Origin of the sequence: Streptomyces sp. 184 (assembly GCF_045781775.1) — a bacterium.
Taxonomy (GTDB): Bacteria; Actinomycetota; Actinomycetes; order Streptomycetales; family Streptomycetaceae; genus Streptomyces.
This window is the reverse complement of sequence record NZ_CP123230.1, coordinates 1688718-1919403: the sequence shown is the minus strand read 5'-3', so window position 1 is coordinate 1919403 and position 230686 is coordinate 1688718. Positions and strand designations below refer to the sequence as shown.

At 72.6% G+C, this 230686-nt stretch carries 200 protein-coding genes, 1 tRNA gene, 3 pseudogenes and 1 riboswitch (2 of these 205 only partly in view); of the genes and pseudogenes, 89 read left to right on the top strand and 115 right to left on the bottom strand.

Features of this window, described 5'->3' with window-relative positions; translation table 11 throughout:
- From QBL21_RS08360 to QBL21_RS08325, 8 genes are all read right to left on the bottom strand, one after another.
- Positions 1-98: the beginning of a hypothetical protein gene (locus QBL21_RS08360; protein WP_407561378.1), read on the bottom strand. Its footprint begins 142 nt before the window's first position; the window shows 98 of its 240 coding nt (coding positions 1-98); its start codon is at positions 96-98; its stop codon lies off the left edge, out of view.
- A complete protein-coding gene (gene gatA, locus QBL21_RS08355; RefSeq protein WP_407566347.1) occupies positions 95-1603 on the bottom strand; it encodes an Asp-tRNA(Asn)/Glu-tRNA(Gln) amidotransferase subunit GatA in 1509 nt (502 codons plus the stop codon). The genes QBL21_RS08360 and gatA overlap by 4 nt, the downstream gene beginning before the upstream one ends.
- Positions 1600-1896 carry an Asp-tRNA(Asn)/Glu-tRNA(Gln) amidotransferase subunit GatC gene (gatC, locus tag QBL21_RS08350; protein WP_407561377.1) on the bottom strand — a complete coding sequence of 99 codons (297 nt, stop codon included), beginning with the start codon at positions 1894-1896 and terminating at the stop codon, positions 1600-1602. Before gatC ends, gatA begins: the two co-directional genes overlap by 4 nt.
- A 170-nt stretch (positions 1897-2066) precedes the next feature.
- Positions 2067-4217: a putative bifunctional diguanylate cyclase/phosphodiesterase gene (locus QBL21_RS08345; protein WP_407561375.1), complete on the bottom strand. Its 2151-nt coding sequence runs from the start codon at positions 4215-4217 to the stop codon at positions 2067-2069.
- A 149-nt stretch (positions 4218-4366) separates the two neighbouring features.
- Positions 4367-6526 (bottom strand): NAD-dependent DNA ligase LigA, encoded by a 2160-nt coding sequence (gene ligA, locus QBL21_RS08340; RefSeq protein WP_407561374.1) that lies wholly within the window; start codon positions 6524-6526, stop codon positions 4367-4369.
- Between the two features lie 16 nt (positions 6527-6542).
- Complete coding sequence (locus QBL21_RS08335; RefSeq protein ID WP_407561373.1) at positions 6543-7601, bottom strand: methionine synthase; 1059 nt, start codon at positions 7599-7601, stop codon at positions 6543-6545.
- Positions 7602-7665: 64 nt separating this feature from the next.
- Positions 7666-8388: an SDR family oxidoreductase gene (locus QBL21_RS08330; protein ID WP_407561372.1), complete on the bottom strand. Its 723-nt coding sequence runs from the start codon at positions 8386-8388 to the stop codon at positions 7666-7668.
- A 12-nt stretch (positions 8389-8400) separates the two neighbouring features.
- Positions 8401-8937, bottom strand: coding sequence for a TIGR00730 family Rossman fold protein (locus tag QBL21_RS08325; protein ID WP_407561371.1), 537 nt, complete (start codon positions 8935-8937; stop codon positions 8401-8403).
- 118 nt (positions 8938-9055) lie between these two features.
- On the opposite strand from QBL21_RS08325, the gene QBL21_RS08320 reads away from it, so the two are divergent.
- Complete coding sequence (locus QBL21_RS08320) at positions 9056-9856, top strand: alpha/beta fold hydrolase (RefSeq protein WP_407561370.1); 801 nt, start codon at positions 9056-9058, stop codon at positions 9854-9856.
- 55 nt (positions 9857-9911) lie between these two features.
- On the opposite strand, the gene mnmA is transcribed toward QBL21_RS08320, so the two are convergent.
- Positions 9912-11051 (bottom strand): tRNA 2-thiouridine(34) synthase MnmA, encoded by a 1140-nt coding sequence (gene mnmA / locus QBL21_RS08315; protein WP_407561369.1) that lies wholly within the window; start codon positions 11049-11051, stop codon positions 9912-9914.
- Between the two features lie 90 nt (positions 11052-11141).
- Here mnmA and QBL21_RS08310 point away from each other — a divergent pair, with 90 nt between their 5' ends.
- On the top strand, positions 11142-11924 hold the full coding sequence (locus QBL21_RS08310) for an N-acetylmuramoyl-L-alanine amidase (RefSeq protein ID WP_407561368.1): 783 nt from the start codon (positions 11142-11144) through the stop codon (positions 11922-11924).
- A 90-nt stretch (positions 11925-12014) separates the two neighbouring features.
- Here the strand turns inward: QBL21_RS08310 and QBL21_RS08305 are convergent, their stop codons facing one another.
- The 9 genes from QBL21_RS08305 to QBL21_RS08265 form a co-directional block, all read right to left on the bottom strand.
- Entirely contained in the window at positions 12015-13205 is a 1191-nt protein-coding gene (locus tag QBL21_RS08305) for a cysteine desulfurase family protein (RefSeq protein ID WP_407561367.1), read from the bottom strand.
- Between the two features lie 153 nt (positions 13206-13358).
- Positions 13359-14018, bottom strand: a complete 660-nt coding sequence (locus QBL21_RS08300; protein ID WP_407561366.1) for a trimeric intracellular cation channel family protein — start codon at positions 14016-14018, stop codon at positions 13359-13361.
- Between the two features lie 42 nt (positions 14019-14060).
- Entirely contained in the window at positions 14061-15197 is a 1137-nt protein-coding gene (locus QBL21_RS08295; RefSeq protein WP_407561365.1) for an ABC transporter ATP-binding protein, read from the bottom strand.
- Positions 15194-16333, bottom strand: a complete 1140-nt coding sequence (locus QBL21_RS08290) for an ABC transporter ATP-binding protein (RefSeq protein WP_407561364.1) — start codon at positions 16331-16333, stop codon at positions 15194-15196. The genes QBL21_RS08295 and QBL21_RS08290 overlap by 4 nt, the downstream gene beginning before the upstream one ends.
- The gene (locus QBL21_RS08285) at positions 16330-17337 is read right to left on the bottom strand and encodes an ABC transporter permease (RefSeq protein WP_407561363.1); all 1008 of its coding nucleotides are present in this window, start codon (positions 17335-17337) and stop codon (positions 16330-16332) included. The genes QBL21_RS08290 and QBL21_RS08285 overlap by 4 nt, the downstream gene beginning before the upstream one ends.
- A gap of 75 nt (positions 17338-17412) precedes the next feature.
- Positions 17413-19143, bottom strand: a complete 1731-nt coding sequence (locus QBL21_RS08280; protein WP_407561362.1) for an ABC transporter substrate-binding protein — start codon at positions 19141-19143, stop codon at positions 17413-17415.
- Between the two features lie 134 nt (positions 19144-19277).
- Positions 19278-20276 carry an ABC transporter permease gene (locus QBL21_RS08275; RefSeq protein WP_407561361.1) on the bottom strand — a complete coding sequence of 333 codons (999 nt, stop codon included), beginning with the start codon at positions 20274-20276 and terminating at the stop codon, positions 19278-19280.
- 336 nt (positions 20277-20612) lie between these two features.
- Positions 20613-21413 carry an enhanced serine sensitivity protein SseB C-terminal domain-containing protein gene (locus QBL21_RS08270; RefSeq protein ID WP_407561360.1) on the bottom strand — a complete coding sequence of 267 codons (801 nt, stop codon included), beginning with the start codon at positions 21411-21413 and terminating at the stop codon, positions 20613-20615.
- Positions 21414-21545: 132 nt separating this feature from the next.
- The gene (locus QBL21_RS08265; protein WP_407561358.1) at positions 21546-22313 is read right to left on the bottom strand and encodes an enhanced serine sensitivity protein SseB; all 768 of its coding nucleotides are present in this window, start codon (positions 22311-22313) and stop codon (positions 21546-21548) included.
- Positions 22314-22444: 131 nt separating this feature from the next.
- Here QBL21_RS08265 and QBL21_RS08260 point away from each other — a divergent pair, with 131 nt between their 5' ends.
- A complete protein-coding gene (locus QBL21_RS08260; protein ID WP_407561357.1) occupies positions 22445-23092 on the top strand; it encodes a hypothetical protein in 648 nt (215 codons plus the stop codon).
- A 100-nt stretch (positions 23093-23192) separates the two neighbouring features.
- Here the strand turns inward: QBL21_RS08260 and QBL21_RS08255 are convergent, their stop codons facing one another.
- Entirely contained in the window at positions 23193-23756 is a 564-nt protein-coding gene (locus QBL21_RS08255; protein ID WP_407561356.1) for an AAA family ATPase, read from the bottom strand.
- Between the two features lie 168 nt (positions 23757-23924).
- Positions 23925-24021, top strand: a riboswitch (glycine riboswitch).
- A gap of 148 nt (positions 24022-24169) precedes the next feature.
- Between QBL21_RS08255 and gcvT the strand changes: the two genes are divergently transcribed.
- The 5 genes from gcvT (at position 24170) to QBL21_RS08230 (ending at position 29708) form a co-directional block, all read left to right on the top strand.
- The gene (gene gcvT / locus QBL21_RS08250; RefSeq protein WP_407561355.1) at positions 24170-25303 is read left to right on the top strand and encodes a glycine cleavage system aminomethyltransferase GcvT; all 1134 of its coding nucleotides are present in this window, start codon (positions 24170-24172) and stop codon (positions 25301-25303) included.
- Positions 25304-25382: 79 nt separating this feature from the next.
- Positions 25383-25760 (top strand): glycine cleavage system protein GcvH, encoded by a 378-nt coding sequence (gcvH, locus tag QBL21_RS08245; protein WP_407561354.1) that lies wholly within the window; start codon positions 25383-25385, stop codon positions 25758-25760.
- A 65-nt stretch (positions 25761-25825) separates the two neighbouring features.
- On the top strand, positions 25826-27109 hold the full coding sequence (gene glyA / locus QBL21_RS08240) for a serine hydroxymethyltransferase (RefSeq protein ID WP_407561353.1): 1284 nt from the start codon (positions 25826-25828) through the stop codon (positions 27107-27109).
- Between the two features lie 123 nt (positions 27110-27232).
- The gene (locus QBL21_RS08235) at positions 27233-28615 is read left to right on the top strand and encodes an L-serine ammonia-lyase (RefSeq protein ID WP_407561352.1); all 1383 of its coding nucleotides are present in this window, start codon (positions 27233-27235) and stop codon (positions 28613-28615) included.
- Between the two features lie 232 nt (positions 28616-28847).
- Complete coding sequence (locus QBL21_RS08230; RefSeq protein ID WP_407561351.1) at positions 28848-29708, top strand: alpha/beta fold hydrolase; 861 nt, start codon at positions 28848-28850, stop codon at positions 29706-29708.
- Between the two features lie 105 nt (positions 29709-29813).
- Here the strand turns inward: QBL21_RS08230 and QBL21_RS08225 are convergent, their stop codons facing one another.
- From QBL21_RS08225 to QBL21_RS08205, 5 genes are all read right to left on the bottom strand, one after another.
- Complete coding sequence (locus QBL21_RS08225; protein WP_407561350.1) at positions 29814-30659, bottom strand: hypothetical protein; 846 nt, start codon at positions 30657-30659, stop codon at positions 29814-29816.
- A gap of 139 nt (positions 30660-30798) precedes the next feature.
- Positions 30799-31161: a nuclear transport factor 2 family protein gene (locus QBL21_RS08220; RefSeq protein ID WP_407561349.1), complete on the bottom strand. Its 363-nt coding sequence runs from the start codon at positions 31159-31161 to the stop codon at positions 30799-30801.
- A 514-nt stretch (positions 31162-31675) separates the two neighbouring features.
- Entirely contained in the window at positions 31676-32950 is a 1275-nt protein-coding gene (locus tag QBL21_RS08215) for an ATP-binding protein (protein WP_407561348.1), read from the bottom strand.
- Between the two features lie 168 nt (positions 32951-33118).
- On the bottom strand, positions 33119-34600 hold the full coding sequence (locus QBL21_RS08210; RefSeq protein WP_407561347.1) for a glycosyl hydrolase: 1482 nt from the start codon (positions 34598-34600) through the stop codon (positions 33119-33121).
- Positions 34601-34712: 112 nt separating this feature from the next.
- On the bottom strand, positions 34713-35135 hold the full coding sequence (locus QBL21_RS08205) for a PPOX class F420-dependent oxidoreductase (protein ID WP_407561346.1): 423 nt from the start codon (positions 35133-35135) through the stop codon (positions 34713-34715).
- 265 nt (positions 35136-35400) lie between these two features.
- Between QBL21_RS08205 and QBL21_RS08200 the strand changes: the two genes are divergently transcribed.
- The gene (locus QBL21_RS08200; RefSeq protein ID WP_407561344.1) at positions 35401-36156 is read left to right on the top strand and encodes a GH12 family glycosyl hydrolase domain-containing protein; all 756 of its coding nucleotides are present in this window, start codon (positions 35401-35403) and stop codon (positions 36154-36156) included.
- A 12-nt stretch (positions 36157-36168) separates the two neighbouring features.
- Here the strand turns inward: QBL21_RS08200 and QBL21_RS08195 are convergent, their stop codons facing one another.
- The 3 genes from QBL21_RS08195 to QBL21_RS08185 all read right to left on the bottom strand — a co-directional run bounded on the left by QBL21_RS08195 (position 36169) and on the right by QBL21_RS08185 (position 38334).
- The gene (locus QBL21_RS08195; protein WP_407561342.1) at positions 36169-36957 is read right to left on the bottom strand and encodes a hypothetical protein; all 789 of its coding nucleotides are present in this window, start codon (positions 36955-36957) and stop codon (positions 36169-36171) included.
- 72 nt (positions 36958-37029) lie between these two features.
- Complete coding sequence (locus QBL21_RS08190; protein WP_407561341.1) at positions 37030-37554, bottom strand: hypothetical protein; 525 nt, start codon at positions 37552-37554, stop codon at positions 37030-37032.
- Between the two features lie 9 nt (positions 37555-37563).
- Positions 37564-38334, bottom strand: a complete 771-nt coding sequence (locus tag QBL21_RS08185; protein ID WP_407561340.1) for a hypothetical protein — start codon at positions 38332-38334, stop codon at positions 37564-37566.
- Between the two features lie 227 nt (positions 38335-38561).
- Here QBL21_RS08185 and QBL21_RS08180 point away from each other — a divergent pair, with 227 nt between their 5' ends.
- Together QBL21_RS08180 and QBL21_RS08175 are read left to right on the top strand one after the other, a co-directional pair.
- Positions 38562-40313, top strand: a complete 1752-nt coding sequence (locus QBL21_RS08180; protein WP_407561339.1) for an RNA ligase family protein — start codon at positions 38562-38564, stop codon at positions 40311-40313.
- On the top strand, positions 40313-42601 hold the full coding sequence (locus tag QBL21_RS08175; RefSeq protein ID WP_407561338.1) for a poly(A) polymerase: 2289 nt from the start codon (positions 40313-40315) through the stop codon (positions 42599-42601). Before QBL21_RS08180 ends, QBL21_RS08175 begins: the two co-directional genes overlap by 1 nt.
- 86 nt (positions 42602-42687) lie before the next feature.
- On the opposite strand, the gene QBL21_RS08170 is transcribed toward QBL21_RS08175, so the two are convergent.
- Together QBL21_RS08170 and QBL21_RS08165 are read right to left on the bottom strand one after the other, a co-directional pair.
- The gene (locus tag QBL21_RS08170) at positions 42688-43494 is read right to left on the bottom strand and encodes an SAM-dependent methyltransferase (protein ID WP_407561337.1); all 807 of its coding nucleotides are present in this window, start codon (positions 43492-43494) and stop codon (positions 42688-42690) included.
- A gap of 5 nt (positions 43495-43499) precedes the next feature.
- A complete protein-coding gene (locus QBL21_RS08165) occupies positions 43500-44375 on the bottom strand; it encodes an SAM-dependent methyltransferase (protein WP_407561336.1) in 876 nt (291 codons plus the stop codon).
- Positions 44376-44617: 242 nt separating this feature from the next.
- Here QBL21_RS08165 and QBL21_RS08160 point away from each other — a divergent pair, with 242 nt between their 5' ends.
- The 3 genes from QBL21_RS08160 (at position 44618) to QBL21_RS08150 (ending at position 50083) form a co-directional block, all read left to right on the top strand.
- Positions 44618-46498 (top strand): sugar-binding protein, encoded by a 1881-nt coding sequence (locus QBL21_RS08160; RefSeq protein WP_407561335.1) that lies wholly within the window; start codon positions 44618-44620, stop codon positions 46496-46498.
- A 203-nt stretch (positions 46499-46701) separates the two neighbouring features.
- Positions 46702-48030 carry a DUF2252 domain-containing protein gene (locus QBL21_RS08155; protein WP_407561334.1) on the top strand — a complete coding sequence of 443 codons (1329 nt, stop codon included), beginning with the start codon at positions 46702-46704 and terminating at the stop codon, positions 48028-48030.
- Between the two features lie 190 nt (positions 48031-48220).
- Positions 48221-50083 carry a chitinase gene (locus QBL21_RS08150; protein WP_407561333.1) on the top strand — a complete coding sequence of 621 codons (1863 nt, stop codon included), beginning with the start codon at positions 48221-48223 and terminating at the stop codon, positions 50081-50083.
- A gap of 194 nt (positions 50084-50277) precedes the next feature.
- On the opposite strand, the gene QBL21_RS08145 is transcribed toward QBL21_RS08150, so the two are convergent.
- Positions 50278-50910, bottom strand: a complete 633-nt coding sequence (locus QBL21_RS08145) for a snapalysin family zinc-dependent metalloprotease (RefSeq protein WP_407561332.1) — start codon at positions 50908-50910, stop codon at positions 50278-50280.
- A 198-nt stretch (positions 50911-51108) separates the two neighbouring features.
- On the opposite strand from QBL21_RS08145, the gene QBL21_RS08140 reads away from it, so the two are divergent.
- The 4 genes from QBL21_RS08140 (at position 51109) to QBL21_RS08125 (ending at position 55900) form a co-directional block, all read left to right on the top strand.
- A complete protein-coding gene (locus QBL21_RS08140) occupies positions 51109-52056 on the top strand; it encodes a LysR family transcriptional regulator (RefSeq protein WP_407566346.1) in 948 nt (315 codons plus the stop codon).
- Positions 52057-52287: 231 nt separating this feature from the next.
- A complete protein-coding gene (locus tag QBL21_RS08135; protein ID WP_407561331.1) occupies positions 52288-53667 on the top strand; it encodes a hemolysin family protein in 1380 nt (459 codons plus the stop codon).
- On the top strand, positions 53664-54686 hold the full coding sequence (locus QBL21_RS08130; RefSeq protein ID WP_407561330.1) for a hemolysin family protein: 1023 nt from the start codon (positions 53664-53666) through the stop codon (positions 54684-54686). Before QBL21_RS08135 ends, QBL21_RS08130 begins: the two co-directional genes overlap by 4 nt.
- A gap of 125 nt (positions 54687-54811) precedes the next feature.
- Complete coding sequence (locus tag QBL21_RS08125) at positions 54812-55900, top strand: hypothetical protein (RefSeq protein WP_407561329.1); 1089 nt, start codon at positions 54812-54814, stop codon at positions 55898-55900.
- Between the two features lie 45 nt (positions 55901-55945).
- On the opposite strand, the gene QBL21_RS08120 is transcribed toward QBL21_RS08125, so the two are convergent.
- Positions 55946-56596, bottom strand: a complete 651-nt coding sequence (locus tag QBL21_RS08120; RefSeq protein WP_407561328.1) for a LysE family translocator — start codon at positions 56594-56596, stop codon at positions 55946-55948.
- A 440-nt stretch (positions 56597-57036) separates the two neighbouring features.
- Between QBL21_RS08120 and QBL21_RS08115 the strand changes: the two genes are divergently transcribed.
- Positions 57037-57774 carry an ANTAR domain-containing protein gene (locus QBL21_RS08115; protein ID WP_407561327.1) on the top strand — a complete coding sequence of 246 codons (738 nt, stop codon included), beginning with the start codon at positions 57037-57039 and terminating at the stop codon, positions 57772-57774.
- 14 nt (positions 57775-57788) lie between these two features.
- On the opposite strand, the gene QBL21_RS08110 is transcribed toward QBL21_RS08115, so the two are convergent.
- The 3 genes from QBL21_RS08110 to QBL21_RS08100 all read right to left on the bottom strand — a co-directional run bounded on the left by QBL21_RS08110 (position 57789) and on the right by QBL21_RS08100 (position 59955).
- The gene (locus tag QBL21_RS08110) at positions 57789-58277 is read right to left on the bottom strand and encodes a hypothetical protein (RefSeq protein ID WP_407561325.1); all 489 of its coding nucleotides are present in this window, start codon (positions 58275-58277) and stop codon (positions 57789-57791) included.
- Positions 58278-58375: 98 nt separating this feature from the next.
- Positions 58376-59083, bottom strand: a complete 708-nt coding sequence (locus QBL21_RS08105) for a S1 family peptidase (RefSeq protein WP_407561324.1) — start codon at positions 59081-59083, stop codon at positions 58376-58378.
- A gap of 236 nt (positions 59084-59319) precedes the next feature.
- Complete coding sequence (locus QBL21_RS08100; protein ID WP_407561322.1) at positions 59320-59955, bottom strand: hypothetical protein; 636 nt, start codon at positions 59953-59955, stop codon at positions 59320-59322.
- 207 nt (positions 59956-60162) lie between these two features.
- Between QBL21_RS08100 and QBL21_RS08095 the strand changes: the two genes are divergently transcribed.
- Entirely contained in the window at positions 60163-60858 is a 696-nt protein-coding gene (locus QBL21_RS08095) for a response regulator (RefSeq protein WP_407561321.1), read from the top strand.
- A gap of 45 nt (positions 60859-60903) precedes the next feature.
- On the opposite strand, the gene QBL21_RS08090 is transcribed toward QBL21_RS08095, so the two are convergent.
- A complete protein-coding gene (locus QBL21_RS08090; protein ID WP_407561320.1) occupies positions 60904-62730 on the bottom strand; it encodes a GAF domain-containing protein in 1827 nt (608 codons plus the stop codon).
- A 315-nt stretch (positions 62731-63045) separates the two neighbouring features.
- Here QBL21_RS08090 and QBL21_RS08085 point away from each other — a divergent pair, with 315 nt between their 5' ends.
- Positions 63046-63618 (top strand): TIGR03086 family metal-binding protein, encoded by a 573-nt coding sequence (locus QBL21_RS08085; RefSeq protein ID WP_407561319.1) that lies wholly within the window; start codon positions 63046-63048, stop codon positions 63616-63618.
- Between the two features lie 22 nt (positions 63619-63640).
- Here the strand turns inward: QBL21_RS08085 and QBL21_RS08080 are convergent, their stop codons facing one another.
- The 4 genes from QBL21_RS08080 to QBL21_RS08065 all read right to left on the bottom strand — a co-directional run bounded on the left by QBL21_RS08080 (position 63641) and on the right by QBL21_RS08065 (position 67134).
- Positions 63641-64093 carry a PaaI family thioesterase gene (locus QBL21_RS08080; RefSeq protein ID WP_407561318.1) on the bottom strand — a complete coding sequence of 151 codons (453 nt, stop codon included), beginning with the start codon at positions 64091-64093 and terminating at the stop codon, positions 63641-63643.
- 34 nt (positions 64094-64127) lie between these two features.
- Complete coding sequence (locus tag QBL21_RS08075) at positions 64128-64712, bottom strand: ATP-binding protein (RefSeq protein ID WP_407561317.1); 585 nt, start codon at positions 64710-64712, stop codon at positions 64128-64130.
- A 290-nt stretch (positions 64713-65002) separates the two neighbouring features.
- A complete protein-coding gene (locus tag QBL21_RS08070) occupies positions 65003-65770 on the bottom strand; it encodes an enoyl-CoA hydratase/isomerase family protein (RefSeq protein ID WP_407561316.1) in 768 nt (255 codons plus the stop codon).
- Between the two features lie 122 nt (positions 65771-65892).
- Complete coding sequence (locus QBL21_RS08065; RefSeq protein WP_407561315.1) at positions 65893-67134, bottom strand: Ig-like domain-containing protein; 1242 nt, start codon at positions 67132-67134, stop codon at positions 65893-65895.
- Positions 67135-67442: 308 nt separating this feature from the next.
- Here QBL21_RS08065 and QBL21_RS08060 point away from each other — a divergent pair, with 308 nt between their 5' ends.
- From QBL21_RS08060 to QBL21_RS08020, 9 genes and pseudogenes are all read left to right on the top strand, one after another.
- The gene (locus tag QBL21_RS08060) at positions 67443-68738 is read left to right on the top strand and encodes an MFS transporter (RefSeq protein WP_407566345.1); all 1296 of its coding nucleotides are present in this window, start codon (positions 67443-67445) and stop codon (positions 68736-68738) included.
- A 34-nt stretch (positions 68739-68772) separates the two neighbouring features.
- On the top strand, positions 68773-70746 hold the full coding sequence (locus QBL21_RS08055) for an ABC transporter ATP-binding protein (RefSeq protein ID WP_407561314.1): 1974 nt from the start codon (positions 68773-68775) through the stop codon (positions 70744-70746).
- The gene (locus tag QBL21_RS08050; protein WP_407561313.1) at positions 70743-72599 is read left to right on the top strand and encodes an ABC transporter ATP-binding protein; all 1857 of its coding nucleotides are present in this window, start codon (positions 70743-70745) and stop codon (positions 72597-72599) included. The genes QBL21_RS08055 and QBL21_RS08050 overlap by 4 nt, the downstream gene beginning before the upstream one ends.
- Positions 72600-73184: 585 nt before the next feature.
- Positions 73185-74087, top strand: a complete 903-nt coding sequence (locus QBL21_RS08045) for a lysozyme (protein ID WP_407561312.1) — start codon at positions 73185-73187, stop codon at positions 74085-74087.
- A 110-nt stretch (positions 74088-74197) separates the two neighbouring features.
- Positions 74198-76363 (top strand): right-handed parallel beta-helix repeat-containing protein, encoded by a 2166-nt coding sequence (locus QBL21_RS08040; protein ID WP_407561311.1) that lies wholly within the window; start codon positions 74198-74200, stop codon positions 76361-76363.
- A complete protein-coding gene (locus tag QBL21_RS08035; RefSeq protein ID WP_407561310.1) occupies positions 76360-76830 on the top strand; it encodes a hypothetical protein in 471 nt (156 codons plus the stop codon). The genes QBL21_RS08040 and QBL21_RS08035 overlap by 4 nt, the downstream gene beginning before the upstream one ends.
- Positions 76830-78113, top strand: coding sequence for a hypothetical protein (locus QBL21_RS08030; protein ID WP_407561309.1), 1284 nt, complete (start codon positions 76830-76832; stop codon positions 78111-78113). The genes QBL21_RS08035 and QBL21_RS08030 overlap by 1 nt, the downstream gene beginning before the upstream one ends.
- A gap of 18 nt (positions 78114-78131) precedes the next feature.
- Positions 78132-78716: a TetR family transcriptional regulator gene (locus tag QBL21_RS08025; protein WP_407561308.1), complete on the top strand. Its 585-nt coding sequence runs from the start codon at positions 78132-78134 to the stop codon at positions 78714-78716.
- 12 nt (positions 78717-78728) lie between these two features.
- Positions 78729-80019: pseudogene (locus QBL21_RS08020) on the top strand (maltokinase N-terminal cap-like domain-containing protein).
- 22 nt (positions 80020-80041) lie between these two features.
- Here the strand turns inward: QBL21_RS08020 and QBL21_RS08015 are convergent.
- The 11 genes from QBL21_RS08015 to QBL21_RS07965 all read right to left on the bottom strand — a co-directional run bounded on the left by QBL21_RS08015 (position 80042) and on the right by QBL21_RS07965 (position 96949).
- A complete protein-coding gene (locus QBL21_RS08015; protein WP_407561307.1) occupies positions 80042-80791 on the bottom strand; it encodes an MBL fold metallo-hydrolase in 750 nt (249 codons plus the stop codon).
- Positions 80792-80864: 73 nt separating this feature from the next.
- Positions 80865-81935: a hypothetical protein gene (locus QBL21_RS08010; RefSeq protein WP_407561306.1), complete on the bottom strand. Its 1071-nt coding sequence runs from the start codon at positions 81933-81935 to the stop codon at positions 80865-80867.
- Positions 81935-83368 (bottom strand): polysaccharide pyruvyl transferase family protein, encoded by a 1434-nt coding sequence (locus tag QBL21_RS08005; protein ID WP_407561305.1) that lies wholly within the window; start codon positions 83366-83368, stop codon positions 81935-81937. The genes QBL21_RS08010 and QBL21_RS08005 overlap by 1 nt, the downstream gene beginning before the upstream one ends.
- A gap of 31 nt (positions 83369-83399) precedes the next feature.
- Positions 83400-84740, bottom strand: coding sequence for a UDP-glucose dehydrogenase family protein (locus QBL21_RS08000; RefSeq protein ID WP_407561304.1), 1341 nt, complete (start codon positions 84738-84740; stop codon positions 83400-83402).
- An 18-nt stretch (positions 84741-84758) separates the two neighbouring features.
- The gene (locus tag QBL21_RS07995; RefSeq protein ID WP_407561303.1) at positions 84759-86096 is read right to left on the bottom strand and encodes a hypothetical protein; all 1338 of its coding nucleotides are present in this window, start codon (positions 86094-86096) and stop codon (positions 84759-84761) included.
- Between the two features lie 14 nt (positions 86097-86110).
- Positions 86111-88213, bottom strand: a complete 2103-nt coding sequence (locus tag QBL21_RS07990) for an acyltransferase family protein (protein ID WP_407561302.1) — start codon at positions 88211-88213, stop codon at positions 86111-86113.
- 46 nt (positions 88214-88259) lie between these two features.
- Entirely contained in the window at positions 88260-90221 is a 1962-nt protein-coding gene (locus tag QBL21_RS07985) for a glycosyltransferase family 2 protein (protein WP_407561301.1), read from the bottom strand.
- A 13-nt stretch (positions 90222-90234) separates the two neighbouring features.
- A complete protein-coding gene (locus QBL21_RS07980; protein ID WP_407561300.1) occupies positions 90235-92256 on the bottom strand; it encodes a hypothetical protein in 2022 nt (673 codons plus the stop codon).
- Complete coding sequence (locus tag QBL21_RS07975; protein WP_407561299.1) at positions 92253-93785, bottom strand: SDR family NAD(P)-dependent oxidoreductase; 1533 nt, start codon at positions 93783-93785, stop codon at positions 92253-92255. The genes QBL21_RS07980 and QBL21_RS07975 overlap by 4 nt, the downstream gene beginning before the upstream one ends.
- Before the next feature lie 132 nt (positions 93786-93917).
- Entirely contained in the window at positions 93918-95486 is a 1569-nt protein-coding gene (locus QBL21_RS07970; protein WP_407561298.1) for a glycosyltransferase family 2 protein, read from the bottom strand.
- 89 nt (positions 95487-95575) lie between these two features.
- Positions 95576-96949, bottom strand: a complete 1374-nt coding sequence (locus QBL21_RS07965; protein WP_407566344.1) for a cation:dicarboxylate symporter family transporter — start codon at positions 96947-96949, stop codon at positions 95576-95578.
- 136 nt (positions 96950-97085) lie between these two features.
- Between QBL21_RS07965 and QBL21_RS07960 the strand changes: the two genes are divergently transcribed.
- The 5 genes from QBL21_RS07960 (at position 97086) to QBL21_RS07940 (ending at position 103527) form a co-directional block, all read left to right on the top strand.
- The gene (locus tag QBL21_RS07960; protein ID WP_407561297.1) at positions 97086-99287 is read left to right on the top strand and encodes an ATP-binding protein; all 2202 of its coding nucleotides are present in this window, start codon (positions 97086-97088) and stop codon (positions 99285-99287) included.
- A complete protein-coding gene (locus QBL21_RS07955) occupies positions 99284-99985 on the top strand; it encodes a response regulator (protein WP_407561296.1) in 702 nt (233 codons plus the stop codon). Before QBL21_RS07960 ends, QBL21_RS07955 begins: the two co-directional genes overlap by 4 nt.
- 278 nt (positions 99986-100263) lie before the next feature.
- Positions 100264-101604 carry an ABC transporter substrate-binding protein gene (locus QBL21_RS07950; RefSeq protein WP_407566343.1) on the top strand — a complete coding sequence of 447 codons (1341 nt, stop codon included), beginning with the start codon at positions 100264-100266 and terminating at the stop codon, positions 101602-101604.
- A 23-nt stretch (positions 101605-101627) separates the two neighbouring features.
- Positions 101628-102617, top strand: coding sequence for a carbohydrate ABC transporter permease (locus QBL21_RS07945; protein ID WP_407561295.1), 990 nt, complete (start codon positions 101628-101630; stop codon positions 102615-102617).
- Between the two features lie 4 nt (positions 102618-102621).
- On the top strand, positions 102622-103527 hold the full coding sequence (locus QBL21_RS07940) for a carbohydrate ABC transporter permease (protein ID WP_407561294.1): 906 nt from the start codon (positions 102622-102624) through the stop codon (positions 103525-103527).
- 126 nt (positions 103528-103653) lie between these two features.
- Here QBL21_RS07940 and QBL21_RS07935 read toward each other — a convergent pair whose 3' ends face one another.
- Positions 103654-104196: a lytic polysaccharide monooxygenase auxiliary activity family 9 protein gene (locus tag QBL21_RS07935; RefSeq protein ID WP_407561293.1), complete on the bottom strand. Its 543-nt coding sequence runs from the start codon at positions 104194-104196 to the stop codon at positions 103654-103656.
- Positions 104197-104343: 147 nt separating this feature from the next.
- On the opposite strand from QBL21_RS07935, the gene QBL21_RS07930 reads away from it, so the two are divergent.
- The 4 genes from QBL21_RS07930 to QBL21_RS07915 all read left to right on the top strand — a co-directional run bounded on the left by QBL21_RS07930 (position 104344) and on the right by QBL21_RS07915 (position 110688).
- A complete protein-coding gene (locus QBL21_RS07930) occupies positions 104344-105054 on the top strand; it encodes a helix-turn-helix domain-containing protein (protein ID WP_407561292.1) in 711 nt (236 codons plus the stop codon).
- A 92-nt stretch (positions 105055-105146) separates the two neighbouring features.
- The gene (locus QBL21_RS07925; RefSeq protein WP_407561291.1) at positions 105147-109721 is read left to right on the top strand and encodes an RHS repeat-associated core domain-containing protein; all 4575 of its coding nucleotides are present in this window, start codon (positions 105147-105149) and stop codon (positions 109719-109721) included.
- 13 nt (positions 109722-109734) lie between these two features.
- Positions 109735-110109, top strand: coding sequence for a hypothetical protein (locus tag QBL21_RS07920; RefSeq protein WP_407561290.1), 375 nt, complete (start codon positions 109735-109737; stop codon positions 110107-110109).
- A gap of 30 nt (positions 110110-110139) precedes the next feature.
- Entirely contained in the window at positions 110140-110688 is a 549-nt protein-coding gene (locus QBL21_RS07915) for a GNAT family N-acetyltransferase (RefSeq protein ID WP_407561289.1), read from the top strand.
- On the opposite strand, the gene QBL21_RS07910 is transcribed toward QBL21_RS07915, so the two are convergent.
- Positions 110685-111554 carry an oxidoreductase gene (locus QBL21_RS07910; RefSeq protein ID WP_407561288.1) on the bottom strand — a complete coding sequence of 290 codons (870 nt, stop codon included), beginning with the start codon at positions 111552-111554 and terminating at the stop codon, positions 110685-110687. The genes QBL21_RS07915 and QBL21_RS07910 overlap by 4 nt on opposite strands.
- A gap of 148 nt (positions 111555-111702) precedes the next feature.
- Here QBL21_RS07910 and QBL21_RS07905 point away from each other — a divergent pair, with 148 nt between their 5' ends.
- Positions 111703-112566 carry a LysR family transcriptional regulator gene (locus QBL21_RS07905; RefSeq protein ID WP_407561287.1) on the top strand — a complete coding sequence of 288 codons (864 nt, stop codon included), beginning with the start codon at positions 111703-111705 and terminating at the stop codon, positions 112564-112566.
- 13 nt (positions 112567-112579) lie between these two features.
- Here the strand turns inward: QBL21_RS07905 and QBL21_RS07900 are convergent, their stop codons facing one another.
- The 4 genes from QBL21_RS07900 to QBL21_RS07885 all read right to left on the bottom strand — a co-directional run bounded on the left by QBL21_RS07900 (position 112580) and on the right by QBL21_RS07885 (position 116159).
- Positions 112580-113170 carry a hypothetical protein gene (locus QBL21_RS07900; protein WP_407561286.1) on the bottom strand — a complete coding sequence of 197 codons (591 nt, stop codon included), beginning with the start codon at positions 113168-113170 and terminating at the stop codon, positions 112580-112582.
- Positions 113171-113246: 76 nt separating this feature from the next.
- The gene (locus QBL21_RS07895; RefSeq protein ID WP_407561285.1) at positions 113247-114320 is read right to left on the bottom strand and encodes a hypothetical protein; all 1074 of its coding nucleotides are present in this window, start codon (positions 114318-114320) and stop codon (positions 113247-113249) included.
- On the bottom strand, positions 114308-114970 hold the full coding sequence (locus QBL21_RS07890; RefSeq protein WP_407561284.1) for a hypothetical protein: 663 nt from the start codon (positions 114968-114970) through the stop codon (positions 114308-114310). The genes QBL21_RS07895 and QBL21_RS07890 overlap by 13 nt, the downstream gene beginning before the upstream one ends.
- 163 nt (positions 114971-115133) lie before the next feature.
- Entirely contained in the window at positions 115134-116159 is a 1026-nt protein-coding gene (locus tag QBL21_RS07885; RefSeq protein WP_407561283.1) for a 6-phosphofructokinase, read from the bottom strand.
- A gap of 263 nt (positions 116160-116422) precedes the next feature.
- On the opposite strand from QBL21_RS07885, the gene pta reads away from it, so the two are divergent.
- From pta to pyk, 3 genes are read left to right on the top strand one after another with little or no spacing between them, the layout of a single operon-like run.
- Entirely contained in the window at positions 116423-118582 is a 2160-nt protein-coding gene (pta, locus tag QBL21_RS07880) for a phosphate acetyltransferase (protein ID WP_407561282.1), read from the top strand.
- Entirely contained in the window at positions 118579-119787 is a 1209-nt protein-coding gene (locus tag QBL21_RS07875) for an acetate/propionate family kinase (protein WP_407561281.1), read from the top strand. Before pta ends, QBL21_RS07875 begins: the two co-directional genes overlap by 4 nt.
- Before the next feature lie 33 nt (positions 119788-119820).
- Positions 119821-121245, top strand: a complete 1425-nt coding sequence (gene pyk, locus QBL21_RS07870) for a pyruvate kinase (RefSeq protein WP_407561280.1) — start codon at positions 119821-119823, stop codon at positions 121243-121245.
- A gap of 15 nt (positions 121246-121260) precedes the next feature.
- On the opposite strand, the gene QBL21_RS07865 is transcribed toward pyk, so the two are convergent.
- The 4 genes from QBL21_RS07865 to QBL21_RS07850 all read right to left on the bottom strand — a co-directional run bounded on the left by QBL21_RS07865 (position 121261) and on the right by QBL21_RS07850 (position 125335).
- Positions 121261-122601 (bottom strand): hypothetical protein, encoded by a 1341-nt coding sequence (locus QBL21_RS07865; RefSeq protein ID WP_407561279.1) that lies wholly within the window; start codon positions 122599-122601, stop codon positions 121261-121263.
- Positions 122588-123160 carry a DUF6114 domain-containing protein gene (locus QBL21_RS07860; RefSeq protein WP_407561278.1) on the bottom strand — a complete coding sequence of 191 codons (573 nt, stop codon included), beginning with the start codon at positions 123158-123160 and terminating at the stop codon, positions 122588-122590. Before QBL21_RS07860 ends, QBL21_RS07865 begins: the two co-directional genes overlap by 14 nt.
- 88 nt (positions 123161-123248) lie before the next feature.
- On the bottom strand, positions 123249-123878 hold the full coding sequence (locus QBL21_RS07855; RefSeq protein WP_407561277.1) for a DUF6230 family protein: 630 nt from the start codon (positions 123876-123878) through the stop codon (positions 123249-123251).
- A 470-nt stretch (positions 123879-124348) separates the two neighbouring features.
- Positions 124349-125335 carry a tetratricopeptide repeat protein gene (locus tag QBL21_RS07850; RefSeq protein WP_407561276.1) on the bottom strand — a complete coding sequence of 329 codons (987 nt, stop codon included), beginning with the start codon at positions 125333-125335 and terminating at the stop codon, positions 124349-124351.
- A 196-nt stretch (positions 125336-125531) separates the two neighbouring features.
- Here QBL21_RS07850 and QBL21_RS07845 point away from each other — a divergent pair, with 196 nt between their 5' ends.
- Both QBL21_RS07845 and QBL21_RS07840 read left to right on the top strand, forming a co-directional pair.
- Positions 125532-126182, top strand: coding sequence for a TetR/AcrR family transcriptional regulator (locus QBL21_RS07845; RefSeq protein ID WP_407561274.1), 651 nt, complete (start codon positions 125532-125534; stop codon positions 126180-126182).
- 66 nt (positions 126183-126248) lie between these two features.
- Complete coding sequence (locus QBL21_RS07840; RefSeq protein ID WP_407561273.1) at positions 126249-127223, top strand: NAD(P)-dependent alcohol dehydrogenase; 975 nt, start codon at positions 126249-126251, stop codon at positions 127221-127223.
- A 46-nt stretch (positions 127224-127269) separates the two neighbouring features.
- On the opposite strand, the gene QBL21_RS07835 is transcribed toward QBL21_RS07840, so the two are convergent.
- The gene (locus tag QBL21_RS07835; protein ID WP_407561272.1) at positions 127270-128970 is read right to left on the bottom strand and encodes a methylmalonyl-CoA mutase; all 1701 of its coding nucleotides are present in this window, start codon (positions 128968-128970) and stop codon (positions 127270-127272) included.
- Between the two features lie 150 nt (positions 128971-129120).
- On the opposite strand from QBL21_RS07835, the gene QBL21_RS07830 reads away from it, so the two are divergent.
- Positions 129121-129468, top strand: coding sequence for a DUF3817 domain-containing protein (locus QBL21_RS07830; protein WP_407561270.1), 348 nt, complete (start codon positions 129121-129123; stop codon positions 129466-129468).
- A 27-nt stretch (positions 129469-129495) separates the two neighbouring features.
- Here the strand turns inward: QBL21_RS07830 and QBL21_RS07825 are convergent, their stop codons facing one another.
- Both QBL21_RS07825 and QBL21_RS07820 read right to left on the bottom strand, forming a co-directional pair.
- The gene (locus tag QBL21_RS07825; protein ID WP_407561269.1) at positions 129496-130002 is read right to left on the bottom strand and encodes a MarR family winged helix-turn-helix transcriptional regulator; all 507 of its coding nucleotides are present in this window, start codon (positions 130000-130002) and stop codon (positions 129496-129498) included.
- 21 nt (positions 130003-130023) lie between these two features.
- Entirely contained in the window at positions 130024-131361 is a 1338-nt protein-coding gene (locus QBL21_RS07820; protein WP_407561268.1) for an MFS transporter, read from the bottom strand.
- 81 nt (positions 131362-131442) lie between these two features.
- On the opposite strand from QBL21_RS07820, the gene QBL21_RS07815 reads away from it, so the two are divergent.
- A complete protein-coding gene (locus QBL21_RS07815; RefSeq protein ID WP_407561267.1) occupies positions 131443-132432 on the top strand; it encodes a DUF5937 family protein in 990 nt (329 codons plus the stop codon).
- Between the two features lie 121 nt (positions 132433-132553).
- Complete coding sequence (locus QBL21_RS07810; RefSeq protein ID WP_407561265.1) at positions 132554-133561, top strand: glycoside hydrolase family 6 protein; 1008 nt, start codon at positions 132554-132556, stop codon at positions 133559-133561.
- A 141-nt stretch (positions 133562-133702) separates the two neighbouring features.
- On the opposite strand, the gene QBL21_RS07805 is transcribed toward QBL21_RS07810, so the two are convergent.
- The 3 genes from QBL21_RS07805 to QBL21_RS07795 all read right to left on the bottom strand — a co-directional run bounded on the left by QBL21_RS07805 (position 133703) and on the right by QBL21_RS07795 (position 138003).
- On the bottom strand, positions 133703-135634 hold the full coding sequence (locus tag QBL21_RS07805) for a galactose oxidase-like domain-containing protein (RefSeq protein ID WP_407561264.1): 1932 nt from the start codon (positions 135632-135634) through the stop codon (positions 133703-133705).
- Between the two features lie 3 nt (positions 135635-135637).
- Entirely contained in the window at positions 135638-137527 is a 1890-nt protein-coding gene (locus QBL21_RS07800; protein ID WP_407561263.1) for a glycosyltransferase family 2 protein, read from the bottom strand.
- 131 nt (positions 137528-137658) lie between these two features.
- A complete protein-coding gene (locus tag QBL21_RS07795; RefSeq protein ID WP_407566342.1) occupies positions 137659-138003 on the bottom strand; it encodes a DUF3817 domain-containing protein in 345 nt (114 codons plus the stop codon).
- Between the two features lie 130 nt (positions 138004-138133).
- On the opposite strand from QBL21_RS07795, the gene QBL21_RS07790 reads away from it, so the two are divergent.
- From QBL21_RS07790 to QBL21_RS07780, 3 genes are read left to right on the top strand one after another with little or no spacing between them, the layout of a single operon-like run.
- The gene (locus tag QBL21_RS07790) at positions 138134-138772 is read left to right on the top strand and encodes an AIM24 family protein (protein WP_407561262.1); all 639 of its coding nucleotides are present in this window, start codon (positions 138134-138136) and stop codon (positions 138770-138772) included.
- Complete coding sequence (locus tag QBL21_RS07785) at positions 138773-139423, top strand: AIM24 family protein (protein WP_407561261.1); 651 nt, start codon at positions 138773-138775, stop codon at positions 139421-139423. It abuts the gene before it with no gap.
- On the top strand, positions 139420-140148 hold the full coding sequence (locus QBL21_RS07780) for an AIM24 family protein (protein WP_407561260.1): 729 nt from the start codon (positions 139420-139422) through the stop codon (positions 140146-140148). The genes QBL21_RS07785 and QBL21_RS07780 overlap by 4 nt, the downstream gene beginning before the upstream one ends.
- 87 nt (positions 140149-140235) lie before the next feature.
- Here the strand turns inward: QBL21_RS07780 and meaB are convergent, their stop codons facing one another.
- Together meaB and QBL21_RS07770 are read right to left on the bottom strand one after the other, a co-directional pair.
- Positions 140236-141198, bottom strand: a complete 963-nt coding sequence (gene meaB / locus QBL21_RS07775) for a methylmalonyl Co-A mutase-associated GTPase MeaB (protein ID WP_407561259.1) — start codon at positions 141196-141198, stop codon at positions 140236-140238.
- Between the two features lie 90 nt (positions 141199-141288).
- On the bottom strand, positions 141289-142497 hold the full coding sequence (locus QBL21_RS07770; RefSeq protein ID WP_407561258.1) for an acetyl-CoA C-acetyltransferase: 1209 nt from the start codon (positions 142495-142497) through the stop codon (positions 141289-141291).
- 132 nt (positions 142498-142629) lie between these two features.
- Between QBL21_RS07770 and mce the strand changes: the two genes are divergently transcribed.
- The 7 genes from mce (at position 142630) to QBL21_RS07735 (ending at position 151850) form a co-directional block, all read left to right on the top strand.
- Complete coding sequence (mce, locus tag QBL21_RS07765) at positions 142630-143067, top strand: methylmalonyl-CoA epimerase (RefSeq protein ID WP_407561257.1); 438 nt, start codon at positions 142630-142632, stop codon at positions 143065-143067.
- A 151-nt stretch (positions 143068-143218) separates the two neighbouring features.
- A complete protein-coding gene (gene scy / locus QBL21_RS07760) occupies positions 143219-146593 on the top strand; it encodes a polarized growth protein Scy (protein ID WP_407561256.1) in 3375 nt (1124 codons plus the stop codon).
- A 103-nt stretch (positions 146594-146696) separates the two neighbouring features.
- Complete coding sequence (locus QBL21_RS07755) at positions 146697-147632, top strand: cellulose-binding protein (RefSeq protein ID WP_407561255.1); 936 nt, start codon at positions 146697-146699, stop codon at positions 147630-147632.
- 148 nt (positions 147633-147780) lie between these two features.
- Entirely contained in the window at positions 147781-148803 is a 1023-nt protein-coding gene (locus QBL21_RS07750) for an ABC transporter ATP-binding protein (protein WP_407561254.1), read from the top strand.
- 5 nt (positions 148804-148808) lie between these two features.
- Entirely contained in the window at positions 148809-149588 is a 780-nt protein-coding gene (locus QBL21_RS07745) for an ABC transporter permease subunit (RefSeq protein WP_407561253.1), read from the top strand.
- 106 nt (positions 149589-149694) lie between these two features.
- Entirely contained in the window at positions 149695-150858 is a 1164-nt protein-coding gene (locus QBL21_RS07740) for an ABC transporter ATP-binding protein (protein ID WP_407561252.1), read from the top strand.
- On the top strand, positions 150855-151850 hold the full coding sequence (locus QBL21_RS07735) for an ABC transporter permease (protein WP_407561251.1): 996 nt from the start codon (positions 150855-150857) through the stop codon (positions 151848-151850). Before QBL21_RS07740 ends, QBL21_RS07735 begins: the two co-directional genes overlap by 4 nt.
- Before the next feature lie 64 nt (positions 151851-151914).
- Here QBL21_RS07735 and QBL21_RS07730 read toward each other — a convergent pair whose 3' ends face one another.
- Both QBL21_RS07730 and QBL21_RS07725 read right to left on the bottom strand, forming a co-directional pair.
- On the bottom strand, positions 151915-152580 hold the full coding sequence (locus tag QBL21_RS07730; RefSeq protein WP_407561250.1) for a response regulator: 666 nt from the start codon (positions 152578-152580) through the stop codon (positions 151915-151917).
- On the bottom strand, positions 152573-153913 hold the full coding sequence (locus tag QBL21_RS07725; RefSeq protein WP_407561249.1) for a sensor histidine kinase: 1341 nt from the start codon (positions 153911-153913) through the stop codon (positions 152573-152575). Before QBL21_RS07725 ends, QBL21_RS07730 begins: the two co-directional genes overlap by 8 nt.
- A gap of 167 nt (positions 153914-154080) precedes the next feature.
- Here QBL21_RS07725 and QBL21_RS07720 point away from each other — a divergent pair, with 167 nt between their 5' ends.
- Positions 154081-154731 carry a hypothetical protein gene (locus QBL21_RS07720; protein WP_407561248.1) on the top strand — a complete coding sequence of 217 codons (651 nt, stop codon included), beginning with the start codon at positions 154081-154083 and terminating at the stop codon, positions 154729-154731.
- Here QBL21_RS07720 and QBL21_RS07715 read toward each other — a convergent pair.
- The 3 genes from QBL21_RS07715 to QBL21_RS07705 all read right to left on the bottom strand — a co-directional run bounded on the left by QBL21_RS07715 (position 154648) and on the right by QBL21_RS07705 (position 156897).
- Entirely contained in the window at positions 154648-155220 is a 573-nt protein-coding gene (locus tag QBL21_RS07715; RefSeq protein ID WP_407561247.1) for a cob(I)yrinic acid a,c-diamide adenosyltransferase, read from the bottom strand. The genes QBL21_RS07720 and QBL21_RS07715 overlap by 84 nt on opposite strands.
- A 23-nt stretch (positions 155221-155243) precedes the next feature.
- Entirely contained in the window at positions 155244-155999 is a 756-nt protein-coding gene (locus QBL21_RS07710) for an ABC transporter permease (protein WP_407561246.1), read from the bottom strand.
- A 112-nt stretch (positions 156000-156111) separates the two neighbouring features.
- The gene (locus QBL21_RS07705) at positions 156112-156897 is read right to left on the bottom strand and encodes an ABC transporter ATP-binding protein (RefSeq protein WP_407561245.1); all 786 of its coding nucleotides are present in this window, start codon (positions 156895-156897) and stop codon (positions 156112-156114) included.
- Positions 156898-156976: 79 nt separating this feature from the next.
- Here QBL21_RS07705 and QBL21_RS07700 point away from each other — a divergent pair, with 79 nt between their 5' ends.
- From QBL21_RS07700 to QBL21_RS07680, 5 genes are all read left to right on the top strand, one after another.
- Entirely contained in the window at positions 156977-157618 is a 642-nt protein-coding gene (locus QBL21_RS07700) for a TetR/AcrR family transcriptional regulator (RefSeq protein ID WP_407561244.1), read from the top strand.
- Positions 157619-157742: 124 nt separating this feature from the next.
- Positions 157743-158597, top strand: a complete 855-nt coding sequence (locus tag QBL21_RS07695) for a 3-hydroxyacyl-CoA dehydrogenase family protein (protein ID WP_407561243.1) — start codon at positions 157743-157745, stop codon at positions 158595-158597.
- A 286-nt stretch (positions 158598-158883) separates the two neighbouring features.
- Complete coding sequence (locus tag QBL21_RS07690; RefSeq protein WP_407566341.1) at positions 158884-159216, top strand: STAS domain-containing protein; 333 nt, start codon at positions 158884-158886, stop codon at positions 159214-159216.
- 109 nt (positions 159217-159325) lie between these two features.
- Entirely contained in the window at positions 159326-162268 is a 2943-nt protein-coding gene (locus tag QBL21_RS07685) for an ATP-binding protein (protein WP_407561242.1), read from the top strand.
- Positions 162269-162491: 223 nt separating this feature from the next.
- Complete coding sequence (locus QBL21_RS07680) at positions 162492-163349, top strand: hypothetical protein (protein WP_407561241.1); 858 nt, start codon at positions 162492-162494, stop codon at positions 163347-163349.
- A 48-nt stretch (positions 163350-163397) separates the two neighbouring features.
- Here the strand turns inward: QBL21_RS07680 and QBL21_RS07675 are convergent, their stop codons facing one another.
- The 5 genes from QBL21_RS07675 to QBL21_RS07655 all read right to left on the bottom strand — a co-directional run bounded on the left by QBL21_RS07675 (position 163398) and on the right by QBL21_RS07655 (position 166229).
- Entirely contained in the window at positions 163398-164387 is a 990-nt protein-coding gene (locus tag QBL21_RS07675) for a hypothetical protein (protein ID WP_407561240.1), read from the bottom strand.
- A 384-nt stretch (positions 164388-164771) separates the two neighbouring features.
- The gene (locus tag QBL21_RS07670; protein ID WP_407561239.1) at positions 164772-165194 is read right to left on the bottom strand and encodes an ATP-binding protein; all 423 of its coding nucleotides are present in this window, start codon (positions 165192-165194) and stop codon (positions 164772-164774) included.
- A gap of 30 nt (positions 165195-165224) precedes the next feature.
- A complete protein-coding gene (locus QBL21_RS07665) occupies positions 165225-165515 on the bottom strand; it encodes a hypothetical protein (RefSeq protein ID WP_407561238.1) in 291 nt (96 codons plus the stop codon).
- A 55-nt stretch (positions 165516-165570) separates the two neighbouring features.
- Positions 165571-165909, bottom strand: a complete 339-nt coding sequence (locus QBL21_RS07660) for a recombinase family protein (protein WP_407561237.1) — start codon at positions 165907-165909, stop codon at positions 165571-165573.
- Positions 165906-166229 carry a recombinase family protein gene (locus QBL21_RS07655; RefSeq protein ID WP_407561236.1) on the bottom strand — a complete coding sequence of 108 codons (324 nt, stop codon included), beginning with the start codon at positions 166227-166229 and terminating at the stop codon, positions 165906-165908. Before QBL21_RS07655 ends, QBL21_RS07660 begins: the two co-directional genes overlap by 4 nt.
- A 221-nt stretch (positions 166230-166450) precedes the next feature.
- Between QBL21_RS07655 and QBL21_RS07650 the strand changes: the two genes are divergently transcribed.
- Together QBL21_RS07650 and QBL21_RS07645 are read left to right on the top strand one after the other, a co-directional pair.
- Positions 166451-167617, top strand: a complete 1167-nt coding sequence (locus tag QBL21_RS07650; RefSeq protein ID WP_407561235.1) for a helix-turn-helix transcriptional regulator — start codon at positions 166451-166453, stop codon at positions 167615-167617.
- Positions 167618-167629: 12 nt separating this feature from the next.
- Positions 167630-168349, top strand: a complete 720-nt coding sequence (locus tag QBL21_RS07645) for a 5-formyltetrahydrofolate cyclo-ligase (RefSeq protein ID WP_407561234.1) — start codon at positions 167630-167632, stop codon at positions 168347-168349.
- Between the two features lie 23 nt (positions 168350-168372).
- Here QBL21_RS07645 and nucS read toward each other — a convergent pair whose 3' ends face one another.
- The gene (gene nucS, locus QBL21_RS07640; protein ID WP_407561233.1) at positions 168373-169044 is read right to left on the bottom strand and encodes an endonuclease NucS; all 672 of its coding nucleotides are present in this window, start codon (positions 169042-169044) and stop codon (positions 168373-168375) included.
- 217 nt (positions 169045-169261) lie between these two features.
- Between nucS and QBL21_RS07635 the strand changes: the two genes are divergently transcribed.
- Positions 169262-169654, top strand: coding sequence for an SCO5389 family protein (locus QBL21_RS07635; RefSeq protein ID WP_407561232.1), 393 nt, complete (start codon positions 169262-169264; stop codon positions 169652-169654).
- Positions 169655-169716: 62 nt separating this feature from the next.
- On the opposite strand, the gene QBL21_RS07630 is transcribed toward QBL21_RS07635, so the two are convergent.
- Positions 169717-170748 (bottom strand): LLM class flavin-dependent oxidoreductase, encoded by a 1032-nt coding sequence (locus tag QBL21_RS07630; RefSeq protein ID WP_407566340.1) that lies wholly within the window; start codon positions 170746-170748, stop codon positions 169717-169719.
- Positions 170749-170946: 198 nt separating this feature from the next.
- On the opposite strand from QBL21_RS07630, the gene QBL21_RS07625 reads away from it, so the two are divergent.
- From QBL21_RS07625 to QBL21_RS07615, 3 genes are all read left to right on the top strand, one after another.
- On the top strand, positions 170947-171273 hold the full coding sequence (locus QBL21_RS07625; protein WP_407561231.1) for an ATP/GTP-binding protein: 327 nt from the start codon (positions 170947-170949) through the stop codon (positions 171271-171273).
- Positions 171274-171473: 200 nt separating this feature from the next.
- Positions 171474-172730: a glycoside hydrolase family 18 protein gene (locus QBL21_RS07620; RefSeq protein WP_407561230.1), complete on the top strand. Its 1257-nt coding sequence runs from the start codon at positions 171474-171476 to the stop codon at positions 172728-172730.
- 322 nt (positions 172731-173052) lie between these two features.
- Entirely contained in the window at positions 173053-174807 is a 1755-nt protein-coding gene (locus QBL21_RS07615; protein ID WP_407566339.1) for a glycosyl hydrolase family 18 protein, read from the top strand.
- Positions 174808-174905: 98 nt separating this feature from the next.
- Here the strand turns inward: QBL21_RS07615 and QBL21_RS07610 are convergent, their stop codons facing one another.
- From QBL21_RS07610 to QBL21_RS07495, 24 genes are all read right to left on the bottom strand, one after another.
- On the bottom strand, positions 174906-175346 hold the full coding sequence (locus QBL21_RS07610; protein WP_407561229.1) for a DUF2550 domain-containing protein: 441 nt from the start codon (positions 175344-175346) through the stop codon (positions 174906-174908).
- Between the two features lie 36 nt (positions 175347-175382).
- Positions 175383-175766 (bottom strand): F0F1 ATP synthase subunit epsilon, encoded by a 384-nt coding sequence (locus QBL21_RS07605; protein WP_407566338.1) that lies wholly within the window; start codon positions 175764-175766, stop codon positions 175383-175385.
- A 106-nt stretch (positions 175767-175872) separates the two neighbouring features.
- Positions 175873-177312 (bottom strand): F0F1 ATP synthase subunit beta, encoded by a 1440-nt coding sequence (gene atpD / locus QBL21_RS07600; RefSeq protein ID WP_407561228.1) that lies wholly within the window; start codon positions 177310-177312, stop codon positions 175873-175875.
- Position 177313: 1 nt separating this feature from the next.
- Positions 177314-178255: a F0F1 ATP synthase subunit gamma gene (locus QBL21_RS07595; RefSeq protein WP_407561227.1), complete on the bottom strand. Its 942-nt coding sequence runs from the start codon at positions 178253-178255 to the stop codon at positions 177314-177316.
- Positions 178256-178257: 2 nt separating this feature from the next.
- The gene (gene atpA / locus QBL21_RS07590) at positions 178258-179829 is read right to left on the bottom strand and encodes a F0F1 ATP synthase subunit alpha (protein WP_407561226.1); all 1572 of its coding nucleotides are present in this window, start codon (positions 179827-179829) and stop codon (positions 178258-178260) included.
- A 105-nt stretch (positions 179830-179934) separates the two neighbouring features.
- Positions 179935-180750: a F0F1 ATP synthase subunit delta gene (locus QBL21_RS07585; RefSeq protein ID WP_407561225.1), complete on the bottom strand. Its 816-nt coding sequence runs from the start codon at positions 180748-180750 to the stop codon at positions 179935-179937.
- Between the two features lie 58 nt (positions 180751-180808).
- Positions 180809-181375, bottom strand: a complete 567-nt coding sequence (locus QBL21_RS07580; RefSeq protein ID WP_407561224.1) for a F0F1 ATP synthase subunit B — start codon at positions 181373-181375, stop codon at positions 180809-180811.
- Between the two features lie 28 nt (positions 181376-181403).
- Positions 181404-181634 (bottom strand): ATP synthase F0 subunit C, encoded by a 231-nt coding sequence (atpE, locus tag QBL21_RS07575; protein WP_407561223.1) that lies wholly within the window; start codon positions 181632-181634, stop codon positions 181404-181406.
- Between the two features lie 82 nt (positions 181635-181716).
- Positions 181717-182427, bottom strand: coding sequence for a F0F1 ATP synthase subunit A (atpB, locus tag QBL21_RS07570; protein ID WP_407566337.1), 711 nt, complete (start codon positions 182425-182427; stop codon positions 181717-181719).
- A gap of 304 nt (positions 182428-182731) precedes the next feature.
- A complete protein-coding gene (locus tag QBL21_RS07565) occupies positions 182732-183181 on the bottom strand; it encodes a hypothetical protein (protein ID WP_407561222.1) in 450 nt (149 codons plus the stop codon).
- A gap of 256 nt (positions 183182-183437) precedes the next feature.
- Positions 183438-184832 (bottom strand): MraY family glycosyltransferase, encoded by a 1395-nt coding sequence (locus QBL21_RS07560; RefSeq protein ID WP_407561221.1) that lies wholly within the window; start codon positions 184830-184832, stop codon positions 183438-183440.
- A gap of 149 nt (positions 184833-184981) precedes the next feature.
- Positions 184982-185614 (bottom strand): protein-tyrosine-phosphatase, encoded by a 633-nt coding sequence (locus QBL21_RS07555; RefSeq protein ID WP_407561220.1) that lies wholly within the window; start codon positions 185612-185614, stop codon positions 184982-184984.
- Positions 185611-186258 (bottom strand): L-threonylcarbamoyladenylate synthase, encoded by a 648-nt coding sequence (locus QBL21_RS07550; protein WP_407561219.1) that lies wholly within the window; start codon positions 186256-186258, stop codon positions 185611-185613. Before QBL21_RS07550 ends, QBL21_RS07555 begins: the two co-directional genes overlap by 4 nt.
- 13 nt (positions 186259-186271) lie before the next feature.
- The gene (prmC, locus tag QBL21_RS07545; RefSeq protein WP_407561218.1) at positions 186272-187129 is read right to left on the bottom strand and encodes a peptide chain release factor N(5)-glutamine methyltransferase; all 858 of its coding nucleotides are present in this window, start codon (positions 187127-187129) and stop codon (positions 186272-186274) included.
- Positions 187130-187165: 36 nt separating this feature from the next.
- Positions 187166-188245 (bottom strand): peptide chain release factor 1, encoded by a 1080-nt coding sequence (gene prfA, locus QBL21_RS07540; RefSeq protein ID WP_407561217.1) that lies wholly within the window; start codon positions 188243-188245, stop codon positions 187166-187168.
- 125 nt (positions 188246-188370) lie between these two features.
- On the bottom strand, positions 188371-188592 hold the full coding sequence (gene rpmE / locus QBL21_RS07535; RefSeq protein ID WP_018840095.1) for a 50S ribosomal protein L31: 222 nt from the start codon (positions 188590-188592) through the stop codon (positions 188371-188373).
- 175 nt (positions 188593-188767) lie between these two features.
- Positions 188768-189919 (bottom strand): LCP family protein, encoded by a 1152-nt coding sequence (locus QBL21_RS07530; RefSeq protein ID WP_407561216.1) that lies wholly within the window; start codon positions 189917-189919, stop codon positions 188768-188770.
- 205 nt (positions 189920-190124) lie between these two features.
- Positions 190125-192137, bottom strand: coding sequence for a transcription termination factor Rho (gene rho / locus QBL21_RS07525; RefSeq protein ID WP_407561215.1), 2013 nt, complete (start codon positions 192135-192137; stop codon positions 190125-190127).
- Between the two features lie 541 nt (positions 192138-192678).
- On the bottom strand, positions 192679-193656 hold the full coding sequence (gene thrB, locus QBL21_RS07520) for a homoserine kinase (RefSeq protein WP_407561214.1): 978 nt from the start codon (positions 193654-193656) through the stop codon (positions 192679-192681).
- Between the two features lie 414 nt (positions 193657-194070).
- Positions 194071-195165, bottom strand: a complete 1095-nt coding sequence (thrC, locus tag QBL21_RS07515) for a threonine synthase (protein WP_407566336.1) — start codon at positions 195163-195165, stop codon at positions 194071-194073.
- 42 nt (positions 195166-195207) lie between these two features.
- Positions 195208-196500, bottom strand: coding sequence for a homoserine dehydrogenase (locus tag QBL21_RS07510; protein WP_407561213.1), 1293 nt, complete (start codon positions 196498-196500; stop codon positions 195208-195210).
- A 167-nt stretch (positions 196501-196667) separates the two neighbouring features.
- Positions 196668-198056 (bottom strand): diaminopimelate decarboxylase, encoded by a 1389-nt coding sequence (gene lysA, locus QBL21_RS07505; protein ID WP_407561212.1) that lies wholly within the window; start codon positions 198054-198056, stop codon positions 196668-196670.
- A gap of 53 nt (positions 198057-198109) precedes the next feature.
- Positions 198110-199096 (bottom strand): DALR anticodon-binding domain-containing protein, encoded by a 987-nt coding sequence (locus QBL21_RS07500; protein WP_407561211.1) that lies wholly within the window; start codon positions 199094-199096, stop codon positions 198110-198112.
- 63 nt (positions 199097-199159) lie between these two features.
- The gene (locus QBL21_RS07495; RefSeq protein WP_407561210.1) at positions 199160-199612 is read right to left on the bottom strand and encodes a response regulator; all 453 of its coding nucleotides are present in this window, start codon (positions 199610-199612) and stop codon (positions 199160-199162) included.
- 163 nt (positions 199613-199775) lie between these two features.
- On the opposite strand from QBL21_RS07495, the gene QBL21_RS07490 reads away from it, so the two are divergent.
- Positions 199776-199847: transfer RNA gene (locus QBL21_RS07490), tRNA-Arg, on the top strand.
- 216 nt (positions 199848-200063) lie between these two features.
- On the opposite strand, the gene QBL21_RS07485 is transcribed toward QBL21_RS07490, so the two are convergent.
- Both QBL21_RS07485 and QBL21_RS07480 read right to left on the bottom strand, forming a co-directional pair.
- Positions 200064-200696, bottom strand: coding sequence for a hypothetical protein (locus QBL21_RS07485; protein ID WP_407561209.1), 633 nt, complete (start codon positions 200694-200696; stop codon positions 200064-200066).
- A 141-nt stretch (positions 200697-200837) separates the two neighbouring features.
- Positions 200838-201041, bottom strand: a pseudogene (locus QBL21_RS07480) (site-specific integrase); the annotation flags it as partial.
- Between the two features lie 1370 nt (positions 201042-202411).
- Between QBL21_RS07480 and QBL21_RS07475 the strand changes: the two are divergent.
- The 6 genes from QBL21_RS07475 to QBL21_RS07450 all read left to right on the top strand — a co-directional run bounded on the left by QBL21_RS07475 (position 202412) and on the right by QBL21_RS07450 (position 210118).
- Entirely contained in the window at positions 202412-203917 is a 1506-nt protein-coding gene (locus QBL21_RS07475; RefSeq protein ID WP_407561208.1) for an AMP-binding protein, read from the top strand.
- 187 nt (positions 203918-204104) lie between these two features.
- A complete protein-coding gene (locus QBL21_RS07470; protein ID WP_407561207.1) occupies positions 204105-204623 on the top strand; it encodes an acyl carrier protein in 519 nt (172 codons plus the stop codon).
- 34 nt (positions 204624-204657) lie between these two features.
- Positions 204658-205344: a hypothetical protein gene (locus QBL21_RS07465; RefSeq protein ID WP_407561206.1), complete on the top strand. Its 687-nt coding sequence runs from the start codon at positions 204658-204660 to the stop codon at positions 205342-205344.
- Positions 205345-205389: 45 nt separating this feature from the next.
- Complete coding sequence (locus QBL21_RS07460; protein WP_407561205.1) at positions 205390-206721, top strand: condensation domain-containing protein; 1332 nt, start codon at positions 205390-205392, stop codon at positions 206719-206721.
- 131 nt (positions 206722-206852) lie between these two features.
- Positions 206853-209117, top strand: a complete 2265-nt coding sequence (locus QBL21_RS07455; RefSeq protein WP_407561204.1) for a peptidase domain-containing ABC transporter — start codon at positions 206853-206855, stop codon at positions 209115-209117.
- Entirely contained in the window at positions 209117-210118 is a 1002-nt protein-coding gene (locus QBL21_RS07450) for a phosphotransferase family protein (RefSeq protein ID WP_407561203.1), read from the top strand. The genes QBL21_RS07455 and QBL21_RS07450 overlap by 1 nt, the downstream gene beginning before the upstream one ends.
- A 39-nt stretch (positions 210119-210157) precedes the next feature.
- On the opposite strand, the gene QBL21_RS07445 is transcribed toward QBL21_RS07450, so the two are convergent.
- The 4 genes from QBL21_RS07445 to QBL21_RS07430 are packed head-to-tail and all read right to left on the bottom strand — an operon-like array spanning position 210158 to position 213673.
- A complete protein-coding gene (locus tag QBL21_RS07445) occupies positions 210158-210844 on the bottom strand; it encodes an SDR family NAD(P)-dependent oxidoreductase (RefSeq protein WP_407561202.1) in 687 nt (228 codons plus the stop codon).
- Between the two features lie 20 nt (positions 210845-210864).
- On the bottom strand, positions 210865-211764 hold the full coding sequence (locus QBL21_RS07440) for a phytanoyl-CoA dioxygenase family protein (RefSeq protein ID WP_407561201.1): 900 nt from the start codon (positions 211762-211764) through the stop codon (positions 210865-210867).
- Positions 211765-211799: 35 nt separating this feature from the next.
- Complete coding sequence (locus tag QBL21_RS07435) at positions 211800-212195, bottom strand: hypothetical protein (RefSeq protein WP_407561200.1); 396 nt, start codon at positions 212193-212195, stop codon at positions 211800-211802.
- 53 nt (positions 212196-212248) lie between these two features.
- Positions 212249-213673, bottom strand: coding sequence for a B12-binding domain-containing radical SAM protein (locus QBL21_RS07430; protein ID WP_407561199.1), 1425 nt, complete (start codon positions 213671-213673; stop codon positions 212249-212251).
- Positions 213674-214162: 489 nt separating this feature from the next.
- Here QBL21_RS07430 and QBL21_RS07425 point away from each other — a divergent pair, with 489 nt between their 5' ends.
- From QBL21_RS07425 to QBL21_RS07390, 8 genes are all read left to right on the top strand, one after another.
- Positions 214163-215116, top strand: a complete 954-nt coding sequence (locus tag QBL21_RS07425) for an amino acid--tRNA ligase-related protein (protein ID WP_407561198.1) — start codon at positions 214163-214165, stop codon at positions 215114-215116.
- Between the two features lie 75 nt (positions 215117-215191).
- On the top strand, positions 215192-216031 hold the full coding sequence (locus QBL21_RS07420) for a class I SAM-dependent methyltransferase (RefSeq protein WP_407561197.1): 840 nt from the start codon (positions 215192-215194) through the stop codon (positions 216029-216031).
- Positions 216031-216783 carry a class I SAM-dependent DNA methyltransferase gene (locus QBL21_RS07415; RefSeq protein ID WP_407561196.1) on the top strand — a complete coding sequence of 251 codons (753 nt, stop codon included), beginning with the start codon at positions 216031-216033 and terminating at the stop codon, positions 216781-216783. The genes QBL21_RS07420 and QBL21_RS07415 overlap by 1 nt, the downstream gene beginning before the upstream one ends.
- A gap of 8 nt (positions 216784-216791) precedes the next feature.
- Positions 216792-217829, top strand: a complete 1038-nt coding sequence (locus QBL21_RS07410; protein WP_407561195.1) for an LD-carboxypeptidase — start codon at positions 216792-216794, stop codon at positions 217827-217829.
- The gene (locus QBL21_RS07405) at positions 217816-218292 is read left to right on the top strand and encodes a hypothetical protein (RefSeq protein WP_407561194.1); all 477 of its coding nucleotides are present in this window, start codon (positions 217816-217818) and stop codon (positions 218290-218292) included. The genes QBL21_RS07410 and QBL21_RS07405 overlap by 14 nt, the downstream gene beginning before the upstream one ends.
- The gene (locus QBL21_RS07400) at positions 218285-219538 is read left to right on the top strand and encodes a hypothetical protein (protein WP_407561193.1); all 1254 of its coding nucleotides are present in this window, start codon (positions 218285-218287) and stop codon (positions 219536-219538) included. Before QBL21_RS07405 ends, QBL21_RS07400 begins: the two co-directional genes overlap by 8 nt.
- Before the next feature lie 59 nt (positions 219539-219597).
- Complete coding sequence (locus tag QBL21_RS07395; protein ID WP_407561192.1) at positions 219598-220737, top strand: cytochrome P450; 1140 nt, start codon at positions 219598-219600, stop codon at positions 220735-220737.
- 355 nt (positions 220738-221092) lie between these two features.
- A complete protein-coding gene (locus tag QBL21_RS07390; protein ID WP_407561191.1) occupies positions 221093-222022 on the top strand; it encodes a response regulator transcription factor in 930 nt (309 codons plus the stop codon).
- A 79-nt stretch (positions 222023-222101) separates the two neighbouring features.
- On the opposite strand, the gene QBL21_RS07385 is transcribed toward QBL21_RS07390, so the two are convergent.
- The 4 genes from QBL21_RS07385 to QBL21_RS07370 all read right to left on the bottom strand — a co-directional run bounded on the left by QBL21_RS07385 (position 222102) and on the right by QBL21_RS07370 (position 226506).
- Positions 222102-222707 (bottom strand): dihydrofolate reductase family protein, encoded by a 606-nt coding sequence (locus tag QBL21_RS07385; RefSeq protein WP_407561190.1) that lies wholly within the window; start codon positions 222705-222707, stop codon positions 222102-222104.
- 274 nt (positions 222708-222981) lie between these two features.
- Positions 222982-224211, bottom strand: coding sequence for a pyridoxal phosphate-dependent aminotransferase (locus QBL21_RS07380; protein WP_407566335.1), 1230 nt, complete (start codon positions 224209-224211; stop codon positions 222982-222984).
- A 397-nt stretch (positions 224212-224608) separates the two neighbouring features.
- A complete protein-coding gene (locus QBL21_RS07375) occupies positions 224609-225400 on the bottom strand; it encodes an SAM-dependent methyltransferase (protein WP_407561189.1) in 792 nt (263 codons plus the stop codon).
- Positions 225401-225450: 50 nt separating this feature from the next.
- The gene (locus QBL21_RS07370; RefSeq protein WP_407561188.1) at positions 225451-226506 is read right to left on the bottom strand and encodes a saccharopine dehydrogenase NADP-binding domain-containing protein; all 1056 of its coding nucleotides are present in this window, start codon (positions 226504-226506) and stop codon (positions 225451-225453) included.
- A gap of 99 nt (positions 226507-226605) precedes the next feature.
- On the opposite strand from QBL21_RS07370, the gene QBL21_RS07365 reads away from it, so the two are divergent.
- Together QBL21_RS07365 and QBL21_RS07360 are read left to right on the top strand one after the other, a co-directional pair.
- The gene (locus QBL21_RS07365; protein WP_407561187.1) at positions 226606-227562 is read left to right on the top strand and encodes a helix-turn-helix domain-containing protein; all 957 of its coding nucleotides are present in this window, start codon (positions 226606-226608) and stop codon (positions 227560-227562) included.
- A 22-nt stretch (positions 227563-227584) separates the two neighbouring features.
- Positions 227585-228712 carry a MerR family transcriptional regulator gene (locus QBL21_RS07360; RefSeq protein WP_407561186.1) on the top strand — a complete coding sequence of 376 codons (1128 nt, stop codon included), beginning with the start codon at positions 227585-227587 and terminating at the stop codon, positions 228710-228712.
- Positions 228713-228883: 171 nt separating this feature from the next.
- Here QBL21_RS07360 and QBL21_RS07355 read toward each other — a convergent pair whose 3' ends face one another.
- On the bottom strand, positions 228884-229297 hold the full coding sequence (locus QBL21_RS07355; RefSeq protein WP_407561185.1) for a hypothetical protein: 414 nt from the start codon (positions 229295-229297) through the stop codon (positions 228884-228886).
- A 144-nt stretch (positions 229298-229441) separates the two neighbouring features.
- Between QBL21_RS07355 and QBL21_RS07350 the strand changes: the two are divergent.
- Positions 229442-229983, top strand: a pseudogene (locus QBL21_RS07350) (GNAT family N-acetyltransferase).
- A gap of 103 nt (positions 229984-230086) precedes the next feature.
- On the top strand, positions 230087-230686 hold the 5' end (the start) of the coding sequence (locus tag QBL21_RS07345; RefSeq protein ID WP_407561184.1) for an ATP-binding cassette domain-containing protein. The gene runs 1179 nt beyond the window's last position; only the first 600 of its 1779 coding nucleotides appear in the window; its start codon is at positions 230087-230089; the stop codon falls past the right edge of the window.

Sequence of the window (230686 nt, the reverse complement as noted above, 5' to 3'; positions counted from 1 at the left end):
TTGGCGATACCGATGGCGCCGAAGAGCGTGGACGCGAGGGAGATGTACAGGCCCGTCTTGGACTTCTTGAAGTCCTTGGCCTTGGCGAACTTGCTCATAGGGCGGGTGCCTCCTCCAGCAGGGGGTGGCCCCACCGGGCGGTGAACGCGGCCTCCACCGCGGCACCGACCCTGTAGAGCCTGTCGTCGGCCATGGCGGGGGCGATGATCTGGAGCCCCACCGGGAGCCCGTCCTCCGGCGCGAGGCCGCAGGGCAGCGACATCGCGGCGTTGCCGGCCAGGTTGGACGGGATGGTGCACAGATCGGCGAGGTACATCGCCATCGGGTCGTCGACCCGCTCGCCGATGGGGAACGCCGTCGTCGGGGTGGTCGGCGAGACGAGCACGTCGACCTGTTCGTAGGCGCGCTCGAAGTCGCGGGTGATCAGGGTGCGGACCTTCTGCGCCGAGCCGTAGTAGGCGTCGTAGTAGCCGGAGCTGAGCGCGTACGTGCCGAGCATGATGCGGCGCTTGACCTCGGGGCCGAAGCCCGCCGCGCGGGTCAGCGAGGTGACCTCCTCGGCGGAGTGCGTGCCGTCGTCGCCGGTGCGCAGCCCGTAGCGCAGGCCGTCGTAGCGGGCGAGGTTCGAGGAGACCTCGGCGGGCGCGATCAGGTAGTACGCCGCGAGCGCCCTGTCGAACGCCGGGCAGGACACCTCCACGACCTCGGCGCCCAGCTCGCGCAGCAGCTCGACGGCCTCGTCGAAGCGCTGCATGACGCCCGCCTGGTAGCCCTCGCCGCGGAACTCCTTGACCACGCCGACGCGCATCCCGGCCACCGAGCCGTTCCGCGCGGCCTCGACCACGGGCGGGACGGGGGCGTCGATGGAGGTGGAGTCCATCGGGTCGTGGCCGGCGAGCACCTCGTGCAGCAGCGCCGCGTCCAGCACGGTGCGGGCGCACGGGCCGCCCTGGTCGAGGCTGGAGGAGAACGCGATCATCCCGTACCGCGAGACGCCGCCGTAGGTCGGCTTGACGCCGACGGTGCCGGTGACGGACGCGGGCTGGCGGATGGAGCCGCCGGTGTCGGTGCCGATGGCCAGCGCCGCCATGTGCGCGGTGATGGCCGCGGACGAGCCGCCGCCGGAGCCGCCGGGGATACGGGTGAGGTCCCACGGGTTGCCGGTGTGGCCGTAGGCGCTGTTCTCGGTGGAGGAGCCCATGGCGAACTCGTCCATGTTGGTCTTGCCGAGGATGACGACGTCGGCTTCCTTCAGCCGCCGGGTCACGGTCGCGTCGTACGGCGGGATCCAGCCCTGGAGCATCTTCGACCCGGCGGTGGTGGGCACGCCCTCGGTGGTGAAGATGTCCTTCAGCGCCAGCGGCACGCCGGCCAGCGGGCCGAGCTTCTCACCGCGCTCGCGCTTGGCGTCCACGGCCCGGGCGCGGGCGAGCGCGCCCTCGCGGTCGACGTGCAGGAAGGCGTGCACCTTCTCGTCCACGGCGTCGATGCGGGCGAGGTGGGCCTCGGCCACCTCGACGGCGGTGAGTTCGCCGGCGGCGATCTTCGCGGCTGTCTCCGCCGCGGTCTGCCTGATGATTGCCGAGCTGTCCGCCACGGTCAGTCCTCCCCCAGGATCTGCGGCACCTTGAAACGCTGCTGCTCCTGCGCGGGCGCGCCGGAGAGCGCCTGCTGCGCGGTCAGGCTGGGCCGGACGGCGTCCGGGCGCATGACGTTCGTCAGGGGCAGCGGGTGGGAGGTCGGCGGTACGTCCTCGCCGGCCACGTCGGCGACGCGGGCGACCGCACCGATGATGGCGTCGAGCTGGCCGGCGAAATGGTCCAGCTCCTCGCCGCTCAGCTCCAGGCGCGCCAGCCGGGCGAGGTGGGCGACCTCCTCGCGCGTGATGCCAGGCATGCGGGTCATCCTCACAGGGTGGTGTGACGGTTTCGGGGCAATCCTATGGGGCGCGGGCCGTTGTGCCCGACCGGGTTTCCCCGGCGGGGCGTTTTGGGCCGTACGCGCGGGCTGCCGGGCCGTACCGCCGACTTCGGCCGCCGCGGCGCGCTACGGCGCCCGCCCGCGGGTCACTTGGCCGGTTTCACCGGCTCCTCCGCCTCGTCCGGCTCCTGCTCGGCCCCGGTCGCCTGACCGGCCGCGGCCGGGAGCGCGGCGCCGGCCGCGGCGGGCAGCGCCCCGGCCCCGACAGGCCCCGGCCCGCGGGCGCGCAGCCACGCCGTGGTCTCCTGCGGCGGCATGGCGGCGGCGACGAGCCAGCCCTGCACGGCGTCGCAGCCGAGGTCGCGCAGGTGCTCCCAGGTCTCGTCGTCCTCGACGCCCTCGGCGACGACCCGCAGGCCGAGTGAGTGCGCGAGGTCGACGGTGCAGCGGACGATCTCCAGGTCCTCCGGGTCGACGGCGAGCCGGGCCACGAACGAGCGGTCGATCTTCAGCTCGCTCACCGGCAGCCGGCGCAGATGGACCAGCGAGGAGTAGCCGGTGCCGAAGTCGTCGAGCGACATCTTCACGCCGTGCCCGGCGAGCCCGGCGAGGGTGTCGGCGGCGCGCTGCGGGTCCTCCAGCAGCACGTGTTCCGTTATCTCCAGTTGCAGCGCGCCGGGCGGCACGCCGTGCCGGGCGAGGCGCGCGGCGACCGCACCCGCGAACCCGGGCGTGTGCACGTCGCGCGGCGAGACGTTGACCGCGACGGGGACCTGGAGGCCGGCGGCGCGCCAGTCGGCCACCTGGGCGAGCGCGGTCTCCAGCACGTACTCGGTGAGCACCGGCATCAGGCCCGAGGTCTCGGCGATGGCGATGAACTCCTCGGGGCTGACGTGCCCGCGCTCCGGGTGCGCCCAGCGGACCAGCGCCTCCAGGCCGACGACGCGGCCGTCGAAGCCGACCTTCGGCTGGTAGTGCAGGGCCACCTCGTGGGCCTGGAGCGCCCGGCGCAGGTCGCCGAGCAGGCCGAGCCGGTCGGGGGTGTTGCCGTCGCGGCGGGCCTCGTAGACCTCCACGCCGCTGCGGTCCCGCTTGGCCTGGTACATCGCCACGTCGGCGCGCTGGAGCAGGCCCTCGGTCTCGGTGGCGTGCTCGGGGTAGACGGCGACGCCGGCGCTGGCCTCCAGCACCAGGCTCATCCCGTCGAGGTCGAGCGGGGAGCCGAGGGCGGCGACGAGCGTACGGGCCACCCGCTGGGCGCTGGTCGCGGAGTCGGTCAGCGGGATGAGCACGGCGAACTCGTCGCCGCCGAGGCGGGCGGCCTCCGCGCCGCGGGGCAGCGCGAGCCGCAGCCGGCCGGCGAGTTGGAGCAGCAGCCGGTCGCCGGCGCGGTGGCCGAGGGTGTCGTTGACGGCGCGGAAGCGGTCGAGGTCGATGAGGACGAGGGCGGCGCGGCGGCCGGTGCTCTCGGCCTCGCCGAGGGCGTGCCGGGTACGTTCCAGCAGCCACTGGCGGTTGGGCAGCCCGGTCAGCGGGTCGCGCAACTGCTCCTCGGCGCGGGCGCGGGCCATCCACAGGCTGGAGTCCAGCGCGATCAGCGGCACCGCGAACAGCGGCAGCAGCACAGGGGTGTTGACGGCCACGACGATGATGAGCGGCGCGATGCCGAGCAGCGCGGCGCCGCCGAGGCCCTGGCGGGTGAGGGCGGCGCGGGCGAGCAGGCCGGGTCCGTCGCGGTGGCCGGGGGTCGCGTACCAGGTGAGCACGCGGGTCACCAGCGCGTACGCCAGCGCGGCGGCGATCAGCTCGGGCAGCGCGTACAGGTCCCAGGAGTCGGGCAGCCAGGGCCGCTCGACCGTCGGGTTCTCCCCGCAGGCCCACAGCACGACGGCGGCCGTCGAGATGCCGAGGATCTCGACGGCGCCGTGCAGCGGCGCCTGGCGGCGGTGCGGGCGGCGCACGACGGCGACGGCGAGGATGACCAGCAGGCTGATGACGGCGGCCGGGATCCAGCCGTAGAGCAGCAGCACGGCGAGGGTGAGCGCGGCGGCGGAGCCGTTGCCGCCGGACCAGCGGTCGCGGCCCGGTGCGACCAGATGGGCGATGAGGACGGCCGTCAGGACGACCAGGCCCCAGCCCGCGGTGCCGCGCGGGAAGAGCGCGTGGCCCTCCCGCAGCCCGTGCAGCACCCCGATGGCGAACACCAGGCCACCGGCGGCCTGCACCAGCCACGGCAGGGCGGGCAGCACCAACCGGCGCAGCACCGGCGCCGGTTCCGTGCTCTCCGTCGGTCGCATCCCGTCCCTCTCACCGCCTCGCGCGCGTCGGCGCGCCCATCCACACTAGGCGGCGAAAGGCCGTCAGGGGCGCCGATCGGCTGCGGTCGCCCGATTGCCCCCGACTCGCCGGGTTTCGGTCACCACTCGAACAAGCCGGGCCCCGGCGGCTACTCGGGCGGTGGCACCGCGGCCTCGCGGGCGGCGTCGGGCCCCTGTTCGAGGAGGACGGCGAAGCCGGCGTCGTCGAGGACGGGGACCTTCAACTGCACGGCCTTGTCGTACTTGGACCCGGGGTTGTCGCCGGAGACGACGAAGTCGGTCTTCTTCGAGACCGAGCCCGTCACCTTCGCGCCGCGGGTCTGGAGCGCCTCCTTCGCGCCGTCGCGGGTGTGCGACTGGAGTGTGCCGGTGACGACGACGGTCAGACCCTCCAGCGGACGCGAACCCTCCGACTCGTCCGCCTCCTCCTCCGTCCGCACGCCCGCCGCGCGCCACCGCTCGACGATCTCGCGGTGCCAGTCCTCGGCGAACCACTGCGTCAGCGAGGCGGCGATGGTGGGCCCGACGCCCTCGGCCGCGGCCAGCTCCTCCTCGCTCGCCGCCATGATCCGGTCGATCGAGCGGAACTCGCGGGCCAGCGCCTCCGCGGCGACCGGCCCGACGTGCCGGATGGACAGCCCCGCGATGACCCGGGCCAGCGGCCGGTCCCTGGCCGCCCGGATGTGCCCGAGCATCAGCTCGGTGTTCTTCTTCGGGTTGCCCTCCTTGTTGGCGAAGAAGGTGACGACCTTCTCCTCGCCGGTCTCCGGGTCGCGCTTGGGCAGGCCGGTGTCCTGGTCCAGGACGTACGACTTGATGGGCAGCAGGTCCTCGACCTTCAGGTCGAACAGGCCGCCCTCGTCCTTCAGCGGCGGCTCCGCCGGCTCCAGCGGCTGGGTGAGCGCGGTGGCGGCGACGTACCCGAAGTTCTCGATGTCCAGGCAGCGGCGGCCGGCCAGGTAGAAGAGCCGCTCGCGGAGCTGGGCCGGGCAGGACCGGGCGTTGGGGCAGCGCAGGTCGACGTCGCCCTCCTTCATGGGCTTGAGCGCCGTGCCGCATTCGGGGCACTCCGCGGGCATCACGAACTCCCGCTCGCTGCCGTCCCTGAGGTCGGTCAGCGGGCCCATGATCTCGGGGATCACGTCACCCGCCTTGCGCAGCGCGACCGTGTCGCCGATGAGCACGCCCTTGGCCCTGACCACGTCCTGGTTGTGCAGGGTGGCGAACTCGACCTCGGAGCCGGCCACCGTCACCGGCTCGACCACGGCGTACGGCGTCACCCGCCCGGTGCGCCCGACGCCGACGCGGATGTCGACCAGCTTGGTGTTGACCTCCTCCGGCGGGAACTTCCACGCGATGGCCCAGCGCGGCGCGCGGGACGTGGAGCCCAGTCGGCCCTGGAGGGCGATCTCGTCGAGCTTGACGACGACGCCGTCGAACTCGTACGCCACGTCGTGGCGGCGGTCGGCGTAGCTCGCGACGTAGGCCCGTACGCCGTCGATGCCGTCGACCACCCTGGTGTACGGCGAGGTGGGCAGGCCCCACTCCTTGAGCAGGTCGTACGCCCCGGAGAGGCGGTCGAGGCGGACGCCCTCGATCTCGCCGATGCCGTGGACCACCATGTGCAGCGGTCGGGAGGCGCTGACCTGGGGGTTCTTCTGGCGCAGCGAACCGGCCGCGGAGTTGCGCGGGTTGGCGAAGGGGGGTTTGCCCTCGGCCACCAGAGCCGCGTTGAGCTGCTGGAACTCGGTGAGCGTGAAGTACACCTCGCCGCGGATCTCGACCAGGTCGGGGACGTTCTCCCCCTCCAGGCGGTGCGGGATCTCGCCGATGGTGCGGATGTTCGGCGTGATGTCCTCGCCGGAGCGGCCGTCGCCGCGGGTGGCGCCGCGGACCAGCCGGCCGTGCTCGTACGTCAGGTTGACCGCGAGGCCGTCGACCTTCAGCTCGCACAGCAGGTGGTACGGCGTGGGGTCCAGCTCCTTGGCCATGCGGTCGGCCCAGGCGTCCAGCTCCTCGTCCGTGAACGCGTTGTCCAGGGAGAGCATCCGGCCGCGGTGCCGGACGGAGGTGAACTCCGTCTCGTACGCCCCGGCGACCTTCTGGGTCGGCGAGTCGGGCGTGACCAGCTCGGGGTGCTCCTCCTCCAGCGCCTCCAGCTCCCGCAGCAGCTTGTCGAAGTCGGCGTCGCTGATGACGGGCGTCGTCACGTAGTACCTGAAGCGGTGCTCCTCGATCTGCTCGGCCAGCAGCCGATGCCGCTCACGCGCCACGCTGTCCGTACTCACACCGGGCCTCCCGTTCTCACTCCGGGTCCCGGGCGAGGGACCCCGCGGCACGGACGCAGTGGGCGAGGGCCCGGCGGGCGTACTCCGGGTCGGCGCCCGCGAGGCCGCACGCCGGAGTGATCGCCACGGTGCCGGCGAGCGCCTGCGGCGGCAGCCCCAACCTGCGCCAAAGCGTCCTAACACCCCCGACGCTACCTGCCGGGTCTGACATCGGACCCGCACCTGCGGGCGTGCCCGCCGACGCGTTTCCGGTGGCCGGCACGACGCCCGCGAAGAGCCCGAGCCCGCCCTCCACGGCCTCGCCGATCTGCTCGTCCTGGCGTTCGGTCAGCAGCCCCGCGTCGTACGACACGGCCGCGGCCCCCGCGCGGTGCAGCAGCGCGAAGGGCACGTCCGGGGCGCAGGAGTGGACGACGACCGGGGTGCCGGCGGGGCCGGTGGCGCCGACCGCACCGATGACGTCGCCCAGGGTGCCCTCGACCACCGCGCGGTCCACGGCCCGGTAGGTGCGGTAGCCGCTGGCGGTGGCGATGCGGCCGGTGAGCACGGCGGTGACCGACGGCTCGTCGAGCTGGAGCACCACCTCGGCGCCGGGCACCCGGCGGCGTACCTCCGCCAGATGGGCGCGCAGCCCCTCGGCGAGCGAGGCGGCCAGGTCGCGGCAGGCGCCGGGGTCGCGCAGCGCGGCCTCGCCGCCGCGCAGCTCCAGCGCGGCGGCCAGCGTCCACGGCCCGGTGGCCTGGACCTTCAGCGGGCCGGTGTGGCCCTGGGTGAACTCCTCCAGCGCGTCCAGGTCCTCGCCCAGCCAGGAGCGCGCCCTGCGGCTGTCCATGCCCGGCCGGTCGGCGATGCGCCAGCCGCTGGGCTGGAGGTGCGCGTAGACGTCGACGAGCATCCCGGCGCTGCGGCCGACCATGTCGGCGCCGGGCCCGCGCGCGGGCAGTTCGGGCAGGAACGGGAAGTCGCCGACCTCGCCGGTCACGGTGCGCGCGGTCTCCCGCGCGTCTTCGCCGGGCATGGACCCCACGCCGGTCGCGGCACCTGCACCCCACGGGCGCGTCGCTGTCTCAGTCACGAGGGTGAGGGTATGCCGACGCCGCGCCCCCGCGGCCCCGCGGGTGTCCGGCCGTGCCGCCCGCCTACGGGCCGGGGCGTACGGAGACGTCGGTGATCTGGGCGTCGCGCGGCAGGTCCAGGGCCGTCAGCAGGGTCGTCGCCACCGACTCCGGGTCGATCCAGCGCCCCGGCTCGTACTCCCGGCCCTCCTGGCGGTGCACCTTGGCCTGCATCGGCGTGGCCGTGCGGCCCGGGTAGACGGTGGTGACCCGGACGCCGCTGCCGGCCTCCTCGGCGCGCAGGGCGTCGGCCAGCGCCTTCAGCCCGTGCTTGCTCGCGCCGTACGCGCCCCACCCGGGCCCCGCGCTCAGCCCGGCGCCGGAGTTGACGAACACGACGTGCCCCCGCGCCGCCCGCAGCCGCGGCAGCAGCAGCCGGGTCAGCTCGGCGGGCCCGGTGAGGTTGACCGCCAGCGTCTCGTCCCAGACCTTCGGGGTGGTCTCCGCGACAGGGCCCAGCTCCACCACGCCCGCGACGTGCACCAGCGAGTCGAGCCGGGCCGGCAGCTCCTGCCCCGCCAGCGCGCCGGCCAGGCCGCCCGGCTCGCCGAGGTCGGCCACGACGGTGCGCGCCCCGGGGAAGCGCTCCGCAAGCTCCGCGGCGCGGGCCTCGCTGCGCACGAGGAACCAGAGGCCGTCGGCGGGCCCGCGCGCGGCCAGCCGGCGCGCCAGCGCCTCGCCGATGCCGGAGGCGGCGCCGGTGATCAGGTGTGCGGTGGACGGGGCGGCAGGGGTGGTCTCGCTCATGCGGCCATCCTGTCATCGCACCGGATGCGTCTCCAGATACGTCATGGCGGCCTCCGGGTCGTCGGCGAAGAACATCAGCTCCGTCAGCGGCAGCGGCAGGAACCCCTCCGCCTCCATCCGCCGGAACTGCTCGTGCAGCCCGTCGTAGTACCCCGCGCTGTTGAGCAGCACCACCGGCTTGGTGTGCAGCCCGTGCTTCTTCAGCTCCAGGATCTCCGTGGCCTCGTCCAGCGTGCCGGTGCCGCCGACCAGGATCACGATCGCGTCGGAGCGGGTGAGCAGCTCCGCCTTGCGCTCGGCGAGGTCCCGGGCGATCACCATCTCGTCGGCGCCCTCGCGCGCCTGGTCGGCCAGGAAGGTCACCGAGACCCCGACGAGCCGGCCGCCGTGCTCCTGCACGCCGTCGGCGACCACCTTCATCAGTCCCACGTCCGACCCGCCCCACACCAGCGTGTGCCCGCGCTTGCCCAGCAGCCCGGCGAACTGCCGGGCGGGCGCCGTGTAGCGCTCGTCGAGGTCGGCCGCGGAGAGGAAGACGCAGATGTTCATGCATGACACCGTACGCGCGGGACCCGGCACCCCGGACCGGCGGGTTTCGGCCGCGCGGCCGCTCGGTATATGAAGAAGCCGGTCCCGCACGCGGGCCCCGGACGCCCGAGGAGTACGTATGACGCAGCGCACCACCACCTCGGCCGACGGCACGCCCGTCGCGTACGAGACGCTGGGCGACGGTCCGCCCGTCGTCCTGGTCCAGGGCGCCCTGTGCGCCCGTACGGCCGACGCCCCGCTGGCCGAACTGCTCGCCGGCCGCCGCACCGCGGTCCTCTACGACCGCCGCGGCCGGGGCGGAAGCGGCGACGCCACCGCGGGCCGCATCCCGCCGACGGGGGTCGCCGAGCGGGAGGTCGAGGACCTGGCCGCGGTGATCGAAGCGGTCGGCGGCAGCGCGGTGGTGTACGGCATGTCCTCGGGGGCGGCGCTGGCGCTCCGCGCGGGGGCGGCCGGGCTGCCGATCACCCGCCTCGCGGTCTACGAGCCGCCGTTCCGGGCCGGCGACGGCGGCGACGAGGAGTACGACGCGGGCGTCGCCCGGCTGCACGAACTGCTCGCCGCCGGCGACCGGGACGGCGCGGTGACGCACTTCATCGGCGGCGTGGGTGCGCCGCCGGAGGCGATCCGGGAGATGAAGGCCACGTCCCTGTGGGCGGAGTTCACCGCGCTGGCGCCCACCCTCGCGTACGACTACGACGTGCTCGGCGACGGCCGGGTGCCCGCCGGGCGGCTGGCGGGCGTGAGCGTGCCGGTGCTCGCGCTGGCGGGCGGCGCGAGCTGGGAGTGGATCCAGGACGCGGCGCGCACGGTGGCGGACACCGTGCGCGACGGCCGCTTCGCGCTGCTGGAGGGGCAGACGCACGAGGTGGCGCCGGAGGCGGTGGCGCCGGTGCTGACCGAGTTCTTCGCGGCGTAGCAGGCGGTACGGGCCACGGGCCGGGCGTGGCCGGCGGTACGGGCCCGGGCGTCGGCTACGCCACCGGTGCGCCCGCGCGCCGGGTGCTCGCGATCGTCGCCGACCCGACCACGCGGGTGCCGTCGTACAGCACCACCGCCTGCCCCGGCGCCACCCCCCGCACCGGCTCCGCGAAGCTCACCCGCAGCTCGGCGCCGACGACCTCGGCGGTCACCGCCGTCTCGCCGCCGTGCGCGCGCAGTTGCGCGGTGTACGCGCCCGGCCCGGCCGGCGGCGTACCGCACCAGCGCGGCGAGAGCGCCGTCAGCGCCTCGACGTCCAGGGACGCGGCGGGGCCGACGGTGACGGTGTTGTCCACGGGCGAGATGTCGAGCACGTAGCGGGGCCGGCCGTCGGGGGCCGGGTGGCCGAGCGCCAGCCCCTTGCGCTGGCCCACGGTGAAGCCGTACGCGCCGGAGTGGGTGCCGACGCGGGTGCCGGACTCGTCGACGACGTCGCCCTCGGCGGCGCCGAGGCGGCGGGCGAGGAAGCCCTGGGTGTCGCCGTCGGCGATGAAGCAGATGTCGTGGCTGTCGGGCTTCTCGGCCACGAACAGCCCGCGCTCCGCGGCCTCGGCGCGGATCTCGGCCTTGGTGGTCTCGGTGTCGCCGAGCGGGAACATGGCGTGCGCGAGCTGGCGCTCGTCGAGCACGCCGAGGACGTACGACTGGTCCTTGGCCGCGTCCGCGGCGCGGTGCAGCTCGCGGCTGCCGTCGGCGCGGGTGAGGACCTTGGCGTAGTGGCCGGTGCACACCGCGTCGAAGCCGAGGGCCAGCGCCTTGTCCAGCAGCGCGGCGAACTTGATCTTCTCGTTGCAGCGCAGGCAGGGGTTGGGCGTGCGGCCCGCGGCGTACTCGCTGACGAAGTCCTCCACGACGTCCTCGCGGAACCGCTCGGCGAGGTCCCAGACGTAGAACGGGATGCCGATGACGTCGGCGGCGCGACGGGCGTCGTGCGAGTCCTCGACGGTGCAGCAGCCGCGGGCACCGGTGCGGAAGGACTTGGGGTTGGCGGAGAGCGCGAGGTGCACCCCGGTGACGTCGTGCCCCGCCGCCGCGGCGCGGGCGGCGGCGACGGCGGAGTCCACGCCGCCGGACATGGCGGCGAGGACCTTCAGACGGGCGGGGCGGGCCGCGTGTGTCGCTGGTGGTGTCATAGCCACTCCAGGGTAACGAGGCCGCGGCGCGGAACCGTCCGGTGGCCGGAGGCGTTGGCCGATCGAGACCGAACGAGAAGGAACCACCGCATGCCGACGACGGACGGCGAGGACCCCGGGCACGGGCCGGGCGGCCCGGAGCACGGGGCGGGCGAGCCCCGCGCGGACGCCGGGCGGCCCGCGGAGAGCGCGCTGCCCCGCCGCTCCAGCCGCCGCGCCGTGCTCGCCGCCCTCGGCGTGGGCGCCGTCGGCGCCGGCCTCGGCTGGGCCGGGTTCGAGCAGCTCAGGCGCGTGTGGTGGCAGGTGCCCGGCATCGACAAACCGCGCAAGCCGGGCGAGCTGGACTACGCCGCCGCCGGCTGGGCCGGCGCCTCGGAGGCGAACTGGCGCCGCGCCGACCGCCCCGCGGACTACGGCATCGACCGCGTCGTCATCCACGTCACCGAGGGCAGCTACGCGGTGGCCCTCCAGGTCTTCAGCGACCCCGGCCACGGGGCCGCCACCCACTACGTCGTACGGGCCGAGGACGGGCACGTGGCGCAGACGGTGCGCGAGCTGGACGTCGCGTTCCACGCGGGCAACCGCGAGTGGAACGAGCGCAGCGTCGGCATCGAGCACGAGGGCTTCGTGGACCGCCCGGAGACGCTGACCGACGTCATGTACCGCTCGTCGGCGAAGCTGACCGCGGACATCTGCCGGCGCTACGACATCCCCGTGGACCGGGAGCACATCGTCGGCCACAACGAGGTGCCCGAGGCCACGCACACCGACCCCGGGCCGCACTGGGACTGGCGGCGGTACATGCGGCTGGTGCGCGAGGCGCACGCCGCCGCGGACCGCGAGGCGAGCACACGCCCGGCGCGCGACTCCTGAACCCCCCGGAACCCCGGCAAGGCTCCGCTACGGACCACACCGCCCCGCGCCGCCCGCGCCCGCGCCGTCGCGGGCCAGGCCGGCCCCGGGTCAGGTCAGCCCGGCCGCGCGGGCCCGCTCCACCGCCGGGCCGATCGCCGCCGCCAGCGCCGCCACGTCCGCCTCCGTCGTCGTGTGCCCCAGCGAGAACCGCAGCGTGCCCCGCGCGAGGTCCGCGTCCGCCCCCGCGGCGAGCAGCACGTGGCTGGGCTGCGCGACGCCCGCGGTGCACGCGGAGCCGGTGGAGCACGCGATGCCCTGGGCGTCCAGGAGCAGCAGCAGGGAGTCGCCCTCGCAGCCGGGGAAGGAGAAGTGCGCGTTGGCCGGGAGCCGCCCGGCCGGGTCGGGGTCGCCGTTGAGCACCGCGTCGGGCACCGCGGCGCGTACCGCGGCCACCAGGCCGTCGCGCAGCGCACCGACCTCGGCGGCGAACTCCGTGCGCCGCCCGGCGGCCAGCTCCGCCGCCACCGCGAACGCCGCGACCGCCGGCACGTCCAGCGTGCCGGAGCGCACCTCGCGCTCCTGGCCGCCGCCGTGCAGGAGCGGCTCGGGCGCGTGCTGCCGGCCGAGCAGCAGGGCCCCGATGCCGTACGGGCCGCCGATCTTGTGCCCGGTCAGCGTCAGGGCGGCCAGTCCCGAGCCGCCGAAGTCGACCTCGGCCTGGCCCGCGGCCTGCACGGCGTCGGCGTGCATCGGCACGCCGTACTCCCGCGCCACCGCGGCGAGTTCGGCGACGGGCATGACCGTGCCGATCTCGTTGTTGGCCCACATCACGGTGACCAGCGCCACGTCGCCCGCGCCCCCGCCGGGCCCGCGCTCCAGCGCGGCGCGCAGCGCGTCGGGGTGCACCCGGCCGTGGGTGTCGACGGGCAGCCAGTCGACGGTGGCGCCCTCGTGCTTCTGGAGCCAGTGCACGGCGTCCAGCACCGCGTGGTGCTCGACGGGGCTGGCCAGTACCCGGGTACGGGCGGGGTCCTCGGCGCGCCGGGACCAGTACAGGCCCTTGACCGCCAGGTTGTCCGCCTCGGTGCCGCCGGAGGTGAAGACCACCTCGCTGGGCCGGGCGCCGAAGGCGGCGGCCAGCCGCTCCCGGGACTCCTCGACCGCGCGCCGGGCGCGCCGGCCCGCGGCGTGCAGCGACGAGGCGTTGCCGGTGACGGTGAGGCGTTCGGTCATGGCCCGCACCGCCTCGGGGAGCATCGGGGTGGTGGCGGCGTGGTCGAGGTAGACAGCCTGGTCCATGGTGGTCCCGATTCTACGGCGCCCGCCGCGCCCGCCGAACGCCGCCTTCCGGCCCCGCGGGCGGGCGCCCCGGCCGGTACCGCGGCGCCCTCCGGCCCGTAGCGCGGCGGTCCGGCGGCCCGTACCGCGGTCACCGGACGGGCCCGCGCCCTCTCAGCCCTCCCCCGCCGCCCTGCTGCGCCGCTGCCAGGCGCGCGGGGCCCGCCAGCGAAAGCGCAGCGCCAGCAGCCGCAGCACGAACGCCAGCGCCGCCGCGGCCGTCGCCGAGGCGGGCCCGACCTGGTCGAAGCGGATCAGCAGCGCGGTGGCCGCCGCGCCGACCAGCGCCGGCACCGCGTACATCTCCCGGTCCCAGCGCAGCAGCGAGGGCACCTCGCCGGCGAGCAGGTCGCGCACCACGCCGCCGCCGGCCGCGCTGGTCAGCCCGAGGACCGCGGCGGAGGTGAGGCCGAGCCCGTACTCGTACGCCTTGAGCGTGCCCGTGACGCAGAACAGCCCGAGGCCCGCGGCGTCGAAGACCATGACCGCGCTGGTGATCCGCTCCACCTCGGGGTGGAGGAAGACGACCAGCAGCGCGGCGACGAGCGGCGTCAGCAGGTACCCCGGCTCGGTGAACGCGGCCGGGGGCACCGCGCCGATCACCAGGTCCCGCAGCAGCCCGCCGCCGAGCCCGGTGGCCAGCGCGAGCACGGCGATGCCGACGACGTCGAAGTTCTTCCGGACCGCGAGCAGCGCACCGGAGATCCCGAAGACGAAGATCCCCGCGAGGTCCAGCCAGTGCTGGAGGGACGGGGTGAACAGCTCGTCGGACACCACGGCCCCGCTCCGCCCCTGCGCGTCTTGCCCCCGCGCGGACTACTTCGTGTCGTCGGGTGCCTGGTCGGGCGCGTTCTCCGGGTGCCAGCAGGCGGTGCGCCGACCGGGCTTCAGCTCCAGCAGCGGGGGCTCCTTGGTCTTGCAGACCTGGGTGGCCTTCCAGCAGCGGGTGTGGAAGCGGCAGCCGGGCGGCGGCGCGATCGGCGAGGGCACGTCGCCCTTGAGCAGGATCCGCTCGCGCTGCTGCCTGCGCTTGGTGTCCGGCACCGGCACCGCGGACATCAGCGCCTTGGTGTACGGGTGCAGCGGCTCCTGGTACAGGCTGGTGCGGTCGGCGAGTTCGACGACCTTGCCCAGGTACATGACCGCGATCCGGTCCGAGACGTGCCGGACGACGGACAGGTCGTGGGCGATGATCACGTAGGTGAGCCCGAACTCCTGCTGGAGGTCGTCCAGCAGGTTGACCACCTGCGCCTGGATGGACACGTCCAGCGCCGAGACCGGCTCGTCCGCGACGATCAGCTTCGGCTGGAGGGCCAGCGCCCGGGCGATGCCGATGCGCTGCCGCTGGCCGCCGGAGAACTCGTGCGGATAGCGGTTGTAGTGCTCGGGGTTCAGCCCGACCCGCTCCAGGATCCCCTGGACCTCCTTCTTCACCCCGCCCTCGGGCCGCACTTTCTGGAGCTTGAAGGGGGCGCCGACGATGGTGCCGACGGTGTGCCGGGGGTTCAGCGAGGAGTACGGGTCCTGGAAGATCATCTGCACGTCGCGGCGCAGCGGGCGCATCTGGCCCGTGCTCAGGTGCGTGATGTCCCGGCCCTGGAACTCGACGGTGCCGCCGGTGGGCTCCAGCAGCCGGGTGATCAGCCGGCCCATGGTGGACTTGCCGCAGCCGGACTCGCCGACCACGCCCAGGGTCTCGCCGGGCAGCACGTCGAAGTCGATGCCGTCCACGGCCTGCACCGCGCCGACCTTGCGCTGCATCAGGCCCTTGCGGATGGGGAAGTGCTTGGTCAGCCCGGAGACCTTCAGCAGCGGCTCGGTGCCGGCGGCGGGCTTCTTGCGCAGCCGCGCGCCCGGGATCGGCACGGTCGCCTTCGTCCCGCCGGCGTCGGTCGCCTTGTCGGCCCCGGTCGCCTTGTCGGCCTTCGTCTCGGACACAGCCTCGTCCTTCACAGCTTCGGCGCAATCTCTTCGGTGTAGATGCGCTCCCGGTCTTCCTGCCGCATGTGGCAGGCGACGAAGTGGCCTCCCCCGCCGGCTGCGCCCTCATTGGCGGGGGCACCCCCGTTGCCCACCTCGCGCAGCTCGGGCCGCACCGTACGGCTGGCGTCGTCCGCGGGCACCTCCGCGTAGGGGCAGCGGGGGTGGAACGCGCAGCCGCCGGGCACGTTGATGAGGCTCGGCGGGCTGCCCTTGACCGGGATGAGCCGGTCCGTGGCCTCGCGGTCGATCCGCGGCATGGAGCCGAGCAGGCCCCAGGTGTACGGGTGCTGCGGCCGGTCGAAGATCTGCTCGGCCGAGCCCCGCTCCACGCACCGGCCGCCGTACATCACCAGGATGTCGTCGGCCAGCTCGGCGACCACGCCGAGGTCGTGGGTGATGATGATGACCGCGGAGCCGAACTCCTTCTGGAGATCCCGGATCAGGTCGAGGATCTGCGCCTGCACGGTGACGTCGAGCGCGGTGGTCGGCTCGTCGGCGATGAGCAGTTCGGGGTTGTTCACCAGCGCCATCGCGATCATCGCGCGCTGGCGCATGCCGCCGGAGAACTGGTGCGGGTAGTCGTCGACGCGCTTGCCGGGCTCGGGGATGCCGACGCGGTCGAGCATCTCGATCGCCCGCTTGCGCGCGGTCTTCTTGTCGACGTCGTGGTGGACGCGGTACGCCTCCACGATCTGGTACCCGATCTTGTAGTACGGGTGCAGCGCGGACAGCGGGTCCTGGAAGATCATCGACATCTCGCGGCCGCGCAGCCGGCGCACCGCGTCCGGCTCGGCGGACAGCAGTTCCTGCCCGTTGAGCCAGATCTCGCCGGAGAGCTGCGCCCGCCGCCGCTTGCCGTACTGCCCGGCGGTGTGCAGGCCCATCACCGCCAGCGAGGTGACGGACTTGCCGGAGCCGGACTCGCCCACGATGCCGAGGGTCCTGCCCTTCTCCAGTTGGAAGGACAGCCCGTCGACGGACTTGACCAGCCCGTCGTCCGTCGGGAAGTGGACCTTCAGGTCCCGTACGTCCAGGAAGGACGACGCCTCCGCGCCGGTGGCGGGCACCGGCTCACCGACGGCGCCCGTCTTCGTCAGGCCGGTCACGAGACCCTCACCCTCGGGTCGATGGCGGCGTACACGAAGTCGACCACCAGATTGCAGATCACGATGAAGAAGGCGGCGAACAACGTCACACCGAGGATCGGTGGCAGATCGTTCTCGTTGATGGACTGCACGGCCCAGGAGCCGACCCCGTTGAAGGAGAACACCTTCTCGGTGATCAACGCACCGCCGAGCAGCAGCGCGAAGTCCATGCCGAAGATCGTCACGATGGGCGTGAGCGCGGAGCGCAGCGCGTGCCGCGTGACCACCACCGGCTCCTTCAGGCCCTTCGCGCGGGCGGTGCGGATGTAGTCCTCGCCCATGGTCTCCAGCATTCCGGCCCGCGTGAGCCTCGCATAGAGCGCGGAGTAGAGGAACGCCAGCGAGAACCAGGGCAGTATCAACCCCTGGAACCAGCGCACCGGATTCTCGGTGAGCGGCGTGTACTCGTTCGGGAAGATCTGCCAGTTGTAGACGAACAGCGCCAGCGCGACGGTACCGGTGAAGAACATCGGCAGCGAGACACCGGCCAGGGCGACGCCCATCGCCGCGCGGTCGAAGAGCGACCCCGGGCGCAGCGCCGAGATCACGCCCGTGACGACTCCGGAGACCAGCCACAGCACGGCGGCACCGATGGCCAGCGAGGCGGTGACCGGCAGCCGGTCCATCATCTCCGGCCAGACCTCCACGTGCTTGCGGAAGGAGTAGCCGAGGCAGGGCGCGTTGCACTGCGACGGGTCGGGGCCGAAGTTGAACTCCCGGCCGGCGAAGATGCCGCGGATGAAGTCCCAGTACTGGACGTAGACGGGATCGTCGAGGCCGAGGTTCTGCTTGACCGCTTCGATGGTCTTGGGGTCCGGGCTCTTGCCGATGTACTGCGCGGCGAGCTGGTCTGCGGAGCTGCCGGCGAGCCGCGGCAGGATGAAGAAGATGGCGTAGGTGATGGCGCTCACGACGAACAGCAGCACCACCGCGGCCAGCAGCCGCCGGATGAGATACGCGAACACGAGGGCGTGCCTTCCACGGTCCGGGCGGCGCGGGCGGTGCCGGTGAGGGCACCGCCCGCGCAGCCGGTGGGGGTGCTACTTCAGGCCGAGGTTCAGGTAGTCGTACTGACCGCTGAACGCCTGCGAGACCACCAGGTTGGTGAGCTTGTCCGAACGCTGGTGCAGGACCTTGAAGTAGGAGAGGGGCACGATGGCCGCCGTCTCCAGCATCTTCTTGTCCACCTCGGCGTACGCCGTGGCACGGGCCGCCTTGTCCGGGTTGGCGATCGACTCGTCGAGCAGCTCGTTGATCTCCGGGTCGTCCAGGTACGAGATGTTCGTGTTACCGGACTCGCCGAGGGCGCCGCCGTTGGCGATCTGCTGGAGGAAGCCGTAGCCGCTGGGCCAGTCGGAGCCCCACTGCATCATGTACAGGCCGGCCTTGTTGTCCTCGGTCCACTTCCGGGAGCCCGCGAAGTCGGTGAAGTACTTGCCGCCGGGGAACTTCTGGATCTCGGCGTTGATGCCGACCTTCTTCAGGGACGCCTGGATCGCGGTGGCGTTGTCGATCTCGTCCTGCCGCTCGGTGCGCGCGGTCAGCACGGTGTCGAACCCGTCGGGCTGGCCGCACTCCTTCAGCGCCGCCTTGGCCTTGTCGACGTCGCCCTTGTTGCCCTCGGTGGCGTACGGGTCCTCGTAGGGCTCGTGGCTCGGGACGTCCGGAGGCAGCGCGGTGGTGGCGATCTCGCCCTTGGGCTCGCCGCCGAGCGCGCGCATCGAGGAGTCCTTGTCGACGGCGTACTCCACGGCCTTGCGGCAGTTGACGTCGTCGAACGGCGCGAGCTGGGTGTTCATCGCCAGGTAGGTCAGCCGGCCGCCGGTCGGGTTGTCGATGTTGTTGGCCTTGTCCCGCAGCAACTGGGACTGGGTCTGACCGGTGACGCCGAGGGCGTCGAACATGACGTGGGTCTTGCCGGCCTCGATGTTCTGGTCGATGGTCTCGGGGTTGACCTTGAACCGGACCTCGATCTTGTCCGGGAGCTGCTTGCGGATCTTGTCCGTCTTCGGGTCCCACTGGTCGTTGCGGACCAGGGTCGCGGACTTGTCCAGGTCGAAGCTCTCGAACTTGTACGAGCCGGAGGAGACGATGTTCTTCTGGTAGTCCGAGCCGTTGTCCTTGTCCCGCGGCACCGGCGCCGTCTGGGTCATGGCCACCAGGTAGTCGAACTCCTGGAACGCCTGGTCGAGCTTGAAGACGATCGTGTGGTCGTCCGGCGTCTCGATGGACGCGATGCCCTCTTCGCTCTTGTCCTTGTACGGACCCTGGTAGTCGTCCGGGTTCTTCAGGTACTGGGCGAAGTAGTTCGGGCCGAGGGAGAGCACGTCGCGGGCGTAGTTGCTCCGCTCGACGGCGTACTTGACGTCGCCGGCCGTGATCTCGGTGCCGTCCTCGTACTTGACACCCTTCTTGATCTTGTACGTCCAGGTCTTGCCGCCGTCGGTGGCCTCACCGGGCCCCTCGGCGAGGTCCGGCACGGGCTCCGCGGCCTGCGCGCCCGGGCCGGGGGCGTAGGTCATGAGGGAGCGCGCGTACAGCCGGCTGAAGTTCCACACGTAGCCGTAGTACGTGTTGCCCGGGTCCATCGAGTCCGGCACGTCGGCGGACTCGTAGACGAGGGTCCCGCCCTTCTTGTCCGACTGGTTGAGGACCTTCTCGATCGCCGCGTTCGCGGCGGCGCCGCCGCCCTCGCCGCCCTCGTCGTCATCGTTGCCGCCACCGCCGCAGGCGGAGACGGTCAGCGCGACCGAGACGGCAACCGCGAGCATGGCGGCTGATTTCGACCTGAGTTTCATGGTGAGGCGTTGCCCCCTGGTTCGGAGTGATGGGACGAGAGCGGGAACGGCGGGTGCCGCGCCCAGGCTGCTTCTTGGGGTCATCGGCGTCATCGGTGTCATCGGCGTCATCGGCGGCCCTTGGGATCGAGTGCGTCCCTGAGCCCGTCGCCCAAGAGGTTGAAGGCCAGCACGGACAGGAAGATCGCCACGCCCGGTACGACCATGAACATCGGATCGACCCGGTAGTAGTCGATCGCGCTGTCCAGCATGCCGCCCCAACTGGCCTGCGGCGGCTGGATGCCCACGCCGAGGAAGCTGAGCGCAGCCTCGAAGAGGATGTTGGTCGGGATCAGCAGGGTGGAGTAGACGAGGATCGGCCCCACCAGGTTGGGCAGCAGTTCCCGGAAGAGGATGAAGGGGCCGCGCGCGCCGAGGCTCTTCGCCGCTTCGACGAACTCGCGTTCGCGCAGGCTGAGCGTCTGTCCGCGGACGATGCGGCCGATATACGGCCAACTGAAGAAGCCGATGACGAAGATCAGCACCCCGATGTGGAGCTGGAGGCCCTTCAGCCCGAACGCGCCGCCCTGGAGGGCGGCCGAGATGGAGATCGCGAAGAGCAGCACCGGGAAGGCCAGGAACGTGTCCATGGTCCGGCTGATGATCGTGTCCGCCCACTTGCCGTAGTAGCCGGCGATCACGCCGAGGATGGTGCCGATCACGACGGCGACCATGGTGGCGCCGAAGGCGACGAGCAGCGAGACCCAGGAGCCTTCGAGGATCCGGGTGGCGATGTCGCGGCCGAGCCGCGGTTCGACGCCCAGCGGGTGGTCCCAGCTGATGCCGCCGAAGGAGCCGTACGGGGTGGACAGGGAGGGGTCGACCAGGTCCTGGTTCAGCTTGTTGGGGTCGAGACCGAAGATCGCCTGGATCGGGCGGGACAGCGCGGCGATCAGGACGAGCAGCACCACGACGACGCCGCCGGCCATGGCGACGCGGTCGCGCTTGAGCCGCATCCAGGCGATGCGCCCGAGTGAACGGCCCTCGATCCGGCTCTTGTCCACGCCCTCGACGAGAGCTTCCGGCGTCGCCTGAGTGGCGCCGGTGGTCTCGATAGGTGCCGTCATGTTGTGGGGACCCCTCTCGAGCGGCGGCGTCCCGCCGTCGTCTGCCGCGGTAGCGGCTCATTCGCTTCGCTGGTGCAAGTCATGCCGTGGTGCCGTGGTCCGTAGTGCTCTGGTGCCGTATGCGTGATCGTGAATGTCTGCCGTCGCACAGGGGAACGACAGCCTCCTGCGGGGGGAGTCTTCAACGCGCTTGGGATCACTCGCCAGACCCCGAGGGGAATGGATGCGCAAACGTGATGAGATGCAGTGGATACCGTTATCCGGACACCCCACTGCTCCTGAGCGGATCTTCCTCGCCGTAATAGCGGGACAGATCCGGATATAGGAGGGCAGCCCTCAGAACTGCGGGGCGGGTCCCGGCTGCCAGCCCGACTGCGGGGCGCCGCCCGCCGAGTGCGGCGGCGGATAGCCGTAGCCGGCCGGCGGCGCGGCCGGGCCGCCGCCGTAGGCGCCGCGGTCGAAGAACGGCCGGGAGTTGGCCCGCATCCACATCGCCACCGGGTCGTGGTCGTCGGCCAGCGCCACCGTGGAGACCGCCAGCCCCGGGGGCACGGACGCCACGGACTCCTGCATCATCGACTGCGCCGCGGCGACGGACTGCCGGCCCGTGTCGTACAGGTCGATGCCGATGGCCAGGTACGGCTCGCCGAGCGCCGGCTGCACCCAGGCACGGCAGAGCGTGCGCACGGCGGGCGTGCGGTGGGCGGTCTGGCCCAGCAGGGCGTAGAACTGCGCGACGTCCGCGACCGGTTCCGAGATCCGCAGCGGCCCCGCGGGCAGCCGGTCCAGTCCGGTGGCGATCCGGCGCAGGTCGAGCCAGGGGACGCCGACGCCGCCGCCCGCGGCGTGCGGGTCGAGCCACAGGCCCCAGCGGTCGGGGTAGAGCGCGGCGGCGATCTCCGCGCCGGCCACGGACTCGTGGGCGCCGGCCCAGCCGCTGGCGGCCAGCTCGCGGTCGGAGGTGAAGCAGGGCGCGTAGGCGTGGCCCTCGACCTGCATGCTCCCGTACTGCGCGTCGGGGGACTCCGGGCGGCCCTGCCAGAGCAGCATCCACACCCGCCCGGCGGCCAGCGCGGCGAGCAGCGCCTCGTACGCGTCGTACCTGCCGGGAGCCACCTGGCGGACCAACTGATCCACGCCCGCTCCCGGCGCACTCCCGCTCGCGCCCCCGTTCACCCTGGGCCCCAACCCTTCGTCTCGGCCGCCGCCGCTCCCGGGCAGGCGTGTACGCCCGGAAAGGTCATCAAACCAGCTTAGAGCCTGACCGCGTCAGCCGACCCGGATGTAGAACGGCTCGACCTTGGCCCGCATCCAGGTGATCACCGGGTCCACCGCGGCGTCGAGGAAGACCAGTTGCACCTTCCACGGCACCGGCTGCGCGCCCAGCGCCCGGCCCAGCGCCTCCACCGTCGCCTGGCGGCTCTCGTCGTACGTGTCCAGCAGCTCGACCCCGATGTAGAGCTGGACGGGACCGGCCTCCACGCTCGCGAGCCCCCGGCGCGCGCTGCGCACCACCCCGATCCGCTCGAACTCCTCCCGCGCGACCGCGAGGAAGTCCACCGGGTCGTCCTGCCAGTCCGGCGTGAACAGCCGCACCCGGCCGCCCCGGGCCTCCCCCGGCAGCCGCGCAGAGCCGCGGTCCCGGCACAGCTCGGCCACCGCCGCCGGCGGCAGCGGCACGCCGACCGTGCCGCCAGGGTTGACCGCGATGCCGACCTGCGGCGGCAGCCCGCGGGCGAACTCGCGGGCCGGCGCCACGGTGAACGACATGTGGGAGCCGGTGACCCGCAGGAACTCCTCCTGCGAGGAGAACACCGGCACGTACGGAGCGCCGGCGATGTCGGTGGTCGGCACGCCCAGCGGGCCGCTGTCGGGGCCGCCGCCCTCGGGCAGCGGCACCCACAGGCTGCTGCGGCCCAGCACCTCCAGCAGGCGCGGCCCGGCCTGCGGGTTGCCGAGGGAGGCGGCGAGCACCTCCTCCAGCTCGTTGCCGGGGAAGCCGCCCGTGGCGGGAGGGTGCGGGTAGTCGAAGCTCATCGGGACCAGCCAACCGTCGGGGGACGAACGTCGGCACCCTAACGGCTGCGAGCGCTCGCGGGCGAAGCCCGCACCTGCACACGGTGGAGCCCTCTCACCCGCCCGACCTCGGAAAAGGGAGCCCGCATCCCATGCGTACGAACCGAATGGCCGGCCTCGCGGCCACCGTCGTCTCCGCCGTCGCCGGCGGCGCCCTCGTGCTCGGCGCCGCCGGGCCCGGCGCCGCCGGGGGCGTGAGCGGGGGCGCGGCCGGGAGCGGGCACCACGACGGCCGGCGCGCGGCCGGCGCCACCGCCCCGGCCACTGCCCCGGCCGCCGCCCCCGCCGCCGCCGACGTGGACGCCTCGACGCTGCGACTGCTGGCGCACCTCGGGCAGCTCACCGCCACCACGGCGCGGACCGTCGAGCAGGTCCAGCAGGCCGTCGCCGACGGCGGGCGGCTGGACCCGCGCACGCTGCCCGACGTGCGGTCGCACCTGGACGCCGTGGCCGCGGCGGCGCGGGCCAGGACCACGGTCAAGTCGATGAAGGCGCAGGAGACGACCGCGCTGGCGCAGGCCGCCGCCGCGCTGCAAAAGGAGCTGGACGGCCTGGTACGGGCCGGGCGAGCGGGCGACAGGGCGGCGGTGGAGGAGCGGGCCTCGGTGACCGTGGCGGCGCTCGTACGGGTCCTCGCGGCGGCGGCGGTCAGCGGGCTGGTGCCGGCCGGGCAGGTGCCCGGGACGCCGCCGGCGAACGCCGCGGTGCCGCCGCGGCTGCCGGCGCACTCCGGCGCGTAGCCGCCGGGGATCCGCGGCAGGGGCGCGCGGGCAGGGACCCCGCGGGCAGGGGCACGGGCAGGCGCGGAGCCGCCCGCGGGCGTGCACCGCCGGGCCGGGCTCAGCCGAAGCTGATCGAGCGCAGTGCCCCCGCCGCCGCCCCGTCGAGCACCAGCACCGAGTCGCACCCGTCCGCCATTCCCCCGTCGCGCGCCGAGTCCAGCAGCCTGCGGTGCGCCCAGCGGTGCCGGGCGAAGGCGTACCGCGACACCGTGCGCCCGCGCCCCTCCTGCCGCTCCCGCGCCACCTCGGCCGGCACGTCCAGCACCACCACGTGCACCCCGCGCCCTAACCGCCTGGCCTGCCTGGTCAGCCACCACCGCACCCACGGCAGCGTGCCGCAGTCGTGCACGACGAGGCTGCCGCCGGCGCGGACCGCCAGCCGCAGCCGGGCGTAGTGGTCGATGCGGACCAGCGGCCGGTACATCGCGTACGGCAGCCGCGCGCCCAGCTTCCGCGCCCAGCGCTCGCGTACGTACTGCGAGTCGATCAGCAGCACCGCCGCCGGCGGCTGCGCACGCCGCATGAGGGTGCTCTTGCCGCTGCCCGGCAGGCCGGAGATCACGACGATGTCCCCCTCGGGATATCGAAGCCGTTCCCGGGAGGCCGCCTGCTCCACCGTCACGCTGCCTCCCACGCCCCGCACCGACCTGCCGCTTGCCCTCCACAAGCCTCGCAACAGCGGCGGGGCTGGACAAGGACGCAACGGAAGGTGGCCTCCCAGTTGTTCGCCCTGTCCCGCGATCGGCGCCCGCATGTCATGATGGGCCCCGCCAACTCCATACCGGCCGTTCGAACCCGCGCGGGAGAGTCCCGGTGCCTCGCGCACCGGGCGCCGAAGGAGCAAGTCCTCCCTTGAATCTCTCAGGCACCGTCACCGCACGGGCGAGGCAGATCTGAAAAGCGGGCGTGCCCGGCCCTGCGCCGGCGCCGCCCCACCCAAGGTGCAAGCCACGCTCCCGCGGGATCGTGGCGAACCTCTCAGGTTCCGATGACAGATGGGGAGGACACGACCACCCCCTGTCCGGGAGCCTGACGATGACCACTGAGAGCCCTGCACCGCGCCGCACCGCGCTCGACGCCGCGCACCGCGCGCTCGGCGCCACCATGACCGACTTCGCCGGCTGGGACATGCCGCTGCGCTACGGCAGCGAGCGCGAGGAGCACCTCGCGGTGCGCGCCCGCGCCGGCCTCTTCGACCTCTCCCACATGGGCGAGATCGCCGTCACCGGCCCGCAGGCCGCCGAGCTGCTGGACCACGCGCTGGTGGGCCGGCTCTCCGCCGTGCGCCCGGGCCGCGCCCGGTACACGATGATCTGCCGCGAGGACGGCGGCATCCTGGACGACCTGATCGTCTACCGGCTCGCCGACGAGGAGTACATGGTCGTCGCGAACGCCGCCAACGCGCAGGTCGTCCTGGACGCCCTGACCGAGCGGGCGGCGGGCTTCCCGGGCGCGGAGGTACGGGACGACCGGGACGCGTACGCCCTGATCGCCGTGCAGGGCCCGCGGTCGCCCGCGATCCTCGGCCGGGTCACCGACGCGGACCTGGCCGGCCTGAAGTACTACGCGGGCCTGCCCGGCACCGTCGCCGGCGCCGGCGCGCTCATCGCCCGTACCGGCTACACCGGCGAGGACGGCTTCGAGCTGTTCGTACGCCCCGCGGACGCGGTCGCCGTGTGGGAGGCGCTGACCGCCGCCGGGCAGGACGACGGCCTGGTGCCCTGCGGGCTCTCCTGCCGCGACACCCTGCGGCTGGAGGCCGGCATGCCGCTGTACGGGCACGAGCTGACCACCGCGCTCACCCCCTTCGACGCCGGCCTCGGCCGGGTCGTCAAGCTCGACAAGCCCGGCGACTTCGTCGGGCGCCGGGCGCTGGAGGAGGCCGCGGAGCGCGCCGCGGCCGAGCCGCCGCGGGTGCTGGTCGGCCTGGTCGCCGAGGGCCGGCGGGTGCCGCGCGCGGGGTACGCGGTGGTGGCCGGCGGCAGGCGGATCGGCGAGGTCACCTCCGGCGCCCCCTCCCCCACCCTCGGCAAGCCGATCGCCATGGCGTACGTGGACGCCGCGCACGCCGAGCCGGGGCCGTCCGCGGCCACCGGCGTGGGCGTCGACATCCGCGGCAGCCACGAGCCGTACGAGGTCGTCGCGCTGCCGTTCTACAAGCGCCTCTGACCGCTTCCGGGGGCATCCCCGACCGTTTCCGCCCGCGCCCGTTTACGTCACCCACGTCCCGATCCTGGAGAATCGCCTCATGAGCAACCCTGAGCACCTGCGTTACAGCAAGGAACACGAGTGGGTCGCGACCGGCGACGACGGCGTCGCCACCGTCGGTATCACCGCCCACGCCGCGAACGCGCTGGGCGACGTCGTCTTCGTCCAGTTGCCGGACGTCGGCGCCGCGGTCACCGCGGGCGAGCCCTGCGGCGAGCTGGAGTCGACGAAGTCCGTCTCCGACCTCTACGCGCCGGTGACCGGGGAGGTCACCGCGACCAACCAGGACGTCGTGGACGACCCGGCGCTGGTGAACTCCGGGCCGTATGAGGACGGCTGGCTGTTCAAGGTGCGCGTCGGGGCCGAGTCCGGCGACCTGATGTCCGCCGACGAGTACACCGCGTTCACCGCGGGCTGACGCTCCGCCGCCGCAGCTCCGCCCGTCCCGACCGCCCGCGTCCGCCCTTTCCCACGGAAGGTCCCATGTCCCTTCTGAACGGCTCGCTCCACGAGGTCGACCCCGAGGTCGCCGCCGCCGTGGACGCCGAACTCAAGCGCCAGCAGTCCACCCTCGAAATGATCGCCTCGGAGAACTTCGCCCCGGTCGCCGTGTTGGAGGCGCAGGGCTCGGTCCTCACCAACAAGTACGCCGAGGGCTACCCCGGCCGCCGCTACTACGGCGGCTGCGAGCACGTCGACGTCGCCGAGGAACTGGCCCGCGAGCGCGTCAAGGCGCTCTTCGGCGCCGAGGCCGCCAACGTGCAGCCGCACTCCGGCGCGTCGGCCAACGCGGCGGCGATGTTCGCGGTGCTCAAGCCCGGCGACACGATCCTGGGCCTGGACCTGGCCCACGGCGGGCACCTGACCCACGGCATGAAGATCAACTTCTCCGGCAAGCTGTACGACGTCGCCGCCTACCATGTCGACGCCGGGACCGGCCTGGTCGACATGGACGAGGTCGAGCGGCTGGCCAGGGAGCGGCGGCCGAAGCTGATCATCGCCGGCTGGTCGGCGTACCCGCGGCAGCTCGACTTCGCGGGCTTCCGCCGGATCGCGGACGAGGTCGACGCCCTGCTGATGGTCGACATGGCGCACTTCGCCGGGCTGGTGGCCGCGGGCCTGCACCCCAACCCCGTGCCGTACGCGGACATCGTCACCACGACGACGCACAAGACGCTCGGCGGCCCGCGCGGCGGCGTCATCCTGTCGCGGCAGGCACTCGCCAAGAAGATCAACTCGGCGGTCTTCCCCGGCCAGCAGGGCGGGCCGCTGGAGCACGTGATCGCGGCCAAGGCGGTGTCGTTCAAGATCGCGGCGTCGGAGGAGTTCAAGGAGCGCCAGCGGCGCACGCTGGACGGCGCCCGGATCCTGGCGGAGCGGCTGCTCAAGGACGACGCGCGCGCGGCCGGCGTCTCGGTGCTCTCCGGCGGTACGGACGTCCACCTGGTCCTGGTCGACCTGCGCGACTCCGAGCTGGACGGCCAGCAGGCCGAGGACCGGCTCCACGAGATCGGCATCACCGTCAACCGCAACGCGGTCCCGAACGACCCGCGCCCGCCCATGGTCACCTCCGGCCTGCGCATCGGATCCCCGGCGCTGGCCACCCGCGGCTTCACCGCCGCGGACTTCGAGGAGGTCGCCGACGTCATCGCCGAGGCCCTCAAGGCACCCCTCACCCGCTGGGGTTCCGACGATCCGCAGACGGCCGACCTCGCCGCCCGGATCACGGCCCTGGCCGAGAAGCATCCGCTGTACCCCGGCCTGTAGCCCGCACGGCCGGCGGCCCGCCGCCCACACGGCGGCGGGCCGCGGGCCAAGGGGCCGTACGCGCAGGCGCGCCACCACGTACGTCGCACGCGCACGCCCCACGAAAGGACAAGGGAGTCCCGAGTGGCCATCTCCGTCTTCGACCTCTTCTCGATCGGCATCGGCCCGTCGAGTTCGCACACGGTCGGCCCGATGCGGGCGGCCCGGCTGTTCGCGCGCCGGCTGAAGAACGAGGGCCTGCTGGCCCACACCGCCGCCGTACGGGCCGAACTCTTCGGCTCCCTCGGCGCCACCGGCCACGGCCACGGCACCCCCAAGGCCGTGCTTCTCGGCCTGGAGGGCCACTCGCCGCGCACCGTCGACATCGAGTGGGCCGAGGGCGAGGTGGAGCGCATCCGCACCACCGGCCGGCTGCACCTGCTGGGCGCCGAGATAGGGGCGGACCACGAGATCCCCTTCGACCCCTCCGCCGACCTCGTCCTGCACCGCCGCCGCTCGCTGCCGTACCACGCGAACGGCATGACGCTGGCCGCGTACGACGCGGACGGCCGGACGCTGCTGGCGAAGACGTACTACTCGGTGGGCGGCGGCTTCGTCGTGGACGAGGCGGCCGTCGGCGAGGACCGGATCAAGCTCGACGACACCGTGCTGAAGCACCCCTTCCGTACCGCCGACGAGATGCTGCGCCGCACCCGCGAGACGGGCCTGTCGCTCTCCTCGCTGATGCTGGAGAACGAGCGGGCCTGGCGCACGGAGGCGGAGATCCGCGCCGGGCTGCTGGAGATCTGGCGGGTCATGCGCGAGTGCGTCGCCCGCGGCACCGCCCGCGAGGGCATCCTCCCCGGCGGCCTGAAGGTCCGCCGCCGCGCCGCCGGCGAGGCCCGCCAGCTCCGCGCGGCGGGCGACCCGGCGGCGCACGCGATGGAGTGGGTCACGCTCTACGCCATGGCGGTCAACGAGGAGAACGCCGCCGGCGGCCGCGTCGTCACCGCCCCCACCAACGGCGCGGCGGGCATCATCCCCGCGGTCCTGCACTACGCGACGGACTTCGTCCCGGGCGCGGACGACGACACCGCGGTCCGCTTCCTCCTCGCGGCGGGCGCCATCGGCATGCTCTTCAAGGAGAACGCCTCCATCTCCGGCGCGGAGGTCGGCTGCCAGGGCGAGGTCGGCTCCGCCTGCTCGATGGCCGCCGGCGGCCTCGCCGAGATCCTGGGCGGCACCCCGGAACAGGTGGAGAACGCCGCGGAGATCGGCATCGAACACAACCTGGGCCTGACCTGCGACCCGATCGGCGGCCTGGTGCAGATCCCGTGCATCGAGCGCAACGGCATGGCGGCGGTCAAGGCGATCACCGCGGCCCGCATGGCGCTGCGCGGCGACGGCCAGCACTTCGTCTCGCTCGACAAGGCCATCAAGACGATGAAGGAGACGGGCGCGGACATGAAGGTCAAGTACAAGGAGACGGCCCGCGGCGGGCTGGCGGTCAACGTGGTGGAGTGCTGACGACTCCTGCTCCGACCTGCGGCTTTGCATCATTCAGAGCTGTCGGAGGCTTTCCGGCTCGCGTTTTGTCCCTGGGAAGTCCCTGGGAAGTCCCTCGTGTGTCCCTGGCCAGGAGCCCGCTGACCTGGCCGGCGGGCCATGCTGCGCCCACCCCGCCGCGCTGCCGGACGAGGAAGGCGTCGACCGGCGGCCACTCCTTCCCAGCAACCCCGCGCCGGACGATGCTGGAGTGATGTTCGAGCGGTTCACAGAGACGTTCATCGACACCGAGGACGCGACGATCTTCGTACGCCACGGTGGCGACGGCCCTCCGGTCCTCCTCCTGCACGGTCATCCCCGTACCTCCGCCACCTGGCATCGCGTCGCCCCGCTCCTGGTCGAACGTGGCTTCACCGTCGTCTGCCCCGACCTGCGCGGCTACGGCCGCTCCCGGGGTCCCGCGCCCACCGCCGACCACGCCGCCCACTGCAAGCGCGCGGTCGCGGCGGACATGGTCCAGGTGATGCGCGCGCTGGGACACGACCGCTTCCAGCTCGCCGGGCACGACCGCGGGTCCTACGTGGCCCTCCGGCTCGCCCTCGATCACCCCGACGCAGTGACGCGCGCCGCGTTCCTGGACGGCATCCCGCTCACCGAGCACCTGAACCGTGCCGGCGCGACGTTCGCCACCCGGTGGTGGCACTGGTTCTTCTTCGCCCAGCCGGAGATCCCCGAGCGCGTCATCAACGCCGACCCCGACCGCTGGTATCGCGGTGACCCCCGGAGCATGGGGCGGGAGAACCACGACGAGTGGCGCGCGGCGACCCGGGACCCGGACGTCGTGCGCGCCATGCTGGAGGACTATCGCGCCGGACTCACCGTCGACGCCCGCCACGAGGAGGCCGACAGAGCCGCCGGAGCGCGGGTCCGCTGTCCCGCACTGATCCTCTGGTCGCTGCGGGACGATCTGGAGGAGCTCTACGGCGACCCGGTGGCGATCTGGCGCCCCTGGGCCGACGACGTCCGCGGCCACGGCATCGACTCCGGGCACCACATGGCGGAGGAAGCGCCGGAGCCGCTCGCGGTCAGCCTGGCGGCCTTCTTCACGGCCTGACGGCCGTGCGCCGGGCGATCCGCACGCGCCGAACGGCCACTCGGCGTGCGAAAGGGGCGCGGCCGGCCGGCCGCGCCCCCTCCTTGCCCGTGTCTTCCCGACCGGTCAGCCGCCCTGCATCGTCTGCTGGTCAGTGATCTTGTCGGTGACGTCGGCGGTGTCCTTGGCCGCGGGGGCCCGCACGTCGACATCGGTGCCGAAGTCGGAGAACTTCAGCGTGGTGGTCGAGGTGACGCCCTCCGTGCCGGTGCCGTCGCCGGCCTCCGGTTCGATGGTCAGCTCGAACTGCTGCTGGCGGATGCGGCCCTCGTCGTCGAGCCACAGGTCCATCGGCAGGCTGTCCCCGAGCTGCTCGGTCATCTTCTCGGTCTGCGGGTCACCGCCGGCTTCCGCGAGCGCCTTGAGGTCCACTCTCGTCTTGTAGTGCGTGGTCTCGGCCCCGTCGACGGTCTCGGAGCCGACCTTGCGGACGTCCTTGCCGGAGACCACTTCGGAGAAACCGAAAGAGGTGGCCGGGTCGCCGACCTGGCCGTTACCGCCCTGCTGGGCGGCGATGGCCGCCAGGTCGATCTTCATCCACGTCTTGCCGGACGGCAGCATCTGGGGGCGCTGCCCGGACGGCGGCTTCTGGAACAGGACACCGTCCAGGACCCGCTGCTCGATCTCCTGGCCCTGCGCCGCGAGCGTCATGTCGCTGGCCCCGCTGGCCAGGTCGATGACCCCGTCACCTTTTACGGTGACGCTCTCGCCCTGCGCCTCCGCCTGGGAGGCCACCTGTAGCTTCGCCGTCTCTGCCTCGGTCGTCTTGCGGTTGGCCGCCTGGACCACCTGCGCCGGGTCGTTGGCGCGGGAGTCGGCGTCCTTGCCCTCGTCCGATCCGTTCTCGCCGGAGTCCCCGCAGCCGACGAGCGTGACCGCGGTGAGCACCCCGCCTAATACGGGGGCAACCACACGTGTGCGTATCAACATAGATCCTCACCGATCGCCTGATTGCTGGGGACCGAGTGCCCCCGATCGGCGTCGGCACACGCAGGCTGCGCGCTCGTGGAGCATCGTCGAGCGGCCGGGCTATCGCCGCAGCCCGAGCTGATCATTCCACCGGAGTCTGTTGATAGAGAGCGAGTCGCCAGACGCCGTCGCGGCGGACGTACGTGCTGGCCATGACAGCAACGAAATCAGGCCCGTCGGCTTCTCGATGAGCGCGACCGGTGTACACGAAAACTACTTGGCCTTCCCCCAAGGGGATCAGGCGCTCGTCAGCGATATCGTACCCATCCCACGCGGGCGCCTGGTTCAAGGAGTCGATAACCTGCTCACGGTTGAGGACCTGCCCCTGAGCCAGAAGCATGAGGCCATCGCTCGTCATGACTCGGCCGTAAAAATCCGCGCCGGTGCTGTTGCACAGAGACCGCCATCCCTGATTTTCGAGGTCCCTGATCTCGTCAAGCAGCATGTCCGGCTCCCCTAATCGATCCGAACATCATACCTGCCGGCAGCGCACCGTGATCAGACTCCCGTCCGTTCACGAACTCTGCTCGTGAAACTGCATGCCCAGAGGAGGGCACCGCCCATCAGATATGCGGTGCGGAACCACAACATGTGGGCCATGAGCACCTCCGCCGATTTCACGCGGTCGAATGCGCGCTTCCGTGGCGCGGCCCCGAGCCTCCTCGCACTGCCCTGGAAGCCGTCAGCGCAAGCCGATCGCTGTCTCTCGACATCGCACATGAGCGGATCTACTACCGCACCCGGAACGAGAGGAGTGGGAAACCCGCCTTGGTGGGAGCGGGCATTGTCAAGGTCCTCGGCCTCTCCCGCGTGGCCGTCGGCACTCGACCACGTTGACGGCGAGGCCGCCGCGGGCCGTCTCCCTGTTTTGACCTCCATGGTGGCCGCACCCGGGATGACCGCTTTGAGCTGCGATGGCGCGGGCCCGCCGACCGCCCCGCCCCGCGCCTCCGCGTCGGTCAGTTTCCCGTTGCCGATGTCTCCCACAGGGCGCTGAGGGGGACGGCGCGGAAGCGCGGGCCGAAGGGGAGCGTCTGCTGCCCGGTGTAGAGCACGATTCCGGTCAGCAGGTCGTCCCCCAGGCGATCGGCGAGGTGCCGCAGGCCCCGGAAGTCCTCGGCCCTGACGGTGGAGGCCGCCTTGACGTCGATCGCGACGACCCGGCCGCGCCTGTCCTCCAGGACGATGTCGACCTCGACCTTGTCCTTGGTGCGGTAGTGGTACATCTCGACGGGCTGGGCCGCCCAGGTGAGCTGGCGGGCGATCTCCATCGCCACGAAGCCCTCCAGCAGCCCGCCGAGCGGACCGGCGGGCTGCGCGAGAGCCGCGGCGTCCAGCCCGAGCAGATTGGCCGCGATGCCGGAGTCGACCATGGCGGCCTTGGCCGTGCCGACGGCCCGGGTGCTGAGGTTGCGGGACCAGGCGGGGATGCGCTTGACGAGGAAGACCTCCTCCAGCAGCCCCAGATAGCGCTTGATCGTCGGTTGCGGGAGTCCCAGCTCGTTGCCGAGCGTGCCCGGGACGAGGAGTTGCCCGGATCGGGCGGCCGTCAGCCGGGTCAGTGCCCGCATCTCCGGTCCGCGCTCGATCTCGGAGAGCTGGATGACGTCGCGGTTGATCAGGTCCCCGACGTACGAGTCCAGGAACCGTGCCCGGCGGCGCGGCGGGCGGGCCACCGCTTCGGGGAAGCCGCCGCGGGTGAGCCTGTCGATGTAGCCGGTACGGGTCTCGGTCGAGGTGTGCCGCAGCTCGGGACCGACCGCGAAGACCGCGTCGACGAAGCCGTCCGGCCTGCCGTCGATCTCCCCCTGCGACAGCGGCCACAGCTCGATGGTCTCCATCCGTCCCGGCAGGGCGTCGGGCACACTGCGCAGGTGCAGGACGCGGGCGGAGCCGGTGAGGAGGAACCGCCCGGGCCGCCCGTCGGCGTCGACCGCCTCCTTGATGGCGAGCAGCAGTTCGGGAACGCGCTGCACCTCGTCGATGACCAGCGGTACCGAGCCTGCGACGAACTCGGTGGGGTCGAAGGCCGCCGCCTGGCGGGTCGCCGCACGGTCCAGGCTGCGCCACTCCGCCCCGTGCGCGTGGCCGATCTGGGCCACCAGGGTGCTCTTGCCGCACTGCCGCGCACCGTTGACCAGGACGACGCGGGTGTCCGCCAGCGCCTCCTCGACCGCCGTCGCCGCCCGGCGGGGGAGGATGTGCCCGATAGGCGATTCCGGGAGCTTCACCATGCGGTCAAGCATGGCATACGAGTGTTGATCTGGCCGCATGATCAATATTGATCTGGTCGCGCCTGCTGTATTGACTTGGCCGCAGCCCGTGCGTCGGTCTGGCCGCCGTCCCTTCACCGCACGCCCCGGCCCGTCGGGCCGGGGCGTGCGCCGTGCGCCGGGCCCGGTTCAGTCCTTCCGGGCCGGTGGGTGGGAGCGCCAGTCGCCCAGTTCGTCGAGCGTGATGACGTACTCGTGCTCGTAGACCCGCTTGAGGAAGGGCAGCGGGTTGTGCTCGCCGTCGTCGATGAACTCGCCGCCCCAGGTGGTGAACCAGCTCCAGTCCGCCTCGTAGGCCCGCAGCAGGTCCGGGTCGGGGATGGAGCCCGTCTCCGTCATGGCGACGAGCTTCCTGTCGCCGACGAGGTCGACCAGCTTGTCGTACGTGCCGGCGGCGGGGCCGTGGTCGCCGATCGGGGGGTAGGTGTCGGCGCTGACGACGTCCACGACGTCGTCGCCGGGGTACCAGGCCGGGTCGACGGAGTTCCACACCCAGACGAGGTTGTGCAGCCCGTGGTGGCCGGTCATGCGCTCGTACATCAGCCGCCACAGCTCCTTGGCCGGCCCGGGGCCCTTGGCGCCCCACCAGAACCAGCCGCCCTCGGCCTCGTGCAACGGGCGCCACAGCACCGGGACGCCCGCGTCCTGCAACCGCTTCAGCTCCGCCGCGATGGCGTCGATGTCACGCAGCAGCAGCGCGTACTCCTCGGACCGCGGGTCGGCGAGCGCCGCCGCCACGTCGAAGGTCGTCGCGTCGGTGTAGAAGCCGCGCCACCACTCCTTGCCGGGTTCGTCGATGAGGCCGGCGGGGGCGTTCCAGTGCCAGACGAAGGTGGTGATGCCGCCGCGTTCGTCCCAGGCGAGGGCGTTCTCGACCTCGGTGGAGGTGGTACCGCGTTCCACGCGGCTGGGCGAGTAGTCCATCATGTCGAGCCCGGCCACGGCCGGGGCGCGGCCGACGTTCTCCTCCACCCAGCGGATGGAGGCCGCGTCCTGCTGGCCGCTGAGGATGTGCTCGCCGTAGCCCGCGGTCAGGTAGCTCAGCAGCGCCCGGGCCTCGGGGGTGGCCTGCGGGTCGACGGGGACGCCGGAGACCTGGTGCGGCGGGCGGGGTTCGCTCGGGCTGAGGCTGATGGCGTCGATCTCGTACCAGCCCCAGTTGTTCACGATCGTGATCGTGTCGGCACCGTCCCCCAGCATCACCCTGCCGGCGGCCGCGGTGGCGAAGGTGTCGGTGGCGGCGAGGGTGACGTCGCCCGCCCCCTCGCCGTTGAGCTGCAACGACGCGACCTTCTGGCCGTACGGGGCGCGGTAGTGGATCGTGAGGTCGTGGAGCCCGGCCGGGCCGTCGGGGACGGTCACGGTGACGGAGTCCTCGGCCGCGTCGAAGCCGGCGACGTAGCCGGTGCCGGAGTGGCCGGGCGCGGAGGACTCGACGACGGTGCCGTTCAGTCGGCCGTCCTCGGCTTCGTAGACGACGGGCTGGGCGCGGGAGCCGGTCTCGTCGGCCGCGGCCTCGGGGCCCGTGCCGGCCGAGAGCAGGGCCGCGAGGAGCGCGGTCAGGACGAACAGCGCCAGTGCGGGCGTGCGGCGGAGTGGGGGGTGGCTCACCGGAGATCTCCTGCCGGGTGTGGGCACGTATGAATGGGAGCGCTCCCATCATGACTCCGTGTAATGACCACGTCAATGCGTCGACGCCCGGGGCCCGCTGCCGGGCCGCGGGTCAGTCGGAGCCCTGGCCGGTGTCCCGGAAGGTGCCCCAGCCGTGCCAGCGGTCGACCTCGATCCAGGCGCTGAACCGGGCGCGCCCGCGCTCGGGGTAGGGGTTGCCCGTGTAGTGGCGGGCGAGGCGGTCGATGTCCGTGAGACCTTCGTCGGGGAGCAGTTCGGCGACCCGGCCGATGAGGCTGACGTGCGAGTACCACTCCTCCTCGGCCAGGACGGTGAGGGTCACGCGCGGGTCGGCGCGCAGGTGGCGCAGGCGTCGGCGGCCCTCGTCCATGTTCACGAGGACGCGGCCGTCCTCCCACAGGTACCAGGTGGCGGTCGACACCGGCGCGCCGTCCGCGCGCAGCGTGGCGATCACGCAGGGGTTGGGGCGGCGCAGCATCTCGACGGCGTCGGCGGGCAGCGGGGGCCTGGACACGCGAGGTCTCCTTCGGCAGATCCGGTACGCGGGTACCGCCCGGGCGGCGGCGCGCGGCGCGCCCGCGCGGCGGGCCGGCACGGGCATGCTACGGACCGCGTGCCCCTCTCCGCGGTGCCGACACGGAAGCCGGCCGCCGGATCCGAGCCCGTACCGATTCGACGGCAACCATTCGACGGCCCGCGGCCACTGTCTTCGTACGCGCGGGGGGAACGCACCCCTCCCGCGCGCACCCCCCACGAGACGAGGCAAGGAGAGTGGCGCGATGAGCCGCAGCAAGCGCACCCCCACCGCAGACCCCCGACGCCGCAGCAGGGCCGTTCGCACCCTGATCGCCGCCCCGCTGCTGGCGGCGCTCGGGTTCCTCGGCCAGCTGGCGGTGCCCGCGCAGGCCGCGATGGCGCAGGCGGCCTGGCAGTCCTGCGACCAGTGGGGCAACTGGCAGTCGCCCGACGGCTACATCCTCTACAACAACATCTGGGGCTCCGGCGCCGGCGGCCAGTGCATCTCCGCGGAGTCGGCCCACAACTGGACGGTCGACGCCGACCACCCGAACACCGGCGGCATCAAGTCGTACCCCAACGCCAAGTGGATCGTGAACGAGCCGGTCAGCCGGATCGACCGCCTCGACAGCTCCTACGACGTCACGGTGCCGAGCAGCGGCGCGTACAACACCACGTACGACGTGTGGGACGTCGACTACGACTACGAGGTGATGCTCTGGATGAACTGGACCGGACCCGTGGGACCGCTCGGCCAGTTCCGGACCACCGTCGCGCTCGGCGGCCACACCTGGGACGTCTACAGCGGGAGCAACGGCAGCAACGAGGTCTTCTCCTTCCTCCGGCACGGTGACTCGACCGCCGGACAGGTGGACCTCCTGGCCGTGCTCCGCTGGCTGAGCGACGAGGGCTGGTGGGGCGACGTGACCGTCGGCGACGTCCAGTTCGGCTACGAGATCACCTCGGCGGCCGGCGGGCTGGAGTTCACCACGAACGACTTCGACGTCACCTCCGGCTGACCGCGTGCGACCTCAGCGCAGCGTGCAGTAGACGACGCTCGGGTAGGTCGCGGCGAACGCCCACAGGAAGGTGTTCAGCCTCATGAAGACCAGGATCCCGAGGTGCATCGCCAGCATCAGCGCCAGGACCGCGTAGGTCACCATCGGCTCGCCCAGGAGGACGAGCGGGAACGCGCACTCCAGCGCGATCACCCACCACCCCGCCAGCCGCGCCGTCCTGGGGTGCGAGGCGACGACGGGCCCCAGCCGGCGGTGGCCGTACGTGGTGGTGCCGAGGATGCCGCCGAGGGCGCGGCCGCTGCGCCACACCGGCGAGACCAGTTTGGCCAGGCCCGCCGCGACGTACGCGCAGCACGCCTGCCCCGCCACGAACCAGAGGAAGGCGTGCTGCGAGCCGCCGGTGCCGATCACCGCGGCGCCGAACGCCGCGAGGAAGATGATCATCGAGAGCTGGTCCGCGCCGTCGCTGCCGTACGGGGAGCGCACGGCGAGGAGGACGGAGGTCGCCGCGAGCACGCCCAGGCACACGACGGCCGGTACCGGTCGCCCGACCACGATCGCCAGCGCCGCCGCCAGCCGCAGCGTCACCAGGACGAGGACGCCCGGGTACCGGAGGACCAGGTCCACGGCCCGGTCGGCGTGGCGGTGCAGCCGCCACGGCCGGCAGGACCGGCCGATCGGCCAGCCGGCGATCGCGTGGTCGGCCAGCAGCGCGGGGCGGCTGAGGTACTCCCAGGAGGAGATCGCCACGCCCACACCGCCGATCGCCAGGGTGAGGCGCACCGCCAGGTCGGCGTTCACGAGGCCCGCTCCACGCGCTGCCCCGGGCCCCGCCCCGTCCGGGCCGGGCATCGCCCGGGACGGGGCGGGGGCTCAGTCCACCGCGTGCAGGGAGGAGACGAAGGCCACCGAGGCAGCGGACTCCGCGAAGGCGGAACTCTTCTGGATGACGAGGGCGAACTGGGTGGCATGCGGTTCCTCGGAACAGGGCTGCGCCGACACGTGGGCCAGGAGCGCCAGGTACGGCGCCGTCAGCTCGATCTCCTCCGGCCGGCCGCCACGGGACGCCAGTTCCATGAGGCTCTGGGCCGCGTCGAGCAGGGCCTTGGTGTGTCGCCGGGCGGGATTCCAGACGGCGTACAGCGGCCGGCCGGCGGCGGCGGTACCCGGTGTCTCACGCCACCGCGTCAGCCGGCCGTCGGACGTGCGGTAGCGGCGGAGCAGGACGAAGTCCTGGGTGCCGGGGGTCGGGGCGAAGAAGGTCCATCGCGGGATCAGCGCGAGGAAGTCGTAGCTGCGGATCTTCGTGGCCAGCCGCGACCGCGTCTGGCACACCAGGGTCAGCACGATCCACAGCGCGCACACGGCCGCGTAGACGGGAACGAGCGATTCGCGCATTCCGGTGCCTCAGGCGTGGTTGTGGCCGAGCAGATCGCGGCGCCGGTTCAGCAGTCTGCGTGCCGAGGCCGCGGGGCCGAGACGGTCGATCTCCTCGGGAGGCAGGGGGGCCTCCTGCCGGGCGGCGGCCTCCATCATGCAGTACATGGTCGCGTGCGTGATCTGCGCGAGCTGCTCGACGAACCCGGTCCAACTGTCGCAGCAGTCGGCGCGGAGCGTGAGGTTCATTTCGAGCTGGTCGTCGGGGACCTGCTCCACCGCCGCCTGCTCGGCCGCGGTGAGAGGAGGCATGTGGCGGACCGCGACGGCGGCCAGCCCTCCCGCCGCGCCCGGGACCACGTGCTCGACCAGCGTCAGCTCGCCGGGCGAAAGGCGCCCGCCGTTGTACGGGTTCTCGATCGCCGCCAGGCCCGCTTCGACCGAGGGGAAGACGTGGGTGGCGAGCGTCCGCCCGCCGTAGCGGATCGTGGCGAAGCTCTCCGCTTCGCGGAGCAGCCGGTAGGCGCGGTAGTAGCTCACCTTCTCGCGGGCGGCGAACAGCTCCTTGATCTCCTGCGCGAGACGGACGTCCGCACCGTTGCCGTCCCGGACGGCCTCCCGGATCCGGTCGAGCACGGGCGCGCCGGCCCGGTCGAGGAACACCATGATCGAGCCGGGCGGCGTGAGGAGTCCCCGGGCGGGGTCGCTCGGGGTGTAGTCGATGATCTCGATGGGGGTCTTCCGTAGCTCTCGCTCCTCCAGTTCATCGGCTGCGAGTTGCAACGCCGTCGACCTGTCCATGGGCGCAGTCCGTTCTTCCGGGGGCGTGCCGGTGCCCCAGTGTCGGCTCCCGGGCGCGCGGCCCCGGCGGGGGCGCGGCACGGGGGCGGGGAATTCACCCCACCGACCGACAGCGGCAGCGGCGGCAGCCCGGTCGCCCGGCGCGTCCGGTGGGTGGTTATTCGCTGGAGCCGCGCCGCCGGGCGCTTCTACAGTGACCGGACCCGACCGCGTCACGGAGCCGGATCATGCGTGTGCACTACCCCCGTACACCGCATCTGCCGTGGTCCCCGGGGGCGGCCCCGGACGACGTACGGGCCGGTGGGCTGTCCGGGCTGCGGGGGCGCGAGGTCGTGGTCACCGAGAAGCTCGACGGCGAGAACACCACCCTGTACGCCGACGGGCTGCACGCCCGGTCCCTGGATTCGGCGCACCATCCGTCGCGGGCGTGGGTGAAGGGCCTTCAGGGGCGGATCGGCGGGGAGATCCCGCGGGGCTGGCGGATCTGCGGCGAGAACGTCTTCGCTCGGCACTCGATCGGCTACGACGACCTGGAGAGCTGGTTCTACGGCTTCTCCGTCTGGGACGGCGACCGCTGCCTGGACTGGGACCGGACGGTGCGGTTCCTGCGGCGGCGGGGCGTGCCGGCGGCCCCGGTGCTGTGGCGGGGCGAGTTCGACGAGCGGGTGCTGCGGGCGCTGCGGATGGACACCGCGCGCCAGGAGGGGTACGTGGTGCGCACCGTCGAGGGGTTCGGGCTGCGGGAGTTCGGGCAGCGGGTGGCCAAGTGGGTGCGGGGCGGGCACGTACAGACCGGTTCGCACTGGATGCACGCCGTCGTCGTGGAGAACGGCCTGGGTCCGAAGGCCGCGCTGTGGGCGGTGCGTTCGGGCGGCGCCGCGGACGTGGCGTCCCTGTCGGCCGCGCTGGGCGTCGCCCCGGCGGACCCGCCGGCCGCCGAAGCCGCCGCCGCCGAGGTGTCCGCGCGGCCGGCCGGGCCGGGCCGGCACGGTGACGAGCGGCTGGCGGGAGTCGTGGCCGCGATGCTGCACGACCGGCGCCGCGCCTGGCTCGCGCCCCGGCTGGCGGGCCCGCTGGGTATGCGCACCGCGCGTCGAGTCGCCGATCTGGTGGGGCTGTTCGCGGCTCTCCAGCGTCCCTACCCGGACGGCGACCGCCGGGCCGGTCTCGTACGCCTCTCGCTCGCCGCCGACCTGGAGGTGCTGCACGCGCTCGCCGGGGCCCTCGCGCGGGATGCCGCGGCGCGCGAGCAGGTCGAGTGGTCGATGCTGCACGCGGAGGACGCCGGGCTGCTCGGCGCCGCGCGCTCGCCGCTGGAGCCGCTGCGGGCCGGGCTGCGGGACGCCCTCGGCGGCCTGGGGGCCGACGCCGCCGACCGGTGCTGGGCCGAGGCGCGGGAGGCGTTCGCCGACGGGCGGATCGCCACCGCCGAGGAGGCGGTGGCGGCGAGCTGGCGGTGGCGCTCGGGGGCGTTCGCCCGGCTGGTCCATCTCGTCGGGCCGTCCGGCAGCGGCAAGAGCACGTTCGCGCGGGGCCTCGCCGGGACGGACGCGTACATCAGCATGGACGAGCTGCGCGAGGCGCGGGGCGCGCGGGCCGACCAGCGGGCCAACGGGGACGTCCTGCGGGCGGGCCTGGGGCGCCTCGACGCGGCGCTGGCCGGCGGCGGGACGGTGGTGTGGGACGCCACGTCCCTGAACCGGCAGCAGCGCTCCGCGGTGCACGCGGTGGCGCGCCGCCGCGACGCCCTGGTCACCCACGTGGTCGCGCTGGTCGACGAGGACGAGCTGACCCGGCGCAACGGGCGCCGGGCGCACCCGGTGCCGCCCGCCGTGCTCGCCTCCCAGGTGCATCGGTTCACCCCGCCGTATCCGGGCGAGGCGCACCGTACGTGGTACGTCGGCGCGGACGGCACGGTCGCCGACACCGGCGGCACCCTGGCCGAGGCCGCGGACGGGGCGGACGGCGGGGAGGCGTGATGCGTACGAGCGACGAGATCTACCACCGGGTCCGCTGGGACCCGCGGTTCGACCCGGCCAGGTTCGTGCTGGGCATCGGCCGGCGCGGCGCCGCCCCCAAGCGCGTCCCGCTGCCCTCCTTCGTGCCCGGCGGCGACATCCCGTGGCACCGGGTCCTGTTCGTCGAGGCGGACGGCGAACTGCTCTGGGACCGCGCCACCGGGGTGGACCGCATCGACACCTCGGACGCCGGCCGGATGCGCGATCCGCGTCTGCTGCGCGCGCCGTTCTTCACGGCCAGGACGCCCTTCGGGTGGCGGCCGGGGGCCGGCTGGCGGCCCGCCGGCGGTGGGCCGCCCGCGGCGGAGCGGGGCGCGGCGGGGGTACGGATCCTCACGTGGAACACGCTGTGGGACCGGTACGACGCCGACCGCATCGAGACCGCGCGGCGCCGCCCGCTGCTCCTCACCGCCCTGGAGGACGCCGATGCCGACGTCATCGCGCTCCAGGAGGTCGAAGCCGGTCTGCTCACCCTGCTCATGCGGGCCCCCTGGGTGCGCGCCGGCTACACCCTGGGCACCGACCCGGGCGGAAAGGACGTCGACGACTGCGGGCTGCTGCTGCTCAGCCGGCTGCCCGTACGGGAGGCGGGGTGGCACCGGCTCGGGCCGCACAAGGCCGTGGCCGCCGTCACCGTGGCCACCGGCGCCGGTCCCCTCGTGGTGGCCGCGACCCATCTGAGCAGCGACCACTCCGACGACGGCCCCGCCCTGCGGCGGGCCCAACTGGTCCGGCTGGCCGAGGGACTCGGCGGCGTGGACGGCGACCTGGTGACGGTCGGCGACTTCAACGACGGCGGTGACCTGCCCGCCACCGCACTCGGGCTGCGGGACGTCTGGACCCAGGTGCACGGCCCCGGCGACCGGACGCCCACGTTCGACCCGGGCGCCAACCCGCTGGCCGCGCTGGCGTCGCTGTCCGGCCGGGCCTCCCGGCTGGACCGGATCCTGCTGCGCCCGGGGCGGTGGCGGGCGGCGGGGGCGGTGCTGCGGGGCGATACGCCCACGGCGGACGGTCTCTACGTCTCGGACCACTACGGCGTCGAGGCCGACCTCCGGCCCGGGGCCGCCGGGCCCGCCACCGCGGAGCCGCCCGCTGCCGAGCCGGTCGCGGAGAGCGCGGCCGGGGCCGCCCGGGCGGTCGGCATCGCCGAGCGCGTCTCCGCGGCGCTCGGCGAAGGCGTCGTCCACGTCGTCGGATCCCGGCGCATGGGCTGCGCCCTGCCCGGAGCGGACGTGGACCTGGTCGCGGCGCTGCCCGGCGGCGTCGACCCGGCCGGCGTCCGGGCGCGGGTGACCGCCGCGCTGCCGGACGCCACCCGGATCCGGCAGGTGACCGGCGCCCGCGTGCCGGGCCTGCGGCTGCGCACCGGCGGTCTCGACGTCGACCTGGCGGTCGTCGCCACCGGCGCGCTCGATCCCGGCGAAGCGGTGGCGCGGCGCGCCGAGTTGGGCGAGGCGGCGGCGATCGCGCTGAGCGCGGTGAGCGACGCGGACGCGGTACGGGCCGCGGCCGGCGGCCACCGCGCCGCCTTCGCCGGGCTCGCCACCCGGGTGAAGGCGTGGGCCGCGGCCCGCGGCCTCGACTCGGCGCCGTTCGGCGGGCTGCCGGGCCTGGCGTGGTCGGTGCTCGCGGCCCGTACCGTACGGGAGGCGGCGGACGCTGGCGCTCCGGACACCCTCGGCGACTTCTTCGGCACCTGGGCCGCCTGGGACTGGCGGGAGCCGGTCGGCCTCGCCCAAGCCGGCGCGGGACCGCACGCGCCGGTGGTCCTCCTGACCCCCACCAAGCCGGTCCGCAACTGCGCCGCACAGGTCACCGCCGGCTTCCGGGACCTGCTGACCGAGGAGTTCTACCGCGCCTGGACCCTCCTGGAGCGGGCGGCGGAGACCGGCGAGGACCCCTGGCCCGCGCTGGTGTCGCCGCCGCCCCTGCACCGTCGGCACGCGGCCTGGGCGGTCCTGACCGTGCACCCGGGCGCCGCCGGGGAGTTCGAGGAGAGACTGGGGCGCGTACGGGGGCGCCTGCGCGCCCTGCTCGCGGCGCTGGAGGAGGCCGGGGCGGCGGACGCGCACGCCTGGCCGCGTCCGTTCGAGGCCGGGCCGGCGGGCACGCGGTACGCGATCGGCCTCGGCCGCACCCCGCCAGGCGCCGCCCGGCTCGCGGAGATCGCCGACGGGTGGCGCGGCGGACTGCGCGGGGTCGGCGTCGCATGGGCGGAGCGCGGCGCCGTACCGGCCCTGCGCTGAGGGCCCGCCCGCGGACCGCCGCCCGTTCCGGCCGTACGTCCGGGCCGGTCGGTGTCAGTCCGTGTCGGGCGCCCCGGACGCCCCGGCTACGGCTTGCGGCCGACGCCGCCCCACTGGTCCACGTCCCGCGGCCCGCCGAACGGGGTCGGGTCCGGGCGCCAGGTGGGGATCGGGACCACGCCGGGCGGGACCAGGTCCAGGCCCTCGTAGTAGGCCCTGATCTGGTCGGGGGTGCGCAGGTTGTACGGGACGCCGCCGGCGTCCGCGTAGCGGCGCAGCGCCTCGACGTACTCCGGGCTCGTGCTGGTGCCGTCGTACTCCACGAGGTAACTGCCCGGCGGCAGGCCGGCGAGCAGGTCGCGCACGATGGTGCGGGCTGTGGTGTGGTCCTCGACGTGGCCGAGGATGCCCAGCAGCATCAGCGCCACCGGGCGGTCCAGGTCGAGCGTGCCGGCGGCCTGGGCGAGGATCGACCCCGGGTCGTGGACGTCCGCGTCGAGGTACGTCGTGACGCCCTCGGGGGTGCTGGTCAGCAGGGCGCGGGCGTGGGTGAGGACCATGGGGTCGTTGTCGACGTAGACGATGCGCGCATCGGGGGCCACGCGCTGCGCCACCTCGTGGGTGTTGTTCTCCGTGGGCAGGCCGGTGCCGACGTCGAGGAACTGGCGGATCCCCGCCTCCGCCGCGAGCCAGCGCACCGTGCGGATGAGGAACGCGCGGCAGGCGCGGGCCTTCTCCGCCTGCTGCGGGTAGACCGACAGCACCTCGTCGCCGGCCGCGCGGTCGACCTCGTAGTTGTCCTTGCCGCCCACCCAGTAGTTCCAGACCCGCGCCGAGTGCGGGACGGAGGTGTCGATGGCGCCGGAGACCTGCGGCGCGTCGTCGTCGCTCATGGCGGTCACGGCTTTCTGGCGATGAGGCCCAGGCAGGATGCCTCGGCGTCGGTGTAGAGGGAGGCCGGCGGGTCGTCGGGGGTGTCCGGGGACCAGCGGTTGACGGGCAGGATGCCCGGGGACAGCAGCTCCAGGCCGAGGGCGTCGACCAGTTCGGCCAGTTCGCGCTCGTCGCGGGCGTGCGCGGGCAGGCCCTGGTTGTGGTAGAGCCGGGCGGCGGCCTCGACCTCCGCGGGGGCGAACTCGGCCGTGATGTGGCTGAGGATGAGGTGGCTGCCGGAGGGCAGCGCGTTCATCAGGGCGGCGACGATGCGCCGCGGGTCGTCCTCGGGGGTGATGAAGTGCATGATCGCCACGAGGTTGACGGCGACCGGCCGGGCGAGGTCCAGGGCCGGGTCGGGGCCGGCCATGCAGGGGTGGCCGAGGATGCTCTCGGGGCGGCGCAGGTCGCCCTGGATGTAGTCGATGCGGCCCTCGGCGGTGGAGTTCATCAGCGCGCGGGCGTGCGCGAGCACCACGGGGTCGTGGTCGGTGTAGAGGATGCGCGCTTCGGGGCGTACGGCCTGGGCTATCTCGTGGACGTTCGGCGAGGTGGGGATGCCGGTGCCGATGTCGAGGAACTGGTCGACGCCGACGGTGGCCAGGCGCTCGACGGCCAGGTGCATGAAGTGCCGGTTGGCGCGGGCGAACTTGCTGACGCTGGGCCAGACCCCGACGACCCGCTCGGCGGTGTCCCGGTCCGGCGCGTAGTGGTCCTTGCCGCCCAGGTAGTAGTCGTACATGCGGGCCGTCTGCGGCTTTGTGAAATCGATCTCGGGCGGTGTCCAGGACGTCCCGGCCGCGGTGCTCAGCCAGGCCGTCTCGCCGTTCTCGGTGGTCACATGCACTCCGGAGTACGCCGTCAGATGATCCGAACTCTGTCATACGCGGTGCGGTTTGTCTCGGACTCCCGTTCCCGTGCGGACAGTTGGCCGGGCCCCGGGAGGAGCCCGCGCGCGGCGCCGGAGTCCAGTTGACAAGATGTCCTGACAAACCCCTTGCCCCGGCTCCCGGTCTGGCTTAGAAAGGCGGTCGTGAGCCTCATCGAGCGGGGCTCACCACGTACGTCAAGGGGAGGCCATCGGTGACGAACTCGGCGCAGGGGGACAGAACGGAGCCCGTAGGGGCGCGGGACGGGGACGGGTCGGGGCCGAGCAGGCGGGCCGTCTCGGCCGCGCTGGTGTCCGGCATCGTCGGCACGGCCCTGGGGGCGACGGCGCCGTCCGCGTGGGCGGACGAGTGGAGCGTGCCGCGCCCGCGCCGGGCGCCGCGCGGGCGGCACGGCCGCGCGCACAACGACGTGCTCTTCGTCGGCGCGCACCCGGACGACGAGTGCGGCAACCTCGCGACCTTCGGGCAGTGGCGGGAGCGGCACGGGCTGAGCACCGGCGTGCTCACCGTCACCCGCGGCGAGGGCGGCGGGAACGCGGTCGGCCCGGAGGAGGGCCCGCCGCTCGGGCAGATGCGCGAGGACGAGGAGCGCGAGGCGGTCGGCCTCGCCGGTATCGACAACATCTACTACCTGGACAAGCCCGACTTCTGGTACACGCTGTCCGGCCCGCTGACGGCCGCGGTCTGGGACCTGGACGACACGCTGGAGCGCGTCGTCCGGCTGATCCGCGCCACCACGCCCGACACGGTCGTGACGATGGACCCGCGCCCCTTCAACCAGCACGGCGGCCACCAGTTGTCCGCGCGGCTGGCGATCGAGGCGTTCTTCCTCGCCGGCGACCCGCGCGCGTTCCGCTCGCAGATCACCAAGGAGGGCTACCGCCCGCACCGCCCGCGGCTGCTGCTCGCGCAGAACTACGGCTTCGGCAACCTGCTGGGCCCGGACGCCCCGAAGCAGCGGCGTACGGACCGCGCCAGCGGCCTGCCCGTCTTCGGCGTCTTCACCGGTACGCGCAGCAAGGAGCACGGCACGAGCTGGGCGCAGGTGGAGCGGAACGCCGCCCGCAAGTACGTCACGCAGGGCTGGGCCGCGAGGCCGCCGGAGGTGCCGACCGACCCCGAGCAGTTGGGCTCCGACTGGTACACGGTGCTGGCGGCGAACGGCCGGGCCGTGAAGTCGAAGGTGCGGCCCCAGGCCGGGCTCCGCCCGCTGTACGCGGAGTTCCGCGACTGGACGCAGCGCGTCGGCCTGCCGTGGCTGGCCAACGACGCGCAGCCGGACTACCCCGGGGCGCCGGCCACGACGATCCCCGAGGTCGCCACCGCACCCGTGCTCGACGGCGTGGAGCGCCCCGGCGAGTACCCGGGTCCCGAACTGCCGCTGGTGCACTGGGAGGGCGAGGAGGTCGGCGCGGAGGACGTCTCGGCCACGGCGAAGCTGTCGCGGCACGGGGACGACCTGTACGTGTTCGTCAAGGTCACCGACGAGCGCAGGGGCACGGCGCTGGAGGAGAGCGACGCCAAGCGCCACTGGCGTACGGACGCCGTGGAGATCACCCTCGACCCGCGCGGCACGGCCGACGACACGTCGACCACGTTCAAGACGGGCATCTTCCCGTACACCGCGAACGGCGGCGGCGCGGCGGCCGAGCGCGACGGCGACAACCGGCAGGGCCCGGCGGCCACCACGGCGCCCGGGATGCGGGTGGTCTCGGCGGTCTCGGACCCGTACCGGGGCTACGCGATCGAGGCGAAGATCGCGCTGGCCGACCTGCCGGCCGCGGCGGACCCGGCGAAGTTCGCGCTCAACGTGCTGGTGTACGACTCGGACACCGACGACAAGACCGGCCAGACCCGGCTGGCGTGGTCCCCGTTCGGCAGCGCCCAGGCCGACCCGTACGTGTGGGGCAACGCGACGCTGGAGGGCTACACCCCGCCGGCGGACCGGCCCACGGAGCCGGTCGAGCCGGAGATCCCGAAGGACGCGGCGCGCAGCGAGGACTCGCCGGCGTCGGTGGCGCAGTCGCGCCGTACGGGCGTCCCGCTGGCGGTCGGCCCGCGCCGCCGCCGCTGAGGCGGGCCGTCGGCGCCGGCCGCGGGCACCCGCCCGCGGCCGGCGCCGGCCGGCCGGAGCCCCCGGCGGCCGCGCACGGTTGACGCGCGGCTTGCGGGCGTACGGTCCGGTACGGTCCGCGCCCCGCCCACCGCGGCGGGGCGCGGCCGTGCGCCCCGGGCGGCGCCCCGGTCCCCCGGCCCCGCGCCGGTATCGTGAGCCGCATGGTCACGGACACCAAGGACGCTCAGCGCGGCGAGGAAATACTCGCCGTCTTCGACTCCGCATTCGGCGAGCTGCTCTCCGCCGACCCCGCCGCCTTCCGGCTGAAGTTCCGCAAGATGGCCGCCTCGGCGTTCGCCTTCTACCGCGGGACCGCCTGCCTCTACTACCACGACCTGGAGGCCGGGGAGCGCGGCGACCCGTTCCTGACCGAGCAGACCGGCCGGGTCTGGATCCACGGCGACCTGCACGCCGAGAACTTCGGCACGTACATGGACGCCAACGGCCGGCTCGTCTTCAACGTCAACGACTTCGACGAGGCGTTCGTCGGCCCGTTCACCTGGGACGTCAAGCGCCTGGCCGGCTCGCTGGCGCTGATCGGCTACACCAAGGCGCTCAGCGACGGGCAGATCTCCGGCCTCGTCCGCGCCTACGCCGACGCCTACCGCGAGCGCATCCGCGCCCTCGCCGCCGGCGCCAAGGACGACGAGGTGCCGCCCTTCACCCTCGACACCGCCACCGGCCCGCTCCTCGGCGCGCTGCGCGCCGCCCGCGTGCACACCCGCTTCGGGCTGCTGGAGTCGATGACGGAGGTACGGGACTTCGAGCGCCGCTTCACCTCCGGCGGCGGCGCCATCGAGCTGGACGCGGCCACCCGCACCCGGGTGCTCGACGCCTTCGAGGGCTATCTGGCGACGCTGCCGTCCGGCGGCCGGGAGCGGCGGCCGGACGCGTACCGCGTGAAGGACGTCGTCGGCCGCCGGGGCATCGGCATCGGCAGCGCCGGGCTGCCGTCGTACAACATCCTTCTCGAAGGGCACAGCGACGCCCTGGAGAACGACATCGTCATCTACATGAAGCGCGGCCAGACCCCGGCGGTCGCGCGGCACATCACCGACCCGTCGATCCGCGGCTACTTCCGCCACGAGGGGCACCGCACGGTCATCTCGCAGCGCGCGCTCCAAGCCGCGTCCGACCCGTGGCTGGGCTGGACGGAGCTGGACGGGGCGGGGCAGTTGGTCGCCGAGGTCTCGCCGTACGCGGTGGACCTGGACTGGTCGGACATCGACGACCCGGAGCAGGCCATGGCCGTCGTGGGCGACCTGGGGCGGGCCACCGCCACCATGCACGCGGCGGCGGACGTGGAGGAGAGCGGGCACTCGCTGGTGCCGTTCTCGACCGAGCGGGCCATCGACGGGGCGATCTCGGCGGACGCCGAGGGGTTCACGGAGATGCTGGTGGACTTCGCGCACGACTACGGCGTACGGGCGCGGGCGGACCACCAGATCTTCGTCGACCTCTTCCGCAACGGGCGGATCTCCGGCCTCTAGCAGCCGGGCCGCCGGGCGGGCCGGGCGGCTCGGCCGCAGGGCACGACGGAAGCACGGCACAGGGCGCGTACGCGGACGGCGTACGCGCCCTGACGCGTACGCGGACCCTTGACATCATTATTGGTCTGGACCAACCTGTCCCTCGCGCATCCCCAGCCAGGCCCCAACACCCCAAGCCCCGGAGGCAGTTGTGGACCGATTCCTGCGCCCTTCCAGACACCGCCCGCCCGCGCACCGCTCCCGCCCCGCCGCGCCCATCGCGGCCCTGATCGCCGCGCTCGCCCTGCTCGCGGGCGTCCTGTCCGGCACCGCGGCCGGCGCCGCCGCGCCCGAGGCCGCCGCCGAGCCCAACCTCGTCCGCAACGGCGGCATCGAGGCCGGCCTCGACGGCTGGAACTGCTCCGCCGGCAGCGGCTCGGCGGTCTCCAGCCCCGTGCGCAGCGGCACGTCCGCGCTCAAGGTCCAGCCGTCGGGCAACGACCAGGGCCAGTGCACCCAGACCGTGCCCGTACGGCCGAACTCGCAGTACGCGCTGAGCGGCTGGGTGCAGGGCTCGTACGCCTACCTCGGCGCCCGCGGCACCGGCACCACCGACGTCTCGGACTGGACCTCGTCCGCGGCCACCTGGACCGAGTTGGACACGTCCTTCACCACCGGCCCGAACACCACCTCGGTGACGGTCTACGTGCACGGCTGGTACGGCCAGCCCGCCTACCACGCCGACGACCTCACGCTCACCGGCCCCGGCGGCGACCCGGGCACCGTCCCCGCCGCCCCCTCCGGCCTGTCGGTCAGCTCCACCACCGCCACCTCCGTCTCGCTGTCCTGGAGCGCGGTGAGCGGCGCGACGGGCTACACGGTCTACCGCGACGGCACCCGCGCCACCTCCGTGACCGGCACCTCCGCCACCGTCACGGGGCTGACCGCCGCGACCTCGTACCGCTTCGAGGTGACCGCGGCCAACGCCGCCGGCGAGTCCGCCAGGTCCGCCAGCGTCAGCGCCACCACCCGCGAGGGCGGCGGCAACCCCGGCGGCAGCCTGCCGCCGCACGCCCTGGTCGGCTACCTGCACACCAGCTTCGCCAACGGCTCCGGTTACACCCGGCTCGCGGACGTCCCGGCGAGCTGGGACGTCATCAACCTCGCCTTCGGCGAGCCCACGTCGTCGACCTCCGGCGACATCCGCTTCCAGCTCTGCCCGCAGACCGAGTGCCCGAACGTCGAGCCGGTGGCGGACTTCAAGGCGGCGATCGCGGCGAAGCAGGCCGCGGGCAAGAAGGTCCTGCTGTCCATCGGCGGCCAGAACGGGCAGGTCCAGTTGACCAGCACGGCCGCGCGCGACGCGTTCGTCCGGTCGGTGAGCGGCATCATCGACGAGTACGGGCTCGACGGCGTCGACATCGACTTCGAGGGCCACTCGCTGTCGCTGAACAACGGAGACACCGACTTCCGGAACCCGACCACGCCGGTGATCGTCAACCTGATCTCGGCGCTGAAGACGCTCAAGGCCAAGTACGGCGAGAGCTTCGTGCTGACGATGGCGCCGGAGACGTTCTTCGTGCAGATGGGCTACCAGTTCTACGGCACCGGGCAGTGGGGCGGACAGGACCCGCGCTGCGGCGCGTACCTGCCGGTGATCCACGCGCTGCGCGACTCGCTCACGCTGCTGCACGTCCAGGACTACAACTCAGGCCCGATCATGGGCCTGGACAACCAGTACCACACCATGGGCGGCGCCGACTTCCACATCGCGATGACGGACATGCTGCTCACCGGCTTCCCGGTCGCGGGCAACTCCGAGCGGTTCTTCCCGGCGCTGCGCCCCGACCAGGTGGCCATCGGGATGCCGGCCAGCACCCAGGCCGGCAACGGGCACGTGTCGACCGGCGAGGTGAACAAGGCGCTGGACTGCCTGACGAAGGGCAGCAACTGCGGCTCGTACCGGACCCACGGCACCTGGCCCGGCATGCGCGGGCTGATGACCTGGTCGATCAACTGGGACCGCTACAACAACTGGGAGTTCAGCAGGAACTTCGACGCCTACTGGCCGTAGGAGCGCCGGCCCCCCGACGCGCGCCGGCCCCGGGCGGCCGGACGCGCGCCGCGCCCGCCCCGCGGCATGCGGGGCGGGCGCGGTCGGGCCGCCGGGCGCGCGGCCCGTGGACGGCGGCCCGCCGGTCCCGTGTGGGGCCGGGACCGGGCTCGGCCGGTGCCCGGCTCCGGGCGCGGCCCGAAGCCGGGTCCGGCTCAGCCGAAGTTGCGGTCCACGCGGGCGGCTTCGTTCGCGTTCGGGTAGGCGTTGCGGCACGACGTCCCGGGGCCGCCGCCGGACATCAGCTCGCTGCACGGGCCGCTGTAGTTGTCCGGCAGGCCGAGGATGTGGCCGGTCTCGTGGGTGACGACGCGCAGCGAGTAGTACTGCTGGGTCTGACGGAGGTCGAGGAAGACGTAGCCGTGGCCGCGCCCGTCGGTCACGGCGTGGCTGCCGCGCGGGTCGTTGCCCTGGCGGTAGCTGAAGTCACCGGAGCCGGAGGTCTCCGCGAGCGTGATGTTGTTGGTGGCGTTGTTCCATATCTGGGTGCTCTGGGCTATGTCGCCCTGGTAGTTGGGGGCGCTTGCGTCGTTGTACGTGATCGTGACGGCCTGGAACCCGGGCTCGGCCGCCTGCTTCTCGCGCGCCTTGTCCCGGATCATCTCGAAGAACGCCCGGTTCTCGGCCTGCTGTTCCCTGTCGTGCCCGACGTACGCCGCGGACGCGGTGGCCGCCTGCGTCGTCGGCCGGTCTTGGTGGTCTGCCGCGGGCGCCGGGGAGGCGGCCAGGCCGGTCAGCGCCAGGCCGAGGCCCAAGGCGGTGGAGACCAGTCTTCCGGAGAGCTTCATGGGGGTTTCTCCTCACGAACGATTGGTCGGTCGGTCGGTGAGGAGTCTGCGGGCCGGGAGGCGGCCGGGGGCAGATCTCATCCGGTGATAGCGGCGTGCGATCCCTCCCCGCCGGCGGCCGCGGCGGGGGCGGAACGGCGCATAGGTGTAGTGCCCCTGACAAAAAATTGCGGCTATGCTCCACGCGTGGAGCTGGAGTTGAGGCATCTGCGCGCGCTGTGCGCTATCTCCGACGCCGGAAGTGTGCACGGGGCGGCCAGGTGGCTCGGGGTCTCCCAGCCCGCCCTGACGGCCCAGTTGAACCGCATCGAACGGGCCGTGGGCGGTCCGCTGTTCGTACGCGACCGCTCGGGCTGCCGTCCGACGCCGCTCGGCCGCTCGGTGACCGCGCGCGCCCGGCCGATACTCGCCGAGATGTCCACGCTGGTCAGCGAGGCGCGCGAGGAGGCCCGCGCGCTGGAGAGCGGGCCGCGGCTGCGGCTGGGCAGCACCGCGAACCGCGCGGTGGCCGGCTGGCTGTGCCGGCTGCGCGGCCGGTTCCCGGACACGGACGTCTCCATCCGCGTCGACCCCTCGCCGAACTCGCTGCTGCGGATGGTCGCCGAGGGCCAGCTCGACGTCGCGTTCGTGCACGAGGTCACCGGCTGCCCGCTGCGCGTACCCGACGGCGTCGGGCAGCGCACCCTGCTGTGGCGCGAGCCGCAGTTCGTCGCCCTGCCCGAGGCGCACCCCGCCGCCGAGCGCGAGGAGGTGACGCTCTCCGACCTGCACGGGCACCCGTGGGTCGTCGACCCGCACGTGGACGGCGAGTGGCACGGCATCCGCCGGATGTTCGCCACCGCCGGGCTGGAGCTGCGGGTCATCCAGGGCGACTACCTGACGGGCGCCGACCTGGTACGCGCCGGGGTCGCCGTCACCCCGTGCCAGCCCACCTCGACGCCGCGCCCGGGCATGGCGATCAGGCCGCTGCGCGGGGATCCGCTGACCGTACGGCTGCTGCTGGCCGCCCGGGCGGCGTCGACCACAGACGGCGAGTTCCACGCCGTCTACAGCGCCCTGGAGGACGCCTACCGCGAGGCGGCCAGATCCACGGAGACGTACCTGCGCTGGCTGCACCGCAACGACAACCCGCTGCTGTTCACCTGACGCCGCCCGGCCCCTCCGGCCGGACCGGCCGCCGCTGCTCCGTGCCTGGCCGCGGGCGCGCAAGCCGGTTTACTATCCCTTTACCCTGGTGTCGGAGACACTCGATAGGGGAAACTCCAGGACACCCACACCGACGATCACGAAGGAGCAGCGTCCCGCAATGGGCGAACCTCCCAGTACCAGCCGTGCCACAGCCCACCGGAGAACGACTGACGGGGCGGGGGTGGCACGGTGACCGAGATCCTCCTGCTGCTCGCCGCCCTGGCGCTGACCCTGGCCTGCGCGATCTTCGTCGCGGCCGAGTTCTCCCTGACCACCGTCGAGCGCGGCGATCTGGAGCGCGCCGCCGCCGCCGGTGAGCGGGGCGCCGAAGGCGCCCTCAGGGCCGTCCGCCGGCTCACCTTCCAGCTCTCCGGCGCCCAGCTCGGCATCACCGTGACCTCGCTGGTCATCGGCATGCTGGCCGAGCCCTCGCTGGCCACGCTGCTGCGCGGCCCGCTGCGGGCCCTCGGCCTGGGCGGCGCGGCCTCGCCGGTCGCGACGCTGCTGGGGGTGGCGCTGTCCACGGTGGTGCTGATGGTGATCGGCGAGCTGGTACCGAAGAACTGGGCGATCGCCCGGCCGCTGGCCGTGGCGAAGACCGTGGCCGGCCCGCAGCGCGGCTTCACCACCGCCTTCGGCCCGTTCATCCGCCATCTGAACAGCACGGCGAACCGCGTCGTGCGCCGCGTCGGCCTGGAGCCCGCCGAGGAGCTGGCCTCCGCCCGTACGCCCGACGAGCTGGTCTCGCTGGCCCGGCACTCCGCCGCGGGCGGCGCGCTGGAGGCGGACTCCGCCGAGCTGTTCGTCCGCACCCTGCACCTGCACGAGCTGACCGCCGAGAACGTCATGACGCCCCGCGTCGACGTCAAGGCGCTGGAGTCCGGCGCCACCGCCGCCGACGCCGCGAACCTCGCCCACGCCACCGGCCTGTCCCGCTTCCCCGTCTACGCCCACAGCCTGGACGAGGTCGTCGGCACGGTGCACATCCGCGACGTGCTCGCGCTGGAGCCCTCCATGCGGGCCGCGACGGCGGTCACCGAGCTGGCCACCGAGCCGCTGCTGGTGCCCGAGACGCTGCCCGCCGACCGGCTGCTGGAGCGGCTGCGGGAGCGGCGCACGATGGCCGTGGTCATCGACGAGTACGGCGGCACCGCCGGCGTGGCCACGATGGAGGACATCGTGGAGGAGGTCGTCGGCGAGGTACGCGACGAGCACGACCCGGTGGAGCTGCCCGACCTCCAGCCGGCGGGCGTCGGCGCGGACGGCCGGCCCACCTGGGACGCCGACGGCAGCGTCCGCCTGGACCAGCTCGCAGAGATGGGCCTGGAAGCCCCGGAGGGGCCGTACGAGACGGTCGCCGGGCTGATCGCCACGCTGCTGGCCCGCATCCCCGCCAAGGGCGACGCGGTGCACCTCGGCGGCTGGCGGCTGGACGTCCTGGCCGTCGAGCACCACCGCGCGGACCGGGTGCGCATCACCGCCCCCGCCGGCAACGCGGCCGGTGCCGCGCCGCCGCGCCGGGCCGCCGCGCCCGACCAGCGCCGGCCCGCCCAGGAGGTGCGCCGGTGACCGCGCTGCAACTGTGGATCGGCGCCCTGACGCTGGTCACCAACGCCTTCTTCGTCGGCGCGGAGTTCGCGATGATCTCCGTACGGCGCAGCCAGATCGAGCCGCAGGCCCGCCGCGGGCACAAGCGCGCCCGCATCACGCTCTACGGCCTGGAGCACCTCTCCGCGATGATGGCCACGGCCCAGCTCGGCATCACCGTCTCCTCGCTGGTGCTGGGCGCGGTCGCCGAGCCGGCCATCGCACACCTGCTGGAGCCCGGCTTCGAGGCGGCGAACGTGCCGTCGGCCGCCGTGCACCCGATCGCGTTCGTGATCGCGCTGACGGTGGCGACGTACCTGCACATGCTGATCGGCGAGATGATCCCGAAGAACATCGCCCTGGCCGCGCCGGTGCCCACCGTGCTGCTGCTGGGCCCGCCGCTGGTCGCGGTGACCCGCGCGCTGCGCCCGGTGGTCTTCGGGATCAACGCTTTCGCCAACGTGCTGCTGAAGCTGCTGCGGGTGGAGCCGAAGGACGAGGTGGCCGCGGTCTTCACCGACGACCAGCTCGCCCGGATGGTCACCGACGCCAGCCAGGCCGGGCTGCTCCAGCCGGCCGACGGCGAGCGGCTGCGGGACGCGCTGGAGCTGGGCACCCGGCCGGTCGGCGAGATCCTGGTGCCCGCGGGCACCATGACCACCGTCGAGGACACCGTCACCCCGGCCAGGCTGGAGCGGCTGGCCGCCGACGCGGGCTTCTCCCGCTTCCCGGTCACCGACCGGGGCGGGGCGCTCCTGGGCTACCTGCACATCAAGGACACCCTCGGCGTGACGGAGCGGGAGGCGCCGTTCCCGCGGTCGGCGCTGCACCCGATGACCCGCGTGGCCATCGACACCCCGCTCGACGACACGCTCACCGCGCTGCGCGCCGCCGGCAGCCACCTGGCCGCCGTCACCGGCGACCAGGGGCGGGTGCTGGGCTTCGTCACCATGGAGGACGTCCTGTCCGAGCTGGTGGGCCCGGCGCCGAGCGCGGCCTGAGCCCGCCGCCCGCCGGCCCGGTGACGGGCCCGGGCCGGCGGGCGGCGGCGCCGCGGGGGAAAACCCCTCGTGCCCGGGGACCGGCCGCGGTACGGTCGCGCTCTCGGCAACGGCGGGAGGCGGTCATGCGCGGTCGGTCCCCCGGCGTGCCCGCGGACGCCCCCGGCGGCGTACCCCGCGACCCGGCCCCCGCCCCCGGTCTGGAGCTGGTCTGCGACGAGTCCGGGTACGAGGGCGAGAACCTGGTCGGCGGCATCACCGACGTCTTCGCCCACGCCGGGGTGGTGATCCCGGTCGCGGACGCTGCCGATTGCATCCGCGAGCTGCGCGGGCGCATCCGCTCCCCCGCCACCGTGTACAAGGCGAACCACCTCCAGCGCGAGAAGCACCGCGGCACGCTGCTGTGGTTCCTCGGCCCCGACGGGCCCCTCCCCGGCCGGGCCCGGGTGCACCTGACCGAGAAGGCGTTCTTCGCCGTCGCGCGCGTCGTGGACCTGCTGGTGGCCGGGACCGACCCGGCGGACGCCGCGGCGATGCTGCGCGGCGCGCACCCGCGCGGCCCGGCGGGCGTGCTCTACCGCGAGGGCCCGGCCGGCTACGGCCGCGAGCGCTGGCAGGCGTTCCTCGCCTCGTTCAACGAGCTGATGTGGATCAACACCCGCCGCGGCGCGGAGACCTCGGCCGACGGCTTCTTCCTGCTGGCCGACGCGCTGCACCGCGAGGGGGCGCCGGGCGAGGCCGGGCGGATGCTGGGGCTCGTACGGCAGGCGCGACCGCGGGCCGAGGCGCTGCGCGCCGCGCTCCTCGCGGACCCGCGGACGGTGCCGGCGCTGGACTCGCTGCTGCCGGCGCTGGCCGCGGGCGTCGGGTACTGGGGTCGGGACGGGGCGGCGGTGACCGTCGTGCACGACCGGCAGACGGCGCTGACCGAGGAGCGGGTGGCGCGGCTGTACGAGGTGTGCCGGCCGCCCCGCGCGCACCTGCGCGCGCTGCGCTTCGTGGACGCGGAGACCGACCCTCGGGCGCAGCTCGCCGACTTCCTCGCCGGGATCGCGCGCAAGCGGGCCTCCGACGCGCTGGCCGGTCTCGCCGACCCCGAACTCGACGAGCTGCTGCGCCCGTACGTCGCCCCGGACTCGGCGTGGGGCGACGAGCGGAGCTGGGCGCTGCTCGACCCGGGGCCCGCCCGGCAGGCGGGGCTCACCTCGGCATGACGGCCGGGCGCCGCCGCCGCGGCGCCCGGGCGTTCGGGGCCGCGCTCAGCGCGGTGTGGCCGCCAGCCGTACGGCCAGGCCCGCGAAGACGGTGCCGCTGAAGATGTTGAGCCCGCGCGCCAGCCGCCGGCTGCGGCGCAGCGCCTTCGACAGCCGGCCGGAGAGCAGGCCGACCGAGCCGTCGACGCAGAAGCCGACCACGACGCCGGTGATGCCGAGGAGCAGGAGCTGAAGCGGCAGATGGCCGCGGCCCGGGTCCACGAACTGCGGCAGGAAGGCGATGTTGAACATGATGACCTTGGGGTTCAGCAGGTTGGTGATCATTCCCTGCCAGAACGCGCGGCGCGGGCGCGGGCCGGTGCGCCGGCCGTCGGCGTCGGCCGCCGCGTCGTCCTCGTCGCCGGGCACGGAGCGGTCTCGGAAGGCGCGGATCGCGAGGTAGAGAAGGTAGGCGGCGCCGAGCCAGCGGAGCACGTGGTAGAGCACCGGCAGCGCGCCGAAGAGCGCGGAGAGCCCGAGGGCGGCGGCGCAGGCGTGCACGAGCATGCCGCAGGCCACGCCCGCGGCAGCCATGACGCCCATGCCGGAGCCGCCGCGGCCGCCCATGGCCACGATGAACATCATGTCGGGGCCCGGGGTGATGGAGAGCACGAAGATCGCCACGACGAAGGCGGCGAGGAGGGACATGTCGACCATGGCGGCGATACTCGCACCGCTCCCCGCGCCGGGCGACCGCATTTCGTCTGCCGGGATGCGGCTCCGCCGGGCCGTCGCCCACCGCTCGCCGGAGGCCGCGGGCCCCTCCGTATGGCACCGGCATATGCCATCCCGGGCCCCGTACGACCGCCGAACGCTCGCTGAACGCCCGCCTCCGCGGGGTAGCTTCGCCCCCCGTGCCACAGCCGTCTAGTGTGGTCTGCCACGACCACCCCGGACCCCGGTGGGCCGTCGCCGGAGCACGAGCGAACCGCCCATCGCTGGAGCATGTCCCGCTACGCGCCCACGCCCGAACGGGAACCACTCCCGAGTTCAGTCCTCGTACCCGGATGCGGGCAGCGGGTCGCGCGTGACCTCCGGCGGCACGTCCGGCCGCACATCCGGCCGGCACAGCAGCCGTGAATTGAGGTGACGACCCCATGCCCGAGGAGTCGCGAGAGGAAGGTCTGGCCGCCGCGTTCGTCGACCTGGCCGACACCCTCGTCAGCGATTTCGACGTCGAGCAGCACGCGCGCAGGCTAGCGCTGCACTGCGCCGAGCTGGTCGACGTCCGCGCCGCGGGGGTCGTCCTTGCCGCCGACGACGGGGCCGCGCTGACGGCCTCGGCCTCCGACGAGCGCACGCACGCCCTGGAGTCGGCGGGCGTGGAGTGGGGCGAGGGCCCCGCCGTCGACTGCTGCCGCACCGCGAGACCGGTGCCGGCCACCCCGCTCGCGCACGCACGGGCGCGCGCCGACTGGCCCCGCTTCACGGGCCGGGCGCTGGAGCTGGGGTTCGCCCTGGTCGCCTCGGCGCCGCTGCGGATGCGGGGCACGACGGTCGGCGCCCTCACGCTGTTCCGGGACGGGCCGGGCACCCTGCACGCGGCGCAACTGCGCCTGGGCCAGGCGCTCGCCGACGTCGCCGCGATCGGCATCCTCCAGCAGCGCGCCCTCGCGGAACAGGCGTCTATCGCCGCGCAGTTGCAGAACGCGCTCAACTCGCGCGTCGTCATCGAACAGGCCAAGGGCGCGCTCGCCCAGCGCCGCGGCATCGCCGTGGACGAGGCGTTCCGCCTGCTGCGCGGGCACGCCCGCAACACCCGCCGGCCGCTGGCCGACGTGGCCCGCGAGGTCGTCGAGGACGGGCTCGACCCGGCGGCGGTGCAGGAAGGCTGAATCCGGTCGGCCCGTCAGGACAGCGCGAACGTCGGGGGCACGCTGGGCAGTTCCATCGCGGCATCCAGGAACCGGTCCTCGCGCGGCGGCAGGAACTGGAGCGTGCTCGCGTGGGCCGGGCCGTCCGCCGTCATCGCCCACATGCACAGCATCGCCGCCGGCCGCCCCGCCGGGCCGGGCGCGGCTTCCAGCACCGCATACCGCACGGGCGCCCCCGGTGGCGCCGTGACCAGCACGAAGTGCGCCTCGGGCGGGGCCAGGGCGGGCGGCAGCGTGACGAGGACGGAGTCGTGGCGGACGAGCCGGCCCGCCGGCCGCTCCCCCGCCGACACCTCCGCGGCGGGCAGCCCCGCCCCGGCCCGCCGCCACAGCGCCCGCAACTCGGCGTCGAGCGAGCCGTCGAGCGCGGCGGCGAGCAGGCGCTCCGGGGCGGTCAGGGCGAGGTCGCGGAGCACGGCGTGGGCGAAGGCGTAGTGCTGTCGTCGGGCATCCGTATCATTCATACATCAGTTCTATACGAGCCCACTGACAACGCCCCCGCGCCCGGCGGCCGTTCGCCCGGGGCCGCCTTCCGGCGGGCCGCCCCGGGCCGCCGTACGGCTCAGGGCAGGGTGAGCCCGTACGCGTGGAGCGCGGGCACGACCGGCTGGTAGAACGTCGCCCCGCCGGAGCTGCACGAGCCGCCGGACACGACCAGCCCGAGCGCCGTCCCGCCGGAGTACGCGGGTCCGGCACCGTCGCCCGGCTCGACGCAGACGTTGGAGCGGAACAGGCCGGAGACCGTGCCCTCGGGGTAGCCGACGGTGTCGTTGATCGAGACGACCGTGCCACAGTGCACGCCGGTGGTCCGGCCGGCGTGGCACACCCGCTGCCCGACCGAGGGCGAGGCGGCGCCGGTGATGTCGATCACCCCGCCGGGTCCGCCCGACAGTTGGCTGGGGTAGGTGAAGTCGGGGTTCGTGTAGTGGATCACGGCGTAGTCGCTGCCGGGGAAGTTCACGCCGTCGGTCCGGCCGATCTCCACCGTCCTGGCGGCGTCGGCGTACCAGACGGCGCCGGCGTCGCGGACGCAGTGGCCCTGCATGAGGGCGTAACGCTCCCCGCTGCGGCCCGCGTTGAAGCCGACGGGGCAGGACGGTCCGGTGCTGCTGTAGAGCATGTCGCCGCCGCGGACGGCCTGGTCCTGCGCCCCGGCGGCGGGCGGGGCGAGGGCGGTGAGCACGGCGAGGAGCAGGGCGGCCAGGACGGCCGTCACCGGGAAGAGCTTCGAGGGGGCGGGGTGGGGGGTGAGCGGAGCGCGTAAGTTCACGGATCCTCCCGTCGTGGGGTCGGCGTCCGCATTGTCGCGCAGGGCCGACTGCCCCGTACAGAAGAGCCGTTCGGCCCTATGGGGCACGTGCCGCCCTGGGCATGCTGGTTACGCCTCGGCGACCCGTGGCGTGGGGGGTGAGAGCCGGTGCGGCGCGCAAGCCCGTGACGCACCGGCTCGCCTTCGTCCGCCCCGCACGACCGCCCACCGCGTGCCCGGCCGCCTTGTGCCCGCCGCTACCGCTCGGACGGGCCCGCGCTCCCCTGCCGCCAGTGCGGCTCCACCCGCGCCCAGTCGCGCTCCCACTCCTGGGCCCGCCTGCGGTCCAGCCGTACGCGCACCACGGTCCTGCACCCGAACGCCAGGCACCCCACCACCCCCGCCGCCCCGCCGGCCGCCACGGCGCTCTGCACGCCGGTGTCGACCGCGGGCGGCGGCGGCTCCACCGCGTGCCGGCCCGTCGCGTCCGTCCAGATCTCCGCCTTCGAGCCCTTCAGCAGCCCGGCGGACACCCGGGCCCGGCCGGTGTGCGCCAGCCCGTCGACGTCCCGCCAGCGCACCTTGGCGACCACCTCGCCGCCGGACCACACGTCGCCCCGCAGCACCGTCAGCGGCGGTGCGTCCCTGAGCAGCACGGCCGTAGTCCGCTGCCGCTCCGCGCCGCGGCCGCTCAACTCCCCGTGTACGGCTGACGCCCCGGCCCAGGCCGCGGCCGTGCCGCCGACGGCGAACACCGCGACGGCGCCGAACGCCGCCCAGCCCTCCAGCACGTCCGTACGCCGCCTGAAGGGGTTGCGCCGGCTCCACACCCTGCGCACCGGGCGGCACGCCTCGCGTCCCATGCCCGCGCCCGCGGCCATCGGCACCCCCATCCGCTTCCCTGACGCCCGAGTAGAGGCTCTCCCAGCTCTCCTGTCGACTGTCGCACTTCGGTACGCGTTCCGGCGACAACCGAGCGGACGCGGTCACCCGGGTCGTAGCATCCGGGTGCCCTGAACGGGCCGGTCATGGGTCCGTTCGGCCCTACCCCCGCGCACGGCGGCCGAGGACGATCGAGCCAGCCGCGCAGGAGCTGAAAGGTGCCCGACGTGACAGTGGAAAGGCAATTCTCGGCGGCCCGCCCCATCAGGGTCTTCCTCGTCGACGACCACGAAGTGGTCCGTCGCGGTCTGCGCGATCTGCTGGAGGCCGAGCCCGGCATCGAAGTGGCGGGCGAGGCGGGCACGTTCGCACAGGCGCTCGCCCGCGGGCCCGCCCTGCGGCCCGACGTCGCCGTGCTGGACGTGCGGCTGCCGGACGGCGACGGGATCGGGGTCTGCCGCGAGCTGCGCTCGCGGATGCCCGGGCTGGCGTGCCTGATGCTGACGTCGTTCGACGACGACGACGCGCTGCTGGACGCGATCATGGCGGGCGCCTCGGGGTACGTGCTCAAGCAGATCAAGGGCGGCGACCTGGTCTCGGCGGTACGCACGGTGGCCTCCGGGCAGTCCATGCTCGACCCCGCCACCACCGCCCGGCTGATGACGAACCTGCGCCGCGACGACGTGCCTTCGGCGCCGGAGAACGAGGTGCTGGCCGCGCTGTCGCCGCGCGAACTCGACGTGCTGGAGCTGATCGGCGAGGGCCTGACCAACCGCCAGATAGGCCAGCGGCTCTACCTGTCGGAGAAGACGGTGAAGAACCACATCTCCCGGCTGCTCGCCAAGCTGGGCGTGGAGCGCCGGATACAGGCGGCGGTGCTCGCCAGCAAGGCCCACCGCCCCCCGGGCGCGTGACGCCCGCCTTACGCCCCTTCCGCGGGCGGCCGTGCACCGCGCCGGTCACGCCCGGCCCCGGTCCGGCCCGCTCCCGTCCGGCCCGCTCCCGTCCGTGCCGTCCGGCGCGTCCGCCCGCCCGTCCGCCTGCTCCGCCGGGCCGCCCCGGTCAGGTGCCGCCCGGTGCTCCAGCGGCACCCGCCACACCAGGCGCGTACCACCGCCTGCCGGCGGGTCGAGGGTCAGCTCGCCGCCCAGCTCCCTGGCCCGCTCCGCGATGTTCGCCAGCCCGCTGCGCCGCCCGCCCTCCGGCAGGCCGCGCCCGTTGTCCGTCACCGTCAGCGCGACCAGGCCCTGTCCGGCGATCACCGTGATGTCGACCGACGACGCGCCCGCGTGCCGGGCGGCGTTGGACAGCGCCTCGCCGAGCACGGCCACGAGGTGGTCGGCCACCGGCGCGGGCACGTCGGTGTCGAGCAGGCCCTCGGTGCGCAGCACCGGCGTGAACCCGAGGGTGGCGACGGAGTCCTTGGCCTGGCTGAGCACGCGCAGCCGCAGCCCCTGGGCGGTCGGCCCGGCCTCGTGCCGGCGCAGGCCGAAAATCGTGGTTCGGATGATCTTGATCGTCTCGTCCAGGTCGTCCACGGCCCGCAGCAGCCGCTCCGTGCCCTCCTCGTGGGTCACGAAGCGCACCGCGCTCTGGAGCGTCATGCCGGTGGCGAAGAGCCGCTGGATGGCCAGGTCGTGGAGGTCCCGGGCGATGCGGTCGCGGTCCTCGAAGAGCGCCAACTGCTCGGCGTCCCGGCGCCGCTGGGCCAGCTCCATGGCCACCGCCGCCTGCCCGGCGAAGCCGACGAGCGCGTCGGTCTCCTCCGGGCCGAAGCGCTCGCCGCCCACCGCCCGGCCGACGAGGAGCACGCCGCGCAGCCCGTCGCTGGTGCCCAGCGGCACGGCGACCGCGGGGCCGATGCCGTTGACCGGCAGCGCGCTGTCGCGGACCCGCGGGTCCTTGGTCACGTCGTCGCTGATCGCCAGCTCCACCCGGGTGAACGCGGCGCCGGACAGCGTGCCCTTCATGGGCAGCGTGCGCCCTTCGAGCTGCTCGGCCGCGGAGCCCTGGGCGAGCGCGATACGCAGCTCGTCGGCGCCCTCGGCGGGCAGCGAGACGGTGCCGAGGTCGGCCTTGAGGATGCTGCGGGCCCGGTCCAGCATCAGGCCCAGCACCTCTTCCTCCTGGGCGCCGGAGAGCAGGGTGTTGGTCACCTCGCCGCTGGCCTCGATCCAGCGCTGCCGGCGCCGGGCCTCCTCGTACAGCCGCGCGTTCTCGATGGCCACGCCCGCGGCCACGGCGAGCGTCGACAGGACCACCTCGTCCTCGCTGTCGAACTCCTTGGCGCCGCGCTTCTCGGTCAGGTAGAGGTTGCCGAAGACCTCGTCGCGGACCCGGATGGGCACGCCGAGGAAGGAGTGCATCGGCGGGTGGTTGACGGGGAAGCCGTACGAGGACGGGTGGTCCTGCAACTCCTGGATGCGCAGCGCCTCCGGGTGCCGGATCAGCTCGCCGAGCAGGCCGTGCCCCTGCGGCAGCGGGCCGATCTCCTCGTACTCCTCGACCGAGATCCCCACGGGGATGAACTGCGCCAGCCGCTCGCCGGGCTCGATGACGCCGAGGGCGCCGTACTCGGCGTCGACGAGCACCACCGCGGCCTCCACGATCCGCCGCAGGACCTGGCGCAGGTCCAGCTCCCTGCCGACGGTGAGCACGGCCTCCAGGAGGCTGTGCACCCGATCGCGGGTGCCGCGCACCTCGTCGATGCGCAATTGCAGCTCGTCGAGGAGCTGATCGAGCTGGAGGCGGGGCAGTTGCCCGCCTTCGTGTCCGCTTGTCGCCATCGCATCCCCCCACAGGACCCCGGGTGGTCAGCCAGCACCTCCCTGCACCACGGTAGCCAGGTCGTCACGCTCCGGGAGCCGTTCCCGGTCACCCGAATGCACGATGCGGCGAGGGCCTGCGGAAAGCCTCACGCAGTGTGGATGCCGTGGGCGTCGAGCGGGGTGCGTGAGGGGCGCGCGGAAGGGAGCGGCGCGCGCGGGCGTACGCCGTACGGCGACGGGGATCCGCCCGAGGAGGTCTCGGGCCACCGGGGCCGGAGCGGCAGGGCCCCGCTCGGCGGGCGGGCTGTCGGTGCCCGGCCTTACGGTGGACTCATGGAAGACGACGAGACCCTGGCGGTGCACGCCGCCGCGCTCGACCTGTTCGCCGGGTACGTCCACCGCGTGGGCCCCGACCAGTGGGCGGCGTCCACGCCGTGTGCGCAGTGGAGCGTGCGGGATCTCGTCAACCACATGACCGTGGAGCAGTTGTGGGTGCCGCCGCTGCTCGGCGGTGACCGGGTCGCGGACGTGGGGAACGAGTTCGACGGCGACCAGCTAGGCGACGATCCGGCCGCCGCCTGGGACGCCGCCGCCGCCGACGCCCGGGCCGCCTTCGCGGAGCCGGTCGCCCTGGCCCGTACGGTGCACCTGAGCTACGGGGACAGCCCCGCCGAGTCCTACTGCGCCGAGATGGCCGTGGATGCCGTCGTGCACTCCTGGGACCTGGCCCGGGGCATCGGCGCGGACGACGTACTGCCCGCGGAGCTGGCGGAGTTCGCGCTCCAGACGCTGGAGCCGCAGGCGCCTATGCTGGCGGGCAGCGGACTCTTCGCCGACCCCGTGCAGGTGCCGCCGGACGCGGACGCGCAGACGCGGCTGCTGGGTCTGACCGGCCGCCGCGCCTGAGCCGCGGGACGCCCTTCGGGGTCTACGTGCCCGCGCGCTGCGGGGCCGTGAGTACCGTGCCCTGCGCCACCGCGCACAGCTCCGCGGCGCCGCCGCTCTCCCCGTCCGCGCCGGCCGTCCCGCCGACCACGTAGACGTCGCAGCGGCAGACGGCCTGGCGCCGGCCCGCGTGCACCACGTACGCCTCGGCCCGCAGCGTGCCGTCCCGCGCCGGGCGCAGGTACTGCACGGAGAAGCCGCCGGTGATGATCGCCGGGCCGAGGACCGTGCCGGCGGCGAACGTCAGCGCGTTGTCGGCGGCGTAGGCGAGCAGCCCGCCGTGCGCGTAGCCGTACTGCTGGCGCAGGTCGTCGCGGATGTCCACCTCCAGCGTCGCGGCGCCGTCCGCGAAGGCGGTGATCCGGGCGCCGAGCAGCCGGCTGAACGCCTGCTCGTCGAGCACCTTCTGGGCGAAGTCGATCCCGAGGTCGGTCATGTGACCCCACGGTAACGGCTGTTGAGCTGCGCTCCTACCCTCGGTCGGGCACCCGCAGCTCGACCCAGGTGCACTTGCCGCGCGGCAGCAGGTCCACGCCCCAGCGGTCGGCGACCTGGTCGATGAGGAACAGCCCGCGCCCGCTGGTGTCCATGTCCCGTACGGGCATCAGGCACGGCAGCGCGCGCGAGGGGTCGCGCACCTCGATGCGGATCCGGCCGCGCCGCCGCGACATGCGCAGCCCGAACGTGCGCGCCCCGGTGTGCCGTACGGCGTTGCCGACCAGCTCGGAGACGAGCAGCACGGCGTGCTCGGCGAACCGCGGCGACATCCCCCAGTGCTGGACGACGACCTCCTCGGCGAGCCGGCGGGCGGTCCCGGCCGACTCGGGGCGCGAGGGCAGCCGCACCTCGCCGACGGCCGGGTTGCCCCACAGCTCCATCGGGCCGGGCGCCGCGCTCTCCGCGGCGTCGTCCGCGGAGGCGGCGGTGGGGAAGCGCCGGTAGGCGGGCGACGGCAGCGGGCGCAGCAGGGCCCTGCGCGGCCGGCGTACGGCGAGGGCAGCCGGGGGTGCCGGCTGTTCCCGGTGGAGTTGCTGGATGTCCTCAAGGCCCGCCATGGCCTCATGATGGCGCGGGCGGGCGGCTTTGGGAGCATTTCCGCGCCAACAAGTCCTGCCGGGGCCTACATTCCGTGAGCGGCCCCGGGCATATGCCAGGGGGTCGCCGCCGCGGCCACACCCCGCTGAACTGCGCAAACGCCCCGCCGATCGGCGTCCACACGACCTCAAAACGCCCGAATCACTTAAGTCTTGCTTAAGGCGGCCACTACCCCCGGGCGGGGGTAGTGGTCACGGAGTGTCGCCGGGGGCCGGGGCGGCGGAGCCGCCCGTACGGCCGCCGGACGGGCTCAGCGGAACTCCGCCTTCCCCGGGCCCTTCTCCACGAAGCTGCGCATCCCGGTCTCCCGGTCCTCGGTGGCGAACAGCCCCGCGAACCAGCTCCGCTCCAGCGCGAGCCCCGTCTCCAGGTCCGTCTCCAGCCCGTGGTCCACGGTCTCCTTCGCCGCCCGCAGCGCGATCGCCGGGCCCTTGGCGAGCCGCGCGGCCCAGTCGTGCGCCTGCGCGTACACCTCCGCGTCCGGCACCACCCGGTCCACGAGGCCGAGCGCCAGCGCCTCGCCGGCCTTCACCATCCGGCCCGTGAAGATCAGGTCCTTGGCCTTCGCGGGCCCGACCAGCCGGGCGAGCCGCTGGGTGCCGCCCGCGCCCGGGATCAGCCCGAGCAGGATCTCCGGCTGCCCCAGCTTCGCGCTCTCGCCGGCGATCCGGATGTCGGCGCAGAGCGCCAGCTCGCAGCCGCCGCCCAGGGCGTAGCCGTTGACCGCGGCGACGACGGGCTTGGGCACCCGCGCCAGCGCCGTGAAGGACTCCTGGAGAGCGCGGCTCCGCGCGACCATGGCCGCGTGGTCCATGGCCTGCATCTCCTTGATGTCGGCGCCGGCGGCGAAGACCTTCTCGCCGCCCCACACCACCAGGGCGCGCACGTCGTCGCGTCCGGCCGCCTCTTCGGCGAGTTCGCGGATGCGGTCCTGGACGGCGATGTCCAGGGCGTTCATGGGCGGGCGGTCCAGGCGCAGCGTACCGACGCCCTCGGCGACCTCCAGATATGCAGTCATGCCACCACACGTTAGCGCTCATTAACGCCGCGGGGCCCGGTGCGCTTGCTCACACACCGGGCCCCGCGGGACGCCGTCGCTGCCGGCCGGCCGCCCGTCCCCGGCGGCACCGGCACGTGCGGCTACTGCGGTGCGGTCCACTCGTCCCAGGACATGTTCCAGCCGTTGAGGCCGTTGTCCGGGGCGATGACCTCGTCCTTGGCGTTCTTCACCTCGACCACGTCCCCGATCAGGGAATTGCGGAAGAACCAGGAGCCGGGCGTCGACTTGTCGCCGCCGCCGCGGGCGTCGTACAGGCCGATGCAACCGTGGCTGGCGTTGGCCGAGCCGAAAGTGGCCTGGCCGGACCAGTAGTTGCCGTGGATGAACGTGCCGGAGGTGGACAGGCGCTGCGCGTGCGGTACGTCCTTGATGTCGTACTCGCCGCCGAAGCCGACGGTCTCGCCGTCCATCCTGGTGACCTCGAACTGCTCGGTGATCACCATCTTGCCGTTCCAGGTCGGCGTGGACGGCGCCCCCGTGGTCACCGGGATCGTCTTGATGACGCTGCCGTCGCGCTCGACCTTCATCTTCTTGCTGTCGGCGTCGACCGTGCTCACCTGGCGGCGGCCGATCTCGAAGCTGACGTCCTTGTGCTGCTGGCCGTAGACGCCGTCCGCGCCCTCGACGCCGTCGAGACGCAGGCTGAGCGTCACGTCGGTGCCGGGCTCCCAGTACTCCTCGGGGCGGAAGTCCAGGCGCTGGTCGCCGAACCAGTGGCCGTCGATCTCCACGTCGGGGTCGGCGGTGACCTCGATGGCCTCCTCGACCTCCTTCGTGTTCGCGATCGGCTGGTCGAAGTTGATCGACACCGGCATGCCGACGCCGACGGTGCTGCCGTCCTCGGGCGTGAAGTGGCCGATGAAGGAGTTCTCCGGCGAGACGGTGGTGAACGAGGCGTCCTTGACGGCCTCCAGTCCATCGGCGTCCTGCGCGACGGCGTGCACCTTGTACTTGGTCTGCGTACGCAGGTGGCCGGCCGGCTTCCACACGGCGCCGCTCTTGGAGATCTCACCCTTGACGTCGGCGCCCTTGTCGTCCGACACCTTCACGGAGACGAGCTTGCCCTTGGCCGCTGTCACCTTCAGCTCGCCCTGGGTGCCGACCGCGTCGGCGCCGTCCTTGGGCGCGATCTCGACGACCGCCTGCGAGACCTTCTGCTCGTCGCCGCCCGAGCCGGCCGAACCCCCCGAACCGCCCTTGCCCCCGTCGCCGTCCGAGCCGTCGGATCCACCGCACGCCGTGACCACGACGAGCACGGCACCGGTCAGCAGCGCCGCCAGGCTGTGCCGGGTACGTCCCCTTCGTATCCGCTCCACCTTCAACGCCGTATTCTCCCCTCGGCCACACCGAGCCAGACTTCCCCCGCGCGTGGTCCATACGCGCCTTTGCGTTCAAGGTATCCCCAGCCACCGGCATGTAACGCCACGCGATTGTCACCGTTCGGTCCCAACTGGTACGGCCGCCGCAGGCGCTTGCGGCGCGATAATCCGGTGGCGTCCCGGGGCCCGCCGAGTGACACTGCAACCCGATGACCTCCTCTTCCGCCCCGCCCACGCCCCCGTCCCCCGGCCGGCCGTCCCCGGCGCGGCGCACCCGCCCGCCGGCGCTGCCGGAACCGCCGCGCCGGCCCCTGCGCAGCCGCGAGTTCGGCCTCTTCTTCACCGCCCGCGGCATCGCCCGGCTCGGCGACATGATGGCGCCCGTCGCGCTCGCCGCCGGGCTGATCATGCACGGGTACGGCGCCGGGGCGGTCGGTCTGGCGATGGCGTCGATGACGGCGTGCTTCGCCGGGTTCGTCATCTTCGGCGGGGTGTTCGCGGACCGGTTCAACGCCCGCGCCGTGATGATCGGCGCCGACCTCGCCCGGGTCGGCACGCAGCTCGCGATGGCGGTGCTCTTCTTCTCCGGCGACGTCGTGCTCTGGCAGGTCTGCGTGCTCTCCGCGCTGCACGGCACCGCCGGCGCGATGTTCCAGCCGGGCGTCGCCGGTGTGATCCCGCGGATCGCGGACGACGTGCAGGGCGCCAACGCCTCGATCCGCACGGCCGAGTCGGCGATGACGCTCGCCGGCCCCGCGGCGGCGGGCGCGCTGGTCGGCCTCACCTCGCCCGGCGGCGTCTACGCCGTGCACGCCGGGACGTACGCGGTGAGCGCGCTGTGCCTGGTGCTGCTGCGGCTGCCGCCGCGGCCGGCGGACGACGCCCCGCCCGGGCCGGCGGGGAAGGGCGGGCGCGGGCGCACGTTCGGGGCCGATCTGGCGGAGGGCTGGCGCGAGTTCTCGTCCCGCACCTGGATGTGGGCGGTCATCGCGGTGTGGATGGTCTTCATGGTCGGCTCCTGGGGCCCGACGGTGCCGCTGGTGGCGGCGGAGGTCGTCAAGGAGTACGGGGCCGGGGCGTACGGCGTCGTCAACTCGGTGATGGGCGCCGGGATGGTCGTCGGCGGGCTGGTGGCGATGCGGCTGCGCCCGGCCCGCCCGCTGCGCGCGGGTGCGGTGGCGCTGCTCGGCTTCGGCGCGCAGCCGGCGGCGGTGGGGCTGGAGTTGCCGGTGCCGGCGATCGCCGGGTCGATGGCGGTGTCCGGGGCGGCGATGGCGTTCTGGAGCGTGATGTGGGCGACGAGCGTCCAGACGCAGGTGCCGCCCGCGGCGCTGAGCCGGGTGCACTCGTACGAGATCGCCGGCTCGATCGCCATGCTGCCCGTCGGCAACGCGCTCGCCGGGCCGGCGGCGGGGGCGTTCGGCGTGCACGAGGTGCTGGTGTTCAACGGCGCGCTGGCGCTGCTGTCGGCGGGCGCCCTGCTGTCCGTACCGGCGATACGCAACCTGCGCAGGGCGGACGGCTTCCGAAAAGATCCCCTCGAAGCGTCGGCCCTGCGGACGGACACCCCCGCGACCGGCAGGTCAGGAGAAGGGAAAACGGGGTGAGGGCTTAGCCTGCCCTTACGTAGGCTCGGGGGCGATGCCTGCCGCCGACATACGCACCGAAGAGCCCGATCCCGCCGACTCCCCGACCGCCGCCGACACCGGCCCCGGCCTCGAAGGACCGCCGACGGACGGCGCCTCGGACCGCTCCGCGGTCCGCTCGCTGCTGCGCCTGTGGCCGTACGTCCGCCCGGTGCGGGTACGGCTCTTCTCCGCGGCCGGCGTCGCGATCGTCGCGTCCTGTATCGGGCTGGTCATCCCGCTGGTGCTCAAGTGGCTCGTGGACGGCCCGGTGGCCGACCGCGACCCGGCGGGCGTGTGGCTCGGCGGGCTGCTGATCCTCGCCCTCGGCATCGCGGAGGCGGCGCTGTTCGGCTTCCGCCGCTGGCTGGTGGCGCGCCCGCTGGCGGGGGTGGAGGCGGCGATGCGGGCGAGCCTGTACCGGCGGCTCCAGCGGCTGCCGGTGGCCTTCCACGACCGCTGGGCCTCGGGCCAGTTGCTCTCCCGCGGTACGACGGACCTCCAGCTCATCCGGATGTTCCTGGCCTTCCCGCTGACGTTCCTGGTCGTCAACGGCACGACGATCGCGGTCGGCTGCGCGGTCCTGCTCGCCCAGGAGTGGACCCTCGGCCTGGTGCTGCTGGCGCCGGTGATCCCGCTGGTGGCGCTCTGCTCGGCGTTCGAGCGGCGCTTCTTCGGCGCCGCGCGGCGGGCGCAGGACCAGGTCGGCGACCTGACGACGGTGGTCGAGGAGGCGGTGCTCGGCATCCGCATCGTCAAGGGCTTCGGCCGGCACCGCAGCCAGGCGCAGGCGTTCCGCCGGCTGACGCACCAACTGCGCGGCACCGAGCTGCACAAGGCGCGGCTGCTGGCCGGGATCTGGGCGCTGATCATGACGCTGCCGGAGCTGGCGATCGGCGCGGCGCTGGTGCTCGGCACGGTGCAGGTCGCGGACGGGGACCTGTCGGCGGGCACGCTGGTGGCGTTCCTGTCCACGGCGATGGCGCTGCGCTGGCCGGTGGAGTCGATCGGGTTCCTGCTGGCGATGTGCAACGAGGCGGCGACCGCGGCCGACCGCTACTTCGAGGTGATGGACGAGCCGGCGGCCGACGCCGCGGACCGCAAGGCCGCCGCTGCCGGGCCCGGCGCCCCCGTACCGGCGCAGCGCAACGGGTCCGCGCAGGCTCCGCAGTCCCCGCCCGCCGCCGACGGCATCCGCTTCGCCGGCGTCGTCTTCCGCCACCCCGACGCCGGCCCGGACACCGCGCCCGTACTCGACGGCGTCGACCTGCACGTGCGCTCCGGCGAGACGCTCGCCCTCGTCGGCGCCACCGGCAGCGGCAAGACGACGCTGACCGCGCTCGTCCCGCGGCTGTACGAGCCGACCGCCGGCCGCATCAGCCTCGACGGCCGCGACATCACCGGCCTGCCCCGCGACGAGCTGCGCGAGCTGGTGGCCGTGGCGTTCGAGGAGCCGACGCTCTTCTCCGCCACCGCCGGGGAGAACGTGCTGATGGGCTCGTACGAGGCCGAGGAGCACGACCTGCTGCGGGCGCTGGACATCGCGCAGGCCGACTTCGTGCACCAACTGCCCGACGGCCACCGCACGGAGGTCGGCGAGCAGGGCCTCAGCCTCTCCGGCGGCCAGCGCCAGCGCCTCGCGCTGGCGCGGGCGATCGTGGGCCGGCCGCGCTTCCTCGTGCTCGACGACCCGCTGTCGGCGCTCGACGTGCACACCGAGGCGCTGGTCGAGGCCGCGCTGCGGCGGGTGCTGGCGACGACCACGGCGCTGGTGGTGGCGCACCGCCCCTCGACGGTGCTGCTCGCCGACCGGGTGGCGCTGCTGTCCGGCGGCCGGGTCGCGGCGGTGGGCACGCACGACGAACTGCTGCACGGCAGCGCGGAGTACCGCGCGCTGATGGCGGGCGTGACGGAGGAGAAGACCGGCAACGCGGACACGGGCACGGACGCGGGCGCGAGCGCGCACGGCGACGAGGGGGAGCAGCGATGACGGCGACGGTCACCGAGAAACCCGGCGGCGAGGAGCCGGACGACGACCGCCCGCGCCCGCGGACCGACCCCTTCGACCAGGACCTGCTGCCCGCGCCCGAGGGCGCGTCCCGCACGCTGCTGGGCTCGCTGCTCGCCCCGCACCGCCGCCGGGTCGCCGCCGCGACCGCGCTGATCCTGCTCCAGCAGGCCGCCGTCCAGGCGGGCCCGCTGCTCGTCGCGTACGCCATCGACCACGCGGTGCCCGCGCTGCGGCGCGACGACCACGGCCCGCTGATCGCCGTCGCCCTCGCCTACGGGGTCTGCGCGGTGGCCTCCGGGCTGCTCCAGTACACGTTCGTGCGGGCCGCCGCGCGCATCAACCAGGACGTGCTGCTGGATCTGCGCGGCCGCATCTTCCGCCACGCGCAGGTCCTCGACGTCGACTTCCACGACCGCTACACCTCCGGCCGGCTCATCTCACGCTCCACCAGCGACGTGGAGTCGCTGCGCGAGCTGCTGAGCGAAGGGCTCCAGGAGCTGATAGTCGTCGTGCTCCAGGTCGTCTACATCTCCGCGCTGCTGCTCTGGCTGGACCTGGGGCTGGGCGGGGCGGCGCTGCTGTCGTTCGTGCCGCTGTACGCGCTGATCCGCAACTTCCAGCGGCGTTCGATCAAGATCTACACGAAGCGGTCGACGGCGATCGCCCAGGTGATCGTGAAGTTCGTCGAGACGATGAACGGCATCCGGCCCGTACAGGCGTTCCGCCGTGAACGCGCGAACGACAAGGACTTCGACCGGCTCAACGGGTACCACGAGCGGGTCAACGGCGACTCCATACTGGAGATGGCCCGCTACGTCATCTGCTCCCGGCTGACCGCGAACTTCGCGGTGGCGGCGATCGTGCTGTGGGGCGCGTACCGGGTGGCCGAGGGCGAGCTGGCGCTCGGTGTGCTGGCCGCGGCGGTGCTCTATCTGCGACGCCTCTACGACCCGATCGACCGGCTCGGGATGTTCCTCAACTCCTACCAGTCGGCGGCGGCGTCGCTGACGAAGATCGCCGGGCTGCTGGCGCAGCGGCCGGGGGTGGCGGAGCCCGCGGAGCCGCGCCCGCTGCCGGCGCGCGAGGAGGGGCTGCCGGGCCGGGAGGTGCGCTTCGAGGCCGTCGGGTTCTCGTACCGTACGGGCGGCGAGGTGCTGCCCCGCTTCGACCTGACGGTGCCGGCCGGGCAGACCGTCGCGGTCGTCGGCTCGACGGGGGCGGGGAAGTCGACGCTGGCCAAGCTGCTGGCGCGGTTCTACGACCCGAGCGCGGGGCGGGTGCTGCTCGACGGGGTGGACCTGCGCCACGTCGCCAACGCGGAGCTGAGGCGCGGGGTGGTGATGGTCACGCAGGAGGCGTTCCTGTTCTCGGGCACGGTCGCGGAGAACATCGCGATCGGCCGCCCGGACGCGAGCCGCGAGGAGATCGAGGCGGCGGCGAAGGCGCTGGGCGCCCACGAGTTCATCACGGCGCTCCCGGACGGCTACGACACCGACGTACGCAAGCGCGGCGGCCGCATCTCGGCGGGCCAGCGCCAGCTCGTGGCGTTCGCCCGCGCGCTGCTCGCGGACCCGGCGGTGGTGATCCTCGACGAGGCGACGTCGTCGCTGGACATCCCGGGCGAGCAGGCGGTGCAGCAGGCGATGCACACGGTCCTGCGGGGCCGTACGGCGGTGGTCATCGCCCACCGCCTGTCTACGGTGGAGATCGCGGACCGCGTCCTGGTGATGTCCCGGGGCCGCATCGTCGAGGACGGCCCGCCGGCCACCCTGATAGCCGACCGGGGCCGCTTCGCGGCCCTCCACCAGGCGTGGCAGGACAGCACCCTCTGACCTCCGGCCCGGACGGCGGGTCTCCCGGACGACCCGCGGCCACAGGGCGCGCAGCCAGGCGCCGAGTGCGGCGAAGTCCGCGTCGGTGAGACCCCGCCCGGGGTCGACGCGGTGCAGGAGGGCACGCTCCGGGTGGTGGGCGGCCACCCAGTCGCGATCGGCGTCGGCGATCTCGTCGTCGACCCAGACGAACGGCCGCCCGGCCGCCCGGGCCGCCGTTCGGCGGGGGCCGTGGGGCCGGAGGGGGCAACGGGGGCGTTGGGGTGATCGGTTCGGGGGGCGGGTCGGTGGGGATGATCAGATGGGTGCACAGCGTGTCTACTTTGGCACTCTCCGTGACCGAAATGCTAGTCTTCGTTTCGGCTTTCACACCATGAAAGTTGACGATTTCCTCTCCGGTAACCGCAGCTCAGCGCACGCGTCACTGGACTGGACCATAAAGGGTGGCGGTCCCCCCTTCTCAGGCAGGCGTTCCTATGCGTCACTCTTGTCGTGTTCGCATCAGAACACCGGTCTGTCCGTACAGCATCACTCAGCACCGCCTCTCCCCACCCCCACAGAGCACATGAGTGCCAGGAGGCCGCGATGCACTTGCACAGATCACTGACCCACCGCCTCTTCCCGCGCCGCACCGGCCGCACCCGCGCCGGCGCCGCCGTCGTCCTCGGCGCATCCCTCGCCCTGGTCGCAGGGCTCACCGCACCGTCCGCCGCGTCCGCGCCGGCGGACGGCGCCGACACGAAGAAGAAGAACCCCGTACCGCTGGGCCACGCCTACATGGGCATGGGAGTCGACGCGGACCAGTCGTCCCCCGACGTCAGTCCCATGGACCACACCGGCGGCGTGCAGGGGATCGACATCTCGCACTGGCAGGGCAGCATCAACTGGACGTCGGTGCGCAACGCCGGCATCCAGTTCGCCTGGATGAAGGCGACCGAGGGGACCACCTACAAGGACCCGTCGTTCAACACCAACTACCCGGCCGCCTACCGCGCCGGCGTCATCCGCGGCGCGTACCACTTCGCCCGGCCGAACTCCTCCAGCGGCGCGGCCCAGGCCAACTTCTTCGCCTCCAACGGCGGTGCCTGGTCACGTGACAACCTGACGCTTCCCGGCGTGCTGGACATCGAGAACAACCCGTCGGGCGCCGCCTGCTACGGGCTCTCCCAGACCGCGATGCGCAACTGGATCCTCGACTTCTACAACACGTACAAGGCGCGGACCAGCCGTGACGTCGTCATCTACACCAGCCCGAGCTGGTGGAACAGTTGCACCGGAGGCTGGAACGGCATGTCCTCGCGCAGCCCGCTGTGGGTCGCGCACTGGACCTCCGCGCACACCCCGTCGCTCCCGGGCGGCTTCCCCTTCTACACGGTGTGGCAGTACACGAGCACCGGGCGGGTCGCCGGCATCTCCGGCAACGTCGACCGCGACAAGTTCAACGGCACCCGCGCCCGGCTCCTGGCGCTGGCGAACAACACCCCCTGACCGCGGGGCGGCATGCGACGAAGGGGCCGGCCGGGCTACGGCCGGCCCCTTCCGCACGGGCCCGTACGCCGAGGGGTCACAAAAGATGAAACTTGCTCTACTCTTCCGCCATGTCGTGGACGCGTAAGGTCCGAACGGCCCTCCTCCCGCTCGTCGCGCTGGGCGCGCTGCTGCTCACCGCCGCCCCCGCCGCCGCGCACGAGGAGCGCCCCGTCGAGTTCCCCGACGGCACCGGCAGCGTGCCGACGTACCGCGAGGAGGAGCCCGACCTGCTGGTCTGCAAGCCCGGCCGGGCGGACTTCGAGGCGCGCGTCGCCGACTTCCCCGCCGCCCTGCGCGAGCGCAACCTCCGGCTGTACGAGCGCTGCCGCGACCGCGGCTTCGAACATCTCCAGCAGGCCGTCGACGCCGTCGACGAGCCCGGCACGACCATCGCCGTGCTGCCCGGCGTCTATCTGGAGGAGCCCAGCCGGCCAAAGCCCACCGGGGCCTGTGCCCGGCTGAAGGCGCCGCGGTCCGACCTCGGCTACCAGATCCTGTCGTACGCGCAGCAGAAGCGCTGCCCGCACAACCAGAACCTCGTCGCCGTCATGGGCAAGCGGGACCTCCAGATCGAGGGCACCGGCGCCGACCGCGGCGACGTCGTCATCGACGGCCAGTACCGCAAGCTCAACGTGATCCGCGCGGACTCCGCCGACGGCGTCTACTTCCGCAACTTCACCGCCCAGCGCTCCACCTTCAACTCGCTGTACGTGCTGGCCGCCGACGGGTTCGTCATCGACGACGTGCTCACCCGGTGGAACGACGAGTACGGCTTCCTGACCTTCGCCTCCGACCACGGCCTGTACCGCGACTGCGAGTCGTACGGCAACGGCGACTCCGGCATCTACCCGGGCAGCGCCTCCGACATCAACGACGGCCGCGGCTACGACGTCCCGCGCTACGCCATCGAGATCACCGGCTGCCGCAGCCATCACAACATGGTCGGCTACTCCGGCACCGCGGGCGACTCCGTCTGGGTGCACGACAACGAGTTTGACCACAACATGGGCGGCGCCTCGATGGACAGCGCCTTCCCCGGCCACCCCGGACTGCCGCAGAACCACGCGAAGTTCGAGCGGAACCTCATCCACGACAACAACCAGAACTACTACCCGTACGTCGCCGACGGCACCTGCGCCAAGCCGCCCGCCGAGCGCGGCTACGAGCAGGGCGTGGTCTGCCCGCAGATATCCATGCCGCCCGGGACCGGCATCATCACCGCGGGCGGCAACTGGAACCTCTACCGGGACAACTGGATCTACGGCCACCAGCGCGCGGCGTTCTACCTCAACGCCGTGCCCGCGTTCATCCGCGGCGAGGGCGCGCCGGGCAAGCAGCTCGACACCTCGCACCACAACCGCTACGCCGGCAACCACCTCGGCGTCGACCGGGCGGGCAACGAGCGGCCCAACAAGACGGACGTGTGGTGGGACGGGCAGGGCGAGGGCAACTGCTGGCAGGGGGACGCGGGCGCGAGCAACCCGCGCACGCTGCCGGAGTGCGGCCCTCGGCCCGGCGACGTCTCCGGCGGCTCGGACCGGATCGTCGGCGAGCCGGTGAAGCTGGCGCAGTTGCTGGTGTGCGCGGAGTACGACGTGCAGGCGCGGAAGCTGCCGGCGGGGTGCGACTGGTACGGGGCGCGGGGCATCGAGCGGATCGAGGTGCAGATCGCGCTGGCCGTGGCGGTGCTGCTGGGGCTGGTCGGCGGGGTGCTGTGGTGGCGGCTGCTGCGCCGCGACGCGATCGCCACGGTTGCCGCGGCGGCGGGGGCGGCGGGGCTGGTGCTCGACGTGGTGGGGTCGGCGAGTTCGTACGCGCACACCTGGGTGCCGGTCGCCGCGCTGGTGCTGACGGGCGCGTGGTGGACGGCGACCGGGCTGCGGCTACGGGCCCGACCGGGCCCCCGGCGGCCGGGGTTCACGGGGGTCACGGTGGCGATGGGCGTGCTGACGCTGCTGGACGCCTTCGACAAGTCGGTGCTGCTGATCCCGTGGATACCGCTGAGCCCGGCGTGGCTGCGGATGCTCCTGGGGCTGGTGTGGGTGGTCTGGGCGGTGGTCGCGGTGGCCCGCGTCGCACCCGCGACGGACCCGGCGGCCGGGTCCGCGGCGGATTCGACAGGAGGCCCCGCGGCGGATCCCGGGACGGAACCCGGGGAGGGCCCCGAGGGGAAGGCCGGCCCGGAGCCGCGCCGCCCCGCCGCCGGTCCGGCCCCGGAGGCCGGCCTCGCATGAGCCGCCGCTCGCCCTCCCCCGCCGCCCGGCTCGGCGCCGCCGCCGCGGTGCTCCTGCTGGCGCTCGCCGGCGCCGGCTGCTCCCGCGGCGACACCCACCACGAGCCCGGCACCGGCCACGAGGTGGCCACCGGGTCCGTACCGCCCGCGACCGACGTGCCCGACCGCGGCGCCAACGGCTCGGACGCGGACGTCGGTCCGGCCGCCGGCACCACCGTCGAGATCGCCGTACGGGACGGGCGGGTCACGCCCGCGCCCGGACGCGTGGAGGTGGGGCTCGACGAGCGCGTCACCCTCCTCGTCACCAGCGACACCGACGACGAACTCCACGTCCACGGCTACGACGAGACCGCGGAGCTGCGCGCGGGCGAGCCCGCCGAGCTGGCGTTCACCGCGGACCGCACCGGGGTGTTCGACGTCGAGACGCACGGCTCCGGTCTCGTCCTCACCCAGCTCATGGTGCGCTGATGCCGCTCGCGCACGGCGTCGGCGGCACCCAGGACCTGCCGATACCCGCCTTCTACGCCTACGCCGGCGGCTTCGCCGCCCTGCTCGTCTCCTTTCTCGCCCTCGGCCTGCTGTGGCCCGAGCCCCGCTACGCCGGCGCCACCGCCGGCGGCCCCCTGCCCCGCGCCGTGCAGCGCCTCGCCGCCGCGCCCGCCCTGCGCCGCACCGCCGCGGGCGCCGGCCTCGCCGCCGCCGCGTTCGTCGCCGGCCACCTGCTCCTCGGCCCCGACGACCCCGCCCGCAACCCCGCGCCCGGCGCCGTCTACGTACTCCTGTGGGTCGGCCTCGTCCCCGCCTCCCTCCTCCTGGGTCCCGTATGGCGCCTGCTCAACCCGCTCCGTACGCTGCACGCCCTCACCTGCCGCGCCCTCGGCCGCGACCCCGCCGCCGGCCGCCCGCTGCCCGCCCGGCTCGGGTACCGGCCCGCCGCCGCCGGGCTGCTGGCGTTCACCTGGCTGGAGCTGGCCGCCCCCGAACCGGCCGCCACCGCCGCCCTGTCGGCCTTCCTCGCCGCCCACGCCGCCGTCCAGCTCACCGGCGCGGCGGTCTACGGCGACCGCTGGTTCGCGCGGTGCGACCCCTTCGAGGCGTACAGCACCCTGCTCGCCCGCCTCGCCCCCGTCGGCCGCCGCCCCGCCGACGGCGTGCTCGTCCTGCGCTCCCCCCTCGCCGGCCTCGACGCCACCCCCGCGCTCCCGGGGCTGACCGCCGTCCTGTGCGTACTCCTCGGCTCCACCGCCTACGACGGCTTCTCCGCCTCCCCCACCTGGATTGACACCCTCCAGACCGCCTCCCTGGGCCGCACCGCCACCGCCACGCTCGGCCTGCTCGCCGCCGTCGCCCTCGTCGCCGCCCTGTACGCCGGGTGCGCGGCGGCCGTACGCCTGGTCTCCGGCCGGCTCGACCACCCGCTGTCCGCCTTCGCCCACTCCCTCCTGCCGATCGCGCTCGGCTACCTCGTCGCCCACTACTTCACGCTCCTCGTCACCGAGGGCCCGCGTACCGTCGCGATCGCGTCCGGCACCGACGACCCGCCCCCGGCCGACCCCCCGCTCTCCCCCGGCGGCCTCGCCGCGCTCCAGGTCACCGCCGTCGTCACCGGCCACGTCCTCGGCGTCGTCGCCGCCCACGACCGCGCCGTCCGGCTCTTCCCGCCCGCCCGCGCGGTCGCCGGCCAACTGCCGCTGCTCGCGCTGATGGTCTGCTACACGGTCGGCGGCCTGACCCTCCTGCTGGCCGCATAGCACGGGAGGTCCGGCACCATGGACGGCGTGAGCACCCCCTCCCTCCGCCGCACCCCCGTCCAGCAGCGCAGCGCCGAGCGGCTGGCCCGGATCCTCGACGCCTGCGCCGAACTCCTCGACGAGACCGGCTACGAGGACCTGACGACCAGCGCCGTCGCCGACCGCGCCGGCGTCCCCATCGGCTCCGTGTACCGCTTCTTCCCCAACAAGCGGGCCCTCGCCGACGCGCTCGCCGCCCGCAACCTCGACGACTTCACCGGCCGCGTCACCCGCCGGCTGGCCGCCGAGCCCGCGCAGGCCGGCTGGCGGCGCATCCTGGACTCGATGCTCGCGGAGTACGTCGCGATGATGCGCACCGTCCCGGGCTTCGCGCAGGTGGACTTCGAGGCGAACGACCCGGTGGCGGCCCGGCTGTGCGACATCCTCGCGGAGCGGCTGTCCCTGCCGGTGACCGCTTCGCTCCAGCGCTCCTGCCTGGTGGCGGTCGAGGCGGCCGACGCGCTGCTCCAACTCGCCTTCCGCGCCGACCCGGAGGGGGACGCGGCGCTGCTGGCGGAGACGCGGACGCTGCTGCACGCGTACCTGTCGCGCACGCTGGACTAGGGCGCCGGGGCGGTGGACGGGGCGGTCACCCGGCGGCGGGACGCGGAGGCGCTGCCGGCGGGCCTGCGCGCCTGGCTGCCGCGGCAACGCTGGTTCGCCGGGAAGGACCGCCCGGTCACGGGGCTGTCGCCGGTGTCGTCGGCCGAACTCCTCCCCGGCGTGCTGCACCTGCCGGTCCGCGTACGGCAGCCGGGGGCGGAGCCCGGGGACTGCTATCAGCTCCTGCTCGACGTCCGCCGCCCGCCCGCGGTCTCGGACGCGCTCCTGGACCCGCGGACGGCGGCGCTGCTGCTGGAGCGGCTGCGGCGGCCGGGGCGGACGGGGCCGATCACGTTCGTACGCGAGGGGTGGGCCGGCGCGCACGGCGCGGGCGGGCTCCCGGCCCGGCGGCTGGACGCGGAGCAGTCCAACTCCTCGGTGGTGTACGGCGACCGCTTCGTCCTCAAGGTCTTCCGCCGCGTCCACCCCGGCCCCAGCCCCGGCCTCGAAGTGCCCTCGGCCCTGGCCCACGCGGGCGGCGCCCGGGTGCCGCCGCCGCTGGCGTGGTTCGAGACCCCCGCGCTCGCCGACGACCGCGGCTCCCCCGCGACCCTCGGCGTGCTCCGGCCCTTCCCGGCCGGCGCCGCGGACGGCTGGAAGCTGGCGGCCGAAGCCCTGGCGGCGCGCGAGGACTTCGCGCCGTACGCCCGCGCGCTCGGCCGGGCGACCGCCGAACCGCACGCGGCGCTCGGGCGCGCGCCGCCGGTGACGGTGCTGGGCGCCCCGCAGGCCGCGGCGCTGGCCGCCGCGATGACGCCGCGGCTGGCGGCCGCCGCGGCGGCGGTCCCGGCGCTGCGCCCGTACCGCGGCCGGCTCGGCGAGACGTACGCGGCGGTGGCGGAGCTGGGCGCGGCGGGCCGTACGTGGCGGGCGCAGCGCGTCCACGGCGACCTGCACCTGGGCCAGGCGCTGCGGGGAAACGCGCGACGGCCGCTGGTCGTTCGTCGGCTTCGAGGGCGAACCGGAGCTGCCCCCGCCCGCCCGCCGCCGCCCGCACCCGGTGGTCAGGGACGTGGCGGGGATGCGGCGCTCGTTCACGTACGCGGCGGCCACGGCGGGCGCGGACCCGTCGTGGGCGGACCGCTGCGGTGCGGAGTACTGCGCGGGCTACGCCGGGGCGGCGGGCGCGGACCCGCGCGGGGAGGCGGAGCTGCTGCGCGCGTACGTGGCGGACAGGGCGGTCCACGAGGTCGTCTACGAGGCCGGGAACAGACCGGGTCGGCTGGGCGTCCCGCTGGCGGCGATCGCCGGCCTGGCCACCTGAGCCGCGAGGCGGGGAAGCGGGTTCAGCCGCCCAGGACCGCCTTCACCTCGGCCCGGCGCCGCGGTGCGTCGTGGCTCTCCACGTACCACTCGAACTCCGCGTCCACCAGGCTCCGCGCCAGCGCCAGGTCCGGCTCCGCGCCCTCCGCCCGCAGGTGGTACGGCGGCGGGTAGTAGCAGTCGCCCACGAACAGGACGCCCTCCGACGGCACCGCGACGACCGTCGAGTCCGCGGCATGGCCGCCGCCGACGTGCCGCAGCTCCACCGTGACTCCCCCGAGCCGGATCGGGCGGCGGCCGGTGAACGTCTCGTCGGGCGGCACGATCCGGAAGCCGTCCCAGCCGTCCCAGCCGTCGCGGCCGTCCCCGGCCATCGCGCGCGAGCGCGCGCGGTAGCTCGGGACCAGCCGCGGGTCACGGGCCATCTCGGCCCGCAGGTACGCCTGTGACCACGGCTTGCCCGCCTCGGCGCGCAGCGCGTCGGCCGTCAGCTCGTGCGCGACCACCGGCACGCCCCACTCCTGCGCGCCCCAGACGTGGTCCCAGTGGTGGTGGGTGTAGGCGAGGCGCCGGGCCCGCGGCAGGCCCGCGCCGCCGAGGGCGTTGCGGACCCGGCGGGCCAGCGCCGGGCTGTGGCCGGCGTCGACGAGCAGGCAGCCGTCGTCCCCGGCGATCACCCCGACGCACGCCTGGACCCGGTCCGGGTCGGGGTGGTGCGGCCACAGCCACACCCGCTCCGTGATCCGGATCAGCGCCGGCGCCGCTTCCGCCATCTGCCCGCCTCCCTCTCGCCCGCAGGACCAGGACCCGGACTATATGCCGGGTCCGGCCCCGGCCGCCCCGGCGCTACGGGGACTCGGCCGCCGCGAGCAGCGCCCCCGTCAGCGCCGAGAGCGCCACGGCAGTCGGCAGCCGCGGCTCGGCGGCGGCACCGAGGTCCCCGGGGCCGGCGCCCGGCACCTCGACCGCCGGGACCAGCACGTCGAGGTCGCCCACGACCCGTACCCCCGACTTCCTGATCCCCGCGACCATCTCCGCGCTGACCTCCGCCGCCGCCCGCCGCGCCCAGGCCGGGGTGGCGATGCGCTCCGCGTCGCCGGTCGGCACGTGCGCCCGGCGCATCCGACGCACCAGTTCCTCGCGGACCAGCTTGCGTTCCACCGCCGGCCGTTCGGCCCGGGAGAGCCCTCTGTTCACCAGCCGCAGCAGCTCCACCTCCCCGGCGGTCAGCGACCGGTTGGTGAACCCGTCCTGCTCCGGCACCAGCAGCCCCGCCGGCAGCCCGAGCAGCCCCTCGAAGGCGCGCAGGTGCGCCAGCGGGTCGGCCGGGTCGACGACGACCACCGTGAGGTTCTCCGCGCCGGCCACGTCCGCCCAGCGCGCCACCAGTTCGTCGTGCCGGTGCCGCCGCCAGAACGACGGCGTCGGCTTCCGGTACGGCGGCTTGCGCAGCATGCCGTCGAGCCACTTGCCGTACGGGTGGTGGTGGCCGGACTTGATGTACTCCTGCCACTGCGACGGCAGGATCCGCACCAGCGGCCGGAGCGTGACGGCCACGTGCACCCGGTCGCCGCCGAGCCCGTCGACCACCGCGCGGGCCGCGGCGGCGTCGGCGTTGGCGAAGCGCTCGCTGCTGACGACGACCCGGCGCCGCCGCCCGGCGGCGGCGACCTCCGCGCACAGCTTCTCCCAGTGCGCCATGCTCGGCGCCTCCAGGCTGTGCACGGGGGTGCCCCCGGCGATCGCGGCGGCGGCGTGCGCGGGCTGCCGCGCGGCGCCGGCGTACCGTACGCCGTGCGCCGCCAGCGCGCGCCGCCCGCGGTGGAACGCCCCCTGGAGCGTGGTGGTGCCGGTCTTGTGCGGCCCGATGTGCACCAGCCGGGTACCCGGCGGGAGCGCGCCCTGCCGCCGCGGCATCAGCCCCGCCCGCCCCGGCCCTTGAAGACCCCGCCGAGCCGGGCCATCGGCCGCTTGTCGCGGGCGGTGACGCGCCGCTCCAGTCCGGCGAGCCGCTTCTCCAGCCGCTCGACCTGCCCGGTCAGCTCCTCGTTGCGCTCCTTCAGCTCCGTGGACCGCCGCACCGCGGCGTCCAGGCGCTTGCGCGCGGTTTCGGCACGCTCGTGCAGCCAGGCGAAGCGGAAGCCGTACAAACCGTCGTCGGAGCCGTCCCACAGCCGCATCGAGGGCGGCAGGTCGAGGCCGGCCATGCGCTTCTCGAAGGCGGCGCCGCGGTCGCCGTGGGTGTAGGTGTTCCGCAGGTCGTTGCGGTCGAGGAAGCGTACGAAGCGGTCCCAGCGCTCCTGGTGTCCGGTGTGCAGCCCGGCGAAGTCGGCCTTCTCGTACAGGTCCGCCGGGTCCATGTCGGCCGGCTGGTCGGCCAGCATCTCGTACGGGATGCCGAAGTAGCGGCAGAGTTCGAGGGTGCGCGAGTCGTGGACGAGGACGACGGCGGGGGTGCCGGCGAGCAGCGCGGCGATGTTGCCGTGGATGCGGGTGCCGAAGGCGAAGTCGTGCTCGCGCAGCTCCGCGAGCCAGCCGTACGGGTCGGTGGGCACCCGGGTCCTGCCGTCGCGCACCAGGCTGTGCGCGGCGAGGGTCGGCAGCTCGGGGGTCAGCCCCCGCTCCGCGGAGGTGTCGCCCCACAGCAGCATCTCGGCGTCGGTGAGGTTCTGCGCGTAGTACGTGAGGTCGTCGAAGCGCTCGTACGCGCGCTGCGCGATGGCCGCGATCGGGCCGACGCGGACGGCGTCCGGCGAGACGTTGATCGCGATGCGCGAGGCGTCGGTGATCCCGGCCTCGGGCCGGCGGATCTCGGGGAAGGTGTCGCCGTGGAGGAACATCGACGGGCAGCCGATGATGTCGACGTCCTTGAAGCCGAGGCCCTTCAGGTAGCCGGCGGTCAGCTCACCGCGTACGCCCACCGACGCGGACCGCTTGAGCACCGCTTTCATGAACCGCTTGACCGACGGCTCGATCGACTTCAGCCGCTCGGTGTCGTAGTCCGCGCCGACCTGGGCGCCGACGCCGATGACGACGACGGGGATGGTCAACTGCTCGATCAGCCGGGAGAGGCGGTTGAGCGACGCCTCGAAGGACGGACGGAAGGCGTTGGCGAGCGGCACGACGAAGACGTCGTACTCGTCGTTTATCTGCGCCGCGCGCTCCTTGGAGTAGTCCGTCTTGATGCCGTTGGAGGTGACGGCGGTGTCGGGGGCCAGGAGCAGCTTGTGGGCGGCGTCGCTGAACAGCAGGTTGCCGGAGTTGGTGCCGATGAGGTCCTGCTGGACGACCTCTGTCCGCGTCGCGACGTGGAAGGGGCTCTTGCCGGAGCGGATCAGGATGTTCTTCATGGTGGGGGTGTTCCCTGTCGTGGAAGCGTAGTCAGAGTGCGGGGCGGCCCATGGCGCGGAACGTCCAGCCCGCGGCGCGCCAGGGCGCCGGGTCCAGCGTGTTGCGGCCGTCGATCAGGTGCGCGGTGGCGGCGGCCCGGGCGAGCCGGTGCGGGTCGAGGTTGCGGAACTCGCTCCATTCGGTGAGGTGCAGCACGATGTCGGCGCCGCGGACGGCGTCCTCGGCGGAGTCGGCGTAGCGCAGGGTGGGGAACTCCCGGCGGGCGTTGCCCATGCCCTTGGGGTCGTAGACCGTGACCTGGCCGCCCTGGAGGTGGATCTGCCCGGCGACGTTGAGCGCGGGAGAGTCCCGTACGTCGTCGGAGTCCGGCTTGAACGTCGCGCCCAGCACGGCGATCCGGCGGCCGAGGAAGGTCTCCCCGAGCGCCTCGCGGGCCAGCTCGACCATGTGCGCCCGGCGGCGCATGTTGATCGAGTCGACCTCGCGGAGAAACGTGAGCGCCTGGTCGACGCCGAGTTCACCGGCGCGGGCCATGAACGCGCGGATGTCCTTGGGCAGGCAGCCCCCGCCGAAGCCGACGCCGGCGCGCAGGAACTTCTTGCCGATCCGGTCGTCGTAGCCGATCGCCTCGGCCAGCTTCACGACGTCGCCGCCCGCGGCCTCGCATATCTCCGCCATGGCGTTGATGAACGAGATCTTCGTCGCCAGGAACGCGTTCGCGGAGGTCTTCACCAGCTCGGCGGTCGGGTAGTCCGCGACCACGAACGGCGTGCCGTCGCCGACCGGACCCGCGTACACCTCCCGCAGCAGCTCCTCGGCGCGCCCGCCGGCCACGCCGACGACGATGCGGTCCGGGCGCAGGGTGTCCTCGACGGCGAAGCCCTCACGCAGGAACTCCGGGTTCCACGCCAGCTCGGCCTGCTCACCGGCGGGCGCCAGCTCGGCCAGCCGGCGCGCCAGCCGGGCCGCGGAGCCCACCGGCACCGTCGACTTGCCGACGACCAGGCACGGCCCGGTCAGCCGCGGGGCGAGCGAGTCGATCGCGGCGTCGACGTAGCTCATGTCGCAGCCGTACTCGCCGTGCTTCTGCGGCGTGTTCACGCAGACGAAGTGCACGTCGCCGAAGGCGGCCACCTCGTCCCAGTCCGTGGTGAAGCGCAGCCGCCCGGTCGCACCCTCGACCCCGGCGACGTGCTTGCGCAGCAGGTCCTCCAGGCCCGGCTCGTACATCGGCACCCTGCCGGCGGACAGCAGCTCGACCTTTTCCTTCACGACGTCCAGGCCGAGCACCTCGAAGCCCAGCTCCGCCATGGCGGCGGCGTGCGTGGCACCGAGGTAGCCCGTGCCGATCACAGTGATTCTCAACGACATCCGTGCGGGTCCTTCTGGTTATCGGCGGATTCGGCGGAGACCGCGCCTGGCGGCGCTCCGCAGCGGGTTGGTGGCGCCGTCCCGGCCTCCGGGGGAGGCGTCGGCGGGCGCCGGCTTCGACGCGGGGGCGGTGGCGGCCGTCGCGGTGGCGGTGGACGTGCCGGGCCCGGAGGAGTTCGGCCCGGAGACGTCCTTCGCCGCAGCGGCGGCCCCCGTATCGAGCGCGGCGGCCTCGGCGGCCTCCCTGGTGTCGAGCGAGGACTGGGCGAGCAGTGCGCCGATGACGGCCTGGGCCGCCGCGGCGGCCGGGATGGTCGCCTCGGGCGGTGGCCCGGCCGGCGCGGCCGGGCGTTTCGCGAGCGACGGCAGGTCGCCCACGACGTTGACGCCGAGCCGGGCGATGGCGGCGGTCATCCGTTCGGCCAGCTCCGTGGCCTCGGCCACCGCCCACTCGGGGGTGGTGACGCGCGCCTCGTCGCGGCCGGGCTGGTACTTGTCGCGCATCCGGCGCAGCGCGCCGGCCCGTACGACCTTGCCGTGCCGCTCCACCGACCAGCCGCGGCGGTGCGACTCCTCGTTGAGCAGCCGGATCAGCTCGGCCTCGCCGTGGGTCATCGACCGGTTGTCGCGCTCGTCGTAGACGAGGAACCCCGGGGGCAGCCCCGCGAACTCCTCGAAGACGCGGAGCTGCATCTGCTGGTCGGACTCGTCCTGGATCAGGACGGTCAGGTTCTCCGGGCCGGCCGCCGCCGCCCAGCGGGCGATCAGCTCGTCGTGCCGGTGCCGACGCCAGAAGCTGGGCGTCGGCTCGATACACGGCTCGCGGTGGAACATGGCCTCCAGCCAGTCCTCGTACGAGAGGCGCAGCCCGTTGCGTACGTACTGCTGCCACTGCGACGGCAGGATCTTCAGCAGCGGGCGCAGCGTGACGACGACGTGCACCCGCCCCCCGCCGCCCAGTTCGGCGACGACCTCGCGGGCCGCGTCGTCGCCGGCGTTGGAGAAGTACTCGGTGCTGATGACCGTGCGCCGGTCCGCGGCCTGCTCGCACTGGCGCACCAGCCGCCGCCAGCGCTCCATGCCCGGCCGGTCGCGCTGGAGGAACACGTCCAGCTCCTCGCGTACGGGCGTGCCCGCGGGGCCCGGGAACTCCACCCCGATCTTGGCGAGCGCCGCCGCGACCGGCTGCCGCTTGCTGCCCGCGTAGACCACGTCGTACGCGGACAGCCGGTCGCGGGCGCTGTGGAAGGCGCCCTGGAGTGCGGTGGTGCCGGTCTTGTGCGGACCGATGTGGAGGAGGCGCCCGCCGCGTGGCACCGTGGGCACCAGCGTGGGCGGCGTTGGCTGCGTCGGCATCAGAAGTCCTTGTCTCATCCGACGCTCCCCGGCAACTGGTCGTCCAGCCAGTCCGTGAGCGTCTGCATGTACGTCTCGGTGATGTGCTCACCGGCCCGGTACACGATCACGTTGCCGATGACGGCCGGGCAGGTGCCGTCGGGGCACAGCTCGGGGGCGAGGTCGATGACGCGGACCCCGGACTGCTTCGCCGCCTCGGTGGTGACCTGCTCGTATCCCATCCCCTCGCGCAGCGGGAACGCGCAGTCGGTGAGTTGGTCGGTGGCTCCCGACACGCACGAGGGTATGTCCTGCGGCGGGTACGGGATGTCGGCGAACGCTGTGACGTCCGCCCCGTTCTCCTCCAGCTCGCGCAGCGTGGCGGACATCCCGTCGCGCAGCGCGGCGGTGTTGGCGTCGCCGTCGAGCTTGTCGCCGCCGCGCATCGCCGCCTGGTCGTCGCGGTTGCCGACGAGCACGAGGTCGGCCTCCTCGTCGGCGATCAGCTCCACCGCGGAGGCCCGCCAGTCGTCGCACTCGGTGTAGTCGCGCTCGTACTGCCGGTTGTAGATGGTGACCTTGGCGGGGGTGCAGGCGGACTTGGTGAGGATCAGCAGCCGCCAGCCGCGCTCCTCGGCGACGGTGATCAGCGCCGGGGCGTACTGCGCGGCGTGCGAGTCGCCGAAGAGCGCCACGGTGGTGTCCGACTTCTTGTCGCCGTAGACGCAGCCCTCGGCCTCGGTGTCGCGCTGCCCGGCGTGGCAGCCGTTGCCGTACACCGCGCCCTCGTCGGCGTCGGCGTCCTCGGGCAGCGGGCTGAGCACGGAGGCGGACTCCTGGACCTTCGTGGAGTCCTTCAGCGCGGCGGCGCCGACGGCCTGGGAGGGGTCGGCGAGCTTCATGGTCGGGGCGGTCGCCCAGGTCAGCCAGCCCAGCAGGGCGCCGGCGACGGTGCAGGCGACGCCGAGGACGAGGCCGCGGCCCACCGGCGCCAGCGCGCCCGAGACCCGTACCGGGTTCTCCACCAGCTTGTGGGTGAGCGCGGCGGGCACCCAGCTCGCCGCGACGACGACCGCGAGCTGGGCGGTGGAGATGCCGGGCCACTTGACCGTCGCGAAGGCGACGGCCGGCCAGTGCCACAGGTACCAGGAGTATGAGATCCGCCCCACGTACCGCATCGGCGCGGTGCCCAGCAGCTTCGCGCCCACCGTGTCCTGCGCCGCGGCGCCGGCGGCGATGACCGCGGCGGCGCCCAGCACGGGCAGCGCGGCGGCGGAGCCGGGGAAGGGCGTCTCGTCGGAGAAGGCGAGCGAGGCCACCGCGATGCCCGCGAGCCCGCCGGCGGCCAGCACGCCGGCGAGGCGGGCCGGCAGCCGCCGCCAGGCGTCCGCGGGCACCAGCGCGACCAGCCCGCCGACGGCCAGCTCCCAGCCGCGGGTGAAGGTGGAGAAGTACGCGGCGCCGGCCTCCTCCTGCGTGAGGTGGACCGAGTACGCGAACGAGGCCACGGCGATGACGCCGAGCGCGACGGCCAGCCGCGGGCGCACCCCCTTGCCGCCGCCGCGCTTGCACCACCAGCCGATGGCGATGATCAGCAGCGGCCAGACCAGGTAGAACTGCTCCTCCACCGCCAGCGACCAGAAGTGCTGTACGGGGCTGGCGTCGGCGCCCAGCGCCGAGTAGTCGACCGCGAGCGACGCCTGCTGCCAGTTGACGACGTACAGCGCCGCGGCGGCCAGGTCCTTGGCGACCGTCTTGCGCTCCACCGGCGACATCAGCAGCCACGCCAGCAGCGCGACCGCCGCGAGCACGACGGCGGTCGACGGCAGCAGCCGGCGGGCGCGGCGGGCGTAGAACCCGGTGAGGGAGATCCGCCCGCTGCGCTCCAGCTCGCGCACCAGCAGCCCGGTGATCAGGAAGCCGGAGATGACGAAGAAGACGTCCACGCCGACGTAGCCGCCGGAGATGAGCGGCACGCCCGCGTGGTAGAGCAGCACCACGCCCACGGCGACGGCCCGCAGGCCCTCGACGTCGGGGCGGAACCCCCGGCCGTGGCCGGTCGCACGGGGCGCTTCCGGCTCGGACCGGCGCTCGGTCGGATCGTGCGCTTCGAGCGCCGGGGCCTGCTGGCCGTGCATCAACCCTCCGGGTGACGGTACTGGTGGTGTCGGGTACGCCGGGACGTCACTTGCGCGCGGCGAGCCGGGACGTGGCGGTGCGCAGCACCGAGACGAGGTTCCGGCCGGCCGGCGGCCCGTCCGCGGCGCCGGCCGCGGCCGGCCCGGCGGGGCGTACGGGGACGGACCAGTTGAGGCCGCCGGCGCGCACGGTGACCTTCGGGGTGAAGGCGTCGCGCCGCTTGCGCGCCTCGCGCGGCAGCCGCAGCCGGGCCCGGTACGTCCGGGTGGCCCCGGAGGTCCTGCCCGGCCGGGCCACGGCGGAGGCGACCACGCCGGTGGGGCCCTCGACGTCGAGCCGCACCCCGTCCGCGGGCAGCCCGGAGACGCTGCCCCGCACGTCGACGACGAGTTCGTCGCGGCGCGTCATGCTCTGGGCGGCGGCCTCGAACCGCTTGGCCGCCTTGTGCTTGATCTCGCCCAGCTCCAGCGTGAGATGGCCGGTGGAGCGGATCGCGTAGAGGGTGAAGACCTGGCCGGTGCCGGCGTGCGTGGGGGCGACGTGCATCGCGGGCTGCTTGGCGAGGTTGGCGTTGTTCCGGTCGCCGAAGCGGGTGGCGTTGGCGTCGCCGCAGGCCAGGGAGAGGTCCCAGAGCGCCTCGGTCAGCGGCTCGCCGCCGCCGGCGGTCGCCGGGTCGAGGTCCAGCCGGAAGTCCTGGTAGCCGGCCTTGTCGTGCGCCTGTCCCAGGGACAGCGGCAGCCGGTGCCGGACGATGCCGCCGCGCTGCTTGAGCAGCAGCTCCGGCGGGGCGTTCCAGCCGTCGGGGCCCGGGGCCTTGATCTTCCCGGCGAGGTGGACGACGCCGGTGGCGGCGTCGAGTTCGGCCTTGCCGATACGGAACGGAATGGGCAGTTCGTCCGTGATGTCGTAGAACGAGTCCGGGATGTTCCTGGCGGGGTCGCGGAAGAAGGGGTACCGGGCGTAGACCCGCCCGTTCTCCACCAGGTGTTCCGCATCCTGGTCACCGAGCTTGCGGTGGTACTTCGAGGCCGTGAGCAGGTCGTCGAGGTCGCCGCGGCGCACCAGCTCCATCAGCAGCCGCTCCACGACGGACAGCCCGGCCGCCGCGCCCTCGGTGTACCACTGGTCGAAGAGCCGGCGCATGTCCTCGAAGGCCGCCTTGCGGTCCGACGCGAGCTTCTCGCGGCGCAACTGGCGGATGGTGTGCGGCAGGTCGATGTTGTAGTGCCGGGCCAGCAGGTGGTCGCGGCGCGGGCCCTCCGGCACGTACTCACCGACCAGCTCGAACATCGCGCGCAGGAAGCGGATCCGCGGCGCGGTGCCCTTGGTGACGGAGGTGTTGTTGCCGCCGTCGTCCCGCTTGACCCAGTACACGCACTCGTAGTCGCCGATGACGCTGATGCCGTCGGCGTTCAGATAGGCGGCGCTGGTGAACGGCTGGTCCTGGCCGACCTTCAGCTCGGGGCGGAAGCGCAGCCTGTGCTGCTCGACCAGCTCGCGCCGGAAGAGCTTCATCGGGTTCAGCGTCCAGTAGACGCGGGAGCTGAACACGTCGGTACGGGCCAGGTTCTGGTGGTACATGGACGTCGGCGCGTTGCGGCCGTTGACGCCGATCATCTTGCCGACGACCACGTCGGTGCCGTTGGCGTCGGCGGTCTCCACCATCCGCGCCAGCGTCTCGCGGCCGAGGTAGTCGTCGGCGTCGAGGAAGAACACGTAGCGGCCGGTGGCGCGCTCCAGACCGACGTTGCGCGGGCCGGCGGGACCGCCGGAGTTCTCCTGGTGGATGACGGTCAGCGCGGGGTTCTCCGCGGCGAGCCGGTCCAGCTCGGCGCCCGTGCCGTCGGTGGATCCGTCGTTGATGACGAGGATCTGGAGCCGGTCGGTGCCGATGGTCTGCTCCAGCACCGAGGTGACGCTGCGGGTGATGTAGGGCATCGAGTTGTACGCGCCGGTGATCACCGTGACGTCGGGTATGTGTCCGGCCTCGGCCGCGGGGGTGCTCATCGTGCGGGTCTCCTTAGACGGCGCGCTCTAGGTTGCGGCGCTCGGACTTCTCCGCCAGCGCCCGCACGGCCTCGCCGAAGCGGACGACGGACGCGGGCTCGTCGGGTCCGAGCAGGTATTCCTTCAGCTCCTCGCGCGCACCGCGCAGCGGGTCGGCCGCGGGGGCGGGGACGGCGGCGAGCAGTTCGTCGATCCTGGCGGCGTCGGGGGCGAGGATGACCGCCGCCCGTACCGCCGTGTTCTGGCGCTTGAACTCCTGCTCGCCCAGGCCCGCGGAGTCGGTCACCGCGTACGGCTTGCCGCTGGCGATGAAGTCCGACACGACGCTGGAGATGTCGGAGACCATGCCGTGGGAGACGTTGAAGCAGTCGTACAGCCGCGGCCGGTCGCCGGTCACGACCCGGTGCTCCCACCAGCCGAAGGAGCGCCAGTAGGCGTCGTTCCACTCCTCGCGCAGCCGGGCCACCTCCGCCTCGCGGGCGGGGTCGACCACGGCGTCGCGGGAGGTCTGCGCCTCGTCGGCGGCCTCGTCGGTGAGCCGGCCGAGCCGTTCGAGCTGCGCCTCGATACGCACCAGCTCGGCCCGCGCCGCCTCCCGCTCGCCCTGCCCGGCCGCGGCGGCCCGCACCCAGCGGGGGTCGGCGGCGCGGCTCGTACGGGCCCGCTCGACCATGGCGACGATCCGCTCGTGCGCGGCCTTGGCGAGCGGGCTCACCATGCCGGTGAACGGGTGCGGCTTGTACAGCACGCGCACCGGCGGGTCGGCGGCCAGCAGCCGGCGGACGATGTTCTCGCCGGCCAGCATCAGCGAGGTGTTGCCGGGGTCGTCGGTCCAGCCCTCCCACGTCGGCGCGTAGAGGATGGTGGGGATGCGGTCGGCCGGCGGCGCCTCGGCGGGGCGGATCGGCGCCAGTTGCGGGCGGCCGACCTCCACGATGGCGTCGTCGCGCACGCCCACGTCGGCCAGCGCGTAGCGGTCGCGGCCCGCGCGGCCTGCGGTCCACACCTCGTCGTAGACCTTGGCGTACGGGTTGATGCTGGCGACCTTGTCGCTGTCGCCGTGGCCGATGAAGACGTGCTTCATCGTGGGCACCCGCAGCAGGTGGATGTTCTTGCCGACGTTCGCGGGGTAGAGCGCGACCCGTACCGACGACAGGTCCATGTTCATCAGGTGCACCGCGGACGGCACGCACGCCACCGGCACGGTGGTGGAGGCCAGGCCCGGCAGCGTGTGCTGCTCGCGCACGATGAGCAGCGGGCGCTCGTCCAGCTCCTCCAGCGTCTCCAGCCACATGTTGATCTGGTACGTGGACTCCTTGGTGCCGGAGAAGTAGAGCACCAGGGTCGGCCGGTAGGCGCGCAGCCACTCGTCGAACCACTCCAGCACCGCGTCCCGCTTCGGCGGCAGCCCGCCGGGGCGCAGGTGGTACGTCACGGCGACGATGTACAGCAGGGTCAGCCCCAGCGTCACGCCCATGCCGGCGTAGCCGTACGCGCCGCGGCCGGTCTCGGCGGCGACGAGCACGCCGACGACGGCGAACAGGTCGAGGTGCTGGACCTTCTCCGCGGCGCGGTGGGTGAGCAGCCGGGGCGCGGCGTCGGAGATGCCGAGCGGCGCCAGGTCGATGTTGCGGGTGACGACGGGCAGCTTGCGGCGGTTGCGCAGCAGCGTGAGCAGGCCGCTGTGCGGCGCCTGGAGGGTGGCGACGAGAGCGAAGCAGGCGATGGCCTCGTAGCCGAGGGTGTCGCCGGCGACGCCCATCCGGGCCAGCAGCAGCACCAGCAGCAACTGCCGCAGCATGAAGCGCAGCGTCAGGCCCGCGCGGGCGCGCGAGAGCCGGTTGAGCAGGTAGGCGTTGCGGCGGTGCAGGAAGTGGTCGGAGACGTAGCTGAGGGCCGCGACCGCGGCGAACATGCCGAGGCTCGGGACCAGCGCGGCCACGAGCATCAGCGGGTACGAGGCCAGCATCACCGCGGCGGCGGCGAACTCCGCGCCGGTGCCGACGCGGACCAGGCGTATGAGTGCCCCCGTCACCGCACACCCGCCTCGGTGCCGTCCTCGCTGCGGTCGAGCACGGCGGCCAGCGCACGGTCGACGCTGGAGCCGCGGGTCGGGTCCTGCTGGCGGACGTCGATGACGTGGCCGGTCATCTCGGAGAGCAGCACGTCCAGGGAGGTGCGGGCGACGGCCTCCGAGGCCAGCAGTGAGCCGGGGGGCTCGTCGCCGAACGCCTTGGTGCGCATCGGGGTGGCGGTGCGCTCGGGGTTGATGCAGTTGACGCGGACGCCGTCGCCGGCCCACTCGTCGGCGAGCGCCTGGGTGAGGTTGACCACGGCGGCCTTGGTGGAGGAGTACAGGCTGTACTCGGCCCGGCCGCGGGTGTAGCTGCTGGAGGTGTAAAGGAGCAGTTGGCCGCGGGTCTCGGCGAGGTACTTGTGCGCGAACCGGGCTATCTGCACCGGCGCGAGGTAGTTGACCCGCAGGGCCTCTTCGAGGGCGGCGTCGTCGGTGTCGGCGAGCCGGCCGATGCGCAGCACGCCGGCGGTGTTGACGACGTAGTCGATGCGGCCGGTCTCGTCGTAGGCGCGGCGCAGCGCCTCCTCGATGTCGGCCGGGTTCTCCACGTGGGTGCCGGTGGAGGAGCGGCCGAGGGCGTAGACGTTCGCGCCGTAGCCGCGGGCCAGCTCGCAGATGTCGCCGCCGATGCCGTACGAGCCGCCGAAGACGACGAGCGTGCGGCCGTCCAGGAGGCGGCGGTGGGCCTCGTCGTCGCTCTGCTCGGGGGCGGAGGTGGAGGCGAGCTGGAAGAGCTTGTCGGCGATGAAGACGTCGACGGGGTGGGTGACCTTCATGTTGTACTCGTCGCCCGCGACCACGTGGATCGGCACGTCCGGCAGGTACTTCAGCACCACCGAGCAGTCGTCGGTGGCCTGGAAGTTCGGGTCGCCCGCGGCCACCTCGTACGCCCGCCGGATGGTGGAGAGCTTGAACGCCTGCGGCGTCTGCCCGCGGCGCAGCCGGGAGCGGTCCGGGACGTCGGTGATGAACTCGCCGTCCTCGCCGTGCCGCCGGGTGACGATGATCGTGTCGGCGGAGGGGATGGCGACGTCCACGGCCCGGTAGCGCTCCAGGGCGGCGACGCAGTCGGCTATGACGCGGGCCGACAGCAGGGGGCGTACGGCGTCGTGGAAGAGGACGTTCGCGTCCTCTCCCTCGGCGAGGCCGGCGCCTATCTCGGCGATGGCGCGCTCGGTGGTCTCGTTGCGGGTGCCGCCGCCCTCCAGCACCCGCCGCACCTTCGTCAGCCCGGCCTTGGCGACGATGCGCTCGACGTCCTCGACGTAGCCGGGCGCCATCAGGACCAGGATCTCGTCGACGCTGTCGGCCTGCTCGAAGACCGCGAGCGTGTGCTCGATCACGGTCTTCCCGGCGATCTTCAGCAGTTGCTTGGGTATGGAGAGCCCCACGCGTTGCCCCGTGCCGCCCGCCAGTACCACGGCGGTGGTTCGGGTGGCCTGGCCGGACGTACTCGCTGTCGGCTCCGTGGGGGCGCCTGTCGACACTGCTGCTCCTGGGTGGTGATCGTGAGCGTCAACCGAATTCGGGGTGAATTCGGCTCGACTGGAAGACATCCGAATGATGCGCAAAGTTGTACCCGGTTACGAGCTGAGCACGAGATCGTCACCTCCCCGTGATCAGGATGCCGGGCGGACCGCTTCCCGGCCGCCCCGGCCCAGCCACGCGAGCAGCGTCCGCGCCGGGTTCGTGCTCTCCACCCGTACCGCCTGGATCGGCAGCTCCGACCTGCTGTTTCCCGCGACCCTCAGGGCGAGTTGCCACACCCCCGGCTGGGGCAGGCGGATACGTGCGGTGAAGGCCCGCTTGCCATCCGTACCGGCGCCGGAAGCGGCGTCCGCGGAGGGCGCCGGCAGGGCCACCACCACCGTACGCCCGTCGCTCTCCCGGGTCGCCGTCAGCTCCAGCGCCACGGCGGGCAGCCGCGCGCGGCGGCGGCCTCGGACCGATAACACCCGGGCGTCGCGGCGGTCCTGGGTGACGGTGACGGTTCCGGGCCGCACGAAGGAGCGCGCGCCGACCTGGCGGGTGACGTCGAACACGGCGTCGGGCAGGCCGAGGCGGGCGTCGCGGAAGTACGGGTAGTGGGCGAAGACCCGGCCGCCCTCGACGGTGAAGTCGGCGGGCGCCAGCCACTGCACCGGCTTGGCGCCGCCCCCGGCGTCGAGGGCCTTGCGGCGCTTGCCGATGTAGCGGACGACGGCCACCGACTCCTCGTACAGCCCGCGCCGCACCAGCTCCCCCTGGAGCCGCACGATCGCCGGGAGCTTCGCCATCGCCGCCTCGCTGTACCAGCGGGCGACGGGCTCGTGCAGCGCGGCGAACATCCGGCGGGAGCGCTCGGGGTCGGGCTCGCGGCGCACGCCGCGCAGGGCGCGCTGGAGGTTGACGCCGTAGAGGCGGGTCAGGAGGTGGTCGCGGCGGGGGCCCGCCGGGGTGTTCTCGCCGACGAGCGCGAACATCGCGGGCAGCGTGCCGGACGTGGTCGGGCCGGTGCGGCCGGCGGCGGCGGGACGGGGCTCCTTGCGGATGGTGGTGGTGAGGTTGCCGCCGTCGTCGCGCAGGACGTAGTACACGCAGTCGTAGGAGGCGAGCACGGAGATCTTCGCGGCGTGCAGGTACGCCTTCGTCACGAAGACCTGGTCCTCGCCGGTGCGCAGGTCCTCGGGGAAGCGCAGCCCGTGCCGCTCGATCAGCTCGCGGCGGAACAGCTTCATGGGGTTGAGCACCCAGAAGATCCGGGAGGAGTACAGGTCGGCGTCGGGCTGGTCGCGCTTGAACATCGACATCGGCGGCTTCCGCCCGCCCACGCCGACGAGCTTGCCGAGGACGACGTCCGAGCCGTTGTCGTCGGCCATCGCGGACATCCGCTGGAGCGCCTCGGTGCCGAGGTAGTCGTCGGCGTCGAGGAAGAACACGTACCGGCCGCGGGCCAGCGCGATGCCCGCGTTGCGCGGGGCGGCCGGGCCGCCGGAGTTCTCCTGGTGCACGACGCGCACGCGCCCCGGGTACAGCCGTGCAAACCGGTCCAGTTCCTCCCCGGTGCCGTCGGTCGAGCCGTCGTCGACGGCGACGATCTCGACGGCGTCCGGCGGCAGGCTCTGCCCGAGCACCGATTCGACGCACCTGGTGAGGTACGGCATGGCGTTGTACGCGGCGATGACCACGCTGACGTGCGGATGATCCACTGGCCCCCCAGCCCGTTCCGGTTGATGCACACGGAGACCGGTCCGGGGGGCCAATGGTTGTCCTGCGATGCCGGATTCGGGGCGGGTTATCAGACCTTTACGGGCTGTGATCCCGGCTTCAGCAGCGCGTCCTCCGGTTCCTCGGGCCCGGCCGCGGGCGCGGGCGCGTGGTCGTCGACGAGGGTGGCCTCGTCGAACGGCACCCGGCCGGCGAGGACGTGCTCGACGCGGTCCCGGTCGATCTCCTTGGTCCAGGTGCCGATGAGGAGCGTGGCCACGGCGTTGCCGGCGAAGTTGGTCAGCGCCCGGGCCTCGCTCATGAACCGGTCGATGCCGACGATCAGGCCGACGCCGTCGACCAGTTCCGGGCGGTGCGACTGGAGCCCGCCGGCCAGGGTGGCGAGCCCCGCGCCGGTGACGCCCGCGGCGCCCTTGGAGGCGACGATCATGAAGACGAGCAGCGAGATCTGCTGGCCGATGGTCAGCGGGTCGCCCATCGCCTCGGCGATGAACAGCGACGCCATGGTGAGGTAGATGGCGGTGCCGTCGAGGTTGAAGGAGTAGCCGGTCGGGACGGTGATGCCGACGACGGGCTTGGAGACCCCGAGGTGCTCCATCTTCGCGATCAGCCGCGGCAGCGCCGACTCCGAGGAGGAGGTGGAGACGATCAGCAGGAACTCCCGGGCCAGGTACTTCAGCAGCCGGAAGATGTTGACGCCGGTGAAGAACTTCAGCACCAGCCCGAGCACCACGAAGACGAAGAGCGCGCAGGTCACGTAGAAGCCGATCATGATCATGGCCAGCGACTTCAGCGCGTCCACGCCGGTCTCGCCGACGACCGCCGCGATGGCGCCGAACGCGCCCACCGGAGCCGCCCACATGATCATCGCGAGCACCCGGAAGACCAGCCGCTGGATGTGCCCGATGCCCGTCAGCACCGGCTCCCCCACGCGGCCCATGGCCTGGAGCGCGAAGCCGACCAGCAGCGCCACGAAGAGCGTCTGGAGCACCTCGCCCTCGGTGAAGGCGGAGACCATGGTGTCCGGGACGATCCCGAGCAGGAACTCGCTGGTCGACTCCGCGTCGCCCGCGGCGGCCTGGTCGGCGCCTGCGCTGCGGGTCTCGTCCGTGATGTGCAGGCCGTCGCCGGGCTGCACGATGTTGCCGACGACCAGGCCGATGGCCAGCGCGGCGGTGGACATCACCAGGAAGTAGCCGAGCGCCAGCCCGCCGACCGCGCCGACCTTGGCGGCTTTGCGGACCGAGCCGATGCCCAGCACGATCGTGCAGAAGATGATCGGCGAGATCATCATCTTGATCAGGTTGACGAAGCCCTCGCCGACCGGCTTCAGCTCCACTGCCGCGTCGGGCGCGGCGAAGCCGACGGCGATGCCGGCCAGCACCGCGACGATGACGGCGAGATAGAGGTAATGGGTGCGGTCGCGCTTCACGCGGCCCGCCACGGGGGTGGGTGCAGCCACGTCGCTGCCTCCTCACGGCTCGGGATCCCTGCGGTCCCGGTGAATATCCCGGCCGGTGCGGACGCCGTCACCGTTGCGTTCATTTCGTTCACGTGACCGCTGCGGTGACACTGGGGTGATGCGCCTCCCCCGCCCCCGGAGCCTGGCCGGCCAGCTCTTCGCGATGCAGGTCGTGCTGGTCACGCTGATGGTGGCCGGGTCGGCGGTCTTCATGTACGTCACGGCGCACGACCGCGCGGAGGAGGCGGCGGCGCGGCAGGCGGAGAGCACGGCGCGCTCGGTCGCGGCATCGCCCGGCGTGGCCGGGGCGATCACCGGCGGCGGGAACCCGTCCGACGTGCTCCAGCCGTACACCGAGCGCGCCCGGCGGGGCACCGCGGTGACGTTCATCACGATCATGGCCCCGGACGGCACCCGCTTCACCCACCCCAACCCGGACGTGATCGGCGAGGCGTTCCTCGGCCACACCGACCGGGCGCTGCGCGGCGAGACGTTCAGCGAGACGTACACCGGCACGCTCGGCCCGTCGCTGCGCGTGGTCACGCCGGTGCGGGCGGACGAGGGGCGGATCGTGGGCCTGGTGAGCGCGGGGATCACCATCAAGACGATCAGCGACGACGTGCGGCGGCAACTGATGCCCGTGCTGTACGTCGCGGCGGGCGCGCTGGCGCTGGCGGGGCTCGCGACGTACCTCATCAACGCCCGGCTGCGGCGGCACACCCACGGCATGAACGCCCGTGAGCTGAGCCGGCTGCACGACTACCACCAGGCGACGCTGCACGCGGTCCGCGAGGGCCTGCTGATGCTCGACGGCACGGGGCGGATCGCGCTGGTCAACGACGGGGCGCGGGAACTGCTGGGCACCGGCGCCGACGGCGACGCGGTGGGCCGGCCGGTCGCCGACCTCGGCCTGCCGGGGCCGCTGACGGAGGCGCTGCTGTCGCCGGAGCCGCGGGTCGACGAGGTGCACCTGACGCGGGACCGCACGGTGGTCGTCAACACCTCGCCGGTCACCGGCGGCGAGCACCGCGGCACGGTCGTCACGCTCCGGGACGTCACCGAGCTACAGACGCTGACCGGCGAACTGGACTCCGTACGGGGCTTCGCCGAGGCGCTGCGCTCGCAGGCGCACGAGTCGGCGAACCGGCTGCACGCGGTGGTGTCGCTGATCGAGCTGGGGCGGACGGCGCAGGCGGTGGAGTTCGCCACCGCGGAGCTGGAGTTGGCGCAGACGCTGACGGACCGGGTGACGGGCGCGGTGACGGAACCGGTGCTGGCGGCGCTGCTGCTGGGGAAGGCCGCGCAGGCGAACGAGCAGGGGGTGGAGCTGGTGCTGAGCCCGGACAGCCGGATCGACGACGGCGTCCTGCCGCCGACGCTGCCGGCCCGGGACCTGGTGACGGTGCTGGGCAACCTGATCGACAACGCGGTGGACGCGTCGGCGGAGGGCGCGAGGAGCCGGGCGGCGTCCGGGATACGGAACGGGGAGCAGGCTGCGTCGCAGCAGCCGCAGCCGCAGGTGCGGGTGACGGCGCTGGCGGCGGACGGGGAACTGCTGCTGCGGGTCGCGGACGACGGCCCGGGGGTGGACCCGCGGCGGGCGGAGGAGGTCTTCGAGCGCGGCTGGACGACGAAGCGCTCGGGCCCGGGGGGCCGCGGCCTGGGCCTGGCCCTGGTCCGCCAGGCGGCCCGCCGCCACGGCGGCGAGGCGACGCTGAGCGGGACGGAGGGCGGCGGCGCGGAGTTCACCGTACGCCTGCCGCTGGGCCCGGCGGCTGCCCCGGCGGCAAAGCCGCCGCCCGCCCGGCCGGTCACGGCCCCGCCGACGCCACCAGCCCCGACGGCACGGCAGGACCGGGCGGATCCGGCGGACCCGGGGGCTGCGGGGGCCCCGATGGACCCGGCGGAGCCGGAGGCCGCGGGAGACCCGGCCGCCGGGCGCCCGGATGCGTGCGCCCCGCCGGAAACGGCCCGTACCGCGACCGAGAGCGGCCCCGCGCCGGTGCGGCACCCCGCCGACCGCGCCCCGGCCCCGCGCCGGCCCGCCGACCCCGCCGGGCCACCCACCGCACCCCGCCGTCCGACCGACCGCACCCGCACCCGCACCGGCGAGCCGAACCCCACCGCCCCGGCCACCCACCGCACCGACGGCACCCCGCCCACCCACCGGCCCACCGATCGCCCGGACTCACCCGACGCCCTCCGGCGTACGGACCCTCGCGCTCCCAGTGCTCAGCCGGACCCCGCTGCCCCACCCGCCCACCGGGCCCCCCGCCCCCGTCGCCCCGGGGACGCCGACGTCCGCGGAGGTGCCGGGTGAGCGCCCCGCGCGCCGCCGCGCCGATCCGGGCGCTCGTCGTCGAGGACGACCCCGTCGCCGCCGACGCGCACCGGCTCTACGTCGAGCGCGTGCCCGGCTTCGCCGTCGCCGGGGCCGCGCGGTCGCGCGTCGAGGCGGCCCGCCTGCTCGACCAGGTCCCCGTCGACCTGATCCTGCTCGACCTCTACCTCCCCGACGGCCACGGCCTCGCCCTGCTCCGCTCGCTGCGCGCCGCCGGCCACGCCGCCGACGTCATCGCCGTCACCTCCGCCCGCGACCTCGCCGTGGTCCGCGAGGGGGTGTCCCTGGGCGTCGTGCAGTACGTGCTGAAGCCGTTCGCCTTCGCCACCCAGCGCGACCGCCTCGTCCGCTACGCCGAGTTCCACGCCGCGGTCGGCGAGGCCGGCGGACAGGACGAGGTGGACCGCGCGCTCGCCTCGCTCCGCGCCCCCGCGCAGGCCGCGCTGCCCAAGGGCCTGTCCGGCCCCACCCTCGCCGCCGTCACCGACGCCCTGCGCCGGGCGGGCGACGACGGCCTGACGGCCACCGCCGCCGGCGAGGCGACGGGCACGTCCCGCATCACCGCCCGGCGCTACCTGGAGCACCTGGCGGAGGCCGGCCACGCGGTCCGCGCCCCGCAGTACGGCCAGGTGGGCCGCCCCGAACTCCGCTACCGCTGGTCCGACGCCCGCCCCTGAGGCCGTCCCCCGCCCGCGCCGACCCCGCGCCACGCCCCGCCGCCCCATGCCGTCGACCGCCCCGGTCCCGTACCCGGACATCCGACGCGAAAGCTTCCGGCCCCCGGGCGGCTGAAAACAGTCGGTACAGCGCTGGAAACCGTCGGTACAACAACGTTGTCACCGATACAGGACAGCCCTTGTCAGAAGGATTGACCGGACATCCGGACAGCCGTACTTTCACCGCATCTCGCCCCGAGCCGCAGGGAGGTCCCGACGTGCACCGCCCAGTTTCCCCCATGCTCGCCGCCACGCTGACCGCCGTGCTCGCCGCCACCGCGCTCTCCGCCTGCGGAGACTCCGGCAGCGATCCGGACACCGTCAAGGTCCAGTTCAAGAAGTCCACCGACGCGAAGAACAAGATCTTCGACCGCGAGATCGAGGCGGTGAAGAAGGAGTTCGAGAAGAAGTTCCCCGGCAAGAAGGTCGAACTGATCCCGGTTCAAGTGCCGGACGAGCAGTACTACACCAAGGTCCAGCAGATGCTGCGGTCCCCCAAGACCGCCCCCGACCTGGTCTACGAAGACACCTTCCTGATCAACTCCGATATCACCGCCGGCCTGCTCACCCCCCTCGACGACTACCTCAAGGACTGGAAGGACTGGGGTCAGTACATCGACACGGCGAAGACCGCCGCGCAGGGCGAGGACGGCAAGACGTACGGCGTACCGGACGGCACCGACACCCGCGGGCTCTGGTACAACAAGGAGCTTTTCGAGCAGGCCGGGCTCCCCGTCGACTGGCAGCCGAAGACCTGGGACGACGTGCTGGAAGCCGCCCGCACCATCAAGCGCGAGGTGCCCGACGTCATCCCCCTGAACGTCTACACCGGCAAGCCCGCCGGCGAGGCCGCTTCCATGCAGGGCTTCGAGATGCTGCTGTACGGCACGGGCGAAGACCCGCTGTACGACCCGAAGGCGGAGAAGTGGGTCTCCGGCAGCCAGGGCTTCACCGACGCCCTCGACTTCGTGCACACCGTCTACAACGAGGGCCTCGGCCCCGAGCCACAGGAAGCCCTCGACCCGAACATCGGCACCAAGGTCGGCACCGAGTGGCTGCCCGAGGGCAAGCTCGCCATCGACCTCGACGGCTCCTGGATGTCGAACAACTGGCTGGAGACCGGGCCCAAGCCGTGGCCCGAGTGGACCGAGGTCCTCGGCCAGGCGGCCATGCCCACCCAGAACGGCCAGGCGCCCGGCCGGGTCAGCATGTCCGGCGGCTGGGCCTGGTCCATCCCCGCCAAGGCCAACAACGCCGACCTGGCCTTCGAGTTCATGAAAATCGCCCAGTCGCGGAAGAACAACACCCGGCTGACCATCGCCAACGGCCAGATCGCCGTCCGTGAGGACGTCGCCGCCGACCCCGACTACCAGGCGTACGTCCCGGGCGTCGAGTTCTTCACCGGCCTGGTCGAGGACACCCACTACCGCCCGGCGCTCCCGGTCTACCCGCAGGTCTCCACCGCCATCCAGGAGGCCATGGAGCAGGTGACCACCGGCGACGCCTCCGCCGAGGACGCCGCGAAGGGCTACGACGACCAGCTCGATTCGATCACCGACGGCGAGGTGGTCGAGAAGTAGCGGCGCGAGCAGCCCGAGAGGCCATGGTGACCAAGCACACCCCCGCCCCCGCCGGGCCCAGGGACGCCGCCGCCGCGGCGCGCGTCCCCGGCCAGGCGGGCGGCGGCCACCGCCACCGCACCGGACCGCGGAAGGACGCGCAGCCGCCGAAGTCCGTGCTGCGCGCGCTCCTGCGGGCGCTGCCCGTGGGTCCGTCCGTCGTCCTGATGCTGCTGTTCCTGGCCGGCCCCATCGCGTACTGCGTGTGGATCGCCTTCACCGACCTCCAGTTGTCCGGCCAGGCGGAGTCGTCGTTCGTCGGCCTGGAGAACTTCCGTACCGCCTTCGGCGACGAGGGCTTCATCAACGCCGTCTGGCTGACGCTGGTCTTCACGATCCTGTCGTCGATCGTCGGCCAGAACACCATCGGGCTCGCGCTCGCGTCGCTGATGCAGCGGGCCTCGAAGACGGTGCGTACCGTCACGGGCGCGATCGTCATCACCGCGTGGGTGGTGCCCGAGGTCGTCGCCGGCTTCCTGCTCTACGCCTTCTTCCGCCGCGAGGGCACCCTCAACTCCGTCCTCGACTGGCTCCATCTGCCCAGCCAGAACTGGCTGTACACGCTCCCGATCCTGGCCGTGTCGTTCGCCAACATCTGGCGCGGCACGGCGTTCTCGATGCTCGTCTACTCGGCCGCGCTCTCCGAAATCCCGAAGGAGATCACGGAGGCGGCGGAGGTGGACGGCGCGGGCGGCTGGCGCAAGCTGTGGCACGTCACGCTGCCGATGATCCGGCGCTCGATCGCCACCAACCTGATGCTCAACACCCTCCAGACCCTCTCGGTCTTCGGGCTGATCTGGGCGATGACCCGCGGCGGCCCGGGCGACCGCAGCCAGACGCTGCCGCTGTTCATGTACGAGCAGGCGTTCAAGAACAACCTGCTCGGCTACGGCACGGCGGTCGCCCTGCTCCTGCTGCTGGTGGGCGCCCTGTTCTCGCTGGTGTACATGCGGATGCTGCGTACGGAGGTATGAACCGATGCCCACGTCCACGCTCACCCGCGACACCCCGCCGCCGGGCCCCCGGCCGCCCCGCCGGCGCGGCCTGGCCGGCACGCTCGGCGCGCGCAACAACAGCCGCCGGCTGGCCGCCGACCTGTGCCTGCTGCTCGCGGCGCTGGCGTTCGTCCTGCCGCTGGCCTGGCTGCTGTTCGCGTCCGTAGACGCGGACTCGGGCCTGACCGCCCGGCCGCCGAAGGACGTCACCTGGGACAACTTCGACGCCGTGATGACCACGGACATCAGCTTCCGCCCGCTGCTCAACAGCCTGATCCTGTGCGGCTCGGCGACGGCCATCACGGTCGTCGCGGCGGCGCTGGCGGCGTACCCGCTGTCGCGCTTCAGCTCGCGGCTGAACCGCCCGTTCATGCTGACGATCCTCTTCACCACCAGCCTGCCGATCACCGCCATCATGGTGCCGGTCTACGGGCTGTTCGTGCAGATCAACCTCATCGACACGGTGTCCGGCACGGCCTTCTTCCTGGCCAGCTCGCAACTGCCGTTCGCGATCTGGCTGATGAAGAACTTCATGGACGGGGTGCCGAAGGTGCTGGAGGAGGCGGCCTGGACGGACGGCGCCTCGTCGATGCAGGCGCTGGTACGGGTCATCCTGCCGCTGATGGGCCCGGGCGTCACGGTGGTGACGGTCTTCTCGTTCATCATGATGTGGGGGAACTTCTTCGTCCCCTTCATGCTGCTGCTCAGCCCCGACCAGATGCCGGCCTCCGTCTCGATCTTCGAGCTGTTCGGCAACATGGGCTCGGTGGTCTACGGGGAGCTGGCCGCGTTCTCGATCATCTACTCGGCGCCGGCGGTCCTGCTGTACGTGCTGATCGCCCGCCGCCTGGGCGGCGGCTTCGCGCTGGGCGGCGCGGTGAAGGGCTGACCGGGGCCTGGCCGGCCCTCCACCGCAGCCCGCGAGGGCCGCGCGCACGCGCCCGGCGGGAAGCCCGCCGGGCGCGTGCGCCGCGACGCCGGGGTCCAGACGCCGGGGTCTACCGGACGTCGGTCATCAGCCGATGTTGACGTCGACGCAGGCGTAGAAGGCGTTGCCGGTGTCGGCGACGTTCCACACGGCGAGCACCTTCTGCTTGCCGGTGATGCCGCCGAAGTTGACGGAGTGGCTGAACTCGGCCGGCGGCTGGGCGCCGCCGTCGTTGAACTCCGCGACCTTCTGGCCGCCGACGAAGTACTGCCAGGTGCTGGTGCGGTGCCGGGCGGTGATCTTCCAGTTGAACGTCGTGGTGCTGCCGACGTTGGTGACGTTCCAGCCCCGGCCGTCGTCGTCCAGCTCGCCGAAGCCCTGGTTCCCGCCGCTACAGCTCGTCAGGCCCTTGGGGCCCTCGACGCTCTGCGGCTCGTACTTGATGCCGCCGCACGGGACGACGCCCTGGGCGCACTGCTGCTGGCGGCTCGGCGGGGACGTGATCCAGCCGTGCGCGCTCGCCTGCTGGGACGGGACGGCGAGGAGGAGCAGCGGTGCTATGCCGGCGCCGACGACGGCCGCGCGGGTGGCGTTGCGACGCTTGCCGGCAGGCTTGGTGCTGCGGTGCATACAACTCTCCTTGCGTGGGGGGTCATTGGTCTAGACTTTAGCTATTGGCCGTCCACCGTCAACCCCTTGGGCCCGTACGCCTCTCTCCCCGGCTTTCGGCGGAACGCACGGTTGATAACGAGGTGCACCACTACCTACGGTGACCGTGTGACGACAAAGGCGCCCGACTCCGGCGCCGTCCCGCCGGAGCACACACCACCTTTCGACCCCGCGGCGGCCCGTCGATTACGCCGCGCTTTAGGTCTGGGCCACGACCACGTCGCGTACGGCATGCACGCCGCCTACGGCATGGCCGTACCCGCCGCCGCGGTGGCCGACTGGGAGAAGGGCCACGCCCGCCCCACGCGGCCGGAACTCGACGCCCTGGCCGGCGCCCTGTGGTGCACCCCGGCCGACCTGATGGGCTCCTCCACCTCGCTCCACGCCCACCGCCGCGCCCACGGCCTGCCCCTGGACGACGTGGCCCGCCACATCGGCATGGACCCCTCGACGTACCTCAGCGCCGAACGCACCGGCCGCTGGCCCGGCACCGAATCCCAGGCCACCCAACTCGCCTACCTCCTGCGCCTGCCCCTCCCCGACCTCCTGGACCTCACCGGCCGCAGCGAACCCCTGGCCCGCCACCTCCGCGACGCCGCCACCACCCGCTGGCAACCCCAGGTCCGCCCCATCGCCCGCCTCACCCGCCTCCCCCGCCGCCCCCTCGAACGCGCCCTCAGCACCCTCCACGAGGAGTACCAGGCCCGCTCCGCCGCCGCCCGCAACTGGGGCGAGGACCCCGCCTCCGACACCACCGCGGCGGTGACCGCGTACCTCCAGCAGTTACTCCCCCGCTTCTGGGAACTCCTCCGCAACTGACGCGCCGCCCGGCGACCTTCACCCACCGGTTCGGTTGTCGCTACGGTGTACGAAACGGAAGCGACCACGCGCACGCCTGGGGGGCGGAACCGGTGGGCAACCGTCCGACGGACTGGCACGTGCTCGACCTGGACGAGGACCCCACGCCGGGCGATCCGGACCGGGTGAAGCAACTCGCCCGGGAGTTACACGACTTCGCCGACGACGTTGCGGACGCGTTACGCCAGATCAAGGGCATGGCCGGCGAAGACGCCCTCCTGCGCTGGGCGGGCAAGACCGCGAAGGCGTTCCAGGACGAGTTCGAAGAGGTCCCCAAGAACCTCAGGAAACTCCAGCGCTCCTACGACCTCGCGGGCGACGCGCTCGCCGCGTACTGGCCGAAGCTGGAACGCGCCCAGTCGCTCGCGGACAAGGCACTGGCCAGGGGCCGCGAGGCCCGCAGCGAACTGTCCGCCGCGGCCGGCCGCCTGGACTCGGCCACCTCCTGGGTCGAACGCGCCACCGCCAAGACCGAGGAGTACGACGAGAAGGAGGGCAAGGAAAAACCCGACGACTCCGAGGTACGGGCCGCCACCCGCAACGCCACCGACGCCAAGTCCGCCCAGACCAGCGCCCAGACGGCCGTCGACAACGCCGAATCCGGCCTGGAAGCGGCGAAGAAGATGGCCGCCGACGCCAAGAAGATGCGCGAGGACGCCGCCTCCGACGCGAAGGACAAACTGGAGGACGCCTCCGACGCGGGCATCCAGAACCGCAAGTGGTGGGAGAAGGCGGTCGACTGGGTCAAGGACAACTGGGACACCATCGTCACCGTCTGCAAGGTCATCGTCGCCGTCCTCGGCATCGTCGTCCTCATCATCGGCGGCCCCCTGGCCTGGGTCGTCCTCGCCGCCGCCCTGGTGGTCCTGGCGGACACCCTCGTGAAGTACATGAACGGCGAAGCGTCCCTGTGGGACGTCGCCTTCGCCGCCCTGGACTGCATCCCCGGCCTGAAGGGCCTCACCACCCTCGGCGGCCTCGCCAAGGGCCTCAAAGGGCTCAAGGGCGGGCTGGCAGGGCTGAAGTCCATGAAGTCCGCCGTCCTCGGGCTCGCCAAGCGCGGCGGGGACATGCTCGCCAACGGCGCCAAGGGCGCGTACAACCGCCTCAAGAGCGTCGTCCGCGGCTGCGGCGACCCCGTCGATGCCGCGACGGGACACATGTTCCTGGAGCAGACCGACATCGCTCTGCCCGGCGCACTGCCACTCGTGTTCAGGCGCCGCTCGTCATCGGCGTACCGCGCCGGGCAGTGGTTCGGGCCCTCGTGGTCCTCAAGCGTCGACCAGCATCTGGAGATCGCCGAGGCCGGCATCGTCTTCGCCACCGAGGACGGCCTCCTACTGTCCTACCCCCACCCGGAGCACCCCGGTGCCGTCGCGTACCCCGAGACCGGCCCCAGGTGGCCGTTGACGCTTCTGGAGTCCGGTGCCTACTCCGTGACCGGCCCGGCCTCCGGTCACACGCGCCACTTCGCCCCACCGGACGACGCGGGGCTCGCCCTCATCTCACGGATATCCGACCGCAACGGCCACACGATCGACTTCGTCCACGACGATCTCGGCACGCCCACCGACATCCGCCACTCCGGCGGCTACCACCTGGAACTCCGTACCGAGGGCCGCCGCGTCACCGCCCTGATCCTGAAGGGCTCCGACGACGTGGTCGTCAAGCGCTTCGGCTACGACCACGGCAACCTCACCGAGGACGTCAACTCCTCCGGCCTGCCCCTGCGCTTCGGGTACGACGCCCGCTCCCGCATCGTCTCGTGGACCGACCGCAACGACAGCGGCTACTCCTACGTCTACGACGATCAGGACCGGTGTGTTCGCCAGGCCGGCCAGGGCGGCCACCTCACCAGCACCTTCCGCTACGACAACGCGGACGACGAGTGGCCCGGACGCAGGATCACCACGGTGGAGAACGGCGAGGGCGCCGTCACCCGCTTCGTCGTCAACGACGACTGCCAGGTCGTCGCCGAGATCGATCCGTGCGGCGGCGTCACCCGCACGTCGTACGACGAGCACCACCACGTGCGGTCCTGGCAGGACCCACTGGGCCAGACCACTCTCTTCACCCGTGACGAGTCGGGTCTGCCGCTTTCGATCGAGCGGTCGGACGGTGCCGTCACGCGGTACACGTACAACCGCCTGGGGCTGCCCACCGAGATCACGCTTCCCGACGCGCAGAAGATTCGCTGCGAGTACGACGACCGCGGCAACGTCACGCGCTACACGGACCAGGCCGGTGCGACCACGCACCTGCACGTCGACGGGTCCGGTCACCTCGTCGCGATGACCGACCCCGCAGGCGACACCACCCGCATCCGGACCGATGCGGCGGGCCTGCCGGTGGAGACCGTCGACCCGTACGGCGGCACGGTGCACCACGAGCGGAACGGCTTCGGACGACCGGTCCTGATCACGGGGACCGCCGCCGGCACGAAACGCCTCCGGTGGACCACCGAGGGCCGGCTCGCCCAGGTCGTCCACGCGGACGGCAGCGCCGACTCCTGGACGTACGACGGCGAGGGGAACTGCACCGGCCACACGGACGCGAACTCGGGCGTCACCCGCTACGAGTACACCCACTTCGACCTGCTCACGGCGCGCACGGAACCCGACGGCACCCGTTACGAGTTCCGTCACGACCAGGAGCTGCGCCTCACCGAGGTCGTCAACCCGCAGGGTCTGGCGTGGAGTTACTCCTACGACGCGGCAGGGCGGCTGGTCGCCGAGACGGACTTCGACGGCCGCACGCTGTCGTACGACCTCGACCCGGCCGGTCGCGTCGTCACGATCACGAACGACCTCGGCCGATCCGTCCACTACCGGCATGACGCGCTGGGGCAGATCGTCCGGAAGGAGGCCGACGGCCGGGCCACGCACTACGCCTACGACCAGGCCGGCCGGCTGACCCGTGCGGAGAACCCGGACAGCACCGTCGTACAGGTGTGGGATCCGGCGGGGCGGCTCACGTCCGCCTCCGTGAACGGACGCGAGACCACCTACTCCTACGACGCCGCCGGGAGGCGCACCCGCCGCACGACACCGGCCGGGCACGTCAGCACCTGGAGCTACGACTCCCGGTCACGGCGTACGACGCTCACCGCGGCCGAACGCACGATCGCCTTCGAACTCGACGGCATCGGGCGGGAGATATCCCGGCGGATCGGCGGCTTCGCCACCATCTCCCACGACTACGACGACCTCGGCCACCTGTCCGGCCAGACGGTGACCGCACCCGGGGGCAGCCGGATCCAGCAGCGGTCCTACACCTACCGCTCCGACGGCCACCTGGTACGCGAGGACGACCGCCTCGCCGGCTCCCGGAGCTTCGACCTCGACCCGACCGGCCGGGTGCTCGCCGTCCGGGCACGTGACTGGACCGAGCGGTACGCCTACGACGCCGCGGGCAACCAGACCGCGGCCGACTGGCCGGCCACCCATCCGGAACGCGACGCCGTGGGCCCCCGCTCGTACACGGGCACCCGGATCACCGGCGCGGGCAACGTGCGCTACGAACACGACTCCCTGGGCCGCATCGTGCTGCGCCAGAAGAAGAGGCTCTCGCGCAAGCCGGAGACCTGGCGCTACGAGTGGGACGCCGAAGACCGGCTGACCTCGGTCACCACACCGGACGGCGCGCGCTGGCGCTACACGTACGACCCGCTGGGCCGCCGCGTCGCCAAGGAGCGGATGGCACCTGACGGCGGGACCGTGGTCGAGCGCGTCGACTTCGTCTGGGACGGCACGCTGCTCTGCGAACAGACCTCGCGCTCGGCCGGGAGCGCGCACGCGGTCACGATGAGCTGGGATCACGACCGACTGAGCCCGGTAGCCCAGACGGAACGCATCCACGCCGCCGACGCGCCCCAGAGCGAGATCGACAGCCGGTTCTTCGCGATCGTCACCGACCTCATCGGTACGCCGCGGGAGTTGGTCGACGAGTCGGGAACCGTGGCGTGGCGCAGCCGGAGCACCCTGTGGGGCAGCACGTCGTGGAACAGCGGTGCAACGGCGTACACGCCTCTTCGTTTTCCCGGGCAGTACCACGATCCGGAGACCGGCCTCCACTACAACTACTTCCGCCACTACGACCCGGAAACCGCTCGCTACCTCACCCCCGACCCCCTCGGACTCGCACCCGCGCCCAATCCCGCGAGCTACGTGCACAACCCGACCACCTGGGCGGACCCGAACGGCCTGACTCCGTGCCTCACGAAGTTCAAGTTCTCGCTGGACACCCGGGCGGCCGTCGGAAAGGGAAACTCCCAGGCATACCAGATCCGGCATTGCGGGCCGACGGAGTACCGGGCTGCCGGCGGCGGAGAACGTGTCTGGGCGGACGGCATAGACGCCAACACGGGTGAACTGCTGGACACGAAGTTCGTCGAAAAGCCGGGACGCAGCCCGTTCATTCCCGATTCTCCGAACATACCCGACTTCATCCGCACCAAAATCGTGGACGAGATCGACGACGAGTTCGCAAGGTACGGGGCGGTCATCAACGATCCGGCGAATCCGCTCACCGGGCTCCGCGTCATCACGAACCACCCCGACGCCGTACCCTTCTTCCAGGGCAAGATGCAGCAGCACGGCATCCCGGGACGCGTCGACCTAGCCCCATAGCAAGGAGCAGAGTGTGACATACCTCGCCGTATTCGACAGCAAGAAGTTCCACGTCTCCCGCGACCTGCTGGCGCAGCGGCTGGAGGCCGACTGGCCCACGGCGACCCTGACGGTGAGCAGCGGCGACGAGGCGCGCCGCGAGGTCCGCGACGTCACGTGGACGTATCGAAACAGCGAGGGCGAAGTCGAGGGCCGCTCCCACATCGACGGGACGTGCATCTACCTGGACGGCCCTTTCGGGCTGGCAGCGGAGTTCGCGGCCTGGTACCGGAAGCTGGTGCCGTCCGACGTGGAACTCGTCTTCTGTGACGATTCCTACTCCTTCTCCGTCAGCGTTCCCGAGGGAGCGACCCGTGCCCAGATCGAAGACGGCGCCGATGAGGGCTGAGCGGCCGGCCGATCACGGACGTACGGGCCGGTGAGCGCTACCGAACTGGCCGCCGTTGCGGGCGAGGTCGTGCGGACCGTGCGGCTCGACCTGCTGCCGCTGCGCGTCGCACACGCCGACGAGATGGCCGGCGTGCTGGCCGATCCCGCGCTCTACGTCTTCACCGGCGGCTCCCCGCCCCCGCTCGGCGAACTGCGGGCGCGCTACGCGCGGTTGGCCGCCGGGGCGCCCGGGGGCGGGACCGTGTGGGGGAACTGGGTGCTGCGGGTGCGGGAGGGCGGCGGGCTCTGCGGGTACGTGCAGGTGACCATCCGGGACCGCGTCGCCGAGGTCGCCTGGGTGGTGGGGACTCCGTGGCAGGGGCAGGGCCTCGCCGGTGAGGCCGCCCGGGGGCTGGTCAGGAGGCTCGCGCGGCTGCCGTTGCGGGCCGTCGTCGCGCACGTCCACCCCGGGCACCACGCCTCCGCCGCCGTGGCGGCCACCGCGGGGCTGGTGCGTACGGACCTCGTCCAGGACGACGAGGTCGTCTGGCGGCTCGACCTCCCGTCGCCGCGGGCGGCCACCGCTCCCCCGGCCTAGCGGCGGCCGATCCCGTCCAGCTCCGCCATGTCCCCGTCGGAGAGCGCGAGTCCCGCGCCCGCGGCGTTCTCGCGCAGGTGCGCCACCGACGAGGTGCCGGGGATGAGCAGGATGTTCGGCGACCGGCGCAGCAGCCATGCCAGGGCGACCGCCGTCGGTGTCGCGTCCAGCCGCGCGGCCACGGCGGACAGCGCGGTGGACTGGAGCGGGGTGAAGCCGCCGAGCGGGAAGAAGGGCACGTAGGCGATGCCCCGGGCGGCGAGGTCGTCGATCAGGTCGTCGTCCTGCCGGTGGGCGAGGTTGTACATGTTCTGTACGCAGACGACCGGCGCGATCGACCGGGCCTCGGCGACCTGTCCGGCCGTCGCGTTGCTCACGCCGAGGTGGCGGATCAGGCCCTGCCGGCGGAGTCCGGCGAGGGTCTCGAAGGGCTCGGCGAGCGAGCCGGGCAGGGGGCCGCGGGCGTCGCCGAGGCGGAGGTTGACGACGTCGAGCGTGTCAAGGCCGAGGTCCTCCAGGTTCTCGTGGACGGCGCGGCGCAGGTCCTCGGGCCGCCGGGCGGGAGGCCAGCCGCCCTGCGGGTCGCGGACGGCGCCGACCTTGGTGGCGAGGTGCAGCGTCGGCGGGTAGGGGTGCAGGGCTTCGCGGATCAGCCGGTTGGTGTGGCGCGGGCCGTACGCACCGGCCGTGTCGACGTGCGTGATCCCGAGGGCGACCGCCTCGCGCAGGACGGCGAGCGCGCCGCCGCGGTCGGCGGGCGGGCCCATGACGCCGGGGCCGGCGAGTTGCATGGCGCCGTAGCCGAAGCGGGTGACGGTCAGGTCGCCCAGGGTCCAGGTTCCGCCGGGCGGTGGGGGTGTGGTCATGGCTGTGCCTTTGCTGTCGGGTCCGTACGGCGGAGTGCGGGGGCGGTGCCGCCGTGGCGTCGATGGTCGCTCGGCGCCCGGCCGCGCCTCCAATACCGGGACGGTGGCCTGTCATACCCGGCAGGTATCACCGACGTAGGCTGTGGTCGTGGACACCCTGGAGACCCGCGAGCTGCGCTACTTCGTCGCCGTCGCCGAGGAACTGCACTTCGGCCGCGCCGCCGACCGCCTCGGTATCGCCCAGCCGCCGCTGTCCCGGGCTATCCAGCAGCTCGAACGGCGCCTCGACGTCCGCCTGCTGGAGCGCAACCGCCGCGGCGTCGCCCTGACCGGCGCCGGCGAGATGCTGCTGCACGAGGGCCGCGCGGCCCTCGACGCCGTCACCGCCGCCGCCCGCCGCACCCGCCGCGCCGGCGGCACCGGCAGCGCCGAAGACGCGCGCGGCTCCGGCAGCCGCCTCGTGCTGGCGGTGAAGGCCGCCGCGTCCCACGAACTGCTGCACAAGCTCCTCGACGCCTACGCGGCCGAGCCCGACGCCGCCGAGATCGAGGTGCTGCCCAGCGGCACCTGCGAACAGGGGGAGATGCTGCGCGACGGCCGCGCCGACGTGGCGCTCATGCACGCCCCGTTCAACTCCCTCGCCGGCTTCGACACCGAGGAGCTGGCGACCGAGAGCCAGATCGCCATCCTGCCCGCCGCGCACCCCCTCGCCGCCCGTGCGGCCCTGACCCTCGCCGGCGTCGCCGGCATCCCCGGTCTGCCGATGGCCCGCTGGTCCCGCGACGCACCCGGCGAGGGCCCCGAGATCCACGACCAGACGCAACTGGCCCAACTGATCGCCCTCGGCCGCACCGTGGCCGTCTTCCCCGAATCCGCCCGCGCCTGGCTGTGGGCCGAGCACGCCGCCGTCCCGCTGACCGACGCGCCGCCGGTCGTCACCCACATCGCGTGGCCCGCGCACAGCCGGTCCCTGGCCCTCGCGCGGCTGATCCGCACGGCGACGGAGCTGTGAGAACCCTCGCGCGCTACTCCTCCACCTGCGCCTGCTGCCACGCCAGATAGTCCGCCACCAGCTCCGGCGGGTTCGCCTCCGCCGTGAGCGGGATCTGCTCCTCCGGATCGTCCATGTCGAACAGCACCACCGGCACCGGCCGCCCCAGCACCTCCTCGACACGCCCCGTCTCGTGCAGGTGCCGGGCCACGTCCACGCAGTCGTCCGCGAAGTCCGCGCACAGCATGTCGTACACCGCGGACCACCGGTCCGAGAACGGCTCCTCGTCCTCGAACCACAGCCCCTTCGCCGTCGCCTCCGCCCGGTGCAGCACGGTGCCCACGGGATCCTCCGGCACGTGGCCGACGCGCTCGAAGCCGTCCAGGATCCAGTACGCGTACGACCAGCGCACCTCGCCGTCCGGGTCCAGCTCGCCGCGCGCCGCCTCGCGCTCGCGGCGTATCTGCGCCTCGGTGTTGTAGCCGACGGACACGTAGGGGTAGCGGGCGTCCTGGTCGACGCGGTAGAGCTGGAGGGCGACGACGTAGATCTCGGGTCTCAGCTCCAGCGGGAACGTGTCCAGGATCCGGTACGCCTCCTGCTTCAAGTGCTGCCGGAACGTCATCTCCTGCCCACCCTTCCCACGCGACACGGCCGCTGCCGGCCCACCATCATGCCCCCGCGGGTCGCGCCCCGACACATCACCGCACGATCGACTGGATCTCCCGCACGTCGAGCTCCTGCGTGGCCTCGATGATCCCGGTGGGCAGCCGCTCGTCGCTGGTGCCGTCCGAGGCGCTCCAGGTCACCTCCCAGGTGACCGAGGCGGTGAAGTCGTACGGGCCGGTGCTCTCGGTGGAGCGGAGGTAGGTCACGCCGCACGGCGGGATCTTGTCGGAGTCACCCTTCCGGTACGGGGTGCCGACGGTCCCGTCGTCGTTCATCGGGCACCGGCCGCCGTCGGGGTGCAGTTCGGCGTCGTCGGTGCCGGGGTCGATGGTCAGCGAGACCGGGGTGGCGGTGGTCCGCGCCCACATGTTCAGGGCGGGGATCCTGGCCTCCGCCGTCACCGGCTGGAACTCGGCGCCGTCCAGCCACACCCAGGTGGGAAGGTTGACGGTCTGCTCCCCCTCGGGCCGCAACTCGGCCTCGGTGTCGGGCACCACCATGCGCTCGTAGGCGAGTTCGGCGAGCATCGCTGGGTCGATGGCCTGCTCCTCCACCCACGCGGGCGGGGGCTCGTCGTTGTCCACCCAGAACGGCACGTCGGAGCATTCGCCGCGAGCGAGGACGTCCTCCTCGGCCGGGTTCTCGACACCGGCCCAGAACATGCCGTCCCCGTCGTTCTCGACGTTCCAGTCCTTGAAGCCCGGGTGGTTCGTCCAGCTATAGCCGTCCTCGTAGTGGTCGAGTAACTGCTGGAGCGCACTGCCCGCGTGGCCGGTCATCCCCGGCATCGCCATCTGGTCCTCGATGGACTTCTTGGTGACCCGCTTGAAGTCCTTGGCACCCAGATAGGGCGCGTACCAGCAGGGAGGCGGATCCCAACCGCCGGTGGTGGGCGTGAGGTTGCCGGGCCCCTCGCCTTCGTCCTCGACCGCCCCCGAGAACTGGATGCCACCGCCCGTCCTGGCCCAGATCCCTTGGTCGTCGGCGCCTGCGTCGACTTCGCGGTCGATGGGGGCATCCGCGCGTGCCGCGCCCGCGCCCGTCACCAGCCCTAACGCGCACAGCAGCGAGATCGCCGATGCTCCTCCCCGGATCACTGCTCGCATTGTGCGGCCTCCCCCTCGACGTCGATCGACGTCGCCTGCCAGACATCGTCCCGCCCCGGGTACTTCCCCATGCTGACCTGGTAGAACAGGTAACTGGCACTACTCTCCTCGGTGCGCAGGACCTCCCCCGTCTCGACCTTCTTGCCGTAGATCTTCGACTGATCGACGCAGAAGGAGATCCCGACCGAACGGCCGTAAGTCCGCACCTCGGCCTGGTAGTAGCGTTCGGTGCCGGTCGCGGTCAGACCTCCGTCCACGTACGCCTGGACCTGATCCTGTGCGTACGTCAGGGCCTGGTCGCGTGAGTAGAACTGCGCTGCGGGGTCCTTCGGCTCCTGCTCCGCGACCCCTCGGTAGATGCTCCGCACATAGTTCTCCGCATCACGCTGCGCCGCCGCGTGATCCGGCTTCGACGGCTCTTCCCAGTCGAAGACCAGCTTGATGTCCTGAGGCAGCGACACATCCGGCGCACCCTCCGGCGTCTCCTCCTCCGCCGCCGGTGACGAAGGCTCGTCCGAGGCGGTGTCCTTCGCGCCCTCGATCTTCTCCGACCCCCCGTTGTCGCCGGAGTCGGAGTCCCCGCAGGCGGTGAGCGTCAGCGCGGCGGCCGTCGCGAGGGCGGCGGCCGTCAGGGCGGTGCGTGTACGCATGGCAAGAAGCTCCCGGTCGGTCGTCGGGAACAACTGGCGCCGGTGCGCGGCCTCTTGTCCCCCGGTGGCGAACTGTGCACGGTACGTTACCGAACCGACAGCCGGGGGTTAAGGACGGCTTTGCGACCGCTGGGTCACGGTGCGGACACGGGCGGCGCGCCCGTCAGAAGACGACCTCCGCCTCGTCCATCCGGTCCGCCGGCACCCGCTTCAGCTCCCGCGTCGCCTCCGCCAGCGGCGCCATCACGATGTCCGTGCCGCGCAGCGCCGTCATCTGCCCGAAGTCGCCGCGGTGCACCGCCTCCACCGCGTGCCAGCCGAAGCGCGTCGCCAGGACGCGGTCGTACGCCGTGGGGGTGCCGCCGCGCTGGACGTGGCCGAGGATGACGGGCTTGGCCTCCTTGCCGAGGCGGCGTTCCAGTTCGACGGCCAGGCGGTTGCCGATGCCGGTGAAGCGCTCGTGGCCGTACTGGTCGATCTCGCCCTTCTGGTACTCCATCGTGCCCTCCGCCGGGTGCGCGCCCTCGGCGACGCAGATGACGGCGAACTTCTTGTGCCGGTCGAAGCGCTCCTCGACCATCTTGCACAGGTTGCCGATGTCGAAAGGGCGCTCCGGCAGGCAGATGCCGTGGGCGCCGCCGGCCATGCCGGACTCCAGCGCGATCCAGCCCGCGTGCCGGCCCATGACCTCGACGACCATGACGCGCTGGTGGGACTCGGCGGTGGTCTTCAGCCGGTCCATCGCCTCGGTGGCCACGCCGACGGCGGTGTCGAAGCCGAAGGTGCGGTCGGTGGCGGAGATGTCGTTGTCGATCGTCTTGGGTACGCCGACGACCGGCATCCCCGCGTCGGCGAGCATCGCCGACGCGGTGAGGGTGCCCTCGCCGCCGATCGGGATGAGCGCGTCGAGGCCCAGCTCGCGGCTGAGTTCCTCGGTGTTCTCGCAGGCTTCGCGGAGCCGGTCGCGCTCCAGCCGGGACGAGCCGAGGACGGTGCCGCCGCGGGCGAGGATGCCGCTGACGGCGTTGAGGTCCAGCTTGCTGTACCGCCCTTCGAGCAGTCCCTTGAAGCCGTCCTCGAATCCGATCACCTCGTCGCCGTGACCGGCCACGGCCCGGTGGACCACCGACCTGATCACCGCGTTCAGGCCGGGGCAGTCTCCGCCTGCCGTGAGTACTCCGATGCGCATGTCTCTCCTGCTCGGTCCAGTCGCATGCATGCTCGAAGCCGATTCTCCCATGCTCCGGGAGTCACCCGTCCGAACAGCCGGTTAACCCTCTGTCACACCCGACGGTCACTCCGGCGGTCATCCCGGCTGTCACTCCGGCGGTCGCGCCGGCGGGCACCCCTGCGGTCACCCCGCGGCTACCCCGGGACCCGCCCCGTACACCGCGCGCCCGTCCCCGGCCCGGCGGTATGGTCGGACGGGACCGCGACGGATGGAGTGCAGGAGTGACCCGCAGCGTCTACGTCGCCGGCATCGGACGCGGAGACGGCCGTCAGGTCGTCCAGCTCGGCATGATGGAGCTGCTCTCCCGCCAGGTCGACCGGGTGGGGATCTTCCGCCCGCTGGCCCACGCCGACGCCGACGCCCGCGATCCCGTCTTCGACCTGCTCCGCGCCCGCTACCGGCTGAGCCAGCCGCGCGCCGGGGTGTTCGGGATGACGTACGAGAAGGCGTCCGCGCTCCAGGCCGAGGAGGGTACGGACGCGCTGGTGGCCCGGCTCGTCGGGCGGTTCCACGAGGTGGCCGCCGAGTACGAGGCCGTGCTGATACTCGGCACCGACTTCGCCGACACCAACATCCCCGCCGAGCTGGCCCTCAACGCCCGCCTCGCCAACGAGTGCGGCGCCGCCGTGCTGCCCGTGGTCGGCGGGGCGGAGCAGTCCGCCGAGTCGGTGCTCGCCGAGGTGCGCAACGCGCACGACGCGTACGCCTCCCTCGGCTGCGACGTCCTGGCGATGATCGCCAACCGCGTCGACCCCGCCGCCGCCCCGCAGGCGCGCGCCGCCGCCGCGGACATCGGCGCCCACCTGCCCGTGCCGGTGTACGTGATCCCCGAGGACGCCGTGCTCGCCGCGCCCACGGTCGCGCAGATACGGGACGCGCTCGGCGCCGGGCTGCTGGCCGGCGACGCGGGCGGGCTGGCCCGTGACGTGCGCGACTTCGTCTTCGGCGGCGCGATGCTGCCCGCGTTCCTGCCGGCCCTGAGCGAGGGCTGCATGGTCATCACGCCCGGCGACCGCGCGGACCTCGTCGTCGGCGCGCTGGCCGCGCACTCGGCGGGCTCCCCCGCGATCGCCGGCGTGCTGCTGACGCTCGACGAGCGGCCCGGCCCGGACATCATGGCGCTGGCGGAGCGGCTGGCGCCGGGGACGCCGCTGCTCACGGTGGCCGAGGGCTCGTTCCCCACCGCCGCGGCGCTGGTCGGGCTGCGCGGCGAGCTGAACGCCGCGACTCCGCGCAAGGCGGACATCGCCCTCGGCCTCTTCGAGTCGCACGTGGACTCCGCGCAGCTCACCGGCCGGCTGGCGGTGGCGGCGAGCGGGCGCGTGACGCCGATGATGTTCGAGCACATGCTGATCGAGCGGGCGCAGGGCGACCGCAGGCACGTGGTGCTGCCGGAGGGCACGGAGGAGCGGGTGCTGCTGGCGGCGGAGGTGCTGGTACGGCGCGGAGTGTGCGATCTCACACTCCTCGGCGAGGAGCAGACGATCCGCAAGCGCGCCGCGGAGCTGGGGCTGAGCCTGTCGCTGCTGGCCGCGGACGAGCCGCCGGCGCAGCCGGGCGCCCCGGCCGCGGCCCGGATCACCGACCCGCGCGTCTCGCCGCTGCGCGAGAGCTTCGCCGAGCTGTACGCGCAGTACCGCTCGCACCGCGGCGTCAGCGTGGACATGGCGTACGACGTCGTCGGGAACGTCAACTACTTCGGCACCCTGATGGTGCAGCAGGGCCTGGCCGACGCGATGGTCTCCGGCGCCGCGCACTCCACGGCCGCGACCGTCCGCCCGGCTTTCGAGGTGATCAAGACCGCACCGGGCGCGGCGATCGTCTCGTCCGTCTTCTTCATGTGCCTGGCGGACCGGGTGCTGGTCTACGGCGACTGCGCGGTCAACCCCGATCCGGACGCCGAGCAGCTCGCGGACATCGCCATCCAGTCGGCGGCGACGGCCGCGCAGTTCGGCGTCGAGCCGCGGGTGGCGATGCTGTCGTACTCCACCGGCACCTCGGGCTCCGGCTCGGGCGTCGACAAGGTGCGGCGGGCGACCGAGCTGGTACGGGCCCGCCGGCCGGACCTGGAGGTCGAGGGCCCGATCCAGTACGACGCGGCGGTGGACGCCACCGTGGCCGCCGCGAAGATGCCGGAGTCGCGGGTCGCCGGGCAGGCCACGGTGCTGGTCTTCCCCGACCTCAACACCGGCAACAACACGTACAAGGCGGTGCAGCGCACGGCCGGCGCGATCGCCGTGGGGCCGGTGCTCCAGGGGCTGAACAAGCCGGTGAACGACCTGTCCCGGGGCGCGCTCGTGCAGGACATCATCAACACGGTGGCCATCACCGCCGTCCAGGCGCAGGGCACCGTCGCGCCGGCGCAGGGCGGCCGGCCGTGACCGCCCCGACCCGGGTCCTGGTGCTCAACTCCGGCTCCTCGTCGCTGAAGTACCAGCTCATCGACATGGCCGGGCCGACCCCCGGCGCCGACCGCCCCGCCCGCGGCCTCGTCGAGCGGATCGGCGAGCCCGAGGCCCGGGGCGGCGTGCCGGACCACGGGGCGGCGCTGCGCGCCGTCGGCGAGGAGCTGGCCGCCGCCGGGCACGGTCTCGACTCCCCCGACCTGCTGGCCATCGGCCATCGCGCCGTCCACGGCGGCACTCTCTTCACCGAGCCGACGCTCGTCGACGACGGCGTGCTGGCGGAGATGGAGAAGCTCGTCCCGCTCGCCCCGCTGCACAACCCGGCGAACATCGCGGGCATCCGCGTCGCCCGCGAGCTGCGCCCGGACCTGCCGCAGGTCGCCGTCTTCGACACCGCCTTCCACGCCACCCTCCCCGAGCACGCCTGGCGCTACGCCCTGGACACGGCCACCGCCGACGCCCACGCCATCCGCCGCTACGGCTTCCACGGCACCTCCCACGCCTACGTCTCCCGCACCACCGCGGAGCTGCTCGGCCGCGACCCGGCGGACCCCGCGGGGTTCCACGTGATCGTGCTGCACCTCGGCAACGGCGCCAGCGTCTCCGCGGTGGCCGGCGGCCGGTGCGTGGAGACGTCGATGGGGATGACCCCGCTGGAGGGCCTGGTGATGGGCACCCGCAGCGGGGACCTGGACCCGGCGGTGATCTTCCATCTCGCCCGGGAGGCGGGCATGGACACGGACGCGGCCGACGCGCTGCTGAACAAGCGCAGCGGGCTGGTCGGCCTCTGCGGCGACAACGACATGCGGGAGATCGGCCGCCGGATCGCCGAGGGCGACGAGAGCGCGAAGCTGGCGTTCGACGTGTACGTCCACCGCATCCGGAAATACGTCGGTGCGTACACCGCCGTGCTCGGCCGGGTGGACGCCATCGCGTTCACCGCCGGTGTCGGGGAGAACTCCGCCGCCGTACGGGAGGCGTCGATGCGGGGCCTGGAGTGGCTCGGCGTCGAGCTGGACTCGGTGCGCAACGCGGTACGCGGCTCAGCGCCCCGCGTGGTCTCCGCGCCCGGCTCCCGGGTGACGGTCGCCGTGGTGCCCACCGACGAGGAGCTGGAGATCGCCACCCAGACCCGTGACCTGGTCGGCGCGGGCGGCTCGGCGCTTCCTCCACCGGAATAATTCCGGTCGAGAACAAACCGATAGGATGCCGCCATGCGCCGAGCGAAGATCGTCTGCACCCTGGGTCCCGCCGTCGACTCCTTCGAGCAGCTCAAAGCGCTGATCGAGGCCGGCATGTCCGTGGCCCGCTTCAACATGAGCCACGGCACCCAGGCCGAGCACCAGGAGCGCTACGACCGGCTGCGCAAGGCCGCCGAGGAGACCGGGCGGCCCATCGGCGTGCTGGCCGACCTCCAGGGCCCGAAGATCCGGCTGGAGACCTTCGCCGAGGGCCCGGTGGAGCTGCTGCGCGGCGACGAGTTCACCATCACCACCGAGGACGTGGCCGGCGACCGGTCCATCTGCGGGACCACGTACAAGGGACTGCCCAGCGACGTCTCGCCGGGCGAGCGGATCCTCGTCAACGACGGCGCGGTGGCCCTTGAGGTGCTGGAGGTGCGCGGCCCCGAGGTGCGCACGATGGTCATCGAGGGCGGCGTCGTCTCCGACCACAAGGGCATCAACCTGCCCGGCGTGGCGGTGAACGTGCCGGCGCTCTCCGAGAAGGACGTGGACGACCTGCGCTTCGCGCTGCGCATGGGCTGCGACATGGTCGCGCTGTCCTTCGTGCGCGACGCCGGCGACGTCGGCGACGTGCACCGGATCATGGACGAGGCCGGGCGGCGGGTGCCGGTGATCGCCAAGGTGGAGAAGCCGCAGGCGATCGACCACATGGAGGAGATCGTCCTTGCCTTCGACGGCGTGATGGTGGCCCGCGGCGACCTGGCGGTGGAGTATCCGCTGGAGCGGGTGCCGATGGTGCAGAAGCGGCTGATCGAGATGTGCCGCCGCAACGCCAAGCCGGTGATCGTCGCGACCCAGATGATGGAGTCGATGATCCACGCCTCGCGCCCGACGCGCGCCGAGGCGTCCGATGTCGCCAACGCGATCCTCGACGGTACGGACGCGGTGATGCTGTCCGCCGAGTCGTCGGTCGGCAAGTACCCGATCGAGACGGTGAAGACGATGGCGCGGATCGTCGTGGCGGCGGAGGACGAGCTGCTGTCGCGCGGGCTCCAGCCGCTGGTGCCGGGCAAGAAGCCGCGTACGCAGGGCGGGTCCGTGGCCCGGGCTGCGTGTGAGATCGCGGACTTCCTGGACGCGCGGGCGCTGGCGGCGTTCACCCAGTCCGGGGACACCGCGCGGCGGCTCTCGCGCTACCGCGCGTGCCAGCCGATCGTGGCGTTCACCACGGACGAGAGCACGCGCAACCAGCTCTGCCTGAGCTGGGGCGTGGAGCCGGTGCTCGTGCCGCACGTGGACAACACCGACGCGATGGTGGACCTGGTGGACGGGGAGCTGCTGAAGCTCAACCGCTTCCACGAGGGCGACACGATGGTCATGACCGCCGGGTCGCCGCCCGGGGTGCCGGGCACCACGAACATGGTCCGCGTGCACCACCTGGGCGGCGAGCGCTGAGCGGCGCGGGCGGCGCTACTCGATGGTGTTCTCCAGGCCCGGCACGGTGAGGGTGCCGCCGAACTGACCGGCCTGGATCACCTGTACGTCGGTGAAGAAGGCGAACGGCAGGTCCAGCGGCGGCGGGCTCTCGGGGCTGAACGTCAGCGGGATCAGCCCGAAGAGGCTGCCCTTCAGCTCCTCGGTGTACATGGTCACGGTGCCGTTGCGGATCGTGGACGTGCTGCCCTTGTCGGCCCGTACGTGCGAGGTGTGCCTGCCGGGTCCGACGACGGTCTGGTGCAGGTCGCGGATGTCGACCCCGTCGTCGGCGGTGTACTTCAGCACCTTCTTCACCGCGCCGCTGTAGGTCTTCACCTCGACGATCCCGTGGTACTTGAGCCCCTTGAGCGTGAGCTTGGTGCTCTCCAGCCGCCAGGGGTCGTCGGGCAGCAGCGGCAGCCCGGGTTCCGGCTCGGCGTCCGCGAGGGCCTCGGGGTCGGCGGTGGGGCAGGGGAACGGCTCCTTGCCGCCGGCGTCCGCGGCGGCGTCGTCGCCGGTGTCCTGCTTTTCGTCGGCGGGGTCCTCGGCCGTCTCCCGGACCTTGTCGTCCAGCTCTTCCACGGTGGCGCCGGCCTCGTCGGCGGCGTCGCGGATGGCCTTCTCGGTCCCGTCCCGCTCGTCGTCCGGCGCGGCGCCGGGGCCGGACCCCGACCCCGATCCCGTACCGCCGTCCGACCCCGAACCGGCCGTGCCGGCACCGGAGTCGGAGTCCTCCGAGCCGCCGGACCCCTCGGATCCGGGCTCGGGCCCGGCTTCGGGCTCGTCCGGGTCGAGGAGGTCGCCCAGCTTGTCGCCGAGGCCCAGCGGGTCGTACCAGGGATGCGACTCCGACGGCGAAGGACTCGGCTCCGCCTTGCCGCCACCCTCCGCTCCGCCGGCACCGGACCCGCCGCCGGACCCACCATCGGACCCGCCACCGTCGGACCCGCCGCCCGACCCCGTACCGGAGCCCGGCCGCTTTGACGCCGAGCCGTCCGCCGTGGCCGACGGACTCGGTGACGGCCCGTCGCCCGGCTCCGCCGACTCCCCGGCGCCCGGCGGCTCCTCGCCGTCCCCGGCGGCGGCGCCGTCCCCGCTCTCCTCGCCCTTCGGCTCGTCCGACTGCTCCGCGCACGGCCCCGGCCGCCAGCGGTTGGCCGGATCGTCCTCGGCGATCGCCGGCCGGGGCGTGAGCCCCAGGCCCAGGAAGACCGCGGTGGGCATGGCGGCCAGGGCTATCGCCTTGCCCGCCGGCACCCGGCCGAGCAGCGACCTGCGCGGCGCCGCGTGCCGCGGGCCGCCGCGCGCCGCCCTCCTCTGGTCACCCGGCAGCACGGTGCCTCCCGCCGTTGATGTCCTCCAGGACGTCCACGCCGATGTCGTCGTCGGGTCCGCCCGTTCTCTCCGCGGATGCGGCGCCCTTCCCCTCCCGCCGGTCACCCGCGGAGGCGTCGGACGCGCCGGAGGCGTCCCCGGCGTCCTCGTCCTCGGCGGCCACCGGCCCGCCCGGCGCCCAGGAGACGGCCAGCGCGCCGCCGACCATCGACAGCAGGAATCCCACCAGCAGGCCGCCGAAGTTGGACACCGGAATCGACACCAGCGCGAGCACGATGGAGGCGACGCCCGCGAACACCCGGACGAGGGAGTGGAACCACATGGTCAGGCCGAGTGTCACCAGCAGCACGCCGATGATCAGGCCGCCGGCCCCCGCCTGAGTCGCCATCTGGAGGCTGAGGTTGCCGAGCTTGATGTTGTAGTACGGCAGCGCGCCGATCGGCACGCCGCCCGCGATGGTCAGCAGGCCCGCCCAGAACGGGCGGGAGCCGCGCCAGGCACGGAATCGCAGCCGCCAGGCGTTCAGACGGTGCAGCAGGTCCGGCAACTCGGCGCTCATGAATACAGCTCCCCGGTACGGCAGTACGGTCAGTCAGAGGGGCGCCGGCGGGGAGCGGTACGCGCCTCCCCGCCGGCCGAGTGCGTGGTCAGAAGCACTCTTTGACGCCCTTGTGCAGCTTCATGCTGAGCCCGCTCAGCTTGAAGGTGCCGGCGCTGGTGGCCCATGCGGTCTGCTTCACGTCGGTGAGGATGGCCTTGTCGGCCTCCTGCGCGAACCCGTTGGGGTTCGCGTTGTCGCCCTTGCCGATGCCCGGTCCCTTGGTGCTGGACCCGGCGGCGACACCGATGTTGATGTTCTCGAACGTCGCGTCGGCGTCGAGCTGTGCGATGTCGATGTAGAGGTTCTTGGCCTCCACCGGCTCGTCGTCGCCCGCGTTCAGAACCAGGCTGATCGAGCCGATGAGCGGGACGTCGGGCGTGACGACCGACTGGCACATGCCCTGGATCTCGGCGTCCTTGAACGCGGAGATCGCGACCGGCCGGGCGGCCTCGTCGCCGTTGAGGTCGTGCCCGCTGTCGACACCCCCGTACTGGACGAAGCCGGTGCCCTCCAGGCGGTCGGCCGTGACCTTGAACTCCTGGCCCGACACGCTGAACGACGCCGCCAGGGCGCCCTGGCCGAGCGCCACGCCGATCGCGGCGGTCGCCGCCAGGCTCGGCACCATCACCACGGCGAACCGCTTCCACCTGGTCCCACCACGTGCCTGGGACTCCATGCTTTGCCTCCTTCTCGGACGTACGTCCTGGACCCGTGGGCCGGTCCTCGGGAGCGAGGGGATCCGCAACGCGCACGCGGGCGCGGCTGGTGCGGGTCCGGTCTACGGGCGGCGGACGCGCTACGTCGAAGGGGGGTCGTTCACCCCCGAGCGACTCCTGTCCGGACAGGCTCCGTTCCGCCGGGTCGGGTGCGGGAACGGGGAACCCCCCTGTCCGGATGGCGATCGTGGTGCATCGGAAGGGGGGCGCACAAGGGGTTCGTTACCAACGGGTAACGCGAGAGGGGCGCAGATCCGGCCGGATTGGCCGGATCCTGCACCCTGGGTCGCCGCTCATCGCGGACGTACCCGACGAGAAAGCATGACAAAGACGGTCATCTGACAGTTCGTCAGTTACTCCGAGTAACAGCCCTGCTCACAGCAAATTCTTGGCAAAGCAGCCAGGGCTGTCACTCCACGTCGGCCTCTGCTCAGAACAGCACGCGGGCCAGCGCCTGCCGCCCCGCCACCACCCGCGGATCGTCGCCGCCGACGACCTCGAACAGCTCCAGCAGCCGCACCCGCGCGGCCTGCCGGTCCTCGCCCGCGGTCCGCGCGACCGTGTCGACCAGCCGGCCGAACGCGTCCTCGACGTGCCCGCCGACCAGGTCGAGGTCGGCGACCCGGATCTGCGCCTCGACGTCCGCGGGGTCGTCCGCCGCCTCCTTGCGCACGGCGGCGGGGTCGAGCCCCTCCACGCGCCGCAGCAGCTCCGCCTGCGCCAGACCCAGCGTCGCCTCCACGTTGCCCGGGTCGTCGGACAGCACGTTCCGGTACGCCTGCACCGCGCCGCCCAGGTCGCCCCGGTCCAGCGCGTCACCGGCCGCGGCCAGCGCGCTGTCGTACGGACCCACCGGCTCCTCCGGCACCTCCTCCGCGCCCTCGGCGTCCCCGCCGGCCACGGCGGCGTCGCCGGCCGCCGGCTGCCCGACGATGCCGAACTGCTGCTCGGCGACCTTGATCAGCTCGTCCAGCACCTGCCGGATCTGCGCCTCGGGGGCGGCACCCTGGAAGAGCGGGATGGCCTGCCCGCCGACGACCGCGAAGACCGCCGGGATGGACTGGACGCCGAACTGCTGGAACAGCATCTGGTTCGCGTCCACGTCGATCTTGGCCAGCACGAACCGCCCGGCGTACTCCTGCGCCAGCCGCTCCAGCAGCGGGCCGAGCTGCTTGCACGGCTGGCACCACTCGGCCCAGAAGTCGATGACGACCGGGACCTCGGTGGAGCGCTGGAGGACGTCCTGCTGGAAGCCGGCCTCGTCGACATCGATGACCAGCGCACCGGCGGTCGGTACGGGCACCCCGTCGCGGGCGGCCTGGGCGCGCGCCGCCTCCGCCTTCTCCTTGGCCTCCGCGGCCGCCTTCACCGCGGCCAGGTCGACCGCTCCGCTCATAGACATGTTGCGTGGCTGCATACGCTCTATCCTCCCCCCTTCGCGCGCCGCATTGAACGGACGGGCCGCCGACGGCTCGGCGAACCCGCCCGGAAGGGTTCGTTCCGGGCGGGTTCGAAGGTGCAGCAGAAGACACCGGCCGCTCGGGGGTGACTTACGCTACGCCTCGTAGCGTAACCCACAGGCGTCGGCGCGGAGAAGGGATAAGGTCCAGCTCATGAGCCACGAGACCCCCTCCGTACGCCGCGCGGGCCGCCCGCGCAGCGCGACCGCGGACCGGGCGATCCTGGACGCCGCCCGGGCCGCGATCGCCGAGGTGGGCTGGGCCCGGGTGACGCTCGGGGACGTGGCCGCCCGCGCCGGAGTGGCGAAGACCACGCTCTACCGGCGCTGGCCGGGCAAGAACGAACTCGTCCTCGACGCGCTCGCCGACCTCTTCGACTCGCTGCGGCTGCCGGACCACGGCAGCCTGGCGCGGGACGTGGAGGACGTGGTGCTCCAGTTCGCCGCGCTGCTCCGGGAGCCGCGGACGCGCGGCGCGCTGATGGCGGTGCTGGCGGAGTCGACACAGGACGCCGCGCTGCGCGAGCGGATCCGCGGCGCGATCGTGGACCGGCAGAAGCACCTGGTGCTCCGGGGCCGCGAACGCGCGCAGGCGCGCGGGGAGTTGCCGGCGGAGCCGGACGCCGCCACGGCGGACCGCAACGCGGACATGGTCTTCGACGTGATCGCCGGCGCCGTGCTGCACCGGCTGCTGGTCAGCGCGGAGCCGGTGACCGCGGCGTGGGCGACGGCGCTCGCCACCCTGCTGACCCGGGGCCTGGCCGCCCTGACGGACCCGGGCAGCGCGGGCGGGTCCGCGCAATAGGCCCTTCGGGCCTGTCCCGGCCGCGCCCGGGGCGGGATGCTGGCACCCCACCTCAAGGAGGGGTCCATGAAGGCGATCGTCCAGGACCGCTACGGCCCGGCCGGGGTGCTGCGGCAGGCCGAGGTCGAACGGCCGGAACCGGGTGCGGGCGAGATCGTCGTACGGGTACGGGCCGCCGGCCTCGACCCCAGCGTGTGGCACCTGATGACCGGGCTGCCGTATCTGATGCGCCTGATGGGCTTCGGCCTGCGCAGGCCGAAGGACCGGGTGCGCGGCTGGGACGCCGCCGGGACCGTCGCGGCGGTCGGCGCGGGCGTCACCCGCTTCGCGCCGGGCGACGACGTGTTCGGCGTCGGCAGCGGCGGGACCTTCGCGGAGTACTGCCGCGGCGCCGCGGAGATGTTCGCGGCCAAGCCGGCGGACGTGGACTTCGACGCGGCCGCGGCCGTGCCCACCTCCGCGATCACCGCGCTGCGCGCCCTCGTCGACGCGGGCGGGCTGCGGGCCGGCGGGCACGTCCTGGTGCTCGGCGCAGGCGGCGGCGTGGGCACGTTCGCCGTGCAGCTCGCCAAGGCGCGGGAGGCCGAGGTCACCGGGGTGTGCGGCACCGACAAGACCGAACTGGTCCGCTCGCTGGGCGCGGACCACGTCGTCGACTACACCGAGCGGGACGTCACCGCCGGCACCGCCCGCTACGACCTCGTGCTCGACACCGCCGGCAACCGCCCGCTGGCCTCGCTGCGCCGCGTCCTCGCCCCGCGCGGCACGATCGTCCTGGTCGGCGGCGAGGGCGGCGGCAGGTGGGTCGGCGACCTGCGGCGCTCGCTCGGCGGCTCGGTGCGCTCCCTGTTCTCCGCCCGGAAGGTGAAGGCGCCCTACGTGCGCCCCCGGCCAGGGGACGTCGAGGAGGTGCGCGCCCTGCTGGAGTCCGGTGCGATCAGCCCGGTCGTCGGCCGCAGATACGCGCTGGCCGACGCCGCCGAGGCGATCCGGGACTGGGAGAAGGGCCACACGCGCGGCAAAACCGTCCTCGTCGTGTGACCCCGCTCCCCCGCGCGCGTAGCGGACGAGCCCTCGCGCGTACGGGTCAGAAGGAGGCCGGCTCGGTGTAGACGCCCCACTCGTCGCGCAGGGCGTCGCAGATCTCGCCGAGCGTCGCCTCGGCCCGTACCGCGGCGAGCATCGGCTCGATCATGTTGCCGCCGTCCCGGGCCGCGGTGAGCATCGCGGCCAGCGCGGCGCGCACCCGCGCGTCGTCGCGGGCGTCCTTGCGGGCGGCCAGCTCGCGCACCTGCTCGCGCTCCACCTCGTGGCTGACCCGCAGGATCTCCAGGTCGCCGGTGACGGAGCCGGTGTGGCAGTTGACGCCGACGATCTTCTTGTCGCCCTTCTCCAGCGACCGCTGGTAGCGGAAGGCGGACTCGGCGATCTCGCCGGTGAACCAGCCGTCCTCGATGCCGCGCAGGATCCCCGACGTGATCGGCCCGACCGGGTGCTGCCCGTCCGGGTGGGCGCGCCGGCCGCGCTCGCGGATCTGCTCGAAGATCTTCTCGGCGTCGGCCTCGATCCGGTCGGTGAGCTGCTCGACGTACCAGGAGCCGCCGAGGGGGTCGGCGACGTTCGCGACTCCCGTCTCCTCCATCAGCACCTGCTGGGTGCGCAGCGCGATCTCCGCGGCCCGCTCGCTGGGCAGCGCCAGGGTCTCGTCCAGGGCGTTGGTGTGCAGCGAGTTGGTGCCGCCGAGGACCGCGGCCAGCGCCTCGACGGCGGTGCGCACCACGTTGTTGTACGGCTGCTGGGCGGTCAGGGACACGCCCGCGGTCTGGGTGTGGAAGCGCAGCCACTGCGCCTTCTCGGTGCGCGCGCCGTACACGTCGCGCAGCCAGCGGGCCCAGATGCGGCGCGCGGCGCGGAACTTGGCGATCTCCTCGAAGAAGTCGACGTGGGCGTCGAAGAAGAAGGACAGGCCGGGGGCGAAGGCATCGACGTCGAGGCCGCGGGACAGGCCCAGCTCCACGTATCCGAAGCCGTCGGCAAGGGTGTACGCCAGCTCCTGCGCGGCCGTCGAGCCGGCCTCGCGGATGTGGTAGCCGGAGACGGACAGCGGCTTGTACGCCGGGATGCGCTCGGCGCAGTACTCCATCAGGTCGCCGATGAGGCGCAGGTGCGGCTCGGGCTGGAAGAGCCACTCCTTCTGCGCGATGTACTCCTTGAAGATGTCCGTCTGGAGGGTGCCGTTGAGCACGCCGGGGTCGACGCCCTGGCGCTCGGCGGCGACCAGGTACATGCAGAAGACGGGGACGGCGGGGCCGCTGATCGTCATCGAGGTGGTGATGTCGCCCAGCGGGATGCCGCGGAAGAGCACCTCCATGTCGGCGGCGGAGTCGATGGCCACGCCGCAGTGCCCGACCTCGCCCAGCGCGTGCGGGTCGTCGGAGTCGCGGCCCATGAGGGTGGGCATGTCGAACGCGACGGACAGACCGCCGCCGCCGGCGCCGAGGATGAGCTTGTAGCGCTCGTTGGTCTGCTCGGCGTTGCCGAAGCCGGCGAACTGGCGGATGGTCCACGTACGGCCGCGGTAGCCGGTGGCGTACAGGCCGCGGGTGTACGGGAACTCGCCGGGCCAGCCGATGCGCTCGAAGCCCTCGTAGACGTCCCCGGGGCGCGGGCCGTAGACCGGCTCGACGTCGTCGCCCGAGAGCGTGGTGTAGTCCGCCTCGCGCTTGCGGGCCGCGTCGTAACGCGCCTGCCAGCGGCGCCGGCCTTCCTCCATGGCCGCAGCGTCCATGCGTACCGCCTCTCTGTGCGCGCGGATCGCGCGGCGCACTTAATAGGACGTCCTACTAAGTGTCGCATGCCGCCGCCCCCGCCGTGGCATGCGCGGGCCGGGAGTGGGGGCGGTCACGGCGGGTTCCGCGCGGGGTCTAGGCTCGGTGTCATGAAGAAGAGCGTCCTCACCCGCTACCGCACGATGGCGTACGTGACCGGCGTGCTCCTGGTTCTGCTGACCCTCGGCATGATCGGCAAGTACGCCCTGGACCTCTCCGGCGCGGACGGCTTCACGAAGGTCGTGAGCATCGCGCACGGCTGGCTGTACATCGTCTACCTGGTGTGCGCCTTCGACCTCGGCTCCAAGGCGAAGCTCCCGGTCGGCAGGCTGATCTGGGTGCTGCTCGCGGGGACGGTGCCGACCGCCGCGTTCTTCGTCGAGCGCAGGCTCACCCGGGAGGTCGCCCCGCTGGTCGTCCGCGACGGCGACCCCGCGGTGGCGGAGGCCGAGGCGTAGCGGCCGAGGGGCCGCTGCGCGCGCCGGCTACTGCTCGAAGTCGCCCGCCGCTATCCGCAGCGGACGGAGCAGGGAGAAGATCTCCGCGCACTCGTCCTCGTCGTACGCGCTGAGCCCGAAGTCCATCGCCATCAGGTCGCGCGTCGCCTGCTCGACGACCTCGCGGCCCCGGTCCGTGATCGACGCGAGGGTGCCGCGGCCGTCGTTGGGGTTGGGCCGCTTGGCCACGTAGCCGGACCTGACCAGCCGGTCGACGGTGTTGGTCACCGACGTCGGGTGCACCATCAGCCGCTCGCCGAGCTTGGACATCGCCAGCTCGCCCGCCTTGGAGAAGGTGAGCAGCACCAGGGCCTCGTAGCGCGCGAAGGTCAGCCCGTACGGCTTGACGACGGCATCGACCTGCCCCAGCAGGATCTGGTGGGCGCGCATCACCGAGGTGATCGCCCCGACGGCGGGCACGGCTCCCCAGCGCTGGCGCCACAGTTCGTCGGCGCGCGCGATGGGGTCGAACGACAGGCTCAACGGCTTCGGCACGTCGCCGACCCTACCGCCCGGTCATTTCGCGGTCAGCCCGGTCTCACCCTTCGGTCGGGTCCTGCGCACCTCCAGGCAGACCAGCAGCGAGCACAGCGAGCCCGTCACGCCGACCGCGGCGACGGCCACGTGCACCGGCACGAACTCCGCGACCGCGCCCGCGCCCGCCATGCCCACGCCCTGGAGCGTCATCAGCCCCGCGGTCTGGAGCGTCATCGCCCGGCCGCGCATCTCCTCGGGCACGGCGGCGACGAACCACTGGTCGAGGCCGAGCGAGTACGAGATGCCGAAGCCGGTCAGCACCAGCAGCGGCAGCGCCCAGCCGAAGGAGGGGTGCGTCACGAAGCCGATCGCCGGGACCGTGCACAGCACCGCCACCGGGAAGACGATCCGCTCCCGGCCGCGGGGGCCCAGCAGCGAGCCGGCGAGGATCTCGCTGGTGACCGCGCCGATCGGCATGCCGGTCATGAGCAGGCCGAGCCCGAGGGCGCCGATGCCGAGTTCGTCGGCGTACGCGGCGGCCAGGGCCTCGGGGGCGACGACGAAGGTCGGCGGGATCCAGGTGAGCAGCAGCAGCGCGCGGATACGGCGGTCGCGCAGGAAGGTGCCGGCGGCGGCGAGCGACGCGCCGACGGTGCTCGTGCGGCCCGGCGCGGCCCGGCCGGCCGCCGCGGTACGTGCCGGGCGGGCGCGGGTGCCGAAGCGCAGCACCAGCGCCGAGCCGAGCATCCCCAACGCGGTCAGCGTCAGCGTCGCGCGCGGGGAGAACGCCGCCAGCAGCCCGCCGAGGGCGAAGCCGACGAGCTGCGCCGCCTGCGCGGTGAGCCGGATGACGGAGCGGCCGAGGACGAACCGGTCGCCGGTGCCGAGGATGTCGGCGAGCGTGGCGATCCGGGTGCCGGTGAAGACCGGCGAGATGACGCCCGCGACGCAGCGCAGCGCCAGCAGCACGGCGACGGGCATCCCCGGGAGCACCATCACCGCGAAGCAGACGGCGGCGAGCAGGTCGCAGGTCACCAGCACCCGGCGGGCGGGCAGGCGGTCGGCGATCGAGGACAGCAGGGTGCCGCCGACGAGGTACGGCAGCAGGCCGACGCCGAGGGTGAGCGCGCTCAGCAGCGGGGAGCCGGTGCGGTCGTAGACCAGGACGGTCAGCGCGATGGCCGCGACGACCTCGCCGGTGATCGACATGACGTGGGCGGCGAAGACGAAGCGGAACTCGCGGACGCGGAAGACGTCGGCGTAGCGGGCGCGCGGGTCGGCGCCGGCGGGGGCAGCGGCGCCGGCGGGGGCAGGGCCGGACGGCAGGGCCGCGGGCACGGGCGCGGCCGTGCCGTCCGGGGCTGTGGTGTCGCTCATCACCGGAGCGTGGCCCCTGTCGGCGCCGGCCCGTAGTCTTTCGGCAGCAGCCGAATCAGTGAGCGAGCGAGGGGGGCCGCCGTGCCGGTGTACATGCGCTTCGGCCCCGACGACCTGCTGCGCTGCCGCTTCGCGATCTCCCCGGTCTTCGAGACCCACGAGGCGATACGGACGCTGCGCCGCACCGAGCGGCACGGCTACCACCGCCCGTGGCTGAGCCGGCTCGGCGAGGCCGCCGCCGGGCTGGACCTCGAACTGCTGTGGATCTTCATGCCGAACGGCCCCGGCTACACCCCGGACTTCCTCGGCGGCCCGCCGCAGGCGGCGTACACCTCGGTGGCCGACGGCCTCGCCCGGTTGCGCGCCACCGACCCCGAGCTGGCGCACGCGGAGATGACCCTGTCGTTCAGCACCCTGCCCGGCGCCGCCGAGTCCCCGCTCGGCCGCAAGCTGCTCGACGACCCGGCCGCCGCGATCGAGCTGATGGCGGACGTCACGGAGCGCGCCTGGCACGCGCTGGTCGAGCCGTACTGGCCGCGGCTGCACGACCTGCTGGAGGCGGACATCGACTTCCGCGCCCGGCAGTTGGCGTCCGCGGGCCTCGGCGAGCTGTTCGCGCTGCTGCACCGGCGGCTGTCGTACCAGGACGGGCTGCTGACCGTACGGACGAAGGGCTCCCAGCGCTACGAGCGCGACCTCGGCGGCGACGGCCTGCTGCTGATGCCCAGCGCCTTCGTCTGGCCCGACGTGGTGACCGGCTTCCAGCCGCCCTGGCAGCCCACCGTCATCTACCCCGCCCGCGGCGTCGGCGCCCTGTGGTCGGACACCGGCCCCGAGGCGGCTCAGACGCTGGCGCGGCTGCTCGGCGCCGGCCGCGCCACCGTCCTGGCCGCGCTCGTCGAGCCGGCGTCCACCTCCGCGCTGGCCCGCCGCCTGGGGCTGGCCCCCTCGTCGGTCTCCGCGCACCTGTCCGTGCTGAAGGCGGCGGGCCTGCTGACCTCGCACCGCGAGCGCCACCGGGTGCTGTACGAGCGCACGCCGCTCGGCGTCGCGCTGGCCGCGGGCGGCTGACGCCCATCCGGACGCCTCCGGCCCGCGGCGCCGGGCGCGCGGGCGCGGCGTTCCGCTCGGAAAGATCCGCTCATGTCACGATCGACACGTTCTGTTCGATCGCCTCCCGCGGGAGAAGTGCATGTCGGCGCGGATCCGTACGCTCATCAGCCTCCTGCTCCTCGGGGTCCTCCTCGGCTGCTCCTCCGGGGGCGGCGACGGGGACGGGACCGGGCCGCGGGGCGGCGAGCGCGCGCGGGCGGCCTCGGCGGCGAAGTCGCCGTTCTGGGTGGACCCCGGCTCCCCCGCCGCCCGCCAGGTGCGCGCGTACGAGCAGCAGGGGCGGGCCGAGGACGCCGCGCTGCTGGAGCGGATCGCGAGCCGGCCCGTCGCCGAGTGGCCCAGCGCCCACGACCCCGCCGCCGACGTGCGCACGGCCGTCCGCGGCGCCGCGTCCGGCGGCCGTACCGCCGTGCTCGTGGCGTACAACATCCCGCACCGCGACTGCGGCCAGCACTCCGCGGGCGGCGCCCCCGACGCCGCCGCGTACGAGCGGTGGATCGGCTCCTTCGCCGACGGCATCGGGGACGCGAAGGCACTGGTGATCCTGGAGCCGGACGCCGTCCCGCACATCGTCGACGGCTGCACCCCGCCGGAGCTGCACGAGGAGCGCTACCGGCTGATCTCCGCCGCCATCGACCGGCTCAAGCAGCACCCGGGCGTCAAGGTCTACCTCGACGCCGGCAACTCCGCCTGGATCGCCGACCCCGAGAACCTGGCCCGCGCCCTGTGGAAGGCCGGCGTCGGCGAGGCCGACGGCTTCGCGCTCAACACCTCCAACTTCCAGCGCACCGACGAGCAGATCGCCTACGGCCGCCGGCTGTCGGGCCTCCTCGACGACGCCCACTTCGTCATCGACACCAGCCGCAACGGCAACGGCCCGCTGTCCGGGGCGCCCGACCAGGTGTGGTGCAACCCGCCGGGGCGGGCGCTCGGCGAGCCGCCGACGACGCGCACCGGCGACGACCTGGCCGACGCCTTCCTGTGGGTCAAGCGCCCCGGGGAGTCCGACGGGCCGTGCCGCGGCGGCCCCAAGGCCGGCGCCTGGTGGCCGGAGTACGCCCTGGGCCTGGCCCGCCGCGCGGGCTGAGCCCCCCTCCGTACGAATCCTTCGTACGAGAACTCCGTACGAGCCGGCTCCTTCCGCGTACGAACCGGCTCCCGCCCCCGCGGGAGCCGGTCCGCCGGACGCCGGCGGGACCGAGGGGCGGCGGCCCCGCCGACGGGCTCGTCACGGCACGTGCACCCACTTCGCCTCGGACGGCACGCCCTCGCCGTCGGCGACGAAGAGCATGTACCAGCCCGGCGGCACCAGCGTCGGGTCCTCCGGGACCGTCACCGTCACCTCCCCGTCGCCCCTGCGCACGTCCAACTGGATCGAGCGCTGCTCGACGTCCGTGACGTGGGTGACGGAACCCGGCCGGATCAGCCGCGCCTTCTCCACCCGCTCGGCCCCCGCGACCTCGTACGTCGCCTCCTCGCCGCGCCCCGGCCGCTTGGGCCCCGCGCCGATCGCCGGCCGCTTCGCGTCGTCGCCCCGGTGGAGGTACGGCGGCGTGAAGATCTCGATGCGCTGCTCGAAGCTGCCGGGCTGGGTGTTGGCCTTGTCGCCGAAGAGGGAGTCGGAGCCGAAGGTGGCCACCCGGCCGTCGGGCAGCAGCACGGCCTCGGAGTGGTAGTTGCGGCCCACCTCGGGATCGGCGGCGGGGGTGAAGGAGTTGGTGCCCGGGTCGTAGAACTGGGCCTTCTTGATGTCGCTGTCGCCGCGCCCGCGGTAGTCGGCCGAGCCGCCGCTGGTGAAGACCGAGTCGTCCGGCATGATCACGCTGTTGAGGTAGCGGGTGCCCTGCGGCAGCGCGGGCCCGTCCTCGTACGCGGGATCGTCCTTGGTCAGGTCGATGATCGAGGTGCGCGGCGTGGACTTAGCCGACTCCCCGACCCCGCCGCCGCCGAGCACCATGACCTTCTGGTCCTGGGCGGGCGGCAGCAGCAGCGAGCCGGCGGTCTCCAGTTGGTCGGGGTCGGTCATGCCGGGCACGGTGGTGAAGGAGTTGTCCTCCAGGTCCCAGATCCCGGGCTTGCGGCCGCGGTCGGCCGGGCCGTAGCCGGCGTTGGCGCCGGAGTAGAAGAGCTTGCCGCCCTCGGTCAGGAAGAGCGCCGGGTACGTCGGGAAGTAGCGGTTCGGCGCCTTGGACCACTTCTTCGTCTCCGGGTCGTAGATCTCGTTGTCGCCGTAGAGGATCTCGCCCGACTCGTCGAGGCCGGAGACCGACAGGACCTTGCCGTCGGGCAGCGTCACGAGCGTCGGGTACCAGCGCGCCTTGTCCATCGGGTCGACGCGGACGTAGCGCTCCTTGACCGGGTCGAACTCGAAGGTGTCCTTGATCCCCTGGAAGTCCTGCTTGTCCATGCTGAGCTTCTGCGCCAGGCCGTAGACGTTGTCCGCGTCCTTGCCCGTCAGGCCCTCGACGGCGTACTGCGCCTGCCGGTCCTGGACGTAGCCGCGGCCCTCCTCCTCCGCCTCGACGAAGACGTTGGCCTCGGCGGCGGTGACGGTCGCCTTGCCGCGCTTGGGGGCCTTCTTCTTCGCGGCCGGGACCGTGACCGCGGCGGTGGTGCGGTAGACGAGGCCGGAGGGGGCTATGAAGCCGGTGCCCTCCTTGAGCCGGACCCGCTTGTCGGGGTTCTCGTTCTTCACCAGCATCCGGCCGCCGGCGCGCTCGACGTCGCCGTCGAGCAGCTCGTAGCGGGCGGTGCCGCCGGCGACCAGCAGCCGGCCGTCGGCCAGTTGGGTGTGCCCGGCGCAGAACAGGTCGGCGGGGGTGGGGATCTCCTGGTAGCTGTTCTTCTCCGGGTCCCACAGGACGGTGCGGAACGTGCCGGCGTCGAACTGCTTCTCGTCGTTGCCGGAGCCGGCGATGAGCAGCACCTTGCCGGTGTGCAGCAGCGTGGCGTGGATGGCGTTGAGCTTGTACGAGTCCGGGGCGTCCTGCACCTGCCAGGACCCGTACTGCGCCCGGTAGCCGGGCCGGGATATCCGGTACTCGTGGTACTGCTCCTCGGCGAAGCCGATGGCCGCGGGCGCGTTGAGCCCCGCAAGCAGCAGGACCACGCCGGTGCCTATCGCCGTCTTCTTCAGCCGTTTGCCGGGCCGGTACCCCATGGATCAGCTCCCGCTCGTCGTCGCAGTGGTGGTCGCCGTGGTCGCCGGCGCGGCGGTGGCCGGGGCCGCCGCCGTCGCGGGCCGGCCGGCGCTCGCGTCCTCGGCCGCCCTGGCGGGCTTCCACAGCCTGGTCCTCAGCCCCCTCCTCGCCCGGCCGCGCACGGCAGCGGCGGCGGCCACGGCCGCCCGGCGCCGTACGTCCTCACGCCGGTTGGTGCGGCGCACCTGCCACGCCGACCAGACCCAGATCGCGGCCGGCGCGAGCGCGAGGCACACCCCGAGCACCGTCCAGGTGCGCATCGCGACGTGGGTGTGGCCCAGCACGACCGACGCCAGGAACGAGACCGCGAGCAGCCCCGCCCAGAAGAAGTGGATACGGAACGTCGCCAGCCGGTCGGGGCTCGCGTCGCCGCCCTTGGGCGTCACCACGAACCGGCACGGCCGGCGCAGCACCGCCGCCCTGAAGGACGTGAAGTAGATCGGCGCCGACATCGCCGACATCAGCATCCCGGCCAGCCCGCCGGAGCCCTCGGGCTCGTGCGGCGAGACGTTGTGCCGCCGGTTCCACAGGTAGAGACCGACCTGGAGGGCGGCGGCGTCGCTGTAGAGCATCAGCCAGATCGAGGCCGGTACCTGGGTGCCGGAGGAGCCGAGCCAGAGGAAGAGGACGCAGCTCAGCGCGCCGAGCAGCCAGTTGACCGCGGTCATCGGGTAGTAGACGAGCATCAGCGAGTAGTTGAGGAGCCGGCGGAGGGGGAAGCGCTCCTTGCCGCGCCCGTACTGGCCGATGATCGTCTCGTACGTGCCGCGCGACCAGCGCATCTGCTGGGTGAAGAAGTCGGTCCAGGAGTTGGGCCCCTCGCCGACGGCCAGCACGTCCGGGGTGTAGACCGACGACCAGTGGCGGCCGGAGGCCGGGTTGCGGGTGCGGTGCAGCTCGAAGCCGGTGGCCATGTCCTCGGTGATCGAGTCGTACAGGCCGCCGATCTGCTTGAGCGCGGTGATGCGTACGGCGTTGTTGGTGCCGACGAACATCGCCGAGCCGTAGGCGTTCCCGGCGCGCTGGATCAGCGCGTGGAAGAGGTACTGCTGGCTCTCCGCGAACTTGGTGACGGCGGTGTCGTAGTTGCCGTACACCTGCGGGCCGACGACGAAGGCGACGTCGGGGTCGCGGAAGTAGCCGAGCATCCGCTCCAGGTAGTTGGGCAGCGGCACGTGGTCGGTGTCGACCGAGGCGAAGAAGTCGTAGCCGTCGCCGTACGCCTCCAGCCAGGCGTTGTAGTTGCCGTGCTTCGTCCGGGCCCGGTGGGGGCCCTCCTCGGTGTTCCAGTGCGGCACGCCCTTGCGGCTGAAGTGGCGTACGCCCAGCTCCGCGCAGAGCGCCCGGGCCTCGGGGTCGTCGCCCTCGTCCAGCAGCCAGACGTCCAGCGGCCCGTCGTGCCGCAGCGCGACCGCGCCGGTGAGCGTGGCGCGCACCATGGCGATGGGTTCCTTGCCGGGCACGTACGTGGTGAGGAACGCGACCCGGGTGCCGGGCTCGGCGGTGACCGGGACCGGGTCCCGGGCGACCATCGTGGCGTGCGCGATCGAGACGACGTTGACCAGCCGGAACGACTCGATCAGCCCGATCGATATGAGCATCACCGCGTCCGCGGTGAGCAGCCAGGGCGGGGCGCCGGTGCGCTCGGTCCAGTGCGAGGGCCAGACGAGGTAGAGCAGCAGGGCGCAGGACAGCAGCGGCGCGAGCGCCATGAGCAGGACCGCCCGGACGCGGTGCGGCTCACGGGAGAGCAGGCGCGTGTAGCGCACCCGGTAGGGCCGGGACGGATCGGGATCCGTCAGCGGCCCCGCGAGGCGGCTGAACTTCTCGTAGTCATAGCCTTCCGGCCGCACGATCCCTCCGTGGATACGACAACGCCGACATATCCACCAAAAGCGGAAAGTCGTGACGTGTCGAACCGGGGAGGGCCGTGCGGGGGGTTCCGCCCCACGAAGGGGTCGGCCGGAGGGTCAGCGGGCGGCGGTCAGGCCCCGACGACACCCTCGCGGCGGGCCCGGGCGGCGATGATCCCGGCCTCCACCTCGCGGCGCAGCATGCGCTCGGCGACGAAGCCGCCGCCGGGCAGCACGGCGAGGACGAAGTAGAGCGCGGCGCGCTTGACCGGCCAGCGGGCGCGGTTCCAGGCGTCGGCGAGGAAGAGCACGTACCCGATGAAGAGCAGCCCGTGGATCATGCCCATCACCGGGACCGCGTCGAAGTCCGTCGTCCGCTTGAGCACGGAGCACACGAGCAGCAGCAGGAAGGAGACGGCCTCCGGGGCGGAGATCAGGCGGAGCCGGCGGAGGGCGGATGCGGTGTCGAGGTCCACATGGTCCATGGGAGCAGCCTTCGGAATCGTCCGGAATCCGGGGGATGTCCCCGGGCAAACTGGACCCCATTGTGTCAGCCGCCCATACCCGGCCTTCCGGGAGGGGTGGGCGAGCCGCTAGCGTCGCCCCGTGGCTCAGTTTCGACTGCAAGGCAGCAAGGTGCTGGCCGTGGACATGGCCGGCGACGCGGTGAAGGCGAAGAACGGCTCCATGGTCGCCTACGACGGCCAGATGGCGTTCAAGAAGCTCACAGGGGGCGGCGAGGGCATACGGGGGATGGTGACGCGCCGGCTGACCGGCGAGTCGATGGAGCTGATGGAGGTGAAGGGGCAGGGCACCTGCTTCTTCGCCGACCGGGCCAGCGTGATCAATCTGGTCGGCCTCCAGGCCGACAAGCTGTACGTGGAATCCAGCAACCTGCTGGCGACCGACGGCGGCCTGAAGACGGGGACGAGCTTCACGGGGATGCGCGGCGCGAGCACCGGCACCGGGCTCTTCACCACCACGGTGGAGGGCACGGGGCAGGTCGCGATCATGTCGGACGGGCCCGCGGTGGTGCTGCGGGTCACGCCGGGCACGCCGCTGGTCGTCGACCCGGGCGCGTACGTCGCGCACACGGGCCGGTTGCAGCAGCACTTCCAGTCCGGCGCCACGTTCCGCACCCTCATAGGCGAGGGCGGCGGCGAGGGCTTCCAGATCCGCTTCGAGGGCGACGGGCTGGTCTACGTGCAGCCCAGCGAGCGCAACACGGTGGGGGGCGCGGTCTAGATGCCGTTCCGCATGCTCAATTCGAAGATCGCCGAGGCGCAGGTGCTGCCCGGCCAGACCATGTTCAGCCAACGGGGGGCGATGCTCGCCTACACCGGGCAGGTCCGCTTCACGCCCAACATCCAGGGCGGCCAGGGCGGCGTGACGTCCATGATCGGCCGCCGGGTGGCCAACGAGGCGACACCGCTGATGACCGTCGAGGGCTCCGGCACGGTGATGTTCGGCCACGGCGGCCACGAGGTGCACGTGATCGAGATGTCCGGTGACACCCTGTACGTGGAGGCCGACCGGCTGCTGGCCTTCGACGGCTCGCTCCAGCAGGGCACGATGTTCATGGGCTCGCAGGGCGGCGTCATGGGCATGGTCCGCGGCCAGGTCACCGGCCAGGGCCTGTTCACCACCACGCTGGCCGGCCACGGCGCGGTGGCGGTGATGGCCCACGGGGGCGTACTGGAGCTGCCGATCACCCCGCAACGCCCGGTGCACGTCGACCCGCAGGCGTACGTCGCACACCGCGGCCAGGTGCAGAACAAGCTCTCCACCGCGCTCGGCTGGCGCGACATGGTGGGCCGCGGCTCGGGCGAGGCGTTCCAGTTGGAGCTGTCGGGCAACGGCACGGTCTACGTGCAGGCATCGGAGGAGAAGCTATGACCGCCGGACCCGTCGTCCACGACATGAACACGCTGCCGCGCAACGACAACGTCCACCCGTACGCCTTCAGCGTCGCGCTCAACGGGCAGTGGTTCCTCCAGAAGGGGAAGATGATCGCCTACTACGGGCAGATCTCCTTCGACGGCATCGGCCACGGCGCGTTCGACGGCCTGGTGGCCGGCAGCTTCCACTCGCCGCTGCACGCCGCGGACTGGGTGGTGGCGCAGGGCAGCGGCGTGATGGTCCTCGCGGACCGGGCGTTCGACGTCAACTCCTTCGACCTGGACGACGGCAACCTCACGATCCGCTCCGGGAACCTGCTGGCCTTCGAGCCGGGGCTCGAACTGAAGCAGTCGATCGTGCCGGGCTTCCTGACGCTGATCGGCACGGGCAAGTTCGTCGCCGTCTCCAACGGGGCCGTGGTCTTCGTCGAGCCGCCGATCCGGGTCGACCCGCAGGCGCTGGTGGGCTGGGCCGACTGCCCCTCGCCGTGCCACCACTACGACCACGGCTACATGCAGGGCCTCCTCGGCGGCATCCGCGCGATGACCGGCATCGGCGGCGCGTCCGGTGAGGAGCACCAGTTCCAGTTCACCGGGGCCGGGCAGGTGCTGCTCCAGTCGACGGAGACGATGCTCGCCGGCCAGGCGACGGGCGCCGTGCCGCACCAGCAGGGCGTGCCGGGCGGGGTCGGCCAGGGGGTTCCCGGGGGGTACGGCAGGTAGCGGGCGGCCGAGGGCGTACGGGCCGGGCCCCCGGTTCCGTACGCCGTGGCCGTGCGCCCGTCACGCGCCCGCCCGTGAGGGGCCGTTTCAGCCGCCCGTCAGGCCCTCCAGCAGTTCGTCGGCGGCGGCGTACGGGTCCAGCTCCCCCGCCGTGATGCGCTCCGCGAGGGCCGAGAGCCGCCGGTCGCCGTGCAGGTCGGCCATCCGCTCGCGCAGCGCCGTCACCGCGATCGTCTCGACCTCGCCCGCCGCCCGCCGCAGCCGGCGCCGGGCCAGGACGCCGTGCTCCTCCATCCACGCCCGGTGCTTCTCCAGCGCCTCCACGACCTCGTCGGTGCCCTCGTCGCGGGCGGCGACGGTCTTGACGATGGGCGGGCGCCAGTCGCCGGGGGCGCGGGCCTCGCCGAGGCCGAGCATGTGGTTCAGCTCGCGGGCGGTGGCGTCCGCGCCGTCGCGGTCGGCCTTGTTGACCACGTACACGTCGCCGATCTCCAGGATCCCGGCCTTGGCGGCCTGGATGCCGTCGCCCATGCCGGGCGCCAGCAGCACCACGCAGGTGTCGGCCTGTCCGGCGATGTCCACCTCCGACTGCCCGACGCCGACGGTCTCCACCAGCACCACGTCGCAGCCGGCGGCGTCCAGGACGCGGATCGCCTGCGGTGCGGACCAGGCCAGCCCGCCGAGGTGGCCGCGGGTGGCCATGGAGCGGATGTAGACGCCGGGGTCGGAGGCGTGTTCGCCCATCCGCACCCGGTCGCCGAGCAGCGCCCCGCCGGAGAACGGGGAGGACGGGTCGACGGCCAGCACGCCGACCCGCTTGCCCCGCTTGCGGTACGCGGTGACCAGGGCGGAGGTGGACGTGGACTTGCCGACGCCGGGCGCGCCGGTGAGCCCGACGACGTAGGCGCCGCCGGCGAGCGGGGCGAGGGCGGCCATCACCTCGCGCAGGTGCGGCGACGCGCCCTCGACCAGGGTGATGAGCCGGGCGACGGCCCGCGGGCTGCCCTCGCGGGCGGCGGCCACGAGCGCGGCTACGTCTGCGGCTGGCATGTGTGATCGCTCCTTGCGTCGGTGGCGGAGCCGGCTCCCGGCCCCGCCCCTGCCCCGGACCCGGGTTCCCCGGGCCCGTACCGCCCGGCCTCAGGCCCTCGGTACGCGCACGACCAGCGCGTCGCCCTGGCCGCCGCCCCCGCACAGGGCCGCCGCGCCGACGCCGCCGCCGCGGCGCTTCAGTTCGAGGGCGAGGTGCAGGACGAGCCGGGCGCCGGACATCCCGATCGGGTGACCCAGCGCGATGGCCCCGCCGTTGACGTTCACCTTTTCGGGGGTGACGCCGAGGTCCTTCATCGACTGCACGGCGACGGCGGCGAACGCCTCGTTGATCTCGATGAGGTCGAGGTCGCCGACGTCGATGCCCTCCTTCTTCAGCGCGTGCTGGATGGCGTTCGACGGCTGCGACTGGAGCGAGTTGTCGGGGCCGGCCACGTTCCCGTGGGCGCCGATCTCGGCGAGCCAGGTCAGCCCCAGCTCCTCGGCCTTGGCCCGGCTCATGACGACCACGGCGGCGGCGCCGTCGGAGATCTGCGAGGCGGTGCCGGCGGTGATGGTGCCCTCGGGCGAGAACGCGGGCCGCAGCCGGGCCAGCCCCTCGGCGGTGGTGTCCGGGCGGATGCCCTCGTCGGTGTCGACGACGACCGGGTCGCCCTTGCGCCGGGGGACCTCGACCGGGGTGATCTCCTCGGCGAAGACGCCGGCCTCCTGCGCGGCGGCGGCCCGCTGGTGGGAGGCGGCGGCGAAGGCGTCCTGCGGCTCGCGGGCGATGCCGAGAACGCCGTTGTACTTCTCGGTGGACGCGCCCATGGCGACGCCCTCGAAGGGGTCGGTGAGGCCGTCGTGCGCCATGGAGTCCAGCATCTCCAGCGCGCCGTACTTCACGCCCTCGCGGGACTTCGGCAGGACGTGCGGGGCGTTGGTCATGGACTCCTGGCCGCCGGCCACGACGATGTCGAACTCGCCGGCGCGGATGAGCTGGTCGGCCAGCGCGATGGCGTCGAGGCCGGACAGGCACACCTTGTTCACGGTCAGCGCCGGCACGCTCATCGGAATGCCCGCCCGGACCGCTGCCTGGCGTGCGGGGATCTGCCCGGCCCCGGCCTGGAGCACCTGGCCCATGATCACGTACTCGACCTGGTCGGCGCTGACGCCCGCACGCGTCAGTGCCGCCTTGATCGCGAAGCCGCCCAGATCCGCACCGGAGAACGACTTGAGGGAGCCGAGGAGGCGCCCCATGGGGGTACGGGCACCCGCGACGATCACAGACGCGGTGCCTCTCGTGCCACTGCCAGTCATGCGCGTCCCCTTCGGGGAGAAGTGAATGAGGGTTAACTTCAGCGTACTGAGCGGCTCGCGCCCGGGTCACGGCTCGTTCGGTGTGACCGTGCGCACGTTGCGTAACCCCTCGGTCGGCGGTGGACTGTGCGCATGCTGACGCGCATCGACCACATCGGAATCGCCTGTCATGACCTTGACGCAACCGTCGAGTTCTACCGCGCCACCTACGGCTTCGAGGTGTTCCACACCGAGGTCAACGAGGAGCAGGGTGTCCGCGAGGCCATGTTGAAGATCAACGAGACGTCCGACGGCGGCGCCTCGTACCTCCAGTTGCTCGAACCCATCCGCGAGGACTCGGCGGTCGGCAAGTGGCTGGCGAAGAACGGCGAGGGCGTCCACCACATCGCCTTCGGCACCGCGGACGTCGACGGCGACGCCGCCGACATCCGTGACAAGGGCGTACGCGTCCTCTACGACGAGCCGCGGCGCGGCTCGATGGGCTCGCGGATCACCTTCCTGCACCCCAAGGACTGCCACGGCGTGCTGACGGAATTGGTCACTTCCGCATCGGCCGCGGGCGCACACTGACCTTTTGATTCGCATGGCCGGTAGAGTGCAGGGGGCCGCCCGCGTCCTGGGCGGCCCGATCATCTGACACCATCGGTACCAGCACACGAACGCAGCACACGTCATCGTCATTTCCAGTACGCAGAAACCCGGGGACGGATGGGACCGCGCAGTGCGGGGCTACGACCGCTACGAGCCTGACGCCGTGATGGACGGGCTCTCGCAGTTCGAGGCCGAGATCGAGCGGCTGAAGAAAGAGCGGGAGAAGGCCGTCCAGCACGCCGAGGATCTCGGCTACCAGGTCGAGGTGCTGCGCGCCAAGCTGCACGAGGCGCGCCGCGGACTCGGCGCCCGCAACTCCTTCGACAACGCCTCGCACCAGGCCGAGCAGTTGCTGCGCAACGCCCAGGCCCAGGCGGACCAGTTGCGCGCCGACGTCGAGCGCGAGCTGCGCGAGACCCGCGCCCAGGCGCAGCGGCTGCTCCAGGAGCACGCCGAGCGCCAGGCCCGGATGGAGGCCGACCTGCACGCCGAGGCGATCGCCCGGCGGCAGCGGCTGGACGAGGAGCTGGCCGAGCGCCGCACCACCGTCGAGACCCACGTCAACGAGAACGTCGCCTGGGCCGAGCAGCTCCGCTCCCGTACCGAGGCGCAGGCGCGCCGGCTCATGGACGAGACCAGGACCGAGGCGGACCGGCTCGTCGCCGCCGCCCGGGCCGAGGCGCAGCGCCAGTCCGAGCAGACCCGGCAGCGGGTGGGCACCGAGGCGGAGGCCGCGCGGGCGGAGGCCGACGAGATCCTGCGGCGCGCCCGCGCCGACGCCGAGCGGCTGCTGAACGCCGCGTCCACCCAGGCCCAGGAGGCCACCACCCACGCCGAGCAGTTGCGCAGTTCCTCGGCCGGGGAGGCGGAGGAGGCGCGCCGGGAGGCGACCGACGCGCAGCGCCGGGCCGAGGAGAAGCTGACCGAGGCCGAGACCGCGCTGCGCGCCGCGCGCACCGAGGCGGACCGGCTGGTGGCGCAGGCCGAGGAGGCGGCGACCAAGAAGATCGCCGAGACCGAGGCGGGCGCCGACCAGCGGATGCGCACCACGCGCAACGAGATCGCCCGGCTGGTCGGCGAGGCCACCAAGGAGGCCGAGACGATCAAGGCGGAGGCCGAGCAGGTGCGGGCCGACGCCCGTACGCAGGCCGACGCCCTGATCGCGGAGGCCGAGGAGACGGCCCGTACGCGCTCCGCCGAGGACAGCGCGAACGCCATCGCCAAGGCCGCCAAGACCGCCGAGGACGTGCTCAACAAGGCGTCCAAGCAGGCCGAGGACACCACCAGGACCGCCGGCGAGGAGGCCGACCGGATCCGCCGCGAGGCGGAGGCGGAGGCCGAGCGGCTGCGGGACGAGGCCGCCGAGGCCGCCGAGCAGCTCAAGGGCGCGGCCAAGGACGACACCGAGGAGTTCAGGGCCAAGACGGTCGAGCTCCAGGGCGAGGCGCGCCGGCTGCGGGACGAGGCCGAGCAGTTGCGCGCGGAGGCCACCGCCGAGGGCGAGCGGATCCGCGGCGAGGCCAGCAGGGACGCGGTCGCGCAGATCGAGGAGGCGGCGAAGTCCGCCGAGGAACTGCTCGCCAAGGCCAGGACCGACGCCGAGGAGATGCGCGAGGCCGCGACGGCCGAGGGCGAGCGGGTACGCGGCGAGGCCGCCGAGCGGGCCGCGACGCTGCGCGAGCGGGCCGAGGAGGCGCTGGGCAAGGCCAGGACCGAGGCCGACGAGCTGCGCGCCGAGGGCGAGGCGCAGGCGGAGAAGATCACCGGGGCGGCGGCGGAGGCCGCCAGGAAGGCCCGTGCGGAGGCCGAGGAGGCCGTCACCGCCCGCCGGGCCGAGGTGCAGACGGAGCTGGACCGGCTCCAGCAGGAGGCGCAGAGCCGGATCACCGCCGCCGACGAGGCGCTGGCCGCGGCCCGCGGCGAGGCGGAGCGGATCCGCCGGGAGGCCGCGGAGGAGACGGAGCGGCTGCGCGCGGAGGCCGCGGAGCGGCTGCGTACGCTCCAGCAGCAGGCGCAGGCCGAGGCGACCCGGATGCGCGAGGAGGCCGCCGCGGAGTCGGCCACGACCCGCACCGAGGCCGAGGCCGCCGCCCAGCGGCTGCACGAGGACGCCACCGGCGAGTCCGAGCGGCTGCGCCGCGAGGCGCAGGAGGCGGCCGACCGGACCCGCTCCGAGGCGTCCGCCGCCGCGGAGCGGCTGGGCGCCGAGGCGCAGGAGGCGCTGACCGCCGCGCAGGAGGAGGCCGCGCGCCGGCGCCGCGAGGCCGAGGAACTGCTGACCGCCGCCCGCGGCGAGGCGGAGCGCGAGCGTACGCAGGCCACCCGGCAGGCCGAGGAACTGCTGGCCTCGGCCCGCAAGCGGGTCGAGGAGGCGCAGGCCGAGGCCGCCCGGGTCACCGAGGAGTCGGAGCGCCGGGCGCGCGATCTGGTGGCCGCGGCGGAGCAGACCGCCCAGCAGGTGCGGGACTCGGTCAGCGATCTGCGGGCGCAGGCGGAGGAGGAGATCACCGGGCTGCGCTCGGCCGCGGAGCACGCCGCGGCGACGCTGCGCCGGGAGACCAGGGAAGAGACGGACGCCGCCAAGGAGTTGGCGGAGTCGGCCGTCAACGACGCGCTAGCAGAGGCCGACAGGCTGCGTACCGAGGCTGAGCGGGTCCGGGACGAGTCCCGCAGCGATGCCGCGAGGCGCCGTACGGAGGCCGCGGAGCAGGCCGACAAGCTGGTCGAGAAGGCGCACGACGAGGCGACCCGGGCCACCGCGGCGGCCGAGGAGCAGGCCGACGTGATGGTCGCCGCCGCCCGCAGGGAATCCGATCGGCTGGTGCGCGACGCCACCGCGGAGTCGAGCGGTCTGGTGGAGAAGGCGCGCGCGGACGCCGACCGGATGCTGGAGGAGGCCCGCCGGGACTCCTCCGCGATCCGCGAGCGGGCCGAGGAGTTGCGCACCCGTACCGAGGCCGAGACCGACGCGCTGCACGACCGCGCCAGGCGCGAGGCCGCGGAGGCCACCAAGGCGGCTGGCGAACGCGTCGACAAGCTCGTCGCCGCAGCTCACGAGCAGCTCAACTCGGCCGAGGCGCGCGCCGAGCAGATGCTCACCGACGCCAAGGGCGAGGCGGGCAAGGTCCGTATCGCCGCGGTGAAGAAGGCGGAAGGGCTGCTCAAGGAGGCCGAGCAGAAGCAGGCCGAGGTGTTCGACGCGGCCGAGCGGACGAAGGCCGAGGCGCGCGCCGAGGCCAAGCGGATGGTCGACGAGGGCCGCCGCGAACTGGAGTTGATCACCCGCAGACGCGAGGACATCAACGCGGAGATCTCCCGCGTGCAGGACGTTCTCGAAGCCCTGGAGTCCTTCGAGGGGCCCGGTGCCCTCGGCGCCAACGGCAAGGACGCCAAGGACGGCAAGAACAGCCAGGCCGCCAAGGGGAAGGACGGCGGGGGGAAGGCACCCGCCGCTGCCGCGGCCCGGTCGGGAGGAAAGCAGCCCGGTGGCAGACCACTCGATTGAGCGGACATTCTCCAGATCAAACCTGGATTGACGCTGTGACACGCCGTCAGCACCCCTAGGATTCCCCTTATCACCTCACTCGGTCTCTTTCGACAGGAACCCCATGAGCGACACTGCCAACCCCTTCGGTTTCGAGTTCGCAAGGCGCGGATACGACCGCGAGCAGGTGGACGAACGGATCACCAAGCTCGTAGCCGACCGCGACAGTGCCCTCTCCCGCATCACCTCCCTTGAGAAGCGCATCGAGGAGCTTCACCTCGAGACGCAGAACGCGCAGGCGCAGGTCGCCGACTCCGAGCCGTCGTACGCCGGCCTCGGTGCCCGGGTGGAGAAGATCCTGCGGCTCGCCGAGGAAGAGGCGAAGGACCTGCGCGAGGAGGCCCGCCGCGCCGCCGACCAGCACCGCGAGCTGGCCGAGTCGGCCGCGCAGCAGGTGCGCAACGACGCCGAGTCGTTCGCCGCCGAGCGCAAGGCGAAGGCCGAGGACGAGGGTGCGCGGATCGTCGAGAAGGCGAAGGGCGACGCTTCGGGTCTGCGCGCCGACGCGCAGAAGGACGCCCAGTCCAAGCGCGAGGAGGCGGACTCCCTCTTCGAGGAGACCCGCGCCAAGGCCGCCCAGGCCGCCGCGGACTTCGAGACCAACCTCGCCAAGCGCCGCGAGCAGTCCGAGCGCGACCTCGCCTCCCGTCAGGCCAAGGCCGAGAAGCGCCTGGCGGAGATCGAGCACCGCGCCGAGCAGCTCCGCCTGGAGGCCGAGAAGCTGCGTACCGACGCCGAGCGCCGTGCCCGTCAGACGGTGGAGACCGCGCAGCGCCAGTCCGAGGACATCGTGGCGGACGCGAACGCCAAGGCCGAGCGGATGCGCAGCGAGTCCGAGCGCGAGCTGGCGGCGCTCACCAACCGCCGCGACAGCATCAACGCCCAGCTCACCAACGTCCGCGAGATGCTGGCGACGCTGACCGGCGCGCAGGTCGCCGCCCAGGCGGGTGCCGACGAGGTCGAGGACAAGCCGGGCGTGCCCGCCCAGCAGTCCCGCTGAGACCGGTGCGGCCGGGCGGGCGGATGACGCCCGCCCGGCCGCACGGTCCCTGCCCGGCGCCCCCGCCCCAAGGCGGAGGGCGCCAATCCGATTGTGTCGATTGCCGTCAGGAGATGCGTTCGATGACGTCCCCGCCTAGGGTTAGCGCATGATCGAACTGGAGGGGCTGACCAAGCGGTACGGCGACAAGCTCGCCGTGGATCACCTGACCTTCCAGGTGCGGCCCGGAATGATCACCGGATTCCTCGGTCCGAACGGCGCCGGCAAGTCGACGACGATGCGGATGATGCTCGATCTCGACAATCCCACGTCCGGTTCGGTGCGTATCGACGGCAAGCACTACCGCGAGCTACAGGAGCCGCTGAAGTACATCGGCGCACTGCTGGACGCGAAGAACATGCACGGCGGCCGCAGCGCGTACAACAACCTGCTGTGCCTGGCGCAGAGCAACCGCATCCCGGACTCCCGGGTGAGCGAGGTGCTGGAGACCGTCGGTCTGACGGCGGTGGCGAAGAAGAAGTCCAAGGGCTTCTCGCTCGGCATGGGCCAGCGCCTGGGCATCGCCTACGCCCTGCTCGGCGACCCCGAGATCCTGATGTTCGACGAGCCGGTCAACGGGCTCGACCCCGAGGGCATCCACTGGATCCGCAACCTGATGAAGAGCCTGGCCTCCCAGGGCCGCACGGTCTTCGTCTCCAGCCACCTGATGAGCGAGATGGCGCTCACCGCCGACCACCTCGTCGTCATCGGCCAGGGCAAGCTGCTCGCCGACACCTCGATGGCCGGCTTCATCCGGGAGAACTCGCGGTCCTACGTGCGCGTGCGCACCCCGCAGCCGGAGCAGTTCAAGGACGCCGCGAGCGCCGCCGGCATGGCCGTCTCGGTGCGCGAGGACGGCTCGTTCGAGGTCGAGGGCGCCGACATGGCCGAGCCGGTCGGCGAGCTGGCCGCGCAGCACCGGGTGACGCTGCACGAGCTGAGCCCGCAACAGGCCTCCCTGGAGGAGGCGTTCATGCAGATGACCGCCCAGGCGGTCGAGTACCACGCGCACGATCTGACCGACCCGAACGCCGCCGCACTGGCGGCCGGCGCCGCGGCGCCGCCGCCGCCCGCGCAGGGCGTGCCGCCCGCGCCGCCCGCGCCGGGTCCGCAGTGGGGCAAGGGAGACTGACGGCCATGGCAGCACCTTCGGCAGTGCTCAAGTCGGAGTGGACCAAGGTCCGCACGGTCAGCTCCACGATGTGGACGCTGGCCGCCGCGCTGGTCCTCACCGCGGCGGTGGGCGCGCTCCTGTCCGGCGTCATGAACGCCACGTTCGACGACCTCTCGCGCGCCGAGCAGGTCACCTTCGACCCGACCCTGGTGAGCTTCTTCGGCATGATGCTGGGGCAGCTCGCGATGGTCGTCTTCGGCGTCCTGGTGGTCAGCACGGAGTACAGCTCCGGCATGATCAAGACCTCGCTGGCCGCGGTGCCGCAGCGCGCCACGTTCTACGTCTCCAAGATCGTCGTCGCCACGCTGCTCGCCCTGATCGTCGGGCTGCTCACCAGCTTCATCACGTTCTTCCTCGGCCAGTCCCTGCTCGGCGAGCACAAGGCGTCGATCGGCGACGACAACGTGCTCCGGGCCGTCATCGGCGCCGGGCTCTACATGGCCGTGATCGCGATGTTCTCCATGGGCGTGGCCGCGATGCTGCGCAGCACGGTGCTCTCGCTCGGCCTGCTGATGGCGTTCTTCTTCCTGGTCTCCTCGATCCTGGCGGGCGTCCCGGCCACCCGGGACGTCGCGGTGTACCTGCCGGACCAGGCGGGCTCGCGGGTCATGCAGGTGGTGCCGGGCGCGCTGGACAGCGGCGACGTGCCGTACGGCCCGTGGGGCGGCTTCGGCATCATGTGCGCGTGGACGGCGGCGGCGCTGATCGGCGGGTACATCGTGATGAAGAAGCGGGACGCCTGACCCCCGCGCGGCCTGCCCGCCGGGAACCGGAAGCGCCCCGATAGCCTCTTAGCCTGAAGGGGGACGGGAACGAACGTGTGCCCCCGTGTCCGGCGCAGGGGGCCACATGATCGAAGCACAGGGTCTGACGAAGACCTACGGCGCGAAGACCGCCGTGTACAACCTTTCCTTCACCGTCCAGCCGGGCCTCATCACCGGCTTCGTCGGCCCCAACGGGGCCGGCAAGTCGACGACGATGCGCATGATCCTGGGGCTCGACGAGCCGAGCGGCGGCAGCGTCACCGTGGGCGGCCACCCGTACCGCAAGCTGCCCAACGCCCCCCGCCAGGTCGGCGCCCTGCTGGACGCCAAGGCGGTGCACGGCGGCCGCAGCGCCCGCAACCACCTGCGCTGCGTCGCCCAGCTCTCCGGCATCCCGCAGCGCCGCGTGGACGAGGTGCTCGACGTCGTCGGCCTGCGCGAGGTCGCGGGCCGCCGCTCCAAGGGCTTCTCGCTCGGCATGGGCCAGCGCCTGGGCATCGCCGGCGCGCTGCTCGGCGACCCGCAGATCCTGCTCTTCGACGAGCCGGTCAACGGCCTCGACCCCGAGGGCATCCTGTGGATCCGCAACCTGATGAAGAAGCTGGCGAGCGAGGGCCGCACCATCTTCGTCTCCAGCCACCTGATGAGCGAGATGGCGCTCACCGCCGACCACCTCATCGTCATCGGCCGCGGCCAGCTCATGGCGGACATGAGCGTACGGGACTTCATCAACACGCACTCGGCGAGCTTCGCCCGCGTCCGCGTCCCCGACGGGGAGCAGGCGCAGCGCGAGAAGCTGACCGCCGCGCTCAGCGAGCAGGGCGCGTACGTGCAGCCCGAGGACGACGGGGCGCTGCGCGTGGGCGGGATGCCGCTGCCGCGGATCAGCGACCTGGCGCACGACGCGGGCATCCGGCTGTGGGAGCTGTCGCCGCACGAGGCGTCGCTTGAGGAGGCGTACATGCGGATGACGCAGGGCGCGGTGGACTTCCGCTCCACCGTCGACCAGCGCGCCGGCCTCCAGCAGCCGGCGGGCCCGGTGCCCCCGCAGGGCTACGCGCCCACCGGCCCCGGCTACGCGCCGCCGATGGGCGCCCCGGGGATGCCCCCGGCCGGCCCCGGCATGCCGCAGCCCGGCTACGCCCCGCCCCCGCCGCAGGGGTACGCTCCGCCGCCACCCCCGGCCGCGCCGCAGGCCCCGCCCGGCGCCGCCGCTCCCGCCCCGCGCGAAGGTGAGACCCGCCGATGAGCTACCCGCCGCAGCCCTCCGCCCCCGCCCCGGGCGCACCCCCGCTCCCCGGCACCGCTCCCGTCCAGGGCGCCGCTCCCGTCCCGGGTGCCGCTCCCGTCCCGGGTGCCGCGCCGCACGCCCGTCCGCCCGCGGGCGGCGGCTACTCCTCGCCGATCCCGATCGTCCGGACGCACCTGGGCCACGCCTTCGCCTCCGAGTGGACCAAGATCCGCTCGGTGCGCTCCACCATGTGGACGCTGGGCGTCATGCTGCTGCTCGTCGTCGGCGTCGGCTTCCTCATCGCGCTGGCGATGAGCACCGACGACTGGGTCGGCGCACCGCTGCTCTCCGGCGGCCTGTTCGGCCTGATGCTCGGTCAGATCTGCATCGTGACGCTCGGCGTGCTGGTGATCACCTCCGAGTACGGCACGGGCATGATCCGTACCACGCTGACCGCCTCGCCCCAGCGCTGGCGGGTGCTGGCGGCCAAGGCCGTGGTGTTCTTCGTGCTCGCCTTCGTCCTCACCACCGTGGCGTGCGCGATCACCGCGGTGATCCACTCGGCGGTCCTCGGCGGCCAGACGGTGCCCGAGTACGACTACGACGACGAGATGTTCAAGGGCTCCATCTCCGACAGCGGCGAGCTGATCGCCACCGGCGGCCAGTGGTTCGACGCCACCGTGGGCGCGGCGCTGTACGTGTCGCTGCTCGGCCTGCTCGCGCTGGCCGTGGGCGCGATCCTGCGGCACTCGGCGGGCGCCATCACCACGATGGTCGGCTTCATCCTGCTGCCGCTGATCATCGCGCTGTTCATGCAGACGGAGAGCCTGGAGGACGTCCAGCGCAAGCTGATCGAGTACTCCCCGCTCAGCGGTCTCGCCTCGCTCTTCGGCATCCCGTTCTTCAGCGACATGGGCACGGGCGGCTGGGGGCTGCTCGGTCTGCTGGCCGCCGTCACCGGCGGGATGCTGCTGCTGGCGTTCGCGCTGCTGTCGAAGCGCGACGTTTAGGACGTACGGCCGCGCGGGCGGCCGGGGCGTACGTCCGTCACGGACGCCCCGGCCGCCGGCCCGCTCAGACGCCCAACTCCTGGGCCAGCACCGCGGCCTGCACCCGGCTGCGCAGCCCCAGCTTCGCCAGCAGCCGGCTGACGTGGGTCTTCACCGTGGCCTCCGCCATGTCGAGCCGGGCCGCGACGTCCGCGTTGGACAGGCCCTGCCCCAGGCAGGCCAGCACCTCCCGCTCGCGCCGCGTGAGCGCGTCGAGGACCGCCGGGTCGGGGCCGCCGGGCGCGGGGCCCCGCCGGCCGCCCGCGAACTCGGCGATCAGCCGCCGGGTCACGGCCGGGGCGATCAGCCCCTCGCCGCGCGCGACGGTGCGTACCGCTTCCACCAGGGCGTCCGCCTCGGTGTTCTTCAGCAGGAAGCCGGCGGCGCCGGCGCGCAGCGCGCCGAAGACGTACTCGTCGAGGTCGAACGTCGTCAGCACCAGCACGTCGGCCAGTTCCTCGGCGCTGATCCGGCGGGTCGCCGCGACCCCGTCGAGCTTGGGCATCTGGATGTCCATCAGCACCACGTCGGGCCGCAGTTCGCGGGCCAGCCGCACGGCCTCCTCGCCGTCGGCGGCCTCGCCGACGACGTCCAGGCCGGCGGCGGAGCGCAGGATGAGGACGAGTCCGGCGCGTACGGCCTGCTGGTCCTCGGCGACGAGGATCCGGACGGGCGGGGCGGCGTCAGCCATGGGTCCTCCGTTGCGGTGCGGTGGTGGTCTCGGCTGTGGGCAGCCCGGCGCGGACGGCCCAGCGCTTGCCGCCGGCCGCGGCGCCGTCCGCCGTGCCGTTCCCGGCGCCCGCCGTACCGTCCTCGCCGCCGCCGTCCCCGTCGTCGCCGTCCTCGGGGCCGCCGGCCTCGGGGCCCGCGGTGAACGAGCCGCCCAGCAGTGCCACGCGCTCCTCCATCCCGATCAGTCCGGCGCCGGAGCCCGGCGCCCGCGGCACGGGCTCGCCGCCCGGCCGCCCGTCGCGCTGCGTCCCGTCGCCGAGCGGGCTGGTCACCGCCACCGTCAGCGGCTCGGGCCCGGCCAGCCGGACCCGTACCTCGCCGGGGGCGGCGTGCTTGAGCGCGTTGGTCAGCGACTCCTGCACGATGCGGTACGCGGCCAGCTCCACCGGCGCCGGCAGCGCCGCGCCCGGCTCGCGGGCGTCGTCCAGGACGATGTCGAGGCCGCTGGCGGCCCCGTTGGTACGGGCCTGCCCGACCAGCGCCGCCAGCCCGTCCAGCGTCGGCGCCGCGGCCGGCCCGGCCGCCGTGCCGTCGCCCTCGGAGTCGCGCAGCAGGCCGATGAGGCGCCGCATCTCCGCCAGTCCCTGCACGCTGTTCTCGCGGATGACGGAGAGCGCCTCCCGCGACGCCTTCGGGTCGCCGATCGTCTGGGCGGCGGTGGCGTGGATGGCGATGGCGGAGAGGTGGTTGGCCACCATGTCGTGCAGCTCGCGTGCCATCCGGGCGCGTTCGGCGCCGACGGCCTCGCGCCGGTCCAGCTCCGCGAGCAGCGCCGTCTGCTCCGCGCGCAGCCGGGCGGCGTCGGCGGCCTGCCGGTGGGTGCGTACGGCGACGCCGGTGGTGGCCGGGGCGAGGGTGATCAGGCCGACGGCGACGCCGAGGAGGATCGCGGCCCGGTCCTGGAAGAGGGCCAGCACGACGAGGGTCGCGGCCACGGTGAGCGCCGCGGCGGCCCGCGGGATCCAGCGGGCGGCGGTCGCGGTGCCGTAGAGCACGGCCGCGTACACCAGGTCCGTGAACATCAGGATCGTGGCCAGCGTGCCCCAGGTGAGCTGGTCGGCGGCGAAGGCGACGGTGGCGACGGCCAGCGCGGTCATCGGCCGGCTGCGGCGCAGCAGCTCCGTGCCCGCCATGACCGCGAGCGGGATCAGCGTCAGCCGCGAGTCGTCGAACGGCCGCCCCGTCTGGGTGTGCAGTCCCAGCGCCCACAGCGCCAGCCCGCCGAGCAGGCCGATGACCGCGAGGAGTACGTCGTCGCGGTGCGGCCGGAGCGAGGGGCGTGAGCTGCTCACTCCCCCATCAAACACGGCCGCGGCGCCGCGGGCCTCCGCATCCCGGGCCGCTTTTCCGGGGCGCGCGCTACATCGAAGGATGCAGTCCGGGATCGTCGCGTACGACGACGTACCCGCGCGCACCGCACGGGAGCCTGGAAGGGAGGCCGGGGAAGGGAGAGCACACCGTGATCGTCACGCTCATCATCGTCTGCGAGGTCGCCTTCTGGGTGCTGCTCGCCGCGGGTCTCGCGCTGCGGTACCTGGCGAGGAAGCCGCGGCTGGGCGCCGCGGTGCTGCTGTGCGAGCCGCTGCTGGAGGTCGTGCTGCTCGTCGTCACGACGATCGACCTGAAGAACGGCGCGGAGCCGGACTGGAAGCACGGCCTGGCCGCCGTCTACATCGGCTTCTCGATCGCGCTGGGCCCGTCGACGATCCGCTGGGTCGACGTCCGCTTCGCGCACCGGTTCGCGGGCGGGCCGCCGCCGGTGAAGCCGCCGAAGTACGGCATGGCGCGGGCGCTGCACGAGTGGAAGACCGCCGCCCGCTGGATCCTGGCGAGCGGCATCGCGATCGCCCTGCTCCAGGGCGCGGTGTGGTACGTCGGCGACGACGGGGGCACGGAGTCGCTGAAGGCGTGGCAGGTGCGGATGCTCTTCGTCATAGGCATCAACGTGATCATCGCCGGCAGCTACACGGTCTCGCCCAAGAGGCGGCCGGACGGCGCGGTGGAGCCGGACGGGGAGCGCGACCGCTCAGCGTTCGCCGCCGGGGACCCACAGCACGTCACCGACCGCCTTGTTGGCGATGCGGGCAAGGATGAAAAGCAGGTCCGATAGCCGGTTGAGGTAGGTGGCCGTCAGCGGGTTCATGGTCTCGCCGTGCACCTCCAGCGCGGCCCACGTCGACCGCTCGGCCCGGCGCACCACCGTGCACGCCTGGTGCAGCAGCGCCGCGCCGGGCGTGCCGCCGGGGAGGATGAAGCTGCGCAGCTTCTCCACCTCGGCGAGGAAGCGGTCGCAGTCGGCCTCCAGCCGGTCCACGTACTCCTGCTCGACGCGCAGCGGCGGGAACTCCGGGTCCGGCCGCACGGGCGTGGAGAGGTCGGCGCCGACGTCGAAGAGGTCGTTCTGCACCCGGGTGAGGACGCGGGCGACCTCCTCGGGCAGCTCGCCGAGGGCGAGGGCGGTCCCGATCACGGCGTTCGCCTCGTTGGCGTCGGCGTACGCGGAGATCCGCAGGTCGGTCTTCGGCACCCGGCTCATGTCGCCGAGGGCCGTGGTGCCCTTGTCTCCGGTACGGGTGTAGATCCGCGTCAGGTTCACCATGCGGACAGCGTATGCCCGCTTCGCTACGCGCCGGCGCCGCGGAACACGCGTGTGCCCAGCGTCACCGCCCCCACGGCGAACGCGACGGCGACGAGCGAGCCGTAGAGCATGTCGGCGCCGGCGTACTCGCCGACGAAGGCGGCGCGTACCGCGTCGACGACGTAGCGGTACGGCACGGCGTGCGAGAGCGCGTCCAGCCACCCCGGCGCCAGCGCCATCGGCAGCATCAGCCCGGACAGCAGCATCGACGGCAGCGTGACCGTGTTGACGGCCGGCCCGAACTCCTGCGGCGTACGCACCCGCAGGGCGAAGGCGTACGACAGCGAGGCCATCGGCGTCGTGATCAGCACGACGAACCCCAGCCCGATCAGCACCCCGGGCAGCGGCGCACGCAGCCCCATCGCCACCGCTGCGACGACGAGCAGCACGGCCTGGAAGAGCATAAGCAGCGCGTCGCGCAGCACCCGGCCGAGGAGCAGCGCGAGCCGGCTGACGGGGGTGGCGCGCATGCGCTCCAGCACGCCGAGGTTCTTCTCGACGATGAGGCCGAAGCCGGCGAAGGAGGCGCTGAAGAGCCCGAGCATCATCAGCAGCCCGGGGACCAGCACCTGCCAGAAGCTGCCGTCGGCGGACAGCGGCAGGTCCCGCAGCAGGGGGCCGAAGAAGACGAGGTAGAGCAGGGGCATGAGGATGCCGAAGAGCATCTGGAAGCGTGAGCGCAGGGTCTGGCGGGCGTAGCGGCCGAAGACGAGGGCGGTGTCGGCGGCGAGGGCGTGCACGGCGGTCTCCCGGGGGCTGGTGGCGTACGGAACGGGCGTGGCGGGGGCGGAGGGCGGGCGTCGGACGGGCGGGCCGGACCGAGCGGGCGCGTGCCGGACCGAGCGGGCGGCGTCAGACGGAGAGCGGCGCGGGGTCCTGGGCGGGTGCGGGGCGGCGGCCGGTGAGCGCGAGGAAGGCGTCCTGGAGCGAGGCGTCGGGCGCACCCGCGTAGCGCTCCTTCAACTCCCGCGGCGTGGCGTCCGCGACGATCACGCCGCGGTCGACGACCACGATGCGGTCGGCGAGCGCGTCGGCCTCGTCGAGGTAGTGCGTGGTGAGCACGACGGTGGTGCCGTGCTCGTCGCGCAGCCGGCGCACCAGGTCCCACAGGTCGGCCCGGCTGCCCGGGTCGAGCCCGGTGGTGGGCTCGTCGAGGAAGAGCAGCTCGGGCCGGTGCACCAGCCCGAGCGCGATGTCGAGGCGGCGCCGCTGGCCGCCGGAGAGCGCGGCGCAGGGCCGGTCGAGCAGTCCGTCGAGGCCCAGCTCCGCGGCGAGTTCGACGGCTCGCGCGGCGGCTTCCGGCTTCGCCAGCCGGTACAGCCGGCCCTGGGTGACGAGTTCCTCCCGTACGGCGACCTGCGGGTCGACGCCGCTGCTCTGGGCCACGTACCCGATGCGGGCGCGCACGCCCGCCGGGTCCGCGACCAGGTCGCGGCCGGCGACGGTGGCGGCGCCGCCGGTGGGCGGCAGCAGCGTGGTGAGCATCTGGAGGGTGGTGGTCTTGCCGGCGCCGTTGGGGCCGAGGAGCCCGACGATCTCGCCGGGCTGGACGCGCAGGTCGATGCCGCGCACGGCCTCGACCGGCCCCTGCTTGGTCGTGAAGGTCCGGGCGAGGCCGGACGCGCTGAGGATGGCCATGACCCCAGAAAAACAGAGTCACTGAAACTTTGCAATGACTCTAAATTTTCAGAGACACCAGCCTGGGTACGATGAGGGCATGGCCGAGGGACTCAGGGAGCGCAAGAAGCGGCAGACCAGACAGCTCATCTCCGACGTGGCCACCGGCCTGTTCCTGGAGCGCGGCTTCGACGCGGTCACCGTCGCCGAGGTCGCCGAGGCCGCGGACGTCTCGGTCAACACGGTCTACAACTACTTCCCGGCCAAGGAGGACCTCTTCCTCGACCGCAGCCGGGACCTCGTGGAGCGCGCCTCCCGCGAGGTACGCGGCCGGGCGCGAGGCGAGTCCGCCGCGGACGCCGTGCTGCGCGGGCTGCGCGAGGACGTCGAGGCGGTGTCGGGCCGGGTCGGGCTCAATCCGGGGATCGGGAAGTTCCTCGTGGTCGTCCAGGAGGCCAACGCCCTCAAGGCCCGGCTGTGGCACATGCAGCAGGAGGGCCTGCTGCACCTCGCCGCCACCCTCCGCGAGGAGACCGGCGCCGCCGCGGACGACCCGCTTCCGGAGCTGATCGCGGGTCAGCTCTCCTGGGTCGGCAACGCCCTCTACGACTTCATCCGCCGCGCGATGCTCGCCGGCCGCGACCCGGGGGACGTCTCGCGCGACGCGCTCGCCCTTCTGGACGAGATGGAGAACCTGTTGGGCCAAAAGGTGCTCAACTACGCGCGCCGCCCCGGCGACTGAGCCCCGGGCGTGTGATGTCCGTCATTTGAGACGTGACGCGCATCTCTAAGCGCTCCGCGGGCCCGCCAGGAGCGCTAGTGTCCGCTTCGGAGCACGTGAACGAGCCGTAGAGCGAGGGAACACCGTGGAATCCGCCGGAAAGCTCGCCATCGTCGGAGCCGGACTCATGGGGTCCGGCATCGCCCAGGTCGCCGCACAGGCCGGCTGGGACGTCGTGCTGCGCGACCTCACCGACGAGGCGCTGACACGCGGCACGGACGGCATCAGGGCCTCGTACGAGAAGTTCGTCGCCAAGGGCAAGCTGGACGCGGCCACCGCCGAGCAGGCGCTCGCCCGGATCACCACCACCACCGACCTCGACGCCGCCGCCGACGCGGACCTCGTCGTCGAGGCGGTCTTCGAACGGCTCGACGTCAAGCAGGAGATCTTCCGCACGCTCGACGGCCTGGTGCGCGACGACACGGTGCTCGCCTCCAACACCTCCGCGATCCCCATCACCAAGATCGCGGCGGCCACCGCCCGCCCCGAGCGCGTCGTCGGCATGCACTTCTTCTCGCCGGTTCCCCTGATGCGGCTCTGCGAGCTGGTACGGGGCCTGAAGACCGCCGACGACACCCTCGCCCGGGCCCGGGCCTTCGCCGAATCCACCGGCAAGACCTGCATCGTCGCCAACCGCGACGTGGCCGGCTTCGTGACCACGCGGCTGATCACCGCGCTCGTCGTCGAGGCCATCAAGCTGTACGAGTCGGGCGTCGCCACCGCCGAGGACATCGACGTGGCCTGCCGGCTGGGCTTCGGCCACGCCATGGGGCCGCTGGCCACCACCGACCTGACCGGCGTCGACATCCTGCTGCACGCCGCCGAGAACATCTACACCGAGACCCAGGACGAGAAGTTCGCGCCGCCGGAGCTGATGCGCCGCATGGTCGACGCGGGCGACATCGGCCGCAAGAGCGGCCGCGGCTTCTACGAGCACTGACCCCGGGACGCCCGTTGCTCCCCCGGCCGTCCGGTCGGCCGAGGGCGGGTGCGGCATCCCCCGCAGGGGTGAAATCGGGACGGATACCCGTACGGACGGCAACCCGGCACCGCCGGGAGCAGTCAGATCACTAGCGGAACCGGCACGGATTCGGCTTTTACGGACAACGAGAACCCGCAGACGGGGAGCGCACATGTTTGAGGCGGAGGGCCGCGAAAGCGCCCCGCCCTACCACCACCGGGCCCGCCCACGCACGGGCCCCACGCGCAGGGCCGCCCGCCGTCCGCTGCCGGACGGCGCCGCGGACGGCACGGGCCCCGGGGCGCCCGCGTACATCAAGGGAGACCACGCCGAGCTGGCCGTGGGCGGCCGCCTCGACGTACGCAGCGCGGCGGACGCCCGGGTCGCGCTGCACCGGGCCGTCGACGAGGGCCGCGGCGACCTGATCCTCGACCTCACCGACCTCGACTCCTGGGACGCCACCGGCCTGGGTGTCATCATGGGGGCACACCGCAGGGCGGGACGGGCCGATCGGCGGCTCGTGCTGCGCGGGGTGCCGCCGCAGATGCAGCGACTGCTGGTGGCGACCAGACTCCACCGCATCCTCACGATTCAGTGAACAAACGGCTTCGTCGGGGAGTCCCCCCTCGGAGATCGCCCGGCGGAGGTCATAGGGTTTCCGGGCCGGGGAGCGGTACGGCGCAGGACGGCGGGCAGGGGGCTTCGCGATGGACCCGAACACGGGCCATGGACAGGACGACACACCCGAGGGCATAACCCCTCCCCCGGGCTCCACCCCGGGTTCGTACCCCGGTGAACCGGCGAGCACGCACCCCGACCCCGACGAGCCGGGGGGCGCGTACCCGGAACACGACCGGCCGGCGGGCGGGCTCGCGGAGGGACCCGGGGACGGGTTCGGGGACGGATTCGCGGACGGGGGCGCGTTCGGCGCGGACGAGTCCGTACGGCCGTACGCGGCCGACGAGAGCGCGGGCACGTTCCCGGGCGAGGAGCCGGCCGGGCCGTACGCGGACGAGGGCGCGTTCCCGGGCGAGGAGCCCGTGGGTCCGTACGGGGACGAAGGCGCGTTCCCCGGCGAGGAGCCCGTACGGCCGTACGCCGACGAGGCCCTGCGCCCGTACGCCGACGAGGCCGCCGTCCCCGACGCGGCCGACGACCCCGCCGGGCCGCCCGCCGTCTCCGCCCCCGCCCCCGGCTCCTTCCCCGGCCCCCTCCCGGGCTCCGGCGGCAAGGGCACCGGGCGCGCCCGCCCGGGCGACGGCCTCTCCCCCGCCGCGGGCGGACGGCCGGGCCCGGCGCGTACGGCCCGCGTCATCGCCGGCGAGTACCGGCTCACCGTCAACCCCGTCGACGGCACCCACGCCGAGCTGTGCCCGCCCGCCGAGCGCCCCGGCCCGCCGCGCCGGATGACCGCCGACGAGCGCGCCGAGCACCGCAGGCCGCCGTCGCCGCCGCCCGGCCCCGCGGCCCCCCAACTGCCGCTGCTGGAGCGCGACGAGATCCGCGAGCGGCTGGTGCGCCTGCTCTCCCGCGGCCGTTCCGTCCGCCTCACCGGCCCCTCCGGCTCCGGGCGCAGCGCCCTGCTGGAGGCCGTGGCCGCCGACTGCGCCGAGCTGGCGCCGGACGGCGTCATCCGGCTGAACGGCCGCTCCCGCACCCCCACTGACCTGCGGTACGAGCTGTGCGCCGCCGTCTACGAGCTGACCGGCCGGCGGCCCGACCGCGAGCAACTGGACGAGCTGCTGCCGCAGATCGGCGCGGTCGTGGTGCTCGACGACGCCGAGTTCGGCGGCACCGCGCTCGAAGAGCTGCTGGACGCCACCCCCGAGTGCGCGTACCTGATCTCCGTCACCCCCGACGTGGCCGGGCCCACGGCCGCCTCGTACCTCGAAGAGATCTCGCTGCCGGGCCTCGGCCGCGCCGCCTGCATGCAGTTGCTGGAGCGCGCCGGGCGGCGTCCGCTCGGCGACGAGGAGCGCACCTGGGCGGCGGACCTGTGGTTCGAGTCGGAGGGGCTGCCGCTGCGGTTCGTCCAGGCCGGCGCGCTGCTGCGGCTCGCCGAGCCCGGCGCGGCCGAGCCGCTGCCGACGCTCGCCGAAAGCGCCGCGCCGGCCGCACTGCTGGCGTCGCGGCTGAGCGAAGCGGCCCGTACCGCGCTGCGCTTCGCCGTGGCCCTCGGCGGGGTCTTCCCGCACCACGCGCAGCTCCCCGCGCTCGCCGGCGAGGCGCTGGCCGACACCGCGCTCGCCGAACTCGCCGGCTGCGGGCTGGTCTCCGGCGGCCTCGGCCGCTACCGGCTGGCCGCGGGCGTCTCCGCGCAGCTCATCGCCGCCGGCTACGGCCCGGCGGCCGAGGACGGCCAGGACGCGGCGCTCACCGCCGCGCAGCACTACTCCTGGTGGTCCGCGCACCGCTCGGTGACCCCCGAGACGGTCGCGGACGACGCGGAGGCCATCCTCGCCGCGCTCGGCAGGCTCGTCGCCGACCGGGAGGACGCCACCGCCAGCACCGCGGTACTGCTCGCGCGCGCCGCCGCGCCCGCGTTCGCCGCGGCGCTGCGCTGGAGCGCCTGGGAGCGGGCGCTCCGGTACGGGCAGGAGGCCGCCCGGCGCGCGGGCGAGGTCGCGGCGGAGGCGTACTTCCACCACGAGCTGGGCGTGCTGGCGCTGTGCACCGGCAACACCGCCCGGGCGCGGGCCGAGCTGGAGGCGGCGCTGGCGCTGCGCGGAGCGATCTCCGACCGCGGCGGCGAGATCGCCAGCCGGCGCGCGCTCGTGCTGGTCACGCACGGCGGCAGCAGCGAGGCGGTGACGACGTCGCTGCCGGTGGTGCCGGCCGGCACCCAGGCCGTACCGGAGGCGGCGGCGGCGTTCGACGAGCCGGGCGAGGGCGCGGAGCGGCCCACCGTGCTCATCTCCCCGTCGACCGGGGGCGCGGAGACGACCGTGACGCCCACGGTCCGCGGGCCCGGCGCCGAGGCGGCGACGGCGTCCAAGCGGAACCTGATCGCGGCGGGCGTCGGCGCGCTGCTCGTCGCGGTGCTCGGCACGGTGGTCACCCTGGGCATGGCCGGCAGCGACGACCCGCCCGCCGACCGGGTCGAGGTCGAGCGGTCGGCCGCGGCGGACGACGACGTGCTGCCCACCGAGGAGCCGTCGTCCCGCAGCCCGTCCTCCGAGTCGGCCCCGCCGTCGCCGGAGTCGTCGGCTCCGGAGCCCTCCGAGGCGTGGACGGACACCGGCGACGAGACGAGCAGCGCGCCGCCGCAGAGCCCGTCGAGCAGTTCGCCGGGCACGCCCTCCGACAGCGGCTCGTCGTCGGACGGGGGCACGTCGGACGGCGGGTCCTCGCAGGGCGGCGCGTCGAACGGCGGCACGAACACGGGCGGCGGCAACGGCGGCACGGACGACGGCGGCACCTCCGACGACGGCGGCACGACGGACGACGGCGGGACCACGGACGACGGGGGCACGACGGACGACGGCGGCACCACCGACGACGGCGGCACGACCGACGACGGGGGCACCACGGACGACGGCGGCACCACCGACGACGGCGGCACGACGGCCCAGGGCGGCACGACCCCCGGCGGCACGGAGTCGGCAGCCTCGGGCGAAGCCGCCGGCGCCCCCTCGGGCGAAGCGGGCTGACGGCACGGCCCAACGGCCCGTACGACGACCGCTGCCCCGGCCGACGCCCCGTACACAATTGCTGCTCGGCGTCGTAGCTGTGAGCGTTGCTGTCAAATACGGTGAAGACGACGATGTCGAGCTTGCCGCCGTAGATCGAGGGGCCAACCCGCGGCCGACGGTGAAGCGTGGAACGTCGGTTGGCTCGGTCACGGCGGGTACTGAGTCGTGAGGTGATGGCTCCGTGGACCACAACTCGCTGCGAAAGCTCGTGGAGGGCCAACTCCTCCGGCTTGAGGGCAACGCCTTCCAGGACTGCATGGATCGGCTCGGCCTGGAGCTATACCCGGGTGACTACCAACCCGTACGAGCGGCCGGACCGAAGGGTGACACCAAGAACGACGGCTACTGCCCAGAGGCCCGGGTGTTCTTCGCAGCGCATGCCACCAGGGGTGAACCAATCGCCAAGACAAAGGCGAAGATCCGCGACGACCTTGAGGGCTGTCTCCAACAGCACCGGGACGTCTTGACGTGGCGCTTCCTCAGCAACGACACCCTGCCGGGCGAGGTCGATCAATACATCGACAACGAGCTTCGACCGGCCCACCCGTACGTGACCATCGAGGTGTGGGGGCTCAAGACTTTGGCGGCAACGATCGGTAAGCTCAGCCAGAAGCAGGTCGAAAGAGTCCTCGACGTCCTTTCGGTAGAACAGCCAGAGTTTGACATCATTCTGCTTAGCCGTGTGATGACGGGCCGCGATGTTTGGCCAATACTTTCCGGGTGCCTTGGGTGGCTCGAGCACGTCGAGCCCGAAGAGTGTACCGCAGACGAAGAGGACCTTATCGACGTGGCTATTCAAACGCTGCGGGACTGGAGCGACATCTCGTCAGACATCGAGTTCTCTCGCAGCTCTATACGAGACGCTCAGCGAAGCATCACCACCATCGTGGAAGAGCTCACAGAAAAGAGACTCGCCCTCTACGCCGGCATGAAAGGAAACTACCCCCTCACTGGCGGTCCATCACCGCCCCTGGGGAGCGTGGCGGCTTTCAAGATTCTCCGGATGACTGGAGAGCAAGACACACCCGTCCCTACCTAATGTTTTGTCGACTAGCTCTCCAGGCGGCCATTTCCTTGCGATCGCCCTCTAGTAATAAGTTGCCCATTCCTCCAAAGTCGCCGCCGTCGCCTCAATGCATCCATCAACGACCTCGCTTAGTGAGGTGACATCATGCGAGGGGAAATAGATTGGCACGAGACCGAAAAGCGGCTGCGCCACGTCCACTCTCGCCGTATCGACTCGGGAATCTAGATTGTAGTGCATAAGCGTGTTGCGGAACGGCTTCGCGGCAAGGCTCATGATCAAAACCGCTTCCGGCGAATCAGTGATCTTCTTGACGAACCTCATGGACTGCACAGTAAGGTCACTCGACCTTTCATCCCGAAGCATATACAAACTACCCAACACCTGATGTAAGGTCAAAAACCTGATTTTGAAGACGGTGTACTCGATCTCATCAGCGGGCATACCGGCGGTGATGACCGAGTCCACAAAGTTCATCATTCCCCGAAATACGGTTAGCAGTCTGTTGATGTCCGGCGTGGCTTTGCCATTGAACACCCGGCCGTAGTACTTGGCAGATCGGACACCATTAGGCCACTCGTCAAAACGTTGGGGGACCAAGGAGCTGACAAACGTCGCGCGCCCCGGTTCAAAGCTTGCACCCAGATCGGCAAGATACGACCCATATTCTTGAAAGATGGCTTGCAGGTGAAGCCCCGCCCCCTCCTGAAACAAGGCATCAGGCTCCACACCGAGGTGAAACGTAGCAGCGTGCGTTGTTGTTATTACTTTACCGTCATAGCTATAGAACCCAAGGTCAGTTTCGAGAAAACGAGCGACGGGCAGCCATGTATTGTTAAGGAACGCTTTGGCATGCGCAGGAGATACCTCGTCACGAAAATACGAGAGTTGCCCGCCAATGCCTCGCTTAGTGTCCTCAAACAGTTTCAAACTGTGCCGCGACCGCGCCACGACCGCCTCGGCCTCGCTTGAAAACACGGATGGCAATGGCGGATCAATTGCCTTGAGTTTCCGATACGACTCGTACACGAAAAGGGACAGGTGCGGCGTCATGCAAAACATAATGACAGGATTGAAGTCGACGGCTCTCGGATCCCGTAAATCGCGTACCACTCGACCCATAAAGGTCGCATCGCTGGTTATTCCTACACCTATCACGTCGTCTTGCACAGTCACGTCTCACCCATTCTTTTCAGGCCAGCTCCGACTCGCCTCGTCTAATTGAGGTTTCATCGCAGTGACCTGGCCGCCTTAACTTCCCCAAGGGCATCTTGTGAGCATGCACAATGCCTCCCGCCCAACCCGCAACGTCATCTGCCCACACCCGCATCCCAGCAGCGACAGCCCGTATCCGCTCCCTGGTCGCGAGGGGGCTTTCGTTATTAGCCTCATTCTCCCGTCACCGCCGGCTGATGGGGAAGGGGGCTCGGAACTACGTCACGGGCGGGCGGCAGGAAGCAGCGGCAGCTCTGCCCAGACCACCTTGCCACCGCGAGCCGCGTACGCGCCCCACCGGCTGGCGAGTGCTTCGACCAAGACCAGGCCGCGCCCGGCCTCGTCATCCTCCGCCGGATCCGTCCGCACCGGCTTCGTCGGCTCCGCGTCCCACACCTCGATGACGATGGCATCATCCTGCACCACCAGGCGCACCGTGATCACGTTGAGTGCCGACGACGTACCCCATGCGAGGTGGGGATCAGTCACACCAGTGGCCTTCACCGCGTTGGTTACCAGCTCAGAGACGATGAGCTTCGCTTCCTCGACAAGATGAACAGCACCCCAGGTCCGTAGCCGAAGCAGGGTGAAGATCCGGGCGATGCCCACGGCCGTGCCGACCGCGGCTAGTTCTAGCTGATCCATACGCCGCACCCGTGCCATGACGCCTCCCCTCTACGAAACCCTCGCCGAGTGGTGGTCCGTCAGTGCATGAACGCTGGCGTCGAGGCCCAGAAGCAGGCGTTCGACCATGGCCGCTTGCAGAGCCTCATGCGACGAGAAGTGCCGCAGGGACAGCACAATGACGTCCTGAACGTCCACACGTTCAAGCACCCCGCACAACTCGTCAAACTCGGCCATGGAGCCGGTAACGGCTTCTTGGTACACGGTGACGAGATGGAGTCCCAGGGCGTCGGCGAACACCTGTAGGCGACGTTCCATGGCACGGACCTGGTGGTCGGCCACGTCGCAGAGGATGCGCATGTAGCCGTAGGCGGGAGGTGCGCTTTGTGCCGTCGACTCACCCATGGCCGACCTCACGCGCCCGGTCGAGGAGATGGAGGCGCGCCCCCACGACATGGAGGAGTGCGATCACCGCGGCTTGGATCGCCAGATGGTTCGTAATCTGCTCAAGGGACGGAAGGATGACGTGCGTCGCGCCGGCCCCCTGTACGGTGCTCGCCATCCGGTCGAGTCGGAGGCCGGAACCCGTCTCGCGGTAGATGCCGCGAAGAGCCAGGCCACGATGTTCGGCGTATGCCCTGATCCCGTCTTCCAGCCTCCGCACCTGCTCACCCGTGCCGTCGGTGCCCACGCGCAAGTACCCGTAGGCGATGGGGGCAGAGATCGCGCTGCTCACCTGTTCGCCCTTTGAATCACCCACAGGCGCGCGCCCGTCTCCTGCTCAATGTGCTGGCGCATGGTCTCCTGGAGACCGGGCAACCGGGCGAAGTGCCACAACGACGGCACGAGGACGTTCTTCACGCCCCCGCGCCGCAGGGCATCGAGCATCGCGTGGAAGGCCGATTCCGACGACCGGACGTGCTCTATGAACACCTGGTCGAGCGTGAGACCTTCACTCGCGGCGTAGGAAGCCAACTCGGCCCGTGCCCGCGCCTCTTCGTCGCTGTCGGCCCGGCCCGCTACCAGGCGCATGTAGCCGTAGATCACCGGTCGCATCCGTCCTCCTGAAGGCATGGAGCCGAACCGGCGGCGGGAGGCTGGTCTGCCCGGCACCCCGATTCGACGCACCATCAGAGAACCCCGGTGACCCGCAAGAGACCCACAGCGCGGACGCGGCACAAATGCTGCACCTTTGCCGCATTCCCATCGGTGACCTGCACTGACAGGACCCGGTTACCTATGGTGGATGTTCGCCCCCTACCCCGGAGGGAAGCGCGATGACGGTCAAGCGCGTCCGACTCGCCCAACGCCGCAAGGCGTGCGGCTTCACTCAAGAGAGCTTTGCCGAACACCTGGGCGTCGAACGCTCCACGGTCGGCCGCTGGGAGAGCACCGACACCGAACCTCAACCGTGGCTCCGCCCCAGGATGGCGCGGGCGCTCAATCTTGCGGACCAAGACCTTCAGGCAATGCTCGATGACGTGACGGTTGTCCCGCGGCAGCCCAGTGAGCGGATGGCCTTCGTGCTGCAAAACCCGACCTCGGCCGACCTGGTGGCAGTCGCCTCCCTCCACGAGCAGGTGCGACAGCTCGATGAGTCCTACGACACCGCGTCATCCACCAGTCTCATGGGAGCTGCTGGCCAAGTGCACGGGCAGGTGAAGGTGTTGCGCCAGCACGCCGCCAACGCCCGGGTTCGACGCGCGCTCTACGAGGTGGAGGCCGACGCAGCCATCCTCATGAGTCAACTGGTCTGGGACGTCAGTCAGCGTCGTGACCACCAGGCGCCGCTGCGCTACCTCGATGAAGCAGTGGCCGCGGCCCGGCACGGCCGGGACACGACGACGGAGGCGTACGCCGTCCTCCGGAAGAGCTTCCTGGCCCTGTACGGCGAGAAGGACCCGCTGCGAGGCGGGCAGTTGGCCGACCAGGCGGCGACCATCGCGCAGTTCACCAGCCCGTCCCTGACGGGCTTGGCACTGCTCCACGTCGCCGAGGCGCACGCCATGGCCGGTCGGCTCACGGCGTGCGAGGCCGCCTTGAAGACGGCGGACGCCCAGTTCCACAAGGTGGGCGAAGACGATGTGGCGGCTCCGTACTACACGGTCAACGAGTACAACCGCCTGGCAGGCTCGTGTTACCTGTTCCTCGGGCTGCCGGCGCGGGCTGAGCCGATCCTGCGCACCACTGCGACGGCGTTGGGGGCCAAGAAGAAGAGCCAGGCCATCACGCTCGGCAACCTGACGCTCGCGCTCATCCGCCAGGGGAAGCTCGATGAAGCGGTGGTCACCATGCACCGCACCATCGACGCCGTTGAGCTGACGCGCGGCGGCGGTGGTCTCAACGTGGCATTTTCTGCCGGGCGCGAGCTGCGGCCGTGGCGACATGAATCATGGGCGCAGGAGCTCAACGACCGGCTCCTTGCCCTGATGGCTGCGATCTAGAGCAGGTGGCGCGTGACGACGATCGACGAAGCCAAGCAGTCGGTACGGGAACAGGTGTGGCATCGCCTCATCGACGGAGGCGGAGCACCTGCCGACTCCTTCGGCAAGATTCCCGGTTTCTACGGCGCGGAGACCACGTCCGAGCGGTTGGCCGAACTGGACGAGTGGCAGCAGGCGACGACCGTCAAGGCCAATCCCGACTGGGCACAGCGTCCGGTACGCACGCGGGCGCTGGAAGACGGCAAGCTCCTGTACATGGCGGTGCCGAGGATGGCGGGCCTGCGGCCGTTCTATCTCCTCGACCCCGCGACCCTGGCGATCCCCGCCGGCCGGGCCGCGGAGAAGAAGGGCGCCGCTCAGGTGGCACGGCGGGTCGGCGTCGAGGAGATGCGGCCGATCGACCTGGTGGTGTGCGGCTCGGTGGCCGTCAACCGCTCGGGGGCTCGTATCGGGAAGGGCGCCGGGTATTCCGACCTTGAGGTGGCGCTACTCATCGAAGCCGGTCTCGTCACGGAGGCAACGGTGATCGTCGCGCCGGTCCACCCGCTCCAGGTGATCGAGGAGGCCATCCCGGAGACCGGGCACGACTTCTCCGTGGACTACATCGTGACGCCGGACGAGGTGATCCGCTGTTCTCACCGGCGACGGCCGCGCGGCGTGGTGTGGAACGACCTGGACGACGCCAAGATCGCGGCGATTCCGGTGCTGGCACAGCGGAAGGCGGCGCGATAGAAGCCGCCGCACCGCCCCCCGTCTCAGAACAGCTTCAGCTTGCCGTCGTCCGTCCCCCGCAGCGCGTCGTAGTCCAGCACCGCGCACTCGATCCCCCGGTCCGCCGCCAGCACCCGCGCCTGCGGCTTGATCTCCTGCGCCGCGAACACCCCCCGCACCGGCGCCAGCAGCGGGTCGCGGTTCAGCAGCTCCAGGTAGCGGGTCAGTTGCTCCACCCCGTCGATCTCGCCGCGCCGCTTGATCTCCACGGCGACCGTCGTGCCCTTCTCGTCCCGGCCCAGGATGTCCACCGGCCCGATCGCCGTGGGGTATTCGCGCCTGATGAGGGTCCAGCCCTCGCCCAGCGCCTCCATGCGGTCGGCGAGCAGTTCCTGGAGGTGCGCCTCCACCCCGTCCTTGACCAGGCCGGGGTCGACGCCCAGTTCGTGCGACGAGTCGTGCAGCAACTCCTCGATCGTGATGATCAGTTTTTCGCCTGCCTTGTTCTCGACCGTCCACACGGCGACACCGTCCTGTTCACCCTCTTTCAGAGTGCACGGCGGTGACATCCAGTTGAGGGGTTTGTACGCACGGTCGTCGGCATGGACGGAGACGCTGCCGTCGGCTTTGACCAGGATCAGCCGGGGCGCGGAGGCGAGGTGGGCGGTGAGCCGCCCGGCGTAGTCGACAGAGCAGCGGGCGATGACGAGGCGCATGGCGCACCACGCTACTCGACTCCCGGCGCACCCTGCGATCTGACCCCTGATGCACCTTTCCGCAATGGCCAGTTGTGTACGCGTTCTTGTGGTGGAGCCGCATCCTCCGCCCTACGGTGGACGCAGGCGGTTGTCACATGGGCACCGAGAGTGGTGATCGCCGTACCTGTCCGGTCAGGCCCCGCCCGATCCCCGCGGGGCTGCGAGAGGAGAATCCATGTCGCTGGACGTCCCACCTGCTCTGCTCGATCAAGCCGAGCGGGGCGAGGTCGACGAAAGGGAGTTTGTCGACTGCGTCCGGACCTCACTTCCCTATGCCTGGGACATGATCAGCTCCCTGGTGGCACAACTGAAGGTCGACGGCGGCAACTTCGCCGACAACCAGGTCCCGCCCCCGGATGAGCACGCCCGCGGCCAGCTCCTTCGCGCGCTGGCCAGCAATGCGATACGGGGGGCGCTGGAACGCCACTTCGGCGTCCGGCTCGCGTTCCAGAACTGTCATCGCGTGGCGGTCTTCCCCCTGGAAGCCTCGGCAGAGGAGCCGCTGTCCCGCTTCACCTCGGTGAGGGCGCAGTTGCTCAACCAGTCACCGGAGCTGCGTGACTGCTGAACGGGCCCCAGGTCCCCCGCGCTGCCGCTCCGCACGCCGTCCGCTCGCCCCGTCCCATCCGGTCAGCGAGCGAGGAGCGGCAGCACCTCCGAACCGATACGCCGTACGTTCCGCTCGGTGGCGCACAGCTCCCCCGAGCCCTCGACGAGCAGCGCGAAGCGCGTGATGCCGGTACGTTCCGCGGTAGCCGCCAGCCGGTCGGCGCACAGCCGCGGGGGGCCCACCGGGTGCAGCGCGCACAGCAGTTCCGTGTACGCCTCCGGATCGCGCATCGGGCGCCGTCTGCCGTCCACCGTCTCCATCGCCCCCACGCCGCTGCGGAACGCCCCGGGCAGGGCCTTGCGCAGCGACTCCGCCGCGCTCTTGGGGGTGTCGTCGACCTGGGCCACTCCGGCCGAGACGTGTTCCGCCGCGTCGATCGCCTCCGGGCTCATCCCGGCCTCCCGCGCGGTACGCCGCCACAGCCGCACCATCTCCGCCTTCTCGTCGTCGCCGCAGTGCATTCCGAGCAGCATCGGCAGCCCGCGCGCGGCGGCGAGCCGTACGGTCGCCGGGGAGGTGCAGGCGACCAGTACGGGCACGTCGGCGCCGCCGTGCAGCGCCTCGGCCGGCCGGGGCACGACGGCGACCTCGCGGAAGGCGTAGCGCCCGCCCGCGGCGCCGACCCGCGGTTCGCGCAGCCAGCGCAGCAGCAGGTCCAGCGATTCGGGGAAGTCCGTCTCGTACGCCGCGAGGCCGGTGCCGAAGACCTCCAGGTCGACCCACGGCCCGCCGCGCCCGACGCCGAGGACGAAGCGGCCCTGGGCGGCGTGGTGGAGCAGCGCGGCCTGCTCGCCGAGGGCGACGGGGTGCTGGGTGGGCAGCACGCTGACGGCGGTGCCGACGCGGATGCGGCTGGTGCGGCCGAGGAGCAGCGCGGCGAGGGTGACCGCCGAGGGGCAGGTGCCGTACGGGATGAAGTGGTGCTCGGCGAGCCAGACGGAGTCGAGCCCCGCTTCCTCCGCCGCGACGCCCGTCCGCACGGCCCGGTGCAGGGCCTCGCCCTGCCCCTGGCCGGGGAACTGGGCGGCCAGCACGAACGAGCCGATGTGCATCCTGCCCCCTGTGTACCGACGGTGCTGCTGGTCGAGGGGTACGAACGGCCCGTCACCTGCGGCGACGGGGCGCAGCCCCGAAGTTGTCTTCATTGTTGGCGATGGGCGGGTGAATCGTCATTCTTTGTGCCCGGGGCTGGACTTCGAGCCCCGTACCCTGGTAGGGAATCGTCACGACGATCTTCCCGAGGTGCCGCCGTGTCCCCCCGCCGCCACAAGCCGCGCTCCCGCGGTGCCGCCCGCCCGTCCGCGGACGACGACCTCGCCGGCCGCCTCGGCATGCCCGACGCGGCGGAGTACGGGGGCGAGGAGTTCCTCGTCCGCCGCGTCTCCGGCGCCGCGGCCGACAAGAGCTACCGCTGCCCGGGTTGCGACCAGGAGATCCGCCCCGGTACGCCGCACGTGGTGGCGTGGCCGGCGCACGACGGAGCGGACCTGCGCCGGCACTGGCACACGGCCTGCTGGAACGCCCGCAACCGCCGCGGCACGCGGCCGCAGCGCTCACGGAACGCCCCGCGCCACTGACACGGGTACCCGCTCGGCCCGGCCGGCACCGCTCGTGGCCGGCCACGCAATCCCCCTGTGGTCCAGACCTATTGACGATTGGTACAGACCTTATCTACGCTCCCGCATTACTGCGGTGAGCATGACACCCTGACCGACGCTCACCGGGCGACGCAGGTCCCACCCCCCATGTATCCGGACCTAGCTCGAGGAGCACACCCTTGAGATCCCCACGCGTCACACGTACACGCACCCGCGTCATCGGCGTCCTGCTGACCCTGGCGCTCGCGATCCCGCTCACGGTGCTGGCCACGCTCGCGCCGTCGAGCAAAGCGGGCGCCGCGACGACCCCCGCCGGGCCCAAGGCCGCCGGGGTGAAGCTCGGCTACTTCACCGAATGGGGCGTCTACGACCGCAACTACCACGCCAAGAACCTCGACACCTCCGGCTCGGCCCAGAAGCTCACCCACATCAACTACGCCTTCGGCAACGTCACGGGCGGCAGGTGCACCATCGGCGACTCCTTCGCGGCCATCGAGAAGAGCTACACCGCGGACCAGAGCGTCGACGGGGTCGCCGACACCTGGGACCAGCCGCTGCGCGGCAACTTCAACCAACTGCTCAAGCTGAAGAAGAAGCACCCGAACCTCAAGATCCTGTGGTCCTTCGGCGGCTGGACCTGGTCCGGCGGCTTCGGCCAGGCCATGCAGAACCCCGAAGCCTTCGCGCAGTCGTGTTACGACCTGGTCAACGACCCGCGGTGGCAGGGCCTGTTCGACGGCATCGACCTCGACTGGGAGTACCCCAACGCCTGCGGCCTGTCCTGCGACACCAGCGGCCCGGCCGTCATGAAGAACATGATGCAGGCGTTCCGCAACAAGTTCGGCAACCAGCTCGTCACCGCCGCCATCACGGCGGACCCGTCCAGCGGCGGGAAGATCGACAAGGCCGACTACGCCGGCGCCGCCCAGTACACCGACTGGTACAACGTCATGACGTACGACTTCTTCGGCGCCTGGGACGCGCAGGGCCCCACCGCCCCGCACTCGCCCCTGACCTCGTACGACGGCATCCCGATCGCCGCGTTCAACTCCGACTCCGCGATCCAGAAGCTGAAGGGCATGGGCATCCCGGCCAACAAGCTCCTGCTCGGCGTCGGCTTCTACGGACGGGGCTGGACCGGCGTCACCCAGAGCGCACCCGGCGGCACCGCCACCGGACCGGCACCCGGCAAGTACGAGCAGGGCATCGACGACTACAAGGAGCTGAAGAGCAGGTGCCCCGCCACCGGAACGGTCGCCGGCACCGCGTACGCGCACTGCGGCAACCAGTGGTGGAGCTACGACACCCCGCAGACCATCGGCGGGAAGATGGACTACGCCAAGCAGCAGGGCCTCGGCGGCGCGTTCATCTGGGAGATGAGCGGTGACACCGCGAACGGCGAGCTGATGTCCGCCGTGAACAGCGGCCTCGGCTGAGGTCACCCGATCCGGCCGGGAGGCCGGACGGCAGGAGCCCGGGAAGGTGGAGTCGCCCCCACCGACCCGGGCTTCTGTCATTTGGTCCAGACCTATTGACCGCATTGGTACATACCAATAGCCTCCCTGGCGTGTGAGTGTCATGGCATGAACAAACAATCTGGCTCGTGTACGACGGGCGGCCGTACGCGCGAACGCGCTGCCCGCACCTGACGGAACGGCACTCGACGAGGGAGACACAACCTTGAGATCCCCCACCGGCAGTCGCCTGCTGAGACGCGCCACGGCCATCGTGGCCGCCGTGGCCATCCCGCTCGCCGCGATGGTCGGACTCGCCAGCCCCGCCCAGGCGGCAGGGGCGACCGCGACCTACCAGAAAGCCTCGGACTGGGGCACCGGCTTCGAGGGCAGGTGGACGGTGAAGAACACCGGCACCACCCCCCTCTCCTCCTGGTCCATATCCTGGGACTTCCCCGCAGGCACCAGCGTCACCTCCTCCTGGGACGCGGACGTCTCCAACACCGGCACCCGCTGGACGGCCAAGAACAAGTCGTACAACGGCAGCCTGGCCCCCGGCGCCAGCCTCACCTTCGGCTTCAACGGCTCCGGCAGCGGCGGCGGCAACGCCACCAACTGCACCCTGAACGGCGATTCCTGCGACGGCGGGGGCATCCCCGGCGACAACGCACCTTCCGCTCCCGGCACGCCCAGCGCCGGGAACATCACCGACACCTCCGTCGCACTGACCTGGACGGCCGCCACCGACGACAAGGGGATCAAGAACTACGACGTCTACCGCGGCAGCACCAAGGTCGCCACGGTCACCGACACCAAGTACACGGACACCGGCCTGACCGCCGGCAGCACGTACACCTACAGCGTCCGCGCCCGCGACACCGCGGACCAGGTCGGCCCGGCCAGCGCCTCGCGGACCGTCACCACCACGGGCGGCGGCGGCCCCGGCGGTGACAAGATCAAGATGGGGTACTTCACCGAGTGGGGCGTCTACCAGCGCAACTACCACGCGAAGAACCTCGACACCTCCGGCACGGCGCAGAAGATCAACACGATCAACTACGCCTTCGGCAACGTCCAGAACGGCCGCTGCACCATGGGTGACTCCTACGCCGCCATCGAGAAGGCGTACGGCGCCGGCGAGAGCGTCGACGGCGTCGGCGACACCTGGGACCAGCCGCTGCGCGGCAACTTCAACCAACTGCTCAAGCTGAAGAAGAAGCACCCGCACATCAAGATCCTGTGGTCCTTCGGCGGCTGGACCTGGTCCGGCGGCTTCACCCAGGCCATGCAGAACCCGGCGGCCTTCGCCCAGTCCTGCTACGACCTCGTGTACGACCCCCGCTGGCAGGGCCTGTTCGACGGCATCGACCTCGACTGGGAGTACCCCAACGCCTGCGGTCTGACCTGTGACAGCAGCGGCCCGGCCGTGATGAAGAACATGATGCAGGCGTTCCGCGCGAAGTTCGGCAACAAGCTCCTCACCGCCGCCATCACGGCGGACCCGTCCAGCGGCGGGAAGATCGACAAGGCCGACTACGCCGGCGCGGCGCAGTACGTCGACTGGTACAACGTCATGACGTACGACTTCTTCGGCGCCTGGGACGCGCAGGGCCCCACCGCCCCGCACTCGCCCCTCACGTCGTACGACGGCATCCCGATCGCCGCGTTCAACTCCGACTCCGCGATCCAGAAGCTGAAGGGCATGGGCATCCCGTCGAGCAAGCTGCTGCTCGGCGTCGGCTTCTACGGACGGGGCTGGACCGGCGTCACCCAGAGCGCACCCGGCGGCACCGCCACCGGGCCGGCACCCGGCAAGTACGAGCAGGGCATCGACGACTACAAGGAGCTGAAGAGCAGGTGCCCCGCCACCGGAACGGTCGCCGGCACCGCGTACGCCCACTGCGGCAACCAGTGGTGGAGCTACGACACCCCGGCGACACTCACCGCGAAGATGACCTACGCCAAGAACCAGAACCTCGGCGGCGCGTTCATCTGGGAACTCAGTGGTGACACCGCCAACGGCGAGCTGATGACCGCGGTCCACAACGGTCTCGGCTGACCCTCAGACGGGCCTGAGCCCGGGGTATCCGGCGTGCGCTCGCCTCCCCGCCCCGGGTTCAGGCCCTTTCCCGTCCCACGAGCGAGTGACCGTGCGCGCTACGCCACGTTGACGCGCTGGCCGGGAGGCGCCGCCTCCAGCCAGGCGAGGAAGCCGGTGAGCGCGTCCTCGCTCATCGCCAGCTCGATCCGGTCGTCGTCGTGCCGGCAGGCCAGCACGACGGCGTCGGAGAGCAGCGCCAGCTCCTCCTCGCCCGCGGGGGCCCGGCGCTCCAGCACCTCGATGCCGTCCCGCCGCAGCACGCGGCGCGGCCTCGGTGCGTACGAGAAGACGCGGAACCACTCGATGACGTCACCGCTGTAGCGGGCGACGCCGTACGCCCAGCCCTTCCCGGGCCGGTCGGCGCGGGCGGACCAGCGCAGGCTGCAATCGAAGGTGCCGCCGGCGCGCTGGATCAGCCGGCGGCGCAGTCCGAAGAGAAAGAGGCCGAGCAGCAGCAGGGCGACCACGCCCCCGGCCAGCAGCAAAGCGAGGATCATCTCCACAGACCTCCTCGCCGCTCCTCTCGCGTGGCCTCAGCGGCCCGCTACGGCCAGCAGCCGCACTTCCGCGCGCCGCTCCGCCCCCGCGTCCGCATCCGATTTGGCCCGCTCCAGGGCCCGCTCCGCGCGCTCCACGTCGATCTCGTCGGAAAGCTCGGCGATCTCGGCGAGCAGGGAGAGCTTGTTGTCCGCGAAGGAGATGAAGCCGCCGTGCACGGCCGCCACGACCGTACCGTCGCCGCTGCCGTCCGCCGTCCGGATCGTCACCGGGCCGGACTCCAGCACGGTCAGCAGCGGCTGGTGTCCGGGCATGATGCCGATGTCACCGGACGGGGTGCGCGCGATGACCCGGGTGGCCTCGCCGGACCAGACGCTACGGTCCGCGGCGACCAACTCGACGTGCAGCTCGGCCACGATGGCTCCTCAACTGGGGTTTAGCAGAGAATAACTGGTTTGCGGGCCGGGGGCGGGGCGAACCCCGCCCCCGATTGGCTCGGAGCCAATGAAAACCGCGGGCGGTCCGTCAGGAGACGCCCAGCTCCTTCGCCTTGGCCTTGAGGTCCTCCAGGCCACCGCACATGAAGAACGCCTGCTCGGGGAAGTGGTCGTACTCACCGTCGGCGATCGCGTTGAACGCGGCGATCGACTCGTCCAGCGGCACGTCCGATCCGTCGAGACCGGTGAACTGCTTCGCCGCGTGGGTGTTCTGCGACAGGAAGCGCTCGATCCGGCGGGCCCGGGAGACGGTGAGCTTGTCCTCCTCGGACAGCTCGTCCATACCCAGAATGGCGATGATGTCCTGAAGGTCCTTGTACTTCTGGAGGATCGCCTTCACGCGCGTGGCGCACTCGTAGTGCTCCTGCGCGATGTAGCGCGGGTCGAGCACCCGGGAGGTGGAGGCCAGCGGGTCCACCGCGGGGTAGATGCCCTTCTCGGAGATCGGACGGGAAAGCTCCGTCGTCGCGTCCAGGTGGGCGAAGGTGGTCGCCGGGGCCGGGTCCGTGTAGTCGTCCGCGGGCACGTAGATCGCCTGCATCGAGGTGATCGAGTGGCCGCGGGTCGAGGTGATGCGCTCCTGGAGCAGACCCATCTCGTCCGCGAGGTTCGGCTGGTAGCCCACCGCGGAGGGCATGCGGCCCAGCAGCGTGGAGACCTCGGAGCCGGCCTGGGTGAAGCGGAAGATGTTGTCGATGAAGAACAGCACGTCCTGCTTCTGCACGTCGCGGAAGTACTCCGCCATCGTGAGACCGGCCAGGGCGACGCGCAGCCGGGTGCCCGGCGGCTCGTCCATCTGACCGAAGACCAGCGCGGTCTGCGGCAGCACACCGGACTCGGCCATCTCCTCGATGAGGTCGTTGCCCTCACGGGTGCGCTCGCCGACGCCGGCGAACACCGAGACGCCCTCGTGCAGCTTGGCCACACGCATGATCATCTCTTGGATGAGCACGGTCTTGCCGACGCCCGCGCCGCCGAACAGGCCGATCTTGCCGCCCTTGACGTACGGGGTGAGCAGGTCGACGACCTTCAGACCGGTCTCGAACATCTCGGTCTTGGCTTCGAGCTGGTCGAAGGGCGGAGCCGTGCGGTGGATCGGCCAGCGCTCGGTGATCTCCGACTCGTCGACCTCGTCGTTGAGGATCTCGCCCAGGGTGTTGAACACCCGGCCCTTGGTGACGTCGCCGACGGGGACGGTCAGGCCCTCGCCGGTGTCGGTCACCGGAGCCTGGCGGACCAGGCCGTCGGTGGGCTGCATCGAGATGGCGCGCACGACGCCCTCGCCGAGGTGCTGGGCGACCTCCAGGGTCAGCACCTTGATCTCGCCCGCGTTGGCGGGGTCGGCGACCTCGACGGTCAGCGCGTTGTAGATGTCGGGCATCGCGTCGACGGGGAACTCCACGTCGACGACCGGGCCGATGACACGCGCGACGCGGCCGGTCGCGGTGGTGGTCGTAGCAGTGGTCATGTTATCGGTCACTCCCCGCAGAGGCGTCGGCCAGGGCGTTCGCACCACCGACGATCTCGCTGATTTCCTGGGTGATTTCGGCCTGGCGGGCCTGGTTGGCAAGCCGCGTGAGCGACTTGATGAGATCCTCGGCGTTGTCCGTCGCCGACTTCATCGCACGACGGGTGGCGGCGTGCTTCGAAGCGGCCGACTGGAGCAGCGCGTTGTAGATCCGGCTCTCGACGTACCGCGGGAGCAGCGCGTCGAGCACGCCGTCCGCGGACGGCTCGAAGTCGTACAGCGCGTGGTAGTCCTGCTCCTTCTTCCGCGCCTCCTCGAAGACCTCCGCCGACTCCTCGGCGGTCTTGTCGAAGACGATCGGAAGCAGCCGCTTGTCCACCGCGGTCTGCGTCATCATCGAGTGGAACTCGGTGTAGACGATGTGGATCTCGTCCACGCCGCCCTCCGAGGTCTGCTTGCTCAGCGACTCGATGAGCGGCGCCGCCACCTTCTTCGCGTCCGCGTACGTCGGGTTGTCGGTGAAGCCGGTCCACGACTCGGCCACCGGCCGCTCGCGGAAGCCGAAGTACGACACGCCCTTGCGGCCCACGATGAAGTGGTCGACCTGCCTGCCTTCGCCGGTCAGCCGGTTGGTCAGCGCCTCGGCCTGCTTGATGGCGTTGGAGTTGTAGCCGCCGGCCAGACCGCGGTCGCTGGTGATCAGCAGCACCGCGGCCCGCACCGGCCGCTCCACCTCGGTGGTCAGCGGGTGCTTGGTCTCGGAGCCCGTGGCCACCGCCGTGACGGCACTGGTCAGCTCGGTCGCGTACGGCGCGGAGGCCGCCACCTGGCGCTGCGCCTTGACGACGCGCGAGGCGGCGATCATCTCCATCGCCCTGGTGATCTTCTTGGTCGCAGAGACGCTACGGATCCGCCTCTTGTAGACCCGCATCTGGGCGCCCATGCTCAGCCCTCGCCCAGCAGCTTGCCGTCCGAGGTCTCGAACTGCCGCTTGAAGCCCTCGACCGCGTCGCGCAGCGCCTGGATGGTCTCGTCGGCCATCTTGCCGCCCTCGCGGATGCCCGTGAGCAGGTCCTTGTTCTCCCGGTGCAGGTGGTCGAGCAGCTCGCGCTCGAACCGCTTGACGTCCCCGACCGGTACGTCGTCCAGGATGCCGTTGGTGCCGGACCACACGGAGACGACCTGGTCCTCGGTGGGGAAGGGCGCGTACTGCGGCTGCTTCATCAGCTCCATCATCCGCTGGCCCCGCTCCAGGGCCGCCTTGGAGGCGGCGTCCAGGTCGGAGCCGAAGGCGGCGAACGCCTCCAGCTCGCGGAACTGCGCCAGGTCCAGCTTCAGCCGGCCGGAGACCTGCCGGATCGCCCGGTGCTGTGCGGCACCGCCGACGCGGGAGACGGAGATACCGACGTTCAGCGCCGGGCGCTGGCCCGAGTTGAACAGGTCGGACTCCAGGAAGCACTGACCGTCGGTGATGGAGATCACGTTGGTCGGGATGTACGCCGAGACGTCGTTCGCCTTGGTCTCGATGACCGGCAGGCCCGTCATCGAGCCGGCGCCCAGGTCGTCCGAGAGCTTGGCGCAGCGCTCCAGCAGCCGGGAGTGCAGGTAGAACACGTCGCCCGGGTACGCCTCGCGGCCCGGCGGGCGGCGCAGCAGCAGCGACACGGAGCGGTACGCCTCGGCCTGCTTGGACAGGTCGTCGAAGATGATCAGAACGTGCTTGCCCTGGTACATCCAGTGCTGGCCGATGGCCGAGCCGGTGTACGGGGCCAGGTACTTGAAGCCCGCCGGGTCGGACGCCGGGGCCGCCACGATCGTGGTGTACTCCAGGGCGCCGGCCTCCTCCAGCGCGCCGCGCACGCCGGCGATGGTGGAGCCCTTCTGGCCGATCGCCACGTAGATGCAGCGGACCTGCTTGTTCGGGTCACCGGAGCGCCAGTTGTCGCGCTGGTTGATGATCGTGTCGATGCCGAGGGCGGTCTTGCCCGTCTGCCGGTCACCGATGATGAGCTGGCGCTGGCCGCGGCCGATGGGGGTCATCGAGTCGACGGCCTTGTAGCCGGTCTCCATCGGCTCGTGCACCGACTTGCGCTGCATCACCGAGGGCGCCTGAAGCTCCAGCGCACGGCGGTCCTCGGTCGCGATGTCGCCGAGGCCGTCCATGGCGTTGCCCAGGGGGTCGACGACCCGGCCCAGGTAACCGTCGCCGACCGGCACGGACAGGACCTCGCCGGTACGGGTGACCGACTGCCCCTCCTCGATGCCGACGAACTCGCCGAGGACGACCGCACCGATCTCCCGCTCCTCCAGGTTGAGGGCGAGGCCGAGGGTGCCGTCCTCGAACTTCAGCAGCTCGTTCGCCATCGCCGAGGGCAGCCCCTCGATCTTGGCGATGCCGTCCATGGCCTGCGATACCGTGCCGACCTCTTCGCGCGAGGCCGCGTCCGGCTGGTACGACTGGACATAGCTCTCCAGCGCGTCCCGGATCTCCTCCGGCCGGATCGTGAGCTCCGCCATCTGGGTTCCCTGCTCTCCTTGATTGGGCCCGTAAGTTCTTGCGTCCACGGCCCGACCTGGGCCGCTGGTGATGCTCTGGAATTGGTCGGTGACGGCCGGTGGCCGTCAGCCCGCCATACCGCGCTTCACCTCGTCGAGGCGGTCGGCGACGGAGCCGTTGATGACCTCGTCGCCCACCCGTACCGAGATCCCGCCGAGGACCGCGGGGTCCACGTCCAGGTTCAGGTGCATGTCCCGGCCGTACAGCCGGGACAGGGCGGCGCCCAGGCGCTCCTTCTGCCCGTCGCTGAGCGGCACGGCGGTGGAGACCACCGCGACCATCCGGTTCCGGCGCTCCGCGGCCAGCTTGGACAGGGCCTCCAGGCCCCCTTCCAGGCTACGTCCCCGCGGCCGCTCGACGAGCCGCACGACCAGCCGCTCGGTGACCGGGTTCGCCCGGCTCCCCAGCAGCGAGTGCAGCAGCTCGCCCTTGGCCGTCCGGGTACCCACCCGGTCGGTGAGCGCGCCGCGCAGCTCCTTGTCGGCGACGACGATCCGGCCGAACCGGAACAGCTCGTCCTCGACGTCGTCAAGCTGCCCCGCGCGCTGTGCGGCGGTGAGGTCCGCGGTGTCGGCCAGCTCTTCGAGCACGTCGACCAGGTCACGCGCCCGCGACCAGCGGGCCCGTACCATCCCGGCGACCAGGTCGGCGGCCTCGCCGCCGAGCTGCCCGCCGAGGATCCGGCGGACCAGCTCGGCCTTGGCCTCGCCGGGCTGAGCCGGGTCGGTCAGCGCCCGCCGCAGCGTCACCTCGCGGTCCAGCAGCGCGGTCACGGCGGCCAGCTCCCCGGCGAGCTTCGCCGCGTCGACCGAGGTGTTGTCGGTCAGCGCGTCGAGCTGCTCCCGGGCGGCGGCCAGCGCCTCGCGGCTCGCTCCGTTCATCGGTCACGCTCCTCGTCTCGCTCGCTGGCGCTCGCTCGACTCGTCGCCGTTCCGGCGTTCATGCCCCGGCCTCGGCCTTCGTTCCGGCCTGGTCGGCGGCCTTGGTCTCCAGCTCGTCCAGGAACCGGTCGACGACGCGGCTCTGCCGGGCGTGGTCCTCAAGGGACTCGCCTACCAGCCGCCCGGCCAGGTCGGTCGCGAGCTTGCCGACGTCCTGGCGCAGCGCCAGCGACGCGGCCTTCTTGTCGGCCTCGACCTGGGCGTGACCGGCGGCGATGATTTCCTCACGCTGCCGCTGGCCCTCGGTCCGCATCTCGGCGATGAGGGCGGCACCCTGCTCGCGAGCTTCCTCGCGCAGCCGGTTGGCCTCGTGCCGGGCCTCGGCGAGCTGGGCCTTGTACTGGTCCAGCGTCTGCTCCGCCTCGATCTGGGCGGCCTCGGCCTTCTCCATGCCGCCCTCGATGGCCGAGCGCCGCTCCTCGAGCACCTCGTTGATGCGCGGCAGGAGCTTCTTGGCCAGCAGCGCGAAGACGATCAGGAAGGCGATCAGGCCGATGACGAGTTCCGGCATCGGCGGGACGAGAGGATTCTGCTTCTCCTCCGCCGCGATCTGCAGGAGATTCACATCGGTGCCTTTCGTCGGAAGAGGCTGATCAGTACACGAACGGCATGACGATGCCGATAAGGGCGAGCGCCTCACAGAAGGCGAAGCCCAGAATCATGTTCTGCCGGATCAGGCCGACGGCCTCCGGCTGGCGGGCCATGGCCTGCACGCCGTTACCGAAGATGTAGCCGATACCGACACCGGGGCCGATCGCGGCGAGGCCGTAACCGATCGAGCCGACGTTGCCATCGAGTGCGGCCAGGGTCTCCATCGCAGCCATGTGCTTTCTTCCTTCTCTTCTGCCGAACCGGTGGGGGTTGGCCACCGGACGAATGTGGGGGTGGTGCGGGTGGTACGGGCTCTCAGTGCGACTCTTCGAGGGCACCGGAGATGTAGCTGGCCGACAGTACGACGAACACGTACGCCTGCACGGCCTGGATGAACAGCTCGAAGACGATCATCACCATGACCAGGACGAAGGCCACGGGCGCGAACGCGAAGCCCCAACTGTTCATGAAGAACCAGGTGGCGATGGTGAACATCACCAGCAGCAGGTGGCCGGCGAACATGTTGGCGAAGAGCCGGACCGCGTGGGTGAACGGCCGCACGAGCACGTTCGAGAAGAACTCGATGACCATGACGAGCGGAAGCACCGCGCCGAGCGACTTGTCGTAGCCGGTGAGGTTCTTCAGTCCGCCGACGAAACCGTGCCGCTTGAAGGTCAGGGTCATCCAGGTCACCCAGACAAGACCCGCAAGGGCCGCCGGGAAGGCGATGATCGAGGTCACCGGGAACTGCGCGAGGGGGATGATCGACCAGAGGTTCATCAGCCAGATGAAGAAGAAGAGGGAGACCAGCAGCGGCACCCACTTCTCGCCTTCCTTCTTGCCGATGGTCTCGTAGACGATGCCGCGGCGTACGAAGTCGTAGCCGGACTCGGCGACCATCTGGAGCTTGCCCGGTACGACCTTGGGGTTGGCGAACGCCTTCCAGAAGAAGAGGCAGAGCAGCCCGGTCGTGATGAGCGCCAGCAGGATCGGCTTGTTGAACTCGAAGCCGCCGATCTCGAACATCGGCTTGAAGATGAACGAGTGCAGGCCGGGAGACTGGAAGCCGCAACCACCATCAACGAAGATCTTGCAACTCGCGTCGAAAGCGAGCGTCGTATCAGCAGCACTCACCGGCGAGCTCCTTCGGTGTGACGCATGGCTACGGCAACCTCAATGTGTCGGCGTTGTGCACCGCTGGAGAGCGGTACGTGACAGGACGGGATACGGCCGGCGGGGTGCGGTGCGGCCCTGCGGCCCACGGCGCACGCGCGCACCGGCGCGGCAGGGGGACGATAGCAGTAGCGGATCACTGCTCGGGCAGCGCCCCTCATCGCCCGGCCTCGGTGGTTGTGCCGGAGCGCTGTTCACCTGCTCCGGTTTCTCGCTCCGGTTCCACGTACGGCAACTTCAGCCGGAAGTGGGTACGGCCCAGGGCGCCGGTGAACACCAGCGCCGCGGCGAGGACGGTGAAGCCGAACGCCCTGGTGTTGAAGAGCGTCGTGTCCTTGAACAGCCCCATCACGACTGCCAGCAGCAGGATCTGGGTGGTGTAGGTGAGCAGCGCGATCCCCATGAACAACTCGGGGTGCTTGCGCGAGAAGTGCTGGAGTGCGAAGAGGCCGAGACCGAAGAAGGCAAGGACCACCACGGTGGCTGCGGCGGCTCCCACACCGCCCTTCACACCGGCCGCGAGTGAACTGATGATCACTGCGACGACGCCGGCGAGGGCGGTCGGGATCGCGGCGCCACGGAGGATCCGGGCGTCGTTGACCTGCATATGAGGAGTCTCCGGCGGGAGTCGGGAGCAACTGGTCGACGGTGACGAGCATGTCCCCGGGGCGAGTGCACCGCGTCGAGGGGCATCGCGCCAGAGGACCGTCGCACTACGGTCCTTCGGCTCTGCACCGGGTTCTCGTGAACGGTATCACAAGCATCTTGACCCGAGCTTTACTCGGTACGTGTGCCGCCCGTCACACGAAGGGGCTATGTCGGCCGCGTCATCCCGCTCACCTGGAGATATGCCTGGTAAAGGGTCAATGTCCGGCCCGGCGCCACCGCGAGCGCTCCCCCACCGCCGTCGACCCGCTGATGCCCGCGGGGACGAGTTCGTGCTCCTGTGAACCCGGTGCGCCGCCCGCCCCGTTCGCACCGTTCCTCGCGGCCCCGCCGGCCGGCGCCGGGCCGTCCTGCGGCCCCGTACCGTCGCCCCGCTCGTCGTCCGACCCGTCGTCGGGCCCTTCGCCCGACCCGTCGGCGGCGTCGTCCGGGCGCCGGTAGCGCGGCGGTACGAGCCTGTTGGCCCACGACGGCGTCTTCGGGGCGAACCGCGGCAGCAGCAGCAACACGAGCCCCGCGGCGCTCAACCCGACCGCCACCAGCACCACCCAGACGTTCTCGGCCTGCACCGAGAAGGCCACCATCCCGAACGCGACCAGCGCCGACCAGAAGTACATGAGCAGCACGGCCCGCATGTGCGAGTGGCCCATCTCCAGCAGCCGGTGGTGGAGATGACCGCGGTCGGCCGCGAACGGCGACTGCCCGCGCCACGTGCGCCGTACGACGGCGAGCACCAGGTCCAGCATCGGGATCGCCAGGATCGTCAGCGGCAGCACCAGCGGGATGAACACCGGCACCGTCGAGCGCACCGCCTGCTTCTCGCTGCCCGCGAAGACCTTCAGCGCGTCCGGATCCACCTGCCCCGTGATGGAGATGGCGCCGGCGGCCAGCACCAGACCCAGCAGCATCGAGCCGGAGTCGCCCATGAAGATCCGGGCCGGGTGCACGTTGTGCGGCAGGAAGCCGACGCACATGCCCAGCAGCACGGCGGAGAAGAGCGCGGCTGGGGCGGCGGCCTCGATGCCGTAGCCGAACCAGATGCGGTACGCGTAGATGAAGAACGCCGCCGAGGCGATGCCCACCATGCCGGCGGCCAGCCCGTCGAGGCCGTCCACGAAGTTGACGGCGTTGATCGAGATGACGACGAGCGCGACGGTCAGCAGCGTGCCCTGCATCGGCGTCAGCACCACCGTGCCCACGCCCGGGACCGGGATCCACAGGATCGTCAGGCCCTGGAGCACCATGACGCCCGCGGCGATCATCTGGGCGCCGAGCTTCAGCAGGGCGTCCACGCCCCACTTGTCGTCCAGCACGCCGATCAGCCAGATCAGCGCGGCACCGGACAGCAGCGCCTTGGGTTCGTTCAGCTCGAAGACCCGCTCGAACGCCTGCAACTGCGACGCGACGAGCAGCGCGGCGCACATGCCGCCGAACATGGCGATGCCGCCGAGTCTCGGCGTCGGCTCGCTGTGCACGTCACGGTCCCGGATTTCCGGCATCGCGCCGGCCGCGATCGCGAACTTCCGCACCGGGCCGGTCAGCAGATACGTGACAGCGGCTGCGATGCACAGCGTCAGCAGGTATTCACGCACAAGCTGCCCCAGAGGTTTCGCTGTTCCGTTCAGCCACACACATTAGCCCGCTCCCGGGCCTCCGTTCTCCGGGTACGGACGCGAAGGCCCGTCCGGGCCCGTACAGAGTGAGACCCACCAGGCGCCCTACCGGTTGCATCCGGCCATCGTCAGGCGGCGGCCGGCACGCCTGTGAGCGCCGTCACCACGGGGTCCAGCGCCTGCCCGATCTCCTCGCCGATACGCCGGAAGTACGGCACCGGCGCCCCGTACGGGTCGTACACCTCGTCCGCCGCCGGGCTGGGCGCCAGCAGCCAGCCGCGCAGCGCCGCGGCGGCCTGCACCAGCGCGTGCGCCCGCGCCACGGGGCCCTCGCGGGCGGGCGGCAGCGTGGCGGAATCTATGGCCCGTACCAGCCGGGCGAACTCCTTGAGCGTGAACGTGCGCAGGCCCGCGGAGTGCCCCATGGAGATCACCTGCGCCCGGTGGTCCCGGGTCGCGGTCAGCACCAGATCCGCCCGGATCACGTGCTCGTCGCGCAGCTCCCGCGCCGCGAACCCGTCCGGGTCCGCCCCCACCTCGCGCAGCACCGTCGCCGCGTGCGCCTCCATGGGCGCGCCCTCGTGCCCCCAGGTCCCCGCGCTCTCCACGGCGATGCCCGCCGCGGGCCGCGCGCCGAGGCGGACGTCGAGGGCATGCCGCGTCAGCCGCTCGGTGATCGGTGAGCGGCAGACGTTGCCGGTGCTGACGTGGAGGATACGGAATCCCTGTATGTCCCCCGTGCGCCCTTCGGGCGCGGTCAACTGGCGACCTCAAGCCCGCCGGCGACCTCGCGCAGTTGCTCGGCGGTCACCGCGCCCTCGCGCAGCAGCACCGGCGTGCGGCCGGTGATGTCCACGATCGATGACGGCACCGCGGCCGGCGTCGGGCCGCCGTCGAGATACACCGAGACCGACTCGCCCAGCATCTCCTGGGCGGCGTCGCAGTCCTGCGGGGCGGGGTGGCCGGTCAGGTTGGCGCTGGAGACGGCCATCGGGCCGACCTCCTTGAGCAGTTCGAGCGCCACCGGGTGCAGCGGCATGCGCACCGCCACCGTGCCGCGGGTCTCGCCCAGGTCCCAGGTCAGCGACGGCTGGTGCTTGGCGACGACGGTCAACGCGCCCGGCCAGAAGGCGTCGATCAGCTCCCACGCCTCCTCGCTGAGGTCCTTGACGAGGCCGTGCAGCGTGTTCGGCGAGCCGATGAGGACCGGGGTGGGCATACTGCGCCCGCGGCCCTTGGCGTCGAGCAGCGACGCCACCGCCTCGTTGGCGAAGGCGTCGGCGCCGATGCCGTAGACCGTGTCGGTGGGCAGGACGACCAGCTCGCCGCGGCGGACTGCCGACGCGGCCTCGCGCAGCCCGGTCCTGCGATCGGCCGCATCGCTGGAGTCGTAGCGCCGTGCCATGTCAATCTCCTTCTCAGGTACGGACCCTGCGGGCGGTCGCGAATCGAGGCCGGTTGTTGAGGTCGGGGTGGTCGGCGGCGTCCGCCCAGCCGCGTTCCTCGGTGAAGAGCCACGGCACCTGGCCGCCCTGGGTGTCGGCGTGTTCGACGACCACCACCCCGCCGGGGCGCAGCAGCCGGCGGGCCGCGACCTCCAGACCGCGGATGAGGTCGAGGCCGTCCTCGCCGGAGAAGAGCGCGGCCTGCGGGTCGTGGTCGCGGGCTTCCGGGGCGACGTGCTCCCACTCGGTCAGCGGGATGTACGGCGGGTTGCTGATGACCAGGTCGACCTGGCCGTTCAGCTCGGGCAGCGCGGTGCGCGCGTCCGAGTGGTGCAGGACGACACGGGCGCCGCCGTCGTTGTGGGCGGCGTTCTTGCGCGCCCAGGAGAGCGCCGTCTCCTCCAGCTCGACGGCGTGCACGGCGGCCCGCGGCACCTCCTGGGCCATGGCCAGCGCGATGGCGCCGGAGCCGGTGCACAGGTCGACGATCAGCGGCTCGACGACGTCCATCGCGCGCACGGCCGCTATGGCCCAGTCCACCACGGACTCGGTCTCCGGCCGCGGCACGAAGACACCGGGGCCGACCTGGAGTTCCAGATAGCGGAAGTAGGCGACGCCGGTGATGTGCTGGAGCGGCTCGCGGGCCTCACGGCGGGCGACGGCCTCCCAGTAGCGGGCGTCGAAGTCGGCGTCGGCGACACGGTGCAACTCGCCGCGGGGCACGCCGTGCACGTACGCCGCCAGCTCCTCCGCGTCAAACCGCGGGGAGGGCACGCCGGCGTCGGCGAGCCGCTGCGTGGCCTGTGCCACTTCGACGAGCAGCAGGTTCACGTTCCCTCCGGTCCCTCGGGCGTATCCGTGCGGGGCTCAGCCGGCGTCCGCGAGCTTGGCCGCGGCGTCCGCGTCCACGCATGCCTGGATCACCGCGTCCAACTCCCCGTCGAGCACCTGGTCCAGGTTGTACGCCTTGAAACCGACCCGGTGGTCCGAGATCCGGTTCTCGGGGAAGTTGTACGTGCGGATGCGCTCCGAGCGGTCCACGGTACGCACCTGGCTGCGGCGCGCGTCCGCCGCCTCCTTCTCGGCCTCCTCCTGCGCCTCGGCGAGCAGCCTCGCCCGCAGGATACGCATCGCCTGCTCCCTGTTCTGAAGCTGGCTCTTCTCGTTCTGGCAGGAGACCACGATGCCGGTGGGCAGGTGCGTGATGCGTACCGCGGAGTCCGTCGTGTTGACGGACTGGCCGCCGGGGCCCGAGGAGCGGTAGACGTCGATCCGCAGGTCGCCCGGGCCGATCTCGACCTCGTCGACGTCCTCGGCCTCGGGCAGCACCAGCACGCCCGCGGCGGAGGTGTGGATACGGCCCTGCGACTCGGTGGCCGGCACCCGCTGCACGCGGTGCACGCCGCCCTCGTACTTCAGCCGCGCCCACACGCCCTGGCCGGGTTCTGCGGGTGCGGCGCCCTTGAGCTTCACCGAGACCGAGACGTCCTTGTAGCCGCCGAGGTCCGACTCGTTGGCGTCCAGCAGCTCCGTCCGCCAGCCCTGCCGCTCGGCGTAGCGCAGGTACATCCGCAGCAGGTCGCCGGCGAAGAGCGCGGACTCCTCGCCGCCCTCGCCGGCCTTGACCTCCAGGATGACGTTCTTGTCGTCGCTGGGATCGCGCGGTACGAGCAGCAGCCGCAGCCGCTCCGTCAGCTCCTCGCGCTCGCGCTCCAGGCTCTTGGCCTCGGCGGCGAAGTCCGAATCCTCCGCGGCCAGCTCGCGGGCGGCGACGGCGTCCTCGCCGGCGCGCTCCCAGGCGCGGTAGGCGGCGATGATCGGGGTCAGCTCGGCGTAGCGCTTGTTGAGCCGGGTGGCGCGGCGCTGGTCGGCGTGCACGCCGGGGTCGGCGAGCTGCTGTTCCAGGGTGGCGTGCTCGCCGATGAGATCCTTGACGACCTCGAACATCGTGGGGCGCTCCGTAGGGGGGAAGTAGCAGGACCGGGGGCGGCGGGCGGCCGGACGGGACGAAAAACGTGCGCCGGCCCGGTCCGCCCCTCATCGGGGCGGCCGGCCCGGCGCACGCGGACGAGCTACTTCTTCGCCGCGGCCTGCTTGCCGAAGCGGGCCTCGAAGCGGGCCACGCGGCCACCGGTGTCGAGGATCTTCTGCTTGCCCGTGTAGAACGGGTGGCACGCGGAGCAGATGTCCGCGCGGATGGTGCCGGAGGTGACGGTGCTCCGGGTGGTGAAGGAGTTACCGCAGGTGCAGCTCACCTGGGTCTCCACGTACTCCGGGTGGATGTCGCGCTTCAAGGGATTCTCCTAGGTTCGGGAGGGCTCCGGGTCGATCGGCGGATGCGTCACGTGAACCGGGGCCGACGTACCAGTCTACGAGGACCGGTCGTGCACGCCAAAACGGGTCCTGGGCCCGCTTTATTCCACGGCCCGCGCTCCCGGGCACGCCCGCCCGGGGCGCACCGTCCGGCGTTCACCGCCCGGCGGCCTGCGCGCCGCTGCCGGGCGCGACCTCGGCGAGATCCCCGGGCCCAGGCGGCGGGGCGGTGACCACGCGGTCACTGCCCGGCTGCCCGCCCGCGGTGTCCTTCAGCGCGGACCGCGGTATCGGCCGGTCGGCCCGCAGCGCCTCCCAGACCTGCGCGGACTCCTTCTCCAGCGGCACCACCCGGTTGCGGTCCTGCGCGTCGAACGTCACCGGGAGGGTCACCATCTGCATGTCGTCCGGGCCTATGTCGCCCAGGCTCTCGGCCAGCCGGCGCAGCTCGTTCACCGATCCCAGGTCCTTGTCGGTGGTGATCGACTTGGTGGCGGTGTCGGCGAGCCCGATGAGCTTGGCCGGGCTGGTCAGCAGGTCGACCTCGCCGACCTGCTGCACCAGCGCCTTCACGAAGACCTGCTGGAGCTCTATGCGGCCCAGGTCGCTGCCGTCGCCGACGCCCTTGCGGGTACGTACCAGGCCGAGCGCCTGCTCGCCGTCCAGGGTGTGGGTGCCGGCCTTGAGGTCGAGGTGGCTGTCGGGGTCGTCTATGTCCTCGCGGGTGGTGATCTCGACCCCGCCGAGCTGGTCGACCATCCGCTTGAAGCCGCTGAAGTCGACCTCGACGAAGTGGTCCATGCGCACCCCGGTCATCTTCTCCACGGTCTTGACGGTGCAGGCCGGGCCGCCGACGGAGTACGACTCGTTGAACATCGCGCGCTCGGCGGCGGGCGCGGTGTCGCCGTCCTCACGCCGGCACTCGGGCCGGTCCACGAGGGTGTCGCGGGGGATGCTGACGACGCTGGCGCGCTTCCGGTCCTCGTAGACGTGGACGATCATCGCGGTGTCGGAGCGGGCGCCGCCGCCGTCGCGGCCGTACTTGGCGTTCTCGCCGGCCCGCGAGTCCGAGCCGAGGACGAGGATGTCCATGGAGCCGCCGGGCAGGTCCTTGGGCCGGTCGCCGCCGAGCTTGGCGTCGAGGTCGACGCTGGTCAGGTTGCCGTTGAGGCGGAAGTAGAGGTAGCCGAGCCCGGCCCCGCCGAGGATCACGGCGCCGACGAGGACCCAGACGGCGGCGAGGACCGCCTTGCGGCGGGGACTGCGGGGTCGCCGGCCGGGATCCCCGGCTGCGTACGGTTCCGCCATCGGTTCCTCACCTCGGCCGCTCAGGTCCCTGACACGCCGCGGGTACCCAAACTTTTCCCCACATTCCCCGACAGGGATCACCTAAAAGGGTTACACACGTCTTGGTGAACGCGCAAAAGCCTCCCCTCGTTCCAAGGGGAGGCTTTTGCCTACGAAAAGTGCCCGACCTGCACCGGTTCGCGTGGGCCCGGCGCCGGGTTGCGGATCAGTCGCCGTTGGGCGTGGGCGTGGTCTTCTGGATCTGCATCAGGAACTCGGCGTTGCTCTTGGTCTGCTTCATCTTGTCCAGCAGCAGCTCCATCGCCTGCTGCTGGTCCAGCGCGTGCAGCACCCGGCGGAGCTTCCAGACGATGGCCAGCTCGTCGCTGCGCATCAGGATCTCCTCCTTGCGGGTGCCGGAGGCGTCCACGTCGACCGCGGGGAAGATGCGCTTGTCCGAGAGCTTGCGGTCCAGCCGCAGCTCCATGTTGCCGGTGCCCTTGAACTCCTCGAAGATCACCTCGTCCATCCGCGAGCCGGTCTCGACCAGCGCGGTGGCCAGGATGGTCAGCGAGCCGCCGTCCTCGATGTTGCGCGCGGCGCCGAAGAACTTCTTCGGCGGGTAGAGCGCCGTGGAGTCCACACCGCCGGACAGGATGCGGCCGGAGGCCGGGGCGGCCAGGTTGTACGCGCGGCCGAGCCGGGTGATCGAGTCGAGCAGCACGACGACGTCGTGGCCCAGCTCGACGAGCCGCTTGGCGCGCTCGATGGACAGCTCGGCGACGGTGGTGTGGTCCTCCGCCGGGCGGTCGAAGGTCGAGGAGATGACCTCGCCCTTCACCGACCGCTGCATGTCGGTGACTTCCTCGGGCCGCTCGTCGACGAGGACGACCATGAGGTGGCACTCGGGGTTGTTGGTGGTGATCGCGTTGGCGATGGACTGGAGGATCATCGTCTTGCCGGTCTTCGGCGGCGCCACGATCAGCCCGCGCTGCCCCTTGCCGATGGGCGAGACCAGGTCGATGATCCGCGGGGTGAGCGCACCCGGGTCGCTCTCCAGGCGCAGCCGGTCCTGCGGGTAGAGCGGGGTGAGCTTGCCGAACTCCGCCCGGCCGCGGCTCTGTTCCGGCGACTGGCCGTTGACCGAGTCGAGCCGGACCAGCGCGTTGAACTTCTCCCGGCGCTCGCCGTCGCGCGGCTGGCGCACCGCGCCCGTGACGTGGTCGCCCTTGCGCAGGCCGTTCTTGCGCACCTGGGCCAGCGACACGTACACGTCGTTGGGGCCCGGCAGGTAGCCGGAGGTGCGGACGAAGGCGTAGTTGTCGAGGATGTCGAGGATGCCCGCGACCGGGATCAGGACGTCGTCCTCGGCGATCTGCGGCTCGCTGAAGTCCTCGCGCCCGCGCCGCCCGCGCCGGTCCCGGTAACGGCCCCTGCGACCGCGCCGGCCGCCGTCGAAGTCGTCGTCCTGCTGCTGTTGCTGCTGCTGCCGGCCGCCGCCCTGGTTCTGCTGGCCGCCGCCACCGCCCTGGCCGCCGCCGTCGTCGCTCTTGTTGCGGCGGTTCTGCCGGTCGCGACGGCCGCCCTGCCGGTCGCCGCCGCCCTGGCGCTCGCCCTTCTGCCGGCCGCCGTCGCCCGACTGCTTGGCGTCGCCGCCCTTCTCGGCCTTGTCGGCCCTGTCGGCCCTGTCGGCCCTGTCGGCCTTCTCCGCCCTGTCACCCTTGTCGGCCTTCTCGCCGCCGTTCTGCTCGGCGCCGGAGTCCTGCACCTTGACGGGCTGGCCGGGAATGTCGATCCGCGAGTCGGCGCCCTCGTCCTTGCGCCCGTCGGCGTCGGCCTGCTCGGCCTCGCCGGTACGGGCACGGGAGGTGGCCCGGCGCTTCGGCCGCGCCGCCGCGCCGTCCGCCTGCGCGTCCTTGCCGGCCTTGTCGACGGCCTTCTCGACGGCCTTCTCCGCCTTGGCCTCGGCGGACTTGCCGCCGTCGGCGCCCTGCCTCTCCTTGATCACCTCGATGAGCTGGCTCTTGCGCATCCGAGCGGTGCCCCGGATCCCGAGGCCGGATGCGATCTGCTGGAGCTCCGCCAGGACCATGCCCTCCAGGCCGGCGCCGCGACGGCGCCTGGTCGAACCGGCGGTGGTTGCGGGAGCTGCCCCAGTCTCCTGCTGGGAGGCACCCCCAGAAGCTGGGCTGGCGGCGTTCTCTGCGTTGACGCCCATCAGATCGGTGGTGTCGCTCACGAAGGGTCCTTCCCTGGAGCGGTGCGTCGGCCTGTCTGGCTCGGCGACCGGTCGTGCTCTCCGGCTGCGGCCCGTGCGTCTGCGTCTGCGGGTCCGCGTCGGTGCGGTAGTCCGCCGTAAGGCGGTGAAGACTGTGCAGGGTCGGCATGCTGATGGCGCGAGGCACTCGGGTGGGTGTCACGCACGACAGCGGTGCCGATTCGGGAGCGTCACTGCACCGGCAGGCTGCTCAGGCAATGTGGAAGGCTCCCGGAAGAAAGGCTGCCCCGCTGGGGAAATCCCCTTGTGGGACCTGCCCCCGGGCCCTGCGGCCCGGAGAGACCCCAGCACACAGCACGGCCGTGTGGAACCTACGACTGGAGTGCGCTGGTGCTGTGAGGTTAACACTATCGGATCCCGCAGACATTCCCCCTCTCCCGGCGCCGGCGGCCGGTTCCGTGTTGTCAAATCGGTGGTGCGGGTCGTCGTGCGGGCGGTGCGCGCGGGCCGGTGACCTGCGCGTGCCCGCGTCCGTCGCGTGGCACGGGCCGCCGCCGGGCCGTCAGGCCAGCGGCAGCACGCTCGCCCCCTCCCGGTCGAGGGCCAGCCGGTTCGCCGCCCAGCCGTCGCCCGCCGAACGGGCGACCTTCTCGGCCGCGCCGTCCTCCGCGAACGCCAGCACCGTCGGCCCGGCGCCGGAGATCACCGCGGGCACGCCGTCGGCCCGCAGCCGCGCCACCAGCGCCGTGCTCTCCGGCATCGCTGCCGCGCGGTAGTCCTGGTGGAGCCGGTCCTCGGTGGCCGTGAGCAGCAGCTCGGGGCGCCGGGTCAGCGCCTCGACGAAGAGCGCCGCGCGGGCGGCGGTCAGCGCCGCGTCCGCGTGCGGCACGGTACGGGGCAGCAGGCCGCGGGCCTCCGCGGTGGACAGCGGGTTGCCGGGCACGAAGACCACCGGCACGACGCCCCCGGCCGGCTCCAGCCGGATGGCCCGTACCGACGCGGCGGGCGCGGCCCCGGGCGCCGTACCCGCGCCGCCCGTGCCGTCGTCCGTCCAGGCCAGGGTGAAGCCGCCGAGCAGACACGCCGCGACGTTGTCGGGGTGGCCCTCCAGCTCCGCCGCCAGCTCCAGCAGCGCCGCTCTGTCGTGGGCGGAGTCGAGGGCGCCCCCGCGCTCGGCGCCGCCTATCGTCACCGCCCGCGCCGCGATGATGCCGGCGCAGATCGCCGCGGCGGACGAACCGAGCCCGCGGCCGTGCGGAATCCGGTTGGCGCACACCACCTCAAGGCCGCGCGGCTGCCCGCCCAGCGCCTCGAAGGCGCTGCGCATGGCCCGTACGAGCAGGTGGGACTCGTCCCGCGGGAGGTTCTCCGCGCCCTCGCCGGCGATGTCGACGGCCAGCCCGGACTCGGCGACCCGGACCACCACGTCGTCGTAGAGCCCGAGGGCCAGCCCGAACGTGTCGAAGCCGGGGCCGAGGTTGGCGCTGGTCGCCGGCACGCGGACGCGTACGGGCGCGGCGCGGAAGGCTGGACCGGCCATCGCTTGCGTGACTCTCCTTGTGACTCTCACCCGGTCTCCCGGGCGGTGGGGGAAATCAGCTCGGTTACGACTGTGCCCGACCGGCGCCCCCGCGGCACGCCGTGCGCGCGCGGGCGGGGCGGGCGACTATCGAAAGGGGGTGCCCGGGACACTTGACCGGCGGGCTCAACGCCAGCTTATCGAAGGTGGGTTCCCGTGCGACATAGGGCGCACAGGAGGCGCTCGATGCGCGGCCCGCGCACGTGCCCGGCAGGCGGCCGGCCCGCCGTTCCCGTACGGGCCGGGGGCCGGGTCCGTACGGCGGTCTGCGCAGGCCGTACGGGCCGCCACCCGCGCCGTACGCCGGTGCGCCCGCGCCGTACGCGGGGCGTCCCGGGCCGCGCGGGCCGGGCGCGGGCCGCCGGGCTGCCCCGGTCAGGCCAGCCCCAGCCGCTCCGCCGCCACGTCCGCGTCGACCGGCACGGCGACGGGCTGCGGCGCGCCGGCGACCGCCCAGTCGGGGTCCTTCAGCCCGTTGCCGGTGACCGTGCAGACGATTCGCTGGCCGACGTCGACCATGCCCAGCTCGGCGGCCTGGAGCAGCCCCGCGACGCTCGCCGCCGAGGCCGGCTCGACGAAGACGCCCTCCTGCGCGGCCAGCAGCTTGTACGCCCGCAGGATCTGCCGGTCGGTGACCGCCTCGATGTGCCCGCCGGACTCGTCGCGCGCCTGCTCGGCCAGCTCCCACGAGGCGGGGTTGCCGATGCGGATGGCCGTGGCCAGCGTGCTCGGGTCCTTCACCGGCTCGCCGCGCACGATCGGGGCCGCGCCCGCCGCCTGGTAGCCCCACATCCGCGGGGTGCGGGTGGCGAGAGCCCCCAGCGGGGAGGAGGCGTCGCTGTACTCGCGGTAGCCCTTCCAGTACGAAGTGATGTTGCCGGCGTTGCCGACCGGCAGGACGTGGATGTCCGGCGCGTCGCCGAGCGCGTCCACGACCTCGAAGGCGGCGGTCTTCTGGCCCTCGATACGCGCCGGGTTGACGGAGTTCACCAGCGCCACCGGGTACTTCTCGCTCAGCGCGCGGGCCAGCGTCAGGCAGTCGTCGAAGTTGCCGTCGACCTGGAGGATCCGCGCGCCGTGCACCAGCGCCTGGCCCATCTTGCCGAGCGCGATCTTGCCCTGCGGCACCAGCACGGCGCAGGTCAGCCCGGCCCGTACCGCATAGGCGGCGGCCGAGGCCGAGGTGTTGCCGGTCGAGGCGCAGATGACGGCCTGGGCGCCGGACTCCTTCGCCACGGACATCGCCATCGTCATGCCGCGGTCCTTGAAGGACCCGGTGGGGTTGGCGCCCTCCACCTTCAGGTGCACGTCGCAGCCCGTGCGCTCGGAGAGCACCTGGGCCGGCACCAGCGGGGTCCCGCCCTCCCGGAGCGTCACCACCGGGGTGTCCGCGCCGACCGGCAGCCGGTCGCGGTACTCCTCGATGACGCCCCGCCACTGGGGTGCCCGCCGCGCGGCGGAGCCGCTCATGTCACGTCGGGGCTCGTCGATCACAGCGTCCATTTCCTTACGTCACTCCCCTTCGACCCGCATGGTGCTGGCCACGCCGCGTACGGTCTCCAGCTTCCGAAGCGCCTCGACCGTCGCCGCCAGCGCGGCGTCCGTCGCCCGGTGCGTGACCACCACGAGCGACGCCTCGCCATCCTTGCCCTGCTGCCTGACCGTGTCGATGGACACGTCGTGCTCGGCGAAGACGGCAGCCACATGGGCGAGCACGCCCGCCCGGTCGGCCACGTCCAGGCTGATGTGGTACCGCGTGACGACGGCGTCGGGCGGCGCCACCGGCAGTTGCGCGTACGCGCTCTCCCCCGGCCCGCTGCCGCCGCTGAGCCGGTGCCGGCCGACCGCGACCAGGTCGCCGAGCACGGCGCTCGCGGTGGGTGCGCCGCCGGCGCCCGGGCCGTAGAACATGAGCTGCCCGGCCGCGCTGGCCTCGACGAAGACGGCGTTGTACGCCTCGCGCACGGAGGCCAGCGGGTGCGTCCGCGGGATCATCGCGGGGTGCACCCGCGCGGTGACGGACCTGCCGTCGGGGGTGCGCTCGCAGATGGCGAGCAGCTTGACCGTACAGCCCATCCGGGTCGCGGACGCCAGGTCGGCGGCGGTGATCTCGGTGATGCCCTGGCGGTGTACGTCGTCGAGGCGGACCCGGGTGTGGAAGGCGAGGCCGGCGAGGATCGCGGCCTTGGCGGCGGCGTCGTAGCCCTCGACGTCGGCGGTGGGGTCGGCCTCGGCGTAGCCGAGGGCGGTGGCCTCCTCCAGCGCCTCGGCGTAGCCGGCGCCGGAGGTGTCCATGCGGTCGAGGATGAAGTTGGTGGTGCCGTTGAGGATGCCGAGCACGCGGTTGACCTTGTCGCCGGCCAGCGACTCGCGCAGCGGGCGGACGAGCGGGATGGCGCCGGCGACGGCGGCCTCGTAGTAGAGGTCGACGCCGTGCCGGGCGGCGGCGGCGTGGAGGCTGGGGCCGTCCTCGGCGAGGAGGGCCTTGTTGCCGGTGACGACGCTGGCGCCGTGCTCGATGGCGGTGGTGATGAGCGTACGGGCCGGCTCCAGGCCGCCGATCAGTTCGACGACGACGTCGACGTCGCCGCGTTTGACCAGCGCCGTGGCGTCCGTGGTGACCAGCTCGTCCGGGATCCCCGGCCGCTCCAGACCCGGGCGCCGCACCGCGACGCCGGCCAGCTCGACGGGGGCGCCGATGCGGGCGGCGAGGTCGGCGGCGTTCGCCGTCATGATGCGCGCGACCTCGGAGCCGACGGACCCGCAGCCCAGGAGCGCCACCTTCAGCGGACGCCTCTCGCTCATACGACCTCGTTCCTCGTTCCTCACGTGCACCGATGGGGGCGATTCCAGTCTCACGCAGCGGCGGGCGATTGCGACGCCCTGTCCGGATGCCGAGACGTACGGTTTACGGCTTGAGATATGGCCGGAGACGCCGCTCGACGGGAACCGCCTGTCGACGCTCCCGCTCCTCAGCCGACGTCGAGCCGCAGCAGGTCCTCCTCCGTCTCGCGCCGCACGATCTCCCGCGCCGCCCCCTCCGCCACGGCCACCACGGGCGGGCGCAGCACGTGGTTGTAGTTGCTCGCCATGGCGCGGCAGTACGCCCCGGTGGCCGGCACCGCGAGCAGGTCGCCGACCGCCAGGTCCGCCGGCAGATAGGCGTCGCGTACGAGGATGTCGCCCGACTCGCAGTGCTTGCCGACGACGCGGGCGAGCATCGGCTCGGCGGCGGAGGTGCGGGAGGCCAGCGCCACCGAGTACTCGGCGTCGTAGAGCGCGGTGCGGATGTTGTCCGACATGCCGCCGTCCACGCTCACGTACGTACGCAGCCCCGCCAGTTCCTTGACCGTGCCGACCTCGTAGAGCGTGAAGGCGGTCGGGCCGACGATGGCGCGGCCCGGCTCGACGGACAGCCGCGGCATGGCGAGCCCGGCGGCGGTGCACTCGCGGGAGACGATGTCGCGCAGCGACTTGGCGATCTCGTACGGCTCGCGCGGGTCGTCCTCGGGGGTGTACGCGATGCCGAGGCCGCCGCCGAGGTCGATCTCGGGCAGCTCCACCCCGTGCTCGTCGCGGATCTCGGTGAGCAGCCCGACGACGCGGCGGGCCGAGACCTCGAAGCCGGCCATGTCGAAGATCTGCGAGCCGATGTGGCTGTGGATGCCGACCAGCTCCAGGGAGTCCAGCTTCAGCACGCGCCGTACCGCCTCGGCCGCCTGGCCGTCGGCGAGCGCGAGGCCGAACTTCTGGTCCTCGTGGGCGGTGGCGATGAACTCGTGGGTGTGCGCCTCGACGCCGACCGTCACCCGGATCTGCACCCGCTGGCGCCGGCCCAGCTTCTCGGCGATGTGCGCGACGCGGACGATCTCCTGGTACGAGTCGAGCACGATCCGCCCGACGCCGGCCTCGACGGCCCGCCGGATCTCGTCCGGGCTCTTGTTGTTGCCGTGCATCGCGATCCGCTCGGCCGGCATCCCGGCGGCCAGCGCGGTCGCCAGCTCGCCGCCGGAGCACACGTCGAGGTTCAGCCCCTCCTCGCGCAGCCAGCGGACGACGGCGCGGGAGAGGAACGCCTTGCCGGCGTAGAAGACGTCGGCGCCCTCGAAGGCGTCGGTCCAGGCGCGGCAGCGGGCGCGGAAGTCGTCCTCGTCGAGGAAGTAGGCGGGGGTGCCGAACTCCTCGGCGAGCCGGGTCACGGGCAGCCCGCCGACGGTGACGACGCCGTCGCCGTCGCGCGCGACGGTACGGGCCCACACGCGCGGGTCGAGGTTGTTGATGTCGGCGGGCGGTGCGGCGTAGTGCCCTTCGGGCAGCACGTCGCCGTGCCGGGGGCCGGCGGGGTGGGCGGATCGGCTCACGGCGGGTTACTCCTTCGGCGGTACTGGATTCTCACAAGTGCCTCACGGGTGGCTCACACGTACTCGGGCGCCTGTATGCCGAGCAGGGCGAGCCCGTTGCGCAGGGCGACACCCGCGGCGGCGGCCTGACGCAGCCGGGCCCGGTGCCCGGCGGTGGGTTGCTCGTCGCCGCTGGGCAGGGCGGGGTGGGCCGCCTCGGCGCCGAGGAAGGCGCCGGCCAGGACGTCGAGGTGCCGGGCGAGCCGGTCGGGCGCGCGGCGGCGGGCGGCGGTCTCCACGACGACGGGGAGTTCGCCGACGGCGGCGCGCAGGGCGCCGTCGGTGCGAGTGTGCCGTACCGGGGCGCCGGAGGGCACGCCGGGTGGTGCGTCGATGCCGAGCGCGGCGGCGCCCCGGGCGAGGGCGGCGGTACGGGAGTGGGCGTACCGGATACGGAAGAGGGGGTTGGAGTCGCGCCGGAGGAGCAGCTCGGGGGTGAGCCGCGGGGGCTGACCGGCAGGGGTACGCAGGAAGGCCCAGGCAAGAACGTCGGGCGGGAACCCCGCGGGATCGTCCGCGAGCGGCAGGGCCCGTACGAGAACACGCTCACCGCCCTCGCCGAGGGAGGCACCGGCGGCGGAGAGAAGCCGCCGGAGGGCGCCGGCGATCACGAGAGCACGGGGATGCTCGTCGGCGACGAGGTGGAAGGAAGCCCCGGCGAGGAAGTCCCCGCTCCCGTAACGCTCCCCTGCGCTAAGGGCCTCCTCGACCGGATCCCCGCTCCCCCGCAGGGTGATGTTGAGGAACCCGGGCCCGGTGACGGTCACGTCGGCGATACCGGGGTGGGCGGCAAGCCGGTCGCGCAGCAGCGCGGCGACGTCGAGGGGATCGCGGCCGGCGGTGCGGGCGAGCTGGAGGGCGGCGTTGGTGGCGTAGTCCCCGCGCCCCCCGGGCCGCGGCCGCTCCACGACGACACGCGCCGGCACGGGTGCGCCGAACTCACCCACCGCGGCGGATCGCACCGTACGCAAAACGGTGCCGGTGAGCTCTGCGGGGTCCACGACACCAGCGTATGGGAGGTACGGGGTAGCCAGGCGAACCCTTTTACCGGACCCGTCCCCGACTCAGCACGCCCGGGACCCGGCGGGCTCCGCGTCGTCGGCGGCATCCCCGGCCAGGGACTCCCCGACCCGCGCCGAAGCCCGCCGCGCGGCCAGCCGCCGCACGACCCGTACCAGATCGACCGGCTCGAAGGGCTTCGCCAAAAACGCGTCCACCCCGGCCGCCCGCCCGGCCTCGACCTCAAGCTGATTGCACCCGCTGACCACCGCTATCGGCAGCTCCCGCGTCCGCGGATCGGCCCGCAAGCGGGCCGCGGTCCGCAGCCCGTCGAGCCGGGGCATGACGATGTCGAGCGTCACCACATCGGGACGGACCCGATGGACGGCTTCCAGACACTCGGCACCATCGGCCGCGGTCACGACCTCGAAACCCTCAAGTTCGAGATTGACCCTGATCAACTGCCGGATCACCTTGTTGTCATCGACGACAAGGACCCGACCGGACAAGCCAGGCACAGGTGAAAGCGTAGGCGCGCCCGCCCCCCTACGTCCGGCTTTTGGACACTTCCGCCCCTGACCTGCACACACACCCCGCCCCCCACCCCCAAAACCCCGTACCCGACCACCCCCCGGAAGCTGGTAGGGTTCTACCCGTCACCGCACCACCACGCGGAGACACGCCCCCGTAGCTCAGGGGATAGAGCAACGGCCTCCGGAGCCGTGTGCGCAGGTTCGAATCCTGCCGGGGGCACTGTATATTGGGTGCCCAAGACCCCGTGACCAGCGCAAGCGCTGAGGACGGGGTCTTCTTGCGTACGCAGCCGAAGGCCGCCGGAAGCAGCCCCATGTCACTGATCACGTAATGACCACGTAATGATCTTTCCCTCGAACGTCGCTGGTCACTAGCTGTTTCCGCCTCACCATCACCTGCTGGACTGCCGGTTCAGCGTGACCGCGTACTCCACCCTCAGCTCCCGTCCGCGGGATCGCTCCAGTGCCCAGAGGAGCCGGGTGGCCGCCAAGGGGTGGGCGAGGTCCGATCAAGCACAGGCGGGTCTATGTGGTTCGGCAAAGGCTCACCGTCGATGACGCACCCGAGCGAGACCTGCACGTAGCGCAGGTAGCCACGCACGTCACGAATGAGTCGCTCGCGATTGTCAGCACCCGCTCCGCGCCAACCAGCGTCATAGATCAGGCGCACGAGCGTGCGGTAACGATCACGCATGTCAACATCCGTGATCGAGAAAAGCTCAGTGAGCATTCCGCGGCGGACGGACTGCATCGCGGACGAGCAGTGATCGCGCGCGTGCACACTGAGCCCGGGGTCTTCCAATCCAACGTCGGGCAAAGACGGCAACCATGCGTAGAGGTCGGCCAAGCGTTCCAGGAGAAGTTTGGCGGCGGCTGCCGCGTTGTCCCGCTCCCTCTCGGCACGTACCAGCCGGACATCGGCGGCATGTTGCTCAGCAGCCAACTGCATCTGCGAGGTGATCGTTCGAGTGGTCTGCCAGCGGGCTACCAACACGGTGATCATGCCGCCGACCAGGGTCCCGAGCAGAGCACTGAACGTCTGACCTAAGAGATCGGACCAGTCTGACACACCGACAGCATCGTGATACGGACAGCAGTCGGCAAGACATCCCGTGTACCGTCTCTGCTCACACAACGCGCCGCAGTTACGACGTAAGCCCCGGTTCACACCGGGGCTTACGCTTAATCCGAGGTCTCGCGAGCGCCTTTACTATCCAGAGCCGTCATCGCCGAGCCCCACCATGATCCGATCATTCATTTCTGCTTCCTGGTCATCGATGCACTTGGCATAGATCTTCAGAAGCACGTCGACCGAGTGTCCCGCGCGTGCGGCCACTTCCGGCGCGGGAGCGCCGGAGTTGAGCCACTGGGAAACGCCCGCATGCCGCAGGTCGTACGGCCGGGCCGCTAACAACGGCTAACGCAATGAGCTGAGTGGTGCGGCCGATGAGGCGGTTGCCGTCGGCGTCGTAGAGGTATGCGGTGCTCTTCGTGCCGCCGGTACCGTCCGGTTCGGAGAGCGAGGCCAGGTGGCCCTCTGGGTCCCAGGTCAGGTTCTGTGTGCTGCCGGCCAGGGTGCGGGTTTTCGTGTTGCCGGCTTCGTCGTAGGTGTAGCTGTCGGTGCTGGTGCCCGTCGGGCCGGTGCTGGTCACATCGGTGAGGGCGTGGGGCTGCGGCTGGCCGGGGGTGGGGTAGCTGTAGGTGTACGTGGTGTCCTGGGCTGCGCCGCCGGGTGCGGTGTGGTCGGTGTGGGTGGTGCGGTTGCCGGACTTGTCGTAGGTGAAGGACTGCCAGTACGCCGCCGGGCCGCCCACGATGCCCGGGGACGGTGCTGTCTCGCAGGTCTCGTCGGCTTCGGTCCAGGCTTCGGTCATGCGGCGCAGGTAGTCGTAGGTGAAGCACTGGTTGTCGGTGCCGGTGCGGTTGACGTCCGAGACCGAGGTGATGTTGCCGGTCTCGTCGTAGGCGTAGGTGGCGTACTTCTCGACACCGGGGACGTTCTCCCTGTCCACGCGGGAGTTCTTCAGGCGCTGGGTGCCCCACTCGTAGGTGTTGGTGATCCTGGCGCGCCGGCTGCCGTCGCTGGCGGCCAGGTCGTACTGCATCGGCTGACCGGTGTTGCGGTAGGCGATGACGGACGAGCTGCCCCAGGCTCCGTAGGCCCTGGTGGGCCGCAGGATGTCGTCGTACGCGAAGGTGATGCCGCCGCCGGGCAGTGACCCGGCCGCGGAGTAGCTTTCCCCGGCGACGAGGCCGTTGGGCTTGTAGGCGGTGCCGGCCTGGTAGGTGCCGGCCAGCGCGCCTTCCTTCGCGGGGATGGTGACGGCGGTTCTGTACGGCCGGTAAAGGTGGTCGTAGGCGGTGACCCGGGAGGTATAGGCGGCGCCGTCTTCGTAGCGGGTGGAGGTGGCGAGCTGGCCCTTGGCGCCGGCGACGGTGTCGTAGACCCACTGGGACCGCAGAGTTCCGGTCGGTGAGTCGTTACGCAGCTCGGTCTTGCGACCCAGGCCGTCGTAGACGTGGGCGAGCTTCACCCCGCGGGCATCGGTGGTCGTGGTGAGCTGGCCGCGGTCGTCGTACGTGGACGTGGTGGTCCCCTTGTCGGGGTCGTCCGCCGTGGTCTGGGTGCCTTTTCTCCGTCGATGGCAAGAATCACCGCTGCGTCCCCCTGTCCACTTGTTGCCGGTATCAGTGCTAGCCATGAGCCGCCATTGACCCTCGTGACCGTGCCTCTATAGCTTCTCCGCGACGACGGAAAACGCGCCCGGGGACTGGAGGAAGAGCATGGCAGCCAACAAAAGGCCACGTTCTCTGGTTGCCCGTCTCCGGGAGCTATCGGAGACTTCTCCGGACCACCGGAGTCTGATCTGTGCCGGTGGCCAAACGGGTACCGAAACTGTTTCCACGGCACAACTCGTCGATGACATCCTCGACATGGCCGAAAGGCTCGGCCAGGCCGCATCGGACGGAAATCAGTCGTTCGTGCTGTGTCATCCGGCCGGCGTCGACCGGCATACCGCGACCCTGGTACTCGCGGCGCTCTGCGCCGAGGTGACGCTCGTGCTGCACGCACCGGGACTACCGGCCGACGTCCTTGACGGTGCGCTGGCGCAGGGAGGTATCGGGCCTGCCGCCGAGAACGGTGCCGGTTTCCTCGCGCCGTGGCGCGATCGGCCGTACGAGCGTCGGCCGACGTACTTTCTCCTCACCAGCGGGACGACCGGGGCGCCGAAGCTGACGCCTTTCTGGAACTACGCCGACTACGACCCGCGGGGCATCCCCGATGTCCTTTTCCGGTCCACGGGGTGGTCGGGGGCGACGACTCATCTGCTCACCCTGCCCGTGTACCACATCGCGCCTTTCGGAGTGCTCGTCCAATCCGTACTGGATGGACACACTCTTCTTCTCGGAGAGAATCTCGACCCCGCCGGGACCGTCGAGGTGATCGAGGAGCACGGGGCCGACTGGCTGCTACTGACCCCTCATGACATGGGCGAGTTGCTGCCCGCGGCGGAGAATCACCGGGAATCGCTGCGCGGCGTGCGCACTCTCTTACACACGGCGCTGCCATGTCCTCCCGGGCTCAAGCGTGCGTGGATCGATCTGCTCGGCCCCGACGGTGTATACGAAACCTACGGCGGCACCGAGGGTGTGGGCATGACCTTCCTGCGGGGACGGGAATGGATCGAGCATCCGGGGTCGATCGGACGGGGCCTCCTCACCCGGATACGCATCGTCGGGGAGGACGGCGCGGAACGCGTCGCCGGCGACATGGGGACGGTGTACATGCGCCGGCTGGGCGCCGGTTCGGGCACCACCGCCGGACGGCCCTGGCTGGACCGGACCGCGGACGGGTTCGCCAGCCTGGGTGACGTGGGGTTCGTCGACGAAGACGGTTACCTCTATCTGCACGACCGGCTCGCCCATCGGGTCGATACCGGCGAGGGCCCGGCCTGGCTGGGACGCACCGCCGCGGTGCTGCGGGAGCATCCGGACCTCTCCGACGCCGAGTGCGTGGACGACGGATCCGGGCGCGGGCTGCTGGCCCTGGTCGTCAGCCGCGGCGAAGACGACGACGGGCAACTGCACCGGCGGCTCAACGAGTTCTGTGCGGCACGGCTCACTCCCCCGGAGTGCCCGAGCGGGTACCTGCGCGTCCCGGCGATCCCGCGCTCGGCGCTGGGCAAGGCCGATCGGGCGGCCATCGTCCGGCTGGCCGCATCACGGGCCCCCATCTGTGACAGCTCAGATGGGTTTCTCAACAAAGCACCAATCGACAGAAAAGGGTGAATCATGGATTTCTTCGACAACGAAATCATCGACGTGGAGGGTCTGTCCGACGAGGCTCTCGACGACGTTGTCGGCGGCGGCGGCCTGGCCGACCACTGCTGACGTAGCTCGTCCGGCACTCCGGTGGTGGTCTGTTCCCCCGAAAGATCGCCACCGGAGTGTCTGCGCCGTGGTCCATAAGGAGGAGATGGTGGGCGAAGAGATCGCCGAGAAGCACGACGCCGCCCTGTTCCGCGTCGAGAACCCTTCGGTCCTGGGAGCGTGTGTCGCGCAGGGCGAGAAGGTGACCCTGCTGGTTTCCGGAAATGAGGCACCGTCGGGCCTGACGCTGCGTCGGAGTTTCCTGCGCTGCTACGGAGTCGACGTCGACCGTGTCGAATTCGTCCGGGGCCTGCGGTGGCCCGTGCACGGCTGGTGCACCACGCCGGGGGACGCCGTGCCCGATCCCCGTCGCACCCGCTATCGGCACGAGCCCCTGAGCACGGAGCTGGAAGCGGAGATCGGATCACTGTGGTCGGCGATTCTCGACGTAGGGAGCATCGGTGCTCTCGACGACTTCTGGGACCTCGGCGGCAACTCGCTGGACCTGGTCGAACTGGCGGAAGCGCTGCATGAGCGATTCGGCGTCGACCTGGGCCTCCTCCACCACAACGACGGCCTGACGGTTCGTGGCCTCGCGGCGTTCGTCGATGCCGCACGGGGGTGAACCGACGTCCGGGCTCCCCGCCGGGGCGCAGCCGATGGAGATCATCGCCTCGGATCGGGAGGTCGGGGTACGTGTACGGGCCGAGGTCGACAAGGCGTCCGACGAGGTCCTGGCGTTCGCCGGGAAGCCGGCGGTGGAGGAGACGTGTCCCACAGATGCCGAGGCGGACCGGGAGACCCAGCTTCGGGCTCTGGAACGGGGGGTGCGTGTCCGTTCCCTGCTCCGGCACTCCGCCCGTTTCCACCTTCCCAGTGTCGGACTGATGGAGACGTTGACCCGCGCGGGCGGGGAGTTCCGGACGATCGGAGAAGTGGTGCAGCCGTCCTGGGTGATCGACAGGCGGCTGTGCCTGGTGCGTATCGCGCCGCACGTTTCCGAGGCGGAGGGGAACGGTGCCGGCGGGGGTGCTCCGCGCGGAACGGCGGTGGTTTTCCACCATCGCGCCGTGGTGGACTACTTCGCCTCTCTCTTCCAGTCCGCGTGGGATCGCGGCGTCCGCTTCGACCCCGACCGCGTGCAGGAACCGGAAGTATCCGACCGAACCAAGGTTTCCATTCTGTGGCTGCTGGCCACGGGCGTGAAAGACGAAGTCATCGCGCAGCGGCTCGGCATGTCCGTGCGCAGTTGCCGGCGGCACATCGCGAGCCTTATGGCGTCCCTGGGAACCGACAGCCGCTTTCAGGCGGGCGCCGAGGCCCAGCGTCGCGGGTTGCTCGGTTGACCGACCGCGACCGGCCGAACGGACCGGGCCAGAGGAGAAATTGCCGTGATCACCCACGAGCTGATCCCGCTCACCCTGCCCCAGCAGCGGTTCGTCGATGCTCTCGAATCGAGTCCGAAGCTGCGGGCGTCCTTCTCCATGTCCGTTTCCCTCACGGGCCCGCTCGATGTGGCGGCCCTGCTGACCAGCCTTCACCACCTGGTGCTGAGGCGCGACGCGCTACGCCTCGCCATGCGACGTACGCCGGCGGGGAGTTGGGGTCAGTGGTTCCGGGAAGCGCCGCCGCTCTCCGAGGTCACGACATGCCAGGCGGTGCATGCGCCATCGGATGACAAGTTCTCCCGGTACGTCGTGAAACTGGCGACCCGCGACGCCGCGACACCCTGGCGCCTCGACGAGGAGTACCCCTTCCGGTTCCGGCTGATCCGGCGCTCGCAGGGCGACCACGTCCTGCTGCTCACCTTCGCGAAGCAGGCCGTGGACGGGGCCCTGTACCTGCTTCTCCCCGGGGACTTGTGGTCGGTCTACCATGCGCTGCTGGCCGGCGAACCCGCTCCCGGCGAGCCCGGAAACGGGTTCGCCGAAGCCCTGCGGCGCCGGGAAGCCGGGGGCTCCCCCGATCCGGCGGAGTTCTGGCGGTCCCGGCTGGCCCGCGCGCGGCCGTGCCGGTTTCCCGCCCCGGCGGCCCCGGTGGCCCCGACGACCTCAGCAGCCCCAGCGGCCGCCGACGGGGAGCCGGGGCCACGCACGTTCAGGTTCAGCCTGGTCGGCGAGGAGGCGCAGGTCCTGCGCGGTGCGGTACGCCGGGCGCGGTGCAGCGAGTTGCAGTTGGTCCAGGCCGCCCTGGCCGAGGCGGTCTTCGAGCGGGTGCCGGACGACACGCTGGCCATCACCCTGCCCGTGGATACCCGGCGGTCGTACGAACGCGGCGTGCTCGGCCAGTTCGGCGTGAACCTCCCCCTCGTGCTGACCCGCCCGGCCAGCGGCGCGGGGATGGTCGCCCAGGTGCGTCACGAGTGGCTCCAGGTCCTCAGGAACCGGCACGTCACCTCGCGCACGGTGCGGCGTCTCGCGCCGTCGAGCACGGGATGGCTGGGCGCTGACGAGGCCAACAACCTCCGTCTGAACTACCTGCCGCACACGCCCGTGGCGCCTGTCGGGACACGCGGGGACGGCGCCCTGTGCGTCGCCTACGGCCGTTACCCCCCGCGGGTTCTGCGCGAGTCGGCAGCCGTGCACCTCCGGGTGGGCAGTGCGCCGGATCGGCTCGACTTCACGCTGTCGTGTGCTGCGCGCGGAGGGCCGGACGAGGCGGGAGTCGCCCTCGCCGCTTCCCTGGAAAGGCTGATGCGCCGCCACGCGGAGGGCTGCCGATGAGTACGGACGCGGACGAGAGGCAGGCCGGCAACGTGCCTGAGGAACCACCGGGCGCGGCAGGTGACAAGGCGGCTGGGGACGCCCGCGCCGACGGCCGTCGCCGGTTCCGTCGTCAGGCGATGGAGCGCCGGTTGTCCCGAAGGCAGTTCGGCGACCCGTTGACGACGGTCGTCGGCCGCCGGGAGGTCGTCCCCGATCTCTCGGGCGGCCGGCTGGGGCTCAGGACAAGGGCCGGCAAGGGCAGGGGCGGGCAACGGCGCCCGGTTCCCGTCGTCTACCAGACGGAGGCCAGCGACTGCGGCCCCGCCAGCCTGGCCATGGTGCTGAACTACCACCGCGTCCCCGTGAACCTCGCCGAGTTGCGCGAGCAGATGGCGATCTCCAGGAACGGTGTCTCGGCCCGTACCCTCCTCGACGTGGCGCGCGGTCACGGGCTGTCGGCCCGCGGGGTCCGGGTCGGTGTGCCGGGCCTACGCAACCTGCGCCCCGGCAGCATCCTGTTCTGGAACTTCGACCATTTCGTCGTCTTCGAGCGGGCGACCGGGCGGCACGTCTACATCGTGGACCCCGCGTTCGGGCGCCGGCGCATGACGGCGGACGCCGTGTCCGACGCGTTCACCGGAGTCGCCCTGGAGTTCGGGCCGCCACTCGGCGGCGTCCGGGCGGAGCAGCCGCGCGGCCGGTTCCGGCGGCACCCCGCTGCCGGCCGCAGCCCCTGGCGCTATCTGGGCTACTTCCTCAGCCGGGAGCAGCCCTGGAAACGGCTCACCGGCTTCTCCGTCCTGCTCATGCTGTTCAGCCTGTGCACACCCCTGATGACCGCCTACGTGGTGGCGAACGCGCCCTCGGCGTCCCATGACCAGGGTGCCCGGACGCTGACGCTTGCGCTCGGTGTCCTGGGGGCAGCCGGCGCGTACGCGCTGCTCCAGGTCCTGCGTGGGCTGAATCTGGTGTCGCTCCAGGCCATCGCGGACAAGCAGGTGACGCTGGGCGTCCTGGAGCACCTGCTCGGCCTGCCCTACGACTACTTCACCCGGCGCAATCCGGGCGACCTCGCCATGCGGGTGCGGACGAGTACGGCCGTACGGCAGGTGCTGACGACTTCGGCCCTGTCGGCGTTGGTCGACGGTCTGATGGTGCTGGTCTACCTGTGCCTGATGCTGGTGGGCGACACCGGATTCGCCCTCCTCACCCTGGTGCTGGCCGCGGCCCAGGTTCTCGTCCTCCTCGTGTTCTGGAACAACCAGCGTTACCTGGCCGCGGAGGCTCTGGAGCGGCAGGCCGCCGCCGAGGGCGACCTCATGGAGATCCTGGACGGAATGCAGACGCTGAAGGCGTCCGGTCTGGAGGCCGCCGCCGGCGAACGCTGGAGTCACTCGCTCATCGACGAGATCAACGCCCGGAGCCGGAGCCGTCGCAGTCAGGCCGTGGCTCTCGCGCTCGGCGTCACCGTGCAGTTCGCCGCGCCGCTGGCCATCCTCGTCTACGGCTACCTGAGGGTTTCGCGGGGAGACATCTCCCTGGGCGTCGCCGTCGGGTACGCGTCCCTCTCGGTGGGCCTGTTCGCGCCGCTGGCGAATCTGGTCCAGAACGCCCTTCAGGTGTCGGGGCTCGCCGCCACGCTCGCACGGCTCACCGACATCGTCGAGCACTCCCCGGAGCAGGCGGGGCGCGGCGCCGCGGTGGATCTGCGCGGCAGGGTCGAGTTGTCCGGGGTGACCTTCTCCCATCCGGGCAGTGCGGTCCCGGCCGTGGATTCCGTGAGCATGTGCGTCGAGCCGGGCTCGTTCGTCGCGATCCTGGGCCGGTCGGGATCGGGGAAGTCCACCCTCGCCTCCCTGATCGCCGGCCTCCAGACACCCGCCGAGGGGTCCGTCAGCTACGGAGGCGTGTCCCTGGCGGAAGCGGACCGGGTGGGCATGCGCCGCAGGCTCTCGTACGTGGACCAGGAGTCCCGCGTCTTCGCCGGTTCGATCTGGGACAACATCGCCTACGGCATGCCGGACGCCCCGCACGAGCGTGTCGTGCAAGCGGCCCGGCTGGCGCGGATCGACGAGGAGATCAGGGCCATGCCCGTCGGCTACTCGACGCTGCTCGGCCCCGGCGGCCTGGGAGTCTCGGGAGGCCAGCGCCAGCGCATTGCCCTGGCGCGGGCGCTGCTGCGCGAGCCGGACATGCTCATCCTGGACGAGGCGACGAGCGCCCTGGACGCCCCCACCGAGGCGGAGATCTTCGGGGAACTCCTCGGCCGCGACATGACGTTGATCGTGGTCGCACACCGGCTGGCGGTTCTGGAGTCGGCTGACAAGATCGTCGTCCTGACCGGGGGCCGCGTCACCGGGGAGGGCACCTTCCACGACCTGGGGCTCGCCTCCGGAGCCTGGCAGCCGGCCTGATGACCACCGACGCATCGGCCTACAACGCATCGGACGGCAGCGCATCGGACGGCAGCGGTTCGGCCGCGGCACCGGAGAGCGTGCGGGCCGGCTGGGAGGAGCTGCCGCCGGCCCTGCGGGGCTGGGCCGAGCAGCGGCTGGGCGGCCCCGTCGTGTCCGCGGTGACCGCCCCGGGTGGTTTCTCGGTCGGGGCGGCGTGCCGGCTGCGCACCCGCCAGGGGCAGCGCGCCTTCCTCAAGGCGGTGTCCACCGGGATGAACCCGCGATCGACCGACCTGCAACGGCGGGAAGCGCACGTCACCCGCCTGCTGGAGCACGATCCGGCCGTGCCGGCGGTGCTCGGCGTGTACGACGCCGGCGACTGGGCCGGGCTGCTGCTGACCGAGGTGGACGGCCGGCTGCCGCCGCAGCCGTGGCAGCCCGTCGACCTGGAGCGCGTCCTGGCGGCACTGGCCGCCCTGCACGACCGGCACACACCGGCGCCGGCGGCCGGGCTGCCCGGCGTCGGCGCGGCCTACGGCGACGTACTGACCGGGTGGCGGCGGCTGGCCGCCGGGCCGCCGTCCGGTCTCGATGCCTGGTCCCGCCGTCACCTCGACCGGCTGGCCGGGGTGGAAGCCGGCTGGGCCGGGGCGGCGGCCGGCGGCACACTGCTCCACGGCGATCTGCGGGCGGACAACCTCCTGTTCACCGCCGACCGGGTGGTGTTCCTCGACTGGCCGTGGGCCTGCGTCGGCGCCGCCTGGTTCGACGTGGTGGCGTTCGCGCCCAGCGTCGCCGCGCAGGGCGGCCCGGCCCCCGACTGGCTGCTCGCGCGTACGCCGCGGGCCCGCGCCGCCGCCCCCGAGGCCATCACCGCGGTCGCGGTCGCGGTCGCCGGCTACTTCACCGACCAGGCGTCGCGTCCGGCGCCTGCCGGGCTGCGGAACCCGCGTACGTTCCAGGACGCCCAGGCGCGCGCCGCACGTGCCTGGCTGCGGGAACGTACGGGCTGGACCTGAGGGCGCGGCCCTGCCCCGGTGGCGGGCATCCGGTGCGCCTCACCGGCCCGGTACGTCGATGACGGCGCCGTTCACGTGGCGGAACCGCGGCCCGAGCAGCTCGGCGATGACGTCGGCCACGGCGTCCGGCGGCATCGCCGACGCCGCCCGCTCGGGAAGGGCGGCCCGGAGCATGTCGGTGTCGACCGACCCCGGGCTGACGCAGTTGACGCGGATCGCCGCGTCGGCGAGTTCCTCGGCCAGGCAGCCGGCCAGATGGGCGAGCGCGGCCTTGGCGGTGCCGTAGGCCAGGCCGTACCGGCCGGGGCGCCGTCCCATCCGGGACAGTACGAACACGACGTGCCCGCGGCGCAGGGCGAGGGGCTCCCGGAACGCGCGCACCATCCGGTAGGCCCCGGCCACGTGTTCGTCCATCATGGCCATGATGTCCGCGGGGCGGATGACGTCCATCGGCCCGGTGATCGCGGTGCCCGCCGTCACCACGAGCGCGTCCAGGCCGGTGCACCGGGCGTTCCACCACCCCCGGAGCCGCTGGACGGACCCGTCGTCGCGGACGTCGGCCGCCGCCGGGGTGACGCGCAGGCCCGCCGCCCGGGCGACCTCGGCGACCTCCCGGGCGCCGGTCGCACTGGCCGCGGAGACGTCCCACCCGGCCCGGGCCAGCAGCAGCGACACCTCGCGGCCGATGCCGCGGTTCCCCCCGACGACCAGTGCGGTGGCATTCACAGCGCTGCGCCGACCGCCGATCAGTATCCGAGCAGCCGTGACGGCGGGGCGACGAGGGTGCTCAGATAGTCCGCGTAGGAGACATCTGCCGGCGCCGGCACGGTCGGTACGTCCGCGGGCATCCGGACCCAGGCGTCGGTGGACCAGTCGCGGCACAACTCGGGCCAGTCCGGCACCCGGGGCCGGCCGTGCGGATGGGCGTACTCGCTGCGCATCGGGTCGGTGCGGCGCTGGTACCGCACATCGACGGAGAGCCGGACCTGGTCGGTGGTGTTCGGTCCCCCGCCGTGCACCGTGAGGCTGTGGAAGATCACCGCGTCGCCGAGCGCGTAGTCGGCGGTCCGCCAGCGGGGATCCGCCGGGTCGACCGGCAGGTAGACCGGCAGCGAGCGGGCGAGCGCGGGTTCGACGGGCAGGAAACCGCCGCGGTGGGAGCCCGTGAGGACGCGCAGCCCCTGGCGCCGCGGCGTGCACGGGGTCAGGGGGATCCACACGGTCAGCACGTCCGAGGCCACGTGGAGCTTGACGAAGTCCTGGTGCGCCCCGGTGCTGTAACCCTCGCCGGGGCCGGTGGGCAGCGCGACCCGGGCGACCTTGGCCGGGTGGCAGAACACCTCCTCCTCCAGCAGCCCTTCGATCACCTCGTGGACGGCCGGTGCATGGGCGAGGCGGTGCAGGCCCTCGATTCCCTGGAGAGAGTCGTACGCCTCGCGGAAGGCCGGCCGCAAGCGGTCGGACGGTACGGGCCCGGCGACCGTGTGCCCCGTCGGCTCGGCGAGCCAGCCGAGCGCGTGCAGCGCCCGCCGGACGTCCGCGTCGACCGACCGGACCTCGGCCGGATCCAGGAGTCCGGGAAGGTAGAGGTAGCCGTCGCGGCGCAGCCGTTCCCGGAGGGGGTCGGACAGCGCTGACGTGACCATGGCGTCCACCGTCGCCACACGCTCCGATCCGGCGGTCACGGCCGCGCCACGAGCCGGGCCACCCCGGCCCGGCACGCGTCCCACCGTCCGTCGCCGTACGGCACGGCCCGGTCGTCGACATAGGCTGCGGCAGGCACCTTGCGGCCGGTCACGCGCAGCGGGGGGAATCCGTGCTCGGCCAGCCAGCCGCGGATGGCCGCGGCGCCGGCCTCGGTTCCGGCCCGCGCGGAGACGACCACCGCCTCCACTCCCTGCCCCAGCAGCCATTCGACGAACTGCCGGGCGCCCGGCTCGGGGGCATCACGGGGTTCGGGTCCGGTCCAGCCCGAGGTGTAGGAGTGCAGGACGCCGTCGAAGTCCAGCACCACGACGATCCGGGAAGGTCCCGCGTCCACCGAACCCACCGCTTCCCCCGCTTCCACCAGGTCCACCGCGTTACCTCCTGACGATTCCGGCACAGCGTGCCCCTTCGGTCGTGGGCGGCTCAGTCGTGGGCGGCCAGCGCCGCGGCGAAGGCCGCCCGGGCCTCGACGTGGCCGCCGCCCGCGTCGAGTGCTTCGAGTACGGCGTCGCGGACCTGCCGGGCGCGGGGGTCCCGCAGCTCCCAGGCGGGCACCGGCCACTCCTCGGCCAGCCACCCGGCCCGCTGGTACTGCTTCCACAGCGTGGTCCCCGGGTGCGCGAAGACCTCGCACAGGAACTGCCAGGAGCTTTCGTACCCGCACGCGTCGATCACGTTCAGCGTCTCCCGCAGTTCCTCCGCGGTGGTCGCCGGGTGGTAGGTCAGGATTCCGGGGATGACCTCGATGCCCAGCTCCTGCAACCCGCCGACCCGGCGCCGCACGTACTCCACGTCGTAGCGCTCCCCGTAGCGCTTGTTGTAGAAGGTGAGTTGCTCGCCGCTGCCCGTCTCGATACCGATGAACACCCGGTACAGCCCCGCCTCGGCCAGCTCCCGGAACACGTCCGCGTCCGCCGAGTCGAGCCGGCAGTCCAGCATGAACGGGATGTGCACCTTCCGCTCCCGCAGCGTCCGGGCGAACCGGACGGCCCGCTCGTAGGACTCGGGCGTCTTCGCCACGAACAGGTCGTCCACGAGGGTCAGGTGGGGGATCCGGTAGTCGGCGATGAGCTGCTCGATCTCGTCGACCACCAGGTCGACCGAGCGTTCCCGGTAGCCCAGTTTCTTGTGCAGCAGCCCGGCCGTCTGCCCGGTCGTGCAGTAGGAGCACCGGTACGGGCAGCCGCGGGTGGTGTAGACGGTGGGGCTGACACCGATGCGCATCACGTCGGGCAACTCGTCGCGGGCGATCGGGGGCAGGGTGTCCAGGTCCAGCGGTTCGACGGGCGGGGGCCGCATCCGCACCTTCCCGCCGTCGTCCCGCCAGGCGATGCCGGGGATGGCAGCGAGCGAGTCCGCTCCCGTCGCCGCGGTGAGAGGCACGATCGTCGCCTCACCCTCGCCGATCGCGACGATGTCGAACTCCGGATAGTCGGAGAGGATGCGGTGGTAGTTGAGGGTGGCGAACTGATGGCCGAGAACGATCTTGGCGTGCGGCCACTGCCGCCGGGCCCTCCGGGCGAGGTCGACGTTCTCCTCGAAGACCTGGCAGGGGCCGGAGAACCCGATCAAGTCGACATCGATCTCCCGGCCCGCGGCCAGCATCGCCTGCCAGGTCTGGTCGACGAAGCGGTGGCATTCGGTCTGGCCGTTCACACTGCGCACCGGGATACCGGCACCGCGCAGCACGGCGACCAGTGCCATGAGGCCGAGATGCTCGCCCGGGTAGGACTTGTACCAGTGCTCGTCGGTGAAGCTCAGCTCGTATTCGAAGTACGACATCGTCCCGCCGAGTCCCCGGCCCTCCAGTCCGGACAGGGAGGGCGGATTTACCAGAAGCACACCCATCGCGCTGATTACCGATCCTTTCCGTATGTCCTTGCGCATGCGCCGGCGCCGCGCGGGGACGGACCGCAAGGCGGTTCGGAGGGCGTTCGGAACACGGGCGCTGGCCCCGTGGTCACGCCCGTCCCGTCATCGCGAGCGGGTCATCACTCCGGACGGGTCGCGGAAACGTACCACCGCTCTCCCCGGGGCAGAGCGTGCATTCGATGCGGCCTCGGGGGCACCCCTGACGTGACTCCCGCCGCAGGGACAACGGTTACGGGGTGACCCTGAAATCGCAGGTCCTGCGGTAGTCAGACCGCCGAGAGCATGGCTACTGTCCTGCCGAATCGCTCACCGGCGCACGAGCCGGAGGCATCCCGGAAGGGGTTGTCCCGGCTGCCGGTCAAGGATGTTCGTGCGTCTGATCCAGATAGGGAAGTGTCTATGGCTGCTGGGCGCATTGTTCCTACTCGATCCTGGCGGCAGCCGGATTCTCACTTCGTCGCCGCGATGACCAGCGAGTGGTATCGCGGGCTGGTCGAGTTGCAGCATTCGTTCACCGTCGCCACCCTCCATTTCTGGCAGGAGCGCGGGGCGAAGTGGGCGCACGCCCCGGTCACCACGGGGTCCATCTCCTCGCCCATGGGCCTGGGCAGCGACTCCTCGCCCGTCGAGGTGGACCTGCACGGGGTGCCGACCTTTCTCGCCGACTCCATGCAGTTCGCGCTGGAGTACCTGTGCCGGCTCAGCGAGCCGGGAGCGTACTACCTGATGCCCTCGTTCCGCGGTGAGGCGGCCGACGCCACGCACCTGTGCCAGTTCCAGCACAGCGAGGCGGAGATACCGGGCCGGCTCGACGACGTCATCGCGGTCGTGGAGGAGTACGTCCGCTACCTCACCGGATGGCTGCACACCCACCACGCCGGCCTGCTGGCGCGCATGGCCGGGGACGTGTCGCACATCGAGGACCTGATCGGCCGGTCGTCCGCCTTCGCCCGCCTCACGTTCGACGAAGCGGTGTCGGTGGTGCCGGAGCCCGACGGCGTCCATGCCGACGACATGGGCCGGTGGCGGTCGCTGACCCGGGCGGGAGAGCGGCGCCTGCTCGACCGGGTGGGGCCGTTCGTCTGGGTGACCCATTGGGACCACCTCGCGGTGCCGTTCTACCAGGCCGTGGACGACAGCGGTCGCGCGCTCAGCGGGGACCTGCTGTTCGGTCCGGGTGAGGTGGTGGGCGCCGGAGAGCGGCATGTCACCGGGGACGAGGTGCGCCGGGCGCTGAAGACGCACGACGTGCCGGTGGACAGCTACGAGTGGTACGTCGCGATGAAGGACTCGGCGCCCCTGCGGACAGCCGGGTTCGGGATGGGCGTCGAGCGCTACTTCATGTGGCTGCTCCGTGCCGACGACATCCGCGACTTCCAGGTCTTCCCGCGGGAGAACGGCCGCAACATCGTCCCCTAGCGCCGGTGCCGCGCCGCGAGTACCGAACCGAACACAGCCCACCGGACCACAGCGAACGAGGTTGCCATGCCGCTGATGTCGAATTCCGAGTTCGAGACCTTCTTCCAGCCCTATGCCCGCAACGTGGAGGGGTTCTACGAGGCCGCGTACTGGCGGCTCTCGGACGAGCTGATCAAGGAGCTGGTACGGCGCCATCTGGGCCTGACGCCCGGGGCCCGGCTGCTCGACGCCGGCGGCGGCACCGGGCGGTGGGGGCTGTGGTACTCCCAGGCCCTCGACGTGGACGTGACCGTCGCGGACAAGTCGTCGCACATGCTCGCCACGGCGGAGCGGCTCGTCAAGGCGGCGGCGCCGCGCCGCGAACCCCGGCTCGTACAGTGCGACCTGCACGACGCGCCGGAGCTGGAGGACGAGGCGTTCGACGGCATCGTCAGCACGTACGGGGTGCTGAGCTTCCTGGAGGACCCGGCCGCGGTGTTCCGCACCCTGCACCGGGTACTGAGGCCGGGCGGGCGTGCTCTGCTGATGAGCCACTCGCTGTCCAACGCCCTGGCGTCGAAGGCGAACCGGGACGGGGCCCCGGCGCGGGAGCTGGCCGAACTCCTCGACACCCGCACCGTCAAGTGGTCCGGCCACGTGCCGCGGCTCCGCGTCTTCTCGGCGCAGGACCTGAGGGAGCTGGCCGCCGACGCCGGATTCGCCGTCCGCGGCGTCTTCGGTGTGACGGCGGTGGTGCAGCCGGGTCCGGAGGACTTCGGTTACCCGTACACCGAGATCAGCGACATCTCGCGCCGGCTGGAGGACCCGGAGTACTTCGACACGGCCCTCCGCCTTGAGCTTGCCGCCTCCGAGCAACCGGAATGGGCCGAGCGCGGCACCAACCTCATGCTCTTCGCCGAGCGCCTGGAGAGCTGATGGGACAGCAGACCGCGGCGGTCCCGTACGACATGCTCGCCCCCGTCTACGACCGCTGGACCGCGGGCGACCACTACGAGCGCTGGGCGGAGTTCGTCGCCGCCCGGTTGCCCGCGCTCGACGCACCCCCGCAGGTGCTGGACCTGTGCTGCGGCACCGGCAGGCTCTCGCTGCTGCTGCGGGAGCGGGGCTGCCTGGTGACCGGCGTGGACCGGTCCCCTGCCATGCTGGCGCAGGCGGCCCGGCGCCTGGGCCCGGACACCCCGCTGCTCCGGGCCGATCTGCGGCGGATGTCGCTGCCCCGGAGCTACGACGCCGCCGTCTGCACCTTCGACAGCCTCAACTACCTGGTGGACGACGGTGATCTGGAGTCCGCCCTGACGGGCACCGCGCGTGCGCTCCGCCTCGGCGGGGTGCTCGTCTTCGACGTCAACACCCGGCACAAGCTGGAGAACGTGTTCGGCGACAGCCACTACGGCGACGACCTCGGGGACTTCGCGTACGTCTGGCGGAACCGCCACGACCGCGCCACGCGTCGGACGACCTTCGAGATCACGCTGTTCCAGCGGCGCGAGGACGGTGCCTTCACCCGCCAGGACGAGCGGCATGTGCAGCGCTGGTTCGCCCACGCGGAGATCGAGGCGGCGGCCGCGGCGGCGGGGTTGCGCGTGGCCGACGTACGCGACGACTACGGCGACGGCGAGCCGGGGGCGGACAGCATGCGGGAGACATGGGTGCTGCGCAGGTCATGAGCACCCCGGTGACCAGTGAGAACCACCGGTGCGCCGGCTGCGCGGGCGTGCCCGCGCTGCCGCCGCGGCTCGCCCCGGGCGACACCCTCGTCGTGTGTACGCCCTCGGGCCCCGGCGCGCCGATCGCCGCCGAGCGCTTCGCCCGCGGAGTGCGGTGGCTGGAGCGGGCGGGCTTCGACGTCCGCGTCGGCGGGCAGGCGCACGCCACGGGGTACGCCGCGGGCTCGGCCCGGGAACGGGCCGAGGAGCTGAACACGGCGCTGCGCGACCCGGACGTGCGCGGGATCGTCACCGCCATCGGCGGATACAACGCCAACGGCGTGCTGCCGTATCTGGACTTCGCGGCGCTGGCCGACCGGCCGCGCGTCCTGCTGGGGTACAGCGACGTGACGGCGCTGCTGCTGGCGGCGTACGTGTGCAGCAACGTGGTCACCTTCCACGGGCCGACGCTCATGCCCGAACTCGCCGAGTACCCGGCGCCGCTGCCCTACACCGAGGCGTCGCTGCTCGGCACCCTGTGCCGGCCGGACCCGCCCGGCGGGCTGACCGCGCCACCGGACTGGACGGAGGAGTCGCTGCGCTGGGACTCCGAGGACGTGCGGCCCCGCCGGATGCGGGAGCACCCCGGCTGGCGGTGGCTCACCGGCGGAACGGGCACCGGCCGCCTCGTCGGCGGCAATCTCGACACCCTGTGCGCGTTGCTCGGTACGCCCTACGCCCCCTGCCTGCGCGGCGCGGTGCTGTTCTGGGAGAGCTGCGCCGAGTCCATCGCCGTGATCGACCGGGGGCTGTGCCAGCTCGACGCCGCCGGCGGGACCACCGGGCTGGCCGGGATGGTGGTCGGGCGGTCCTTCCGGAGGGGGGAGGAGTTCGAGCGCGACCTCCGGGCGCTGGTCGCCGAGCGGTACGCGGGCCGCGGGTTCCCGGTCCTTGCCGGGGTCGACATCGGCCACACCGATCCGATGCTCACGTTGCCGATCGGGGTCCGGGCCCGGCTCGACTCCGGCAGCTCGGCCTTCGAGGTGATGGACCGTGCTGTTCGGTAGCGGCCGGGCCGGGCGGGTGGCGGCGGCACTGGACACCGCCGGCTACCGCCGCCTCCTCGACCTGCCGGCGGTGCCCGTGAACAACGCCTGCGGCCTGCGCTACGACCTGACCGTGCCGGTGCACCCCGGGCCGGCCAACTGGTACCTGCGCTCCTTCGGCGTGCAGTTCGACCTGGTCAGCAAGCGGTGGCTGCGGCAGGGCCGGCTGTGGTACTCGCTCGGCTGGGGCCTGGTGGGCCGGGCGGAGGTGGCGGAGTTGCTGCTCGTGCAGGCATGGCCCCGCACGTCCGGGCACCTGCCCGACGAGGTGGCCGGGGTGCGCCCGCTCGCCCACCGCTGGCTCAGCGACACCGGGGCGGACGGCTGCGTCCGCGTGGCCGCGGTGCTCGACGGCGCCGACAAAGCCGACGGAGCCGCCGGAGCCGCCGGAGCCGCCGGAGCCGCCGGAGCCGACGATGACTGACCAGGGCTACGTGCGGGCGCTGGAGCGGGCCCGGTTCATCATGGGGCCGCCGCGGATCAAGGGAATGGTCGTCTGGTCCGACGCCGGGCTGGAGTCGGTACGGCTGCTGGTCGACGCGTTCGTCTCGCTGGTCGGCGAACGGCATCCGGCCACCGTGCTGGAGCACGGCTTCCTTGCCGACGGGCCCGCGTACCGGGAGGTCTTCGGCGGCTACGCCAACGTCTACGAGGTCGCCGCCGACCTCGGGATCCACCACGAGTCGCTGCTGCGGCCGGACAACCTGGTGACCACGCTGGAGCGGATGCGGACGGCCGGCACGGACGTGCCGTACATCGCGGTGGGCGGGTTGCTGCGCCGCTTCGACGGGCGGACGCCGCCGCTGTTCCGGGACCGGTTCATCTGGCCGGCCGTCCAGCTCACCCAGCGCGTCCGGCCCGACCGTGCCGTGGAGACCCTGGACTTCTACCGGGTGGTGGTGGAGCGGCTGCTCGCTCTCGCCGGCCTCCCGGCGCTCACCGTGCGGACCCCGGCCCTCGCCGACTACGGACGGGTGACCTACCTCGTCATCAGCGCGCTGCCCAACGGCAGGCCCACGGTGCTCGCCACGCTCTACCTCCTGGCCGACGGCCTTCGCCACGCGCTCGGCGAGGAGCAGGACATCGTCGACGTCGGTCTCACCGGCAAGGTGCTGGCGACCGTGGCGATGCTGCACCGCGACAGCCGCGGCCTGGTGCTGCCCGCCGCGTTGGCGCCGGTCCAGCTCTCGGTGATCCGCGGTCCGCGGACCGAGCCGGCGCCGGCCGCGCGCTGGCTCGACGCGCTCGGCGAGCGGGGCATCCGCGTCCGCACCGGTCCGGTCGCGCCGACCCGCTCCAGGCGGGACCGGACCGAACGTGGCTGGCACGCGCTGGGGGTGCCCCTGGTCGTCGGGCTGGACCGGCACCGTTCCGGCGAGGTGATCCGGGCCGTCCGGCATCCGCTGACCCGTACCCCGCTGGCGGAGCTGCCGGGCCCGGACGACGTGTGCGGCGACCTGGCGCGGCACGACGGCCGGCTGCTGTGCGCCGGCCGCGCCACGCTCCGCAGCAGCCTCGACGCAGGTGGCAACGTGCGCGCCGCCTGCCCCGCGTGCGCGGAGAGCCTCGCCGTGTTCGGGACGGTGGTCCCCGCTCGGCGGGCCCGCTGCGCGACCTGCCCGGCCATGGGGGACGTCGTGTTCGTCAGCGACGAGGGCCGGTTCTACTGAGACTTCACCATCAACGCGCGTGCCCGGGGCGGCACCGATCCAACGCGGAGGGATCTCCCATGACCGACCATCTGAGCTGGTACGACGAGATCCGGGAGGCGGAACGGGTGCACTGGGACGGGGAAACCCGGTCGTGGTACATCACCCGGTTCGACGACGTGTGGGAGCTCCTGGTCGACGACCGGCTCGGCGCCAGGTCCGCCCAGGCCCACATCGAGCGGATGACGCCGGCCCAGCGAGAGTTGTGCGCACCGGTCATGGACTCCGTCTCGAAGTGGCCGGTGTTCACCGACGTACCCCGGCACACCACGCTGCACCGCCTCATCCTGCCGTGCTTCGCCCCCGCGGAGACCCAGCGGGTCACCGGCGTGGCGCGGTCCAGTCTGAAGAGCGCCGAGCCGGCCGACTGGTGCAGCGACGACATCGTCGAGGCGGTGATCCAGCCGGCCTGTGTGGCCGCTCTCGCCGCCTTTCTCGGCATCAGCCCGGCCGACGTGACCCGGGTGACGGAATGGTCGGCGCGCCTGATCGCGTTCGCCGGGCAGACCGCGTACGACCACGAGGTGGTGACCGAGGCGACGGTCGCGCTCCGCGAGTTCGGCGACTTCGTGATGCGCACCTGCGCGGCCGGGAACAGCGTGCTCAGCTCCTCGATGCGGCGCTCGCTGCGGGAGGGCGTACTGGACCGCTCCGAGGTGGTGGCCGTCTACGGGCAGTTGGTCACCGGCTTCCTCCAGCCGACCATCAGCTCACTCGCCATGGCGATCGAGGTGCTGGCCGACGACACGGCCGTGAAGGCCGCGTTCGAGGACGCCCCCGACACCTTCATCGCCGAGTCGATCCGGCTGGCGTCGCCGTTCCACTTCGCCCCTCGCCGCACACTGCGCGACATGTCGTTCGCGGGCCGGCTCATCCCGGCCGGCCAGCGCGTCGTGCTGCTGCTGGTCGCGGCGAACCGCGACCCGCGCCGGTTCCCCGACCCGCTGCGGTTCCGCATGGACCGCGGCACGCCCCCGCACGTCGCCTTCGCCCGCGGACGGTACGCGTGCCTGGGCGCCGGCCTCACCCGGCACCTCATGCGGGCCGTGCTCACCGCCCTGGTCGAGCAGCCGGCCGGCCTCGTCCCGCCCGCCGCGGTCGAATGGCACGTCGGGCGGGGCATGCGGATGCCCCTGCGCCTCACCCGATCGAAGGCATGAGCGGACCACCGGAGCCACCGGTGGAACCGGCCGGGATGGATGCCGTGCGGCGCAGACCTCGACGGTCTTCGCCACCGGACATTCGGGTCTGGCGGAATCACCTTCCGTCCACGTACGGCCAACGCCAGCATGTCAGCCAACGGCGACCTGGTTCGCGTAACGGTTCGAACGTGGACGTGGAGTACTACGGGGGCTCAAATTGCTGCGTATTCACTTCTCCGGCGATGATCTGGCCAGAACACGGCTGGCCGCTGGGCCGGACCCGATGTGGGAGACGCTGCTGAGTCTGCATGTCGTTCAGCAGCCGGAGGACGTGGGGCCGCTTCGGCAATGGCGGGACATGGTGCGCACGCAGGTGGCTCCCAGCACGGCGCTGCTGCACGAACTGGCGCCGCACAGAGGGTATTCCGCGGACTTCCTCACTCCCGCCGGCGTGGGTGACGAGGGATTCGAGGCGGGGTTGGAGGCCATCCTGTCCACCCCGCGGCACCGGCTCCGCGGGGACACCGCGGTGCTGATGGCCGAGCGGCGCCCCACCCCCTGGTTGCGCTCCCTGGCGGAAGGCCGTGGTACGTCACTCGAACGGCTCGGGCACGCGTTACGGGACTACCACACCCGTGCCGTCGCGCCGTTCTGGCGGGAGCTGTGCCATCAGGCCGCCTTCGATCGGGCCGCTCGGGCGCACATGCTGGTCGAGTACGGCCTGGGCCGGCTGCTGGGCACCCTGCTTCCGGCCATGCGGTGGCAGGGGCGGACGCTCACGGTGCCGTACGGCGGGTACGACCGGGACGTGTATCTGGACGGGCGTGGCCTGCTGGTCGTGCCGTCGATGTTCTGCCGGAAGCGCCCCATATGCCTGCGGGATCCCAGCCTGCCCCCGGTGCTGGTCTATCCCATCGCCCCCGCGCTGAGCCGGCTCGGCCCCGCCGGGAACGCCATGGCGGGCCGGGACGGCGACCTCCACGACGCGACGCCGGGGCGGCGGGGCCCGGCGGGGGTGGTACGGCAGTTGACGCGGCGGGAGCAGCAGGTGCTGGCGTTGATGGCCGAGGGGCGCTCCAACGAGGCGATCACGCAGCGTCTGGGCGTCTCCGACAAGACGGTGGAGACGCATGTGCGGAACATCTTCGCCAAGCTGGAGCTGAAGCCCGATCTCGCCGACCACCGGCGGGTGCTGGCCGTGCTGGCCTATCTGCACAGCGGGCTGCTCCCGGCCCCCGCGCGACCACACCCGAGACGCGGGCAGACGGGCGGGGAGGGAGTCTTGGAACTCCTCACGGAATGATCTTCGAGGCGAGGGGATCGCTCCGGGACGTTCGACGCCTCGGTTGCCCGCTTGTGGCGCAGGACCCCCTACTCGCTGATCACGCAGGGGCGCTGAGCGGCGGGTGGTCGAGCACGCGGGGCTTGTACTCGACCAGTTGGATGCGGCCGTCGAAGGTGCGGTGCTCGGTCATCTCCAGGGCGACGTCCGGATAGCCGTCGTAGATGCGTTCTGCGCCCGTGGCCCCTGTGATCACCGGGAACATCACGACGCGGAAGCGGTCGACGAGTCCCGCTCGCAGGAGGGACCGGCACAGGCTCAGGCTGCCGATCGTGCTGAGGAGCCCCGCGCCACTCGACTTCATGGCGCGGACCGCCTCGACGGCGTCGTCACGGACGAGCGTGGAGTTGGCCCAGGTCAGTGGCTCCTCCAGTGAGGAGGAGAACACCACCTTGGACGCCCGCGTGAGCTCGTCCACGGATGCTTCTTCCTCGGGCCTGAACTCGGCCTGGCCGTTCGGGACCTCGCCGGCGGCGAAGCCCGACATCTGGCGGTAGGTATTCGCTCCCATCAGGTGGGTCGACTCGGGCTGCTCGCCGAGCCATGCGAGGTACTCCGGGCCCTCCAGGCCCCAGAACCCGGGCCACCCCTCTCCCGATGCGCAGCCGTCGAGGGAGGTGATGAAGTCGACGAGAAGCTCCGACATGGCGGTGTCCTTTCCCGGGGGGGCACAAGCTTTGACCGGCCGGGAGCCACAAACTCATCGGCCGCGCGGTGGGGTAACGAGGATTCTCATGATGCTGCGGCCGATCGTCTCGTCCGAGGAGTGGGCGGCGGCGTGGCTGTCGCTGCTGGTCGAAGAGACGTCGAGACGCTGAACCGTGCCGGCCCGCCGTCTCAGCCCGCCCGTCACCGTGCGCGCGTCTTCGTGTGCACGTCGTCGTGTGCACCGGGCCCGCCGGGAAGGGGCGCCGGGACGCCTATGCGTCCCACATCAGCCCTTCCTTGGCCATCCTGGTGATCGCCTCGTCCAGGTCGGCGGCGCCGCCGCCGAGGTAGACGCGGATACGGCTGCCGGAGGCGTTGCGGGCAGTGCCCGGGCTGCTCATGTGCGCCTCGCCCAGCAGCACGCCGCAGCGGCGCAGCACCAGCTCGCGGAAGTCGGTTCCGGGGACGTCGAACGCCGGTGGGATACGGGCCAGCAGGTACGCGCCGCAGCGGCCGGCGACGTACCCGTGCGGAGGGTAGCCCAGCACGTCGGCCAGCAGCCGCACACTCTGCCGACGTCTCGCCTCGTACGCGGCGCGCTGCGCCTCCAGGTACGCGTCGCAGGCGTCGTCCGCGAGCCATGCCGCCATCGCCGCCTGCGCCGGGACGGCCGTGACGTAGGACCGCTCGGTGAGTAACTGCGCGAGTGCCTCCAGCGTGGCGGGCGCCGCCGTGGCGGCGCCGATGCCCCAGCCGTTGCAGCGGAACTGCTTGCCCAGGGACCGCACTCCCAGCCAGAGCGGGCGGTCGCCCTCGGGCAGCGCGGCCAGCTCGTCCAGCAGGATGGCCGGCGCCGAGGTGGGGGTGGTGCCGGGGGCGTGGACCGCGTAATACGCGTCGTCCAGCAGCAGGCAGGCACCGGTGGCGAGCGCCGCGCGGATCATGGCCCGGACCGTCTGCGGGCTCCAGTCGGCACCGGTCGGGTTGTGCTGCGCGTTGATCGCCAGCAGGACGGGCCCGTCGGTGTCCCGCCGCGCCCGCCGCAGGATCTCCGCCACCTCCGCGACCTCGGGCTGGTACCCGTGCTCGGGCGGGAGAGTGAATCGACGCACCTCGAAGCCCAGCGACGGGGAGGCGTACACGCCGGGATAGTCCCACCCGGGGGTGGAGCACACCAGCACCGGGCGCCCCTCGGGCCGCTTCAGCCGCAGCAGCCTGCCGAAGTCGAACATCGCCGACCGGGTGCTGGACTGCGAGACGGCCACGTCGTAGTCCCGGTGCAGCCCGCGGGGGTCGAGGCCGTGGGTCGCGGGGATGTACGTGCGCAAGGCGTCCTGGAGCGCGGGCAGGCCGTACGGGGTGAGGATGTACCCGTGCTCGTACGGCGCCACCCGGCCCAGCGCCTCGCGCAGCGCCGCCGGCGGCCCCTCCCAGCTCTCGCCCAGACTGAGGTAGATCAGCTCGTCGTGACTGCCTCCGCAGGACTGGTGGCGGTCGAGCATCGCCACGTCGTCATAGGGATTCGCGAGGGGTCCGGAACCGGCGATGCGCTGTAGCGGAATCATTGCGCCCTTTCGGCTGGGTATCCTGCCGGGATCGACGCCTTTGATTAGCACGCCGACGCTCTCCACGCAGATACCAATTAACTGCCAGTTCCCGCCCGCGCCATGACCGGCCCGGGCGGGAAAGTCCCCGTGACCGGGAGGAACTTCGAAGGGGTAGCGCTCTCCGCGCGAGCGGAGGTGGACGGCGATTTCGACCAGCACAGGCCCGTCAGTATTTCCGTGTTCTCCGCGGTCGGAGAGCCAACCGGCCGAAAACGTGGGAGAGCCCAGGCCATTTGCGCAAGGATCTGGGCTCCGGCGATAGGCCGCGTGGGACTCGAACCCCCGACCAGTGCTACGGCTTGCGGGCGACGCCGCCGTACGCGGCCACGTCCGGCGGCGTTTCCGCCGCGCTCTCCGGGCGCCACCGCGGGCAGGAGACGACGCCAGGTTCCAGCAGTTCCAGGCCCTCGAAGTAGCCCTCGATCTGTTCCGGGCCGCGTGCCGTGTAGGGGACCGCGGCCTTCGGGTTGTGGCGGCGCAGGGCTTCGACGTACGCCGCGTCGGTGGTCGTGCCGTCGTTGAGGGCCAGGTAGCTGCCCGGCGGCAGGGCGGCCAGCAGGCGCCGTACGACCGACCGGGCCTCGTCGTAGTCCTCGACCAATCCCAGGACGCCCATCAGCATCAGCCCGACCGGCCGCGTGAAGTCCAGCGTGCGCGCCGCCTCTTCGAGGATCCGGCCGGTGTCCCGGGCGTCCGCGTCGATGTACTGGCACCTGCCCTCGGGGGTGGAGGTCAGCAGCTCACGCGCGTGGGCGAGGACCAGCGGGTCGTTGTCGACGTAGACGATCCGCGACTCCGGCGCGGTCCGCTGGGCGATCTCGTGCGTGTTGTCGGCGGTGGGCAGCCCGCTGCCGACGTCGAGGAACTGGCGGATGCCCGCGTCGCGCACCAGGTGGCCGACCGCGCGCCCGAGGAACTGCCGGGAGCGGCGCGTGACATCGGCCATCCCGGGAAAGGCCGCGACGATCGCGTCCGCCGCCGCCCGGTCGGCGGGGTAGTTGTCCGTGCCGCCGAGCAGGTGGTTCCAGATACGCGCCGAATGCGGGCGGCTCGTGTCGATCGCGCCGGACGAGTGGTCTGCCACGGTGGTGACCGCCCCCTGGGAATCGCCGAGGTGGTGAGTCGCGTCGATGCTCAACGTACTGCGGGGCGTTCGGCGTCGGGAAGGTGCACGTCGAGCGTGCCGCGCGCGGCCAGGGCGCCGAGGAAGCCGCGGGCGTCGAAGACCTCGCCGGCCGCGGCCACGCCCGTCGTCCTGGTCCGCCCGGTGAGGATGCGGTGCACCGCCTCCACCGCGAGCGGGGCGGTGACGGCGTAGATGTCCCGGCCGCCGGCCGTGGCGCGGCGTTCGGTGCCGTGGGCGCGTACGACGGCGTCGACGAGGAACGTCTGCGCGGACCGGCCGCTCTCGTCGGCCGCCGCCGGTGCCGGGGTGCCGGGGGACGACAGGTCGCGGGCCGCGTCGGTCGCCATGTAGGTGCGCACCTCGGGGATGGCGAGGTGGCTGGGGACGGTGACCACGTCGGCCATGGTGAAGTCGCCGATGACGGGACGGGGGCCGGCCGGGGCGGGGAAGGGCCAGTCGAGGACGGGGAGTTCGTCGTCGTGGTACTCCAGCCGGCCGCCGGTGTAGCGGACGTGCCGGCCGCCGCGCCGGGCCCCGGAGACCCTGCCCGCGGCGCGGGTCCCGGCGGTGGGGTGCCAGTCGCTCAGGCCGTACGCGACGTGCGCCTCGTCGGCCGTCGTCCAGTCGCCCATCGCCGCGGTGGTCAGCAGATCGCCGAGGCCGCCGAAGAAGGCCATCGCGGGGACGATCACCGCGCCGGCGGCGCGGGCGCGGTCGGTGAAGTGGGCGAACGTGTCGGCGTTGGCCTCGATCTCGGCGGCCACGTCCACGTACGGGATCCCGGCGCGCAGCGCCGCCTCGATCACCGGGGCGGCGGTGGTGGCGAAGGGCCCGGCGCAGTTGACCACGGCCGCCGTGCCGGCGAGCGCGGCGTCGAGCGCCGCGGCGTCGGCGGCGGTCGCCGGGCGGGCGTCGAAGCCGGTGGCCGACGCCAGGGCCGCCAGCTTGCCGGGGTCGCGGCCCGACAGGACCGGGACGTAGCCGCGGTCGCGCAGCTCCGCCACGACGAACCGCCCGGTGTGCCCGTACGCCCCGAAAACCGCCACCGCCTGGCCCGATGCCATGCCTGCTCCCCGCGCTCGAATGATCCGTACGGACATCCTGACGAGGGCGGGCACCCCGCCGCGAGTGTCCGGAACGACAGCGCCCGTACACTTTCGGACATGGACACCGTCGCGCTGGCCGTCACCGAGGGGATGCTGCACTTCGAGCTGTCCGTGGCGTACGAGGCCCTCGGCTCCGCGCCGGACGGGGTGACCGGCCCCTGGTACGACGTCGCGGTCTGCGGCTCGCGGCCCGTGCGGGTCGGGCGGTTCCGGCTGGAGCCCGACCACGGCCTCGACCGGCTCCGGCACGCCGGCACCGTCATCGTCCCCGCCTGGGCCGACGTCGACGCGGAGCCGCCGGCCGACCTGGTCGACGCGGTACGCGCCGCCCACGCGGCCGGCGCCCGGGTGGCCTCCCTGTGCACCGGCGCGTTCGTGCTGGCCGCCGCCGGTCTGCTGGACGGCAGGCGCGCCACGACGCACTGGGCGCACACCGGGGCCCTGGCCGCCCGCTACCCCGGGGTGGAGGTCGACCCGGACGTGCTCTACGTCGACAACGGCAGCGTGCTGACGTCCGCCGGGAAGGCCGCCGCGCTGGACCTGTGCCTGCACCTCGTACGCCTCGACCGCGGCTCGGCGGTCGCCAACGCGGTCGCCCGCCGCCTCGTCGTGCCGCCGCACCGGGACGGCGGGCAGGCCCAGTTCGTCGCCGCCCCGGTGCCCGCCACGGACGACCGGCCGCTCGCGGCGCTCTTCGGCTGGGCCGTGGAACGTCTCGACCAGCCGCTGACCGTGGAGGACCTGGCCCGCCAGGCGCGGATGAGCTCGCGCAACCTGGCCCGGCACTTCAGGACCGCCACCGGCTCCACCCCGCTGAAGTGGCTGCTGACGCAGCGGATCCGCCGCGCCCAGGAGCTGCTGGAGACCACCGACCGGAGCATCGACGCCATCGCCGAGGCCACCGGCATGGGCACCGCCGCGACGCTGCGCCGCCACTTCCACCGCACCGTCGGGGTGCCCCCGGCCGCGTACCGCCGCACCTTCCGCGCGCGGCACGGGCAGCGGGGCGCTTGACCCTCACGTGGCGTGATGCCGCATGGTCGGGGGCGTGGCAGAGCATCTGACCGTGGGGCGCGTGGCCAAGCTGGCGGGCGTGAGCGTGCGCACGCTGCACCACTACGACGAGATCGGCCTCGTCCGGCCGTCCGCGCGGACCCCGGCGGGCTACCGGGCGTACGCGCCGGGCGACGTGGAGCGGCTGCGCGAGGTGCTCGGCTACCGGCGGCTGGGGTTCGGGCTGCGCGAGATCGCGGACCTGGTCGACGACCCGGCCACCGACGCGGTCGCTCACCTGCACCGGCTGCGCGGCCTGCTGCTGGCGCAGCGGGAGCGCGCCGCGGCCATGGTGACGGCGATCGACAGGGAGCTGGAGGCGCGGGCCAGGGGCCTCAAAACGACGTCGGAGGAGCAACTCAGAGTGTTCGGGCCCCAGTTGTACGAGGCCATCGGGTCGGCCTACCCGGCGACGCGGCGCACCGAGCCGCGGATCGCCGCGCGGATCTGGGACGCGCTCGGGGACGCGCGCACGGTGCTGAACGTCGGGGCCGGCACCGGCTCGTACGAGCCCCTGGACCGCGACGTCACGGCGGTCGAGCCGTCGGCGGTCATGCGGGCGCAGCGGCCCCGGGGCGCGGCGCGGTGCGTGTCCGCCGGCGCGGAGCGGCTGCCGTTCGCGGACGGATCGTTCGACGCCGCGATGGCGGTGAGCACGGTGCACCACTGGCCGGACCCGGTGGCGGGGCTGCGGGAGATGCGGCGGGTGGCGCGGCGGGTGGTGGTGTTCACGTACGACGCCGGCGACCGGGGCCGGCGCGAGCGGTTCTGGCTGACCCGCGACTACCTGCCGGAGTTCGCCGACCTCCTCGTCGACTGGCCGTCGCTGGCGGACCTGACCCGGGCGATCGGGGGCCGCGCGGAGCCGGTGCTGATCCCGTGGGACTGCGCGGACGGCTTCTTCGAGGCGCACTGGCGCCGGCCGGAGGCGTACCTGGAGGAGCATGTGCGCCGCGCGGTGTCGGTGTGGACGAGGGTGGGCCCCGAGGCGGAGCGGCGGGCGGTCGCGAGCCTCCGCGACGACCTGTCGTCGGGCCGCTGGGCGGAACGCAACCGCGACCTCCTCGCCCTGGACGCGGCCGAACTGGGCCTGCGCCTCCTGGTCGCCTGAGCGGCTCGCCGCCCGACCGGTCCGGTACGGGCCGCCACCCGGCTGCCGGCCGGGGACGGCGGTTCGCCGGTCTCGTGTTCCCCTCTCCCGCGGCCCCGGCGCACATACGGTCACACCGGGGGCCGCTCGACTCGCTCCGGGGGCACCCGCCGGGGTGAGCCACCGCCGGGCCTACTCCCCCTCCAGCATCTTCAGCACCCAGTCCGGCATCATGTCCGACTCGCTGATCGGCGGTCCGAACTCGAACCCGTGCCGCCCCTCGTGCCCCTTCGGCAGCGCGCAGCACTCGGAGGAGACCGACCCTTCGAGGAACGTCGCCGGGCACGAGGGCAGCGCCGCGATGTCCCGCCCCGGCCCGTACTCGTCGCCCTCGGGCCAGCGGGCCCAGAGCGTACGGGCGGGCAGGTCGTCCGTGGCGCGGGCGCCCACCGCGAGCGTGCAGTGCGGCCCCGCGTGCCCCTTCTCCAACTCGCACCACAGCGCCGGCTCCACCTGGAGCCCGCCGTCCGAGACCGCGTTCAACTCCGCGATCTCCGCCTCCAGGAACAGCACCCGGCCGGGACACGAGACCTGATATATGGACATGCCGCCAGCGTTGCGCAGCCGCCGCGCGTCGGGGCGGATTCCCCCGATGTTCCCCCGATCGTGCACGCCGTCCCCGGGCCCGCCGCCCGACACCCCTCGTCAATGCGTTTGCGGGCGGCGGCCCCGCTCGGTCAGGAAGCAGGCATGCTACGAGGCACGAAGGTCGGGCTGCGCGCCCGGCACGCGGACGACATCCCGGTCCTCCAGGCCGAGCTGTACGACGACGTGGTCGCCGGCTCGCGGGCCCAGGGGACGCCGTGGCGGCCGGTCGCGGCCGACTCGAAGGACTCCCCGCTGCTGGTGGACGACAAGGCGGAAGGACTTGTTCCGTTCTCCGTGGTCGAGCTGGACGGCGGCGGCTGGCCGGCACCGCGGTGCTGTGGGGCATCGACAACCACCACAGGTCCGCGCACATCGGCCTGGGCCTCCTGCCCTCCGCCCGCGGCAAGGGCTACGGCACCGACGTCGTCGCCGCGCTCTGCCACTACGGCTTCGTCGTCCGCGGCATGCACCGGCTCCAGATCGAGACGCTGGCGGACAACGCCGCGATGCTGCGCTCCGCCGAGCGCAACGGCTTCGTCCGCGAGGGTGTGCTGCGCTCCTCCGCCTGGGTGCTGGGCGAGTTCCTGGACGAGGTGCTGCTCGGCCTGCTGGCCACGGAGTGGCAGCCGGGCCCGGCGGCGTAGCGCGGCGCGGCGGGGCGGCCGGCGCGGGCCGACTCGTCCGATCGTTGGTACGACTCGCGAGCCGTGGGGCCTCGGAGCCCCGTTCCTTTGGCATGCTGCACACATGTCGACGCCGCCCCTGCGCCCGGGTGTCTCCGCTGGTGTTCCCGCCGGTGTTTCCGTTTCCTCGGTCCGCGGCCTGCGCCTGCGCGCGCGCCGGGTGAGCCGGGACGTACGCGGGACGGGGCGGGTGCTGAGCGGGGCGTCGCTCGACGTCGCCCCCGGGACCCTCGTCGTGATCGCCGGGAGCAGTGGCGCCGGCAAGACGGTCCTGCTCCAGACGCTGGCGGGGCTGAGCGCGCCGAGCGAGGGCGAGGTGTGGCACGACGGTGCGCCGCCGGGGCCGCCGGGGCCGGAGTTCGGGTACGTGCCGCAGGAGGACATCATCCACCGCGAGCTGCCGCTGCACCGCACGCTGGTGTACGCGGCGGGCCTGCGGATGCCGCCGGGGACACCGGCCGCGGCGGTGGCCGCGACCGTCGACCGGGTGCTGGAAACCCTGGGGCTGACCTCGCGGCGCGACACTCCGGTACGGGCGCTGAGCGGCGGCGAGCGCAAGCGGGCGAGCATCGCGGTGGAACTGCTGACGCGGCCCCGGGTGCTGTTCCTCGACGAGCCGACGTCCGGGCTCGACCCGGTCACCGGCGCGGAGCTGATGCGCACC

Coding starts and splice junctions, on each gene's coding strand:
- QBL21_RS08090 (WP_407561320.1), bottom strand. CDS start 62,730: ATGGCGACAAGCGGACACGAAGGCGGGCAACTGCCCCGCCTCCAGCTC.
- QBL21_RS07370 (WP_407561188.1), bottom strand. CDS start 226,506: ATGGCATCGGGCCAGGCGGTGGCGGTTTTCGGGGCGTACGGGCACACC.
- QBL21_RS07705 (WP_407561245.1), bottom strand. CDS start 156,897: ATGGCCATCCTCAGCGCGTCCGGCCTCGCCCGGACCTTCACGACCAAG.
- QBL21_RS07610 (WP_407561229.1), bottom strand. CDS start 175,346: ATGATCCTCGCTTTGCTGCTGGCCGGGGGCGTGGTCGCCCTGCTGCTG.
- QBL21_RS08200 (WP_407561344.1), top strand. CDS start 35,401: ATGAGCCGCAGCAAGCGCACCCCCACCGCAGACCCCCGACGCCGCAGC.
- QBL21_RS07885 (WP_407561283.1), bottom strand. CDS start 116,159: ATGCGCATCGGAGTACTCACGGCAGGCGGAGACTGCCCCGGCCTGAAC.
- QBL21_RS08035 (WP_407561310.1), top strand. CDS start 76,360: ATGAGCCGCCGCTCGCCCTCCCCCGCCGCCCGGCTCGGCGCCGCCGCC.
- QBL21_RS08185 (WP_407561340.1), bottom strand. CDS start 38,334: ATGGACAGGTCGACGGCGTTGCAACTCGCAGCCGATGAACTGGAGGAG.
- QBL21_RS08100 (WP_407561322.1), bottom strand. CDS start 59,955: ATGGGGGTGCCGATGGCCGCGGGCGCGGGCATGGGACGCGAGGCGTGC.
- gcvT (WP_407561355.1), top strand. CDS start 24,170: ATGACCACTGAGAGCCCTGCACCGCGCCGCACCGCGCTCGACGCCGCG.
- QBL21_RS07950 (WP_407566343.1), top strand. CDS start 100,264: ATGCTCGCCGCCACGCTGACCGCCGTGCTCGCCGCCACCGCGCTCTCC.
- QBL21_RS07890 (WP_407561284.1), bottom strand. CDS start 114,970: ATGCGTACACGCACCGCCCTGACGGCCGCCGCCCTCGCGACGGCCGCC.
- thrB (WP_407561214.1), bottom strand. CDS start 193,656: ATGGCCGGTCCAGCCTTCCGCGCCGCGCCCGTACGCGTCCGCGTGCCG.
- QBL21_RS07780 (WP_407561260.1), top strand. CDS start 139,420: ATGACCGCCGGACCCGTCGTCCACGACATGAACACGCTGCCGCGCAAC.
- QBL21_RS07465 (WP_407561206.1), top strand. CDS start 204,658: ATGGAGATCATCGCCTCGGATCGGGAGGTCGGGGTACGTGTACGGGCC.
- QBL21_RS07585 (WP_407561225.1), bottom strand. CDS start 180,750: ATGAACGGAGCGAGCCGCGAGGCGCTGGCCGCCGCCCGGGAGCAGCTC.
- glyA (WP_407561353.1), top strand. CDS start 25,826: ATGTCCCTTCTGAACGGCTCGCTCCACGAGGTCGACCCCGAGGTCGCC.
- QBL21_RS07750 (WP_407561254.1), top strand. CDS start 147,781: ATGATCGAACTGGAGGGGCTGACCAAGCGGTACGGCGACAAGCTCGCC.
- QBL21_RS07530 (WP_407561216.1), bottom strand. CDS start 189,919: ATGGCGGAACCGTACGCAGCCGGGGATCCCGGCCGGCGACCCCGCAGT.
- QBL21_RS08260 (WP_407561357.1), top strand. CDS start 22,445: ATGCGTACGAACCGAATGGCCGGCCTCGCGGCCACCGTCGTCTCCGCC.
- QBL21_RS08080 (WP_407561318.1), bottom strand. CDS start 64,093: ATGACCGACCTCGGGATCGACTTCGCCCAGAAGGTGCTCGACGAGCAG.
- QBL21_RS07450 (WP_407561203.1), top strand. CDS start 209,117: ATGACCACCGACGCATCGGCCTACAACGCATCGGACGGCAGCGCATCG.
- QBL21_RS07900 (WP_407561286.1), bottom strand. CDS start 113,170: ATGACGTTCCGGCAGCACTTGAAGCAGGAGGCGTACCGGATCCTGGAC.
- QBL21_RS07395 (WP_407561192.1), top strand. CDS start 219,598: ATGACCGACCATCTGAGCTGGTACGACGAGATCCGGGAGGCGGAACGG.
- QBL21_RS08265 (WP_407561358.1), bottom strand. CDS start 22,313: ATGAGCTTCGACTACCCGCACCCTCCCGCCACGGGCGGCTTCCCCGGC.
- QBL21_RS07595 (WP_407561227.1), bottom strand. CDS start 178,255: ATGGGCGCCCAGATGCGGGTCTACAAGAGGCGGATCCGTAGCGTCTCT.
- QBL21_RS07420 (WP_407561197.1), top strand. CDS start 215,192: ATGTCGAATTCCGAGTTCGAGACCTTCTTCCAGCCCTATGCCCGCAAC.
- QBL21_RS08145 (WP_407561332.1), bottom strand. CDS start 50,910: ATGAAGCTCTCCGGAAGACTGGTCTCCACCGCCTTGGGCCTCGGCCTG.
- QBL21_RS07700 (WP_407561244.1), top strand. CDS start 156,977: ATGGCCGAGGGACTCAGGGAGCGCAAGAAGCGGCAGACCAGACAGCTC.
- QBL21_RS07475 (WP_407561208.1), top strand. CDS start 202,412: ATGGCAGCCAACAAAAGGCCACGTTCTCTGGTTGCCCGTCTCCGGGAG.
- atpA (WP_407561226.1), bottom strand. CDS start 179,829: ATGGCGGAGCTCACGATCCGGCCGGAGGAGATCCGGGACGCGCTGGAG.
- QBL21_RS07550 (WP_407561219.1), bottom strand. CDS start 186,258: ATGGCACGGCGCTACGACTCCAGCGATGCGGCCGATCGCAGGACCGGG.
- QBL21_RS07835 (WP_407561272.1), bottom strand. CDS start 128,970: ATGGACGCTGCGGCCATGGAGGAAGGCCGGCGCCGCTGGCAGGCGCGT.
- QBL21_RS08085 (WP_407561319.1), top strand. CDS start 63,046: ATGGAAGACGACGAGACCCTGGCGGTGCACGCCGCCGCGCTCGACCTG.
- QBL21_RS08075 (WP_407561317.1), bottom strand. CDS start 64,712: ATGGCGGGCCTTGAGGACATCCAGCAACTCCACCGGGAACAGCCGGCA.
- QBL21_RS07385 (WP_407561190.1), bottom strand. CDS start 222,707: ATGTCGGAGCTTCTCGTCGACTTCATCACCTCCCTCGACGGCTGCGCA.
- gatC (WP_407561377.1), bottom strand. CDS start 1,896: ATGCCTGGCATCACGCGCGAGGAGGTCGCCCACCTCGCCCGGCTGGCG.
- QBL21_RS08230 (WP_407561351.1), top strand. CDS start 28,848: ATGTTCGAGCGGTTCACAGAGACGTTCATCGACACCGAGGACGCGACG.
- prfA (WP_407561217.1), bottom strand. CDS start 188,245: ATGTTCGAGGTCGTCAAGGATCTCATCGGCGAGCACGCCACCCTGGAA.
- QBL21_RS07820 (WP_407561268.1), bottom strand. CDS start 131,361: ATGAGCGACACCACAGCCCCGGACGGCACGGCCGCGCCCGTGCCCGCG.
- QBL21_RS07735 (WP_407561251.1), top strand. CDS start 150,855: ATGAGCTACCCGCCGCAGCCCTCCGCCCCCGCCCCGGGCGCACCCCCG.
- QBL21_RS07715 (WP_407561247.1), bottom strand. CDS start 155,220: ATGGTGAACCTGACGCGGATCTACACCCGTACCGGAGACAAGGGCACC.
- QBL21_RS08045 (WP_407561312.1), top strand. CDS start 73,185: ATGCACTTGCACAGATCACTGACCCACCGCCTCTTCCCGCGCCGCACC.
- QBL21_RS08325 (WP_407561371.1), bottom strand. CDS start 8,937: ATGAACATCTGCGTCTTCCTCTCCGCGGCCGACCTCGACGAGCGCTAC.
- QBL21_RS08180 (WP_407561339.1), top strand. CDS start 38,562: ATGCGTGTGCACTACCCCCGTACACCGCATCTGCCGTGGTCCCCGGGG.
- QBL21_RS07985 (WP_407561301.1), bottom strand. CDS start 90,221: ATGAGCACCCCCGCGGCCGAGGCCGGACACATACCCGACGTCACGGTG.
- QBL21_RS07910 (WP_407561288.1), bottom strand. CDS start 111,554: ATGACCACACCCCCACCGCCCGGCGGAACCTGGACCCTGGGCGACCTG.
- QBL21_RS07935 (WP_407561293.1), bottom strand. CDS start 104,196: ATGCACCGCAGCACCAAGCCTGCCGGCAAGCGTCGCAACGCCACCCGC.
- QBL21_RS07355 (WP_407561185.1), bottom strand. CDS start 229,297: ATGTCCATATATCAGGTCTCGTGTCCCGGCCGGGTGCTGTTCCTGGAG.
- QBL21_RS07855 (WP_407561277.1), bottom strand. CDS start 123,878: ATGGAGTCCCAGGCACGTGGTGGGACCAGGTGGAAGCGGTTCGCCGTG.
- QBL21_RS08280 (WP_407561362.1), bottom strand. CDS start 19,143: ATGCTCGCGGTTGCCGTCTCGGTCGCGCTGACCGTCTCCGCCTGCGGC.
- mnmA (WP_407561369.1), bottom strand. CDS start 11,051: ATGACACCACCAGCGACACACGCGGCCCGCCCCGCCCGTCTGAAGGTC.
- QBL21_RS07860 (WP_407561278.1), bottom strand. CDS start 123,160: ATGAGCGCCGAGTTGCCGGACCTGCTGCACCGTCTGAACGCCTGGCGG.
- QBL21_RS07845 (WP_407561274.1), top strand. CDS start 125,532: ATGAGCCACGAGACCCCCTCCGTACGCCGCGCGGGCCGCCCGCGCAGC.
- QBL21_RS07635 (WP_407561232.1), top strand. CDS start 169,262: ATGTCGCTGGACGTCCCACCTGCTCTGCTCGATCAAGCCGAGCGGGGC.
- QBL21_RS08005 (WP_407561305.1), bottom strand. CDS start 83,368: ATGAAGAACATCCTGATCCGCTCCGGCAAGAGCCCCTTCCACGTCGCG.
- QBL21_RS07360 (WP_407561186.1), top strand. CDS start 227,585: ATGGTCGGGGGCGTGGCAGAGCATCTGACCGTGGGGCGCGTGGCCAAG.
- nucS (WP_407561233.1), bottom strand. CDS start 169,044: ATGCGCCTCGTCATCGCCCGCTGCTCTGTCGACTACGCCGGGCGGCTC.
- QBL21_RS07615 (WP_407566339.1), top strand. CDS start 173,053: ATGGTCGGACTCGCCAGCCCCGCCCAGGCGGCAGGGGCGACCGCGACC.
- QBL21_RS07415 (WP_407561196.1), top strand. CDS start 216,031: ATGGGACAGCAGACCGCGGCGGTCCCGTACGACATGCTCGCCCCCGTC.
- QBL21_RS08115 (WP_407561327.1), top strand. CDS start 57,037: ATGCCCGAGGAGTCGCGAGAGGAAGGTCTGGCCGCCGCGTTCGTCGAC.
- QBL21_RS08120 (WP_407561328.1), bottom strand. CDS start 56,596: ATGGTCGACATGTCCCTCCTCGCCGCCTTCGTCGTGGCGATCTTCGTG.
- QBL21_RS07655 (WP_407561236.1), bottom strand. CDS start 166,229: ATGCGACCGGTGATCTACGGCTACATGCGCCTGGTAGCGGGCCGGGCC.
- QBL21_RS07810 (WP_407561265.1), top strand. CDS start 132,554: ATGTCGGCGCGGATCCGTACGCTCATCAGCCTCCTGCTCCTCGGGGTC.
- QBL21_RS07895 (WP_407561285.1), bottom strand. CDS start 114,320: ATGCGAGCAGTGATCCGGGGAGGAGCATCGGCGATCTCGCTGCTGTGC.
- QBL21_RS07960 (WP_407561297.1), top strand. CDS start 97,086: ATGCGCCTCCCCCGCCCCCGGAGCCTGGCCGGCCAGCTCTTCGCGATG.
- atpB (WP_407566337.1), bottom strand. CDS start 182,427: ATGTTCGAGATCGGCGGCTTCGAGTTCAACAAGCCGATCCTGCTGGCG.
- QBL21_RS07830 (WP_407561270.1), top strand. CDS start 129,121: ATGAAGAAGAGCGTCCTCACCCGCTACCGCACGATGGCGTACGTGACC.
- QBL21_RS08055 (WP_407561314.1), top strand. CDS start 68,773: ATGCCTGCCGCCGACATACGCACCGAAGAGCCCGATCCCGCCGACTCC.
- pyk (WP_407561280.1), top strand. CDS start 119,821: ATGCGCCGAGCGAAGATCGTCTGCACCCTGGGTCCCGCCGTCGACTCC.
- QBL21_RS07770 (WP_407561258.1), bottom strand. CDS start 142,497: ATGACTGGCAGTGGCACGAGAGGCACCGCGTCTGTGATCGTCGCGGGT.
- QBL21_RS08110 (WP_407561325.1), bottom strand. CDS start 58,277: ATGAATGATACGGATGCCCGACGACAGCACTACGCCTTCGCCCACGCC.
- QBL21_RS08050 (WP_407561313.1), top strand. CDS start 70,743: ATGACGGCGACGGTCACCGAGAAACCCGGCGGCGAGGAGCCGGACGAC.
- QBL21_RS07745 (WP_407561253.1), top strand. CDS start 148,809: ATGGCAGCACCTTCGGCAGTGCTCAAGTCGGAGTGGACCAAGGTCCGC.
- QBL21_RS08125 (WP_407561329.1), top strand. CDS start 54,812: ATGCGCGGTCGGTCCCCCGGCGTGCCCGCGGACGCCCCCGGCGGCGTA.
- QBL21_RS08070 (WP_407561316.1), bottom strand. CDS start 65,770: ATGACTGCATATCTGGAGGTCGCCGAGGGCGTCGGTACGCTGCGCCTG.
- QBL21_RS08170 (WP_407561337.1), bottom strand. CDS start 43,494: ATGAGCGACGACGACGCGCCGCAGGTCTCCGGCGCCATCGACACCTCC.
- meaB (WP_407561259.1), bottom strand. CDS start 141,198: ATGCCAGCCGCAGACGTAGCCGCGCTCGTGGCCGCCGCCCGCGAGGGC.
- QBL21_RS08330 (WP_407561372.1), bottom strand. CDS start 8,388: ATGAGCGAGACCACCCCTGCCGCCCCGTCCACCGCACACCTGATCACC.
- QBL21_RS07685 (WP_407561242.1), top strand. CDS start 159,326: ATGGACCCGAACACGGGCCATGGACAGGACGACACACCCGAGGGCATA.
- QBL21_RS08175 (WP_407561338.1), top strand. CDS start 40,313: ATGCGTACGAGCGACGAGATCTACCACCGGGTCCGCTGGGACCCGCGG.
- QBL21_RS08155 (WP_407561334.1), top strand. CDS start 46,702: ATGGTCACGGACACCAAGGACGCTCAGCGCGGCGAGGAAATACTCGCC.
- QBL21_RS08305 (WP_407561367.1), bottom strand. CDS start 13,205: ATGGACCAGGCTGTCTACCTCGACCACGCCGCCACCACCCCGATGCTC.
- QBL21_RS08345 (WP_407561375.1), bottom strand. CDS start 4,217: ATGCGACCGACGGAGAGCACGGAACCGGCGCCGGTGCTGCGCCGGTTG.
- gcvH (WP_407561354.1), top strand. CDS start 25,383: ATGAGCAACCCTGAGCACCTGCGTTACAGCAAGGAACACGAGTGGGTC.
- QBL21_RS08000 (WP_407561304.1), bottom strand. CDS start 84,740: ATGTCGTTGAGAATCACTGTGATCGGCACGGGCTACCTCGGTGCCACG.
- QBL21_RS07940 (WP_407561294.1), top strand. CDS start 102,622: ATGCCCACGTCCACGCTCACCCGCGACACCCCGCCGCCGGGCCCCCGG.
- QBL21_RS07755 (WP_407561255.1), top strand. CDS start 146,697: ATGAGCGACACTGCCAACCCCTTCGGTTTCGAGTTCGCAAGGCGCGGA.
- QBL21_RS07440 (WP_407561201.1), bottom strand. CDS start 211,764: ATGGTCACGTCAGCGCTGTCCGACCCCCTCCGGGAACGGCTGCGCCGC.
- QBL21_RS08025 (WP_407561308.1), top strand. CDS start 78,132: ATGGACGGCGTGAGCACCCCCTCCCTCCGCCGCACCCCCGTCCAGCAG.
- QBL21_RS08310 (WP_407561368.1), top strand. CDS start 11,142: ATGCCGACGACGGACGGCGAGGACCCCGGGCACGGGCCGGGCGGCCCG.
- mce (WP_407561257.1), top strand. CDS start 142,630: ATGCTGACGCGCATCGACCACATCGGAATCGCCTGTCATGACCTTGAC.
- QBL21_RS07400 (WP_407561193.1), top strand. CDS start 218,285: ATGACTGACCAGGGCTACGTGCGGGCGCTGGAGCGGGCCCGGTTCATC.
- QBL21_RS07730 (WP_407561250.1), bottom strand. CDS start 152,580: ATGGCTGACGCCGCCCCGCCCGTCCGGATCCTCGTCGCCGAGGACCAG.
- QBL21_RS07510 (WP_407561213.1), bottom strand. CDS start 196,500: ATGAGCGAGAGGCGTCCGCTGAAGGTGGCGCTCCTGGGCTGCGGGTCC.
- QBL21_RS07785 (WP_407561261.1), top strand. CDS start 138,773: ATGCCGTTCCGCATGCTCAATTCGAAGATCGCCGAGGCGCAGGTGCTG.
- QBL21_RS07805 (WP_407561264.1), bottom strand. CDS start 135,634: ATGGGGTACCGGCCCGGCAAACGGCTGAAGAAGACGGCGATAGGCACC.
- QBL21_RS08215 (WP_407561348.1), bottom strand. CDS start 32,950: ATGGTGAAGCTCCCGGAATCGCCTATCGGGCACATCCTCCCCCGCCGG.
- QBL21_RS07470 (WP_407561207.1), top strand. CDS start 204,105: ATGGTGGGCGAAGAGATCGCCGAGAAGCACGACGCCGCCCTGTTCCGC.
- QBL21_RS08320 (WP_407561370.1), top strand. CDS start 9,056: ATGACGCAGCGCACCACCACCTCGGCCGACGGCACGCCCGTCGCGTAC.
- QBL21_RS07430 (WP_407561199.1), bottom strand. CDS start 213,673: ATGGGTGTGCTTCTGGTAAATCCGCCCTCCCTGTCCGGACTGGAGGGC.
- QBL21_RS07630 (WP_407566340.1), bottom strand. CDS start 170,748: ATGCACATCGGCTCGTTCGTGCTGGCCGCCCAGTTCCCCGGCCAGGGG.
- QBL21_RS08220 (WP_407561349.1), bottom strand. CDS start 31,161: ATGCTGCTTGACGAGATCAGGGACCTCGAAAATCAGGGATGGCGGTCT.
- QBL21_RS08040 (WP_407561311.1), top strand. CDS start 74,198: ATGTCGTGGACGCGTAAGGTCCGAACGGCCCTCCTCCCGCTCGTCGCG.
- QBL21_RS08190 (WP_407561341.1), bottom strand. CDS start 37,554: ATGCGCGAATCGCTCGTTCCCGTCTACGCGGCCGTGTGCGCGCTGTGG.
- QBL21_RS07945 (WP_407561295.1), top strand. CDS start 101,628: ATGGTGACCAAGCACACCCCCGCCCCCGCCGGGCCCAGGGACGCCGCC.
- QBL21_RS07380 (WP_407566335.1), bottom strand. CDS start 224,211: ATGCTCGACCGCCACCAGTCCTGCGGAGGCAGTCACGACGAGCTGATC.
- QBL21_RS07995 (WP_407561303.1), bottom strand. CDS start 86,096: ATGCCGACGCAGCCAACGCCGCCCACGCTGGTGCCCACGGTGCCACGC.
- QBL21_RS07675 (WP_407561240.1), bottom strand. CDS start 164,387: ATGACGCCGCACCTGTCCCTTTTCGTGTACGAGTCGTATCGGAAACTC.
- QBL21_RS07365 (WP_407561187.1), top strand. CDS start 226,606: ATGGACACCGTCGCGCTGGCCGTCACCGAGGGGATGCTGCACTTCGAG.
- QBL21_RS07565 (WP_407561222.1), bottom strand. CDS start 183,181: ATGCAGGTCAACGACGCCCGGATCCTCCGTGGCGCCGCGATCCCGACC.
- QBL21_RS07850 (WP_407561276.1), bottom strand. CDS start 125,335: ATGCAGCCACGCAACATGTCTATGAGCGGAGCGGTCGACCTGGCCGCG.
- atpD (WP_407561228.1), bottom strand. CDS start 177,312: ATGACCACTGCTACGACCACCACCGCGACCGGCCGCGTCGCGCGTGTC.
- QBL21_RS07840 (WP_407561273.1), top strand. CDS start 126,249: ATGAAGGCGATCGTCCAGGACCGCTACGGCCCGGCCGGGGTGCTGCGG.
- QBL21_RS08275 (WP_407561361.1), bottom strand. CDS start 20,276: ATGACGGCACCTATCGAGACCACCGGCGCCACTCAGGCGACGCCGGAA.
- QBL21_RS07425 (WP_407561198.1), top strand. CDS start 214,163: ATGACCAGCGAGTGGTATCGCGGGCTGGTCGAGTTGCAGCATTCGTTC.
- QBL21_RS08010 (WP_407561306.1), bottom strand. CDS start 81,935: ATGCCGCGGCGGCAGGGCGCGCTCCCGCCGGGTACCCGGCTGGTGCAC.
- QBL21_RS07650 (WP_407561235.1), top strand. CDS start 166,451: ATGACGGTCAAGCGCGTCCGACTCGCCCAACGCCGCAAGGCGTGCGGC.
- atpE (WP_407561223.1), bottom strand. CDS start 181,634: ATGGCTGCGATGGAGACCCTGGCCGCACTCGATGGCAACGTCGGCTCG.
- QBL21_RS07990 (WP_407561302.1), bottom strand. CDS start 88,213: ATGCACGGCCAGCAGGCCCCGGCGCTCGAAGCGCACGATCCGACCGAG.
- QBL21_RS08030 (WP_407561309.1), top strand. CDS start 76,830: ATGCCGCTCGCGCACGGCGTCGGCGGCACCCAGGACCTGCCGATACCC.
- QBL21_RS08015 (WP_407561307.1), bottom strand. CDS start 80,791: ATGGCGGAAGCGGCGCCGGCGCTGATCCGGATCACGGAGCGGGTGTGG.
- QBL21_RS07670 (WP_407561239.1), bottom strand. CDS start 165,194: ATGGATCAGCTAGAACTAGCCGCGGTCGGCACGGCCGTGGGCATCGCC.
- QBL21_RS07740 (WP_407561252.1), top strand. CDS start 149,695: ATGATCGAAGCACAGGGTCTGACGAAGACCTACGGCGCGAAGACCGCC.
- thrC (WP_407566336.1), bottom strand. CDS start 195,165: ATGAGCGGCTCCGCCGCGCGGCGGGCACCCCAGTGGCGGGGCGTCATC.